Source organism: Micromonospora sp. NPDC006431, from assembly GCF_042870725.1.
In the GTDB taxonomy this organism is placed as follows: Bacteria; Actinomycetota; Actinomycetes; order Mycobacteriales; family Micromonosporaceae; genus Micromonospora.
Map to the genome: position 1 here is coordinate 298,541 of NZ_JBIAHQ010000004.1, position 225,588 is coordinate 524,128.

Annotated in this window: 198 protein-coding genes, 3 tRNA genes and 3 pseudogenes (1 of these 204 running past the window's edge); 139 read left to right on the forward strand and 65 right to left on the reverse strand. The window is 73.4% G+C overall.

Annotated features, from left to right (window positions below; translation table 11 throughout):
- Positions 1–1,331, forward strand: partial view of an Asp-tRNA(Asn)/Glu-tRNA(Gln) amidotransferase subunit GatB gene (gatB, locus tag ACFYM6_RS10500; RefSeq protein WP_387274225.1) — the 3' portion only. 169 nt of this gene lie to the left of the window's left edge; only the last 1,331 of its 1,500 coding nucleotides appear in the window; its start codon lies beyond the left edge, outside the window; its stop codon occupies positions 1,329–1,331.
- Positions 1,332–1,501: 170 nt separating this feature from the next.
- Complete coding sequence (locus tag ACFYM6_RS10505) at positions 1,502–3,859, forward strand: pyruvate dehydrogenase (protein WP_387274227.1); 2,358 nt, start codon at positions 1,502–1,504, stop codon at positions 3,857–3,859.
- A 4-nt stretch (positions 3,860–3,863) separates the two neighbouring features.
- Here the strand turns inward: ACFYM6_RS10505 and ACFYM6_RS10510 are convergent, their stop codons facing one another.
- Together ACFYM6_RS10510 and ACFYM6_RS10515 are read right to left on the reverse strand one after the other, a co-directional pair.
- Positions 3,864–5,492: a metallophosphoesterase gene (locus tag ACFYM6_RS10510; RefSeq protein WP_387274229.1), complete on the reverse strand. Its 1,629-nt coding sequence runs from the start codon at positions 5,490–5,492 to the stop codon at positions 3,864–3,866.
- Positions 5,493–5,587: 95 nt separating this feature from the next.
- The gene (locus ACFYM6_RS10515) at positions 5,588–6,763 is read right to left on the reverse strand and encodes a PQQ-dependent sugar dehydrogenase (protein ID WP_387274231.1); all 1,176 of its coding nucleotides are present in this window, start codon (positions 6,761–6,763) and stop codon (positions 5,588–5,590) included.
- 83 nt (positions 6,764–6,846) lie between these two features.
- Between ACFYM6_RS10515 and ACFYM6_RS10520 the strand changes: the two genes are divergently transcribed.
- A complete protein-coding gene (locus ACFYM6_RS10520; protein WP_387274233.1) occupies positions 6,847–7,776 on the forward strand; it encodes a 2-hydroxyacid dehydrogenase in 930 nt (309 codons plus the stop codon).
- 45 nt (positions 7,777–7,821) lie between these two features.
- On the opposite strand, the gene ACFYM6_RS10525 is transcribed toward ACFYM6_RS10520, so the two are convergent.
- Positions 7,822–8,199, reverse strand: coding sequence for a PH domain-containing protein (locus ACFYM6_RS10525; RefSeq protein ID WP_387274235.1), 378 nt, complete (start codon positions 8,197–8,199; stop codon positions 7,822–7,824).
- A 242-nt stretch (positions 8,200–8,441) separates the two neighbouring features.
- Here ACFYM6_RS10525 and ACFYM6_RS10530 point away from each other — a divergent pair, with 242 nt between their 5' ends.
- Complete coding sequence (locus ACFYM6_RS10530) at positions 8,442–10,856, forward strand: putative bifunctional diguanylate cyclase/phosphodiesterase (RefSeq protein WP_387274237.1); 2,415 nt, start codon at positions 8,442–8,444, stop codon at positions 10,854–10,856.
- Between the two features lie 83 nt (positions 10,857–10,939).
- Here ACFYM6_RS10530 and ACFYM6_RS10535 read toward each other — a convergent pair whose 3' ends face one another.
- Positions 10,940–11,650, reverse strand: coding sequence for a hypothetical protein (locus ACFYM6_RS10535; protein WP_387274239.1), 711 nt, complete (start codon positions 11,648–11,650; stop codon positions 10,940–10,942).
- A gap of 89 nt (positions 11,651–11,739) precedes the next feature.
- Positions 11,740–13,587, reverse strand: coding sequence for a dihydroxy-acid dehydratase (ilvD, locus tag ACFYM6_RS10540; RefSeq protein WP_387274241.1), 1,848 nt, complete (start codon positions 13,585–13,587; stop codon positions 11,740–11,742).
- Positions 13,588–13,698: 111 nt separating this feature from the next.
- Between ilvD and ACFYM6_RS10545 the strand changes: the two genes are divergently transcribed.
- From ACFYM6_RS10545 to serA, 5 genes are all read left to right on the forward strand, one after another.
- Positions 13,699–16,149, forward strand: a complete 2,451-nt coding sequence (locus tag ACFYM6_RS10545; RefSeq protein ID WP_387274244.1) for a putative bifunctional diguanylate cyclase/phosphodiesterase — start codon at positions 13,699–13,701, stop codon at positions 16,147–16,149.
- Positions 16,150–16,330: 181 nt separating this feature from the next.
- Positions 16,331–18,208: an acetolactate synthase large subunit gene (locus ACFYM6_RS10550; protein ID WP_387274246.1), complete on the forward strand. Its 1,878-nt coding sequence runs from the start codon at positions 16,331–16,333 to the stop codon at positions 18,206–18,208.
- 77 nt (positions 18,209–18,285) lie between these two features.
- Positions 18,286–18,801 (forward strand): acetolactate synthase small subunit, encoded by a 516-nt coding sequence (gene ilvN / locus ACFYM6_RS10555; protein ID WP_073832451.1) that lies wholly within the window; start codon positions 18,286–18,288, stop codon positions 18,799–18,801.
- Positions 18,802–18,890: 89 nt separating this feature from the next.
- Entirely contained in the window at positions 18,891–19,904 is a 1,014-nt protein-coding gene (gene ilvC / locus ACFYM6_RS10560; RefSeq protein ID WP_357433840.1) for a ketol-acid reductoisomerase, read from the forward strand.
- A 424-nt stretch (positions 19,905–20,328) separates the two neighbouring features.
- Entirely contained in the window at positions 20,329–21,927 is a 1,599-nt protein-coding gene (serA, locus tag ACFYM6_RS10565; RefSeq protein ID WP_387274249.1) for a phosphoglycerate dehydrogenase, read from the forward strand.
- Between the two features lie 60 nt (positions 21,928–21,987).
- Here the strand turns inward: serA and ACFYM6_RS10570 are convergent, their stop codons facing one another.
- Both ACFYM6_RS10570 and ACFYM6_RS10575 read right to left on the reverse strand, forming a co-directional pair.
- On the reverse strand, positions 21,988–22,344 hold the full coding sequence (locus ACFYM6_RS10570; protein WP_387274251.1) for a hypothetical protein: 357 nt from the start codon (positions 22,342–22,344) through the stop codon (positions 21,988–21,990).
- A 339-nt stretch (positions 22,345–22,683) separates the two neighbouring features.
- Positions 22,684–23,559, reverse strand: a complete 876-nt coding sequence (locus tag ACFYM6_RS10575) for an FAD:protein FMN transferase (protein ID WP_387274252.1) — start codon at positions 23,557–23,559, stop codon at positions 22,684–22,686.
- A 224-nt stretch (positions 23,560–23,783) separates the two neighbouring features.
- On the opposite strand from ACFYM6_RS10575, the gene ACFYM6_RS10580 reads away from it, so the two are divergent.
- The gene (locus ACFYM6_RS10580; protein ID WP_387274254.1) at positions 23,784–24,815 is read left to right on the forward strand and encodes a 3-isopropylmalate dehydrogenase; all 1,032 of its coding nucleotides are present in this window, start codon (positions 23,784–23,786) and stop codon (positions 24,813–24,815) included.
- A 202-nt stretch (positions 24,816–25,017) separates the two neighbouring features.
- Positions 25,018–26,115 carry a branched-chain amino acid aminotransferase gene (locus ACFYM6_RS10585; protein WP_387274256.1) on the forward strand — a complete coding sequence of 366 codons (1,098 nt, stop codon included), beginning with the start codon at positions 25,018–25,020 and terminating at the stop codon, positions 26,113–26,115.
- A gap of 174 nt (positions 26,116–26,289) precedes the next feature.
- Here ACFYM6_RS10585 and ACFYM6_RS10590 read toward each other — a convergent pair whose 3' ends face one another.
- The 4 genes from ACFYM6_RS10590 to ACFYM6_RS10605 all read right to left on the reverse strand — a co-directional run bounded on the left by ACFYM6_RS10590 (position 26,290) and on the right by ACFYM6_RS10605 (position 28,739).
- The gene (locus ACFYM6_RS10590) at positions 26,290–27,039 is read right to left on the reverse strand and encodes a tyrosine-protein phosphatase (protein WP_387274258.1); all 750 of its coding nucleotides are present in this window, start codon (positions 27,037–27,039) and stop codon (positions 26,290–26,292) included.
- Between the two features lie 60 nt (positions 27,040–27,099).
- Complete coding sequence (locus ACFYM6_RS10595; protein WP_387274260.1) at positions 27,100–27,558, reverse strand: PRC-barrel domain-containing protein; 459 nt, start codon at positions 27,556–27,558, stop codon at positions 27,100–27,102.
- An 87-nt stretch (positions 27,559–27,645) separates the two neighbouring features.
- Entirely contained in the window at positions 27,646–28,176 is a 531-nt protein-coding gene (locus ACFYM6_RS10600; RefSeq protein ID WP_387274262.1) for a carboxymuconolactone decarboxylase family protein, read from the reverse strand.
- 2 nt (positions 28,177–28,178) lie between these two features.
- Complete coding sequence (locus tag ACFYM6_RS10605; protein WP_387274264.1) at positions 28,179–28,739, reverse strand: peroxiredoxin; 561 nt, start codon at positions 28,737–28,739, stop codon at positions 28,179–28,181.
- Positions 28,740–29,098: 359 nt separating this feature from the next.
- On the opposite strand from ACFYM6_RS10605, the gene cimA reads away from it, so the two are divergent.
- Positions 29,099–30,679 carry a citramalate synthase gene (cimA, locus tag ACFYM6_RS10610; RefSeq protein WP_387274266.1) on the forward strand — a complete coding sequence of 527 codons (1,581 nt, stop codon included), beginning with the start codon at positions 29,099–29,101 and terminating at the stop codon, positions 30,677–30,679.
- Positions 30,680–30,724: 45 nt separating this feature from the next.
- Here the strand turns inward: cimA and ACFYM6_RS10615 are convergent, their stop codons facing one another.
- Positions 30,725–31,717 carry an endonuclease/exonuclease/phosphatase family protein gene (locus ACFYM6_RS10615; RefSeq protein ID WP_387274268.1) on the reverse strand — a complete coding sequence of 331 codons (993 nt, stop codon included), beginning with the start codon at positions 31,715–31,717 and terminating at the stop codon, positions 30,725–30,727.
- 360 nt (positions 31,718–32,077) lie between these two features.
- On the opposite strand from ACFYM6_RS10615, the gene ACFYM6_RS10620 reads away from it, so the two are divergent.
- The 8 genes from ACFYM6_RS10620 (at position 32,078) to ACFYM6_RS10655 (ending at position 38,304) form a co-directional block, all read left to right on the forward strand.
- Complete coding sequence (locus tag ACFYM6_RS10620; protein ID WP_387274270.1) at positions 32,078–32,617, forward strand: hypothetical protein; 540 nt, start codon at positions 32,078–32,080, stop codon at positions 32,615–32,617.
- A gap of 219 nt (positions 32,618–32,836) precedes the next feature.
- A complete protein-coding gene (locus tag ACFYM6_RS10625; RefSeq protein WP_387274272.1) occupies positions 32,837–33,886 on the forward strand; it encodes an AAA family ATPase in 1,050 nt (349 codons plus the stop codon).
- Positions 33,883–34,950 carry a DUF58 domain-containing protein gene (locus ACFYM6_RS10630; RefSeq protein WP_387274274.1) on the forward strand — a complete coding sequence of 356 codons (1,068 nt, stop codon included), beginning with the start codon at positions 33,883–33,885 and terminating at the stop codon, positions 34,948–34,950. Before ACFYM6_RS10625 ends, ACFYM6_RS10630 begins: the two co-directional genes overlap by 4 nt.
- Positions 34,947–35,906 (forward strand): VWA domain-containing protein, encoded by a 960-nt coding sequence (locus tag ACFYM6_RS10635; RefSeq protein ID WP_387274276.1) that lies wholly within the window; start codon positions 34,947–34,949, stop codon positions 35,904–35,906. Before ACFYM6_RS10630 ends, ACFYM6_RS10635 begins: the two co-directional genes overlap by 4 nt.
- Before the next feature lie 48 nt (positions 35,907–35,954).
- Positions 35,955–36,815 (forward strand): trypsin-like peptidase domain-containing protein, encoded by an 861-nt coding sequence (locus ACFYM6_RS10640; protein WP_357433812.1) that lies wholly within the window; start codon positions 35,955–35,957, stop codon positions 36,813–36,815.
- A gap of 121 nt (positions 36,816–36,936) precedes the next feature.
- The gene (locus ACFYM6_RS10645; RefSeq protein ID WP_387274278.1) at positions 36,937–37,239 is read left to right on the forward strand and encodes a hypothetical protein; all 303 of its coding nucleotides are present in this window, start codon (positions 36,937–36,939) and stop codon (positions 37,237–37,239) included.
- 9 nt (positions 37,240–37,248) lie between these two features.
- On the forward strand, positions 37,249–37,674 hold the full coding sequence (gene arfB, locus ACFYM6_RS10650) for an alternative ribosome rescue aminoacyl-tRNA hydrolase ArfB (protein WP_387274280.1): 426 nt from the start codon (positions 37,249–37,251) through the stop codon (positions 37,672–37,674).
- 57 nt (positions 37,675–37,731) lie between these two features.
- Positions 37,732–38,304 (forward strand): GNAT family N-acetyltransferase, encoded by a 573-nt coding sequence (locus ACFYM6_RS10655; protein ID WP_387274282.1) that lies wholly within the window; start codon positions 37,732–37,734, stop codon positions 38,302–38,304.
- A gap of 80 nt (positions 38,305–38,384) precedes the next feature.
- On the opposite strand, the gene ACFYM6_RS10660 is transcribed toward ACFYM6_RS10655, so the two are convergent.
- The gene (locus ACFYM6_RS10660; RefSeq protein WP_387274284.1) at positions 38,385–39,275 is read right to left on the reverse strand and encodes a 3-methyladenine DNA glycosylase; all 891 of its coding nucleotides are present in this window, start codon (positions 39,273–39,275) and stop codon (positions 38,385–38,387) included.
- Between the two features lie 33 nt (positions 39,276–39,308).
- Positions 39,309–40,787 (reverse strand): hypothetical protein, encoded by a 1,479-nt coding sequence (locus tag ACFYM6_RS10665; protein WP_387274285.1) that lies wholly within the window; start codon positions 40,785–40,787, stop codon positions 39,309–39,311.
- Positions 40,788–41,082: 295 nt separating this feature from the next.
- On the opposite strand from ACFYM6_RS10665, the gene ACFYM6_RS10670 reads away from it, so the two are divergent.
- From ACFYM6_RS10670 to ACFYM6_RS10685, 4 genes are all read left to right on the forward strand, one after another.
- The gene (locus tag ACFYM6_RS10670; RefSeq protein ID WP_387274287.1) at positions 41,083–41,886 is read left to right on the forward strand and encodes a fumarylacetoacetate hydrolase family protein; all 804 of its coding nucleotides are present in this window, start codon (positions 41,083–41,085) and stop codon (positions 41,884–41,886) included.
- Positions 41,887–41,992: 106 nt separating this feature from the next.
- Positions 41,993–42,064, forward strand: a tRNA-Gln gene (locus ACFYM6_RS10675).
- Between the two features lie 136 nt (positions 42,065–42,200).
- Positions 42,201–42,273 (forward strand) — tRNA-Glu (locus ACFYM6_RS10680).
- Between the two features lie 274 nt (positions 42,274–42,547).
- Positions 42,548–42,623: transfer RNA gene (locus ACFYM6_RS10685), tRNA-Glu, on the forward strand.
- A gap of 175 nt (positions 42,624–42,798) precedes the next feature.
- Here ACFYM6_RS10685 and ACFYM6_RS10690 read toward each other — a convergent pair.
- Positions 42,799–43,485, reverse strand: coding sequence for an IclR family transcriptional regulator (locus ACFYM6_RS10690; protein WP_073832469.1), 687 nt, complete (start codon positions 43,483–43,485; stop codon positions 42,799–42,801).
- A 49-nt stretch (positions 43,486–43,534) separates the two neighbouring features.
- Between ACFYM6_RS10690 and leuC the strand changes: the two genes are divergently transcribed.
- The 3 genes from leuC to ACFYM6_RS10705 all read left to right on the forward strand — a co-directional run bounded on the left by leuC (position 43,535) and on the right by ACFYM6_RS10705 (position 46,453).
- Positions 43,535–44,977, forward strand: a complete 1,443-nt coding sequence (gene leuC, locus ACFYM6_RS10695) for a 3-isopropylmalate dehydratase large subunit (protein WP_387274289.1) — start codon at positions 43,535–43,537, stop codon at positions 44,975–44,977.
- A 15-nt stretch (positions 44,978–44,992) separates the two neighbouring features.
- Positions 44,993–45,580, forward strand: coding sequence for a 3-isopropylmalate dehydratase small subunit (gene leuD, locus ACFYM6_RS10700; RefSeq protein WP_387274291.1), 588 nt, complete (start codon positions 44,993–44,995; stop codon positions 45,578–45,580).
- Positions 45,581–45,751: 171 nt separating this feature from the next.
- Positions 45,752–46,453: an HU family DNA-binding protein gene (locus tag ACFYM6_RS10705; RefSeq protein WP_387274292.1), complete on the forward strand. Its 702-nt coding sequence runs from the start codon at positions 45,752–45,754 to the stop codon at positions 46,451–46,453.
- Between the two features lie 212 nt (positions 46,454–46,665).
- Here the strand turns inward: ACFYM6_RS10705 and ACFYM6_RS10710 are convergent, their stop codons facing one another.
- The 4 genes and pseudogenes from ACFYM6_RS10710 to cofC all read right to left on the reverse strand — a co-directional run.
- Entirely contained in the window at positions 46,666–47,547 is an 882-nt protein-coding gene (locus tag ACFYM6_RS10710) for an NUDIX domain-containing protein (RefSeq protein ID WP_387274294.1), read from the reverse strand.
- A 40-nt stretch (positions 47,548–47,587) separates the two neighbouring features.
- The gene (locus ACFYM6_RS10715; RefSeq protein ID WP_387274295.1) at positions 47,588–49,882 is read right to left on the reverse strand and encodes an RNA degradosome polyphosphate kinase; all 2,295 of its coding nucleotides are present in this window, start codon (positions 49,880–49,882) and stop codon (positions 47,588–47,590) included.
- Positions 49,883–49,936: 54 nt separating this feature from the next.
- Positions 49,937–50,134 (reverse strand): cold-shock protein, encoded by a 198-nt coding sequence (locus tag ACFYM6_RS10720; RefSeq protein WP_241825032.1) that lies wholly within the window; start codon positions 50,132–50,134, stop codon positions 49,937–49,939.
- A gap of 15 nt (positions 50,135–50,149) precedes the next feature.
- A pseudogene (cofC, locus tag ACFYM6_RS10725) lies at positions 50,150–50,800 on the reverse strand (2-phospho-L-lactate guanylyltransferase); the annotation flags it as partial.
- 110 nt (positions 50,801–50,910) lie between these two features.
- On the opposite strand from cofC, the gene ACFYM6_RS10730 reads away from it, so the two are divergent.
- The 4 genes from ACFYM6_RS10730 to ACFYM6_RS10745 all read left to right on the forward strand — a co-directional run bounded on the left by ACFYM6_RS10730 (position 50,911) and on the right by ACFYM6_RS10745 (position 54,981).
- Positions 50,911–51,636, forward strand: a complete 726-nt coding sequence (locus tag ACFYM6_RS10730; RefSeq protein WP_387274296.1) for a lysophospholipid acyltransferase family protein — start codon at positions 50,911–50,913, stop codon at positions 51,634–51,636.
- 76 nt (positions 51,637–51,712) lie between these two features.
- Positions 51,713–52,720, forward strand: coding sequence for an NAD(P)H-dependent glycerol-3-phosphate dehydrogenase (locus ACFYM6_RS10735; RefSeq protein WP_387274298.1), 1,008 nt, complete (start codon positions 51,713–51,715; stop codon positions 52,718–52,720).
- A gap of 78 nt (positions 52,721–52,798) precedes the next feature.
- Positions 52,799–53,914 (forward strand): cystathionine gamma-lyase, encoded by a 1,116-nt coding sequence (locus ACFYM6_RS10740; RefSeq protein ID WP_387274299.1) that lies wholly within the window; start codon positions 52,799–52,801, stop codon positions 53,912–53,914.
- 281 nt (positions 53,915–54,195) lie between these two features.
- Positions 54,196–54,981, forward strand: coding sequence for a putative protein N(5)-glutamine methyltransferase (locus tag ACFYM6_RS10745; protein WP_387274301.1), 786 nt, complete (start codon positions 54,196–54,198; stop codon positions 54,979–54,981).
- A 139-nt stretch (positions 54,982–55,120) separates the two neighbouring features.
- On the opposite strand, the gene ACFYM6_RS10750 is transcribed toward ACFYM6_RS10745, so the two are convergent.
- Positions 55,121–55,321 carry a DUF397 domain-containing protein gene (locus ACFYM6_RS10750; RefSeq protein WP_387274303.1) on the reverse strand — a complete coding sequence of 67 codons (201 nt, stop codon included), beginning with the start codon at positions 55,319–55,321 and terminating at the stop codon, positions 55,121–55,123.
- Positions 55,322–55,327: 6 nt separating this feature from the next.
- On the reverse strand, positions 55,328–56,173 hold the full coding sequence (locus ACFYM6_RS10755; RefSeq protein ID WP_073832481.1) for a helix-turn-helix transcriptional regulator: 846 nt from the start codon (positions 56,171–56,173) through the stop codon (positions 55,328–55,330).
- A gap of 274 nt (positions 56,174–56,447) precedes the next feature.
- Here ACFYM6_RS10755 and ACFYM6_RS10760 point away from each other — a divergent pair, with 274 nt between their 5' ends.
- The gene (locus tag ACFYM6_RS10760) at positions 56,448–56,678 is read left to right on the forward strand and encodes a hypothetical protein (protein ID WP_387274306.1); all 231 of its coding nucleotides are present in this window, start codon (positions 56,448–56,450) and stop codon (positions 56,676–56,678) included.
- Positions 56,679–56,761: 83 nt separating this feature from the next.
- Here the strand turns inward: ACFYM6_RS10760 and ACFYM6_RS10765 are convergent, their stop codons facing one another.
- The gene (locus tag ACFYM6_RS10765; RefSeq protein WP_387274308.1) at positions 56,762–58,129 is read right to left on the reverse strand and encodes an ATP-binding protein; all 1,368 of its coding nucleotides are present in this window, start codon (positions 58,127–58,129) and stop codon (positions 56,762–56,764) included.
- Positions 58,130–58,385: 256 nt separating this feature from the next.
- Here ACFYM6_RS10765 and ACFYM6_RS10770 point away from each other — a divergent pair, with 256 nt between their 5' ends.
- A complete protein-coding gene (locus ACFYM6_RS10770; RefSeq protein WP_387274309.1) occupies positions 58,386–59,486 on the forward strand; it encodes a D-alanine--D-alanine ligase family protein in 1,101 nt (366 codons plus the stop codon).
- A 103-nt stretch (positions 59,487–59,589) separates the two neighbouring features.
- Here ACFYM6_RS10770 and ACFYM6_RS10775 read toward each other — a convergent pair whose 3' ends face one another.
- Together ACFYM6_RS10775 and ACFYM6_RS10780 are read right to left on the reverse strand one after the other, a co-directional pair.
- Positions 59,590–60,216 carry a DUF3515 family protein gene (locus ACFYM6_RS10775; RefSeq protein ID WP_387274311.1) on the reverse strand — a complete coding sequence of 209 codons (627 nt, stop codon included), beginning with the start codon at positions 60,214–60,216 and terminating at the stop codon, positions 59,590–59,592.
- On the reverse strand, positions 60,217–60,450 hold the full coding sequence (locus tag ACFYM6_RS10780) for an Lrp/AsnC ligand binding domain-containing protein (RefSeq protein WP_073832485.1): 234 nt from the start codon (positions 60,448–60,450) through the stop codon (positions 60,217–60,219).
- Between the two features lie 154 nt (positions 60,451–60,604).
- On the opposite strand from ACFYM6_RS10780, the gene ACFYM6_RS10785 reads away from it, so the two are divergent.
- Both ACFYM6_RS10785 and ACFYM6_RS10790 read left to right on the forward strand, forming a co-directional pair.
- Complete coding sequence (locus ACFYM6_RS10785; protein ID WP_387274313.1) at positions 60,605–61,552, forward strand: thiamine-phosphate kinase; 948 nt, start codon at positions 60,605–60,607, stop codon at positions 61,550–61,552.
- 62 nt (positions 61,553–61,614) lie between these two features.
- Positions 61,615–62,082, forward strand: coding sequence for a GNAT family N-acetyltransferase (locus tag ACFYM6_RS10790; protein ID WP_387274315.1), 468 nt, complete (start codon positions 61,615–61,617; stop codon positions 62,080–62,082).
- Between the two features lie 23 nt (positions 62,083–62,105).
- On the opposite strand, the gene ACFYM6_RS10795 is transcribed toward ACFYM6_RS10790, so the two are convergent.
- Together ACFYM6_RS10795 and rpmB are read right to left on the reverse strand one after the other, a co-directional pair.
- Positions 62,106–63,359, reverse strand: coding sequence for an ATP-grasp domain-containing protein (locus ACFYM6_RS10795; RefSeq protein WP_387274317.1), 1,254 nt, complete (start codon positions 63,357–63,359; stop codon positions 62,106–62,108).
- Between the two features lie 207 nt (positions 63,360–63,566).
- On the reverse strand, positions 63,567–63,758 hold the full coding sequence (gene rpmB / locus ACFYM6_RS10800; RefSeq protein ID WP_073832489.1) for a 50S ribosomal protein L28: 192 nt from the start codon (positions 63,756–63,758) through the stop codon (positions 63,567–63,569).
- A 289-nt stretch (positions 63,759–64,047) separates the two neighbouring features.
- Here rpmB and ACFYM6_RS10805 point away from each other — a divergent pair, with 289 nt between their 5' ends.
- From ACFYM6_RS10805 to ACFYM6_RS10815, 3 genes are read left to right on the forward strand one after another with little or no spacing between them, the layout of a single operon-like run.
- Positions 64,048–65,655 carry a DAK2 domain-containing protein gene (locus tag ACFYM6_RS10805; protein WP_387274319.1) on the forward strand — a complete coding sequence of 536 codons (1,608 nt, stop codon included), beginning with the start codon at positions 64,048–64,050 and terminating at the stop codon, positions 65,653–65,655.
- On the forward strand, positions 65,652–67,853 hold the full coding sequence (recG, locus tag ACFYM6_RS10810) for an ATP-dependent DNA helicase RecG (protein WP_387274321.1): 2,202 nt from the start codon (positions 65,652–65,654) through the stop codon (positions 67,851–67,853). The genes ACFYM6_RS10805 and recG overlap by 4 nt, the downstream gene beginning before the upstream one ends.
- A gap of 36 nt (positions 67,854–67,889) precedes the next feature.
- A complete protein-coding gene (locus tag ACFYM6_RS10815; RefSeq protein WP_387274324.1) occupies positions 67,890–68,822 on the forward strand; it encodes a serine hydrolase domain-containing protein in 933 nt (310 codons plus the stop codon).
- 66 nt (positions 68,823–68,888) lie between these two features.
- On the opposite strand, the gene ACFYM6_RS10820 is transcribed toward ACFYM6_RS10815, so the two are convergent.
- Positions 68,889–70,025, reverse strand: coding sequence for a cell wall anchor protein (locus ACFYM6_RS10820; protein ID WP_387274326.1), 1,137 nt, complete (start codon positions 70,023–70,025; stop codon positions 68,889–68,891).
- A gap of 244 nt (positions 70,026–70,269) precedes the next feature.
- Here ACFYM6_RS10820 and rsmD point away from each other — a divergent pair, with 244 nt between their 5' ends.
- The 9 genes from rsmD (at position 70,270) to ACFYM6_RS10865 (ending at position 78,058) form a co-directional block, all read left to right on the forward strand.
- Positions 70,270–70,833, forward strand: a complete 564-nt coding sequence (gene rsmD, locus ACFYM6_RS10825) for a 16S rRNA (guanine(966)-N(2))-methyltransferase RsmD (protein ID WP_387274561.1) — start codon at positions 70,270–70,272, stop codon at positions 70,831–70,833.
- A complete protein-coding gene (gene coaD, locus ACFYM6_RS10830; RefSeq protein ID WP_387274328.1) occupies positions 70,830–71,318 on the forward strand; it encodes a pantetheine-phosphate adenylyltransferase in 489 nt (162 codons plus the stop codon). The genes rsmD and coaD overlap by 4 nt, the downstream gene beginning before the upstream one ends.
- Positions 71,319–71,485: 167 nt before the next feature.
- Positions 71,486–71,983, forward strand: a complete 498-nt coding sequence (locus tag ACFYM6_RS10835) for a hypothetical protein (RefSeq protein WP_091269033.1) — start codon at positions 71,486–71,488, stop codon at positions 71,981–71,983.
- 118 nt (positions 71,984–72,101) lie between these two features.
- The gene (locus tag ACFYM6_RS10840) at positions 72,102–72,665 is read left to right on the forward strand and encodes a YceD family protein (RefSeq protein WP_387274330.1); all 564 of its coding nucleotides are present in this window, start codon (positions 72,102–72,104) and stop codon (positions 72,663–72,665) included.
- Between the two features lie 5 nt (positions 72,666–72,670).
- Positions 72,671–72,844, forward strand: a complete 174-nt coding sequence (rpmF, locus tag ACFYM6_RS10845; RefSeq protein ID WP_073832497.1) for a 50S ribosomal protein L32 — start codon at positions 72,671–72,673, stop codon at positions 72,842–72,844.
- Positions 72,845–72,976: 132 nt separating this feature from the next.
- Positions 72,977–73,936 (forward strand): phosphate acyltransferase PlsX, encoded by a 960-nt coding sequence (locus ACFYM6_RS10850; RefSeq protein ID WP_387274563.1) that lies wholly within the window; start codon positions 72,977–72,979, stop codon positions 73,934–73,936.
- Positions 73,933–74,754 carry a ribonuclease III gene (gene rnc, locus ACFYM6_RS10855; protein WP_387274332.1) on the forward strand — a complete coding sequence of 274 codons (822 nt, stop codon included), beginning with the start codon at positions 73,933–73,935 and terminating at the stop codon, positions 74,752–74,754. Before ACFYM6_RS10850 ends, rnc begins: the two co-directional genes overlap by 4 nt.
- A complete protein-coding gene (gene mutM, locus ACFYM6_RS10860; protein WP_387274334.1) occupies positions 74,747–75,604 on the forward strand; it encodes a bifunctional DNA-formamidopyrimidine glycosylase/DNA-(apurinic or apyrimidinic site) lyase in 858 nt (285 codons plus the stop codon). The genes rnc and mutM overlap by 8 nt, the downstream gene beginning before the upstream one ends.
- A gap of 234 nt (positions 75,605–75,838) precedes the next feature.
- Positions 75,839–78,058 carry an MMPL family transporter gene (locus tag ACFYM6_RS10865; RefSeq protein ID WP_387274336.1) on the forward strand — a complete coding sequence of 740 codons (2,220 nt, stop codon included), beginning with the start codon at positions 75,839–75,841 and terminating at the stop codon, positions 78,056–78,058.
- Positions 78,059–78,170: 112 nt separating this feature from the next.
- Here ACFYM6_RS10865 and ACFYM6_RS10870 read toward each other — a convergent pair whose 3' ends face one another.
- Both ACFYM6_RS10870 and ACFYM6_RS10875 read right to left on the reverse strand, forming a co-directional pair.
- Positions 78,171–79,040: an endo alpha-1,4 polygalactosaminidase gene (locus tag ACFYM6_RS10870; RefSeq protein WP_357433746.1), complete on the reverse strand. Its 870-nt coding sequence runs from the start codon at positions 79,038–79,040 to the stop codon at positions 78,171–78,173.
- 148 nt (positions 79,041–79,188) lie between these two features.
- Positions 79,189–80,322, reverse strand: a complete 1,134-nt coding sequence (locus tag ACFYM6_RS10875; protein WP_387274338.1) for a CAP domain-containing protein — start codon at positions 80,320–80,322, stop codon at positions 79,189–79,191.
- A gap of 373 nt (positions 80,323–80,695) precedes the next feature.
- On the opposite strand from ACFYM6_RS10875, the gene ACFYM6_RS10880 reads away from it, so the two are divergent.
- The 3 genes from ACFYM6_RS10880 (at position 80,696) to ACFYM6_RS10890 (ending at position 85,416) form a co-directional block, all read left to right on the forward strand.
- Positions 80,696–80,890: a hypothetical protein gene (locus tag ACFYM6_RS10880; RefSeq protein ID WP_073832502.1), complete on the forward strand. Its 195-nt coding sequence runs from the start codon at positions 80,696–80,698 to the stop codon at positions 80,888–80,890.
- A 312-nt stretch (positions 80,891–81,202) separates the two neighbouring features.
- A complete protein-coding gene (gene smc, locus ACFYM6_RS10885; protein WP_387274340.1) occupies positions 81,203–84,802 on the forward strand; it encodes a chromosome segregation protein SMC in 3,600 nt (1,199 codons plus the stop codon).
- Positions 84,799–85,416, forward strand: a complete 618-nt coding sequence (locus tag ACFYM6_RS10890) for an HAD family hydrolase (protein WP_387274342.1) — start codon at positions 84,799–84,801, stop codon at positions 85,414–85,416. The genes smc and ACFYM6_RS10890 overlap by 4 nt, the downstream gene beginning before the upstream one ends.
- Before the next feature lie 18 nt (positions 85,417–85,434).
- On the opposite strand, the gene ACFYM6_RS10895 is transcribed toward ACFYM6_RS10890, so the two are convergent.
- The 6 genes and pseudogenes from ACFYM6_RS10895 to ACFYM6_RS10920 all read right to left on the reverse strand — a co-directional run bounded on the left by ACFYM6_RS10895 (position 85,435) and on the right by ACFYM6_RS10920 (position 92,354).
- Positions 85,435–86,916: a N,N-dimethylformamidase beta subunit family domain-containing protein gene (locus ACFYM6_RS10895; RefSeq protein WP_387274344.1), complete on the reverse strand. Its 1,482-nt coding sequence runs from the start codon at positions 86,914–86,916 to the stop codon at positions 85,435–85,437.
- A 260-nt stretch (positions 86,917–87,176) separates the two neighbouring features.
- Entirely contained in the window at positions 87,177–87,698 is a 522-nt protein-coding gene (locus ACFYM6_RS10900) for a DinB family protein (protein ID WP_387274345.1), read from the reverse strand.
- A gap of 112 nt (positions 87,699–87,810) precedes the next feature.
- A complete protein-coding gene (locus tag ACFYM6_RS10905) occupies positions 87,811–88,302 on the reverse strand; it encodes a universal stress protein (protein ID WP_387274347.1) in 492 nt (163 codons plus the stop codon).
- Positions 88,303–88,456: 154 nt separating this feature from the next.
- A pseudogene (locus ACFYM6_RS10910) lies at positions 88,457–90,076 on the reverse strand (MDR family MFS transporter).
- A gap of 114 nt (positions 90,077–90,190) precedes the next feature.
- Positions 90,191–90,628 carry a MarR family winged helix-turn-helix transcriptional regulator gene (locus tag ACFYM6_RS10915; RefSeq protein ID WP_387274349.1) on the reverse strand — a complete coding sequence of 146 codons (438 nt, stop codon included), beginning with the start codon at positions 90,626–90,628 and terminating at the stop codon, positions 90,191–90,193.
- A 13-nt stretch (positions 90,629–90,641) separates the two neighbouring features.
- Positions 90,642–92,354 (reverse strand): alkaline phosphatase D family protein, encoded by a 1,713-nt coding sequence (locus ACFYM6_RS10920; RefSeq protein WP_387274351.1) that lies wholly within the window; start codon positions 92,352–92,354, stop codon positions 90,642–90,644.
- 146 nt (positions 92,355–92,500) lie between these two features.
- On the opposite strand from ACFYM6_RS10920, the gene ftsY reads away from it, so the two are divergent.
- The 23 genes from ftsY to ACFYM6_RS11035 all read left to right on the forward strand — a co-directional run bounded on the left by ftsY (position 92,501) and on the right by ACFYM6_RS11035 (position 114,040).
- Positions 92,501–93,700, forward strand: coding sequence for a signal recognition particle-docking protein FtsY (ftsY, locus tag ACFYM6_RS10925; RefSeq protein ID WP_387274353.1), 1,200 nt, complete (start codon positions 92,501–92,503; stop codon positions 93,698–93,700).
- 10 nt (positions 93,701–93,710) lie between these two features.
- Entirely contained in the window at positions 93,711–94,571 is an 861-nt protein-coding gene (locus tag ACFYM6_RS10930; RefSeq protein ID WP_357433725.1) for an aminoglycoside phosphotransferase family protein, read from the forward strand.
- 291 nt (positions 94,572–94,862) lie between these two features.
- The gene (locus tag ACFYM6_RS10935) at positions 94,863–96,164 is read left to right on the forward strand and encodes an ammonium transporter (RefSeq protein WP_387274564.1); all 1,302 of its coding nucleotides are present in this window, start codon (positions 94,863–94,865) and stop codon (positions 96,162–96,164) included.
- 25 nt (positions 96,165–96,189) lie between these two features.
- Complete coding sequence (locus ACFYM6_RS10940) at positions 96,190–96,528, forward strand: P-II family nitrogen regulator (protein WP_198940156.1); 339 nt, start codon at positions 96,190–96,192, stop codon at positions 96,526–96,528.
- Positions 96,529–96,538: 10 nt separating this feature from the next.
- Positions 96,539–98,917, forward strand: a complete 2,379-nt coding sequence (locus tag ACFYM6_RS10945) for a [protein-PII] uridylyltransferase (RefSeq protein ID WP_387274355.1) — start codon at positions 96,539–96,541, stop codon at positions 98,915–98,917.
- A gap of 82 nt (positions 98,918–98,999) precedes the next feature.
- Positions 99,000–99,902 (forward strand): ABC transporter ATP-binding protein, encoded by a 903-nt coding sequence (locus tag ACFYM6_RS10950; protein WP_387274357.1) that lies wholly within the window; start codon positions 99,000–99,002, stop codon positions 99,900–99,902.
- Positions 99,892–100,713, forward strand: a complete 822-nt coding sequence (locus ACFYM6_RS10955) for an ABC transporter permease subunit (protein WP_387274359.1) — start codon at positions 99,892–99,894, stop codon at positions 100,711–100,713. Before ACFYM6_RS10950 ends, ACFYM6_RS10955 begins: the two co-directional genes overlap by 11 nt.
- Positions 100,714–100,734: 21 nt before the next feature.
- Positions 100,735–101,862, forward strand: coding sequence for a sensor histidine kinase (locus tag ACFYM6_RS10960; protein WP_387274361.1), 1,128 nt, complete (start codon positions 100,735–100,737; stop codon positions 101,860–101,862).
- Entirely contained in the window at positions 101,859–102,515 is a 657-nt protein-coding gene (locus tag ACFYM6_RS10965) for a response regulator (protein ID WP_387274363.1), read from the forward strand. The genes ACFYM6_RS10960 and ACFYM6_RS10965 overlap by 4 nt, the downstream gene beginning before the upstream one ends.
- A 213-nt stretch (positions 102,516–102,728) precedes the next feature.
- A complete protein-coding gene (gene ffh, locus ACFYM6_RS10970) occupies positions 102,729–104,282 on the forward strand; it encodes a signal recognition particle protein (protein ID WP_387274365.1) in 1,554 nt (517 codons plus the stop codon).
- Positions 104,283–104,410: 128 nt separating this feature from the next.
- Positions 104,411–105,490, forward strand: a complete 1,080-nt coding sequence (locus tag ACFYM6_RS10975; RefSeq protein WP_357433709.1) for an amidohydrolase family protein — start codon at positions 104,411–104,413, stop codon at positions 105,488–105,490.
- A 187-nt stretch (positions 105,491–105,677) separates the two neighbouring features.
- Positions 105,678–107,084, forward strand: a complete 1,407-nt coding sequence (gene proS, locus ACFYM6_RS10980; protein ID WP_387274367.1) for a proline--tRNA ligase — start codon at positions 105,678–105,680, stop codon at positions 107,082–107,084.
- Positions 107,085–107,133: 49 nt separating this feature from the next.
- Entirely contained in the window at positions 107,134–107,754 is a 621-nt protein-coding gene (locus tag ACFYM6_RS10985; RefSeq protein ID WP_387274369.1) for a DUF402 domain-containing protein, read from the forward strand.
- Between the two features lie 237 nt (positions 107,755–107,991).
- Complete coding sequence (rpsP, locus tag ACFYM6_RS10990) at positions 107,992–108,441, forward strand: 30S ribosomal protein S16 (RefSeq protein ID WP_357433703.1); 450 nt, start codon at positions 107,992–107,994, stop codon at positions 108,439–108,441.
- On the forward strand, positions 108,416–108,676 hold the full coding sequence (locus tag ACFYM6_RS10995; RefSeq protein ID WP_172967834.1) for an RNA-binding protein: 261 nt from the start codon (positions 108,416–108,418) through the stop codon (positions 108,674–108,676). Before rpsP ends, ACFYM6_RS10995 begins: the two co-directional genes overlap by 26 nt.
- Positions 108,676–109,218: a ribosome maturation factor RimM gene (gene rimM, locus ACFYM6_RS11000; RefSeq protein ID WP_387274371.1), complete on the forward strand. Its 543-nt coding sequence runs from the start codon at positions 108,676–108,678 to the stop codon at positions 109,216–109,218. The genes ACFYM6_RS10995 and rimM overlap by 1 nt, the downstream gene beginning before the upstream one ends.
- 15 nt (positions 109,219–109,233) lie before the next feature.
- Positions 109,234–110,010 (forward strand): tRNA (guanosine(37)-N1)-methyltransferase TrmD, encoded by a 777-nt coding sequence (gene trmD, locus ACFYM6_RS11005; RefSeq protein WP_387274373.1) that lies wholly within the window; start codon positions 109,234–109,236, stop codon positions 110,008–110,010.
- Positions 110,011–110,154: 144 nt separating this feature from the next.
- Positions 110,155–110,514 carry a 50S ribosomal protein L19 gene (gene rplS / locus ACFYM6_RS11010; RefSeq protein ID WP_357433696.1) on the forward strand — a complete coding sequence of 120 codons (360 nt, stop codon included), beginning with the start codon at positions 110,155–110,157 and terminating at the stop codon, positions 110,512–110,514.
- A 193-nt stretch (positions 110,515–110,707) separates the two neighbouring features.
- Positions 110,708–111,589 (forward strand): signal peptidase I, encoded by an 882-nt coding sequence (gene lepB / locus ACFYM6_RS11015; protein ID WP_387274375.1) that lies wholly within the window; start codon positions 110,708–110,710, stop codon positions 111,587–111,589.
- Positions 111,586–112,218, forward strand: a complete 633-nt coding sequence (lepB, locus tag ACFYM6_RS11020; RefSeq protein WP_357433692.1) for a signal peptidase I — start codon at positions 111,586–111,588, stop codon at positions 112,216–112,218. Before lepB (ACFYM6_RS11015) ends, lepB (ACFYM6_RS11020) begins: the two co-directional genes overlap by 4 nt.
- A gap of 48 nt (positions 112,219–112,266) precedes the next feature.
- On the forward strand, positions 112,267–112,752 hold the full coding sequence (locus ACFYM6_RS11025) for an NUDIX hydrolase (RefSeq protein WP_387274377.1): 486 nt from the start codon (positions 112,267–112,269) through the stop codon (positions 112,750–112,752).
- Positions 112,746–113,720: a ribonuclease HII gene (locus ACFYM6_RS11030; RefSeq protein WP_387274379.1), complete on the forward strand. Its 975-nt coding sequence runs from the start codon at positions 112,746–112,748 to the stop codon at positions 113,718–113,720. The genes ACFYM6_RS11025 and ACFYM6_RS11030 overlap by 7 nt, the downstream gene beginning before the upstream one ends.
- A complete protein-coding gene (locus ACFYM6_RS11035; protein ID WP_011905215.1) occupies positions 113,717–114,040 on the forward strand; it encodes a DUF2469 domain-containing protein in 324 nt (107 codons plus the stop codon). The genes ACFYM6_RS11030 and ACFYM6_RS11035 overlap by 4 nt, the downstream gene beginning before the upstream one ends.
- 46 nt (positions 114,041–114,086) lie before the next feature.
- Here ACFYM6_RS11035 and ACFYM6_RS11040 read toward each other — a convergent pair whose 3' ends face one another.
- From ACFYM6_RS11040 to ACFYM6_RS11050, 3 genes are all read right to left on the reverse strand, one after another.
- Positions 114,087–115,193 carry a sulfite oxidase gene (locus ACFYM6_RS11040; protein ID WP_387274381.1) on the reverse strand — a complete coding sequence of 369 codons (1,107 nt, stop codon included), beginning with the start codon at positions 115,191–115,193 and terminating at the stop codon, positions 114,087–114,089.
- Positions 115,190–115,900 carry a class I SAM-dependent methyltransferase family protein gene (locus ACFYM6_RS11045; protein ID WP_387274566.1) on the reverse strand — a complete coding sequence of 237 codons (711 nt, stop codon included), beginning with the start codon at positions 115,898–115,900 and terminating at the stop codon, positions 115,190–115,192. The genes ACFYM6_RS11040 and ACFYM6_RS11045 overlap by 4 nt, the downstream gene beginning before the upstream one ends.
- A 65-nt stretch (positions 115,901–115,965) precedes the next feature.
- Positions 115,966–116,247 carry a hypothetical protein gene (locus tag ACFYM6_RS11050; RefSeq protein ID WP_387274383.1) on the reverse strand — a complete coding sequence of 94 codons (282 nt, stop codon included), beginning with the start codon at positions 116,245–116,247 and terminating at the stop codon, positions 115,966–115,968.
- Between ACFYM6_RS11050 and ACFYM6_RS11055 the strand changes: the two are divergent.
- Positions 116,153–116,734 (forward strand): annotated as a pseudogene (locus ACFYM6_RS11055) (murein hydrolase activator EnvC family protein); the annotation flags it as partial. The gene ACFYM6_RS11050 and the pseudogene ACFYM6_RS11055 overlap by 95 nt on opposite strands.
- On the opposite strand, the gene ACFYM6_RS11060 reads toward ACFYM6_RS11055, so the two are convergent.
- Positions 116,732–117,913, reverse strand: a complete 1,182-nt coding sequence (locus tag ACFYM6_RS11060; RefSeq protein ID WP_387274385.1) for an aminotransferase class V-fold PLP-dependent enzyme — start codon at positions 117,911–117,913, stop codon at positions 116,732–116,734. The pseudogene ACFYM6_RS11055 and the gene ACFYM6_RS11060 sit on opposite strands and share 3 nt — an antisense overlap.
- Positions 117,914–118,001: 88 nt before the next feature.
- A complete protein-coding gene (locus ACFYM6_RS11065) occupies positions 118,002–119,123 on the reverse strand; it encodes a tyrosine recombinase XerC (RefSeq protein ID WP_387274387.1) in 1,122 nt (373 codons plus the stop codon).
- Positions 119,124–119,632: 509 nt separating this feature from the next.
- Between ACFYM6_RS11065 and ACFYM6_RS11070 the strand changes: the two genes are divergently transcribed.
- Positions 119,633–119,983, forward strand: coding sequence for a hypothetical protein (locus tag ACFYM6_RS11070; RefSeq protein WP_387274389.1), 351 nt, complete (start codon positions 119,633–119,635; stop codon positions 119,981–119,983).
- 11 nt (positions 119,984–119,994) lie between these two features.
- Here the strand turns inward: ACFYM6_RS11070 and ACFYM6_RS11075 are convergent, their stop codons facing one another.
- Genes ACFYM6_RS11075 through ACFYM6_RS11085 form a run of 3 tightly spaced genes read right to left on the reverse strand, consistent with a single transcriptional unit; the run spans position 119,995 to position 123,085 of the window.
- The gene (locus ACFYM6_RS11075; RefSeq protein ID WP_387274391.1) at positions 119,995–121,206 is read right to left on the reverse strand and encodes a DNA-processing protein DprA; all 1,212 of its coding nucleotides are present in this window, start codon (positions 121,204–121,206) and stop codon (positions 119,995–119,997) included.
- Positions 121,203–122,723, reverse strand: a complete 1,521-nt coding sequence (locus tag ACFYM6_RS11080) for a YifB family Mg chelatase-like AAA ATPase (RefSeq protein WP_387274393.1) — start codon at positions 122,721–122,723, stop codon at positions 121,203–121,205. Before ACFYM6_RS11080 ends, ACFYM6_RS11075 begins: the two co-directional genes overlap by 4 nt.
- A 2-nt stretch (positions 122,724–122,725) precedes the next feature.
- Positions 122,726–123,085: a YraN family protein gene (locus tag ACFYM6_RS11085; RefSeq protein ID WP_387274395.1), complete on the reverse strand. Its 360-nt coding sequence runs from the start codon at positions 123,083–123,085 to the stop codon at positions 122,726–122,728.
- 302 nt (positions 123,086–123,387) lie between these two features.
- Here ACFYM6_RS11085 and ACFYM6_RS11090 point away from each other — a divergent pair, with 302 nt between their 5' ends.
- The 8 genes from ACFYM6_RS11090 (at position 123,388) to ACFYM6_RS11125 (ending at position 132,257) form a co-directional block, all read left to right on the forward strand.
- Positions 123,388–124,347: a hypothetical protein gene (locus ACFYM6_RS11090; protein ID WP_387274397.1), complete on the forward strand. Its 960-nt coding sequence runs from the start codon at positions 123,388–123,390 to the stop codon at positions 124,345–124,347.
- Positions 124,348–124,692: 345 nt separating this feature from the next.
- Positions 124,693–125,520: a 30S ribosomal protein S2 gene (rpsB, locus tag ACFYM6_RS11095; protein ID WP_387274399.1), complete on the forward strand. Its 828-nt coding sequence runs from the start codon at positions 124,693–124,695 to the stop codon at positions 125,518–125,520.
- 135 nt (positions 125,521–125,655) lie between these two features.
- Complete coding sequence (gene tsf, locus ACFYM6_RS11100; protein ID WP_387274400.1) at positions 125,656–126,483, forward strand: translation elongation factor Ts; 828 nt, start codon at positions 125,656–125,658, stop codon at positions 126,481–126,483.
- A 164-nt stretch (positions 126,484–126,647) separates the two neighbouring features.
- The gene (gene pyrH / locus ACFYM6_RS11105) at positions 126,648–127,415 is read left to right on the forward strand and encodes a UMP kinase (RefSeq protein WP_073832711.1); all 768 of its coding nucleotides are present in this window, start codon (positions 126,648–126,650) and stop codon (positions 127,413–127,415) included.
- 77 nt (positions 127,416–127,492) lie between these two features.
- On the forward strand, positions 127,493–128,050 hold the full coding sequence (gene frr, locus ACFYM6_RS11110) for a ribosome recycling factor (RefSeq protein WP_357433664.1): 558 nt from the start codon (positions 127,493–127,495) through the stop codon (positions 128,048–128,050).
- A gap of 259 nt (positions 128,051–128,309) precedes the next feature.
- The gene (locus ACFYM6_RS11115) at positions 128,310–129,764 is read left to right on the forward strand and encodes a phosphatidate cytidylyltransferase (RefSeq protein WP_387274568.1); all 1,455 of its coding nucleotides are present in this window, start codon (positions 128,310–128,312) and stop codon (positions 129,762–129,764) included.
- A gap of 104 nt (positions 129,765–129,868) precedes the next feature.
- The gene (rlmN, locus tag ACFYM6_RS11120) at positions 129,869–131,017 is read left to right on the forward strand and encodes a 23S rRNA (adenine(2503)-C(2))-methyltransferase RlmN (protein ID WP_387274403.1); all 1,149 of its coding nucleotides are present in this window, start codon (positions 129,869–129,871) and stop codon (positions 131,015–131,017) included.
- 31 nt (positions 131,018–131,048) lie between these two features.
- Positions 131,049–132,257: a DivIVA domain-containing protein gene (locus tag ACFYM6_RS11125; protein WP_387274405.1), complete on the forward strand. Its 1,209-nt coding sequence runs from the start codon at positions 131,049–131,051 to the stop codon at positions 132,255–132,257.
- Positions 132,258–132,329: 72 nt separating this feature from the next.
- Here ACFYM6_RS11125 and ACFYM6_RS11130 read toward each other — a convergent pair whose 3' ends face one another.
- Positions 132,330–132,554, reverse strand: a complete 225-nt coding sequence (locus ACFYM6_RS11130) for a DUF2631 domain-containing protein (RefSeq protein ID WP_073832544.1) — start codon at positions 132,552–132,554, stop codon at positions 132,330–132,332.
- An 89-nt stretch (positions 132,555–132,643) separates the two neighbouring features.
- Here ACFYM6_RS11130 and ACFYM6_RS11135 point away from each other — a divergent pair, with 89 nt between their 5' ends.
- Complete coding sequence (locus ACFYM6_RS11135; RefSeq protein WP_387274407.1) at positions 132,644–132,868, forward strand: hypothetical protein; 225 nt, start codon at positions 132,644–132,646, stop codon at positions 132,866–132,868.
- A gap of 22 nt (positions 132,869–132,890) precedes the next feature.
- Positions 132,891–134,471, forward strand: coding sequence for a Rieske 2Fe-2S domain-containing protein (locus ACFYM6_RS11140; RefSeq protein WP_387274409.1), 1,581 nt, complete (start codon positions 132,891–132,893; stop codon positions 134,469–134,471).
- Between the two features lie 50 nt (positions 134,472–134,521).
- Here the strand turns inward: ACFYM6_RS11140 and ACFYM6_RS11145 are convergent, their stop codons facing one another.
- Together ACFYM6_RS11145 and ACFYM6_RS11150 are read right to left on the reverse strand one after the other, a co-directional pair.
- A complete protein-coding gene (locus ACFYM6_RS11145; RefSeq protein WP_387274410.1) occupies positions 134,522–136,126 on the reverse strand; it encodes a phytoene desaturase family protein in 1,605 nt (534 codons plus the stop codon).
- 171 nt (positions 136,127–136,297) lie between these two features.
- Positions 136,298–137,035, reverse strand: a complete 738-nt coding sequence (locus ACFYM6_RS11150; protein WP_387274412.1) for a TetR/AcrR family transcriptional regulator — start codon at positions 137,033–137,035, stop codon at positions 136,298–136,300.
- A gap of 94 nt (positions 137,036–137,129) precedes the next feature.
- On the opposite strand from ACFYM6_RS11150, the gene ACFYM6_RS11155 reads away from it, so the two are divergent.
- From ACFYM6_RS11155 to ispG, 6 genes are all read left to right on the forward strand, one after another.
- Positions 137,130–139,304 carry an MMPL family transporter gene (locus ACFYM6_RS11155; protein ID WP_387274414.1) on the forward strand — a complete coding sequence of 725 codons (2,175 nt, stop codon included), beginning with the start codon at positions 137,130–137,132 and terminating at the stop codon, positions 139,302–139,304.
- 131 nt (positions 139,305–139,435) lie between these two features.
- Positions 139,436–139,981: a GNAT family N-acetyltransferase gene (locus ACFYM6_RS11160; RefSeq protein ID WP_387274416.1), complete on the forward strand. Its 546-nt coding sequence runs from the start codon at positions 139,436–139,438 to the stop codon at positions 139,979–139,981.
- A 159-nt stretch (positions 139,982–140,140) separates the two neighbouring features.
- On the forward strand, positions 140,141–140,833 hold the full coding sequence (locus ACFYM6_RS11165; protein WP_387274418.1) for a Uma2 family endonuclease: 693 nt from the start codon (positions 140,141–140,143) through the stop codon (positions 140,831–140,833).
- Positions 140,834–140,876: 43 nt separating this feature from the next.
- A complete protein-coding gene (gene dxr / locus ACFYM6_RS11170; protein ID WP_387274420.1) occupies positions 140,877–142,088 on the forward strand; it encodes a 1-deoxy-D-xylulose-5-phosphate reductoisomerase in 1,212 nt (403 codons plus the stop codon).
- The gene (locus ACFYM6_RS11175) at positions 142,088–143,335 is read left to right on the forward strand and encodes a M50 family metallopeptidase (RefSeq protein WP_387274421.1); all 1,248 of its coding nucleotides are present in this window, start codon (positions 142,088–142,090) and stop codon (positions 143,333–143,335) included. Before dxr ends, ACFYM6_RS11175 begins: the two co-directional genes overlap by 1 nt.
- Before the next feature lie 9 nt (positions 143,336–143,344).
- Complete coding sequence (gene ispG, locus ACFYM6_RS11180; protein ID WP_387274423.1) at positions 143,345–144,517, forward strand: flavodoxin-dependent (E)-4-hydroxy-3-methylbut-2-enyl-diphosphate synthase; 1,173 nt, start codon at positions 143,345–143,347, stop codon at positions 144,515–144,517.
- 74 nt (positions 144,518–144,591) lie between these two features.
- Here ispG and ACFYM6_RS11185 read toward each other — a convergent pair whose 3' ends face one another.
- Positions 144,592–145,278: a winged helix-turn-helix transcriptional regulator gene (locus ACFYM6_RS11185; RefSeq protein ID WP_387274425.1), complete on the reverse strand. Its 687-nt coding sequence runs from the start codon at positions 145,276–145,278 to the stop codon at positions 144,592–144,594.
- Between the two features lie 128 nt (positions 145,279–145,406).
- Here ACFYM6_RS11185 and ACFYM6_RS11190 point away from each other — a divergent pair, with 128 nt between their 5' ends.
- A complete protein-coding gene (locus tag ACFYM6_RS11190; RefSeq protein WP_387274427.1) occupies positions 145,407–146,228 on the forward strand; it encodes a class I SAM-dependent methyltransferase in 822 nt (273 codons plus the stop codon).
- 64 nt (positions 146,229–146,292) lie between these two features.
- On the opposite strand, the gene ACFYM6_RS11195 is transcribed toward ACFYM6_RS11190, so the two are convergent.
- The gene (locus ACFYM6_RS11195) at positions 146,293–146,877 is read right to left on the reverse strand and encodes a PadR family transcriptional regulator (protein ID WP_387274429.1); all 585 of its coding nucleotides are present in this window, start codon (positions 146,875–146,877) and stop codon (positions 146,293–146,295) included.
- Between the two features lie 121 nt (positions 146,878–146,998).
- Here ACFYM6_RS11195 and ACFYM6_RS11200 point away from each other — a divergent pair, with 121 nt between their 5' ends.
- The 6 genes from ACFYM6_RS11200 (at position 146,999) to ACFYM6_RS11225 (ending at position 156,665) form a co-directional block, all read left to right on the forward strand.
- Positions 146,999–148,225 (forward strand): MFS transporter, encoded by a 1,227-nt coding sequence (locus tag ACFYM6_RS11200; protein WP_387274431.1) that lies wholly within the window; start codon positions 146,999–147,001, stop codon positions 148,223–148,225.
- Positions 148,226–148,530: 305 nt separating this feature from the next.
- Entirely contained in the window at positions 148,531–149,370 is an 840-nt protein-coding gene (locus tag ACFYM6_RS11205; RefSeq protein ID WP_387274433.1) for a GNAT family N-acetyltransferase, read from the forward strand.
- Between the two features lie 151 nt (positions 149,371–149,521).
- Positions 149,522–150,247, forward strand: coding sequence for an ATP-binding cassette domain-containing protein (locus ACFYM6_RS11210; protein WP_387274435.1), 726 nt, complete (start codon positions 149,522–149,524; stop codon positions 150,245–150,247).
- Positions 150,244–152,394, forward strand: coding sequence for a YhgE/Pip family protein (locus ACFYM6_RS11215; protein ID WP_387274436.1), 2,151 nt, complete (start codon positions 150,244–150,246; stop codon positions 152,392–152,394). Before ACFYM6_RS11210 ends, ACFYM6_RS11215 begins: the two co-directional genes overlap by 4 nt.
- Before the next feature lie 90 nt (positions 152,395–152,484).
- Positions 152,485–153,078 (forward strand): TetR family transcriptional regulator, encoded by a 594-nt coding sequence (locus ACFYM6_RS11220; protein WP_357433617.1) that lies wholly within the window; start codon positions 152,485–152,487, stop codon positions 153,076–153,078.
- Between the two features lie 86 nt (positions 153,079–153,164).
- Complete coding sequence (locus ACFYM6_RS11225) at positions 153,165–156,665, forward strand: ATP-binding cassette domain-containing protein (protein WP_387274438.1); 3,501 nt, start codon at positions 153,165–153,167, stop codon at positions 156,663–156,665.
- Positions 156,666–156,782: 117 nt separating this feature from the next.
- Here ACFYM6_RS11225 and ACFYM6_RS11230 read toward each other — a convergent pair whose 3' ends face one another.
- The 4 genes from ACFYM6_RS11230 to ACFYM6_RS11245 all read right to left on the reverse strand — a co-directional run bounded on the left by ACFYM6_RS11230 (position 156,783) and on the right by ACFYM6_RS11245 (position 161,012).
- Positions 156,783–157,850 (reverse strand): NADH:flavin oxidoreductase/NADH oxidase, encoded by a 1,068-nt coding sequence (locus tag ACFYM6_RS11230; protein WP_387274439.1) that lies wholly within the window; start codon positions 157,848–157,850, stop codon positions 156,783–156,785.
- A gap of 61 nt (positions 157,851–157,911) precedes the next feature.
- Complete coding sequence (locus ACFYM6_RS11235) at positions 157,912–159,204, reverse strand: dicarboxylate/amino acid:cation symporter (protein ID WP_387274570.1); 1,293 nt, start codon at positions 159,202–159,204, stop codon at positions 157,912–157,914.
- 229 nt (positions 159,205–159,433) lie between these two features.
- Positions 159,434–160,054, reverse strand: a complete 621-nt coding sequence (locus tag ACFYM6_RS11240) for a DUF998 domain-containing protein (protein ID WP_387274441.1) — start codon at positions 160,052–160,054, stop codon at positions 159,434–159,436.
- A complete protein-coding gene (locus ACFYM6_RS11245; protein ID WP_387274443.1) occupies positions 160,047–161,012 on the reverse strand; it encodes a glutathione S-transferase family protein in 966 nt (321 codons plus the stop codon). The genes ACFYM6_RS11240 and ACFYM6_RS11245 overlap by 8 nt, the downstream gene beginning before the upstream one ends.
- 105 nt (positions 161,013–161,117) lie before the next feature.
- On the opposite strand from ACFYM6_RS11245, the gene pcaF reads away from it, so the two are divergent.
- From pcaF to ACFYM6_RS11270, 5 genes are all read left to right on the forward strand, one after another.
- Complete coding sequence (gene pcaF / locus ACFYM6_RS11250) at positions 161,118–162,323, forward strand: 3-oxoadipyl-CoA thiolase (protein WP_387274444.1); 1,206 nt, start codon at positions 161,118–161,120, stop codon at positions 162,321–162,323.
- A gap of 214 nt (positions 162,324–162,537) precedes the next feature.
- On the forward strand, positions 162,538–163,356 hold the full coding sequence (locus ACFYM6_RS11255) for an SAM-dependent methyltransferase (RefSeq protein ID WP_387274446.1): 819 nt from the start codon (positions 162,538–162,540) through the stop codon (positions 163,354–163,356).
- Between the two features lie 6 nt (positions 163,357–163,362).
- The gene (locus tag ACFYM6_RS11260) at positions 163,363–165,519 is read left to right on the forward strand and encodes a putative bifunctional diguanylate cyclase/phosphodiesterase (protein WP_387274448.1); all 2,157 of its coding nucleotides are present in this window, start codon (positions 163,363–163,365) and stop codon (positions 165,517–165,519) included.
- A gap of 46 nt (positions 165,520–165,565) precedes the next feature.
- Positions 165,566–166,066 carry a DUF456 domain-containing protein gene (locus tag ACFYM6_RS11265; protein ID WP_387274450.1) on the forward strand — a complete coding sequence of 167 codons (501 nt, stop codon included), beginning with the start codon at positions 165,566–165,568 and terminating at the stop codon, positions 166,064–166,066.
- A 383-nt stretch (positions 166,067–166,449) separates the two neighbouring features.
- Positions 166,450–168,015 (forward strand): amino acid permease, encoded by a 1,566-nt coding sequence (locus tag ACFYM6_RS11270; RefSeq protein WP_387274452.1) that lies wholly within the window; start codon positions 166,450–166,452, stop codon positions 168,013–168,015.
- Positions 168,016–168,067: 52 nt separating this feature from the next.
- Here ACFYM6_RS11270 and ACFYM6_RS11275 read toward each other — a convergent pair whose 3' ends face one another.
- Both ACFYM6_RS11275 and ACFYM6_RS11280 read right to left on the reverse strand, forming a co-directional pair.
- Positions 168,068–168,691 (reverse strand): winged helix-turn-helix domain-containing protein, encoded by a 624-nt coding sequence (locus ACFYM6_RS11275; RefSeq protein ID WP_387274454.1) that lies wholly within the window; start codon positions 168,689–168,691, stop codon positions 168,068–168,070.
- A 261-nt stretch (positions 168,692–168,952) separates the two neighbouring features.
- Positions 168,953–172,666, reverse strand: a complete 3,714-nt coding sequence (locus tag ACFYM6_RS11280; RefSeq protein WP_387274456.1) for a S8 family serine peptidase — start codon at positions 172,664–172,666, stop codon at positions 168,953–168,955.
- Positions 172,667–172,908: 242 nt separating this feature from the next.
- On the opposite strand from ACFYM6_RS11280, the gene ACFYM6_RS11285 reads away from it, so the two are divergent.
- The 3 genes from ACFYM6_RS11285 to ACFYM6_RS11295 all read left to right on the forward strand — a co-directional run bounded on the left by ACFYM6_RS11285 (position 172,909) and on the right by ACFYM6_RS11295 (position 179,413).
- Complete coding sequence (locus tag ACFYM6_RS11285) at positions 172,909–173,976, forward strand: LuxR C-terminal-related transcriptional regulator (protein ID WP_387274458.1); 1,068 nt, start codon at positions 172,909–172,911, stop codon at positions 173,974–173,976.
- Between the two features lie 16 nt (positions 173,977–173,992).
- Entirely contained in the window at positions 173,993–175,003 is a 1,011-nt protein-coding gene (locus tag ACFYM6_RS11290) for a LuxR C-terminal-related transcriptional regulator (protein WP_387274460.1), read from the forward strand.
- A 429-nt stretch (positions 175,004–175,432) separates the two neighbouring features.
- Positions 175,433–179,413, forward strand: a complete 3,981-nt coding sequence (locus ACFYM6_RS11295; RefSeq protein WP_387274462.1) for a carboxypeptidase regulatory-like domain-containing protein — start codon at positions 175,433–175,435, stop codon at positions 179,411–179,413.
- Between the two features lie 297 nt (positions 179,414–179,710).
- On the opposite strand, the gene ACFYM6_RS11300 is transcribed toward ACFYM6_RS11295, so the two are convergent.
- Positions 179,711–179,905 carry a DUF397 domain-containing protein gene (locus ACFYM6_RS11300; RefSeq protein ID WP_387274463.1) on the reverse strand — a complete coding sequence of 65 codons (195 nt, stop codon included), beginning with the start codon at positions 179,903–179,905 and terminating at the stop codon, positions 179,711–179,713.
- Positions 179,902–180,669: a DUF5753 domain-containing protein gene (locus tag ACFYM6_RS11305; protein ID WP_387274572.1), complete on the reverse strand. Its 768-nt coding sequence runs from the start codon at positions 180,667–180,669 to the stop codon at positions 179,902–179,904. Before ACFYM6_RS11305 ends, ACFYM6_RS11300 begins: the two co-directional genes overlap by 4 nt.
- A gap of 191 nt (positions 180,670–180,860) precedes the next feature.
- Between ACFYM6_RS11305 and ACFYM6_RS11310 the strand changes: the two genes are divergently transcribed.
- The 8 genes from ACFYM6_RS11310 to ACFYM6_RS11345 all read left to right on the forward strand — a co-directional run bounded on the left by ACFYM6_RS11310 (position 180,861) and on the right by ACFYM6_RS11345 (position 189,780).
- Positions 180,861–181,043 (forward strand): hypothetical protein, encoded by a 183-nt coding sequence (locus tag ACFYM6_RS11310; protein WP_148795003.1) that lies wholly within the window; start codon positions 180,861–180,863, stop codon positions 181,041–181,043.
- Positions 181,040–181,333: a hypothetical protein gene (locus ACFYM6_RS11315; protein WP_387274465.1), complete on the forward strand. Its 294-nt coding sequence runs from the start codon at positions 181,040–181,042 to the stop codon at positions 181,331–181,333. The genes ACFYM6_RS11310 and ACFYM6_RS11315 overlap by 4 nt, the downstream gene beginning before the upstream one ends.
- The gene (locus ACFYM6_RS11320) at positions 181,333–181,659 is read left to right on the forward strand and encodes a flavin reductase (protein ID WP_387274466.1); all 327 of its coding nucleotides are present in this window, start codon (positions 181,333–181,335) and stop codon (positions 181,657–181,659) included. The genes ACFYM6_RS11315 and ACFYM6_RS11320 overlap by 1 nt, the downstream gene beginning before the upstream one ends.
- Before the next feature lie 23 nt (positions 181,660–181,682).
- Complete coding sequence (locus tag ACFYM6_RS11325; RefSeq protein WP_387274468.1) at positions 181,683–183,047, forward strand: glutamine synthetase family protein; 1,365 nt, start codon at positions 181,683–181,685, stop codon at positions 183,045–183,047.
- 28 nt (positions 183,048–183,075) lie between these two features.
- Positions 183,076–184,431 carry an aldehyde dehydrogenase family protein gene (locus ACFYM6_RS11330; RefSeq protein WP_387274470.1) on the forward strand — a complete coding sequence of 452 codons (1,356 nt, stop codon included), beginning with the start codon at positions 183,076–183,078 and terminating at the stop codon, positions 184,429–184,431.
- 5 nt (positions 184,432–184,436) lie between these two features.
- The gene (locus ACFYM6_RS11335) at positions 184,437–185,204 is read left to right on the forward strand and encodes a 3-oxoacyl-ACP reductase (RefSeq protein WP_387274472.1); all 768 of its coding nucleotides are present in this window, start codon (positions 184,437–184,439) and stop codon (positions 185,202–185,204) included.
- A gap of 9 nt (positions 185,205–185,213) precedes the next feature.
- Positions 185,214–185,918 (forward strand): gamma-glutamyl-gamma-aminobutyrate hydrolase family protein, encoded by a 705-nt coding sequence (locus tag ACFYM6_RS11340; RefSeq protein WP_387274474.1) that lies wholly within the window; start codon positions 185,214–185,216, stop codon positions 185,916–185,918.
- Positions 185,919–186,126: 208 nt separating this feature from the next.
- Positions 186,127–189,780 (forward strand): SpoIIE family protein phosphatase, encoded by a 3,654-nt coding sequence (locus ACFYM6_RS11345; RefSeq protein ID WP_387274476.1) that lies wholly within the window; start codon positions 186,127–186,129, stop codon positions 189,778–189,780.
- 26 nt (positions 189,781–189,806) lie between these two features.
- Here ACFYM6_RS11345 and ACFYM6_RS11350 read toward each other — a convergent pair whose 3' ends face one another.
- Positions 189,807–190,121: an STAS domain-containing protein gene (locus tag ACFYM6_RS11350; protein WP_387274478.1), complete on the reverse strand. Its 315-nt coding sequence runs from the start codon at positions 190,119–190,121 to the stop codon at positions 189,807–189,809.
- 95 nt (positions 190,122–190,216) lie between these two features.
- Between ACFYM6_RS11350 and map the strand changes: the two genes are divergently transcribed.
- Both map and ACFYM6_RS11360 read left to right on the forward strand, forming a co-directional pair.
- Entirely contained in the window at positions 190,217–191,074 is an 858-nt protein-coding gene (map, locus tag ACFYM6_RS11355; RefSeq protein ID WP_357433587.1) for a type I methionyl aminopeptidase, read from the forward strand.
- A complete protein-coding gene (locus tag ACFYM6_RS11360; protein WP_387274479.1) occupies positions 191,071–191,787 on the forward strand; it encodes a VIT1/CCC1 transporter family protein in 717 nt (238 codons plus the stop codon). The genes map and ACFYM6_RS11360 overlap by 4 nt, the downstream gene beginning before the upstream one ends.
- A 10-nt stretch (positions 191,788–191,797) precedes the next feature.
- Here the strand turns inward: ACFYM6_RS11360 and ACFYM6_RS11365 are convergent, their stop codons facing one another.
- From ACFYM6_RS11365 to ACFYM6_RS11390, 6 genes are all read right to left on the reverse strand, one after another.
- A complete protein-coding gene (locus ACFYM6_RS11365; RefSeq protein WP_387274481.1) occupies positions 191,798–192,535 on the reverse strand; it encodes a nucleotidyltransferase domain-containing protein in 738 nt (245 codons plus the stop codon).
- A gap of 127 nt (positions 192,536–192,662) precedes the next feature.
- Entirely contained in the window at positions 192,663–195,362 is a 2,700-nt protein-coding gene (locus tag ACFYM6_RS11370; protein ID WP_387274483.1) for an FtsX-like permease family protein, read from the reverse strand.
- A complete protein-coding gene (locus ACFYM6_RS11375; RefSeq protein ID WP_387274485.1) occupies positions 195,359–196,081 on the reverse strand; it encodes an ABC transporter ATP-binding protein in 723 nt (240 codons plus the stop codon). Before ACFYM6_RS11375 ends, ACFYM6_RS11370 begins: the two co-directional genes overlap by 4 nt.
- A 142-nt stretch (positions 196,082–196,223) precedes the next feature.
- Positions 196,224–196,805, reverse strand: coding sequence for a PadR family transcriptional regulator (locus ACFYM6_RS11380; protein ID WP_387274487.1), 582 nt, complete (start codon positions 196,803–196,805; stop codon positions 196,224–196,226).
- 69 nt (positions 196,806–196,874) lie between these two features.
- Positions 196,875–197,324 (reverse strand): ferritin-like domain-containing protein, encoded by a 450-nt coding sequence (locus tag ACFYM6_RS11385; RefSeq protein WP_387274488.1) that lies wholly within the window; start codon positions 197,322–197,324, stop codon positions 196,875–196,877.
- On the reverse strand, positions 197,321–197,773 hold the full coding sequence (locus ACFYM6_RS11390; protein WP_387274574.1) for a hypothetical protein: 453 nt from the start codon (positions 197,771–197,773) through the stop codon (positions 197,321–197,323). Before ACFYM6_RS11390 ends, ACFYM6_RS11385 begins: the two co-directional genes overlap by 4 nt.
- 264 nt (positions 197,774–198,037) lie before the next feature.
- On the opposite strand from ACFYM6_RS11390, the gene rimP reads away from it, so the two are divergent.
- The 12 genes from rimP (at position 198,038) to ACFYM6_RS11450 (ending at position 209,564) form a co-directional block, all read left to right on the forward strand.
- Positions 198,038–198,745 carry a ribosome maturation factor RimP gene (rimP, locus tag ACFYM6_RS11395; RefSeq protein ID WP_387274490.1) on the forward strand — a complete coding sequence of 236 codons (708 nt, stop codon included), beginning with the start codon at positions 198,038–198,040 and terminating at the stop codon, positions 198,743–198,745.
- Positions 198,742–199,785 (forward strand): transcription termination factor NusA, encoded by a 1,044-nt coding sequence (nusA, locus tag ACFYM6_RS11400; RefSeq protein ID WP_387274492.1) that lies wholly within the window; start codon positions 198,742–198,744, stop codon positions 199,783–199,785. Before rimP ends, nusA begins: the two co-directional genes overlap by 4 nt.
- 16 nt (positions 199,786–199,801) lie before the next feature.
- Complete coding sequence (locus ACFYM6_RS11405; protein ID WP_387274494.1) at positions 199,802–200,137, forward strand: YlxR family protein; 336 nt, start codon at positions 199,802–199,804, stop codon at positions 200,135–200,137.
- 93 nt (positions 200,138–200,230) lie between these two features.
- Positions 200,231–203,227: a translation initiation factor IF-2 gene (infB, locus tag ACFYM6_RS11410; RefSeq protein ID WP_387274496.1), complete on the forward strand. Its 2,997-nt coding sequence runs from the start codon at positions 200,231–200,233 to the stop codon at positions 203,225–203,227.
- A gap of 77 nt (positions 203,228–203,304) precedes the next feature.
- Complete coding sequence (locus ACFYM6_RS11415; RefSeq protein WP_387274498.1) at positions 203,305–204,360, forward strand: TRM11 family SAM-dependent methyltransferase; 1,056 nt, start codon at positions 203,305–203,307, stop codon at positions 204,358–204,360.
- Between the two features lie 34 nt (positions 204,361–204,394).
- Positions 204,395–204,688 carry a DUF503 domain-containing protein gene (locus tag ACFYM6_RS11420; RefSeq protein WP_387274500.1) on the forward strand — a complete coding sequence of 98 codons (294 nt, stop codon included), beginning with the start codon at positions 204,395–204,397 and terminating at the stop codon, positions 204,686–204,688.
- Between the two features lie 193 nt (positions 204,689–204,881).
- Entirely contained in the window at positions 204,882–205,361 is a 480-nt protein-coding gene (rbfA, locus tag ACFYM6_RS11425; protein WP_387274502.1) for a 30S ribosome-binding factor RbfA, read from the forward strand.
- Entirely contained in the window at positions 205,358–206,404 is a 1,047-nt protein-coding gene (locus ACFYM6_RS11430) for a bifunctional oligoribonuclease/PAP phosphatase NrnA (RefSeq protein WP_387274504.1), read from the forward strand. Before rbfA ends, ACFYM6_RS11430 begins: the two co-directional genes overlap by 4 nt.
- A 65-nt stretch (positions 206,405–206,469) precedes the next feature.
- On the forward strand, positions 206,470–206,877 hold the full coding sequence (locus ACFYM6_RS11435) for a hypothetical protein (protein WP_073832587.1): 408 nt from the start codon (positions 206,470–206,472) through the stop codon (positions 206,875–206,877).
- Positions 206,877–207,086 (forward strand): DUF6186 family protein, encoded by a 210-nt coding sequence (locus ACFYM6_RS11440; protein WP_387274576.1) that lies wholly within the window; start codon positions 206,877–206,879, stop codon positions 207,084–207,086. Before ACFYM6_RS11435 ends, ACFYM6_RS11440 begins: the two co-directional genes overlap by 1 nt.
- A 494-nt stretch (positions 207,087–207,580) precedes the next feature.
- Positions 207,581–208,099, forward strand: coding sequence for an AAA family ATPase (locus ACFYM6_RS11445; RefSeq protein WP_387274507.1), 519 nt, complete (start codon positions 207,581–207,583; stop codon positions 208,097–208,099).
- Positions 208,100–208,232: 133 nt separating this feature from the next.
- Positions 208,233–209,564: an MATE family efflux transporter gene (locus tag ACFYM6_RS11450; protein ID WP_387274509.1), complete on the forward strand. Its 1,332-nt coding sequence runs from the start codon at positions 208,233–208,235 to the stop codon at positions 209,562–209,564.
- A gap of 748 nt (positions 209,565–210,312) precedes the next feature.
- On the opposite strand, the gene ACFYM6_RS11455 is transcribed toward ACFYM6_RS11450, so the two are convergent.
- A complete protein-coding gene (locus tag ACFYM6_RS11455) occupies positions 210,313–210,612 on the reverse strand; it encodes a hypothetical protein (RefSeq protein ID WP_387274511.1) in 300 nt (99 codons plus the stop codon).
- A 159-nt stretch (positions 210,613–210,771) separates the two neighbouring features.
- Here ACFYM6_RS11455 and truB point away from each other — a divergent pair, with 159 nt between their 5' ends.
- The 7 genes from truB to ACFYM6_RS11490 all read left to right on the forward strand — a co-directional run bounded on the left by truB (position 210,772) and on the right by ACFYM6_RS11490 (position 218,774).
- On the forward strand, positions 210,772–211,656 hold the full coding sequence (gene truB / locus ACFYM6_RS11460; protein WP_387274512.1) for a tRNA pseudouridine(55) synthase TruB: 885 nt from the start codon (positions 210,772–210,774) through the stop codon (positions 211,654–211,656).
- A gap of 71 nt (positions 211,657–211,727) precedes the next feature.
- The gene (locus ACFYM6_RS11465; RefSeq protein ID WP_073832593.1) at positions 211,728–212,654 is read left to right on the forward strand and encodes a bifunctional riboflavin kinase/FAD synthetase; all 927 of its coding nucleotides are present in this window, start codon (positions 211,728–211,730) and stop codon (positions 212,652–212,654) included.
- A 206-nt stretch (positions 212,655–212,860) separates the two neighbouring features.
- Positions 212,861–213,130, forward strand: a complete 270-nt coding sequence (gene rpsO / locus ACFYM6_RS11470) for a 30S ribosomal protein S15 (RefSeq protein WP_043962418.1) — start codon at positions 212,861–212,863, stop codon at positions 213,128–213,130.
- Between the two features lie 222 nt (positions 213,131–213,352).
- The gene (locus tag ACFYM6_RS11475; protein ID WP_387274577.1) at positions 213,353–215,716 is read left to right on the forward strand and encodes a polyribonucleotide nucleotidyltransferase; all 2,364 of its coding nucleotides are present in this window, start codon (positions 213,353–213,355) and stop codon (positions 215,714–215,716) included.
- 258 nt (positions 215,717–215,974) lie between these two features.
- Positions 215,975–217,315: a M16 family metallopeptidase gene (locus tag ACFYM6_RS11480; protein ID WP_387274514.1), complete on the forward strand. Its 1,341-nt coding sequence runs from the start codon at positions 215,975–215,977 to the stop codon at positions 217,313–217,315.
- A 147-nt stretch (positions 217,316–217,462) separates the two neighbouring features.
- The gene (gene dapB / locus ACFYM6_RS11485; RefSeq protein ID WP_387274516.1) at positions 217,463–218,245 is read left to right on the forward strand and encodes a 4-hydroxy-tetrahydrodipicolinate reductase; all 783 of its coding nucleotides are present in this window, start codon (positions 217,463–217,465) and stop codon (positions 218,243–218,245) included.
- A 61-nt stretch (positions 218,246–218,306) separates the two neighbouring features.
- Positions 218,307–218,774 (forward strand): GNAT family N-acetyltransferase, encoded by a 468-nt coding sequence (locus ACFYM6_RS11490; RefSeq protein WP_387274518.1) that lies wholly within the window; start codon positions 218,307–218,309, stop codon positions 218,772–218,774.
- Between the two features lie 69 nt (positions 218,775–218,843).
- Here ACFYM6_RS11490 and ACFYM6_RS11495 read toward each other — a convergent pair whose 3' ends face one another.
- Positions 218,844–220,961, reverse strand: coding sequence for a glycogen debranching N-terminal domain-containing protein (locus ACFYM6_RS11495; protein ID WP_387274520.1), 2,118 nt, complete (start codon positions 220,959–220,961; stop codon positions 218,844–218,846).
- Between the two features lie 148 nt (positions 220,962–221,109).
- Here ACFYM6_RS11495 and ACFYM6_RS11500 point away from each other — a divergent pair, with 148 nt between their 5' ends.
- The 4 genes from ACFYM6_RS11500 to ACFYM6_RS11515 all read left to right on the forward strand — a co-directional run bounded on the left by ACFYM6_RS11500 (position 221,110) and on the right by ACFYM6_RS11515 (position 225,448).
- Entirely contained in the window at positions 221,110–222,099 is a 990-nt protein-coding gene (locus ACFYM6_RS11500; protein ID WP_387274522.1) for a LacI family DNA-binding transcriptional regulator, read from the forward strand.
- Positions 222,100–222,125: 26 nt separating this feature from the next.
- Positions 222,126–223,373, forward strand: a complete 1,248-nt coding sequence (locus tag ACFYM6_RS11505; RefSeq protein WP_387274524.1) for an extracellular solute-binding protein — start codon at positions 222,126–222,128, stop codon at positions 223,371–223,373.
- A gap of 67 nt (positions 223,374–223,440) precedes the next feature.
- On the forward strand, positions 223,441–224,559 hold the full coding sequence (locus tag ACFYM6_RS11510) for a carbohydrate ABC transporter permease (protein ID WP_387274526.1): 1,119 nt from the start codon (positions 223,441–223,443) through the stop codon (positions 224,557–224,559).
- Position 224,560: 1 nt separating this feature from the next.
- Positions 224,561–225,448, forward strand: coding sequence for a carbohydrate ABC transporter permease (locus tag ACFYM6_RS11515; protein WP_387274528.1), 888 nt, complete (start codon positions 224,561–224,563; stop codon positions 225,446–225,448).
- Positions 225,449–225,588: the final 140 nt, after the last annotated feature.

A 225,588-nucleotide genomic window follows, 5' to 3' on the forward strand; every position in this document is an offset into this window, starting at 1 on the left:
CGGGCTCGCTGCCGGTGGCCAACAAGGCCGCCATCGAGGCGACGATCCGGATCGGCCTCGCGCTGAACTGCTCGATTGCCGAGTGGTGCCGGTTTGCCCGGAAGAACTACTTCTACCCGGACATGCCGAAAAACTTCCAGATCAGCCAGTACGACGAGCCGCTCTGCGTCGAGGGCTACCTGGACGTCGAGGTCAACGGCGAGACCGTGCGGATCGGCATCGAGCGGGTGCACCTGGAGGAGGACACCGGCAAGACGCTGCACGTCGGCGGTGCCACCGGCCGGATCCACGGCGCGACCGAGTCGCTGGTCGACTACAACCGCGCCGGCATTCCCCTTGTGGAGATCGTCACCAAGCCGATCCCCGGCACCGGCGCGCTCGCGCCGGAGGTGGCCCGGGCGTACGTCACCGAACTGCGCGACGTGATCCGCTCGCTGGGCGTCTCCGACGTCCGGATGGAGGAGGGCTCGCTGCGCTGCGACGTCAACACCTCGCTGAACAAGCCGGGCGAGGAGTGGGGCACCCGCACCGAGACCAAGAACGTCAACTCGCTGCGCTCGGTCGAGCGGGCGGTCCGCTCGGAGATGCTGCGCCAGGCCACGGTGCTCGACGCCGGCGGCAGCATCACCCAGGAGACCCGGCACTTCCACGAGGACACCGGCGACACCACGCCGGGCCGGTCCAAGGAGACCGCCACCGACTACCGGTACTTCCCGGAGCCCGACCTGGTTCCGCTCGCGCCGGACCCGGCCTGGGTGGCCGATCTGAAGGCCGCCCTGCCGGAGCTGCCCCGGCTGCACCGCCGCCGGCTGCAGGAGCAGTGGGGTCTGTCCGACCTGGACATGCAGTCGGTGCTCAACGCCGGCGCGGTCGAACTGATCGAGCAGACCGTGGCCGCCGGCACCACCCCGGCCGCCGCCCGCAAGTGGTGGCTCGGTGAGCTGTCCCGGCGGGCCAACGAGACCGGTGTCGAGCTGGCCGACGTCGGGGCCACCCCGGCGCAGGTCGCCGAGCTGCAGGGCCTGGTCGACGCCGGCAAGCTCACCGACAAGCTGGCCCGTACCGTCCTGGAGGGCGTGGTGGCCGGCGAGGGCTCGCCGGCCCAGATCATGGCCAACCGGAACCTGGAGGTCGTCTCCGACACCGGCGCGCTCACCGCCGCGGTGGACGAGGCGATCGCCGCCAACCCGGAGGTCGCCGACAAGGTCCGCAGCGGCAAGGTCGCCGCGGCCGGCGCCCTGGTCGGCGCGGTCATGAAGACCACCCGCGGCCAGGCGGACGCCCGGACCGTCCGCGAGCTGATCCTGGCGCGCCTCGGCGTCCAGGGCTGAGGCCAATGGGCCCCGCCGACGCCTGGTGCTCAGCGGGGATCCCCGCCTGACACCCCCGTGAAGGTCGCCGTCGTGATCCGGCGGCGGCCCTTCCCGGATCCCCCCGGCTAGCGCGCCGACCCGCGCACCCCCGCGAAGGGCGTCAACGGCGACGCCCGGATGGAGTCACCGTGAACCAGCACGACCTCGACGTCCTCGACGAGATCCAGCGGCGGGTGCTCTGGCTCGCCACCCGCATCGTGGACGCCGCCAACCACGACCGGAACACCGGTGACGGGGTGAAGGTCGGCGGCCACCAGGCTTCCAGCGCCTCCCTGGTCACCGCGATGACCGCGCTCTGGTTCGCCCACCTGGACGGCGAGGACCGGGTCTCGGTCAAGCCGCACGCCTCGCCGGTGTTCCACGCCATCCAGTACCTGCTCGGCAACCTGGACCGGTCGTACCTGCCGAAGCTGCGGGCGCGCGGCGGGCTGCAGTCGTACCCGTCGCGGACCAAGGATCCGGACGGGGTGGACTTCTCCACCGGCTCGGTCGGCCTGGGCGCCGCCGCGCCGCTGTTCGCCGCGGTCACCCGCCGCTACGTCGACGCGCACTTCGGCGCCCGTCCGCACTCCCGGTTCATCGCGCTGATCGGCGACGCCGAACTGGACGAGGGAAACATCTGGGAGGCCGTCGCCGACCCGGCCACCACCGGGCTGGGCAACGTGATGTGGCTGGTCGACTTCAACCGCCAGTCGCTGGACCGGGTCGTCCCGGGCATCCGGATCAACCAGTGGCGCGGCCAGTTCGAGGCCGCCGGCTGGCACGTCGTCGAGGTCAAGTACGGCCGCAAGCTCGCCGAGGCGTACGCCCGGCCGGGCGGCGAGGCGCTGCGCGACTGGATCGACCTGATGCCGAACGAGCAGTACCAGTCGCTGTTCGGGCTGGCCGGGCCGGCCCTGCGCAAGCAGTTCCTCGACGGCGCGCCGGCCGAGGTGTCCGCCTTCGTGGCCGACATCCCCGACGACGAGCTGGGCCCGCTCGTCACCGACCTCGGCGGGCACGACCTCGAGGCGATGCTCGACGCGTACGCCCAGTGCGACGCGGTCACCGACCGACCCAGCGTGGTCTTCGCATACACGGTCAAGGGGTGGGGGCTGCCGATCGCCGGCAACCCGCGCAACCACTCGGCGCTGCTCAGCACCGAGCAGGTCGACGCGCTGCGCGCCGCGCACGGCCTGACCCGCGAGACCGAGTGGGACCGCCTCGACCCGGCCTCCCCGGCCGGCATCCGGGCCGGCGAGCGCCGGGAGGCGCTGTCCCGCGCGCCGCGCGAGCGGGCGCTGGGGGTCACCGTCCCGGAGACCACCAAGGTACGCGCCAACAAGCCCGTCTCCACCCAGGAGGTCTTCGGCCGGGTGCTGGTCGACCTGGCCCGGGAGGCCGCCGTCGCGCCCTACCTGGTCACCACCGCGCCCGACGTGGCCACCTCGACGAACCTGGCCGGGTTCATCAACAAGACCGGCGTCTTCGCCCCCACCGCGCAGCGCTCCTGGACCGAGGACCGGATGCTGCGCTGGACGGAGAGTCCGGCGGGCCAGCACATCGAGCTGGGCATCTCGGAGATGAACCTGTTCCTGCTGCTCGGCCAGCTCGGCCTGTCCTGGGACCTGTCCGGCCAGCCGCTGCTGCCGGTCGGCACGGTCTACGACCCGTTCGTGCTGCGCGGCCTGGACGCCTTCCTCTACGGCACCTACTCGGGTTCCCGGTTCGTGGTCGCCGGCACCCCGTCCGGCATCACCCTCGCCCCGGAGGGCGGCGCCCACCAGTCCACCATCACCGCCTCGGTGGGGTTGGAGCTGCCCGGCGTCACCTTCATCGAGCCCGCGTACGCCGGCAGCCTCGACTGGCTGCTCTGTGACGCGCTCGGCCAGATCGCCGGGGGAGCCGCACCCGCCGCCACCGCCGCGCCCGCCGAGGACGGGGCGTACTACTTCCGGCTCAGCACCCGCCCCATCGACCAGGCGCCCTTCGAGGCGGCCCGGGCCCGGATCGGCGACGCGGTGCTGCGCCGGCAGGTGGTCGCCGGGGCGTACCGGCTGGTGGACGCGCACGAGGCGTACCCCCAGCTGCTCGACGCCCCGGTCGTGCAGCTCGCCGCCTCCGGCGCGGTGCTGCCGGAGGTGCTGGCGGCCGCCGCGGAGCTGGCGGAGGAGGGGGTGGCCGCGCACGTCGTGGACGTCACCTCGCTGGACCGGCTCTACCGGGCCTGGCAGCGGACCCTGCGCCAGGGCGTCCGGACGGCGACCGTGCCGAGCGTGCCCGGCGCGCTGCGGTCGGCCTTCGCCGACCGGGTGCCGGTGGTGACCGTGCACGACGCCGCCTCGCACGCGATGGCCTGGCTCGGCTCGGCGCTCGGTGCCCCGGCGGTGCCGCTCGGGGTGGACGAGTTCGGCCAGTCGGGCAGCGTCCACGAACTGTACGAGCTGCACGACCTGCTGCCGGGCAGCATCGTCAACGCCGCTCTGGCCGCGCTCTCGCTGCGCTGACGCCTCAGCGGGTCGGGCTCGCGGTCGGGCTGCCCGGGGTCGGACCGGACGGCACCGGAGCGCCCCGGGTGGGAGTCGGGGTCACCGGCACCTGGTCGCCCTTCGCCGGGTCGCTGATCACGTGCCGGGCCAGGTTGACCTGCGACTGGCCGGTGCCGCCCACGGTGATCTCGTCGTACGCCTGGAGCAGCTTCTGCTGGTCGAAGTAGAGCACCGTCATGGTCAGCGGGGTGGGCTTCTCGCCCTCCAGGCCGCGCAGCCCGGCGCCGCCGGTGGAGCCCTCCACCATCAGCGTGGTCGGCTCCTTGCCCGGCGACTGCGGCAGCTTCAGCACCTGCCGTTCGTGCAGGTGCCCGGCCAGCACCAGCGGGCAGGTGCCGGAGAGCGGCCCGGCCGAGGCCGGGTCGTGCACGAGGGCGATGTTCACCTTGGTCGGCGAGTTCTGCACCGTGGTGGCCAGCTGCTCGCCGACCCCGATCACCTGGTCGGCGACCTGCGCGGTGAGCCCACTGCCGGCCGGTGAGGTCTCCTTGTCCGGGGTGAACCGCGGGTCGCCGATGCCGGCGATGGTCAGCCCGGACACCGTGGTCGTGGAGTTGTTGAGCACGATCGCGTTCGGCTGATCGGCCACGGCCGCGGCGGTCCGCGCCGAGTCGTGGTTGCCGCGGATGTAGACGTACGGCTTCTTGAGCAGGCCGATCGAGCCGACGTAGGACGCCTCCGGTTCGCTGCCCCAGTCGGTGATGTCGCCGGTGTCGATCACCACGTCGATGCCGAACTGCTCGACGATGGTCCGGATCAGCGACCAGCCGGTCGGGTTGAGATGCATGTCGGACACGTGCAGGACCCGGGTGGTGCCGGGGGCCGGCTCGTACACCGGCAGCGCCGAGACGGTGGTGTAGAGCTTGCTGACGTTGCCGACCAGCCGCTGGAGCTGCTCGGCGTACTTGGTGTAGTCGTTGGCGATCCGCCGCGCGTCACCGACGATCGCCGGCGCGTTGACCAGCAGCCCCTCGTAGCGCGGCTCCTCGATCGCCTGCGGGCGGACGGTGGCGGCGGCCAGCCCGAGACTCCCGGCGGTGACCACCAGCGCCAGGCCCCCGGCCCAGGCCATCCGGCGTACGTCCCGGAAGACCAGCCCGGCCAGCAGCAGGGTGGCCAGCACCGCCGAGGCGAGCGTCTTCAACCCGAGGCGCATCACGCCGGTGCGGACGTCCTCCACGGCGGACTGGCTGGCCCGGCTGATGCTCGCCGGGTCGTCGATCAGCGCCTCGGTCCGCCGCTGGTCCAGCGCGCCCAGCTCCACGGTCAGGTAGGTCGGCCCGTTGTGGCTGTCCAGCTTCAACGCGCCCAGCGGCGGGATGTCGATGGTGGTGCCGCCGCTCAGCGACGGGCTGAGGCTCAGGTGCGCGCGGAACGGCCCGATGTCGGTGCCCACGTGCCCACCGGCGTACGTGCCGGCGATGATCCCGGTGAGGGTGACCACGAGCAGGGCCAGCACCGCGCCGAGTTGGCGCAGTCGGACACTCGGCCGTCCCCGCCACCACCGTCGGGACGCCCAGCGGCGGGCGCGCCCGATCGCCGGGGCCGCCTCGTCCCCGGTCCTGCGCTGCTCGTTCTCCTGGCCGTCCATGCTCAGATTCTGACCTGCCCAATGCTGGATCTTGGTAAACCCGGAACACGCCCGGACGTTCTCACCTGTCGGTCGGTGCCGGCCGGCGTGACCGGTCAGCTGCGTCCGGCCCCGCCGTCGGCGAAGACCAGCCGCAGTATCCGGTCGTCCTCCGGGACCGGCTTGCCCCGGCCGTCCCGGTTGGAGGTGGTCACCCAGACCGAGCCGTCCGGGGCGACCGCGGCGGCCCGGAGCCGGCCGTACTTGCCGGTCAGCAGCTCGCGGGGCTGGCCGAGGACGGTCCCGGTCGGGGTCAGCTCGACCAGCCAGAGCCGCTGCCCGCGCAGGCACGCGGTGACCAGCAGGCGCTCCGCCGCGGCCAGCCCGGAGCAGGAGGCCTCGCCGGTCCGCCACTGCACGACCGGGTTGACGTAGCGCTTGTCGTCGCCGCGCCCCTCCACCTGCGGCCAGCCGTAGTTGCCGCCCTTGTTGATCTGGTTGATCTCGTCCCAGGTGTTCTGGCCGAACTCGATGGCGTACATCCGCTTGTCGGGCGTCCAGGCGAAGCCCTGGACGTTGCGGTGCCCGAGCGACCACACCGGGGAGCCGGCGGTGGGGTTACCCGGAGCCGGCTTGCCGTCGGGCGTGATCCGCAGGATCTTGCCGCCGAGGCTCTTCGGGTCCTGCGCGTTGGCCGTGTTCCCGGCGTCGCCCGTGCTGACGTAGAGGTAGCCGTCGGGGCCGAGGCCGAGGCCGCCGCCGTTGTGGTTGCCGGCCTTGGGGATGCCGGTGAGGATCGGGGTGGGCCGCCCGCCGAGCTCCAGCTTCGCGATCCGGTTGTCCTGCGCGGCGGTGTAGTAGACGAAGACCGTGCGGTCCTTCGCGTACGACGGGGAGACGGCGATGCCGAGCAGCCCACCCTCGCCGCCGGGCGCGACGTCCGGCACGCTCTGCACCACGGTGACGTTCATCCCCTCCGGCCCGGACTCCGGGCCGACCTGGAGGATCCGGCCGCTGTCCCGCTCGGTCACCAGGGCGCCACCGTCGGGCAGGAACGCGATCGCCCACGGCACCGCCAGTCCCTTGGCCAGCACCGTCGTGACCACCTGCTGGCCGGCGCCGCCCGGGCTGGCGGTCGTCGACGGGGTCGGCAGGTTGGGCGGCTGGCCGGCCGGGTCGGGATCCGGCTCGCCGAAGGCGCAGCCGGCGGTGCCCAGCAGCAGCGCCGCGCAGGACGCCGCCAGCGCCGCCCGACGGCGACCGGTGCGGGGGTACGGGGGAGGCGCGCTCACCCGACCCAGGGTAGCCGGGCTGAGGCCGCGCGGACGGCCACCGCGAGCAGGGCCGCGCCCGTCGGCGACTATCGTCGGCGATCGTGAAGGTTTGGATCCCGCACCGGGCCGGTCCCGCCCTCCTCGGTGAGCTGCCTCCGGGCGTCACCGTGGAGCTGCTGGAGGACCCCGCCCGGCTCCCGTCCTCCCCGGCCGGCGTGCGGTTCTGGGTGCCGCCGTTCCTCTCCGCCGGTCCGGCCGCCGCCCCGCTCCTGGCCGAGCTGCCCGACCTGGCGGTGGTGCAACTCCTGTCCGCCGGGGCGGACGCCTGGGTGGGGCAGATCCCCGACGGGGTGACGCTCTGCGACGCCCGCGGCGTGCACGACACCAGCACCGCCGAGTGGGTGGTCACCGCCATCCTGTCGGTGCTGCGCGGCTTCGGCCCGCTGGCCCGGGCGCAGGCCCGCCGGGAGTGGGCGTACGACGCGGTGGCCCCGACCGACGAGCTGGCCGGCAAGCGGGTGCTGATCGTCGGGGCGGGGTCGATCGGGGCCGCGGTGCAGGCCCGGCTAGCCCCGTTCGAGGTGACCTTCACCCTGGTCGCCCGGACCCCGCGCCCCGCCGAGGGGGTGCACGGGGTGGACGAGTTGCCCGCCCTGCTGCCCGAGGCGGACGTGGTGGTCCTGCTGGTGCCGCTGACCGAGCAGACCCGGGGACTGGTCGACGAGAAGTTCCTCGCCGCGATGCCGGACGGCGCGCTGCTGGTCAACGCCGCCCGCGGCCCGGTGGCCCGGACGCCGGCGCTGGTCGCCGAGCTGGCCTCCGGCCGGCTGCGGGCCGCGCTGGACGTCACCGATCCCGAGCCGCTGCCCGCCGACCATCCGCTGTGGGAGCTGCCGAACGTCCTGCTCACCCCGCACGTCGCCGGCTCGGTCCGCGGCCTGCTGCCGCGCGCGTACCGGCTGGTGGGCGAGCAGGTGCGCCGGTTCGTGGCCGGGGAGCCGCTGGTGAACCGGGTGGTGGACGGCTACTGACCGGGCCGGCTCAGCCCGTCCCGGCCGCTCCCGCCGAGGTCGGGTTCAGCCGGCGGTGTCGGACAGCTCTTGCCCGGTCGCGGAGATCAGCCGGGGCAGGTCGGCGGCGCGTACCGCGGGGAGCACCAGCAGCTCGCCGTCGTCGAGCCGGACGACCGCCCGGCCCCGCGCGTCGGCGGTCAGCTCGGCGACCCGCGCCCAGGGGATCCGCCGCTGCCCGGCGAGCGCCCGCAGCCGCAGCTCGCGGGAGTCCGCGTCGGTGCCGCCCCGCCAGGCCCAGAGCGCGACCGCCAGCGGGATCAGCAGGACCCAGAGCAGCCACCAGCGGGCGGTGGCCAGGGGTAGCGCGCCGAGGAACGCGACGATCGCGGCGACCAGGATCGCCTGGTTGTGACGGAAACGGATGGTGTCGGCGCGGCTCACCCTCCGATGATCGCACCCCTGGCCGGGCGGGTGCCGGCCGGGCGGGAGGCCGGTGGCCGGGGGCGTAGATGTGAGCGGCATCACGTGCGGCATGGCGTAACCAGCGATGTCCGGGATCGTTTCTCGGCGTGGCCGTGCCGGTTCCCGCCCGGCCTCGGTCATGCCCGTCGCCGCCGCCCACCGTTGACCCCGCCCGTCCGCAGTCGCTCCCGCCCCGTGTCCCCCTCACGAAGGCGTCCGCCGTGCCCGTCACCCACCCCGCCGGTGATCACCGCCGGCCACCGCTCGCCGACCTCGTCGTGACGCTCGCCGGCACGCTGTTCGTCCTCGCCGGGGCCGCCGGCCTCGTCCCGGCCCTGTCCGGCGTGGCGCTCGCCGTCGCGGGCGGCTGGGCGCTGGCCTGCGTGCGGCTGGCCTGGCTGGCCGGCGCCCCGCCCACAGCGGCTGGGCCGGGCCTGCCGCCGGCCCCCGACCCGACCCGCCCCGCCGGACCGGGCCTACCGGGAGCCGACGACCCGACCCGCCGCGCCGAAGGCGATGTGGTCCCGGCCGGCCAGCACGGGCCGAACCCGCCGGCGGCGCCCGACCCGGCCTTCTCCGCCGGGGCGCGGACCGGTCGGCAGGCCCGGCGCGCCGCGCTGACCCGCCGGGTCGCCACCATCCTCGACGCCGCGGTGCTGGCCGCCGGGCTGACCGTCGCCGTGCTGCCACTGACCGACCCGGCGCACCGGCTGCCGGTCGCGTTGGCCGGCCTCGCGGTGGCCGCCCCGCTGTACGCCGTGGCCCTGCTCCGGCTCCCCGGCCGCTCCCGGCTCACCGGGGCCGAGCGGCTCCGGCGGGCCGTCGACGTCCTCGGGATCGGCGTCAGCCTGGTCTTCGCGGGCTGGGTGCTGCTGCCGCCCGGCGAGGTGCCCTCGGTGGCGCGTACCGCGAGCGTCGCCGGCGCGACCGGGCTGGCGGTGCTGCTGGTGGCCGCGCTGGCGGACCGGCGTCGCCACCCGGGCGCGGCGCGCTGCCAAGCCGGTGCGGCGGCCACCCTCGCCGGGCTGGCCCTCCTCGTGGTGCTGCTCGCCTACCGCGCGCCGGACCGCGCCGTCCTGGGCGTCGCGCCCCTGCTGCTGGTCGGCGCGCTGCTCACCGCCAGCGGCGCCCGGCGCAGCGCCGCCGGGGAGCGACCCCGAACCGGCGGGTTCCCGGTCGCCTGGCCGGGGCTGACCGCGCCGGCCGGCATCGCGGCGCTCGCGGCCGGTCATCACCTGTGGACGGTGGGCGAGTTCACCGGCACCGCGGTCGCCCTGGGGCTGGCGGTCATCCCGCCGATGGTGCTCCGGGAACTGCTCGCCGCCGCCGACCAGCGACGGCGCGTCGCCCGGCTGGCCGCCCGCGAGGCGCGACTGCGCGACCTGGTCGGCGACGACCCGCCGGCCGGCCCGGCGTCCACCGTGGCCCCGGTCGACCGGGCCGGGCTGCTGCGCGGGATGGCCCGGCGGACGGGTGGCGCGCTGCTGGTCATCGACCTGCACGCGCCGGACGGCCGGGCCGTGGAGGCGCCGGTGCTGGTCGAGGTCGCCGGCCGGATCCGGGCCGGCTGCGGCAGCAGCGACCTGGTGGCCCGCCTCGCCGATCACGAGTTCGCCGTGCTGACCGACGTCGGGCCGGTGCTCGCGTACGCGCTGGGCACCCGGCTGCTGGCCGCGCTGGCCGCACCCTACCCACGGCCCGCCGGGGCGATCCGGCTCCAGGTCAGCGTCGGGCTGGCCGAGACCACCGGCGGCGACGCGGAGGACGCGCTGCGCCAGGCCGACCTGGCCCGGCGCCGCGCGGTGCAGCTCGGCCGCGACCGGGTCGAGTGGTACGACGCCTACCTCGAGGAGCAGCTGGTCCGCCGGCTGGACCTGGAACGGGAGCTGCCCGGCGCGATCGCCCGGGGCGAGCTGGATCTGGTCTTCCAGCCGGTGCTGGCCCTGGCCGACCGGCACCCGGTGGGCACCGAGGCGCTGCTGCGCTGGCGCAGCCCGGTGCTGGGCACGGTGCTGCCCGACGAGCTGCTGCCCGTCGCGGCGGATCTCGACCTGGTCGGCGAGGTGGGGCGGTGGGTGCTCGACCGGGCCTGCCGGCAGCTCGCCGCCTGGTCCGACGGGGGCCGGGAGCTGTGGATGGCCGTCAACGTCACGCCCCGGGAGCTTGCCGCGCCGGACTTCGTCACCCGCACCGCGACCGCGCTGGCCGCGTACGACGTGCCGCCGGAACGCCTGGTGGTGGAGGTGGCCGAGCCCGCGGTCGGGGCGGAACTGTCCACCGTGGTGGCCCGGCTCGCCGGCCTGCGCTCCCTCGGGGTGCGGACCGCGTTGGACGACTTCCGGGCCGAGCACGCCTCCCTCGCCCAGCTTCGTCGGCTGCCGATCGACCTGCTCAAGGTCGGTCCGCACCTGGTCGGTCCGGCCACCGAGGGGCAGCGCCCGCTGATCGAGGTGGTGGCCAACCTGGGCGACCGGCTGGGCCTGGAGGTGGTGGTCGAAGGGCTGGAGTCCGAGGCGCAGGTGGCCGGGGCCCGCTGCGCCGGTTGCCGCTACGGCCAGGGCTTCGCCCTTGCCCGCCCGGCCACCGCCGAGCGGGTGGAGGCGTGGTTCGAGGAGTTTCCCTCCGCCCCGCGGTGACCCGGCGGCGGCCGCCGGCATCGCGGCCCGGAGGCCGTCTGAGGGGACATGCCGCAGCCGGCCGGGAGGACCGCCGGGCCGCCTCAGCCGGGCAGCGCGCCCAGGCCGGCGAGCAGCTCCCACCGCTCGTCCTCGGTGAGCACCGCGTACGCGGGCGCGTCCCGGCGGTCGGTGTCGGCCTCGATCGCCGCGCGTTCCGGCCCGTCGGGCAGCGCCTTGATCTGCTCGGCGGTCAGCCCGGCGGCCCGCCACGCCGCCCGGTGCGCGTCGGCCCGGTGGTGGCGCAGCGAGCCGAGCCGGGTGGTGAGCAGCAGCGCCGGCGAGGCGTCGTCCGGCTCGTACGGCGGGGTCATGGCGCGGAACGCCGGCCCGCCGGTGGCCAGCCCGTGCGCCAGCACCCGGCCGACCAGCTCGGCGAGCCGGGGCACCGAGGCCAGGCCGGGCAGCATCGGAGGTCCGGAGGACCAGAGCTCCTCGGCGGCCTCGGCGGTTGCCCGCTGCGCGTACAGCGCCAGCTCCCGGCCGCGCTCGGTCAGGTGCCAGGTGCCCTCGGCGTCCACCTTCAGCACGCCCTGGGCCAGCTCGGCGTCCAGGCTGCCGGAGGTGTAGACCAGCCCGTCGGCGAGGGCGTCGGCCGGCATCGGCCGGGCCAGCAACCCGGAGTAGAAGCTGTTCTCCGCGCCGAGGTTCGCGCCCCGCTCCGCGTAGAACGCCTCCATCCGGGCCCGGGCCGCCCAGCGGGCACCCACGTACACCCGGTCGATGACCGGCCGGATCCGTCGCGCGTAGCTCATCGTCGTCTCCACGACGCGCGACCCTATCGGGAACGGCGTTCGGAAGGGGCCCCTGCCATGCCGCAGGCGTTGACCGGGGACCCCTCCTGCTACTCCGGCACCCGGCGGTAGGCGCCGTCGCTGGCCGAGGTGGCCATCGAGGCGTACGCGCGCAGCGCCGCGGACACCGGCCGCTGCCGGTCGGCCGGGGTGTACGGCCGGTCCCGCTTCTCCTCGGCGACCCGGCGGGCCTGGAGCACCTCGTCGGGCACGTTGAGGTGGATCGACCGGGCCGGGATGTCGATGACGATCTCGTCGCCCTCCCGTACCAGCGCGATCAGGCCGCCGGAGGCCGCCTCCGGGGAGACGTGGCCGATGGAGAGGCCGGAGGTGCCGCCGGAGAACCGGCCGTCGGTGAGCAGCGCGCAGGAGCGGCCCAGCCCGCGGCCCTTGAGGAACGAGGTCGGGTAGAGCATCTCCTGCATGCCCGGCCCGCCCTTCGGGCCCTCGTACCGGATCACCACCACGTCCCCGGCGACGACCTCCTTGGCCAGGATCGCCGACACCGCGTCGTCCTGCGATTCGTAGACCTTGGCCGGCCCGCGGAACGTCAGGCACTCCTCGGGCACCCCGGCGGTCTTCACCACGCAGCCGTCCGGCGCCAGGTTGCCGTGCAGGATGGCCAGCCCGCCGTCGGCGCTGTACGCGTGCTCCCGGTCCCGCACGCACCCGCCGGCCGCGTCGGTGTCCAGCGACGACCAGCGGTTGGTGGTGGAGAACGGTTCGGTGGTGCGCACCCCGCCGGGGGCGGCGTGGAACAGCTCGACCGCCTCGGGGGTGGCCGAGCCGCCCCGCACGTCCCAGTCGGCCAGCCACTGCTGCAGGCTGGGGGAGTGCACCGCGTGCACGTCCCGGTGCAGCAGGCCGGCCCGGTCCAGCTCGCCGAGGAGGGCGGGGATGCCGCCGGCCCGGTGCACGTCCTCCATGTGGTACTGCGGCGAGTTCGGCGCGACCTTGGCCAGGCAGGGCACCCGGCGGGAGATGGCGTCGATGTCGGCCACCCCGAAGTCCAGCTCCGCCTCGCGGGCGGCGGCGAGCAGGTGCAGCACCGTGTTGGTCGAGCCGCCCATGGCCACGTCGAGCGCGACGGCGTTCTCGAAGGCCGCCCGGCTGGCGATCGACCGGGGCAGCACCGAGGCGTCGTCCTGGTCGTACCAGCGCTTGGCGATCGCCACCGCGGTGCGGCCGGCCTCGACGAACAGCGACCGGCGCGCGGCGTGGGTCGCCAGGGTCGACCCGTTGCCGGGCAGCGCCAGGCCGATCGCCTCGGTGAGGCAGTTCATCGAGTTGGCGGTGAACATGCCGGAGCAGGAGCCGCAGGTCGGGCAGGCCGAGCGCTCGATCTGGCCGAGCTGGTCCTCGGTGACCGACTCGTTCGACGCGGCGATCATCGCGTCGATCAGGTCGATCTTGGAGTGGACCACGCCCTCGATCGCCACCGTCTTGCCGGCCTCCATCGGCCCGCCGGAAACGAAGACGGTCGGGATGTTGAGCCGCAGCGCGGCCAGCAGCATGCCCGGCGTGATCTTGTCGCAGTTGGAGATGCAGACCAGGGCGTCCGCGCAGTGCGCGTTGACCATGTACTCCACCGCGTCGGCGATCAGCTCCCGGCTGGGCAGCGAGTAGAGCATGCCGCCGTGGCCCATGGCGATGCCGTCGTCCACGGCGATGGTGTTGAACTCCCGGCCCACCCCGCCGGCCTCCGCCACCGCGTCGGCGACCAGGCCGCCGAGGTCCTTGAGGTGTACGTGACCGGGGACGAACTGGGTGAAACTGTTGGCGATGGCGACGATCGGCTTGCCGAAGTCGTCGTCGGTCATCCCGGTGGCCCGCCACAGGGCCCGGGCGCCGGCCATCGTCCGACCGTGGGTGGATGTCCTCGACCGCAGCTCAGGCATGACTACCAGTCTGACACCGCCGCCGCAGCACCCCACGGCCGCGCGCGCCGTGTCCCAACAGATGCACACCCGGTGCCCCACGGGGTGCTCACATCCGGCACAGTTGAGGTCGTGCAGTCGTCCCCGGGGATGGTCACCGTCGCGGTGCTGAGCGGGCTCGCCGCCGCCGCCGGTACCGCGCTGCTCGCCGGGTCGGCCCGCCGCCGGGTCGGGCCCTACCGGCAGGCCCACCTGCTGCTCGCCGCGGCCGCCGGCATCGCTCTGCTCACCCTCCTCGTCGGGGTGGCCGCCGCGCTGGTCGCCACCCCGCACTGGGCCCACGAGCAGGGGCAGCGGACCGGGTGGGCGACCCTGGTGTCGGTGGGCAGCACGCTCAGCGCGCTCACCCTCGGCGCCGCGCTGCTCCGGCTGCCCGGCGCCGCGGCGACCCGGACGGCGACCGCCCGGCTGCTGCTCGACGGCCTGATCATGGCCAGCGCGCTCTGGTTCGTCGGCTGGGTGCTGTTCAGCCCGCCGACCCGGCTGCTCGGCGCGGCCACCCCGATCGCCTGCGTACCCATCGGGCTGGCCACGGTGAGCGCGGCGGTCACCGCCGGGCTGACCCTGATCGTGGTGCTGCGGGCCGCGCCGCCGCGCGGCCGGCTCGCGTTGCTCGGGGCCGGGCTGACCGGGATGACCGGCGGCGGACTGGGCGTCTCCGCCGGGCTCTGTCAGGGCGGTCCGGTGATGGTGCACACCGGCGCCGCGGTGCTGGCCGCGGGCCTGCTGGCCATCGCCCTGGCCGTGCATCGGGTCGACCTGCCCGGGCAGGTGAACGTCGACCTGATCCGCCGCGACGGCGAGTACGCCTTCGTGCCGATGCTCGCGATGGCCGCGTCGGCGATGTACCACCTGGTCCAGGGCGGCCGGTTCGACGCGATGGGCATCGTCGCCGGCAGCGTCGAGGGCTTCGCCCTGGTGGCCCGGCAATATCTCGCGCTCAACGACGTACGTAACTACGCCGACCGGCTGGCCGAGCGGGAGGCCCACTTCCGTGAGCTGGCGCACACCGACCCGCTCACCGGCCTGGCCAACCGGCGTGGCCTGCTGCGGGCGCTGCACCGCTGCGCCGAGACCCGGGTCCCCTGCGTCCTGCTCGGGCTGGACCTGGACGGCTTCAAGAACGTCAACGACATGCGTGGGCACGACGTCGGCGACGCGGTGCTGGCCGAGGTCGGCCGGCGGCTGCGCGGCAACCTGCGCCCGGGCGATCTGGCCGCCCGGCTCGGCGGCGACGAGTTCGCGGTGCTGATGCACGGCGCGAGTGACGCCGGGCCGGTCGCCGAGCGGCTGCTCGGGGTGCTCGGCCGCCCGTACGAGGAGGCGGACGGGCCGGTCTTCCTCTCGGTCAGCATCGGGGTGGCCCGCAGCAGCGGGGAGACCGACGTCGAGTTGCTGCTGCGCAACGCCGACCTGGCGCTGCGCTACGCCAAGCAGCGGGGCAAGAACCGGGTCGAGCGCTACGACGCCACCTACGACCAACTGCTGCGCCGGCGCACCATGCTGGAGCACGAGCTGCGCGGCGCGATCGAGCGCGACGAGCTGCGCCTGGCGTTCCAGCCGGTGGCCTCGCTGCCGTCGGTCCGGCCGGTCGGCGCCGAGGCGCTGCTCCGCTGGCACCACCCCGAACTGGGCAACGTCCGGCCGGACGAGTTCATCCCGCTGGCCGAGGAGTGCGGGATGATCTCGAAGCTGGGCGCCTGGGTGCTGCACCAGGCCTGCTACCAGCTCTCCCGCTGGCTGGCCGACGGGCACGACGTCTGGGTCTCGGTCAACGTCTCGCCCCGCGAGCTGCACGCCCCGGAGTACGTGGTCCAGGTCGCCGACGCGCTGCGCGCCCACCACGTACCGCCGCAGCGGCTGGTGCTGGAGGTCACCGAGCACGCGGTCGCCACCGACCTGGACGAGTTGATCCGCCGGCTGGCCGCGCTGCGGCGCACCGGCGTGCGGATCGCGCTGGACGATTTCGGCGCCGGCTACTCCTCGCTGGGGCAGCTGCGCCGGCTCCCGATCGACATCCTCAAGATCGACCACAGCCTGGTCGCCGAGCACGAGCCGGTCCGTCCGGTCGGCCGGGACGGCCCGGCGTTCGCCCCGATGGTGGACATCGTCATGCGCCTCGGGCACCAGCTCGGCCTGGAGGTGATCGCCGAGGGTGTGACCACCCCCACGGAGTTGGCCGCGGTGGTGGCCGCCGGCTGCCGGTTCGGGCAGGGCGCGCTCTTCGGCTGGGGGGTGCCGGCCGAGCACCTGGAGGCAATGCTGGAGGCGGCCACCTCGCCCGGCGCCCGGCCCACCTCGGTGCCGCCGGCCCCGCCGCCCGCGCCGGTCCGCCCGGCCTCCCCGCTGCTGCCCCGGCTCCGGTCAGATCCACCGGCGTCGGTGCCCGTCCCGCGTCCCCCGAACGAGGGATCTGCGCAGGTCGCACCGGCTGTCGGGGGCGCGTCGGGTGCCGACACGCCGAGGTCCGTTAACCAAAATGTGGGATCAGTTGACTCATCGCGTGAGATGCGTCAGGCTTAGCCACATGTCGTCGAACCGGTCGCTGCGAGTACTTACCTGAGCGCACTCTCCCTGAGCGAGAGTGCGCTGGCCCCGTGCATCTGCACGTGGGCCGTTTTTGTTGCCGTCGGACCATCGCCGGGACGCCCGCGTTCCACCCTGAGAAACGCATCACCCACTCCAGCCGAAGGCTTGAACCGCCATGACAAGACCCACGCCCGAGACCCTCGCCCACTCCGTCCGGCGAGCCCGCCCGGCCACCGAGCCGGCCGCTGCCGCCGACCACGCCACCACCCCCCGCAGCGGGTCCGCCCCGGCCGTACGGCAGCCCGCCTCGGCGCAGGTCTCCGGCGCCGGATCGCTGGTGCGATCACTTGAGGCCCTCGGCGTCGACGTCGTCTTCGGCATTCCGGGCGGCGCGATCCTGCCGGCGTACGACCCGCTCTACGACTCCACCGTCCGGCACATCCTGGTCCGCCACGAGCAGGGCGCCGGCCACGCCGCCACCGGGTACGCCCAGGCGACCGGCAAGGTCGGGGTCTGCATGGCCACCTCCGGCCCGGGCGCGACCAACCTGGTCACCCCGATCGCCGACGCGTACATGGACTCGGTGCCCATGGTGGCGATCACCGGCCAGGTCGCGCGTCCGGCGATCGGCACGGACGCCTTCCAGGAAGCGGACATCCAGGGCATCACCCTGCCGATCACCAAGCACAACTTCCTGGTGCAGACCGCCGACGAGATCCCGCAGGTGCTGGCCGAGGCGTTCCACCTGGCCGCGACCGGCCGGCCGGGCCCGGTCCTGGTGGACATCCCCAAGGACGTCCTCCAGGCGCAGACCACCTTCACCTGGCCGCCCACCCTCGACCTGCCCGGCTACCGACCGACCCTGCACCCGCACGGCAAGCAGATCCGCGAGGCGGCCCGGCTGATGACCACCGCCCGCCGCCCGGTGCTCTACGTCGGCGGCGGCGTGCTCAAGGCCGGCGCCACCGAGGGGCTGCGCCGGCTGGCCGAGCTGACCGGCATCCCGGTGGTCACCACCCTGATGGCGCTCGGCGCGTTCCCCGACTCGCACCGGCAGCACCTGGGCATGCCCGGCATGCACGGCACCGTCGCCGCGGTCTACGGCCTGCAGAAGGCCGACCTGATCGTGGCGCTCGGGGCCCGCTTCGACGACCGGGTCACCGGCCGCCTCGACTCGTTCGCGCCGGACGCCGCCGTGGTGCACGCCGACATCGACCCGGCTGAGATCGGCAAGAACCGGCACGCGGACGTGCCGATCGTCGGCGACGCCCGGCACGTGATCGACGAGCTGATCGCCGCCGTCACCACCGAGCAGGCGGCCCGGCCGGCGGCCGACCTCGGCGACTGGTGGAACCAGCTCGACGACCTGCGCCAGCGGTACCCGCTCGGGTACGAGGAGCCGGCCGACGGCACCCTGTCGCCGCAGTACGTGATCAAGCGGCTGGGCGAGATCGCCGGCCCGGACACTGTCTACGTGGCGGGCGTCGGCCAGCACCAGATGTGGGCCAGCCAGTTCATCTCGTACGAGAAGCCGTACACCTGGCTCAACTCCGGCGGCCTCGGCACCATGGGATACGCCGTCCCGGCGGCGATGGGCGCCAAGGTCGGCAAGCCGGACACCACGGTCTGGGCGGTGGACGGCGACGGCTGCTTCCAGATGACCAACCAGGAGCTGGCCACCTGCGCGCTGGAGGGCATCCCGATCAAGGTCGCTGTGATCAACAACGGCAACCTGGGCATGGTCCGGCAGTGGCAGACCCTGTTCTACGGGGAGCGTTACTCCAACACCGAGCTGGGCACCCACAAGCACCGCATCCCGGATTTCGTCAAGCTCGCCGAGGCGCTCGGCTGCGTCGGCCTGCGCTGCGAGACCGCCGCCGACGTGGACAAGACCATCGAGGCGGCCATGGCGATCAACGACGCCCCGGTGGTCATCGACTTCGTGGTCGGCAAGGACGCCATGGTCTGGCCGATGGTCGCCGCCGGCACCAGCAACGACGAGATCATGTTCGCCCGGGGCGTCCGCCCCGCCTTCGACGAGGACGAACTCTAAATGAGCGAGCGCGAGCGAATCATCAGACGCAGCCCCATGTCGTGTCATGACGCGACCGAGCGGAGCGAGGTCGTGGCATGACCATGCACACGCTGTCCGTGCTCGTGGAGAACAAGCCGGGCGTCCTGGCCCGGGTCTCCGGGCTGTTCTCCCGGCGCGGCTTCAACATCGACAGCCTCGCCGTGGGGGAGACCGAGAACCCGGACGTCTCCCGGATCACCATCGTGGTCAACGCCGAGTCGTCCCCGCTGGAGCAGGTGACCAAGCAGCTCAACAAGCTGGTCAACGTACTCAAGATCGTTGAGCTGGATCCGCAGGTCTCGGTGGCCCGGGAGCTGCTGCTGGTCAAGGTCCGCGCGGACCGCAACGCCCGCGGCCAGGTGCTGGAGACGGTGAACCTGTTCCGGGCGCGGGTGGTCGACGTCGCCCCGGACACGTTGACCATTGAGGCCACCGGCACCCCGGACAAGCTCGACGCGCTGCTGCGCGACCTCGAACCCTTCGGCATCAAGGAGATGGTGCAGTCCGGCACGGTGGCGATCGGGCGCGGCTCGCGCTCCATCACCGCCGGCCCGGCGCTGCGCGCCGCCTGAGACCCGACCGTGCCGGCGCCGCGCGCCGCTGGAACCACCGCACAAGTCCACGACGGGCCGCCGGGCACCGCCGTACGAAAGGGAAGTAAATGAGCGTTGAGGTGTACTACGACGACGACGCCGACCTGGGTCTGATCCAGGGCCGCAAGGTCGCCGTGATCGGGTACGGCAGCCAGGGCCACGCCCACGCGCTGTCGCTGCGCGACTCCGGCGTCGACGTGGTGATCGGCCTGCCCGCCGGTTCGAAGAGCCGGCCGAAGGCCGAGGAGCAGGGCCTGCGGGTGCTCACGCCGGCCGAGGCGGCGGCCGAGGCCGACGTGATCATGATCCTGGCGCCGGACACCGCCCAGCGCGGCCTGTACGCCGAGGCGATCGCGCCCAACCTCGCCCCCGGCAAGGCGCTCTTCTTCGGCCACGGCTTCAACATCCGGTACGGCCTGATCAAGCCGCCGGCCGACGTGGACGTGGCGATGGTCGCCCCGAAGGGCCCGGGTCACCTGGTCCGCCGCCAGTACGTCGACGGCAAGGGCGTGCCCTGCCTGGTCGCCGTCGAGCAGGACGCCAGCGGCACCGCCTTCGGCCTGGCCCTGGCCTACGCGAAGGCGATCGGCGGCACCCGGGCCGGCGCGATCAAGACCACCTTCACGGAGGAGACCGAGACCGACCTGTTCGGCGAGCAGGCGGTGCTCTGCGGCGGCGCCGCGGCGCTGGTGCAGACCGGCTTCGAGGTGCTCACCGAGGCCGGGTACGCCCCGGAGGTGGCCTACTTCGAGTGCCTGCACGAGCTGAAGCTCATCGTCGACCTGATGTACGAGGGCGGCATCGCCCGGATGCGCTACAGCATCTCGGACACCGCCGAGTATGGCGACCTCTCCCGCGGCCCCCGGGTCATCGACTCCCGGGTCAAGGAGGAGATGCGCAAGATCCTCGGCGAGATCCAGTCCGGCGAGTTCGCCCGCGAGTGGGTCGCCGAGGACGAGGCCGGCCGGCCGAACTTCGCCAAGTGGCGGGCCGAGGGCGCGGCGCACCCGATCGAGGAGACCGGGCAGAAGCTGCGCGCCATGATGAGCTGGGTCGACCGGCCCATCACCGAGACCGCCTGACGGCTCCGGCAAGCGGGTGGCCGCGCCCGGCGCTCTCCCCGGCGCCGGACGCGGCCACTGCCGTCATCCCGCCCTCTCCTCGATCGGGACGGCCTCGACGTGGACGGGGGCAGGCGCGGCGCGCCGGCTGTGCGCCGGGCCGTGCCTGCGGAGGCTCACCTGCTGGGACCGGGTGACCAACGCCTCGGCCAGCTGCGGGCCGCTCCTGAGCGGGGCGGCCCGGGCCAGCCGGCGCGGCAGCGCGATACGGATGGCTGTGTGAGGGCGCTCACCCCGTACTCCGGGACATGGTGGCCGGGGTGCACCCTACGATCGCTGATAGGTGCGTAGCCGGCACCGAACGGCCACGGCACGGTTCAGCGCAGGACGCAGCGCGGCGTTCGGGCGTGCCAGGCCGACCGCATACGAGCGTCTACGAGGACCGATGAATCCTGTCGTACTGATCGCCGAAGAACTCGCCCCTGCCGCCATCGAGGTGCTTGCGCACGACTTCGACGTGCGCCACGTCGACGGCACCGACCGTCCGGCCCTGCTGTCCGCGCTCTCCGAGGCCGACGCGGTGATCGTACGCAGCGCCACCCAGATCGACGCCGAGGCGATCGGCGCCGCGCCGCGCCTGAAGGTGGTCGCCCGGGCCGGCGTGGGCCTGGACAACGTCGAGGTGCCGGCCGCCACCGCCCGGGGCGTCATGGTCGTCAACGCGCCCACCTCGAACATCGTCTCCGCCGCCGAGCAGGCCGTCGCGCTGCTGCTCGCCGTGGCGCGCAACACCGCCAGCGCCAGCGCGGCGCTCAAGGCGGGGGAGTGGAAGCGGTCCAAGTACACCGGCGTGGAGATCCAGGGCAAGACCGTGGGCGTGGTCGGCCTCGGCCGCATCGGCGTGCTCTTCGCGCAGCGCATCGCCGCCTTCGGCACCCGGTTGATCGCGTACGACCCGTACATCCAGCCGGCCCGCGCCGCCCAGCTCGGCGTCCGCCTGGTCGGGCTGGAGGAGCTGCTGCGGGAGAGCGACTTCATCTCGATCCACCTGCCCAAGACGCCGGAGACGGTGGGCCTGATCGGCGAGAAGGAACTGGCGATCGTCAAGCCGGGCGTGCGGATCGTCAACGCCGCCCGGGGTGGCCTGGTCGACGAGCAGGCGCTGGCGGACGCGATCGCCGAGGGCCGGGTCGGCGGCGCCGGCATCGACGTGTACGCCAAGGAGCCCTGCACCTCCTCCCCGCTGTTCGCCTTCGACAACGTGGTGGCCACCCCGCACCTGGGCGCCTCCACGCACGAGGCGCAGGACAAGGCCGGCCTGGCCGTGGCCAAGAGCGTCAAGCTGGCGCTCCAGGGCGAGTTCGTGCCGGACGCGGTGAACGTGCAGGCCGGCGGGGTGGTCGCCGAGGACGTCCGGCCGCTGCTGCCGCTGGCCGAGAAGCTGGGCCGGGCCTTCACCGCGGTGGCCGGCGGGGTGGCCGCCAGCGTCACCGTCGAGGTGCGTGGCGAGATCGTCAACCACGACGTGTCGGTGCTCAAGCTCGCCGCCACCAAGGGGCTGTTCAGCTCGGTGGTGGAGGAGCAGGTCACCTACGTCAACGCGCCGCACCTGGCCGCTGAGCGCGGGGTCGAGGTGGCCCTGACCGCGCAGGCCGAGACGATCGACCACCCCAACCTGGTGACCGTACGCGGCGCCCTGCCGGACGGGCGGACGGTCAGCGTCTCGGGCACCCTGACCCAGGCCGGCGCCCGGGACGTCCTCAAGCTGACCGAGGTGGACGGTTTCGACGTCGAGATCGGCGCGGAGGGCATCCTGGTCTTCCTGCGCTACGTCGACCGGCCGGGCGTGGTCGGCACCGTCGGTACCCTGCTCGGCGAGGCCGGCGTCAACATCGCCGCCATGCAGGTCGCCCGTCGGGAGGCCGGTGGCGAGACGCTGATGACGCTCACCGTCGACCAGGCGCTCGGCGCGGACCTGCTCAGCTCGGCCGCCGACTCGATCGGCGCAGTCGCGGCCAGCGCGGCCGACCTGCGCGACGAGTAGTCCACACACGACGAACCCGGGGCCCGGCCGCACGGCCGGGCCCCTCGTCGTACCCGGCGATCAGCGGGTGACGCGGGTGGGCGGCGGGTAGACCGTGCCGTCCTGTACGTCGTAGAGCATCAGGTCGTGCTCGCCGGCCAGCCGCTCGATGTCGAGCAGCACCTGGTCCTCGCAGGTGGGGATGAGGTTCATCTCCACGTGGTTGGCGGCCGCGTGCAGCGGGGCGACCGCCCAGGGCGTGCCCGGGCGGGCCGGGCGGTCGGGATAGGCGGCCGTGATCGCCCGGTAGAAACCGACCACCCTCGGGTCGGGGTGACGCTCGCCGTGCCGTCCTTCGCGGCACCGCTGCACCGCCGCCCGTACGTCGTCGGGCGTGGCTCCGGCCGGCAGGGCCCACACGCTCAGATCGAAACTCACGGCGGACAGCGTGCCATCCCCGGTCCGCGCCGTCACGCCTGCCCCGCCGCGGGCCATTGTGCGCGGGCTGGGATGACGGTCCGCTGTGGAGCCTCTTGCGTCGAGTTACGTCGATTGGCTAGCGTACCTGTGCGGTCACGGACTGAGTTGAGACTCCGGCCCGTCTTCGGGTGGCGCGGTCGGACGCCCGGCCCAATCAGGTCCGCACCCCTCGGTTGCGCGAGCCACGCGCACTCGTCGCTGACCGGCCCCCACGGTCGTTGCCGAGACCGTGGGGGCCGATCGCGGCCCGCGTCCCGGGTGCGAAGGCGGGGCGACGGGTGTCGAGTGTCGACGCGTTCAGCGCCGGTGGTGGGCGAAGAGCGCCCGGTAGTCCGAACCGTTGCGGAACCAGGCCAGCCCGGCCGGCCCGGCGGCGTACAGGGCGGTGGCGTAGGCGTCGGCCACCGTGAGGTCCGGTCCCACCACGGTGGCGGCGACGAGTTGGTCGGTGGGCTCACCGGTGTGCGGGTCCACCACGTGCCCCTGGCGTCCGGACACCCCGGAGGTGCCCACCGCGCCGGCCGTCATCTCCAGCACCAGCGGCCCCCGCTGCGCGTCCGTGGGATGGTGCACGGCCACCCGCCACGGGCCGCCGTGCGCGGCGTGCCCGCGTACGGTGAGGTCTGCGCCGCAGAGCACGGCGTAGTCGTGGACGCCGGCGGCGCGCAACCGGGCCGCGGCGCGTTCCACCGCCCAGCCGTTGAGCAGGCCACCCGGGTCGAAGCCGCCCGGCACCGCCCATGCGTCGAACCACCCGTCGGTCGCCGCCCGCATCGCGGCGCAGCGGTTCACGAGGTCCGCCAGCGGCGGATACGACTCGGGGCTGATCTCGCCTCGCCGCAGCTTCGACACCAGGCTGTCCGGCTGGTTCGGCCCGTATGTGACGTCGATGGCGCGCAGTTCGGCGACCGCGTCCCGCAGCGCCTCGCCGACGCCCCGGTGGCCCAGCCACTCGGGCGCGTTCAAGAGCAGAGAGTATTCGGCGGTGGAGGTGCGGACGGTGTGTCGGACGCTGATCCGGTCGACCGCGGTGCCGCCGGCCCGGTCCAGCCGGTGGCTGCGGGCGCCGAGGCGCAGGTCGGGGCGGTGGCTGCGGAAGGCGGCCTGGTCGATCCACCGGGTCCGGGGTTGCTCGTCGGCCCACCGGGCCGGTCGCTGCTCGTCGATCCGCATCGCATCCGCTCCCTCGCTGACGACGCCGCAGCGCCGCGGCGAAGCCGGTCCCGGGCCCCCGTCCGACCCGGACGTCTCCGACCCTAGGCAGCGGAGATGACTGCACCATGAATGCCACCTGGGAGACTCCTGAGCATCCGGCTTTCCCGGATGTTGGAAGGCGCGTACCGGGAACCGGGACGACGGCGTACCGTTGCCGGGACCGACAAGTTGAGGAGCGTGTGGTGGCACGGATCGCGGTGGTGGCCGGAGACGGGATCGGACCCGAGGTGGTCGCGCAGGCCCGCAAGGTCATCGACGCCGTGCTCCCCGGCGTGACGGCCACCGAGTACGACCTCGGCGCCGCCCGCTACCACCGCACCGGCGAGGTGCTGCCCGACTCGGTCCTCGACGAGCTGGCCGGGCACGACGCGATCCTGCTCGGCGCGGTCGGCGATCCCACCGTGCCGCCGGGCGTGCTGGAGCGTGGCCTGCTGCTCAAGCTCCGCTTCGCCTTCGACCAGTACGTCAACCTGCGCCCGTCGCGGCTCTGGCCGGGCGTGCCCGCTCCGCTGGCCGCCGTCAAGCCGGGCGAGGTCGACCTGGTCGTGGTCCGCGAGGGGACCGAGGGCTTGTATGCCGGCGCCGGCGGTTCGCTGCACCGGGACACCCCGGCCGAGGTGGCCACCGAGGAGAGCCTCAACACCCGGCACGGCGTCGAGCGGGTGATCCGGGACGCCTTCGCCCGGGCCGGCCGCCGGGAGCGCCGCAAGGTCACCCTGGTGCACAAGACCAACGTGCTGACCCACGCCGGCTCGCTGTGGGCGCGCACCTTCGAGGCCGTCGCCGCCGAGCACCCCGACGTGGCCACCGAGTACCAGCACGTCGACGCCGCCGCGATGTTCCTGGTGACCAACCCGCAGCGGTACGACGTGGTGGTCACCGACAACCTGTTCGGCGACATCCTCACCGACATCGCCGCCGCGGTGACCGGCGGCATCGGCCTGGCGGCCAGCGGTTGCATCAACCCGGAGGGGCGCTACCCGTCGATGTTCGAGCCGGTGCACGGCTCCGCGCCGGACATCGCCGGCCGCGGCGTCGCCGACCCGGTCGCCGCGGTGCTCTCGGCCGCGCTGCTGCTCGACCAGCTCGGCCACGCCGACGCCGCCGTGCGGGTCACCGCCGCGGTCGGCGCCGAGCTGGCCAGCCGTACGCCGGGTGCGCCGCTGCGCACCGAGGAGGTCGGCGACCGGCTCGCCGGCTACGCCGTAGCCTGACCAGGGCCGTCCACGGCCCGGCGTCGGGCCGCCAGACCCGTCCCCCGGGCCCGCTCCGCCCGACCATCCCGAGTCGCCGTTCGGTGCGCTCGATGTGGCGGGCGGGAGCTATCCGCTGAACGACCGTTCGGGGTAAGTTTCTGGCACCAATGACGTCGGCCTGCGACAACGCATGCCGTGGACCCGCAGGGAGGTCAGCGCGATGAGCGGTGGTGACAAGCTCGATTTCGAGATCCGTCCGAATCCCGCGCCGGTATCCGCCGCCGACCGGGCCGCCCTGCTGGCGAACCCCGGGTTCGGTCGGGTGTTCACCGACCACATGGTGACGATCCGGTACGCCGACGGGAAGGGCTGGTACGACCCCCGGGTGGAGGCGCGCGCGCCGATCCCGATGGACCCGGCCGCCGCCGTCCTGCACTACGCGCAGGAGATCTTCGAGGGGCTGAAGGCGTACCGGGGCGCGGACGGGTCGGTGACCCTGTTCCGCCCCGAGGCGAACGCCGCCCGCTTCGCCGCCTCCGCCCGGCGGCTGGCGATGCCCGAACTGTCGACGGAGACCTTCGTCGAGTCGCTGCGCCGGCTGGTCGAGATCGACCGGGAGTGGATCCCCGAGGCCGAGGACGGCAGCCTCTACCTGCGGCCGTTCATGTTCGCCAGCGAGGTCTTCCTCGGGGTGCGGCCGGCCAACGAGTACCTCTACGCGGTGATCGCCTCGCCCGCGGGGGCGTACTTCCCGGGCGGGGTCAAGCCGATCACGGTCTGGGTCTCCCCGGACTACACCCGGGCGGCCCCGGGCGGCACTGGCGCGGCCAAGTGCGGCGGCAACTACGCCAGCTCGCTGGTGGCCCAGGCCGAGGCGATCGAGGCGGGCTGCGACCAGGTGGTCTTCCTGGACGCGGTGGAGCGGCGCTTCGTCGACGAGTTGGGCGGCATGAACGTCTTCTTCGTCTACGACGACGACACCCTGGTCACCCCGCCGCTGACCGGCACCATCCTGCCGGGCATCACCCGGGACGCGATCCTCACCCTGGCGGCCGAGTCGGGGCACCGGGTCGAGGAGCGGCCGGTCAGCTTCGCCGACTGGCAGGCGGACGCGGCCAGCGGCCGGCTGCGCGAGGTCTTCGCCTGTGGCACCGCCGCGGTGATCACCCCGATCGGCGGGGTGCGCTTCCCCGACGGCGAGTTCCTCATCGGCGGTGGGGAGTCCGGACGCTCCACGATGGCCCTGCGGCAGCGGCTGGTCGACATCCAGCGCGGCCGCGCCGAGGACCGGCACGGCTGGGTGCAGCGAGTCCTCTGACCTGCCCCTGGATCCGGCACGGCCGGCACCGTCGGAGACGGTGCCGGCCGTACCTCGTCGTGCCCGCCACCGTCGGCCTGCTTCCGGCGGCACCCACGTTGATCAAGAAGTTTGCGTCGGCGCGACGCCGGAATCAGACGCAAACCTCTTGATCAACTCGTGGAGGGTGGGGGGTTAGGCGAGGAGGTGGGCGCGGAGGGCGGTCAGCTGCGCGTCGGTCAGGCCGGCGTGGTGCAGGTAGCCCTCCACGGAGCCGTGGCCCGCGCGCAGCTTGGTGAGGAAGATGGTCATCGCCTCGGCGGGGGAGGCGAGGTACGGGCGGGGCGGCTGCGCGGCCTCGGGCAGCGCCGCGGCGACCCAGGCGCTGAACCGCTCGGACGCCTCGGTGCTCAACGCGTAGTCGGCGACGATGTCCTCGTCGGCCACGCCGAGCACCGCGAGGGTGAGCGCGCAGACGATCCCGGTCCGGTCCTTGCCGGCCACGCAGTGCACCACCACCGGCGCGGTGGCGCTGTCCGCGATCAGCCCGATCGCCTCGGCCAGCCCGGCGGTGCCCGTCTGGGCCAGGGCCGCGTACCGGTCGGCGAGCCAGCGGGGCAGGCTCTCCTGCGGGTCGTAGGGGATTCCGGCCCAGTCGTCGTGCTCGGGGTGGATGTGCCGGTAGGTCAGGCCGTCGTATGCGGGCACCCGGCCGTCGCGGGCCACCTCGGTGGGGCGGCGCAGGTCGATGACGGTGCGGATGCCGAGGGCGGTGAACATTTCCCGGTCGGTCTCGTCGATCCGGTGCAGGGAGTCGGAGCGGTAGAGCCGGCCCCGGCGGACCGTCCGCCCGTCGTGGCCGGTCAGCCCGCCGACGTCGCGGAAGTTGAACAGGGCGGGGAAGGGGTTGCGCTGAGGGGTGTCCGTGGCGTCCACCCCTGACACGGTAACGGCCGGCGGGGCCCCGATGTGACCCCGCCGGCCGTCAGTGGCAGGCGCCCTCCGTCACCGGGCGGTACCCGGCGGGATCGACGAGTAGCTGTCGTCGTAGTACCCGCCGAGCTTGTCCCGGTACGCCGGATCGGTGTCGGTGCTCTCGTCGTACTCGGGCGCGGCCTTGATCTGGTCCTTGCTCCGGTCGACGTATACCTTCCGCTCGTCGTGGTCGACGTGGTTGACGGTGCCGGCCGGCAGCATGACCTTCTTGCCGAAGATCCACGGCCCGGTGTCGACCACCAGGTAACTGGAGTTCACCTCGTGGCTGGCCCGGTCCACCTTGCCGATCCCGCCGTCAGTCGCCGCCACCTTGTAGCCGACCAGGTCGATGCCGGTCACCCCGGCCTCGTCCCGGTAGCTCCACGGGTCGAAGCGTCCCGCAGGCGTGCCGCCCACGAAGGCGCTCTGATCACCGTAGGTCAGCGGGTCCGGCGTCCCGTGGGTCGTTCGAGGGTCGAGCCGCTCCATGGCGTTCACTCCCTTTCTCGACTTTCTCGGGGGATGTGCGCTGTCGGATCCTTCGTACCCGGGTGCGGAGGTCGCTACACCGACCGTTCAGGCCAGGGCGGCCTCCGCGTCCAGAGCCACCGCGGCGGCGTGCACGACGGCCGCGATGCGCAGCCCCTCGTGCACCTGCTCGCGGCTGAACCCGGCGGTGCGCAGGGTCTTCTCGTGCGACTCCAGGCAGACCCCGCAGCCGGTGATCGCCGAGACGGCGAGGCACCAGAGCTCGAAGTCGCCCTTCTCGACCCCCGGCCGGGCGATGATCTGCATCCGCAGCCGGGCCGGCAGCGACGCGTACTGCTCGTCGCCGATCAGGTGCTTGGCCCGGTAGTAGATGTTGTTCATCGCCATGATGGTGGCGGCGCCCTTGGCCGCCTCGACCGCCTCCGGCGTCAGGTGACCGGCCGCCTCGGCGGCGATCTCCCTGAGCACCACCGGGTTGCGGGCCGCCACCGCGCAGGCCAGGGCGGTGCCCCAGGCCTGCTCCGGCTTCAGGGTCGAGGTGGCGATGGTGGAGCCGAGGTTGAGCCTGATGTCCTTGGCGTACTCGGGCAGAGCCGCCTTGACCGCGTCCAGGCCCATGGTCAGGCCCCGGCGCCGGCGAGCAGCGCGTTGGCGTCCAGGGTCGCGCCGCCCTTGTTCCAGTTGCACGGGCAGAGCTCGTCGGTCTGCAGCGCGTCCAGCACCCGCAGCACCTCGGAGACGTTCCGGCCGACCGAGCCGGCGGTCACCATGGCGAACTGGATCTCGTTGTCCGGGTCGACGATGAAGGTGGCCCGCTGGGCGACGCCGTCCGCGCCGAGCACGCCACAGTCGGCGGTCAGCTCGCGCTTGATGTCGCTGAGCATCGGGAAGGGCAGCTCGCGCAGGTCCGGGTGGTCCTTGCGCCACGCGTAGTGGACGAACTCGTTGTCCACGGAGACGCCGAGCACCTGGGCGTCCCGGTCGGCGAACTCGCCGTTGAGACGGCCGAACTCGGCGATCTCGGTGGGGCAGATGAAGGTGAAGTCCTTCGGCCAGAAGAAGACCACCCGCCACTTGCCCTGGTGGGACTTGTGGTCGATCGTCTCGAACGCCTTCTCGGCGTCCAGCGACACGCAGGCGGTGAGTTCGTACTCGGGGAAGCGGTCACCGACAGTGAGCACAGGTCCTCCTTGACAACGGCTTGTCAGCGGCGCGAGGCCGGTAACTGGATCGGTTCCAGATATTGCCGCAGCGTCGTTTCCGCTCGATAGCGGCCGGATGACTTGTGAAGTCGATCACGAGCCGGGGAGTTCTGCCGCGGATCGTCCCTCGATCGGGTACTAACACCCTCCGTCACCGTCCCGGCATGTGGATTGCGCCTCCCAAAACCAGGACCGGGGTGGCAGAGTACGGACCGTGACCAGCTCCGTCCTGATTATTGGCAACTAGCGCGCCGGCTTCCCTCTCGCCGAGCGCGCAGACCTCCCGCATCCGCGGGGGGTCTTTTTGTTGCTCCCCTCAAGGCTCGAGAAGAGGACTCATGACCTTCCAGGTGTACGACACGACGCTGCGCGACGGCGCCCAGCGCGAGGGGCTCAGCTACTCGGTGGTCGACAAGCTGGCGGTGGCCCGCCTGCTGGACGACCTCGGGGTCGGCTTCATCGAGGGCGGCTGGCCCGGCGCGGTGCCCAAGGACACCGAGTTCTTCCGGCGCGCGCGCACCGAGCTGAAGCTGAAGCACGCGATCCTGGTCGCGTTCGGGGCCACCCGCAAGGCCGGGGTGGCGGTCGACGCCGACCCGCAGGTGCGCGGACTGCTCGACGCGGAGACCCCGGCGGTGGCCCTGGTCGCCAAGGCGGACCTGCGGCACGTCCAGCGGGCGCTGCGCACCACCGCCGAGGAGAACCTGGCGATGGTCCGGGACACGGTCACGCACCTGGTGCGGCAGGGCCGGCGGGTCTTCGTCGACGGGGAGCACTTCTTCGACGGCTACCGGCACGACCCGGCGTACACCGCGGCGGTGCTGGAGACGGCGCTGGCCGCCGGCGCCGAGCGGTTCGTGCTCTGCGACACCAACGGCGGGATGCTGCCGTCCCAGATCACCGCCGCCATCGCCGACGTCACCGCGCGCACCGGCGTGGCGCCGGAACTGCTCGGCATCCACTGCCAGAACGACACCGCCTGCGCGGTGGCCAATACGATCGCCGCCGTCGAGGCCGGCGTCCGGCACTTCCAGGGCACCGCCAACGGGTACGGCGAGCGCCCCGGCAACGCCGACATCTTCGCGGTGGTCGCCAACCTCCAGCTCAAGCTCGGGCTGCCCGTCCTGCCGGAGGGCTGCCTGGAACAGATGGTGCGGGTCTCGCACGCCATCGCCGAGATCGCCAACATCGCCCCCGACACCCACCAGGCGTACGTCGGGGCCGCCGCCTTCGCCCACAAGGCCGGGCTGCACGCGAGCGCGATCAAGGTCGACCCGTTGCTCTACAACCACGTGGACCCGTCGGTGGTGGGCAACGATATGCGGATCCTGGTGACCGAGATGGCCGGCCGGGCCAGCATCGAGCTCAAGAGCCGTGAGCTCGGGCTGGACCTGGCCGGCCATCCGGAGGCGCTGTCCACCGTCACCAGGCGGGTCAAGGAGCTGGAGGCCGGCGGCTGGTCGTTCGAGGCCGCCGACGCGTCGTTCGAGCTCCTGGTCCGCGCCGAGCTGCCCGGCCGTGCCGCGCCCCGGCCGTTCGCCCTCGAGTCCTACCGGGTGCTGGTCGAGCACCGCGAGGACGGCGCGGTGGTCTCCGAGGCCACCGTCAAGATCCGGGTACGCGGCGAGCGGGTGATCGCCACCGCCGAGGGGAACGGCCCGGTCAACGCCCTGGACGAGGCGCTGCGGGTGGGGCTGGCCCGGCATTATCCGGAGCTGCGCGACTTCGAGCTGGCCGACTACAAGGTCCGGATCCTGGAGGGCAGCCACGGCACCGGCGCGGTGACCCGGGTGCTGGTGGAGACCGCCGGCGCCGGCCGCGACTGGACCACCGTCGGTGTGCACCCCAACGTGGTCGAGGCGAGCTGGCACGCCCTCGTCGACGCGCTCACCTACGGCCTGGACCGGGCCCGGGTGTAAGGAGGCGATCCCGCTCAACGCCTGAGGTCAACCAGAGGCCCCTGCTCACGCGGCGGGCAGGCGCAGCTCGGCGAGGACGGCCCGGTGGTCGCTGCCGCGGACGGGGTGCACGGCCACCGAGCGGACCGCGATGCGCCGGTCCGCCAGCACGTGGTCGATGGTGACCGGCGGGATCAGGTCCCCGTCGTACGGGCCCCAGGTGCCGGCGAGCCCGGCGCCGGCCGCGTCGGCGGCGTCGACGTAGCCGGTGGCGATCAGCTCCCGCAGCGGCGCGTGGTCGAGAGTGGCGTTGAAGTCCCCGGCCAGGATGCTCAGCCGTCCCCGGGGCGTGGCGGGCGGCTGCCCCCGCAGGTCGGTCCACCAGTCCGGGAGCGCCTCGACGGCGTACGGGGCGGCCGGGTGCGCGGACTCCACCCGCAGGGGTGGCGCGCCCGGCACCGCCAGGGTCCCGTACGCCTGGGTGAAGGCGAAGCCCGGGTTGCGCCGGAACCCGCCCTCGCTGAGCGGGAAGCGCGCGTACAGCCCGGAGCCGGTGGTGCCGACCTCGGGGTTGAGCTCCCGATAGGGGAGCAGGGTGGCCAGCCCGAGGCGGTCCAGTTCGGCCGCGATCCCGGGGGTGAACTCCTGCACGGTCAGCACGTCCACCCGGTGCGCGCGGACCAGCTCGACCAGCCTGGCCGGGTCGGCGCCGCCCACCAGCAGGTTGGCGGTGAGCAGGCGGAGCGTGGGGCCACCGACCTCGGGCTGCCCGGCGGCGACCGCGCGGGGCGCCACCACGCCGATCAACGCCAACGCGATGACCGCCGCGACCACCGCCGCCGCGCGGCGCCGCAGCGCGAGCGCCAGCACCAGCGGCGCCAGGGACGCGGCGGCGACGTACGGCGTGAAGGCGACCGCCTGCACCAGCGGCCCGCGCTCCAGGCCGGCCAGGCGGAGCACGGCCCAGGCGGCCACCGGCGCGACGGTGAGCCAGCAGGCGGTGGTGGCGATCCGGCGCGTCCGGGCGGTGGCCCGTCCCGCGTCCGTGGTGGTGATCACGGCCGTCACCGTACCGCGCCGGTGCCGCCACGGTGCCCGCAACACCATTTCACGAATGGTCTCCGATTCACCTTTCACAGTTTTCGGGTCGCCAATCGCGAGTCGACACGCAAATGACTGCTATTGACCCTCGGCATTTTCCGATGCTAACTTCCAACCTGGTTGAGACGTCGCGACTCTCGGTAGTAAGGCCAGGTCAGGCCGGGTGCAGAAGGTTGATTGTCAACCTTGACGGTGCGGAAAAATGCGCGGGCTTCCCGATGGTCTGCGGGTTTCTGTGCCCGGCTCTCCGGCAGTAGTCATCCGGCCCGTCAATCGCGGGTCGGCCAGCTCGTCACGGTCACAAAAGGGAGACCTGTCATGGCCATATTCCTCAGACGCAAGGCGGCGGTGGTAGCGCTCGGCGTCCTGACCCTCACCCTGGCCGGCGGGGGCATCGCGGCCGCCGCCCACCCGGCGGCGAAGGCTCCGGCCGAGGTCGCCCAGCCCGGCGCCCGGCAGCCCGGCCAGCAGCCCCCGGTGACCGCCGCCGAGGCCCGGGCGGCGAAGTCCGCGCTGCGGGCGACCCTCGCCCCGCCCGCCGCCGGCACGATCGCCTGGGCCGTCGTCAGCAGCAACGGCAACCTGCTCCAGCACTCGGCCAACGTCACCGCTGTCACGAAGTTCGCCAGCAATCTGCCGGGCCAGTTCGCCGGGCAGTATCAGGTGACGCTCGACTACGACGTCCGCCTCAAGGCGTACAACGCGACCATCGGCACCAACGACCCGGCCAACGTCCCCCCGGGCGGCGAGATCTCGGCCGCGCCCCGGACCCTGATCCCGAACGCGGTCTTCGTCCAGACCCGCAGCTCCTCCGGCGGGTACGCGGACAAGCCGTTCCACATCATCATCGCCAACTGACCCGCCCCGCCGCGCTGGCCCCCGCTCCGGCGGGGGCCAGCGCCGTTTGTCGCCACCGGTCGCCGCGACGGCGACCCGTCTGCACCCAGCTGCGCCGCCCGCACCCGCTCACCCGGTTGGTGCCCGGCTGGGGGTGTCCTCCCCGTCCGGCTCAGGAACGACCGCCGAGGGGCCGATAATCCGACGTTTGCCGCCGGGCCGGCTCGGGAAGCAAGCACCGTGACGGACATCTCGGACACCCTGGCCAGCGTGCCCAGCCCGGTGGATGCCGATGCGAGCAGCGCCGAGCTGGAACAGACCCTCTTCGAGGTCAAACGCGTGATCGTCGGGCAGGATCGCCTCGTCGAACGCCTGCTCACCGCCCTGATCGCCGACGGCCACTGCCTCCTCGAGGGCGTGCCGGGGGTCGCGAAGACCCTCGCGGCGCAGACCCTCGCCACCGTCGTCGGCGGCACGTTCTCCCGGATCCAGTTCACCCCCGACCTGGTCCCCTCGGACATCGTCGGCACCCGCATCTATCGGGCCTCCAAGGAGGCCTTCGACGTCGAGCTGGGTCCGATCATGGCGAACCTGGTGCTCGCCGACGAGATCAACCGCGCCCCGGCGAAGGTGCAGTCGGCGCTGCTGGAGGCGATGGCCGAGCGGCAGGTCTCGATCGGCGGCCGGAGCTGGTCCGTCCCCGACCCGTTCCTGGTGCTGGCCACCCAGAACCCGATCGAGTCGGAGGGCGTCTATCAGCTGCCCGAGGCGCAGCGGGACCGCTTCCTCATGAAGATCGTGGTCGACTACCCGAGCGACGCCGACGAGCTGGCGATCCTCTACCGGATGAGCAGCGACCGGCCAACGGCCCGGCCGGTGCTCGACCCGGCCCGGCTGCGAGAGCTCCAGCGCCGGGCCAGCGACATCTTCGTGCACCACGCGCTCGCCGAGTACGTCGTCCGGCTCATCCTCGCCACCCGCGACCCGGGCCGGTTCGGGCTGCCCGAGATCGCGCCGCTGCTGGCGTACGGGGCGAGTCCCCGGGCCACCCTCGGCCTGGTCGCCGCCGCCCGCGCCCAGGCGCTCCTTCGGGGACGGGAGTACGTGCTTCCGGAGGACGTCCGGGAGTTGGCCGTCGACGTGCTCGCCCACCGGCTGGTGCTCTCCTTCGACGCGGTGGCCGACGGCGTCTCCGCCGAGGCAGTGGTACGTCGGCTGATCGAGGCGGTGCCGCCGCCCCGGGTGGTCGCCGGCCACCCCGAGACGGCGCCGGACCTGGCGGCGGCATGAGGCGCCGGGCCGCACCGACCCTGCCCGATCCCGGCCTGGCGGACCTCGCCCCCGACGAGCGGTTGCGCCGGCTGGAACTGACCGTCACCCGCCGGCTCGACGGGCTGCTGCACGGCCAGTACCGCGGTCTGCTGCCCGGCCCGGGCAGCGAGGTGGCCGGCAGCCGCGAGTACCGCCCCGGTGAGGACGAGGTACGCCGGATGGACTGGGCGGTCACCGCCCGGACCACCGTCCCGCACGTACGCGAGGTCGACGCCGACCGGGAGCTGACCACCTGGCTGCTGGTCGACGCCAGTCCCAGCATGGAGTACGGCACCGCCACTCTGGACAAACGGGAACTCGCGGTGGCTGCCGTGGCAGCGGTCGGCTTCCTCACCGCCGGCGTCGGCAGCCGCCTCGGCGCGCTGGTGCTCGCCCCGGACGGCGTACGCCGGTTCCCGGCCCGGGGTGGGCGTACCCACCTGCTCGGGCTGCTGCGCACCCTGCTGGCCGCGCCCCGCGTCGGCGGGTACGACCTGGCGGGACAGCTCCCTGCCGCTGACGCCGCACCGCTACGACGGCCTCAGTTCGGCGCGTCGCGACCTGCCGCCGGCGCCGCCCCACCCGGGCTGGCCGACGGGCTCGACGGGGTCGGGCGGGTGGCCCGGGGGCGGGGCCTGGTGGTGGTGGTCTCCGACTTCCTCGACGGGCTGCCCGACGACCCGGACGCCGCGCCGCCCTGGGAGGTCCTCCTGCGCCGGCTCGCCGTCCGGCACCAGGTGCTCGCCGTGGAGGTGACCGACCCGCGCGAGCTGGAACTGCCGGACGTCGGCCTGGTGACCCTGGTCGACCCGGAGACCGGCCGGCGGCGCGAGGTGTGGACCGGCGACCGGACCCTGCGGGAGCGGTACGCGCAGGCCGCCACCGCCCAACGCGACCAGGTACGCGCCACGCTGCGCCGGTGCGGGGCCAACCACCTGGCGCTGCGTACCGACCGGGACTGGAGTGCGGACATCGTGCGGCACGTGCACGCCCAGCGCCGGCTGGCCGCCGCGCCGGCCCCGAACCGGGGAGGTGCCGCGTGACCTGGCAGTCACCCGCCCGGCTCTGGCTCCTGCTCGGCGTCGCCGCGCTCGTCGCCGGCTACCTGATGATGCAGCGCCGGCAGAGCCGGTACGCGGTCCGGTTCACCAACCTGCGACTGCTGGACCGGGTCGCGCCGCACCGGCCGGCCTGGCGCCGGCACGTGCCGGCAGGGCTCTTCCTCGCCATGCTGGCGCTGCTGGTGGTCGGCTTCGCCCGGCCCAGCGCGGAGGTGCGGGTGCCCCGGGAACGGGCCACCGTGATGGTCGCGGTGGACGTCTCCACCTCGATGCTGGCCAGCGACGTCGACCCGGATCGGCTGACCGCCGCCAAGCAGGCCGCCCGCCGGTTCGTCGACGGCCTGCCGAAGGAGTTCAACGTCGGGCTGGTCGCCTTCGCGGGCAGCGCGGCGGTGCTGGTCCCGCCGAGCGCCGACCGGGACGCGCTGCACGACGGCGTCGGGCGGCTCGCCGAGGGGATCACCGGCGTCCAGGGCACCGCCATCGGCGAGGCGATCAGCACCTCCCTGGGCGCGGTGAAGAGCCTGGACGCCAAGGCGGCCAAGGATCCGCCGCCGGCCCGGATCATCATCCTCTCCGACGGCGCGAACACCTCCGGCATGGACCCGATGGAGGCCGCCGCCCAGGCCGTGGCGGCGAAGGTCCCGGTGCACACCATCTCCTTCGGCACCCTGTCCGGCTTCGTCGACCGGGGCGGGCGGGCGATCCAGGTGCCGGTGGACGGGCAGACCCTCAAGGCGGTCGCCGACGAGACCGGGGGCGGCTTCCACGAGGCGTCCACCAGCGCCGAGCTGCGCGCCGTCTACGAGGACATCGGCACCTCGGTCGGCTATCGCAAGGAACGGCAGGACATCTCCGCCCGCTTCATCGGCCTGGGGCTGGTCTTCGCCATGGGGGCGGCCGCCGGATCCCTGCGGTGGTTCTCCCGGCTGCCCTGACCCCTACCACCCGTCCGCGACGACGGCACGACACGTGAGGAGCCAGGTATGGCAGTGCAGACCGGACTCGGCGAGCCACGCGGCCCGTGGTTCGTCTCGCCGGAGCTGGATCCGGACGGGCGCGGGCGCTGGGACGTACCCGGGTCCGAGCAGGGTCCGGGGCGGCGTGGTTGGCGCGGGCGGATGCTGACCGCGCTCGCGGTGGTGGCCCTGTCGACGGTCTCCGGTGCGGCGGCCGGCAGTTGGGTGGCCGGCCGGGACGCGCCCGGGCCCGCGGCGGCGTCCGCCGCGCCGGTGCCGGCGGAACTGGTCACCGCGGCCGAGAAGACCGTACCGGGGGTGGTGTCGGTGATGGTCGGCAGCGGGTCCGGGGCGTCGGCCAGCGGTTCCGGTTTCGCCATCGACCACGAGCAGCACATCGTGACCAACGACCACATCCTGGCCAAGGGGGGCGCCGGGCCGGTGACCGTGGAGACCTCCGACGGCCGGCGGTTCACCGCCGAGGTGGTGGGTCGGGAGCCGGGCAGCGACCTGGCGGTGCTCAAGGTGCCCGCCTCGGCCGGGTTGTCGCCGCTGCCGCTGGCCAAGCCGAACACCACCCGGGTCGGCGAGCCGGTGCTCGCGGTCGGTTCCCCGCTCGGCCTGTCCGGCACGGTGACCGCCGGCATCGTCAGCGCGCTCAACCGTCAGGTACGCATCGGCAACGGCCGGCACACCGCGGTGCAGACCGACGCCTCGATCAACCCGGGCAACTCGGGTGGCCCACTGGTCAACGCGCGGGGTGAGGTGGTCGGGGTGAACACGGCCATCGCCACCATCGACGGCACCGGTTCGATCGGGATCGGGTTCGCCATCCCGATCGACCAGGTTCAGCAGACCGCCGACACCATCATCGGCCGGGGCGGCTGACCGGACGTTGACCTGCGCCGCCCTACCGGACCATCGCGCCGCATCGGGGTGAACTGTCGGATATCCGGCGTGGGACCATCGGGCCATGGAAATATTACGCTGAGTGTGGATACTGGCGTGGGTGGAGCAAGCTGTCATTGCGGCCCTCCTCCTGGTGGGCCTGGCCATCGGCGCCGGCATCGGCGCGTCCTACGCCCGCGCGAAGCGTGGCTGGAAGGACTACAAGACCGCCCGTAACATCGTCCCGGGCGCCCGGCGGACCGCCTGGCTGGCGATCCGCGCGGTCATCACCAAGCTCGGCGTGATCGCCCTGCTGCTCGTCGGCGCGGCCGCGTACGCGGCGGTCGGGTCGGACCACGAGCGGGCCGGGCCGACGCCCACCCCGACCGTAACTCCCACGCCGAGTCACCGGGGCGGGCGATAGCCTCATGGCGTGGACGACGGACTGCGGGTGACCGACCGGCTCGTGGTCCCCGCCGGCGAGCTGCGGGAACGCTTCTCCCGCTCGTCGGGGCCGGGCGGGCAGGGGGTCAACACCACCGACTCCCGGGTGGAGCTCAGCTTCGACCTGGCCGGCTCGCCGAGCGTGCCTGAGCCGCTGCGGGCCCGCGCGCTGGACCGGCTCGCCGGGCGGCTGGTCGACGGCGTGCTGACCGTCACCGCCAGCGAGCACCGGGCGCAACTGGCCAACCGGGAGGCGGCCCGCGAACGGATGGCCGGCCTGCTGCGGGAGGCGGTCGCCCCGCCCGCCAAGCCCCGCCGCCCGACCCGCCCGTCCCGCGGCGCGAAGGAGCGCCGGCTGGCCGACAAGAAGCGCCAGGCCCAGCGCAAGCGCGACCGCCGGGTGGACGGCGACTGACCGGCCCGGCGCGGAAACGATTTTGCGGCCCACCGGGCCGCCGACCAGAATGCGCCGGTGCCCGTCGACTTCTCCGTCAAGCCCACGCTCACCGGCGAGCGGGTCGTCCTGCGCCCGTTCGTCGACGACGACCTCGCGGCCTTCCAGGTCGCCCTGGCCGACCAGGAGGGGGCGCGGCTCACTGGCAGCCCGCCCGAGCCGTTCGACCCGGGTCGGCTGCGGGCCTGGTACGGCACCCGCAACAGCCAGACCGACCGGCTCGACCTGGCCGTGGTGGACAAGGCGACCGGGGCGTGCGTCGGCGAGGTGGTCCTCAACGAGTGGGACGGTCACAACCGCAGCTGCAACTTCCGCACGCTGATCGGTCCGGGCGGCCGGAACCGGGGGCTCGGCACCGAGGCGGTCCGGCTGATCGTCGGGTACGGCTTCGAGCAGCTCGGCCTGCACCGGATCTCGCTGGAGGTGTTCGCGTTCAACCCGCGCGCCCGCCGGGTCTACGAGAAGGTCGGCTTCGTCGCCGAGGGCACGCTGCGGCAGGTGCTGCGCGACGGCGACGACTGGGTGGACGCCACCGTCATGTCGATCCTCGCGCCGGAGTGGACGGCGCACCGCGGCCACCCGGAGGGCTGAACCCGGCGTCTCCACCCGCACCGTCGGACAGCCCAGCTGCTCGCGCCGGCTTCTGGCAGCTGAGTGACTGAGAGCGTTGGTCAGCCGCCCGAGGCGGCCAGGAGCCGGTCGCACTCCGCGATCAGGCGCGTGCGCAGCGGCGCGGCCCGTTCCGCGAACGACCGCTGTGCCAGCACGTACTCGTGCCGGCCCTCGATGGTCTCGATTCTGACGGGCGAGTAGCCCAGTTCGGTGAGGTCGTACGGAGAGGCCCGCATGTCCAGGGTCCGGATCGCTCTCGCCAGTTCGAAGCAGTCGGCTACGAGTTCCGAGGGGACCAGGGGCGAGAGCTTGTAGGAATGCTTGTAGAGGTCCATGTTGGCGTGCAGGCAGCCCGGCTGCTCCAGCGCGTGCTGGCTCTCCCGGGTCGGGGTGAGCAGGTTCAGCGGCCGGGCCGGCGCGGTGAAGAAGCGGAACGCGTCGAAGTGGCTGCACCGCACGCCCCGCTCCTCCACCACGGCGGCGGTTGCCGCCGGGCTGAGCCGCAGCGGCCAGGCATTGTGCCGTACCTCGTCCTGGGTCTGCCGGTAGACCATCGCCCACTCGTGCAGCCCGAAGCAGCCGAACTGGGCCGGCCGGCCGGCGGTCGCCGCGAGCAGCGTACGGATCCAGGTGATCGACTCGACGCGCCGGGCGCGTACCTGCTCGGTGTCGAGGGTGAGGCCGTCGGCGCCCGCGCGGTAGTCCCGGCCGAACTCGGCCGGGTCCGCGTCGCGCAGCACCACGCCCGCGCCCGGGTGCCAGCGGCGTAACTGCGCCGGACGGTACGAGTAGTAGGTGAAGAGGAAGTCCTCCACCGGGTGCTTCACCCCGGAGCGCCGGCGGGCCAGGTGCGGCGTCAGCCAGGCGTCCGCCCGCTCCTCGTGAGCCCGCCGCCGGGCCTGCCAGTCGGCCGCGTCGAGCACGGTGGCGGGGGCGAGGGCGGCGGTCACGGACCCAGGGTACGACCGCCGCCCGACCCCGGGTCAGGGCACGTCCACCCGCACCCCGGCGGAGAAGACCCCGCTGCGCAGCTCCAACTGCCTCGGCGGGTCGGTGCCGTGCACGGTGAAGACCAGCGGCAGGAGCACCCGGCTGCCCGCGGCGACCGGCTGGGCGAAGACGTCCCGCCCGAGGTTGGCCACCCGGGTGGCGTCCTCGTCGGCGGCGACCCAGTTGCCGCCCGGCAGGTACGCCCGTTGCAGCTGGCCGTGCCAGGTCTGCTCGCCCTGCGTGAGGTTGCGCACCCCGACCGTGGCCAGGCACTGCCGGCCGCCCGCCTGGGCGCTGGGCAGGCCCTGCGTGCCGCAGGCCACCCGGTAGACGGTGAACTCGAACGCCGCCTCCCGCAGCGGGACGCCGAGCGCCCCGGTGACGCTCCGGCCGATCCACGCGCCGCTGGTCGGCTGCTTGTTGGTGTCGATCGCGGAGACCCGCTGGGTGGCCGTCCAGGCGCCTACCCCGACCAGGCCGGCCAGCACCGCCGCCGCGACCCCGACCAGCAGCCAGACCGGCGGCTTGCGGCGCTGCCCGGGCAGCGGTGGCATGGCCGGGCGCGGGTAGACCGTCCCGCGGTCCGCCGGGCTGCCCGCTCCGGGGTGCACCGGACCGCGCGTCCCATGGGTTGCCGGGGCACCGGCCGCCGGGCCGCTCGCGGCGGGGCTTGCCGGGCCGCCCGCGCCGGGGCTTGCCGGGCCACCCGCCCCGCGGGCGAGGGCCGGATCGCCGGCGCCCGTCGCCACGCGGGAGCGCTGCCGGCGGCGTTGCCACCACCACAACAGCACGCCGACGGTGACGACCAGGACCGCGGCGAGCGCGCCCAGCAGCACCGGCGGTCGCCGCCACACCGGGGCCGCGGTCACCTTCGCCACGGGAACGCCCGGTCCCGTCCAGGTTGCCGTGGCGCAGTCGTACGGCCGGGTCCCGTCGGTCCCGTACGCGCAGGCCGGCGCGGTCACCGACCGCCCCTGGGTGGTCGTGCTGAGCGCGGTGTGCAACGTGCTGGTGCTCCGCGCCGGCAACCGCAGCCGCCAGGTGACCTCGTTCACGCCGGACGACCCGATCGCGCGGGTGGCCCGACCGCCGGCGGTCACCGTGGTCGCCTGCGACCCGGCCGGCAGTTCCTGCCGTACGGTCGTGTCGACCGGCGTGTTTCCGGCGTTGCGTACCTCGATCTGGTAGCCGGGCGCCGGGGTGTTGGCCGCGGTCATCGCCACGGTGACCGGCGGCTTGGACATCTGGATCGGGGCCGGACTCGCCGGCGGCACCGCGGGCGGCGCCGCGGGCATCCCGGTCGGGATCGGCGTGGCGCGCTCCGGGGCGGGTGCCGCCGCGGCCGGTCCCGGCTGGGCGGGTGCTGCCGCCGCCCGGGGCGCCGTGCCGGGCAGCGCCGGTACGGCGGCGAGCACGCCGAGGCAGTTCACGATCACTGCCAGGGTCCTGTGGTGCCGTCTCGATGCAGGCATACGAACGCACCTCCGGACCCGAAGCTATGGGCCCGCCCCCGCCGGGCGGGTACGAAGTCGGCATTTTCGCCCCGGCCCGCCGCTGGCCACGTACGCTGGCTCGCCCGGTCCGGGCGACGTTCCGGCGCCCGGCGGAACCGCCCGCCGTCGGGGCCCGCCCGGCGCCCGGCGGGCTTGCGCGCCGCCTGGTCCGGAGGCGGGCCGGTGGCTCGCGGCGGCCGGTGTCCGGCGGAGCCGCGCGGCGGGCCGGCCACGCCCTACGTAGGCAGGCCGGTGGCGGGGATAGATTGGCCGGGTGCGTATCGCTCGTTTTGCTCATGCCAAGGGAATGTCGTTCGGGGTCGTCGAGGGCGAGCCGGAGGCCGGGCCGCAGGGCCTGACCATCGCCGAGATCGAGGGGCACCCCTTCGGGCAGATCCAGTTCTCCGGCGCCCGGTGGGCGCTCTCCGACGTGCGGCTGCTCTCGCCGATCCTGCCGAGCAAGGTGGTGTGCGTCGGCCGCAACTACGCCGAGCACGCCGCCGAGCACGGCAGCGACGTGCCCAAGGAGCCGCTGCTGTTTTTGAAGCCGTCCACCTCGGTGATCGGCCCGCGGGACGCGATCCGCCTGCCGATCTTCTCCAAGCAGGTCGAGCACGAGGCGGAGCTGGCCGTGGTGATCGGCGCCCCGGGGGCGCGCCGGGCCGACCGGGCCGCCGCCGAGCGGGCCATCTTCGGCTACACCTGCGCCAACGACGTCACCGCCCGGGACCTCCAGCGCTCCGACGGGCAGTGGACCCGGGCCAAGGGCTTCGACTCGTTCTGCCCCCTCGGCCCGTGGATCACGACCGGGCTGGACGTCTCCGACCTGGAGATCCGCTGTGAGGTGGGTCGCGATCCCGAGGAGATGGAGGTGCGCCAGCTCGGCCGGACCAAGGACATGGTCTTCGACGTGCCGGCCCTGGTGTCGTACATCTCCCACGTGATGACGTTGCTCCCGGGTGACGTGGTGCTGACGGGCACCCCGGCGGGGGTTAGCCCGCTCACCGACGGGGATACGGTCACCGTGCGGATCGAGGGGATCGGCGAGCTCACCAACCCGGTGGTGCCGGTCGCCTGACGCGTCCGACGTCTCGTTTCCGCAGATCAGGTGCGGTTCGAGGGGTTGGATTTGGCCTGCCGGCACCGGGAGGGTAAAGTTCATTCCCGGCGCCGCAAGGGGCCAATGGGGTATGGGGTAATTGGCAGCCCGACTGATTCTGGTTCAGTTAGTCTAGGTTCGAGTCCTGGTACCCCAGCGCAGCCGCGGGTTCGTGAGAATCCTCGGACGCTGGATTCTGGCGGAGTTCGCTCCGCTCCTCGTTGGAGGGGCGGCAGGTGATATCTGATAGAGTGCAGCTTCCTCACCGAGCGGGTGAGGAAGCAGATAGTTCTGGCCCCGTCGTCTAGCGGCCCAGGACGCCGCCCTCTCAAGGCGGTAGCGCCGGTTCGAATCCGGTCGGGGCTACATCGTCGACAGCCCGTCCCACCTCGTGGGGCGGGCTGTTTCGTGCCCGGCGGCGTCGCCGCTCGTGCCCGGTCGGCCGTTGGCCCCCCGCGCCGGACGGGCTGTCGTTCGCGCCGGCGGGGCGTTGTCGCCGGTCCCAGGTTGCCGGTGCCGGACTCGGGGCGGTGGGAGGATGCGGCCATCCCCGCAGCCGACCCCGTCGCCGTGCCCGCCGGGCGTGCCGCTAGACTAACCCCGCACCGCTCGTCAGGGCGGTGAAGCAGGAAAAGTGCCTGGCCCCGTCGTCTAGCGGCCCAGGACGCCGCCCTCTCAAGGCGGTAGCGCCGGTTCGAATCCGGTCGGGGCTACCACGCTCGACGGCCCGTCCCACCTGTTGGGGCGGGCCGTTCGCCGTTCCCGCCCACCCTGCACGCCGGCCGGTCACGCTCCCCCGCCCCCCTGGTGATCAAGAGGTTTACGTCACCGACGCCCCGATCGGCGACGCAAACATCTTGATCAACGCGGCGATTGGGGGAGGGGGAGGGGTTAGAGGCCGGAGAGGCGTTGGCCGGCGCGGACCACAGCCATGGCGTGGCGTTCGCCGGGGCGGCGGCCGAGGCGCTCGATCGGGCCGGAGATGCTGATCGCGGCGATCACCCGGCCGGTGCGGTCGCGGATGGGAGCCGAGACGCTCGCCACACCCGCCTCCCGCTCGCCGACGCTCTGCGCCCAGCCGCGGCGGCGTACCTCGGCCAGGGTGCGGCCGGTGAACTTGGACCGGGGCAGCAGCGGCATGACCGCCTCGGGCGGCTCCCAGGCGAGCAGGATCTGCGCCGCGGAACCGGCCGTCATGGGCAGCACCGAGCCGACCGGCACGGTGTCCCGCAGGCCGCTGGCCCGCTCGGCGGCGGCCACGCAGATGCGCTCGTCCGCGCGGCGCAGGTAGAGCTGAGCGCTCTCGCCGGTGGCGTCGCGCAGCGCGGCGAGCAGCGGCTCGGCCGCGGTGAGCAGGACGTCCGGCGCGGCGTTCGCCAACTCGCCGAGCCGGGGGCCCGGGCGCCAGCGCCCCTGGGTGTCCCGGACCAGCATCCGGTGGATCTCCAGCGCCTGCGCCAGCCGGTGCGCGGTGGCCCGGGGCAGCTTGGTGCGTTCAACGAGTTCGGCCAGGCTGGCGCCGTCGACACAGGCGGCCAGGATGACCACCGCCTTGTCGAGAACGCCGACACCGCTCATACTGTGTCCCACAAGCCGAAACATACCTCCCAGAATTTAGGATGTCCAGATGGTGGGAGTCACTCAACCGAGGACCCTGGCCGAGAAGGTCTGGGACGCGCACGTCGTCCGATCCGCCGACGGCGAGCCGGATCTGCTCTTCATCGACCTGCACCTGCTCCACGAGGTCACCAGCCCGCAGGCGTTCGACGGGCTGCGCCTGGCCGGTCGCCGGGTCCGCCGTACCGACCTGACGATCGCGACCGAGGACCACAACACCCCGACCGGGTACGACGACCCGGCGTTCCGGTCCCGGCGCGGCGACCTGCTCACGATCGCGGACCCCACCTCCCGCACACAGATCGAGACGCTGCGCCGCAACTGCGCCGAGTTCGGCGTACGGCTGCACGCGCTGGGCGACGAGAATCAGGGCATCGTGCACGTCATCGGCCCGCAGCTGGGTCTCACCCAGCCCGGCATGACGATCGTCTGTGGCGATTCGCACACCGCCACCCACGGCGCCTTCGGCGCGCTCGCGTTCGGCATCGGCACCAGCGAGGTGGAGCATGTGCTGGCCACCCAGACGCTGCCGCAGGCCCGCCCGAAGACCATGGCGGTGAACGTCACCGGCCAGCTCGCCCCCGGCGTCACCGCCAAGGACCTGGTGCTGGCGCTGATCGCCCAGGTGGGCACCGGCGGTGGGCGCGGCCACATCGTCGAGTACCGGGGCGAGGCGATCCGCGACCTCTCCATGGAGGGGCGGATGACCATCGCCAACATGTCCATCGAGTGGGGCGCCAAGGCCGGCATGATCGCGCCGGACGAGACGACCTTCGCGTACCTGAAGGGGCGGCCGAACGCGCCGCAGGGGGCCGACTGGGACGCCGCGGTGGCGTACTGGAAGACGCTGCCCACCGACGACGGGGCGACCTTCGACGCGGAGGTGACCCTGGACGCCAGCCGGATCACGCCGTTCGTCACCTGGGGCACCAACCCGGGTCAGGGCGCCCCGCTCGGCACCGCCGTGCCGGACCCGGAGGAGTTCGTCACCGAGCCGGAGCGGGCCGCCGCCCGCCGGGCCCTGGAATACATGGACCTCAAGCCCGGCACCCCGCTGCGCGACCTGGCCGTCGACGTGGTCTTCGTCGGTTCCTGCACCAACGGCCGGCTGGAGGACCTCCGGGCCGCCGCCGACGTGCTGCGCGGACACCAGGTGGCCGACGGCGTACGCATGCTGGTGGTCCCCGGCTCTGCCGCCGTGCGCGAAGCGGCCGAGGCGGAGGGGCTGGACAAGGTCTTCACCGACGCCGGCGCCGAGTGGCGCTTCGCCGGCTGTTCCATGTGCCTCGGGATGAACCCGGACACCCTGTCGCCGGGCCAGCGCTCGGCCTCGACCTCCAACCGCAACTTCGAGGGCCGCCAGGGCCGGGGCGGGCGTACCCACCTGGTGTCCCCGCCGGTCGCCGCCGCCACCGCCGTGGTCGGCCGGCTGGCCGCCCCCGCCGATCTGTAGAAGGGCAGCCGAGAGATGGACAAGTTCACCACCCACACCGGCACCGCGGTGCCGCTGCGCCGGTCCAACGTGGACACCGATCAGATCATCCCCGCCGTGTACCTCAAGCGGGTGACCCGGACCGGTTTCGCGGACGGGCTCTTCAGTGCGTGGCGGGAGGATCCGTCATTCGTCCTCAACGATCCCTCCCATTCGGGAGCGTCGATTCTGATCGCCGGCCCCGAGTTCGGTACGGGCTCCTCACGGGAGCACGCCGTCTGGGCCCTGCGGGACTGGGGCTTCCGCGCTGTGATCTCTCCTCGCTTCGGCGACATCTTCCGTGGCAACGCGCTGAAGGAAGGCCTCCTTCCGGTCGAGCTGGAATTGAATGCCGTGGCGGAACTCTGGGATCTCGTGGAATCGGACCCCACCACCCCAGTCACGGTCGACCTCGCCGCCCGCCAGGTCCGCGCCGGGGACGCCACCTGGGCCTTCCCGCTGGACGACCACAGCCGCTGGCGGCTGATGGAGGGCTTGGATGACATTGGACTCACCCTCCGGCACGAGGCCGAGATCGGCGCGTACGAGGCGTCCCGACCGTCGTTCCTGCCCTCGGTGGCGTAGCCGTACGCCCGAGCGCACATCGGTTTTCGCCCCCACCGGTTCGCCGGTGGGGGCGAATCCGTTACGACACAAGGCCTTTTTTCCACCGAATGTTTGTGTCCGGGCAGCACAGGGCATACCGTGCGCGCAGAATGGCTCGCGTCGAGTCAGTTGCACAATCGGGAGGAAGTCGTGAACAAGGCCGAGCTCATCGAGGCGCTCGCCGTTCGCCTGGGGGACCGGAAGACGGCGACGGCCGCGCTCGACGCGGTCCTCGCTGAGGTCCAGGGAGCGGTCACCAAGGGCGAGAAGGTGGCGATCACCGGATTCGGAGCGTTCGAAAAGCGCGTCCGGGGCGCCCGAACAGCGCGCAACCCGCGGACCGGCGAGGCGGTGAAGGTCAAGAAGACCTCCGTCCCGACCTTCCGCCCGGGCGCTGGTTTCAAGGAGATGGTGGCCAGCGGCAAGGTGCCGAAGGCCACGGCCGCTGCCAAGAAGATTGCCGCCGCCGCAGCCAAGACCACCGGAGCGAAGGCGACCGGAGCGAAGGCGACCGGGGCCAAGGCGACCGCGGCGAAGAAGACCGCCGCGGCCGGTGCCGCCAAGAAGACCACGGCGGCGAAGGCGGCCAAGACGACCGCGGCGAAGAAGACCGCGCCGGCGAAGAAGGCCGCCGCGGCCAAGACGACCGCGGCGAAGAAGACCACCGCGGCGAAGAAGACCACCGCGGCGAAGAAGACCGCCGCGGCCAAGAAGACGACGGCCGCCAAGAAGACGACGGCCGCCAAGAAGACGACGGCCGCCAAGAAGACCACGGCGGCGAAGAAGACCACGGCCGCCAAGAAGGCACCCGCGAAGAAGGCGCCGGCCAAGAAGACCGCCACGCGGCGCTGACCGTACCGGCCCGTAAGGGCGCCCACCGCTCGCGGTGGGCGCCCTTTTCCATGGGTACGCCCGCCGAAGACCGGCGGCTCGACCGATCGCGGCCGACCGGCCGCAGCAGTCCTCGTGCCGAACTCGCCACCCCAGCGGCAACCGCGTGGGGCAGCACGGGCGTGCCGGTGGTGGGTCTCCACAACGGCGGCACCAGCCAGGGGGCTCTTCCCCTACAGCCGGTCGGCGGCGAGCAGGCGGCTGCCGGTGAAGGCGAGCAGCCAGCCGCCGCCCTTCGGGGTGGTGAAGTCGCCGGCCTCGCCGCTCAGCCGCTCCAGCATGCCCGGGATCACCTTGCCCTGGCTGCACACCGCGACCGGGTCGCCGGCCTCGGCCAGCTCGGTCAGCCGGGCCGCCGCGGCCAACACGCACTCGTCCGGTTGCTGGCCGGGTTTCGGTTCGTCCAGGTCACCGGCCACCTCGATGGGCAGGTCGAGCCGGGCGGCCGCCGGGTCGAGGGTCTGCACGCAGCGCCGGGCCGAGGCGGCGAGCAGGCGTACCGGGCGGACCAGGGCCACCAGTTCGGCCAGGGCCTGCGCCTGAGCCCAGCCCTCCGCGTCCAGCGGCCGGCCGGCGTCCGGGCCGGTCCAGGTGCCCCGCCTGCCGGCGTGCCCGTGCCGGACCAGCAGCACGGTGGCGGTCACCGGCGGCAGTGCCGCGAACGCGGCGATCACCTCGCCGTCGTGCGGGTAGCTGACCCGGCGTACCGCCTCGTCGACGGGGAGCCAGTGCACCTGGTCCACCTCGGTGTCCGGCTGGAAGCCGCCCTCCGCCACGGCCCGCATCGACCAGTAGTCGACCGCCTTCGGCCGGCCCTCGCTGCGGTAGCGGATCGTCGGCAGGCGTACCTGCGGCACGGCCCGGGCGTCGGCCTCCTCGGCGACCTCGCGGACCGCCGCCCGCAGCGGGTGCTCGCCGGGATCCAGCTTGCCCTTGGGCAGCGACCAGTCGTCGTACCGGGGGCGGTGCACCAGGCAGACCTCGACGCCGGTCGCCGCCGGGCGCCAGACGACGCCGCCCGCCGCCCGGATCCGCACCGGCTCGTCGTCCGTCATCCGCTCACCGTATGCGCGATCCGTGCCCGCCGTGGGCCGCTCAGCTCGCCGTCCCGCCGACCCGGTGCAGCAGCAGCTCCTGCAGGTGGGTCAGCGGCGCCTCCTCGGTGCCCGTACGCCGGGCCCAGCTGCCGTCCCCGGCCAGCTCGAAGGCGTCCACGTCCGGGCTGAACGCGGCGGTCAGCACCTGGTCGAGCTCGGCCCGGGCGACCGGGTCGCTCACCTGCACCAGCGCCTCCACCCGGCGGTCCAGGTTGCGGTGCATCAGGTCGGCCGAACCCATCCAGAACTCGGCGTCGCCGTTGTTGCCGAACCGGAAGATCCGCGAGTGCTCCAGGAACCGGCCCAGAATCGAGCGGACCCGGATGTTCTCCGACAGCCCCGGCACCCCCGGACGCAGCGTGCACATGCCCCGGATCAGCAGGTCGACGTGGACACCGGCCTGGGAGGCCCGGTAGAGCGCGTCCGTGATCTCCTCGTCCACCAGGGCGTTCACCTTGAACTGCACCAGCCCCGGCATGCCGAGCCGGACATGGGCGACCTCCCGTTCGATCCGCTCGATCAGGCCGCTGCGGATGCCCTGCGGGGCCACCAGCAGCCGCCGGTACGCGGTCTGCCGGCTGTAGCCGGTCAGCACGTTGAACAGGTCGGTCAGGTCGGCGCCGATCTCCGGGTCGGCGGTGAGCATGCCGAAGTCCTCGTAGAGCCGGGCGGTCTTCGGGTGGTAGTTGCCGGTGCCGATGTGGCAGTAGCGGCGGATCTGGTTGCCCTCCTGGCGTACCACCAGGGCGGTCTTGCAGTGCGTCTTCAGGCCGACCAGGCCGTAGACGACGTGGCAGCCGGCGCGCTCCAGGGTGCGCGCCCACCCGATGTTCGCCACCTCGTCGAAGCGCGCCTTCAGCTCGACCAGCACCACCACCTGCTTGCCGGCGGCCGCCGCGTCGACCAGCGCGTCGACGATCGGGGAGTCGCCGCTGGTGCGGTAGAGGGTCTGCTTGATGGCCAGCACGTTCGGGTCGGCGGCGGCCTGCTCGATGAAGCGCTGCACGCTGGTGGCGAACGAGTGGTACGGGTGGTGCACCAGCACGTCGCCGTCGCGCAGGGTGGCGAAGACGCTGCGGGGCACCTCGCCCTCGGTGAGCCGGGGGTGGGTCGCCGGCACGAACGGCGGGTCCTTGAGGTCGGGGCGGTCCGCCTCGCCGTACACCTGCCAGAGCGCCGAGAGGTCGAGCAGGCCGCGGACCCGGAGCACGTCGTGGCTGTCCATGTCCAGCTCGCGGACGAGCAGCTCCAGCATGTGGTCGGAGATGGACGCGGCAACTTCCAGCCGTACCGGGGGACCGAACCGGCGCCGGGCCAGTTCTCGTTCCAGGGCCTGGAGCAGGTCCTCGTCACGGTCCTCGTCCACCTCGACCTCGGCGTTGCGGGTGACCCGGAACAGGTGGCACTCCACCACCTGCATGCCGGAGAAGAGCTGCCCGAGATGCACCGAGATGAGGTCTTCCAGCGGCAGGAACCGGACGCCCGGCTGGTCGCGGGCCACCCGGACGAACCGGGGTACGTTGTTCGGCACCTTGACCCGGGCGAACAGTTCCGATCCGCCGTCCGGGTCGCGGACCGACACGGCCAGGTTCAACGACCGCCCGGAGATGTACGGGAACGGGTGCGCCGGGTCCACCGCGAGCGGGGTGAGCACCGGGAAGATGTGCTCCCGGAACCAGGTGCGCAGCCGTTCCCGCTCCGGGTCGTCCAGGTCGCTCCAGCGCAGGATCCGGATGTCCTCTTCGGCCAGCCTCGGCAGCAGTTCGTCGACGAAACAGGTGGCGTGCCGGGCGGCCAGGTCCGCGGTCTTCTCCGCGACCAGCTCCAACTGGGTACGCAGCGGCAGCCGGTCACCCCCGCGTACCGGCAGGCCGGCGGAGAGGCGCCGCTTCAGCCCGGCCACCCGCACCATGTAGAACTCGTCCAGGTTGCTGGCGAAGATGGCCAGGAACTTCGCCCGCTCCAGCAGCGGGGTGCGCGGGTTCTCGGCGAGCGCCAGCACCCGGGCGTTGAAGTCGAGCCAGGAGAGCTCGCGGTTGAGGAAACGATCCTCGGGCAGCGGCTGCGCCGCCGCCGGTGCGGCGTCCGGCGCCGGACCCGGCCCCTCGACCGGGTCGAGGGACTCCTCCAGCCCCGCCGAGTCGGGGGCCGACGCCTCGGCGGGCAGGTCCTCCTCCGGCGCGCGGACGCGGCGGAACCGGCCGTCGGTGCCGCGGGCCGGGGCGCCGTTGCGGGACGCGGTCGGGTGCAGGAAGTGCGGCGGACTCTCGGGCTGCTCGCGAGGGGTGCTCACCCCCTCATGATTCCCCGATTCCGGTGAACGGAAAATGAACTCGGGGCAGGTTGCTCAGGCCATCGTCGGCAACGTCACCCGGACGACCGCACCGGCCGCATCCCGCTCGATCCGGACTCGCTGCCCGAGCCGGAGCAGCCGCAGCCCGGAGGCGTCGAAGGCCCGGGCCGGGAAGGCCAGCTCGGTGCCGTCGTCGAGGAGCAGCACGCCGCTGCGGGTCGCCGCGTCGTAGGTGGCCACCGTGCCCTGCATGCCAGCACCGTACCCGACGGGTCGGCCGGGGGTGGCGGCCGCGCGGGCGTCGAGCAGCGCGGCGGTGCGCGGGCCCAGGCCCAGCCGGGCGGCGGCGGCCAGGTCCGCCGGGATGTCCACGTCGCGGCGCAACGTGGGCCAGGCACCGCGCAGCGGACGCGCCCCGCTGGCCGCGTGCGCCCCGGCCGAGCCCGGGCCGAACCGGGGATCCAGGGGTACGCCGGGCGGCGCGGCGAGCAGCACGGTGCCGGTGCCCGGGGCGTCGGCCACGAACCCGCGTACCCCCGGCGGGCCGGTGCGGACGGCCCGCAGCGCCGCGGCCAGCTCGGCCGGGCGCAGCGCCGGCAGGTCGGCGGTGAGCCCGGCCACCGGGGCGCGCGGGCCGGCGGCTGCCGCGCCGTGCCGGAAGGCGGCGTTCAGCCCGGCTGCGGGATCCGCCACCACCCGGGCGCCGGCCGCCGCCACCTCCGCCGCCACCCGCGAGTCGTCCGTCACCACCAGCACCTCGCCGACCGCCGGGCACGCCCGCACCGCGCGGACCGTGTCGGCCGCCAGCGCCAGCGCCAGCTCCTCGTGGGGTACGCCGGACAGCGCGCCCCGCAGGCGGCTCTTCGCCGCCTCGAGGCGCTTCACCGGCACCACCACGGTCCAGCTCGGCTCGGGCACGTGACCATCCTGCCAGTGGGGACGGCGGTACCCTCTCTGGCCGGACCCAGGGCGAGCAGGCATGATTTCGTCGCGGGGCGTGGGTGCGTGGGGCGCGAGGAGGAGACAGGGTGGCGCGGCGGAAGGTGGGATTCTGGCCACGGTTAGCCGTGGTACTGGTCAAGCCGGTGTTGAACGTCTGGACGCGGCGCACCTGGCGGGGCATGGAGCACCTGCGCCGCGACGGCGGCATGATCATCGTGCCCAACCACATCTCGCACGCCGACCCGCTGGTCTCCGCGCACTTCATCTACGACTCCGGGCGCTGGCCGCAGTTCCTCGGCAAGGCCAGCGTGTTCCAGGTGCCGGTGATCGGCTGGATCCTGCACCGGTGCCGGCAGATCCCGGTGGAGCGCGGCTCGGTCGAGGCGGCCAGGTCGCTGGACAAGCTGGTCGCGGCGGTCCGCGAGGGCGGCGCCGTGGTGATCTACCCGGAGGGGACCACCACCCGCGAACCGGACCTGTGGCCGATGAAGGGCAAGACCGGGGCGGCCCGGCTGGCGCTGGCCACCGGCGCGCCGGTGATCCCGGTCGCCATGTGGGGGCCGGAGCGGATGTTCGACCCGCGGACGGCCCGGTTGCGGCTGCGCCCGCGGACCCCCGTGACCGTGGTCGCCGGGCCCCCGATCGACCTGAGCCGCTGGGCGGGCGCCACCCCGACCCGGGCGGTCCTGGAGGAGATGACCGACACGATCATGCTGCGGATCCGTGACCTGGTCGCCGAGGTTCGCGGCGGCACCCCACCACCACTCTGGGAGCGCCCCGCCCGCACCCGTTCCCGCGAGGTGAGTGAATGAGCGAGCGCAGCGAGCGAATCGGCCGGCTCAGCGTGGTGGTGCCTCATGGCGTCGCCGACCATAGGGAGGCGACGGTATGAGCGGGCATGTGGCCGTGCTGGGGGCGGGGTCATGGGGGACCGCGTTCGCCAAGATCCTCGCCGACGCCGGGCGGGACGTCACGATCCTGGCCCGACGGCGGTCGGTGGCCGACGCGATCCGCACCGAGCATCGCAATCCGGACTACCTGCCGGACCTCCGGCTGCCCGACCGGGTCACCGCGACCGGCGACGCCGAGGAGGCGATCGCCGGGGCGGAGGTGGTGGTGCTCTCCGTGCCGTCGCAGACGCTGCGCGCCAACCTGGCCGAGTGGGCCCCCCACCTGGATCCGGACGCCACGCTGGTCTCCCTGATGAAGGGCATCGAGCTGGGCACCACCAAGCGGATGAGCCAGGTGATCATGGAGACCGCCGGGGTGCCCGCCGATCGGGTGGTGGTCGTCTCCGGGCCCAACCTGGCCCCGGAGATCGCCGCCGAGCAGCCCGCCGCGACCGTGGTCGCCAGCACCGACAGCCGGCGGGCCGCCCTCGTCCAGTCGTCGATCCGGACGCCGTACTTCCGCCCGTACACCAACGACGACGTGATCGGCTGCGAGCTGGGCGGAGCCGTGAAGAACGTGATCGCCCTGTCGTACGGGATCGCCACCGCGATGGGCTTCGGCGACAACACCCGGGCCATGCTGATGACCCGCGGGCTGGCCGAGACCGCCCGGTTGGGCGTGGCGCTCGGCGCCGACCCGATCACCTTCGCCGGCCTGGCCGGCATGGGTGACCTGGTGGCGTCCTGCTCCTCGCCGCTGGCCCGCAACCGCACCTTCGGCGAGCACCTGGGCCGGGGGGAGACCCTGGAGCAGGCCCAGGCGGCCACCCGGCAGACCGCCGAGGGGGTGAAGAGCTGCCTGGCCATCCGGGACCTGGCCCGGGCGCACGGGGTGGAGATGCCGATCACGGAGCAGATCGAGCGGATCTGCCACGAGGGGATGGATCCGCGGCTCGCCGTGGACGCGCTGATGAGCCGGACCGCGAAGCCCGAGTCGTACGAGTGAGGCGGCCATGAGCGAGCGGATCATCGGGCACCGTGCGGTCGAGCCTCATGCCGCCGCCGAGCGGAGCGAGGCGACTGCATGAGCGACTGGGGTGACGGCACCCGCAGCGTGCACGCCGGGCTGCCGGCCCCGGCGCCCGGTGCACCGTTCCTGCCGGGGCCGGTCTTCGCCGCGCCGTACCACCTGGACCCGTGGGAGGGGCCGGCGGCGGCGCCCAACGGGTACGGCCGGCCGGACAACCCCACCCGGCGGCTGCTGGAGGCGGCCATCGGGGAGCTGGAGGGCGGGGACTGCCGGGTCTTCGCAAGCGGCCAGGCGGCCATCACCGGGCTGCTGCTGGCGCTGCTGCGCCCCGGGGACACCGTGCTGCTCCCCGCCGACGGCTACTTCCCGGTCCGCGCGTTCGCCACCGCCACCCTCGAGGGCATCGGGGTGCGGGTCCACTTCGTGCCGACGGCCGGGCCGTACCCCGCGTTCGAGGGCGTCCGCCTGGTGCTGCTGGAGACCCCGGCGAACCCCGGCCTGGACGTGGCCGACGTGTCGGCCCTGGCCACCGCCGCGCACGCCGCCGGGGCGCTGCTCGCGGTGGACAACACCACCGCCACCCCGCTCGGGCAGCGCCCGCTGGATCTCGGAGCCGACGTGGTGGTCGCCTCCGGCACCAAGGCGCTCACCGGCCACTCCGACCTGCTGCTCGGCTACGTGGCGACCCGCTCCGCCGAGCTGCTCGACCCAGTGACGGCCTGGCGGACCACCACCGGCGGCATACCCGGCGCGTTCGACTGCTGGCTGGCGCACCGCTCGCTGGCGACCGTGGACCTGCGGCTGGCCCGGCAGACCGCCAACGCCGAGGCGCTCGCCCGGCTGCTCGCGGGCCGCGCCGACGTCACCGGCCTGCGCTGGCCCGGGCGGCCGGAGGATCCGGCGTACCCGGTCGCCTCGGTCCAGATGCGACGGATGCCCGGGGTGCTCTCGTTCGACCTGGGCGACGCCGCCCGGGTGGCCCGGTTCCTGGACGCGTCCCGGCTGGTTGCCGCCGCCACCTCGTTCGGCGGGCTGCACACCACCGCCGACCGGCGGGCCCAGTGGGGCGACGACACCGCCCCCGGCTTTGTCCGGCTCTCCTGCGGGATCGAGGATCCGGCCGACCTGGTGGCCGACGTGACCGCCGCGCTGGACGCCAGCGCGGCCTGACCTCGGGACGGTTCGGTCCCCAGCGTGGCCTGACCCCGCCGGACGGCCGATCGTCGGCGCGGACTGACACCGGCGCGGACTGACGCTGCAGCGCGCCGGTGCCGGGGCGGCCGGCCGGCGCCAGCTCCGCTAAGGTGACGGACAGCCACGGCCCGCACGGGCCCCGACCGGAGGAGGTGAGCCCGATCCACCAGCGAAGGACCGGCGCTCCCCGCCGAGTTCGCGTCGTCCCTGGTTAGGCGACGCCGGGAGCGCCGACGAGCGTTCCCGAAAGGCATGCCATGGCACCGTTCCCTTCCGACCGTCCCGCCCTCGTCGCCCGGCTGCGTGCCGCCGGCTGCGTCTACGCCGAGGACGAGGCGGACCTGCTGATCGCCGCCGCCGATTCGGCCGCGGCCCTGACCGAGCTCGTCGACCGCCGGGTCGCCGGCCTGCCGCTGGAGCACCTGCTCGGCTGGGCCGAGTTCTGCGGCCGGCGGATCGCCGTCGACCCGGGGGTCTTCGTGCCCCGGGGGCGGAGCGCCCTGCTGGTCGCCGCGGCGGCGGCGGTGGCCGGTCCGGCACCGGCCGTGCTCGAGCTCTGCTGCGGGTCCGGCGCCGCCGCGCTGGTGCTGCACGGCCGGCTCGCGCCCCGCTGGCTGGCCGCCGCCGACCTCGATCCGGCCGCGGTGGTCTGCGCCCGGCGCAACCTCGCCCCGCTCGGCGCGCCCGTCTACCAGGGCGACCTGTTCGGGCCGATCCCGACCGAGTGGCGGGGCCGCCTGGATCTGGTGGTGGCGAACGCCCCGTACGTGCCGAGCGGCGCGCTGGCCCTGATGCCGGCGGAGGCGCGGCTCTACGAGGCGCCGATGGCGCTGGACGGCGGCGACGACGGGCTGGCTGTGCTGCGCCGGGTGGCGGCCGGCGCGGCCGAGTGGCTCGTCCCGGGCGGGCACCTGGCCGTGGAGTCCAGCGCCGGCCAGGCCGAGGCGCTCTGCGGGGTGCTGGCCGACGCGGGTCTGGTGCCGACCGTGGTGCACGACGAGGAGTTGGACGCCACGGCCGTCACGGCCCGCCGGCCCGGCTGAGCGTCGCGCTGCCCGGCCTTGCGGCTGCTGCGGTGCCCGGCCGGTGGCTGAAGGTGGCGATGGCGAGCTGCGGCCGAACAGGGCCACGCGAGTTGCCCCCGTCGAGCGGGGGCGGATGGCCGGGTGGCCGGGCCAGGGATCAGCCGCGCGGTGGGGCGCCGGTGAACGCCGTCCAGGCGGCCGGGGAGAAGACCAGCACCGGGCCGGCCGGGTCCTTGGAGTCGCGGACCGCGACCGCCTCGCGCAGCGACGCCATCTCGACGCACGCGCCCTCGTCGCCGCTGTGGCTGCTCTTGCGCCAGCCGGTCGCTGCCGGGCGGGGGCTGTTCGTGCCGCTCATCCGGGTCTACCTCTCGTTCAACAGGCGGAGGAGCTGGTCCCGGCTGGCCGGCGGGCTCAGCGCCACGGTCCGCAGGTGCTCCATGATCTTGGTGCAGGTACGCAGGTCGCCCGGACGGTCCAGGACCATCTGCCCGGCGACCGTCTCTACCGAGGCGATGATCGGGTCCTCGGGGTCGGCGAACTCCAGGATGTGCAGCGAGCCCCGGGTGCCCCGGTGGTAGCCCGCGGCGAGAGGGATCACCTGCACGGTGATGTTGGGCAGTTCGGCCATCTTCAGCAGATGTCGTAGCTGTCCCTCCATCACGGACCGGTCGCCGACCGGGCGCAGCAGCGCGCCCTCGTCGATGATGGCGTCGAGGATCGGCGGATCGTCACTCGTGAGCCGCTGCTGCCGGTCGAGGCGCAGGTGGACGCGCTGCTCCACCTGCTCGTCGCTGAGCGTGTGCGGGCCGCCGCGCATCACGCCGCGGATGTAGTCGGCGGTCTGGAGCAGGCCGGGCACCACCGAGGGCTCGAAGTTGGCGATCCCGGTCGCCTCCGCCTCCAGCGCGATGAAGTCGATGGTCCGCCGGTCCAGCAGGTACGAGTAGGAGACCCACCAGCCGGGCTTGCGGGCGTCCTTGGCGAGCTGCACCGCTGCGGCGATCTCGTCGGGGCCGACCCGGTAGAGGGTGAGCAGCGCGCGCACGGTGGCCGGGCTGACCAGCGTCTGCGCGTTCTCGTACCGGGACAGGGTGCTCCGGGTGCTGTTGATCTCGTCGGCCGCGGCCTCGAGGGTCAGGCCGGCGGCCTCCCGGTGGGTACGCAGGGCGATGCCGAGCCGTCGGGCCCGGGCGGTCTTCGGCGCCATGCATCGATGGTCGCATATCAAGGGGAGAATGCGCATGAGAGAAGTTCGATGAGAGTTGCATTCACGCGTGTCCACCTGTCAATCTGTGTTCGCGTCCTCACCACCGGTTGTCGTGGCGACGGTGGTGGTGAGTGACCGGAGGGGATGGGGCGCGCGGCGATCGGGTTTCACTCCCCCCACGACCCGATCGCCGCGTGCCCCTACCGCCCAGGGCACGGGGAGGGGATCGCATGACGGTGCCGGGCTGCCGCCCGCTGGGCGGGGGTGGACGGGCATGACCCGCTTCCTCGTGGTCCTCACCGACGTCCGCCCGATGGAAGGGTTGGGGCGCAACGAGCGGACGAGCCCCGAGCGGCGCCGGCAGGTGGTCGGCGCGAACAGCCGGGAGGCGGCGGACCGGATCGCCGGCGCCTTCATGGCGCTGGGCATGGTCCGGGCGGGGCGGCAACGGGTCAAGGTCATCGCGGTGGGGCGCCGCCCCTGGGTCCCGGAGCAACCGGACTGAACCCCCGGCCCGCCCCCGGACCCGGTCGACGGAGGGCGGGACGCCGGTGGGCGGTGGCCGGTCACGCCACCGGCCACCCGGCCTCACAACAGCTTGCGCCGCTTCAGGTACGCGACCAGGTCGTCGTAGACGCCGCCCTCGTTGGCGAACATGGCGACGTTGCGGGCGGTGGACAGCCACGGCCGGGTGGACGGGCGGACCTCCTTCAGCGCCCGCTCCAGGTCCCGCTGCTCGATCATCCGGACCTGGCCGGTGCGTACCGAGTCGGCCATCGCGAACTCGGCGGCGCTCTCGCAGAGGTGGGCCAGGTCGGCGCCGGAGAAGTCCTCGGTCGCCGCGACCACCCGGCGCAGGTCGATGTTGGCGATCGGCCGCTCGCGCAGGTGGTACTCCAGGATCGCCGCACGGGCCTCGGCGTCCGGCGGCAGCACCAGCACCACCCGGTCCAGCCGGCCCGGCCGGCGCAGCGCCGGATCGACGTCCCACGGGGTGTTCGTGGCGGCCAGCACGAAGACGCCCTCGTTGTCGCCCTCCATGCCGTCCAGCTCGGCCAGGAGTTGGTTGCCCAGCGTCCGCATCGAACTCGACGAGACCTGCGACCGCTTGTGGCCCAGGGCGTCGATCTCGTCGAGGAAGAGCACGCAGGGGGCGTCGCGCCGGGCCGCCTCGAACAGCTGGTGCAGGTTCCGCTCCGAGTTGCCGACCCACATGTCCAGCACGTCCACGATGGACAGCGAGAGGAACTTCGCGCCCATCTCCCCGGCCACCGCCCGGGCCAGGAAGGTCTTGCCGCAGCCGGGCGGCCCGTAGAGCATCAGGCCGCCGCGCAGGCTCTTGCCGTACATCCGGCGCAGCTCCGGGTTGCGCAGCGGGCCGAGGAAGGCCAGCTCCAGCCGCTCCTTCACGGCCGACATGCCGCCCACGTCGGCCAGTCGGATTGAGGAGGACTCCACGTCGTACACCCGGTCGGCCTCGCCGCGGACCGGCTCCGGCTCGTCGCCGGCCCGGGCGAAGCGCGGCGGCACGACGTCGGCCAGCTCCTGCTCGTACGCGGCCAGCGGGTCGTCACCCGACGGACCGGCCGGCGCCGGGCGCTGCGCCGGCGGCGCCGGGCGGTCTTCCCCGGACGTACCGGCGGGGGCGGGCGGCGCCGGGCGGTCGTCCCCGGACGGACCGGCGGGTGCGGGCGCCGCCGGGCGGTCGTGCTCGGGCGAGGCGGTGGGCGCCGCGCGTTGCGCCGGGGGTACGGGCCCGCCGAGTGCCCGCTGCATCAGGGCCTGGGCCTGCACGTTGCCCGGATCCCGGGCGAGCGCCTGCCCGATGTGCGCGATGGCCTCGGCGCCCCGGCCGCCGTCCAGCAGCAGTCCGGCCAGGTGCAGGCGCAGCGGCAGGTCGTCGGGCCGGGCGTCGAGGGCGGCCAGCAGGCTGTCGATGAGGGCATCCGAGCTCACAGGACGAGCAGCCTAGTGCGCTGCCGCCCCGATCCGCTCATCCGCTCGGGCCGCATCGCCACCGGCGGCGCGGCCGCCGTTCGACGGCGACGGTCGCCCGATTACTCCCCGTGTACGGCTCGTTGACCGGTTGCGCGGCGAGGTGCCGTCTCCTCGGGTATCGGCTGCCCGGGCTCGCCACGCACAGTAGGGTCAACCGGGTGAGCGCCACCGGCGAGCACGGCCAGCCGCAGTCGCGAACGAAGAGGTGACCGGAGTGACCAGCCCAGGCAAGACCCGTGTGGCGATCGTCTTCGGCGGTCGCAGCCCCGAGCACGGCATCTCCTGCGTCAGCGCGGGCAGCGTGCTGGCCGCGCTGGACCCGGACGAGTTCGAGGTGGTCCCGGTCGGCATCACCCGGCAGGGCCAGTGGGTGCTGGCCAGCGGCGACCCGGGCCAACTGGCCATCCAGGATCGCAAGCTGCCGGAGATCACTGCCGGCTCCGGCGCGGAACTGGTGCTGCGCGCCGATCCGGCGGCGGGTGGCCTGATGGTGCTCGACCCGACGCAGGGTCCCCGGGCGCTGGCCGACGTGGATGTGGTCTTCCCGGTGCTGCACGGCGCGTACGGCGAGGACGGCACCATCCAGGGGATGCTGGAGATGGCCGGCATCCCGTACGTCGGGGCGAACGTGTTCGCCTCCGCGGCGGCCATGGACAAGGAGTTCACCAAGAAGCTCTGCGTCGCCGAGGGCATCCCGGTGGGCCCGTACGTGGTGCTGCGCAACGGGATGACGATGACCGAGGAGGACAAGGAGCGCCTCGGCCTGCCGGTCTTCGTCAAGCCGTCCCGGGCCGGTTCCTCCTTCGGCATCACCAAGGTCGACGACTGGTCCCAGCTCGACGCGGCGGTCGCCACCGCCCGCAAGATCGACACCAAGGTGCTGGTCGAGGGCGCGATCGTCGGCCGCGAGATCGAGTGCGGCGTGCTGGAGGGGGAGGCCGGCGGGGCCCCCGAGGCGTCGGTGCTGGCCGAGGTGCGGATGATCGGCGGCCGCGACTGGTACGACTTCGAGGCCAAGTACCTCTACGCCGACGAGGTCTGCGAGTACGACGTCCCGGCGAATCTGCCCGAGCCGGTCGCCCGCCGGGTGCAGGAGTACGCCACCCGCGCGTTCACCGCGCTGGACTGCTCCGGGCTGGCCCGGGTCGACTTCTTCGTCACACCGGAGCTGGACGTCTACCTCAACGAGATCAACACCATGCCCGGTTTCACCCCGACCTCGATGTTCCCGCGCATGTGGGCGGCCAGCGGCCTGGAGTATCCGAAGCTGGTCAACCGCCTCATCCGCACCGCTCTCCGCCGCGCCGGCCGCTGACCTGTCACGCGGCTCAAGATCCGGCCTGATTCACGGAAAGAGTGGCCATTCCGGCGTGGAAGGCCACTCTTTGCGTGAATCTGCGCCACGGAGGGGCGCGACGTCAGCCGGAGCAGCCGGACGGCACGGTCTTGGCCGAGGGGACCGCCGCGACGATCGCGTCGGAGATCGGGGCGACCCACTGCAGCGGCTGCTCGTACTGCTTGGGCAGCCGGACCCGGACGGGGGTCTCCCGGTCGACGGTGGTCAGCACGCTGCCGTCGGCTTCCTGCGCGGCGTACCAGCAGACCTTGTTGACCCGCCACACCTCGTCGGTGGGCTGGATCACCGGCGGGGTGCCGCCGCAGGCCACGGTCAGCGCCGGGTCGCCGTACGCGGCGTTCTGCTCGGCACCGGCGGTGACCGGCCGCTGCTTCAGGTCGCGCACGCTCGGCGGGAGCTGCGACAGCAGGGCCCGGCACAGCGTCGCCGGCCGCTCGGCCAGGGCCGGGGCGGGCATTTCGACCGGGGCGGTCGACTGCGGCCGCACGGCGGTCGCCGACGGCTGCGGTGCGGCGGCCGGCTCGTCCGGGGCCAGCTTGGCGAAGGTGAACCCGGCCACCGCCACGGTCACCGGCACCGCGATCAGCGTCGCCCAGAAGGCGGCGCCGCGGGTGCTCCGGTCCCGGCGCGGGGCCTCCTCGGCCGTGCGGGCCTCGTCGGCAGCGGGGGAGGTAGTGATCTTGTCCACTTACAGGCGCACCACCGAACACGTGAGGGTGCGGGTGATGCCGGGCACCATCTGCACCTTGCTGACGATGAGTTTGCCGAGCTCGTCGACGGTGTTCGCCTCGGTGAGGACGACCACGTCGTACGGCCCGGTGACGGCGTCGACACGCACCACGCCGGCAAGGTCCGAGATCTGACCGGCCACGTCACGCGCCCGCCCGACCTCGGTCTGGATGAGGATGTACGCCTGTACCACGACTCGACCTCCGTCCGTCGCCGCCTGGGGCGGTCCGAAGGGTGAAACTACCGTACGGAGCAGCCGTGATCCGTATCGGTGGCCGGTTGGACGCGGTGAGCGAGGCCACGGCGTGGGCGAAGCGAGTGACGAGTGAGCGCGACGAGGGGACGGCATGACGGTCGCGGGTATCGGGGAATTCGGGCTGATCGACCGGGTGACCGCCCGGCTGACGCAGGGGGAGAGCTGCCTGCTCGGTCCCGGTGACGACGCGGCGGTGGTCGCCGCGCCGGACCGGCGGGTGGTGGCCTCCACCGACGTGCTGGTGGAGGGGCGGCACTTCCGCCGGGACTGGTCCGGGGCCCGGGACGTCGGGCACCGGGCGGCGGCCGCCAACCTCGCCGACATCGCGGCCATGGGCGCCACCCCGACCGCACTGCTGGTCGCCCTCTGCATCCCGGCGGAGCTGGACACGAGCTGGGCGGAGGAGTTGGCCGACGGACTGGGCGCCGAGGCGGCCCTGGTCGGGGCGGGCGTGGTCGGCGGCGACATGTCGTCCAGCCCCGTCATCACGATCGCCGTGACCGCCCTGGGCGATCTGGGCGACCGCCCGCCCGTGGTCCGCTCCGGGGCCCGCCCGGGAGACGTGGTGGCGCTCGCCGGGCGCACCGGCTGGGCGGGGGCCGGCTACACCGTGCTGTCCCGGGGCTTCCGCACGCCCCGGCTGCTGGTCGAGGCGTACCGCCGACCCGAGGTGCCGTACGCGGCCGGCCCGGAGGCCGCCCGGCACGGCGCCACCGCCATGATCGACGTCTCGGACGGGCTGCTCGCCGACCTGGGGCATGTGGCGCGGGCCAGCGGCGTGGCGATCGACCTGACCCGGGACGCGTTCGAGGTGCCCCGGCAGATGCGCGACGCGGCCCAGGCGCTCGGGGTCGACCCGTACTCCTGGATCCTGGCCGGCGGCGAGGACCACGCCCTGGCGGCGACCTTCCCCGCGGCGGCGACGCTCCCGGCGGGCTGGCGGCCGATCGGGCAGGTGACCGAGGGCGCCGGGGTGACCGTGGACGGCGCCGCGTACGAGGGCCCGACGGGCTGGGACCACTTCCGCCGTACGGAGTGATCTGCGACCGACGTCGCCGGCCGGCCCCGGTTCGGGGCCGGCCGCGGTCGTACCCTTCATCCGTGAGTGAGATCGAGATCCGGGCCCGGCGCTTCGACGCATCCGAGTCGCAGGCGTTGATCCGGGCGGCCCTGGCCGACCTCGGCCAGCGGTACGGCGGCAGCGGCGACGACACGCCGGTCGACGCCGCCGAGTTCGAGCCCCCGGCGGGCGCCTTCCTGGTCGCCTACCTGGACGGGCAGCCGGTGGGCTGCGGTGGCTGGCGCAGCCACGGCGACGACGGCGAGACGGCCGAGCTGAAGCGGATGTACACCGCGCCGGCCGCCCGGGGCCGGGGGGTCGCCCGGTCGGTGCTCGCGGCGGTCGAGCGGTCTGCGCGGGAGCAGGGCCGCAAGCGGATGGTCCTGGAGTGCGGCGACAGGCAGCCGGAGGCGATCTCCATGTACACCTCGGCCGGCTACGAGCGGATCCCGAACTTCGGCTTCTACAAGGACGCCCCCGGCTGCCTCTCCTTCGGCCGCACCCTCTGACGGCCGCGCCGCCGCGGACCGGATCAGGTGACCTTGATGTGGATCTGGTCGGCGGCCTTGCGGGCGGCGCTCTCCGCCCCGGTGGCGTCGGCGCCCCAGGCCAGCAGGTGTCCGCTGCGCTGGGCCGAGGAGAGCAGCTCCGGCACGGTGTCCCCGACAGCGACCTCGACCTGCACGTCGAGCACGCCGGGCACCCGCAGCGCCGCCTTGACCCCGTCCACGGCGGTGACCCGCCCGGGTGGGGCCACCAGGAACTCGACGGCCGCCGCGCCGGCCGGCCGGGCCGGCAGCACGGGCCGCTCGCCGTGCAGCACCCGTAGGTACGCCTCGATGAAGCCGCACTCGTAGGCGATCGAGACCAGTGCGGTGATCATGTCGCCGGGCATCCGTGCCGCGCACTCCACCAGGGTCGGCACGCCGTCGACCAGGATCCACTCGCTGTGCAGCATGCCGCTGCGGAAGCCGGCCGCCTCGGCGAGCCGGACGGCAGCGTCGCGCAGCGCCCGGTGCTCCGCCTCGGAGAGCGCGGACGGCACGGTGTGGCCACTCTCCACCGGGAACCGACCGCCGACGATCCGCTTGTCGGTGACGTTGGCGAAGATCGTCTCGCCGTCGGTGACCAGCAGCTCGACGCTGTGCTCCGAGCCGGCGAGCAGCTCCTCGACCAGCACCTCGGTGGGCAGGCCCGCGGCGGCCTCCACCGGCGCCTGCGGGGTGGCGCTGGCCGCCCAGGCGGCGGCGATCTCCGCCGGGTCGGCGATCAGCTGCACGCCGAGGCTGCCAGAGCGGCGGGTGGGCTTGAGCACGCACCGGTCGCCGTGGCGCCGGGCGAACTCCGCCGCCCGCGCCGGGTCGTCGACCAGCTCGTACGCCGGGTTGGCCAGGCCGGCGGCGTCGGCGAGCAGCCGCATCCGATGCTTGTCGGTGAAGACGTCGGCCGCCGGTACCCCGGCTCCGGGCAGGCCGAGCCGCTCCGCCAGCCGGGCCGTGGCGCCGACCGCGTACTCCAGGCCGGGCACGACGAGCCGAGCGGAGGCCAGACCGGGTTCCCGGGCGAGCAGCGCGTCGACGTCGAGGCCGGTCTGGTACGCGGCCGGCACCAGCCGGGAGACGAGGGGCAGCTCGGCGGTGAGGCCTTCGAGGCCCCGTCGGCGGATCACGTCGGGCTCCTCGACGACGACCACACTGCCGGCCGGCAGCTCCTGATCGAACCACCGCAGCGAGCCGAGCGACGCGCCGATCACCACCATCTCGTCGCGACCCAGGTCCAGGTCCACCGGTCGTTCCTCCCCACCCCAGCGGCGCCGGACCGGACAGCCGACGCAGCACGACCCTAATCGGACCGCACACCCCGGTCGCCAGGTGTTCGGCCACCCGTCAGCTCCGGCTTTCGGACACGACAGAAGCGGCCTTCGGACACGACAGAAGCCGGCGGACCCTTCCGGTCCGCCGGCTACCGACGAGTTCTGGGTGGCGCTACCGCGTCAGGCGCGGGTGACCTTGCCGGCCTTGATGCACGAGGTGCAGACCTGCATCTTCTTGGTGGTGCCGCCACCGGCCGGGGTCCGCACCGACTGGATGTTCGGGTTCCAGCGGCGGTTGGTCCGCCGGTGCGAGTGGGACACGTTGTGGCCGAAGCCCGGCCCCTTGCCACAGACGTCGCACACGCTAGCCACGGGATACTCCTGGGTTTGAAACGTTCATGAGGTCGCCGCCAGGCGCTGCCCGGGCAACCTGGCTAGGTTACCCGATGGCTCGCCGGTACGCCCAACCGGCCCGGCCGGCGGCGGTCGACGGCTCCAGGTCGCGGCGCGGCGTCAGACGCGCCGAGCTGGAGTTGTCGCTGTGATGCCGCTCAGCCTACCGGCCCGGCCCGGGCCCGGACCGCCGCCCCGCCGGTCGGACACGCCGACAGGAACCGGTCGACCTCGGCGCGTGTCGGTGCGCGCCAGTAGGCTTCCCGACGTGCTGGACACCCTCGACGCCGCCGCGGTGCGCCGCTGGTGCGCGAGCGGGCTGGCCGCCCTCCAGCGACACCAGGGTGAGATCGACGACCTCAACGTCTACCCGGTCCCGGACGGGGACACCGGCACCAACCTGGTGCTCACCCTCACCTCCGCGCAGCAGGCCCTCGCCATGGACCTGGAGACCCTCCCCGAGGACGGGCACACCCCGCACGGGCACGCGCTGCGACTGATGGCCCGGGGCGCGCTGCTCGGTGCGCGGGGCAACTCCGGGGTGATCCTGTCGCAGATCCTGCGGGGCCTGGCCGACGCGCTCGCCGCCGCCCCGGCGGTCCGCGGCCGGCTGCTCGCCGCCGCGCTGGCCGAGGCCACCACCGCCGCGTACGCCGCGGTCGCCCAGCCGGTCGAGGGCACCCTGCTCAGCGTGGTCGCCGCCGCCGCCCGCGCCGCCGCGCAGGCGGACAGCGACGACCTGCGCGCGGTGACCCGGGCCGCGGCGGCCGGGGCGGGCGGCGCGCTCGCGCGTACCCCCGAGCAGTTGCCCGCGCTGGCCCGCGCTGGCGTGGTGGACGCCGGCGGCCGGGGCCTCTGCCTGCTGCTGGACGCGCTGGTCGAGGTGGTCACCGGAGAGAGCCCCCGGCCGCCGGCGCCCGCGTCGCCCGCGGTCCGCCCGCCCGCCACGGCGGCCCGTGAGACTGGCTCCCCGGCGTACGCCTACGAAGTGCAGTACCTGCTCGACGCCACCGAGGAGGCGGTCGTCCGGCTGCGCGCCGAGCTGGGCGCGCTCGGCGACTCCCTCGTCATTGTCGGTGACGCCGGCCCAGCCATCGGGACATGGAACGTGCACGTGCACGTCAACGACGTCGGTGCGGCGATCGAGGCGGGCGTGGTCGCCGGTCGCCCGCACCGGATCACGGTGACCCGCTTCGCCGACCAGGCGCCGCCGCCCCCGCTGCCCGACGGCCGGGCGGCCGTGGTGGTGGCCACCGGCGCCGGCATCGCCGAGCTGTTCGGGGCCGAGGGGGCCACGGTGGTGCCGGCCAACCCGTCCACCGGCGAGCTGCTCGACGCGATCCGCGCCACCGGGGCCGCCCGGGTGGTGGTGCTGCCCAACGACCCCAACACCCAGTCGGTGGCCAGCACGGCGGCCCGGGAGGCGCACCGGCTCGGGGTGAAGGTGAGCGTGGTGCCCACCCGGTCCCCGGTGCAGGCGCTCGCCGCCCTCGCCGTCCGCGACCCGTCCCGCCGCTTCGAGGACGACGTCATCGCCATGGCCGAGGCGGCCGGCGCCTGCCGCTACGCCGAGGTCTGCCACGCCAGTAAGGAGGCGCTCACGGTCGCCGGGCCGTGCCGGCCGGGCGACGTGCTGGCGCTGGTCGAGGGGGAGGTGCACCTGATCGGCGCCGAGCTGCTCGACACCTGCACCGCCGTGGTCGACCGGATGCTCGGCGGCGGCGGCGAACTGGTCACCCTGCTGTGCGGGGCGGACGCCCCGGACGGGCTGGCCGACCGGGTACGTGCGCACGTCGAGCGGTCCTGGCCGTTCGTGGAGGTGCAGGCGTACGAGGGCGGGCAGCCGCACTATCCGCTCCTGGTGGGGGTCGAATGACGAGCGAACCGGCCACGGTGGACACGCCGCTGAAGAAGCTGGTCGGGGAGAAGACCGCCAAGGCCCTGGCCAGTCACCTCGACCTGCACACCGCCGGCGACCTGATCTACCACTTCCCCCGCCGCTACGACGAGCGCGGCGAGCACACCGACATCCGCTCGCTGGACGTGGGGGAGCAGGTGACCGTGCTGGCCCAGGTGCAGCGCACCGCGGTCCGGCCGATGCGCCAGCGCCGGGGCAACCTGCTGGAGGTGACCGTCGGGGACGGCTCCGGCGGCGTGCTCACCCTCACCTTCTTCGGCAACCAGGCGTGGCGGGAGCGGGACCTGCGCCCCGGCCGCTGGGGGCTCTTCGCCGGCAAGGTCACCGAGTTCCGGGGCAAGCGGCAGCTCAACGGCCCGGAGTACGTGCTGCTCGGGGAGGGCGGCGACGGCGAGGCGGCGGCCAACGAGGAGGTCGAGGAGTTCGCCGGCGCGCTGATCCCGGTCTACCCAGCCGCGGCGGCGGTGCCGACCTGGGTGATCGCCCGCTGCGTCCGGGTGGTGCTGGACACGTTCACCGCACCGGACGACCCGCTGCCCGCCACGGTGCGGGCGAGCCGGAACCTGGTCGGCATCGGCACCGCGCTGCGCGAGATCCACCGGCCGTCCAGCAAGGAGGAGCTCTACCGGGCCCGGCGCCGGCTCAAGTGGGACGAGGCGTTCGCCGTGCAGCTCACCCTGGTGCAGCGCAAGCACCGCGCGGCGGCCTGGCCGGCGCGGGCCCGCCCGGCGAAACCGGGCGGCCTGCTGGACGGGTTCGACGCCCGGCTGCCGTACGAGCTGACCCCCGGCCAGCAGGCCGTCGGCCGGGAGATCGCCGCCGACCTGGCCACCGCCCACCCGATGCACCGGCTGCTCCAGGGCGAGGTGGGCTCCGGCAAGACCGTGGTCGCGCTGCGGGCCATGCTCCAGGTGGTCGACGCCGGCGGGCAGGCCGCGCTGCTCGCCCCGACCGAGGTGCTCGCGGCCCAGCACTACCGGGGCATGCTCGACCTGCTCGGCCCGCTGGCCCGGGCCGGCGAGCTGGGCGCCGCCGATGGCGCCACCCGGGTGGAGCTGGTCACCGGCTCGCTCGGCGCGGCGGCCCGGCGGCGGGCGCTCGCCGAGGTGGCCGAGGGACGGGCCGGCATCGTGCTCGGCACCCATGCCCTGCTCTACGAGGGGGTCGACTTCCACGACCTGGGTCTTGTGGTGGTCGACGAGCAGCACCGGTTCGGCGTGGAGCAGCGGGACGCGCTGCGGGCCAAGGCCGACCAGCCGCCGCACGTGCTGGTGATGACCGCCACCCCGATCCCGCGCACGGTGGCCATGACCGTCTACGGCGACCTGGAGACCTCCACCCTCTCCCAGCTGCCGCAGGGGCGTTCGCCGATCGCCTCGCACGTGGTGCCGGCCGCCGAGAAGCCGGCGTTCCTCGACCGGGCCTGGCGCCGGCTGCGCGAGGAGGTCGCCGCCGGCCACCAGGCGTACGTGGTGTGCCCGCGGATCGGGGAAGGACCGGCCGCGGAGGAAGAACCGCCCCGCGAGGACGACAACGGCCGCCGCCCGCCCCTCGCGGTGACCGAGGTGGCGCCGTTGCTCGCCGAGGGCCCGCTGCACGGGCTGCGGATCGGCGTGCTGCACGGGCGGCTGCCGGCCGACGAGAAGGACGCCGTCATGCGCTCCTTCGCCGCCGGCGACCTGGACGTGCTGGTGGCGACCACGGTGGTCGAGGTGGGGGTCAACGTGCCCAACGCCACCGTGATGATCGTGCTGGACGCCGACCGGTTCGGTGTCTCCCAGCTGCACCAGCTGCGTGGCCGGGTGGGCCGTGGCTCGGCGCCCGGCCTCTGCCTGCTGGTCACTGAGGCGATGGAGGGCTCGTCGGCCCGGGAGCGGCTGGACTCGGTCGCCTCCACCACTGACGGATTCAAGCTCGCCGAGCTGGACCTGGAGCAGCGCCGCGAGGGCGACGTGCTGGGCGCCACCCAGTCCGGCCGCCGGTCCCACCTGCGGCTGCTGTCGCTGCTGCGGGACACCGACCTGATCCGGGACGCCCGGGCCGAGGCGATCGCCCTGGTCGAGGAGGATCCGGAGCTGGCCGGGCACCCGGCCCTGGCCGCCTCGGTCGCGGCCCTGGTCGACGAGGAACGCGCGGAGTACCTGGAGAAGGGCTGACCCCACCGATCGGGCGGTCGTGCCTAGGATCGGTCGATGTCGACCTTGCCCATCCCTCGTGGAGTGCTCCTGCTGGCCCGTGGCGACGAGTTGGTCATCGACCGGGTGACCGGCTCCGCCGACGACACCGCCGGGCTGCCCTGCACCCGGGCGACCCGGTTCCAGATCGCATCGATCAGCAAGCAGATGGCCGCGGCGGCGGTGTTGCTCCTCGCCGAGCGGGGCGCCCTCGGCCTGGCCGATCCGGTGAGCCGCTGGCTGCCGCACCCACCGCCGGACTGGTCCGGGATCAGCCTGCACCACCTGCTCACCCACACCTCCGGCCTAGGCCACTGGCCGGAGTACCCGATGATCGACCTGGGCCGTCCGGCGGGGCCGGACGAGTTGCTGGCCGTCTTCGCCGGCGTGCCGCCGCTGTTCGCCGCCGGCGCCGGTTGGCACTACAGCAGCCCGGGGTACGTCCTGCTGGCCCGCGCCGTCGAGCGGGCGTCCGGCCGGCCCTACGCCGCGTTCCTCGCCGAGGAGGTCTTCGGGCCGCTCGGCATGACCGGCAGCTTCGCCGGAGCCCCGGCGGGCCGCGTCGACGTGGCGGTCGGACACGAGGGCGGCCGGCCGGTGCCGTCCTGGGATCTGGCCACGGTGAGCATGGGGGCTGGGGACGTCTGGTGCACCGGCGACGACCTGCTCGCCTGGCTCGACGTGCCACGTCGGGGGCGGCTGCTCACCCCCGCCTCGGTGGCGCTGATGACCACCCCGCACGCGGCGGCCACCCGGGGCGGTGAGGCGTACGGCTACGGCTGCTTCCTCGGGCCGCTGGCCGGGGAGCGGGCGGTGCACCACTCGGGGGAGAATGCGGGCTTCAAGGCGTTCGCCGCCTGGCTGCCCGACTCGGACCGACGGCTGGTGGTGCTGGCCAACCAGGCCGAGGTCGATCCCGTCCTGCTCGGCGGGCTCCTCGCCGCCCACTGACGGGCCGCAACCGCCCCGGGGGCGCGCCGACCCGGCTGGTCGACGCGCCCCCGGATCACGCGTACGTCAGGCGGTGAAGCGAACCCGACGACGGCGGGCCACCACGAAGAGCACCGCCCCGACGGCCAGCAGGGCGACCGCCCCGGCCGCCATGGCACCCGCCGCCGCACCGGTCACCGGCAGGGTGGGGCCATCCTCGCCCCCGCCACCCCCGCCGGGGGCGCAGTCGGCCGGCTTCTCCCAGGCGATCGGCGTGCTGTCATCCAGGCCGTCGGCCTTGGGGGTGACCGTCAGACCGGCGACGGCCTTGAACTTCGCGGTCTTGGTTTCGCCCGGCTGCACGACCAGCGTCTGCGCCTCGCCCTTGTTCGGGGTGAGGGTCACCTCGACGATCTCGCCGTCCTTCGGGTTCTCGATCTGGAAGATCAGCTCGTCACAGGTGGACAGGTAGCTGCCCGACGGCTCGCCCGGTTTGACGCAGTCCTTGGCCTCGGCCGGCTTGTCGTCGAAGAGCGGGTTCTCCTGGCCGGCCTCGGTCACCTTGATCTTGCCGGCCTTCGCGGCCGGGACGGTGATCGTCTCGTCCTTGCCCGGCGCCACGGTTGCGGTCTTGGTGAAGCCGTCGGTGCCGGTGACGGTGAAGGCGGCGTCCTTCGTGGCCTCCGCCGCGTTCTCCAGCTTCACCGCGACGTCGCCGGTGCAGTCGGCGGTCACCGTGGCCTTGGGGTTGGCCTGGGCCGGCGGCGGGGTGACCACCTTGTCGCAGCTCTCGCTGAACTTGATGGAGGCGCTCTTGTCGCTGTCCTCCTGGTACTTGTTGTCCCACTGCGCGCGGACGGTCAGCGACGCCTCGGTGACGTCGCCCGCCAGGCGGGCGGTGCCCACCACGGGCTGCGAAACGGGGTACGGGTACGAGGCGCCCTCGGTGGCCTGGATCCCTTCGATGGTGAAGGGCGCGACGGTCTCGCCGGTCTTGCTCGCGGCCTCGGCCTTGGTGAGCTTGAAGTTGTCCACCCCTTGCGGTGCGTAGGTTGTCACGCTCCAGGTGGTGACCCACTCGCCCGCGGCGGTGTCGCACTGGGCGGTGACCTTGACCTCGCTGTGGTGGGCGCTGGCGGGGGAGGCCACCGCGGCGACGCCCGCGAGGCCGATCAGCGCGCCGGCGGTGACCGCCAGGGCGCGCCGGAGGTTCAGACGGTTCACGTCTACTCCTGATGAGGGGAAAATCGGAGTGTGCCGGGCGGACCGGAGCCTCACGCCCGACAACCGGGCAGACCCTAGCGACAACGACACGTCGGGCGTTACGTGGATCGACGCCACATAGAGGGTCTGTTATGAATTTGAGATCATTGATGTACGGCGAGTGTCTACCCGGCCGCCCTGTGGTACGGATCGGGCCGCCCGGGCCGGCGTCGCGTAGCGTCTGGGGCATGTGCGGGAGCAGACGGTGACCCGGATCGTGGCCGGGACGCTCGGCGGCCGGCGGATCGCCGCGCCACCCGGCGCCGGCACGCGGCCGACCTCCGACCGGGTCCGGGAGGCGCTGTTCAGCGCGGTGCAGGCCGAACTGGATCTGCGCGGCGCGCGCTTCGCCGACCTGTACGCCGGTTCCGGCGCGGTCGGCCTGGAGGCGCTGTCCCGGGGTGCGGAGCACGTGCTGCTGGTGGAGTCCGACGCCCGGGCGGCCCGGGTGATCCGGGAGAACATCGCCGCGCTGCGGGCCGCCCCGGCCGCTCGCCTGGTCACCGGCAAGGTGGCCGGAGTGCTCGCCGCCGGACCCGACGGCGGGCCGTACGACGTGGTCTTCGCCGACCCGCCGTACGCCGTTTCCGACGAGGAGATCACCGCGCTGCTGGCCGCGCTGGTCGACGGCGGCTGGCTGGCCCCGGACGCCCTGCTGATCGTGGAGCGGGCCAGCCGCACCGGGCCGGTCACCTGGGTGGAAGGCATCACGCCCGAGCGCAGTCGCCGCTACGGCGAGACCAGCCTTTGGTACGGTCGCCGATCATGAGACGTGCGGTCTGTCCCGGCTCGTTCGATCCGGTCACCAACGGACACCTCGACATCATCGGCCGGGCCAGCCGGCTCTTCGACGAGGTGATCGTCGGCGTGCTGGTCAACCAGTCGAAGCAGGGGCTGTTCACCGTCGAGGAGCGGATCGACATGCTCCGCCGGGTGACCGCCTCGTACGACAACGTGCGGGTCGAGTCGTTCCGCGGGCTGCTGGTCGACTTCTGCCGCGCGCAGCAGGCCAGCGTGCTGATCAAGGGCCTGCGCGCGGTCAGCGACTTCGACTACGAGCTCCAGATGGCCCAGATGAACATCGGCCTGGCCGGCGTGGAGACCCTCTTCATGCCGACCAACCCGCTCTACTCCTTCCTCTCCTCCAGCCTGGTCAAGGACGTGGCCAAGTGGGGCGGGGACATCTCGGCGCACGTCCCCGACGTGGTCCGCGAGCAGTTGGTGGCCCGCCTCGCCCCGCAGGCCCGGCCCTGACCTGACCTGACCCTGGCCTCGCGGCAGACCCCCGGCGGCGCGCGACGCGCCGGGTGGGGGTGGATCGGCGTGCGGTGGAGCGGGCGCGACATGATGTGTGCAGCGCCGAATTCGGGCGCAGGCCGCATCATGTAGGTCGGCCGACGAACGACAGGAGTGAGGTACCGGTGGACCCGCTCGATCGCATCGACGAACTGATCGCCATGGTGGAGCAGGCCCGATCCGTCCCCATGTCGCGCAACAACTGCATGGTCGACCGGGGCGAGATGATCGCCGCCCTCGACGAGCTGCGCGTCGAGCTCCCCGCCGACCTGCGCCGGGCCGCCGCGCTGCTGGAGGAGCGGGACAAGATCATGGAGGCCGGCAAGCGCGAGGCCGATCGGATCATCAGCGAGGGTGAGGCGGAACACGCCCGTCTGGTCTCGGTGAACGAGATCACCGTCTCCGCCGAGCACGAGGGCGCCCGGATCATCGCCGAGGCCCGCGCCGAGGCGCAGCGCCTCCGGGATGAGGTGGACGACTACGTCGACACCGCGCTGGCCAACTTCGAGCAGTTCCTCACCCGGGCCCTCGCCTCGATCGAGCGCGGCCGGGACAAGATGCACGCGCTGCGTGAGATCGGTACCTTCGCTGGTGACGAGGCGGACCGGCCGCTACCCTTCTGAGCGACGCCCGGGCCGGCGGCCGACAGCCGGCACCCCGGCGGGCGACGCCCCGGTTCGACGGTCCGGCGGTCGCCCAGGTAACCTTCTTTGTCGGCCTCTCACCGGCCGGAGTCTGACTATGCCCAAACACGTGCCTTCTTCACTCAACCCCAGGTCGCCGCTGGTCCTCGACACGAGGGACCTGCCGCGTCGGCCTGGTGCGTTGCGTACGGTCAAGCGGGTCGTGCCGGCACCGGAGGACCTCGGCGTGGAGTTGATCGGTGTGCCGGCGGGCGCGGACCTCGACCTCGATCTGAGGCTGGAGTCGGTGTCCGAGGGTGTGCTCGTCTCCGGGACCGTCAGCGGTCCCATCAAGGGCGAGTGCGGCCGCTGCCTGCGCGAGATCGACGACTCGGTGGCCGTGAATATCCAGGAGCTGTACGCGTACGAGAACAGCACCACGGACACCACGACCGACGAGGACGAGGTGGGCCGGATGCAGGGCGATCTGATCGACCTGGAGCCGGCGCTGCGGGACGCGGTGGTGCTCACCCTGCCGACCAACCCGCTCTGCCGGGAGGACTGCCCAGGCCTGTGCCCCGAGTGCGGGGTGCGCTGGGACGAACTGCCGGCCGACCACAGTCACCAGCAGGTCGACCCGCGTTGGGCTGCCCTGTCGCAACTGACCCGTAAAGAGGAGTAACAACCGTGGCCGTCCCCAAGCGCAAGATGTCGCGCAGCAACACCCGGGCCCGTCGGGCGCAGTGGAAGGCCGCGGCGGTCGCGACCGTGGCCTGCCCGCAGTGCAAGTCGCCGAAGCTGCCGCACGCCGCCTGCTCCGTCTGCGGCACCTACAACGGCCGCCAGGTCCTCGAGGTCTGACCTGGACGCCGAGTGACGTCCCCGACCACAGGTCGGGTGGCGCGCGCACCCTGGCTCACGCCCGGTGCCCCGGCTCCCTCCGCCGCCGTCCGGCCCCCGGCCGGCGTCCCGTCGGAGCCGGGCACCGCGCGGATCGCCGTCGACCTCCTCGGCGGGGACGATGCTCCCGCCGTCGTGGTTGACGGCGCTCTGCGGGCCGTACGCACCGACCCTGACCTGCACCTGCTGCTCGTCGGACCGACCGAGGTCGCCGACGGGCTGATCGGCGCGCTCGCCCCCGAGCAGCGCGCCCGCGTCACGGTCCGCCCGGTGCGGACCGCCGTCGGCATGGCCGACGACCCCACCGCCGCCCGCGCCGAGAGCACCGTGCGGGCGGCCGTCAACGCCGTCCGCGACGGGTTCGCCGACGCGCTCGTCTCCGCCGGCTCGACCGGCGCCACCGTCACCGCCGCCGCGCTCGGCCTCGGCCGCTGGACCGGGGTACGCCGCCCGGCGCTGGTGGCCACCCTGCCCGCCGTCGCCGGGCCGGTGGTGCTGCTGGACGTCGGCGGCACGCTGGAACCCCGTCCCGCCACCCTCGCCCGGCACGCCGTGCTCGGCGCCGCGTACGCCGCCGTGGCGCACGCCGTCACCGCGCCCCGCGTCGGGCTGCTCTCCGTCGGCACCGAGGCGGGCAAGGGTGACCGGCTGCGCCGTGCCGCCGATCCCGTCCTGGCCGCCGTGCCCCTGCCGTGCGGCGCCCGCTACGTCGGCCTCGTCGAGGGGTACGACGTCTCCCTCGGCGCGCGCGCCGACGTCGTGGTCACCGACGGGTTCACCGGCAACGTGCTGCTCAAGGCGATCGAGGGCGCGTACGCGATGGCCGGCGGACCCCCGGCGAGCGGCGGCGCGCCACGTGCGGCGGCCCTGCTCGGCGTGGCCGGTACGGTGGTCGTCTGCCACGGCGCGGCCCGGCCCGACGACGTCGCCTCCGGCATCGCCCTGGCGGCCCACCTGTGGCGGCGGGGCGCCACCGACACCGTCGCCGCCCTGCTCAACGGCATGCCGCACGATCTCGCACCTGACCGAACCGACACCGAGGTAGCACCATGACCAACGACAAGCGGCGGCGGGCTCACGTCGGCCACCTGGAGGCGGCCTTCGGGGTGTCGCTCGACCCGGAGCTGCTGGAGCGCGCCCTGACCCACCGCTCCTACGCATACGAGAACGGTGGGCTGCCCACCAACGAACGGCTCGAGTTCCTCGGCGACTCGGTCCTCGGCGTGGTGATCACCACGGCGCTCTTCCACAACCACCCGGACCTGCCCGAGGGGCAGCTCGCCAAGCTGCGCGCCAGCGTGGTGAACATGCGCGCGCTGGCCGACGTGGCGCGCGGTCTCGGCCCGGCGGGGCTGGGCGCGTACCTGCTGCTGGGCAAGGGCGAGGAGACCACCGGCGGCCGGGACAAGGCCAGCATCCTGGCCGACACCCTGGAGGCGCTGCTCGGCGCGATCTACCTCCAGTACGGCCTGGACACCGCAGCCATCGTGATCCACCGGCTGTTCGACCCGCTGATGGCCGAGTCGGCCGGCCGGGGCGCCGCCCTGGACTGGAAGACCAGCCTGCAGGAGCTGACCGCCGCGCTGGGGCTGGGCGTTCCCGAATACCGCATCGAGGGCACCGGCCCGGACCACCTCAAGACCTTCACCGCCTGGGTGGTGGTGGCCGGCAACCGGTACGGCGGCGCCGAGGGACGCAGCAAGAAGGAGGCCGAGCAGCGGGCCGCCGAGTCGGCCTGGCGGATGCTGACCGAGCAGGCCGAGAAGGAGCAGGCCACGCTGGGCTCGACGGAGGGCGCGCCGGGGGTGGCGGACGACGCCGGCAGCGGGTCCGCGGCCGACGCGGCCGGAGCGGGCGCCGGCCGTGCCTGAGCTGCCCGAGGTCGAGACGGTCCGGCAGGGGCTGGCCCAGTGGGTCACCGGCCGGACGATCAGTTCCGTCCAGGTGCGCCACCCCCGGGCCGTACGCCGGCACCAGCCCGGCGGGGCGCACTTCGCCGACGTGCTGACCGGCCGGACGATCACCGACGTCCGGCGCCGGGGCAAGTACCTGTGGCTGCCGCTGGACAGCGGTGACGCCCTCGTCGGGCACCTCGGCATGTCCGGTCAGCTGCTGCTGCAGCCGGTCGAGGCGGCCGACGAGCTGCACCTGCGGGTCCGGTTCCGGTTCGCCGACGACGGCCCGGAGCTGCGCTTCGTCGACCAGCGCACGTTCGGCGGGCTGTCGGTGTCCGAGGGCGGCGCGGAGCTGCCCGGGGAGATCGCACACATCGCCCGGGACCCGATGGACCCGGAGTTCTCCGACGCCGACTTCGTGACCGCGGTGCGGCGGCGGCGTACCGAGGTGAAGCGGGCGCTGCTCGACCAGACCCTGGTCTCCGGGGTCGGCAACATCTACGCCGACGAGGCGCTGTGGCGGGCCAGGCTGCACGGCGCCCGCCCGACCGACGCGCTGACCCGCCCGGCGGCCACCCGGCTGCTCGGGCACGTGCGGGACGTGCTCAGCGAGGCGATCAAGCAGGGCGGCACCAGCTTCGACGAGCTGTATGTCAACGTCAACGGCGAGAGCGGCTACTTCGACCGGTCGCTGAACGCGTACGGCCGGGAGGGGGAGCCCTGCCCGCGGTGCGGCGCACCGATCCGCCGCGAGGCGTTCATGAACCGGTCGTCGTACAGTTGCCCGCGCTGCCAGCCCCGCCCCCGAGGAGCGCTGCGGGGATGACCCTGAACCGGCTCGGGGTTGCGCCGGTGTGCCGTCCCGGGCGGTTTCCGGCGCGTCCCCCGCTCGTACCCTGAAATTGCCGTTCTGTCCGGTTAGCTGAGCCCGCGCGGCCCGGCCGGCCGGATTCTGGCGGATGGGGGACGAGCCGGGGCCGTTCCCCGATGTCCGGGCGTCGCCCGCTCCCTAGCGTCAGACCGTCGGCACAGGGCCGACGTCTGGAGGGGGAACCCGGGTATGGGCAGGCGACCGGTGACGGTGCGATTGGCACGGTGGAGTGCGGAGCACCCGTGGCGGGCCATCGCGCTGTGGGTGGTGTTCGTGGCGGTGTGCTTCGTGGGCGGCAACGCCGCGGGCTTGAACGAGGCGACCGCAGCTGACCAGGCGACCGGCGAGGTGGGACGATCCGAGCTGATCGTCGACAGCGGCGGCTTCCACGAACCGGCGACGGAGAACGTGCTGATCACGTCCCGCTCCGGGACGCTCGACCAGGCCGCGGCGAAAGCCGCCGCCGACGACGCGGCGGCCCGGCTGCGGCAGGTCGACGGGGTCGGCTCGGTGGGTACGCCGATGCCGTCCCGGGACGGCAGCGCGCTGCTGCTGCCGATCACCATGTCCGGCGACCCGGAGACCGCGTCGGACCGGGTGCAGCCGCTGCGGGACGCCACCGCCAAGGTGCAGGAGGCGCACCCGGCGCTGCGGATCGAAGAGGTCGGCGGGCCCTCGATCAACAAGGCGCTCAACGACACCCTGGGCAAGGACTTCAAGCGGGCCGAGCTGCTCAGCCTGCCGGTCACCCTGGCCATCCTGATCATCGCGTTCGGCGCCCTGATCGCGGCCGGCGTGCCGGTGCTGCTCGCGCTCTCCTCGGTGGCCGCGGCCATGGGGCTCTCCACGCTGGCCTCGCACCTGGTGCCGGCCAACGACACCACGGCCAGCGTGATCCTGCTGATCGGCATGGCGGTCGGCGTCGACTACTCGCTCTTCTACGTCCGCCGGGAACGCGAGGAACGGGCGAAGGGGCGGTCCCGGCTTGACGCGGTGGAGGTCGCGGCGGAGACCTCCGGGCACGCCGTGGTCGTCTCCGGCACCGCCGTGATCATCTCGATGGCCGGGCTGCTGCTCGCCCAGGACGCCATCTTCTCGTCGCTCGCCGTCGGCTCGATCCTGGTGGTCGCGGTCGCGGTGCTCGGCTCGCTGACCGTGCTGCCGGCGCTGCTGGCCAAGCTCGGCCGCTGGGTCGACCGGCCCCGGGTGCCGCTGCTGTGGCGGCTCACCGCCCCGCGTACCGGCCGGCACGGCCAGCCGGCCCGGCCCCGGTTCTGGCCGGCCGTGCTGAAGCCCGCGCTGCGGGCCCCGCGGACCACCCTGATCGTCTCGGTCGGGCTGCTGCTCGCCCTGGCCGCCCCGGCGCTGGGCATGCAGCTGAAGTTCCCCGGCATGGAGGACGTGCCGCGCAGCACGCCCGCCATGCAGGCGTACGACCGGCTCACCGCCGCCTTCCCGAGCAACGGCACCAGCCACACGGTGGCGGTGCGGGCGCCGGCCGAGCAGGCCGATCGGGTGCACGCCGCGCTGACCGACCTGGCCGGGCGGGCCGCCGCCGATCCGCTCTTCGCGCCGGCCGAGGGGGACGGCCCGAAGATCAAGGTGTCGGCCGACCGCCGGGTGTCGGTGCTGGAGGTGGCCACCCCGTACGGCAGCCGCACCGACGAGGCCACGCGCTCGCTGCACGAGCTGCGCGAGGACCTGGTCCCGGCCGCGCTGCGCGGCATCCCCGGCATCGAGTACGCGGTCGGCGGCGCGGTGGCCGCCAACGAGGACTACGCGCAGCACATCCGGGAGAAGCTGCCGATCGTGGCCGCCTTCGTGCTGGCGCTGACCTTCCTGGTGATGGCCTGGACCTTCCGGTCGGTGGTGGTCGCGCTCACCTCGATCCTGCTGAACCTGCTCTCCGCCGGCGCCGCGTACGGCCTGCTGGTGCTGGTCTTCCAGGGCAGTTGGGCGGAGGGACTGCTCGGCTTCACCTCGATGGACGCGATCGTCACCTGGCTGCCGCTGTTCCTGTTCGTGGTGCTCTTCGGGCTCTCCATGGACTACCACGTCTTCGTGGTCAGCCGGATCCGTGAGGGCGTCCGGGACGGCCTGCCGAACCGCGACGCGGTGGCGTACGGGATCACCTCGTCGGCGGGCGTGGTGACCAGCGCGGCGATCGTCATGGTCGGGGTCTTCTCGATCTTCGCGACGCTGAGCACCATCGACATGAAGCAGCTCGGCATCGGGCTGGCCGCGGCGATCCTGCTGGACGCCACGATCATCCGGGCGGTGGTGCTGCCGTCCCTGATGACCCTGCTGGGCGACGCCAACTGGTGGGCCCCGCGCTTCCTGCGCGCCCGGCCGGCCACCCCGCCCGCCGAACCACCCACCCCCACCCCGGAACTGGTCGCCGCCCGCTGACCCACCCCACCTCGGAGGGGCGGGCCGCATCCGCGGCCCGCCCGTCCGCCGCTGCCGGCCCGCCCGACCCGTCCCGCCCGCCACCCGACGTCGGTGCTGCCGCGCGGGGCGGTCACGACAGGGGGCAGGGCTCCCGCCAGGCGTCCAGCGACCGGTCCTTGCGCATGGAGGCGAAGCCGTAGCCGACGGTGGTGACGCAGAACGTGGTCGGAGTGCCGGTGTATTCCACGTGGAAGACCGGCTTGTGCGCGTCGGCGAAGGGCAGCAGCTTGGCGCACTCGCGCCGGCGTACGCACTCCTGGTTGACGGCGAAGTCGAAGTCGGGGGCCAGCGCGGCCACCTGCGGCACGTCCCCGACCAGCCCGGGGGAGAGGTCGAGCTGGCGGGCCAGGGCGGCCAGCCGCCGGTTGAACAGCAACTGGTCGTCGAAGTCGAGCGGGAAGCCGGGCCGGTGCAGGTAGCCGTCGGCGTCGTCGAGCGCCACCGCGCCGAAGCCCTTGCCCCGGCACAGCCGGAACCGGTCGGCGAGCACCGGCTCCAGCGTGTCCCACCGGCGGACGTCCAGCCAACGGCGCTCCGGGCGGTCGGTCACCGGACTGCCGCGCAGGTCCGCCGGGAAGCGGCTGGCGTCCGGGTCGGTGGGTGCGTAGGTGCCGACGCTGACCTGGCAGACCAGCCGGCGGTCCCGGGCGCGCAGCGCGGTTGTCTCGGCGGAGGTGGTGCGGACCGGGTCGAGCAGGAAGACGTCCGCGTCGGCGGTGACGTCCAGCGGGCCGGTGAGTTGCCACTGCCACTGCCAGCGCCGGGCCAGTTCGGCGGGCCACGGGGTGGGCGCGCCGGGCGGGACGAGCGGCCGCTCGCAACCGGGTACCGGGGCGAGCAGCAGCACCGTCATGACGGCCGCCACGCCCCGGCACAGCCCGCGGGGGAGGACACGGGCTGGCCGGGTGCGCGGCGCGGCCGGCGCCAGCCGGATCCGCATCGACAGCTCCCGGGTCGCGGGCGGCACTTCACCGCCCCCAGCGGGTACGCCGATCCGGCCCGGACGTACCGGTCCAGCCGGTACGGCCAGCCGGCCGCGGCGTACCTCACCCGGTCAAACGAGTGCGGACCCGGTCACGACGCGCCGGTCAGCGCGGGGTGCCGAAGTCCTGGGTCCAGTACGGCCCGTTGCTCCGCGCGACACCGACACCGATTTCGGTGTACGAGCAGTTCAGGATGTTGGCCCGGTGGCCCGGGCTGTTCATCCAGGCGTCCATCACCGCGGCCGGGGTCTGCTGGTTCCAGGCGACGTTCTCGCCGTACGCCCGCCAGGCGTAGCCGACCCGGTCGAGCCGGTCGCCGGCGTCGCTGCCGTCGCTGCCGTCGTGCGACATCGTCTTGTGATCGGCCTGGTCCTGGCTGTGCCGCTGGGCGGCCAGCATGAGTTTGGCGTTGACGGTCAGCGCCTTGCAGCCGGCCTTGGCCCGCTCCTTGTTGACCAGGTCGACGACCTGCTGGCGTTCGGCGCTGATGCCGCTCGGTGCGGCGGCGCTGCGGGTGGCCGGGGGTGCGGCGCTGCGCGTGAGCTGCCGGGACGGGGCGGTGGTCCGGCTCGGCTTCGGGGCGGTGGTCCGGGTCGGGCTCGGCCGGGCGCTGGTCGGGGCGGCGGTGGGGGTGGTGGGCGCCGCGAGGGCGTCGCCGGGGGCATCTTCGGTGCTGCTGGGCACGAGCGGGGCGGCGGCCACCGGCTCCTCCGCGGAAGTCGACTCGGTCCGCTGGTCACCGCCGGGCAGCACCGCGGCGGCCACGCCCAGGCTCGCCACCAGGGTCGCCACGGCGGCGGCCCCGCCGACCAGGAGCGGACGCGGGAACCGCCGCTTCTGCCGGTGCCGGCCCGGCTCCTCGGCGGCGGGGTCGGTGACCGGCCGCCAGGCGGCCGTGGGCTCCTCCGCCGGATGCCAGCCGGCGGCCGGCTCGTCCTCCCGCTGCCAGCCGGAGGTGGGCTCCCCGGCCGGGCGCCAGCCGGCGTCCTGTTCCGGCTGCCAGGCGCCGGTGGGCTCCGCGGTGGGGTGCCAGCCGGCGGCCCGCTCGAACGGGGCGATCGGCGCACTCGGGTGGGTCGCCGGGGTCCGGTCCGCGTCCGGCCGCTCCGGCTCGTCCCCGAAGAGGTACGCCGACCGCGGCTCCGGCCGGTCGGTGAGCCAGGCCAGGCCCTCGTCGGTCGGCGGCTCGGGGCGTCGGGGAACGCCGTCCGGTTCGGTCGGGTCGGTCCAGCGATACACGCCTGTCGCCTCCACGGTTCGGTTGCGGGCCGGGCTGACGCTACGGGTGGGCCGCGACCTGCGGCAACGCGGCTAAGAAAGAGTTAAGGGGAGCCCGACACGGAGGGTGAGGCGTTCACACATTTCCGGGCGTACAGTAAAGGCGTCCGGACAGAGCGTGTCCGCGCCTCACGGCAGCCCCCCGACAAGTGGACAGGTCGACATGGAGATGATCTACGGCCTGCGAGAACTTGACGAAGGAGGGGTTTAAGGCTCAATATATAGGTGTCGCCAGTCGCGCCCAGTCATGCCCGCATTTTGCTGGTATGACAGCCGCGAACATCATGGGCGCGCGTTGGCCGGCCTTTCCGGCAGCGCATATCAAGGAGTCAGCATGGCGAAGGCCCTCTACGGCCACGTAGGTGCAGCGCCCGACCGGCGTATGCTCGACGAGGTCACCCGACTGCGTGCCAGGGTTCAGGCACTGGAGTTCGAGATCACGCGTCTGCGCGCCGATAATGATCGGCTTGCGGCGGCTGCGGCGGAGGCTGACGACCTCCTCCGACTGGCCGAGCCCGCACTGACCTGATCTCGAGCTGTCGGAAAACTGAATCGCACCACCCGAAAAAGCGCGCCGACACCGTAGTGCCGGCGCGCAGCTCTGTGCGTAGGTTTTGTTTTGCGCGCCACATCTTCCGATCTGGTGATCGTCCGGAAATTGCCGCCGGCGACCGTGGCCGCGAATACGATCTTGCAGTTTCGTGACGTCGCCGGGAACCGGACATGACCGGCGCGGGGTGGGTCGCGTAACGGGGTCTCCCCGGCGGCGGGTTAGTCTGCGGGTTCACCAGGTCCGCGCAGCCGGCGACGGTACGGCGGCCACCGGACGAGGATCGAGAAGGTGCATCTCAAGAGCCTGACGGTGAAGGGCTTCAAGTCCTTCGCCTCCGCGACGACGCTGAAGCTGGAGCCCGGGATCACCTGCGTGGTCGGCCCGAACGGCTCCGGCAAGTCCAACGTCGTCGACGCCATCGCCTGGGTGCTCGGTGAGCAGGGCGCCAAGGCGCTGCGCGGCGGCAAGATGGAGGACGTCATCTTCGCCGGCACCGCCGGCCGGGCGCCGCTGGGCCGCGCCGAGGTCACCCTCACCATCGACAACACCGACGGCGCGCTGCCGATCGAGTACACCGAGGTCTCCATCACCCGCCGGATGTTCCGCTCCGGCGAGAGCGAGTACGAGATCAACGGCGACTCCTGCCGGCTGCTCGACATCCAGGAGCTGCTGTCGGACTCCGGCATCGGCCGGGAGATGCACATCATCGTCGGTCAGGGCCGGCTCGACGGCATGCTGCACGCCAAACCGGAGGACCGCCGCGCGTTCATCGAGGAGGCGGCCGGCGTCCTCAAGCACCGCAAGCGCAAGGAGAAGGCGCTGCGGAAGCTCGACGCGATGCAGACCAACCTCAACCGGCTCACCGACCTCACCGCCGAGCTGCGCCGCCAGCTCAAGCCGCTGGGCCGGCAGGCCGAGGTGGCTCGCCGCGCCGCCGCCATCCAGGCCAACCTGCGCGACGCCCGGCTGCGGCTGCTCGCCGACGACCTGCACACCCTGCGGACCACGCTCGACAAGGAGATCGCCGACGAAACCGCGCTGCGTGAGCGGCGCGAACAGATCGAGGCGGAGCACACCGAGGTGCAGGCCCGCCTCGGTGAGCTGGAGGCCGCCCTCGCCGAGGACGCCCCGTTGCTCGCCGCGGCCCAGGACACCTGGTACAAGCTCTCCGCGCTCCAGGAGCGGTTCCGTTCCATCGAGCAGCTCGCCCGGGAGCGGCTGCGCCACCTCAGCGCCACCCCCGACGACGAGCGCCCCGGCCGCGACCCCGACCAGCTGGAGGCGGAGTCGCAGCGGGTCCGCGAGCAGGAGGAGGAGCTGCGCGCGGCGCTCACCGAGGACCAGATCCGGCTGGCCGAGGCGGTCGAGCATCGGCAGGAGCTGGAACGGCAGCTCGCCGCCGCCGAGCGGGAACTGGTCGCGGCGGCCAAGGCCATCGCCGACCGGCGGGAGGGGTTGGCCCGGCTGACCGGCCAGGTCAACTCGGCCCGGGCGCGCACCACCAGCGCCGGCGAGGAGATCGAACGGCTCGCCGCCGCGCACGCCGACGCACTGGCCCGCGCCGAGACCGCCCAGGCCGAGCTCGACGCGGTCGCCGAGCAGTCCACCGAGGCCGACCGGGACAACGCCGACCTGGACGCCCGGCACGCCGAGGCGGTGGCCGCCCACGAGAAAGCGCAGGCCGGGGTCCGCAGCCTCGCCGACGCCGAGCGAGCCGCCGAGAAGGACGCGGCCACCTGGAAGGCCCGGGAGGAGGCGCTCGCCCTCGGCCTGCGCCGCAAGGACGGTGCCGGGGCGCTGCTGGCCCGCGCCGACCAGGTGCCCGGCCTGCTGGGCAGCCTCTCCGGGCTGCTCACCGTCGCGCCCGGCCATGAGGCGGCGCTCGCCGCCGCGCTCGGCGGGCTCGCCGACGCGGTCGCCGTCACCGGCGTGGACGAGGCCGTCGAGGCGATGCGCCTGCTCAAGATCTCCGACGCCGGGCGGGCCGGCCTGCTGGTCGGCAGCGCCGCCGGGCCCGGCGTGGACGGCCCAGCCGACGCGCTGCGCCCGAAACTGCCCGACCGCGCCCACTGGGCGCCCGACCTGGTGGAGTGCTCCGCCGAGATCCGCCCGGCGGTGCACCGGGCCCTGCGGGACGTGGTGCTGGTCGACGACCTGTCGGCCGCGGCCGAGCTGGTTGCCGGCAACCCGGAGCTGCGCGCGGTCACCCCGGAGGGCGACGTGGTCGGCGCGTACGCGGCGGCCGGCGGGTCAGCCAAGGCGCCCAGCTACATCGAGGTGCAGGCGGCCGTCGAGGAGGCCCGGACCAACCGGCTCGTCGCCGAGCGCAGCAGTGCCGAGCTGCGCGAGCAGCTCGTCGAGGCGCGCGCCGAGGTGGCCGTTGCGAAGGACGCCGTACAGCACGCCTCCGCCGCCAAGCGGGAGGCGGAGAGCCACCGCAACGCCGCCGCCCGCCGGCTGGCCGAGCTGGGTGCCGCCGCGCGGTCGGCGAAGGCCGAGACCGACCGGCTCGGCGAGTCCCGGGCCCGCGCCGAGGTGGCCCGGGAACGCGACCTACAGGCGCTGGCCGAGCTGGAGGAGCGGCTGCGGCTGGCCGAGGTCACCCCGATCGACGCCGAACCGTCCACCGAGGAGCGCGACCAGCTCGCCGCGATGGTGCCGCAGGCCCGGCAGAACGAGATGGAGGTCCGGCTCGCCGTGCGTACCGCCGAGGAGCGGGTCTCCTCGATCGCCGGCCGGGCCGACTCCCTCGCGCGGCAGGCGAACGCCGAGCGGGCCGCGCGGGAGCGCGCGGCAGCCCGGCGGGCGGCCCGCACCCGCGGCGCGGCCATCGCCCGGGCCGTGGTGGGCGGGGCCCGGGAGGCGCTGACCCGGCTCACCGTCTCCATCGCCCGTGCCGAGGAGCAGCGCGACGCCGTGGCCCGCGACCGCGCCGCCCGCGAGGCCGAGCTGTCCGAGGTACGCGGCGCGGCCAAGCGGCTCGGCGCCGAACTGGAACGGCTGACCAGCCAGGTGCACCGGGACGAGGTGGCCCGCGCCGAGCAGCGGCTGCGCATCGAGCAGTTGGAGGCGAAGGCCGCCGAGGACTTCGGCCTCGACGTGGCGACGCTGATCGCCGAGTACGGTCCGGACCAGCTGGTCCCGCCCACCGACGCGGACGTGGCGGCGGCGGAGAAGGACGGCCTCCCGCTGCCCGAGCCGGTCCGCTACGAGCGGCCGGTGCAGGAGAAGCGGGCCGCCAAGGCGGAACGGGAGCTGGCTCTGCTCGGCAAGGTCAACCCGCTCGCCCTCGAGGAGTTCGCCGCGCTGGAGGAGCGCTACAAGTTCCTCTCCGAGCAGTTGGAGGACCTGAAGGCCACCCGCCGGGACCTGCTCACCGTGGTCAAGGACGTCGACGACCGGATCCTGGAGGTCTTCGCCAGCGCGTTCGAGGACACTGCGCGGGAGTTCGAGCAGGTGTTCACCGTGCTCTTTCCCGGTGGCGAGGGGCGGCTGGTGCTCACCGACCCGGAGGATCTGCTGAGCACCGGTGTCGAGGTGGAGGCCCGGCCGCCCGGCAAGAAGATCAAGCGGCTGTCGCTGCTCTCCGGCGGGGAGCGTTCGCTGACCGCGGTGGCCATGTTGGTGGCGATCTTCCGCGCCAGACCCAGCCCGTTCTACATCATGGACGAGGTGGAGGCGGCCCTCGACGACGTGAACCTGGGCCGCCTGATCACGCTGCTGGCGCAGCTGCGCGAGAAGAGCCAGCTCATCGTGATCACCCACCAGAAGCGGACCATGGAGATCGCCGACGCGCTGTACGGCGTGACCATGCGCAGCGGGGTCACCCAGGTGATCAGCCAACGGCTCAACCGGGCCGACGACGACGGGCAGGAGAAAGACGAGTGAGTCGGGAACGCGCGACGGCGCTCCTGTTGGACCTCGACGGCGTGCTGCGCCGGTGGGACCCGGCGGTGGCCGCCGGCGTCGAGCAGGAGTACGGGCTCACCGAGGGCGTCCTCGGCGAGATCGCCATGTCGTGGGGGCTGCTCCAGCCGGTGCTCACCGGACAGGTCAGCCACGCCCAGTGGATGGCCAGCGTGGCGGATGCGCTCACCCCGTCCGTGGGTGCCGAACGGGCCCGCGCCGCGGTCGAGGAGTGGCAGCGCTACCGGGGCGAAATCGACCTGGAGGTGCTCGCCTTCGTCCGCCAGGTGCGGGAGGCGGGCGTACGGGTGGGGCTGGGCACCAACGCCACCGACCAGCTTGACGCCGACCTGGCCGCCCTCGGCCTCACCGACGACTTCGACGCGGTGGTCAACTCCTCGGTGGTCGGGGTGAACAAGCCGGCCAAGGAGTACTTCCAGGCGGCCTGTGCGGCGCTGGAGACATCGCCGTCGCGGGTGCTGTTCGTCGACGACGAGGACCGGTCGATCTCCGGCGCCCGCGTGGCCGGCCTCTCCGCGCACCGCTGGACCGGCCCGGGGGACCTGCGCTACCTGCGCGCCGCGCTGGCGTTCTGAGCGGGGCCGCCCACCGCGCTACCGCATCACCCGCTGCAACAGGTTCAGGGTGGCCCGGGCCAGCCGGGGATCGGCGGCCGCCGGGTCGGCGAGCACCCGGGTCCAGCCCAGCGAGCCCGCGATGAACACCCAGGCTCCGGAGGACGCCCGGTAGAGGTGGGTGTGCTGCCGGTGCGTCGCGCCCTGCCGTGAGTAGGGGGAGTCGGCGAGCAACGTCCGCTCCACGGCGTCGGGCTGCGGGACCCCGGGCGTCCGCTGGTCGGCCTCGCCCCACACCACCTCGGGGATCAGGTCGCCGTCCCGGACGCCGGTGCCCGCCCAGAACCAGTGGTCGCCGGCGCGGACCATCAGCGGCGCGTAGCCGTCCACGATGCTGACGTACTGGGCGCCGATCAGCTGCTGCTCCGGGTGCCCGGCCGACCGCCACTTGGTGGTGGCCGGGGTCGGGCCGGATGCTGGCACGGAACTCTTGGCGCACCGGACCAACCGGTCGCCGGTGCCGTACTCGACCCGCCAGTAGCAGTTGTTGGCGGCCAGGAAGACCAGGCTGGTGCCGCCGTTGCGGGCCATGGCGACCGCCTGGCGCATCGGCGCCGACCAGTACTCGTCGTGGCCGGGGAAGACGACGGCCCGGTACCGGGCCGGATCCACCCGCCCGGTGTGCAGGTCCTCGCTGGTGGCGTACGTGACGTCGAGACCCTGCCCCTCGACCCACTGGACGAAGCCGATGTCGTGGGCGGCGAGTTGCGGGATCCCGTTGCCGGAGTACGGCCGGTCGTGGCTGACCGCCCGGGCCCGCCGCGCGGTGGTCCAACGTCCGGCGGCGTCGTAGCCGTGGTAGAGGTTGGCGCCGGTGCGCCCGTCCATCGGCCAGCCGTTGTACGCCTGCCACGTGCTGGTGGGCAGGACCATCAGCGCGGCCGCCCGCTGCGCCGGGTCGCGCACCACGAAGGGGATCCACTGGTGCTGCCCGGAGGCGCTGGCGAGCAGGGCCAGGTAGAGACCGCTCACCAGGTCCGGGGTGACGGTCAGCCGCCAGCCGGTGCGCCAGGCGCAGGAGACGGCGCCGGTGTCGGGGTCGACGTCGGGCGCGGCCTGCCGGATCCCGTCGAGCCATGGGCTGACGACCACCGCCCGAGCCCCGCTGCCCGCGTAGTGCCCGACCCGGAAGATGGTGATCTGGTAGCGCTGGGGCCGGGCGACCGAGACCCGGAACGCCAGCTGCTCGCCGGGGGCGACGCTGGTGGCATGGGCGTAGCCGGCGATCTCACCGCGTTCGTCCGTGCTGAACCGGTGCCCGGTCAGGCGGAAGCCAGCGGCGCCGGGCCGAGCATTCTCCGCCACGGTGACCGGGCGGCCGGAGCCGGGCGCCGGGGCGGTCGTCGGGGCGGGGCCCGTCGGGTCACCCGGGTAGTGGGGGTCGGCGGGCAAGGTGGGCTGGGACGGCCGGCCGCACGCCTCGCCGCCGAGCAGGACCGCCGCCCCGACCGCCCCGAGCATGCCCAGACTCCTTCTCCGGGTATGCGTCGGATATCCCCCGTCGACCATCGTCGCGCTCCCGCCTCGGCGGCCCCCCGTGTCCGTCGCGGCGCCCGCCGAGGGCGGGTGAGCGGCGGGGACGGGCCCGGCCACGACCCGTCCACCGAGCCAGACGTTTTCCCCGCACGGCCGGTTGCCCGGGCCGGTGGAGTGTGGCCGGTGAGGCGGATCACGAGACCCGTTGGTCCGGTGCCGGTGGCCGGTCGGGGGATGCGCGCGGCTCAGTCGCCGGTGACGCCGTCGATCCGCTCCCGGATCAGGTCGGCGTGCCCGTTGTGCCGGGCGTACTCCTCGATCATGTGGACGTACACCCAGCGCAGGTTGAAGGTCCGCTTTTTCGGCCCCACCTCGGTGAAGGTCTCGTCGAGTGAGCGGCCGGCCGCAGCGGCCCGGGCCAGTTGGACCTCCCGGTGGTACGTGGCGAAGTCTGCCTCGGCGTCGGAGCCGCTGACGTCGTGGTCGGCGTCCGGCGTCTCCGGCGTGAAGTAGGGGTAGTCCACCTGCTGGCCGGCGAAGTTCTCCCGGAACCACCAGGCCTCCACCTCGGCCAGGTGCCGGACGAGGCCGAGCAGGGTGAGGCCGGACGGCTCGACACTCGGGGTCTTCAACTGTTCGGCGGTCAGGCCCGCGCACTTCAGCAGCAGGGTGTCGCGGTGGTAGTCGAGCCAGCCGTCGAGCATGGTGCGCTCGTCGCCGACGTAGGGCTCGTTCTTCCGGGTGATCTCCGGTGCTCTCCAGGTCATGCCCGCCATCCTGGCGAGCGAGTCCGACACCGGCGACCCGATTACCGCCCGCGGCGGTGAAAAGGGGCCCCTCACCACGTCAGGAGTGGAGAGGGGCCCCCTTCCGCTCAGCTCAGGGCACCACCACGACGGGCCACCGGCCGGTGCGCACCAGGCGGGTGGCGACCGAGCCGACCAGCCGGTGCCCGGCCTGCTCGGACGCCCCGACCACCACCAGGTCGGCCCGGGTCTCGTCGGCCGCCGCGCAGAGTTCGGTGTACGCGTCCCCACGCCGGCACAGGAAGGTGACCGGCAGGCCCAGCTCCTCGGCGCCGCGCCGGCACTCGTCGCGCAGCTCGGCGGCCAGCTCGTCGTGGGTCTGCTGGATCGCCCCGGCCACCACCCCGGTCATGATCCCGGCGTACGGGATCGGGGAGCTGACGAACACCACGACCAGGCCGGAGCGCTGCCGGCGGGCCAGCCCGGCCGCGTACGCGGCGGCCCGCAGCGAGGTGCGGGTGCCGTCCACGCCGACCAGCACCACCCGCGGGCCGTCCGTGCCGCGTTCGAACGGCAGCGGCCGGGCCTCCGGGCCGTACTCCTCACGCTCGACGGAGGCGCTCATGCCGTCGCCTCCCTACGGTCGGCGAAGCCATGAGGCACCGACGCACTGAGCTGGCTGATTCGCTCGCTCCGCTCGCTCATGCCGTCGCCTCCCTACGGTCGGCGAAGCCATGAGGCACCGACGCACTGAGCTGGCTGATTCGCTCGCTCATGGGTCACTCCTGGATGCCGGTCCGGACCACCGAGGCCCCGCCGCCGGCGGCGACGGTCGACTCCCGCTCGACCTCGGCGGAGATCGCGTCGCCGTTGTGCCGGCGCAGCGGCACCTCCTTGATGAAGACGACCGCGATCAGCGCGATCAGGCCGAACGGGGCGGCGGCCAGGAAGATGTCCCCGGCCCCGTGCCCGTACGCGGCCTCGACGACCGCCCGGATCGGGGCGGGCAGCGTGTGCACGTCGGGCAGGGTGCCGCCGCTGCCGGAGCCGGACGTCTTGATGCCGAGTCCGGCCAGCCCCTCGGCGAGGTAGTCCTTGACCTTGTGGCCGAGCACCGCGCCGAGCGCGCTCACGCCGATCGCGCCGCCGAGGCTACGGAAGAAGGCGACCACCGAGCTGGCTGCGCCGAGTTCGTGCGTGCTGACCGTGTTCTGCACGGCGAGCACCAGGTTCTGCATGGTCATGCCGAGCCCGAGGCCGATCAGCGCCATGAAGATGGCGATCTGTCAGTACGGGGTGTCCGCGCGCAGCGTGCCCATGGTGGCGAAGCCGGCGGTGAGCAGGACCGAGCCGGCTACCAGGTACCGCTTCCAGCGGCCGGTGTTGGTGATGATCCGGCCGACGACCGTGGAGGCGACCAGCAGGCCGCCGATCATCGGCAGGGTCATCAGGCCGGACATGGTCGGGCTCTGGCCGCGGCTGATCTGGAAGTACTGGCCGAGGAAGACCGAGGCGCCGAACATGCCCACGCCGACCGCGATGCTGGCGACCACGGCCAGGGTGATGGTGCGGCTGCGGAACAGGCGCGGCGGGATCAGTGGCTCGCTGGCCCGCTGCTCCACCCGGATGGCCAGCGCGCCGAGCAGCACTGCCCCGACCACCATGGCCGCGCTCTGCCAGGAGATCCAGTCGTACTTGTCGCCGGCCAGGGTGACCCAGATGAGCAGCAGCGAGACGGCCGCGGTGATCAGGGTGGCGCCCCACCAGTCGATCTTCGCCGGGCGCTTCACCACGGGCAGGTGCAGGGTCTTCTGGAGCACGATCAGGGCGAGCACGGCGAACGGCACGCCGACGTAGAAGCACCAGCGCCAGCCGAGCCAGTCGGTGTCGACGATGACGCCACCGATGAGCGGGCCGCCGATGGTGCCGAGGGCCATCACGGCGCCGAGGTAGCCGCTGTAGCGGCCGCGCTCACGCGGAGCGATCATCGTCGCCATGATCACCTGGGCGAGGGCGGTCAGGCCGCCCGCGCCGACGCCCTGGAGCACCCGGCAGGCGATGAGCTCGCCGGTGGTCTGCGACTGCCCGGCCAGCACCGAGCCCAGCACGAAGATGCCGAGGGCGAGCTGGACCAGGACCTTCTTGCTGGTCAGGTCGGCGAGCTTGCCCCAGATCGGGGTGGTCGCGGTGGTCGCCAGCAGCGTCGAGGTGACCACCCAGGTGTACGCGGATTGGCCGCCGTGCAGCTCGGTGATGATCCGCGGCAGCGCGTTCGAGACGACCGTGGAGGAGAGGATCGCGACGAACATGCCCAGCAGTAGGCCGGAGAGTGCCTCCAGGATCTGCCGGTGGGTCATGTCGCCGGCGGTCGCCCGGGTGGGCGCTGTCGCCTGGGTCATCGTGATTGCCTCCGGGGCAGGTCGGGGGTGGGTTGCCTCAGGCAACCGTAGAACTTTGGTTGCCTCAAGCAACAACCGGGTGGCGACGGGAGGTATTCCTGGGCGAGCCCCGGATCAGAAGGTCTCGTTGAATCTGTGCATCAGCCGGGCGAAGTCCTCGACGTCCTGTTTCGGCCAGCTCTCCATCGTGCGCCGGATCTGCCCGAGTCGGGCCGCCCGTGCCGCGTCGAACCGGCGGGTGCCCTCCTCGGTGAGGCTGAGCTGAGCCGCCCGCCGGTCGGTCGGGTCCGGGTCACGGCGGACCAGACCCAGCCCCTCCAGGCCGTGGATCTGCCGGCTGAGCGTGCCCTTGCCGATGCCGAGCCGGGCGGCCAGGTCAGTGAGCCGGATCGAGCCGCACCGCCGCAGCCAGAGCAGCAGCCCGTACGCGTTCGGCTCCAGGTTGGGGTGGACCTCCCGGGCGATCTCCCAGGACAGCGCCCGTCCGCGGCGCAGCAGCGCGGTCAACTCGTGCTCCACCGCGCGCAGCGTCTCCGGCAGGTGATCCTCCACGGGGGAAGCGTACTCACGCCTGGTCGCTGAGCTGCTGCCGAGCCACCGTACGGAGGTGGCCGTCGCCGGTGGTGCCCTCGATCACCACCTCGGCCGACCGGCCCCGGTGGGTCAGCGTGGCCACCGCGTTGCCGAAGTACGGCCCGGCCAGCTTCTTCCACCGCACACTCGACCGGGGCACCCCGGCCGAGCGGGCCAGCGCGCGGGCGGCCCCGGCCGGCCCGGGGTGCCAGCCGAGCCGCATCAGCGGCCGCATCCCCGCCGGCACCTGATTGTGGATCGGGGAACAGGTGAGCTGGTGCACCGGGGTGCGGACGCTCCGGTCGGCGAACCGGGCCCGGGCCACGTACGAGTGGTGCACGTCCCCGGAGAGCACGCTGATCGAGGCCGGTGGCGCGTACGCCGGCCCGGCGCCGACCCGCGCCCCCGGCCCGGCGGGAGTCCCGCTGCCCAGCCGGGCGAACAGCTCGGCGAGGGCGTCGAAGGAGCGCCGGAACGCCCCCCAGTGCTCCAGGTCGCAGGCCCGCCGGATCCGCTCGGAGAGCGACGCCACCCAGGGCCGCCGGGAGTCGGCGAGCCGCTCGTTCCAGGTCTCGACGTGATGGATGCCCGGCGGCAGCAGCCAGGGCAGCGAGGCGCCGACGACGAGGTGGTCGTAGACGCCGTGCGCCCGGTCGAGGAACCAGGACCACTCGCCCGGCGGCAGCATCGCCCGGTTGCCCGACTCCAGCACCCGGCTGGAGCGGTTGTCCAGCATGACCAGCCGGGTCCGCCCCAGGTCCAGCGCGTAGCTCCACTGGTACTGCACGGCCCGCCAGCGCTCGGTGTCGTGCGCGAGGTCGGCCTCCTTGTCGACCCGGTCGCCGAACTCGTGCAGCACCCCGGTGGCGTCCTCCGCGGCGGTGACCTTGGCGTACACCGGGTCGGCGGCGATCTCGTCCGGGGACAGGTTGCCCAGGTGCTGGTAGACCCAGTAGGAGGTGAGCCCGCTGCGGATCCGCTCCGCCCACCAGGGCTGCTCGCGCATGTCCGCCCGCCACCAGGCCGAGGTGTTCCAGTCGTCGATCACCTCGTGGTCGTCGAAGATCATCACGCTGGGCACGGTGGAGAGCAGCCAGCGGATCTCCGGGTCGCGCCAGGACTCCAGGTAGAGCTTGGTGTACTCGTCGAAGCTCACCACCTGGGTCGCCGGGGCACCCTTCGGCCGGCGCCGGCGCCGCCTCAGCAGCCGGCGCACGGTCGGCGAGGTGACGTCGGCGTAGACCTGATCGCCGAGGAGCACCAGCAGGTCGGGCCGGGCGGCCGGGTCCGGGTCGGCCATCAGCCGCCGGGCGTACGCGTCCAGCGCGTCCGGGGGCAGCTTCCGGGCGGTCGCGTGCTGGGTGGTCTCGCGGCACGAGCCGAAGATCAGGCTCACCGGCTGGTCCCGGTCGTCCACGGCCCGGGTACGGATCACGCTGGGCGGAAAGCCGCTCTCCGGGACCGGCCAGGCGACCTCGTCGTCGATCAGCACCTCGTAGGTCGTGGCGCTGTCCGGGGCCAGCCCCGCCACCACCACGATCGCGTAGTGGTGGTCGTACGCCGAGAAGGTCGGCGCGCTGCCCGTGGCGCCGCCGGCCGTGCGGACCGTGACCACCGCGGGCGCGCTGGTCTCCACCCAGACCGTCGCCCGCGTGCCGACGACCCGCCGCAGCAGCGGACCGATGAGCAGGCGGGAGCTGGGCACGGGCACCTCCGAGGGGAAGAACGCTCACCTTTTCTACCCGGCCGGCGGATTCGGCACGCCTGGCTGCGGCGAGCGTACCCGCAGCTCGACCGCGTGCGGAGGCGGTGAGTGGGACGCCGCCGCCGGCATCTGACAGGATTTCGGGCATGAAGGAATACCTCCTCGTCATCATCGCCCTGCTCGGCGTGCTGATCATCGGCGGCCTCAGCCTCGTGGTGCCCCGGCTGCGCCGGCGCCCCGAGCCGCCGCTGCCGAGGACGGAGGTCGAGACCCGGGCTGAGGAGGACCTGGCCGGCCCACCGGTCCAGGCGCCCGAGGCGGAGGTGTCCACCGGGGTCCTGGTCGAGCCGCCACCGGTGGTCGAGGTGCCGCCGGTGGTCGAGGTGCCGCTCGAGGTGCCCGAGCCCACCGCCGGCCGGCTGGTCCGGCTGCGCTCCCGGCTGTCCCGCTCGCAGAACGTCTTCGGCCGGGGCCTGCTCGGCCTGCTCAGCCGTGAGCGCCTGGACGAGGACGCCTGGGAGGAGATCGAAGACAGCCTGATCACCGCCGACGTCGGCATCGACGCCACCCGGGAGATCGTCGACCGGCTCCGCGAGCGGACCCGGGTGCTCGGCACGCGGTCCACCGGGGAGCTGCGCGCGCTGCTCGCCACCGAGCTGGTCACCGCCCTCGACCCGACGCTGGACCGGTCGCTGAACGCCGACCCCAAGGTGGGCCTGCCCGGGGTGCTCCTGGTGGTCGGGGTCAACGGCGCCGGCAAGACCACCACCTGCGGCAAGATCGCCCGGGTGCTGATCGCCGACGGGCACACCGTGCTGCTCGGCGCGGCCGACACGTTCCGGGCCGCCGCCGCCGACCAGCTGGAGACCTGGGGCAGCCGGGTCGGCGCGGAGACCGTCCGCGGGCCCGAGGCCGCCGACCCGGCCAGCGTCGCCTTCGACGCGGTCAAGCGGGGCATCGACACCCAGGTCGACACCGTGCTGATCGACACCGCCGGCCGCCTGCAGAACAAGATCGGCCTGATGGACGAGCTGGGCAAGGTCAAGCGGGTGGTGGAGAAGCACGGCCCGATCGACGAGACCCTGCTGGTGCTCGACGCCACCACCGGCCAGAACGGCCTGGAGCAGGCCCGGGTCTTCACCGAGGTGGTGAACGTCACCGGGGTGGTGCTGACCAAGCTCGACGGGACCGCCAAGGGCGGCATCGTGATCGCCGTACAGCGCAAGCTCGGCATCCCGGTCAAGCTGGTCGGCCTCGGCGAGGGCCCGGACGACCTGGCCCCGTTCGACCCCGTGCAGTTCGTCGACGCGCTGCTCGGGACCGAGCCGCTCGCTCGGGACGCGTAGCCTCGACGTGATGACCGACGATCGCGCCTACGCCGGGTGGCGCGACCCCAGCCACCCGTCGCCGCGCCTCGGGAGACCGTACGTGACTTCACAGGAGATCCCGCTGCACGGCGGGAACGTGAGCACCGTGGTCCGGGTGGGCGACACGGTCCGGCGCAACGCCGGCCCGTGGACCCCCTCGGTGCACGCCCTGCTGCGGCACCTGGAGTACGTCGGCTTCACCGGCGCCCCGCGCGCCCTCGGCATGGACGAGCGTAACCGGGAGGTCCTGTCGTACCTGGAGGGCGAGTGCGGGGAGTATCCGCTGGCCCCGCACTGGGTCACCGACGAGGCCCTGGTGACCGTGGCGACCATGTTGCGGATGTTCCACGACGCCCAGTACGGCTTCAACCCGCCGCCGGGGGCGGTCTGGCGCTCGTTCGGCCCGCCCCCGCCGGACACCGAGGTGATCTGCCACCACGACGCCGCCCCGCACAACGTGATCTGGCGGCCGGACGGCACGCTCGGGTTGATCGACTTCGACCTGGCCTCGCCCGGCGCGCGGATCTACGACGTGGCGTACGCGGCCTGGACCTGGGTGCCGATCTTCTCCGACCGGGACTCGATCACGCTGGGCTGGAAGCACCCGGACCGGCCCCGCCGGCTGCGGCTGTTCGCCGACGCGTACGGGCTGATCCCGCGCGACCGGCACCGGCTGATCCGCACCATCCGCAAGCGGGTCGTCGACCACGTCGAGGGCATCCGGCGGATGGCCGCGGCCGGCGACCCGGCGTTCGTCCGGATCGTGCACAAGGGCCACCTCCGGCGCCCCATGCGTGACCTGCGGCTGCTCGACTACGAGCGGCACGCCCTGGAGTACGCCCTGCGCTGACCTCCCAATCCCGGGAAAGAGTGGCCGGTTCCTCCCCGGAACGGCCACTCTTTCCGTTTCCCCGGCCATGATCGGCGTTCTTCACACGCCGGAAACAACCTGTCACCCGCCGGAAATCGAGCGGTGTCGGTGCAGGAAACAGCCGCCGAGCAAGCTTCCGCGCAACCGGCTGCCGGGCGACGCTGCCAGGACTCAGTCGGAGGGAGGACATCCACACCGAGAGGAGGCAGCGTGGAGATCGACACCGGCAACACCGCCTGGTTGCTCCTGTCGTCTGCGCTCGTGCTGCTCATGACGCCGGGTCTCGCGCTGTTCTACGGCGGCCTGAACCGGTCCAAGGGCGTACTCAACATGATGATGATGAGCTTCTCGTCCATCGGGCTCATCAGCATCCTGTGGCTTTTCTACGGCTTCACCGTCGCCTTCGGCGAGGGCGGCAAGTTCATCGGCGACCTGGGGCAGTACCTGGGCACCAAGACGTTCGTCGGCGAGAGCGACCTGTGGGGCGAGACCGGCATCCCGCTCTACGTCTTCATCGCCTTCCAGATGATGTTCGCCGTCATCACCGTCGCCCTGATCAGCGGCGCGCTCTCCGACCGGACGAAGTTCGCCGGCTGGCTGGTGTTCGCCTTCGGCTGGGCCACCCTGGTCTACTTCCCGGTCGCGCACATGGTGTGGGGCGGTGGCCTGATCGGCGGCGACATCGGCGCCCTCGACTTCGCCGGCGGCACGGCCGTGCACATCAACGCCGGCGCCGCGGCGCTCGCGCTGGTGCTGGTCCTCGGCAAGCGGGTCGGCTGGCCCCGGGAGAGCGCCAAGCCGCACAACGTCCCGCTGGTCGCGCTCGGCGCCGGGCTGCTCTGGTTCGGCTGGTTCGGCTTCAACGCCGGCTCCGAGCTGACCGCCGACGGGGTCACCGCGCTGGCCTTCATCAACACCCAGGTGGCCACCGCCGCCGCGCTGCTCGGCTGGCTCGTGGTGGAGTGGGTACGCGACGGCAAGCCGACCCTGGTCGGGGCCTCCTCCGGCGCGGTGGCCGGGCTGGTCGCGATCACCCCGGCGTGCGCCTTCATCACCCCGGCCGCGGCGGTGCTGCTGGGCCTCGTCGCCGGTGCGGTCTGCGCCCTCGCGGTGGGCCTGAAGTACCGGCTCGGCTACGACGACTCCCTCGACGTGGTCGGCGTGCACTTCGTCGGCGGGTGGATCGGCTGCCTGTGGATCGGCCTGTTCGGCACGGCCTCGGTGAGCTCGCTGGTGACCAGCGACGGCCTGCTGGTCGGGGGCAACGCCACCCTGCTCGGCAAGCAGGCGCTGGGTGCGTTGATCGTGACGGTCTACTCCTTCGCGGTCGCCTACGCCCTGGGCTTCGTGATCGACAAGACGATCGGGTTCCGGGTGTCCGCCGAGGCGGAGGTCGAGGGCATCGACGTCGCCGAGCACGCGGAGAGCGCGTACGACCTGTCGCCCACCACGGGCGGCAGCGCCGGTGGCGCGTTCGCGATGGCCGGGATCGGCGCCGCCAAGCCGGGCCCGGGGCCCACCGACGAGGCGGACGAGCCCGCCGCGCCGGTCAGCGAGAAGGTCGCCGGTTAACGTTCCTGTGATGGAGGGGATGGACATGAAGCTGGTGACCGCGGTCATCAAGCCGTACCAGCTGGACGCGGTGAAGGAGGCCCTGCACGCCCTCGGCGTGGCCGGCCTGACCGTCAGCGAGGTCCAGGGCTACGGCCGGCAGAAGGGGCACACCGAGGTCTACCGGGGTGCCGAGTACACGGTCGAGTTCCTGCCCAAGATCCGGGTGGAGGTGCTCACCGACGAGATGGAGGTCGACAAGATCGTCGACGCCATCGTGGGCGCCGCCCGCACCGGCAAGATCGGCGACGGCAAGGTCTGGGTGACCGGCGTCGAGGAGGTCGTCCGGGTCCGCACGGGCGAGCGCGGCCTGGACGCCCTCTGAGGATGTCTCGATGACCTCGTTGATCAAGCAGAACGCGTCGGGACACCCCGGGAACGGCGACGCGAACCCCTTGGTCAACGAGGTCGTCGGCGTACCCGGGGGGATCGGGGCCCAGGCGCGGGCGCAGCGGGCGGAGGCGATCGACCGGTGGTTGCGGTCGGTGTTTCCGCGGCGGGCGGGGATCGCGCTGGTCGCGGTCGGCGGGCTGGGCCGGCGGCAGTGCGCGCCGTACGGGGACGTCGATCTGGTGCTGCTGCACGCCGGGGTGCCCGGCATCGACGAGCTGGCCGCCTCGCTCTGGTATCCGATCTGGGACGCCGGGCTACGCCTCGACCACTCCGTCCGGACCGTCGCCGAGGCGCTCTCCGTCGCCCAGGACGACGTCAAGGTCGCCCTCGGCCTGCTCGACGCCCGCCACGTGGCCGGCGATCCGGCCCTCGCCGACCAGCTCGTCCGCACCGCCGCCGACCACTGGCGGCGCACCGCCGTCCGGCAGCTTCCGCGGCTGCGGGAGATCACCGCCGCCCGCTGGGAGACCCACGGCGAGCTGGCCTTCCTCCTTGAGGGCGACCTGAAGGAGGCCGCCGGCGGGCTGCGCGACGTCGGCCTTCTGCGGGCCATCGCCACCGCCGGCGTGACCGACGCGCTGCGCCCCGCCGTGCACGCCGCCCACCGGCGGCTCCTCGACACCCGTGACGCCCTGCACCAGCAGGTCGGCCGCCGGGTCGACCGGCTCGTCGCCCAGGAGCGCGACGGCGTCGCCGGGCTGCTCGGGCTGCGGCAACTCCAGCTCGACGCGTCCGGCGCCGCCGCCGGGGGCGTGGTGGACGACGGTGACGCGTTGCTGCGCCGGGTCGCCGGGGACGCGCGGACCGTCAGCCACGCCCTCGACGACGCCTGGCGGGCCGCCGACCGGCTCCGCTCCGGGCGCCGCCGGGGCACCGACGGCCGGCCGGTCCGCCGCCCCGTCGCCCGGGACGTCGTCGAACACGACGGCGAGCTGGTGCTCGCCCGCACCGCCATCGGCGCCCGGCCCGACCCCAGCCTGTCGCTGCGGGTCGCCGCCGCCGCGGCCATCACCCGGCTCCCGATCGCCCGGGCCACCTGCGAGTGGCTCGCCGCGTACTGCCCGCCGCTGCCCGCGCCCTGGCCGCCGGCCGCCCTGGCCGCGCTGATCACCCTCCTCGGTGCCGGTCCCGGCCTGGTGCCCGCCTGGGAGACCTGCGACCGGTACGGCCTGGTCGACCGCTGGCTGCCCGAGTGGACCCGGCTGCGCAGCCTGCCCCAGCACAACCCGGTGCACCGGTTCACCCTCGACCGGCACCTGGTGCAGACCGCGTACGAGGCGAGCCGGCACACCCGCGAGGTGGACCGCCCCGACCTGCTGCTGCTCGGCGCGCTCCTGCACGACATCGGCAAGGGACTGCCCGGCGACGGTGCCGCCGGGCGGGCCGGCGGGCCTGAGCCGGACGGCACCTTCGTGGACCACAGCATCGTCGGGGCGCCGCTGGCCGAGGCGGTGGCCGCCCGGATCGGGCTGCCCGCGGCCGAGGCCGCGCTGATCGGCGAGCTGGTCCGGCTGCACCTGCTGCTGCCCGACGTGGCGACCCGGCGCGACCTGTCCGACCCGAAGACCGTCGCCGGGGTCGCCGAGCAGGTCGGCGACACCACCACCCTGGAGCTGCTGCACGCCCTGGTCCGGGCCGACGCCGCCGCCACCGGGCCGGCCGCCTGGTCCGACTGGAAGGGGCGACTCGTCGCCGAGTTGGTCGCCCGGGTGCGTACCGCGCTGGACACCGGCGTGGTGCCGGCGCCGCCCGCCCCGGATCCGGCGCTGGTCGCGGGGCCGCTGCCGGTCGTACACCTGGCGGAGGACCGGGTGTCGGTGGCCGCGGCGGACCGACGCGGCCTGCTCGCCACGGTGGCCGGCTGCCTGGCCCTGCACCGGCTGGAGGTGATCTCCGCGGACGCCTCCACGGTCGACGGGCGGGCTCTGGTCGAGTGCCGGGTGCAGCCCCGCTACGGCCTGGCGCCCGACCCGATCGCGCTCACCGCCGACCTGCGCCGCGCGGTCGCCGGCGACGTCTCGGTCACCCAGCGGCTGCGCGGCCGGGCCCTGGCCGCCCGCAGCCAGGGTGCCGCCGCGCCGCGGGTGGTCTGGCACCGCGAGGCGGCCACCGACGCGGTGCTGCTGGAGCTGCGCGCCGCCGACGCGGCCGGGCTGCTCTACCGGGTCAGCTGCGCCCTCGACGAGGCCGGCGCCCAGGTACGGGCGGCCCGGATCTCCACCCTCGGCGCCGACGTGGTGGACGTGTTCTACCTGGTCGGCGGCTGGCCCTCCGACGCCGACCGGGACCGCGTCGAGGCCGCCGTCCTCGCCGCCGTGTAGGCGCCGCCTACGTCCCGGGGCGTAGCCGAGGTGCCGCTCGCGGGGCGACGCCGCCCGATCCGGGAAGCGGCAGTCTCGGGGCATGAACCTGCCAGTGCACACCGAAGGGCTCACCAAGCGGTACGGCGCACTGACCGCCGTCGACGACCTCCACCTGACCGTGCACCCCGGCGAGGTGTACGGCTTCCTCGGCCCCAACGGCGCCGGCAAGACCACCACCCTGCGCATGCTGCTCGGGCTGGTCCGCCCCACCGCCGGCACGGTACGGCTGCTCGGCCGTCCCCCCGGCACCGGCCGGCTCACCGGGGTCGGGGCGCTGATCGAGGGGCCCGCCTTCTATCCGTACCTCTCCGGGCGGGACAACCTGACGGTGCTCGCCCGCTACGCCGGGGTCGGCGCCGACCGGGTGGCGCTCGTGCTCGACCTGGTCGACCTCACCGACCGGGCCGGCGACCGGTACGCCGGCTACTCGTTGGGCATGAAGCAGCGGCTCGGCGTCGCCGCCGCCCTGCTCAAGGACCCGCGCCTGCTGATCCTCGACGAGCCGACCAACGGCCTCGACCCGGCCGGCATGGCGGACATGCGCACGCTGATCCGCCGGCTCGGCGCGGGCGGCTGCACCGTCCTGGTCTCCAGTCACCTGCTCGGCGAGGTCGAGCAGGTCTGCGACCGGGTCGGGGTGATCTCCCGGGGGCGGCTGATCGCCGAGGGGAGCGTCGCCGAGCTGCGCGGCACGGCCGGGCTGCGGGTGCTCGCCGACCCGCTCGACGAGGCGGCGGCACGGGTCCGGACGCTCGTCGGCGCCGAGCGGGTGCGGGTGGTCGACGGCGCGCTGGAGCTTGCCGTCGAGCCGGAGCGGGCCGCCTGGCTCAACACCGAGCTGGTCGGCGCCGGGCTCGCCGTGCGCGAGCTGCGCCCCCGCGAACGGGACCTGGAGCAGGTCTTCTTCGACCTCATCGAGAAGGGAACGGCCGATGTCGCGTAGCTTCCGCGCCGAGCTGATCAAGCTGGTCCGCCGCCCGGCGACCTGGCTGCTGCTGACCGTCACACTGGTCCTCGCGCTGACGTTCACCTACGTCTTCCCGTACGCCAGCATCGCCGGCGGGACGACCGGGCCGAACACCGACCGGACCCTGCCCATGCTGCTGCCCGACCAACTGGTCGGTAACTCGCTCGGCGGCCTGCCGGTCTTCCTCGGCTCGATCGTGCTGATCCTCGGGGTGCTCACCGTCGGCGGCGAGTACGGCTGGGGCACCTGGAAGACGGTGCTCTCCCAGGGCCCGTCGCGGCTGGAGGTGTACGCCGGCAAGCTGCTCGCCCTCGCCGCCGCCGCGCTGGCCGTGGTGCTCGCCGTCTTCGCGGTCGGGGCGGTGGCCAGCGTGCTCATCGCGCTCGCCGAGGGGCAGCCGGTGCACTGGCCGTCGGCCGGCGACCTGCTCACCGGGATCGGCGCGGGGTGGCTCATCGCGACGATGTGGGCCATGCTCGGTGCCGTGCTCGCCGTCGCCCTGCGGGCGGTGGCGCTCCCGGTCGGTCTGGGGCTGGTGTGGATGCTCGCCGTGCAGAACCTGCTCGCCGCGATCGCCGCGCCGCTGCTCGACTGGGTGGCGCAGGTGCAGAAGGGGCTGCCCGGCCCGAACGCCGGGTCGCTGGCCGCGGCGCTGGGCTCGCCCGGCGACACCCCCGGCGTCGGGGCGACGGTCGGGGGCGGGCAGGCGGCCCTCGTGGTCGCGGCGTACCTGGTCGCCTTCGCGGTGATCGGCGGGGCGCTGCTGCGCCGGCGGGACATCGGCTGAGGTCGGCGGGGAGGGGACGGCGTGGACCGGAACCGGAGCGGCTGGGGCGACGGCGTCTTCGACGCCCTGGTCGCCCTGGCCCTGCTCGTCATCGGCCTGTTCGGCACCGCGCCGGCCGGCCTCAACCAGGGGTTGGGCACCGGTCGGGCGACGTACCCGCTGGTCGTGGTGGCGGCGCTCGCCCTGGCCGTTCGGCGGCGCTGGCCGCTGGCCACCCTGGCCGTGGTCACCGCGGCGACCACCGCATACCTGGTGCTCGGCTACCCGTACGGGCCGATCCTGCTCTCGTTCTTCGTCGCGGTCTACACGGTCGCCGCGTACCGGCCGGTGCGGACCGCCGCGCTGGCCGGCGCGGTAGCGCTGGTGGCGCTGCTCGCGCACGTCTTCGTCGGGGTGCGCTCGCCCGGCCTGGTCGGCCTGATGCCGGTGGCCGCCTGGGTGGTCGTGCCGTTCGCGGTGGGCACCACGGTGCGGCTGGGCCGGGAGAGCGCGGCCCGCAACCGGGTGGACGAGGCCCGCCGGCTGGCCGACGCCGAACGGCTGCGGGTGGCCCGGGAGGTGCACGACGTGGTCGGGCACGGCCTCGCCGCCATCCACATGCAGGCGGAGATCGCGCTGCACCTGCTGGCCAAGCGGCCGGAGCAGGCCGAGGCGGCGTTGACCGCGATCAGCCGCACCAGCAAGGAGGCGCTGGACGAGTTGCGGGTCACCCTGACCGTCGTGCGGCGCGACGAGCCGGTCGATGAGCGGGCTCCGGCCCCCGGGCTGGCCCAGCTCCCGCAGTTGCGCGAGCGGCTGGCCGGCGCCGGGGTGCCGGTGACCGTCGAGGTCGACGGGGAGCCCCGCGCGTTGCCGGTGGTGGTGGACCTGGCCGCGTACCGGGTGGTGCAGGAGGCGCTGACCAACGTGCTGCGCCACGCCGGCCCGGCCACCGCCATCGTCCGCCTCCGGTACGCGCCCACCGAGGTCACCGTGGAGGTGACCGACACCGGTCGGGGCGCCGCCGCGCCGTCGGGCGGGACCGCCGGCTACGGCCTGGCCGGCATGCGGGAGCGGGTCACCGCGCTGGGCGGGTCGTTCACCGCCGGCCCCGCCTCCGCCGGCGGCTTCCGGGTGTACGCGACACTGCCGCTGGAGGAGGCCACATGATCACGGTGTTGCTCGCGGACGATCAGGATCTGGTCCGGATCGGGCTGCGTGCCCTGGTGGAGAGCGAGGACGACCTCGCGGTGGTCGGGGAGGCCGCCGACGGGCTCGCCGCCGTCGAGCTGGCCCGCCGGGAGCGCCCCGACGTGGTCCTGATGGACGTCCGGATGCCCGGCGTGGACGGCATCGAGGCGACCCGGCGGATCGTCGCCGACCCCGGGCTGGCCGGCACCCGGGTGGTCGTCCTGACCACCTTCGAGCTGGACGAGTACGTCTTCGACGCCCTCCGGCACGGGGCCAGCGGCTTCCTGACCAAGGACACCCGCCCGGCCGAGCTGCTCCGGGCCATCCGGCTGGTCGCCGAGGGCGAGGCGCTGCTGTCCCCGTCGGTGACCCGGCGGGTGGTCCGGGAGTTCGCCACCCGGCCGGCCCGGGTGCCCCGGCCGCACCCGCGGCTGGACACCCTCACCGACCGGGAACGGGAGGTGGTGGGGCTGGTCGGCGAGGGGCTGAGCAACGCCGAGATCGCCGAGCGGCTCGTGGTGAGCCCGGCCACCGCGCGTACCCACGTGAGCCGGGCCATGGTCAAGCTGGGCGCCCGGGACCGAGCCCAGCTGGTGGTCTTCGCGTACCAGTCGGGGCTGATCGCCTCGTGATCGTCCGGCGGACCGGCGGGTTCGGCGCCGGCAGGACCACGGTGGCCACGGAGGTCGTCAGGCGGGCGGACCTGCGGCCCGGACCAGCGTGATCTCGCGCGGGGGTCGGCCGGCGGGAAGCAGTGGGGAGGCGGGACCGTTACCCTTGCGGGTAGCCGGCCTTGTGCGCGCTGGCTGATCGTGCCCGCCGAAGACGACAAACGGGATGTTCGTGTGTTTGACACCTTGAGTGACCGCCTGTCCGGGATCTTCACCAAGCTCCGCGGCAAGGGACGGCTCACCGACGCCGACATCGACGCCACCGCGCGCGAGATCCGCATGGCGCTGCTGGAGGCCGACGTCGCCCTGCCGGTGGTCAAGGGGTTCATCGCGAACGTCAAGGAGCGGGCCCGGAGCGCCGAGGTCTCCCAGGCGCTCAACCCGGCCCAGCAGATCATCAAGATCGTCAACGAGGAGCTGATCGCCGTCCTCGGTGGCGAGGGGCGCCGGCTCCAGTTCGCCAAGCAGCCGCCGACCGTGATCATGCTGGCCGGCCTCCAGGGTTCCGGTAAGACCACCCTCGCCGGCAAGCTGGCCCGCTGGCTCAAGGCCCAGGGCCACCAGCCGCTGCTGGTCGCCGCCGACCTCCAGCGCCCCAACGCCGTCGGGCAGCTCCAGGTGCTCGGCGGCCGGGCCGGCGTCGAGGTGTACGCCCCGGCGCCCGGCAACGGCGTCGGCGACCCGGTGCAGGTGGCGCGCGACTCGATCGAGCACGCCAAGCGGGCCGCCCGGGACATCGTCATCGTCGACACCGCCGGCCGGCTCGGTATCGACGCCGAGATGATGCAGCAGGCCGCCGACATCCGGGACGCGGTCCAGCCCGACGAGGTCATCTTCGTCATCGACGCCATGGTCGGTCAGGACGCGGTCCGCACCGCCGAGGCGTTCCGCGACGGTGTCGGCATCAGCGGCGTGGTCCTCTCCAAGCTCGACGGCGACGCCCGCGGTGGTGCCGCGCTCTCCGTCCGCGAGGTCACCGGGCAGCCGATCCTCTTCGCCTCCACCGGCGAGAAGCTGGAGGACTTCGACGTCTTCCACCCCGACCGGATGGCCAGCCGGATCCTCGGCATGGGCGACGTCCTCACGCTGATCGAGCAGGCCGAGGCGGCCTTCGACGCCGATCAGAAGGAGAAGATGACCGCCAAGCTGATGGGCGGCGAGACCTTTACCCTGGAGGACTTCCTCGATCAGCTCATCGCGGTCCGGCGGATGGGGCCGATCGCCAACGTGCTGGCGATGATGCCGGGCATGGGGCAGATGAAGGACCAGCTCGCCGAGCTGGACGACAAGCACTTCGACCGGGTCACCGCGATCATCCGGTCGATGACTCCGGGCGAGCGCACCAACCCGAAGATCATCAACGGCTCCCGGCGTGCCCGGATCGCCAACGGCTCCGGGGTCGCTGTGATGGACGTCAACCAGCTGCTCAACCGCTTCGCCGACGCGCAGAAGATGATGAAGCAGATGGGCGGCATGATGGGCCTGCCCGGAGGCGGTCGGCGCAAGGCGACCAAGTCGCCGAAGAACAAGCGAAAGGGCACCAAGGGCGGCGGCCGGCCGCGTACCGGCGCCGGCCTGCCGGGCGGCTTCCCGGGCGGCATGCCGCAGCTCCCGCCGGGCCTGGACCCGGGGGACCTGGCCGGTGGCCAGGGCCTGCCGCCGGGCTTCAAGCTCCCGAAGATCGACTTCAACAAGCTCGGCAAGGGCGGGGACAAGAACCCTCGCTGACCGCGCCTCGCCGACCTCCGACGGCCCCGTCACCCCATGGTGGCGGGGCCGTCGTCGTGCCCGCCCCCGCCACCAGGCGGGGCGACCTGCTCGCCCGGGACGAGGAGTGATCGGGTAGGACTGTGCACATGGCTCTGCATGTGCGCGGTGTGCTCCTGCCCGACGACGAGGTCCGGGACGTGTGGCTGGTCGGCGACCGGGTCACCTTCGAACCGGTGCCCGGCGCGGAGACCGTCGCCGACGGTGGCTTCGTGCTTCCCGGCCTGACCGACGCCCACTGCCACATCGGCATCGCCCGGGGCGGCGCCCCGATCACCGCGCTCGACCAGGCCCGGGAGTTGGCCCGTACCGACCGCGACGCCGGGGTGCTGGCCATCCGGGACGCCGGCTCGCCGTACCCGTACCCGGAACTCGACGACGACCCGGAGCTGCCGCGGCTGGCCCGCGCCGGCCGGCACGTCGCACCGCCGAAGCGCTACCTGCGGGACATCGGGGTGGAGGTCGGCGCGGCCGAGGTGGCCGCGACGGTGGCGGCGCAGGCCGCCGCCGGCAACGGCTGGGTCAAGCTGGTCGGGGACTGGATCGACCGGGGCGTGGGTGACCTGGCCCCGGCCTGGGACGCGGACACCATGACGGCCGCCGTCGCCGCCGCGCACGCCGCCGGGGCACGCGCCGCGGTGCACACCTTCTCCGAGTCGGCCGTGGAGATCATGGTGCGGGCCGGGGTGGACTCGGTGGAGCACGGCACCGGGCTCAGCCTGGACCTGATCGACCTGATGGCCCGCCAGGGCACCGCGCTGGTCCCCACGATGATCAACATTCAGACCTTCGGTGGCATCGCCGACCAGGCCCGCCCCAGGTTCCCCGGGTACGCCGACCACATGCTCGCTCTGCGCGACCGCTTCCCCGAGGTGGTCCGGGCCGCGTACGAGGCGGGCGTGCCGATCTACGTCGGCACCGACGCGGGCGGGGGCATCGACCACGGGCTGGCCGCCGAGGAGATGTTGCTGCTGCACGAGCGGGCCGGCATGTCCACCGAGGACGTCCTCGCCGCCGCGTCCTGGCGCGCCCGCGAGTGGCTCGGCTTCCCCGGCCTGGTCGAGGGTGGCCTCGCCGACCTGGTCGTCTATCCCGAGGACCCGCGCCGCGACCTCCGGGTGGTCCGCACCCCGTCCCGCATCGTCCTGCGCGGCCGCGTACTGCGCTGACCCCGTCCCCTGCCGCCTGGCTGACCGCGCCTTCCCGGAAAAGAGTGCTCATTCCGACGCGGAGGGGCACTCTTTCCGGGAATCTGTGCGGATTTCGCTCGAGGCGCTGGGCTCGGGGCGACGCGACACGGCGCGGGCGGCCTCCCGGGCGCTGCGGCGGCGCACCCGGCGCATAGGATGTGCGGTCATGGCACGCGTGCTCACTCCCCGTGCGGAGGATTTCCCCCGCTGGTACCAGGACCTGATCGCCAAGGCCAAGCTGGCCGACAACGGCCCGGTGCGGGGCACCATGGTCATCCGACCGGCGGGCTACGCCATCTGGGAGCGGATGCAGGCGGAGATGGACGCCCGGATCAAGGCGGCCGGCGCGGAGAACGCCTACTTCCCGCTCTTCATCCCGGAGAGCTACCTCAAGCGCGAGGCCGAGCACGTCGAGGGCTTCTCGCCGGAGCTGGCCGTGGTCACCCACGGTGGGGGCAAGCAGCTCGCCGAGCCGGTGGTGGTCCGCCCCACCAGCGAGACGGTGATCGGCGAGTTCATGGCCAAGTGGATCGACTCGTACCGGGACCTGCCGCTGCTGCTCAACCAGTGGGCGAACGTGGTCCGCTGGGAGCTGCGCCCGCGGATCTTCCTGCGTACCAGCGAGTTCCTCTGGCAGGAGGGGCACACCGCGCACGCCACCCGCTCCGACGCCCGCGCCTACGCCCGGCGGATCCTGCACGAGGCGTACGAGGACCTGATGGTCAACGTGCTCGGCATCCCGGTGGTGGTCGGCCTGAAGACCGCCCGCGAGCGCTTCGCCGGCGCGACCGCCACCTACACCTGCGAAGGCATGATGGGCGACGGCAAGGCGCTCCAGCTGGGCACCAGCCACGAGCTGGGCCAGAACTTCGCCCGGGCGTTCGACATCAGCTTCTCCTCGGCCGAGGGTGGCCGGGAGCACGCCTGGACCACCTCCTGGGGCACCTCGACCCGGATGCTCGGCGGCCTGATCATGTGCCACGGTGACGACAACGGCCTGCGGGTGCCGCCGAAGCTGGCGCCGGTCCAGGCGTACGTGATGATCGTCAAGGACGGCGAGGGCGTGGCCGAGGCGGCGGCCAAGCTCCGCGACGCGCTGCGCGACGCCGGTGTCCGGGTCGCGCTGGACGACCGGACCGACACCGCCTTCGGCCGCCGGGCCGTCGACGCCGAGCTGCGCGGCTACCCGGTCCGCGTCGAGGTCGGCCCCCGTGACCTGGCCGCCGGCAACGCGGTGGTGGTCCGGCGTACGGACGGCTCGAAGGCCGCGACGCCGGTGGCCGACGTGGTCGGCGCGGTCCTCGCCGCGCTGGAGGCGGACCAGCAGGCGCTGCACGACCAGGCGTTGGCCTTCCGGCAGTCCCGCACCACCGACGTCGCCACCCTCGCCGAGGCGATCGAGGCGGCGGCCACCGGCTGGGCCCGGGTGCCGTGGTCGGCGGTCGGCGTCCAGGGCGAGGCCGAGGCGAACGCGCAGGGCGTCACCGTCCGGTGCCTGCTGCGGGCCGACGGCTCGGTGCCGGACTCCGAGGACGAGCCGGATCTGATCGCCGTCCTCGCCCGCGCCTACTGAGGTGCGCCCGGGCGGCTCGGTCGGCCGGTTCGCGCCGGGTCGGCTGATCATGCACCGCAACGTGCGGCACGGGCGGATCGGTTGGGTCCGCTCGGCCCGGGTGGTCCGCGACGACGACCGGGGGCTGCTGCTCTGGGTCGCCCGGGGCGCGCCGGTGGCGAACGAGGTGACCGAGGCGGGGCTGGGCATGCGGGCCATGCCGTTCGCCGAGTGGATCATCTCGTCGTACCGGCTCGCCCAGGGCCGCTGGAACGGGCCGCCGGTGCTGAAGTTCCTGCCCACCGGTGCCGCCCATTCGGTGTGGTGGTTCCGCGACGACCGGGGCCGGTTCAAGAACTGGTACGTCAACCTGGAGGAGCCCGCCGTCCGCTGGGACGACGGCGCGGTGGCCGGGGTCGACATGACGGATCAGGACCTCGACGTGGTGGTGCACCCGGATCTCCGCTGGGAGTGGAAGGACGAGGAGGAGTTCGTCGAGCGCCTCGCCTTCCCGGACGACTACTGGGTGCCCGACGAGAAGGCGGTCCGGGCCGAGGGGGAGCGGGTGATCCGGATCGCCGAGTCGGGCGAGTTCCCGTTCGACGGCACCTGGTGCGATTTCACCCCGCCGGCGGAATGGGACGTACCGGAAGGGCTGCCGCCCGGCTGGGACCGGCGGCCGGTGCGTTGAGCGTGTCGTGCGTCACGCCGGAGTCGACCCGGGTGACCAGTCCGGGTCCGGTGTGAGAGATCGGAGCCGGATCTGGCAGAATGGTTCGCTGGTATCCGGCGCGCGTCCGGCGCCCTCTAACCCGGGCACGCCGCCAGTCCACCGAGCAGTCTCCGGCCCAACCCCACTGTGCCGGTCGGCGCTCACCCGCACACCGCCCGTACGGGCCGGTGAGATCGCAACAGGAGCGAAACAACTGTGGCCGTAAAGATCCGGCTCCTGCGGATGGGTAAGATCCGCAACCCGCAGTACCGCATCGTCGTCGCCGACTCGCGCACCAAGCGTGACGGTCGCGCGATCGAGTTCGTCGGTGTGTACCAGCCGAAGGAGGACCCTTCGGTGATCGAGGTCAAGTCGGAGCGGGTCCAGTACTGGCTGTCCGTCGGCGCGCAGCCGAGCGAGGCGGTGCAGCGCCTGCTGGAGCTGACCGGTGACTGGCAGAAGTTCAAGGGCCTGCCGGCCCCGGCACCGCTGAAGGTCGCCCCGGAGCGGGCCGACCGCAAGGCGGCGTACGAGGCCGAGGCGAAGGCCGCCGCCGGCGTGGCCGAGACCCCGGCGCCGGCCAAGAAGGCCGCCAAGGCGCAGGCCCCGGCCGAGGCGCCGCAGGCCGAGGAGCAGACCGGTGCAGAGTCCGGCGAGCAGGCCTGACATGGCGCTGCGTCCCGCCCTGGAGCACCTGGTCAAGGGGATCGTCGACCACCCGGACGACGTCCGGGTGCGGATGGTCGATTCCCGTCGGGGTAAGCGGCTCGAGGTCCGCGTGCACCCGGAGGACCTCGGCACGGTGATCGGGCGGTCCGGTCGGACCGCCAAGGCGCTGCGCCAGGTGATCGGCTCCATCGGTGGGCGCGGGGTGCGCGTCGACATCGTCGACTCGTACTGATGCTTCTCATCGTCGGCAGAGTCGGCAAGCCGCACGGGATCCGCGGTGAGGTCACCGTGGAGGTGCGGACCGATGAGCCCGAAGCACGGTTCGCCCCGGGGGCGGTGCTGCGCACCGACTCCGGGGCGGTCGCGCCCGCGGAGCCCGGGGCCTACCGGGTGCCGGCCGAGTTGACCGTCGAGTCGGCGCGCTGGCACCAGGGGCGGCTGCTGGTCGCCTTCGAGGGCGTGCTGGACCGCAACGTCGCCGAGGCGCTGCGCGGCACCCTGGTGGGCGTGGACAGCGCCGACGTCGCTGCGCCGGAGGACCCGGAGGAGTTCCACGACCACCAGCTCGTCGGCCTCGCGGTGGTCACCCGGCAGGGCGAGCGGCTGGGCGAGGTGGCCCGGATCGACCACGCTCCCGCCTCCGACCTGCTGGTGCTGCGGCGCCCCGAGGGGCGGACCGCGCTGATCCCGTTCGTCAAGGCGATCGTGCCCGAGGTGGACCTCGCCGGCGGTCGCGTCGTCGTCGACCCGCCCGGCGGCCTGCTCGACCTGTAGCTGGAGCCAGCCGTCATGCGCGTCGACATCGTGTCGATCTTCCCGGAGTACTGCGCCCCGCTCGACCTGTCGCTGATCGGCAAGGCGCGGGCGAACGGCAGCCTGCGGCTGGCCGTACACGATCTGCGGGCCTGGACCCACGACGTGCATCGCACGGTTGACGACACGCCCTACGGCGGCGGGCCCGGCATGGTGATGCGGCCGGAGCCGTGGGGTGAGGCGCTGGACGCTCTCGTCCCCGCCGGCGGCGAACCGGAGCCCCGGCTGCTGGTGCCCTCCCCGGCCGGCGTCCGGTTCACCCAGGCGATGGCGCACGAGTTGGCCGGCGAGCCGCACCTGCTTTTCGCCTGTGGCCGGTACGAGGGCATCGACCAGCGGGTGCTCGACCACGCGGCGACCCGGATGCGGGTGACCGAGGTCTCCCTCGGCGACTACGTGCTCTTCGGCGGCGAGGTGGCGGTGCTGGTGATCATGGAGGCGGTCACCCGGCTGCTGCCCGGGGTGCTCGGCAACGCCGGCTCGCTGGACGAGGAGTCGCACGCCCACGGGCTGCTGGAGGCGCCGATGTACACCAAGCCGGCGACCTGGCGCGGGCACGAGGTGCCCGAGGTGCTGCGCTCCGGCGACCACGGGAAGATCGCCCGCTGGCGGCGCGACGAGTCGCTGCTGCGTACGGCGGCCCGCCGCCCCGACATGATCGCCACGCTGCTTCCGGAGAGCCTGGACAAGCGGGACCGGGCGGCGTTGGACCGGGGCGGATTTCAGCTGCCGCCGGGGGATGTGGCAAAGTAGGGGGGTTGCCGCATCCGTCCACGCCGTGGGCGGCTGCGAGGACCCTCGACCGGGGGTCGGCGTCGCCGGCCACCACCCGGGGGTCAGAATCACCCATTCGCGCATCGACTGACGGTGCGCCGTGAGCCTCACGAGGACGCAGCGATGAACATCCTGGACGCCCTTGACGCCCAGTCGAAGCGCGTTGACATCCCCGACTTCCGTGCCGGTGACACCGTCAAGGTGCACGCGCGGGTTGTCGAGGGCAACCGGTCCCGGGTCCAGATCTTCCAGGGCGTCGTCATCCGCCGCCAGGGTGACGGCCTGCGCGAGACCTTCTCGGTCCGCAAGGTCAGCTTCGGCGTGGGTGTCGAGCGGACCTACCCGGTCAACAGCCCGGCGATCGACCGGATCGAGGTCGTGACCCGCGGTGACGTGCGGCGCGCCAAGCTCTACTACCTGCGTGAGCTGCGCGGCAAGAAGGCCAAGATCAAGGAGCTGCGCGAGAAGCAGCCGGCGAGCTGAATCTCCTTGCGCCACGCCGCCTGACCTGCCCGTATGTGGTATCGACCGGAGCCCATTACCCTGGTCATACGGGCGCAGGGGGACGGCACACCGCGCGTGCTCGGCGCGGTGGCACAGCGATCCACTACCGCCCGTGGGGTCTCCTGGCGAGACTCCCGGGCGGTAGTGTCGTTTCCGCGGACCGGAGAGTGGCATGGTGCAGATGCTTGACGAGGACGGCACCGTCGATCCGTTACACCGACGGTCCCGGCGGTCCCGCCGGCAGATGCCCCTCTGGCAGGAGCTGCCCCTGCTCCTGGTGGTCGCGTTCTGCCTGGCCGTGCTGATCCGCACCTTCCTGCTCCAGGCGTTCTTCATCCCCTCCGGCTCGATGGAGGACACCCTCCTCATCGGCGACCGGGTGCTGGTCAACAAGGTCGTCTACGACGTCCGTGACCCGGCCCGGGGCGAGGTCGTGGTCTTCCGGGGCACCGACCGGTGGGTGGCTCAGGAGGCCCCGGCGCCGCCGACCAACTTCGCCGGCAAGGTCGGCCGCACCCTCGGCGACCTGGTGGGGATCAGCCGCCCCGGCGAGAAGGACTTCATCAAGCGGGTCATCGGCGTTCCGGGCGACCGGATCTGGTGCTGCGACGACGGCCGGGTCGTGGTCAACGGCGTGCCGTTGGACGAGCGGGCGTACGTGTCGGAGGATTCGCCGGTCGAGCTGCCGCCGAACCCGAAGGAGTGCCGCTCCCGGCAGTTCACCGAGGTGGTCGTACCCCCGGGGCAGATCTTCGTGATGGGCGACCACCGGCTGGTCTCCCAGGACGCCCGGTGCCAGGGCCCGGTGCCGATCGACAACGTCGTGGGCCGGGCCTTCATGATCGTGTGGCCGTCGCAGCGGTGGGCCACCCTGCCGGTCCCGCAGACCTTCGCCGACCTGCCGCAACCCAAGGCCGCGCCGGCCGGACCGGTGCCCGTCGATCCGGACCCGGTGGGCGGTGTCGTCCTGATCCTCCCGGTCACGGCCACGCTCTCCGTTCTCGCGAGTTCGGGGCGACTGCGCCGCGCCCGGGGACGTAGGCTCCTCCCGTGATTGACGAGCAGACCGAAAAGCCGCGCAGCTCCTTCTGGAAGGAGCTGCCCATCCTCCTGGGCGTGGCGATCCTGGTCGCAGTGCTGGTACGTGCCTTCGTGCTGCAGACCTTCTTCATCCCGTCCCCGTCGATGGAGAACACTCTCAAGATCGACGATCGGGTGCTGGTCAACAAACTGGTCTACGACTTCCGCTCGCCGCACCGGGGCGAGGTGATCGTCTTCAAGGCGCCCACCGACTGGAGCGGCAATCCGGAGGGCGAGGACTTCATCAAGCGGGTGATCGGCGTCGGCGGTGACCACGTGGTCTGCTGCGACCGCACCGGCGGTGCGGAGCGGCTGGTGATCAACGGCAAGCCGCTCGACGAGCCGTATCTCTTCCCCGGCAACAAGCCCGCCGACCAGGACTTCGACATCACCGTGCCGGATGGCCGGCTCTGGGTGATGGGTGACCATCGGCAGGCCTCCGGCGACTCGCTGGAGCACTGGCAGCAGTCCGGCGAGGACATCAACGAGGCCACCATCCCCGAGGACCGGGTGGTCGGGCGGGCCTTCACGATCTTCTGGCCGGTCGGCCGGGCGACCTGGCTCACCGTGCCGAAGCAGTTCGACGGGATTCCCAATCCCTGACCCCGGAGGGCGTGGGCGTTCGTCGGACGCGTCTGGCAGGCTTGGGCCGTGACCGTCTACACCCCTCGTCGCGCGGCCCGCGTGCTGCTCGTCGACGCGTCCGACCGGGTGCTGCTGTTCGCCGGCACCGATCCGGGCCGACCGGGGCACGCCTACTGGTTCACCCCCGGCGGGGGACTGGATCCGGGGGAGAGCCCCGCCGCGGGCGCGGCCCGGGAGTTGGCTGAGGAGACCGGACTGCGGCTCACCCCGGCAGAGCTGGGCGCGCCGGTCTGGGCGGAGACGGTCGAGTTCCCGTTCGACGGCGTCTGGTACCGCCAGGAGCAGGAGTTCTTCCTGGTCCGGGTGCCCGCCTGGGAGGTCGACACGACAGGCTTCGACGAGGTCGAGCGGGCCAGCGTGTCCGGCCACCGCTGGTGGTCGCTGGCGGAGCTGTCTGCGACCGCCGAGCGCTACTACCCGCCGGACCTGCCGGACCGGCTCGCCGCCGCGCTGGCCGGGGACCGGTCCGCCGCCGGGGGTGAGCCGTGCTGACGCCCCCGCGTACGGTGGTGCGCCGCGACGGCGGCCTCTACGCCCTCGAACGGGCCCTGCAACGGCGGGGCTTCCGCCACGTGGCCGGTGCCGACGAGGCCGGCCGTGGCGCGTGTGCCGGCCCGCTGGTGGCCGCCGCGGCGGTGCTGCCCGAGGGGCGCCGCGGCGAGATCGAGGGGCTGGCCGATTCCAAGCTGCTCACCCCGGCCAGCCGGGAGCGGATCTACGACGAGGTGGTGGCGCGCGCCCTGGCGTACGCCGTGGTGGTCATCCCGGCCGACGAGGTTGACGCGCGCGGGCTGCACGTGTGCAACCTGGCCGCCATGCGCCGGGCGCTCGCCTCGCTGACCACCCGTCCGGAGTACGTGCTGAGCGACGGTTTCGGCGTCGACGGGCTGGACGTGCCGGGGCTGGCGGTCTGGAAGGGGGACCGGGTGGCCGCCTGCGTGGCGGCGGCCAGTGTGCTGGCCAAGGTCACCCGGGACCGGATCATGGTCGAGCTGGACGGGCGGTACCCGGGCTACGGCTTCGCCGAGCACAAGGGCTACATCACGCCTGAGCACACCGCCGCGCTGCGGGAGCTCGGGCCGTGCCGGGAGCACCGCTTCTCGTACGTCAACGTCGCCACCGTCTCCGGCCGGGACGGGCGGCCGCCCCGCTCCCGGCGGCCGGCGGCCGGCGACCCGGACGCGCCGCTGTTCGGTGGCCCGGGCCCGGACGAGCCGCTGTTCGGTGGCCCGGGTCCGGACGAGCCGGTGTTCGGTGGCCCGGGTCCGGACGAGCCGCTCTTCGGCGGCCCGGTCGCGGCCCTCTTCGGCGGCCCGGAGGAGGTGCCCGCCGGGAGCCCGGACGAGCCGATGGAGCGTTCCGGCGCGCCAGGGGGTACCGTCGGCGTGGCGTTGGGCGAGCAGCCGCGACCTCCAGCGCCGGTGGGGGAAGATGTGGTCATGGAAGGCGGAGTGCGATGAGCGCGGAAGATCTCGAAAAGTACGAGACCGAGATGGAGCTGCAGCTCTACCGGGAGTACCGCGACATTGTCCGCCAGTTCTCCTACGTGGTGGAGACCGAGCGCCGCTTCTACCTGGCCAATCAGGTCGATCTGCACGTCCGCAACTCGGACGGTGAGGTCTACTTCGAGGTCGAGATGCACGACGCCTGGGTGTGGGACATGTACCGGCCTGCGCGATTCGTCAAGAATGTCCGGGTAATGACGTTCAAGGACGTCAATGTGGAAGAGCTCGAAAAGCCCGACATCTCGCTTCCCGCAGACTCCGGATTCGGCAGCTGACCGGGGCGGCGGGACGGCCGACGTGCCGCCCGCCGCCGACGGCGGATCACTCCGCCAGCACCACCACCTCGACCCGCTGCACCAGGTTGTTGGCAAAACCACCCCGGTTCCACGGCTGCTCGACCGGCTGGGTACGCCCGGAGGCGTCGGTCGCCCGCGCGCCCAGCGCATAGCGCCCCGGCGTCGGGTGCCACTCGACGTGCCACCGCCGCCAGGCCCACTCACCCCCGGTCGGCCCGTCCACGCTCGCCGGCACCCAGGTCGCACCGCCGTCGAAGGTCACCTCCACCGCCGTCACCGGCGCGTATCCCGACCAGGCCCGACCGTCCACGGTGCACGGACCCGGCCGCAGCACCCGGGTACGCGACATGAAGTCCGGGAAGCCCGGCGGGCGGACCAGCGCCCGGGGCTCGATCCGGGTCACCGGCACGCCCGGGTCGCCGGCGTCCTGCCGCAGCCGGTACGCCACGGCGTTCTGGTAGCCGTCGAACGGCTCGGCCAGCACCCGCACGTTCCGCAGCCACTTGACGTGCGCCATGCCGTACCAGCCGGGCACGATCAGTCGCAGCGGCGCGCCGTGCTGGGGCAGCAGGGGAGCGCCGTTCATCTCGTACGCGAGCAGCACCTCCTCGCGCAGCGCGTCCGCGACCGGCAGCGCCCGCTGGTAGTCCTGCTCGACGCCGCGCTCCACCCCGTGGTCCGCCCCGGTGAAGACCACGTCCACCGCGTCGGCGGCTAGCCCGGCCTCGCGCAGCAACGGCGCCAGCGGCGTGCCGGTCCACTCCGCGTTGCCCACCGCCTCCACCAGCCACGGCTGGCTGACCGGCCGCGGGTGCAGCAACGCCCGTCCATTGCCGGCGCACTCCAGGGTGACCCGGTGGGTGACCCTGGGCCGCTCCCGCAGCGCGGCCAGGTCCAGGGTGAACGGCCGCCGCACCGCCCCGTCGACGGTCAGCGTGTGCGCCGCCGGGTCCACGTCCGGGATGTCGTAGTGGATGAGCAGGTAGTGCAGGCCGGCCGGGGTCACGTCGTAGCGGAGCGCCTCCAGCGGGATCCCGTGGTTGCGCGCGGCCAGTTGGAGTTCCTCGGCGCTGATCGCCTCGTCCGGCCCGGCCACCCGGGAGGGGAAGCTGACATTGTCCACAGTGGTCATCTCGACTCCCTCGGATCGGTCAGAAGGTGGGTCGCAGGCGCGCCCTGGCCCACCGAGCGGCCGGACCGGGTCAGCCGGTCGTCGCCGACGAACTCGAACATCCGCACGCCGGTCTCCAGCGGGTGGGGCGTACCGGTGAACCGATGCACGCCCACGCCCACCCCGTCGGCGGGGCTGCTCACCGCGACCGGGGTGAAGCCCTCCTCGGCGAACCAGTCGCAGATGGCGGGCACCAGGTCCGGCTCGCGGCGGTGCCGGGTCCAGAACACCGTGCCGCCGGTGGCGCACAGCGCGGCGCAGTGCCGCACCGTGGCCCGGATGTCGGCGTCGACGATGTTGCCGAAGATGCCGCAGACCAGGACCAGGTCGGCCGGCACGAGGTCGGCATACCGGTCGGTCAGCGCCGCATCGCCCGCCACCACCTCCACCCCGCACAGGCCGGCCCCGGCGGCGGCCGCCCGGGCCACCTCGACGTTGCGTGGATCCAGCTCGACCAGGCGGGCGGTGACGTCGTCCCGTCGGGGATGAGCGGCGAGCACCGGGATCAGGTCCCGACCCTGGCCGGCGCAGAGACTGATCACCCGCAGCGGACCGGCCGGCGCGGCGTCCAGCGCGTCCCGGATCCGGCTCCGCAGCTCGGCGAGACGGCGGGACAGTGCCGAGCCGGGCTGCTCGTAGTCGGCGTGCCAGGCGTACCAGTCCTTCATCACGCGGCCAGCATAGGGGCCGCCGATTATCAGATCGGCCCCGTGCACGGTGGGCCGTCCACAGCTCACCAGTCGTCCACAGGCACCGCTCCGGCCGGTCGCCGCGACACCGATCGTGACGGCAGGGTGTCCAACGTGCCGAAACCGCTGCGCCGGGCCACCGCGGCCCTCGGGCTCCTGCTGCTGGTCGTCCCGGTCGCCGTCCGGCCCCGGCCGGCCGGGGCCGCCACCGGGGCGGCGTCCGTCCCGCTGATGAACCGGGAGTTGCCGCCGCCGATGATGTCGCCCTCGCCGACCACTCCGGCGGGCTCGTCCGACCGGATGGCCGTCCGACCACTGCCGCCCATCCTGCCGGCCGCCGGCCCCGCCGGTGGCCATCGGCCACCGGCCGACCGGGTGCCTCCCGGGCCGTCCGGCGCCGCGCGATTCGACTGGCCGCTCGCCGGCACCCCCCGACCGGTACGCCGGTTCGACCCGCCGCCGCAGCCGTGGCTGCCCGGCCACCGCGGCGTCGACCTGGCCGCCACCCCGGGCGTCGAGGTGCGCGCCGCCGGCGCCGGGGTCGTGCTCTTCGCCGGCACGGTTGCCGGGCGGCCCGTGGTCACCGTCGGGCACGCCACCGGGTTACGCACCACCTACGAGCCGGTCGACCCCCGCCTGCAGGCCGGCACCCCGGTCAGTGCCGCCACGCCGATCGGCACCCTGCGCGCCGGCCATCCCGGCTGCCCCGCCGAGGCGTGCCTGCACTGGGGGCTGCGCCGGGGCGAGGAGTACCTCGATCCGCTGGCCCTCCTCGGGCTCGGCCCGGTGCGGCTGCTGCCGCTCGACGGCTCAGCCCTGAGCCAGCAGCGTGGGGAGACGAACGGCCAACCGGTCGTACTCGTCGGGGGTGTTGTAGACCTGGCCGCACAGGCGCAGCCAGCCCTGGCCGTGCCAGGAGGCCACCGAGACCTCGGCGGCCAGCCGTTCCGCGATCCGGGCGCGCAGCTCCCGCGCCGCGTCGATCGTCGGGGCGACGCCGGGCGGCAACGGGACGAGCCGCATGGCGACCGTCGGTCCGCCGGGCACCGGCAGGTCGGCCGGCGCCACCCCGAGCGCGTCCCCGACCACCCGTTGCCCGTACGCGACCAGCGCGGCGTTGTGCGCGCGTACCCGGTCCAGGCCCAGGGTGCGCAGGGTGAACAGGCCCGCCGGGGCAGCCAACCAGGCGGTGTAGTCCAGCGTCGCCTGCCACTCGACCCGGGTGGGGAAGCCGGTCTCCTGCTCCCAGGAGACGACCAGCGGTTGGATCCGCTCCCGCCACGCCCCGGCCACCACCAGCGCGGCGGTCCCCCGCGGCGCGTACGCCCACTTGTGCAGGTTGCCCACCCAGAAGTCGGCACCGATCGAGGCCACGCTGATCGGCAACATGCCCGGGGCGTGCGCCGCGTCGACCAGCACGGGCACCCCGTGCTCCCGGGCCACCCCGACGATCGCGGCCGTCGGGAAGAGCCGGGCGGTGGGTGAGGTGATCTGGTCGACGATGAGCAGCTTGGTCCGGCCCGGACGCAGCCCGGCCCGGACGATTTCCACCACCTCCTCGTCCGAGGCGGTCAGCGGCACCGGCAGGGTCCGGGACACCGCTCCGGTCCGGCGACACTCCCGCTCCACCGAGAAGGCGACCGCCCCGTACCCGTGGTCGGTGGTCACCACCTCGTCGCCGGGACGGAGGCCGAGTGACTGGAGCACCACCGCCACACCGGTGGTGGCGTTGCCCACCAGCGCGGTGCCGTCTGGGTCGGCGCCGAGGAAGGTGGCCAGGTGCCGCCGCGTGTGAGCGATCCGGTCGACCAGGCCCTGGGTGAAGAAGCGCAGCGGGTTGGCCTCCATCTCGTCGCGCAGGCGCTGCTGGACCCGCTGCACCCCGATCGGCACCGCGCCGAACGACCCGTGGTTGAGATGGCTGACCGACGGATCGAGGGAGAAGAGCAGCCGAGCACCGGGGATCGGCTCGGGCGGCTGCGGGACGGTCATTCGTTGATCGTAGCCCGCCGTGGATCATCAACCCGCCGTTCGCCGCGAGGGCATGCCGCCCTCGCGGCGGCGGGAAGCTTTCCGGCCGTCAGGCCCGCGGGTGCGCCTGCCGGTACGCCGCCCGCAGCCGCTCCACCGACACGTGCGTGTAGATCTGGGTGCTGGCCAGCGAGGAGTGACCGAGCAACTCCTGCACGGCCCGCAGGTCCGCCCCACCCTCCAGCAGATGAGTGGCCGCCGAGTGCCGCAGCCCGTGCGGGGTGGTGCGGGGAAGGCCAGCGGCCTCGGCATACCCGGCGACGATCCGCCGCGCGGTCGTCGGGTTGAGCCGCCCGCCGCGCGCGCCGAGGAGCAGCGCCGCCCCCGAGCCCGGGCCGGCCAACGCGGGTCGGCCCCGGCCGAGCCAGGCGTCCAACGCGCGCTGCGCCGGCACCCCGTACGGCACAGCGCGCTCCCGGCCGCCCTTGCCCAGCACGCGTACCACCCGGCGGGCGTGGTCGACGTCCGCGACGTCCAGGCCGCACGCCTCGCTGATCCGCACCCCGGTGCCGTAGAGCAGCTCGAGCAGCACCCGGTCACGCAGCAGCGCCGGGTCCTCGCCGCCGGGACTCTCCGGACCGGACGCGGTGCCCTCGGCCGCTCCGCCCCGGCTGTCGCCCGAGGCCCCGCGCGCCGCCGGACTGGCGCTGGCGGTCGGCCCGTCGCCGGTGGTCGGGCCTTCGGCGGTGGACCCGACGTGCGGGGCGTCCGCCCGGGGGGCGGCGGCCTGGCCGGCGGCCCGGACGCGTGGGGCGTCCATCAGGGCGGCGGCCTGGTCGGCCCGCAGGACCGTGGGCAGGTCCCGGTGGGCGCGGGGACTGGCCAGCGGAGCGGCCACGTCGGCGGTGAGCAGGCCGGCCCGGTGGGCCCAGGCACTGAAGGTGCGGGCGGCGGCGGCCCGACGGGCCAGGGAGGTGCGTGCCGCGCCCATTGTCCGCTGCTTCGCCAACCAGCTCCGCAGCACCGCGAGGTCCAGCTCCGACAGGTCGGCGCAGCCCATCCGTACCGCATGGTCGAGCAGGGACACCAGGTCGGTCACGTACGCCCGCACGGTGTGCGCGGAGCGGTTGCGTACCCCGGCCAGATGGTCGGCGAAGGCGTCCACCGCCTCCCGTAGCTGCGGCGGCAGCGCCTCGTGCGCCACTCGGGTGCCGCGCCGCTCGCCGCTCACCGGCACCTCCGGCCCCACCTCGGCCTCGCCGCGGGCCCGGTCAGCAGGGACGGCGACGCGTCGGCGTGCCGTGGAAGACTTCCGCGGCCCCGGCGGCCCCTGCTGTCGGCGGACACCGGCTCAGCCTACGGGCGCGACCGCCGGAGAGCAGCCCACGCCGCCGCCCCGCCGCCGACCTGCCCACCGGCTGTCCTGCCGACCTGCAGGGTGGCCGGGTGCTTGCCCTGCCCCGGGGCCGTCCGGACGGCGGCGTACGTCGGGCGGGCGGGTTCCAGCCGCAGGTCGGGGTGGCTGACCGGGGCCCGGGCACGGGAAACTGGTCATACGAAGAGGACAGTGGCGGCGTCGGCCGGGCCCTCGAAGGCGGGGCGCGTCGCTGCCGGCAGGTGCCGCCCGCGCCGTGGCGGCCGGGGTGCGCCGTGGCGGGGTGATTCCCCGGCACGGCGGCGCGAAAGGGTGAGCCAGTCGGGACAGGCGTCGATCCGGGCGAGCGACGCGGGCGGGAGGAGATGCCAGGCGTGGGTGTGGATGCCGTGCTCTACCGGGTGGTGCGGGCCGGGCCCGTACGTCACCAGCCGTCGTACGTCGCGTCGGAGGTGGTCGCTGACCCGGACGACGTGCTGCTCGACCTGCTCAAGCGGGCGCGGGGCGGGGGTCGTACGCCGCTGCTGGATCGCGTCGACCCGTTGGGCGAGTCGGTCGTGGACGCCGAGGCGACCCAGCAACTGCTCGCCGAGCTGCGCTGCCTGGCCGAGTTGGCCCGGACGCCCGCGGAGGTCACCCACATCCGCCGGTTGGCGCTGCTCGCGCGGCGTTGCCTGGACCGGCGGGACGTCGAGATCCGATTCGAGGGCGACTGAGACCGGCTCCGTCACGCCGGCGTGTTCGTGGTGCTGGCGGCGGGGCCCGCACGCTTGTCGGGCGGCGCGAGGGCGTAGCCGGCGTCGCGGCGTACCACCAGGGCCAGTTCCTCCAGCATGGACAGCTTCCGCATGGCCGTGCGGAGGTCCACCCCCGCGCGTGCCGCGACGCTCTCCAGGCTGACCGGCTTCCGCCGGGGCAGCACCTCCAGCACCTGGGTCGCCTCGTCGTCGAGCTGATCCCGGAGGCGTTCGGGTGCCCGGGCGGGCGGCGCCAGGTCGTATCCGATCCGCCCCACCTCCTCGAGCACGTGCGCCACACCGGTGACCAGCCGGGCCTTGCTGTGCTCGCGCAGCAGCTCGTGCGCGCCCACGGACATCGCCGAGGTGACCGGGCCCGGCACCACCATTCCCGGTCGACCGACCCCGATCGCCCGGTTGAGGGTCTGGGTGGCGCCGCTGCGCGCCGCCGCCTCCACCAGCACCGTCCCCAGCGTGCCGGCCGCGATCACCCGGTTGCGGATGAGGAACCGGGGCCGCAGCGGGTCCGCGCCCGGCATCCACTCGCTGACCAGCAGGCCGGTCTCCGCGATCCGGTCGAAGAGCGCCGCGTTGCCCATCGGGTACGGGCGGTCCACCCCGCAGGCCAGCACGGCGACGGTCCGGCCGCCGGCGGTCAGCGCGCCCCGGTGGGCGGCGGAGTCGATGCCGAAGGCGCCGCCGGAGACCACCGTCCAGTCACGATCGGCCAGCCCGTAGCCGAGCTCGGTGGCCACGTGCGTCCCGTACGGGGTGGCCGCCCGGGCGCCGACGACGGCGACCGACCGGTCCAGTGCCTGCCCGAGGGGCCATGCCCCGCGTACCCAGAAGCAGAGCGGCGGCGCGGTCTCCAGGTCGACCCGGCGTTCGGCTCCCGGCAGCAGCAGCCGGCGCAGGTCCGCCACCCGGGCCGGCCACTCGTCGTCCTCGGGGGTGACCAACCGCGCGCCGAGCCGTTCGGTACGCGCCAGGGCCTGCTCCGCCACCGCCCGGGCGTCGTTGCTCGTGGACCGGGCGTCCACGGCGGCCCGGAGCGCCCGGTCCGGCGCCCCGCCGTCCAGGAGCAGGTCCAGCGCAGCGACCGGCCCGAGCTGCTCCACCAGCCGGTGCACCGAGCGGGTGCCCGGTTCGGCGAGCCAGGTCAACGCGACCCGCGCCAGCAGGCGGTCGTCCTTCGAGGTCATGTGCCCTCTCCCGTCCTGAGCTGGATGGCCTCCGCGATGTCCCCGCCGTCCGGCCGGTCCCGCCCGTCCAGGTCGGCAATGGTCCAGGCGAGCCGGATGACGCGGTCGAATCCGCGCGCGGAGAGCGAGCCGGCGTCGAGCCGTTTCCGCAGCTCCCGGGTGTCCCGCTCGGGTAGCCGCCACGGCGCCCGACGCAGGTACGGCCCGGGGATCTCGGCGTTGACCTTGCGACCGACGGCGGCCCACCGGTCGACGGCGGCCCGGCGGGCGGCGGCCACCCGGGCGGCCACCACCGTGGACGACTCGCTCGGCGGGCCGGTCTCCAGCAGTTCCGCCGCCCGTACGGGCAGCAGCCGGACCTGCACGTCGACCCGGTCGAGCAGGGGTCCGGAGAGCCGGCCCAGGTAGCGCCGCCGGGCCAGCGGAGTGCACTCGCAGTCGGCGTCACCCGACGGCTTCGCGCAGGGGCACGGGTTCGCCGCCAGCACAAGCTGCGTCCGGGCCGGATATTCCGCGCCGCCGCGGGTCCGGGCGACCCGTACCCAGCCGCTCTCCAGGGGCTGGCGCAGTGCCTCCAGCGCCCCCTTGCTGAACTCGGGTGCCTCGTCGAGGAAGAGCACGCCGCGGTGGGCCAGCGACACCGCCCCGGGCCGGGCCAGCCCCGACCCACCGCCGACCAGGGACGGCACCGTGGCCGTGTGGTGCGGCGCCTGGAACGGGGGCCGGCGCAGCAGCCGCCCGCCGGGCGGCAGGAGCCCGGCGATGGAGTGCAGGGCGGTGACCTCCAGGGCGGCGTCGTCGTCGAGCTCCGGCAGGATCGACGGAAGTCGCTCGGCGAGCATCGTCTTGCCGGCCCCGGGCGGCCCGAGCAGCGCCAGGTGGTGCCCGCCGGCGGCGGCCACCTCCAGCGCCCGGCGGCCGAGCCGCTGCCCGGCCACCTCGGCCAGATCGGGGCCCTCGGCGGCGGTGGCCGGCGCGGCGGTCGGTGGCGGGAGCAGCGGCGTACCGTCCCGCACGAAGGCCACCAGCCGGTGCAGGGTGTCGACGGCACGGATCCGGACGCCGGGGATGACCGCCGCCTCGGGAGCGTTACCGACCGGCACCACCACCCGCGGGAAGCCGGCCCGCGCCGCGGCGGCCACCATCGGCAGGACTCCACGCACCGGCCGGACCGTGCCGTCGAGGCCGAGCTCGCCGAGGACCACCGTCCCCTCCAGCGGCAGCAGCGGCAGTTCGCCGGAGCCGCCGAGCACCGCCGCCGCGATGGCCAGGTCGAACGCGGACCCGTACTTCGGCAGGGTGGCCGGGAGCAGGTTGAGGGTGATCCGTCGGTTCGGCCATTTCTGGCCGGAGTTGACGATGGCGGCGCGTACCCGGTCCCGGGCCTCGTGCAGGGCCGTGTCGGGCAGCCCGGAGATCACCACGCCCGGCAGCCCGGGCGCCAGGTCGGCCTCCACCTCCACCACGTGCCCGGTCACCCCGACCAGACCCACGCAGAGCACCTTGGCGTAGCTCATGTTCAGAAGGCGCCCTTCAGGTGCTCGACCCGGGCCGGGCCGGTGGCGGGCAGCCGGACTTCGAGGACGTCGAAGCGGACCTCCTCGGCGCTGGTGCCGGTCTCGGCCAGCCACCGGGCGGCCAGGCCGCGCAGCCGGCGCGCCTTTGCCGGCACCACCGCCTCGGCCGGGCTGCCGAAGTCGTCGCTCCGGCGGGTCTTCACCTCGCAGAACGCGAGCACCTCGCCCTCCCAGGCGATGACGTCGATCTCCCCGTCGGGGCACCGCCAGTTCCGGGCGACCGGGCGCAGCCCCGCCTCGATCAGGTGCCGGACTGCGCACCGCTCGCCGTACGCGCCGACGGCCTGGTTCCGCTTCGTCATGCCGCCCACGGTGCGCCCACCCCGGGTCGGGAGGCGGGTCCCGGGCCGGCCACCTGTGGACGACGGTGCGGCCTGTGGACGGGCGGACGATCATGCCCGGGCTGTGCTAGCGACCTCACCGGCAGGCCACCGCCAGGCCGACGGGCATGGCCGCGGACGGGTCGGCCGGCACGATCCACGACATTTCGGAGCAGTCGCCGATCACTCACCGTGTGCCCCGTTATGAGGCAGTATTAACCGCCCTGACCTGCGGCAATGTCGGGCTGAAGGGCGGTTGGCGGGCGGGATGGCGGTCGCATACCGTGCCGGTCGTGGACGGACGACGGAGCTTTCCCGAAGATCAGCAGGGGCCGCGCTGGAGCGATCCCGGGTACGCCGACACGGACTGGCGGGCGGCTGGCGAGGCGCGCTACCGCGACGACGACTTCCGGGCCCCCGAGCAGCGTGCCGGCGGCGAGGGCCGGTATGCCGACCCGGCCCGGTCCGGTGCGGCCGAACCGCTGGACGACGACACCGAGAGCTACCGGCGGTCGCGCCGGCTGGACGACTCCGGGGAGATCTCCGGCGAGTTGCCGGGCGGTCGCGGCGGCCGACGGGCGGCCCGCGAGGCCGGCGATGCGTTCGGCGGCGCGTCGCGGGAGAGTGCCGGCGATCCGTTCGGCGGGGTATCGCGGGAGAGCGGCGGCGACCCGTTCGGCGGCGACCCACGGCCCGGCCCGCTGGCCGGCTACCCGGTCGTCGAGCCGGCCCGTCCGGCCGAGCCGGCGCACGTGGGCCCGGCCCCGATCATTGTCGGGGACCGGCCGGCGCACGGCGCCCCCACGCCGCTGATCGTGGGGGAGCGGCCCGCCGTGCCGGCGCCGGAGGTGGTGACCACTCCGATGCCGCACCCGCTGGAGATGCCGACCGGGCCGATGCCTTCGGTGGCGCCCCGGCTGGACGGGCCGCCACCCGGCGACGGGGTCTACCGGACCCGCCGGCCGGCGCTCGCGGTGCTGCTGGCGCTGCTGGTGCTCGCGCTGGAGGTCCCGGCGCTGCGGGTGCTCCTGCGGGGCGTGGTGGGTGACCCGGTCTCCACCTCGCACGTCGTGGTGGGCACGTTCCTGGTGGTCGGGCTGCCGATCTTCGGTGCCGGTCTGTACGGGTTGCGGACCGGCGGCCTGGCGCTGGCCGACGGCAGCCGGGGCTGGCTGCGGCCGCCGACGGCGTATCTGACGGTCGGGTTGGTGCTCTTCGTCGCCGCGGCGCTCGCCGCCCGCTGACCGCCGCTGCCATGCCCCAGGACCCGGGCATTTCCGGACGGTGGTACCTGACGGCATTCGGCGGCCCACACGCTTCCGGAACGTGCGCGGATCATGGATCACCCACCGGGGTTCCGCACCCGTGTCCCGCACCCCGGGACCGGTGCACAGGGGGAGGGCGTACACTGGTCGACTGGCGACCGCCTCGCGCGGTCGACCTCGCGTGCCCTCTCCACGGAAACCTTCGTGGGGCGACGGCCTCCCTGGTCCCGATCTTGATCGGGCCCGTCACGGCCGGCGACCGGGCGCCAGGACGCCCGGCCGCCGGCCGGGCGGGACAACCAGGGATCGCAAGGAGTACCCACCATGGCCGTCGTGACCATGCGCCAGCTGCTGGAGAGCGGTGTCCACTTCGGGCACCAGACCCGGCGGTGGAACCCGAAGATGAAGCGCTTCATCTTCACCGAGCGCAACGGCATCTACATCATCGACCTGCGCCAGACTCTCGACTACATCGAGAAGGCGTTCGAATTCGTGCGCAACACCGTCGCCGGTGGCGGCAGCATCCTCTTCGTCGGCACCAAGAAGCAGGCCCAGGAGGCCATCGCCGAGCAGGCGACCCGGGTCGGCCAGCCGTACGTGAACCACCGCTGGCTCGGCGGCATGCTGACCAACTTCCAGACGGTGTACAAGCGGCTCCAGCGGATGAAGGAGCTGGAGGCCCTCGGTGACCTGAGCGGCACTGCCGCCGGTTACACCAAGAAGGAGACGCTGCAGCTCTCCCGCGAGAAGGACAAGCTGACCAAGACCCTCGGTGGCCTGCGGGACATGCAGAAGCTCCCGGCCGCGGTCTGGGTGGTCGACACCAAGAAGGAGCACATCGCCGTCGACGAGGCCCGCAAGCTGGGCATCCCGGTGATCGCCGTGCTCGACACCAACTGCGACCCGGACGAGGTCGACTTCCCGATCCCGGGCAACGACGACGCCATCCGCTCGGCCGAGCTGCTGACCAGGGTCGTCGCCGCCGCCGTCGCCGACGGCCTGATCGCCCGCTCCGGCCGGGGCCGCGGCACCGACGAGAAGCCCGAGCCGGGCCAGGTCGGCGCCGACGAGCCGCTGGCCGAGTGGGAGCGCGAGCTGCTCGAGGAGCCGAAGAAGGCCGACGAGCAGCCGGCGACCGCCGCCGCGGAGTGATCGCGCCGTCGCGTCCCCACCGTCCGATTTCCCGGCCGGTGGGGCGCGGCGGGTACGCCGGGCACATCCGGCCCGGATCCGGGTAACCGGGACCCAGACCATCCCACCGCAGTCTCAAGACCCGAAGAGAGAGTCATGTCCAACTTCACCGCCGCGGACGTCAAGAAGCTCCGCGACCTCACCGGCGCCGGCATGATGGACTGCAAGAAGGCGCTGACCGAGGCGGAGGGCGACTTCGACAAGGCCGTCGAGATCCTGCGCGTCAAGGGCGCCAAGGACGTCGGCAAGCGGGCCGGCCGCACGGCCGCCAACGGCCTCATCGCCCACGCCGGCCAGGCGCTGCTTGAGCTCAACTGCGAGACCGACTTCGTCGCCAAGAACGACGCCTTCATCGCGCTGGCCCAGCAGCTGGTCGAGCACGGTGTCGCCAGCGGCGTCTCCACCGCCGAGGAGCTGCTCGCCAGCACCCTCGACGGCAAGAGCGTCGCCGACCTGGTCCAGGAGCAGTCCGCCAAGATCGGCGAGAAGCTGGTGCTCAACCGCTTCGCCAAGCTCGACGGCACCACCGCGGTCTACCTGCACCGCAAGAGCCAGGACCTGCCGCCGGCCGTGGGTGTGCTGGTGCAGTACGCCGGTAAGACCGACGAGGCCGCCGACGCGGACGCCCGTGGCGTGGCCATGCAGATCGCCGCGATGCGGCCGAGGTACCTGACCCGGGACGAGGTCCCGGCCGACGTCGTCGAGTCCGAGCGGCGGATCGCCGAGCAGACCGCCCGCGAGGAGAACAAGCCCGAGGCGGCGCTGCCGAAGATCGTCGAGGGCCGGGTCAACGCCTTCTTCAAGGACTTCGTCCTGCTGGAGCAGGCGTCGGTCGCCGACAACAAGAAGACGGTGAAGCAGCTGCTGGCCGAGGCCGGCATCGAGGTGAACCGCTTCGTCCGGTTCGAGGTCGGCCAGGCCTGAGCCGCCGCATCGGGCGTGTGACGCGCCCGTGCGCAGGGAAACGTCGACGAGGAGGCCGCTGGTGTACGTGACAGGCACCGCGGCCTCCTCGTCGCATAGGGTCGGCAGCGGCAGGTACGCGGGACGCGGCGCACGTGCGGTGCGCGACGGAAGGGGCGGTGCGGATGACGCAGGTTGTGAGTGACCGGAGCCTGGCGGCGGATGATCCGACCGCCCCACCGCCGGGCCGGGCCCGCCGGGTGGTGCTGAAGCTCTCCGGCGAGGTCTTCGGCGGCGGCGCGATCGGTGTCGACCCGGACGTCGTGCAGGGCATCGCCCGGCAGATCGCCACCGTGGTCCGCCGCGGCGTGCAGGTCTCCGTGGTGGTCGGCGGCGGCAACTTCTTCCGCGGCGCCGAGCTGCAGAAGCGCGGCATGGACCGGGCCCGGGCGGACTACATGGGCATGCTCGGCACGGTGATGAACTGCCTGGCCCTCCAGGACTTCCTGGAGAAGGAGGGCATCGAGACCCGGGTGCAGACCGCGATCACCATGGCCCAGGTCGCCGAGCCGTACATCCCGCTGCGGGCGATCCGGCATCTGGAGAAGGGCCGTGTGGTCATCTTCGGCGCCGGCGCCGGCATGCCGTACTTCTCCACCGACACCGTCGCCGCCCAGCGGGCGTTGGAAATTCGCGCCGACGTGGTGCTGATGAGCAAGAACGGCGTGGACGCGGTCTACACCGCCGACCCCCGGATCGACCCGACGGCGAGCAAGCTCGACTCGATCACCTTCTCCGAGGTGCTGCGCCGCAACCTGCGGGTGGCCGACGCCGCGGCGTTCAGCCTCTGCATGGAGAACGGCCTGCCGATGCTGGTCTTCGGCGCCGAGGGCGACGACACCATCGTCCGTGCCGTCAGCGGCGAGAAGATCGGCACCCTGATCACCGCCTGAACGGCCCGAGCCGGCAGCGGCCCTCCGAACCACAGCAGCACAACCACGACGAGCAACAGAAGGAGGCGAGGAGACCGGTGATCGACGACACCCTCCTCGAGGCCGAGGAGAAGATGGAGCGTGCCATCGAGCACGCCAAGGAAGAGTTCGGCGGCATCCGCACCGGTCGCGCCAACGCCGCGATGTTCTCCCGGATCGTCATCGACTACTACGGCAGCCCCACGCCGCTGCCGCAGATGGCGTCCATCGCGGTCCCCGAGCCGCGCATGGTGATCATCAAGCCGTACGACAACTCGCAGCTGGGCGCCATGGAGAAGGCGATTCGCGACTCCGACCTCGGCGTGAACCCGAACAACGAGGGCAACCAGCTGCGCATCGTGCTCCCGCAGATGACCGAGGAGCGGCGGCGCGAGATGATCAAGGTGGCCCGGCACAAGGGCGAAGAGGCCAAGGTCGCCGTCCGCAACATCCGCCGCAAGGCCAAGGAGGAGCTGGACCGCCTGGTCAAGGACGGCGAGGTCGGCGAGGACGAGGGCCGGCGCGCCGAGAAGGAGCTGGACGACCTGACCCAGCGTTTCGTCGCCACCGTCGACGAGTTGGTCAAGCACAAGGAGAACGAGCTGCTCGAGGTCTGAGCGGCCCGAGCACCTGCCACGGCACCGGTGCCGCCACCCCTACCGGATGGCGGGCCCGGTGCCGTCGCCGTGGTGGGACCGTCGTCCGCCGTGCCGGCTCCCTGGGTGCAGTAGGCTCGGCACGATTCCCACCACCGCTGGGTGAACAGCGGGGATCGGCCGGCCGTCGGGCCGGTCAACCGGAACAGTCGCGCGTGTAGGGGATGGTTTTGATCTTGCGTCATGTGGTGGCTCCCGTACCGCTTCCGCTTGGTACGTGATGTCCCACCCCGACCCCTACAGCGCCGCCGAGCCGCGCGGCTGGGACCGGCCGGCCGCGCTGCCGTGGCCGGAGACTGACGTCGAGCCGGGGCCGTGGCGACGGCCCGGCGCCCCCGAGGCGTACGCGGAGTCGCACGGTCGGCCCCGCCCTGCCGCCGACCCGTACGCCCGTCCGGGCGACGGGTACGACGCGCCCGGCCGCCGGCCGTACGACGAGCGCCCGGGCCCTGACCGCGACGAGCGCGGTTACCGGGACGATCAGCGCTGGCGCGACGGTCAGGAGTGGCGCGACGGGGGCCGGGGCTACCGCGAGCCCGGCCCGGAGGATCCCCGGTACCGGGAGGCGGGCCCGCGAAGCCACGGCGAGGGCGATCCCGGCGACGGTGACCCGCGCGACCCGGGCTACGGCGGCCCCCGGGGCGGACGCCCCGGCGTGCCGTACGACGACTACCCCACTGCCCAGATCGCCCCGGTGCACGACGACGACTCGACCGCCCAGTTCGCCCCGGTACGCGACGAACCGACTACCCACCTCGCGGGCCGGGACGAGCCGGAGCCGGAGTCGTCGGCCGGTCGGCGCCCGCGCGGCCGCCGGCGGGCAAGCGCGGACCGGCCCCCGACCGCCCAGCCGTCGTCGGGCCGGGCCGGCCGTAACCTGCCGGCCGCGATCGCCGTCGGGTTGGCTCTCGGCGCGGCGATCGTGGTGCCGCTCTTCTTCTACCCGCCGGCGTTCCTCGCCGTGATCGCCGCGGCGGTCGGGATCGGCATCTGGGAGATGGCCCGGGCGGTGCGCCGCAGCGGGGCCCACCCGCCGCTGGTGCCGTTGATCGCCGGTGGCGTGATCACCGTCGGGCTGGCCTGGTTCGCCGGCCCGGACGCGCTGAGTCTCGGCCTGCTGGTCACCGTGCTCGGCACGATGATCTGGCGGTTGGGCGACGGCCCCGGCAACTATCAGCGGGACCTGACCGCGGCCACCCTGATCGCGGTGTACGTGCCGTTCCTCGGCGGCTTCGCCGCGATGCTGGCGGCCGCCCCCGGTGACGGGCACCTGCGGGTGCTGGTCACCCTGGTCGCCGTGGTGCTCTCCGACACCGGCGGGTACGCCGCCGGGGTCGCCTTCGGCAAGCACCCGATGGCCCCGACGATCAGCCCGAAGAAGTCCTGGGAGGGCTTCGGCGGCTCGGTGACCGCGGCCGCGGCCGGCAGCGCCCTGCTGCTCTGGCTGCTCCTCGACGTGGCGCCCTGGTGGGGTGCGCTGTTCGGGGTGGCGATCTCCGGCGCGGCGGTCCTCGGTGACCTCGCCGAGTCGATGATCAAGCGGGATCTCGGGGTCAAGGACATGAGCAACCTGCTCCCCGGGCACGGCGGCCTGATGGACCGGCTCGACTCGATCCTGTTCGCGGTGCCGACGGCCTACCTGCTGCTGGCGATCTTCGTACCGGTGGTGGGCTGAGGGATGAATCACGTGGGTGGGTGCGCATCCGCCAGCCGGTCGGGGTCGATTCGGCCCCTACGGACGGGTGCGCCCCGCTCCGGGCGTGTCAGACTGGACGCGCCATGACGAGTCTCCCCCTGATCTCCATTGACCCCGACGCCCGTGGCCGCCGACCGGCGATGCCGCCCCGCCACCTCGCCGACCTGGACCTGCCGGGCCGGCAGGCGCTCGTCGCCGAGCTGGGGGAGCCGACGTTCCGCGCCAAGCAGGTCTCGAACCACTACTTCGGCCGCCTGGTCCGCGACCCCGCGCAGATGACCGACCTGCCGGCGGCCACCCGGGAGCGGCTGGCCACCACGCTGCTGCCAGCGCTGCTCACCCCGGTACGCGAGCTGACCTGCGACGACGGCGCGACGCGCAAGGCGCTCTGGCGGCTGCACGACGGTTCGCTGGTGGAGAGCGTGCTGATGGGCTACCCGGACCGGGTCACCGTCTGCATCTCCAGCCAGGCCGGCTGCGGCATGGCCTGCCCGTTCTGCGCCACCGGCCAGGCCGGGCTGACCCGAAACCTCTCCACCGCCGAGATCGTCGACCAGGCGGTCTACCTCGCCGGCGTGGCCGCCTCGGGGGCGGTGGCCGGCTCGCCGCCGCGCCTGTCGCACGTCGTCTTCATGGGCATGGGCGAGCCGCTGGCCAACTACTCCCGGGTGGTGCCGGCGATCCGTCGGCTGGTGGCGCCCGCCCCGGAGGGGCTCGGCCTGTCCCAGCGACACATCACCGTCTCCACGGTCGGGCTGGTCCCGGCCATCCGCCGACTGGCCAGCGAAGACCTCGCGGTGACTCTTGCGTTGTCGCTGCACGCCCCCGATGATGAGCTGCGCGACGAACTCGTCCCGGTCAACCAGCGCTGGAAGGTGTCCGAGGTGCTGGACGCGGCGTGGGAATACGCAGCTACGACGGGGCGTCGCGTGTCGATCGAGTACGCGATGATCAAGGACGTGAACGACCAGCCGTGGAGAGCCGATCTGCTCGGACGGCTACTGGCCGGCAAGCTGGCCCACGTGAACCTCATCCCACTCAACCCGACTCCGGGCAGCCGCTGGGACGCCAGCCCGAAGCCGGTCGAGCGGGAGTTCGTCCGGCGGTTGCGCGAAGCCGGGGTCTCGACCACGGTGCGGGACACCCGGGGGCGCGAGATCGACGGCGCGTGTGGGCAGCTCGCCGCCGCCGAGGACAGGGACACCGACCCACCGCGCAAGGCAACGGTGTGACCGGGCGTAGCGAACGAGACCAGGAGACATAGTGGCGAGTCAGGGTCAGCGTTTCCGGCGTAAGGCGCTCCGCCGGGGATACAAGGTTGACGAGGTGGACGCCTTCCTGGACCGGGTGGAGGCGACGCTCGCCGGTCAGCCGGTCGGCGCGCCCGTGGCCTCCCAGGAGGTCCACGACGTCGTCTTCCGGGTCCGGTTCAACGGCTACGACGAGTGGCAGGTCGACCTGCACCTCGACCGGGTGGAGCGGCAGCTGGCCGAGCTGGAGGAACGCGGCGGCGTTCCGGGCGGGCGCGGCGGTGACCCCCGGATGAGCGACCGGCTGGGCCCGCCGATGCGCGACGACCGGGGCATGTCCCCGGCGCCGCAGCCGCCGCCCCGGCCGATGCCCGCGCAGCCCGGCCCGCCCGACCGCTACGGCAGCCGCTACGACGAGCCGGCCGGTGCCGGCCGCTACGACGAGCCGCCCGGCGCCGGCCGCTACGACGAGCCGGCCGGCGTCGGCCGCTACGACGAGCCGGCCGGCGTCGGCCGCTACGACGATCCCACCGGCGGCGGTCGCTACGACGAGCCCACCGGCGCCTTCGCCGGTGGCTACGACGGCCCGCGCGGGTACGACGCGCCGCGTGGCCCGGCCGGCCCGGGGCCGATGGGTCCCAACGCCCCGATGGGGCACGCCGGCCCACCTTCCCGCGGCCTGCCCCCGGGCCCCGGCGGCTACGGCCCGGACGAGCGGTTCGACGGTTTCGAGGCCGGTCGGCGCGGTCGCCCCGACATGACCGCCGAGATCCGGATGCCCGACCGGGACCCGCGTGACCTGCGTGGCCGTGGCCCGGCCGGCCCGCCGCACCTGCCTCAGCAGGGCTTCGGGGGTGGCCCGGGCATGCCCGGCCCGCCGATGGCCGGTCCGCCCGTCGCGGGGCCGCCGATGGCCGGTCCGCCTGTCGCGGGGCCGCCGATGGTCGGCCCGCCGATGGCTGGCCCGCCCGGCAGCGATCTCTACCGGGTGGATCAGATCCGGCGCAGCTTCCAGGTCCGCCGTTTCGGCAGCGGCTACGACCCGGATCAGGTCGACCGGTTCTTCGACAGCCTGCTCGGCGGCATGCAGGGCCGCAACCCGATGCCGGTGAACCCGAACGACCTGGACACCCTGCGCTTCGGGCTGGTGCCGGGCGGCTACTTCGAGGCCGAGGTCGACGCCGCTCTCAAGGACGTGCAGGACATCCTGCTCGGCCGCTGATCCGCAGACGACGAGGGCCCGCCCCGGTTGGGGGCGGGCCCTCGGGCATACCGGTCGAGCGCGAGCGCCGGATCAGGACCGCAGGCCGTTGCGGCGCAGCACCGCGTCGCCGAGCACGATGGCCAGCAGCAGCGCGGCGATCCCGAGCAGCCAGATGTCCTCGACCTTGCCCTCGTGGTTGCCGCAGAGCGCCATGATCACCAACACCACCGCCGACAGCACCGCCCCGATCCGTCCGGACTTGCGGTGTCCGGGCTTGTGCTGATCTGGCGCGGTTACCGGCTCGCTTCCTGCCACTGTCGGTCCTTCCCTCGCGATCGGATCTCCGGTTAGTCTGGCACGCCCCGTGTCGCGCCCGGCGCAGGGTCCGGCCTGATGGGGGACGCGTGACCCGCGAGGACGATCGGGAGCTGCTCAAGGCGGCGCACGAGGCGTGGGACCTGGAGGACTGGGCGGTCGCCGGCGGAGCCGGCGCGCCGGAGCCGGACGGGATCGGTGCGGGGCTGAGGCACCCGGGCCGGTGGACCTGCGCGCACCAGGGCGGAAAGGCACTACCGGCGTCGCGGGTCGGGGACCACACTGCCTCCGGTAGCGTCGGGACGTACGCCTGATTGCCTTTCGAGGGGGACTACGGTGCGAGTGACCGGTACGGGACATGCCAGCATGCGGATCGACACGGCCGCGGGCAGCATCCTGTGCGACCCATGGGTCAATCCCGCCTATTTCGCCTCCTGGTTCCCTTTCCCTGACAATTCGCAGCTCGACTGGGAGTCCCTCGGCCAGGTCGACTACCTCTACGTGTCGCACCTGCACCGGGACCACTTCGACGCGAAGCACCTGCGCGACCACATCTCGAAGGACGTCACTGTCCTGCTGCCCGAGTTCCCCACCTCCGAGATGGAGGACGAGCTGCGGGAACTGGGCTTCACCAAGTTCCTCAAGGCGCCGAACGAGCAGGTCGTCGAGCTGCCCGGCGGCCTGAAGATCATGATCCAGGCGCTCACCAGCCCGACCGACGGCCCGATCGGTGACTCCTCGCTCTGGGTCGAGTACGACGGTGTCCGGCTGCTCAACCAGAACGACGCCCGCCCGGCCGACCTGAGCGTCTTCGCCGAGCTGGGCCACGTGCACGCGCACCTGCTGCAGTTCTCCGGCGCGATCTGGTACCCGATGGTCTACGAGCTGCCGCAGGCGGCGAAGACCGCGTTCGGCAAGCAGAAGCGGGATCGGCAGTTCGACCGCACCTGGCGCTACATCGACGACCTGAAGGCCGACCACGTCTTCCCGATCGCCGGCCCGCCCTGCTTCCTCGACGACACGCTGTGGCAGTTCAACGACATCTTCGGCGACGAGGGCAACATCTTCCCCGACCAGTCGGTCTTCCTGGAGGAGTACGCCAAGGTCGGCGGCACCAACGGCATCGTGCTGCTGCCGGGCAGCGTCGCGGAGATCACCACCGAGGGCGCGAGCACCACCCACCCGGTGCCGGTGGCCGAGTTCTTCGCCAACAAGGTGGCCCACCTGGAGGAGATGCGGGAGCGCAAGCGCCCGATCATCGAGGCCGAGAAGCAGTCCTGGCGGCACCCGGAGCTTGACGTGCTCGGCGAGATGAAGCGCCGGATCGAGCCGCTGCTGGACGAGTCGATCTACCTGGCCAAGGGCGTCGGCGGGCCGGTCCGCTTCGACCTGGTCGGCTACGACGGAGAAAGTGTCGAGTCGATCGTGGTGGACTTCCCGGGCAAGGAGGTCCGGCCGTACGCGGACGAGAAGGTCCGTTACCGGTTCCGTACCGAGCGGGCGCTGATCGAGCACCTGCTGCACATCGGCGAGGTGGACTGGGTCAACTCGCTCTTCCTGTCCTGCCGCTTCTCGGCGGCCCGGATCGGCCAGTACAACGAGTTCGTCTACGCGTTCTTCAAGTGTCTGTCCGAGGAGCGCCTCCAGTACGCGGAGGGCTGGTACGACGAGCACGAGCGGGCCGTCGACGCGGAGGACATCACGTTGGACGGCTGGGTGGTCCAGCGGCGCTGCCCGCACCTCAAGGCGGACCTGAGCCGGTTCGGCGTCGTCGACGGTGACCAGCTCACCTGCCAGCTGCACGGCTGGCGGTTCGACCTGGCCAGCGGCCGCTGCCTGACCAGCGTCGGCCACAAGATCCGCGCGCACCGCGCCGACGCCGACACCCCGGCCCCGGCCGGCGAGGCGATCAGCTGATCCCCGCCCGGCGTTGAGCAGGGGCCTTCCGTCGAAGGCCCCTGCTCACCTCAGCGGCCGAGGTCGGCGAGGATGCGCTGGGCGGCGTTGTGGCCGGCCGCGCCGATCACGCTGCCGGCCGGGTGGCAGCCGGCGCTGCCCGCGTACACCCCGTCGACGCCCGTGGCGTACGGCATCCGGTCGGTGAACGAGACGGTGTTGTCGACGTGGTGGATGTGGCCGCCGGTGATGCCGAAGTGCGCCTCGATGCCGGGCGGGGGCAGCGGCACCGCATCGGCGATCAGGTCGCCGGTGCCGGGGGCGTACCGCTCGCAGATCGCCACCAGCTTGTCGACGTAGCCGGGCAGCGCCTCGTCCCAGGTGGTGCCGGAAAGCTCGTACGGGACCGACTGCACGAACAGCGCCGAGGAGTGGTGCCCGGCGTCGTCGGCCAGCGACGGGTCGACCGTGGTGTGCAGGTACCACTCGATGGTCGGCTCCTCCGGCAGCCGCCCGGCCTGCACGTCCGCCCACATGGCGCGCAGGGCGGCCATCGGCGACTCGCCGCCCTGCCCGACCAGCGACGACGAGCCGGGCAGCAGGTGGATGGTGGAGCCGAACGGGCTGGGCGCGTCCGCCGGCAGGCAGGAGAACCGGGGCAGGCCGCGCAGCGCCAGGTTGAGCTTGAGCGTGGTGCCGGGACGGCGGACCGCCGCCATCCGCTCGGCCAGCGGCGCCGGGAGCGCGCCGTCGGGCAGCAGCTCCATCAACCGGTACGGGTCACAGGCCCCCAGCACCACCGAGGCGGCCACCTCCCGCCCGTCGGCGAGCACCACACCGGACGCCGCGCCGCCGGCCAGGGTGATCCCCGTGACGGGCGTACCGGTCAGGATGCGGGCGCCGGCGACGCGGGCGGCCTCGGCGAAGGTCCGGGAGACCGTGCCCATGCCGCCCTGGGCGATCATCCAGGTGCCGCCCGAGCCGGGCAGCCGGCACATGTTGTGCACCAGGAAGTTGTGCCCGGTGCCGGGGTCGTCCGGGCCGGCGTTGAGGCCGGAGAGACCGTCGGTGACCGCGTACATGCTGACCAGCAGCTCGGAGCGGAAGTCGAAGCGAGCCAGGTAGTCGGCGACCGAGCCGCGGACCAGGTCCGCGAAGACCTGCCGGAGCGCCGGGCGGACGTACCGCTCGGCGGTCTCCGCCACCGGCAGCGGCTCGGCCAGCCAGGCCGGCGCCAGGTCCTCGCGGAGCTGGGCCAGCTCGGCCTGGAGCGCGTCGTCGGCGGCCGCGTCGGCCGGGGAGAACATCTCCGCGAGCTGCCGCCGGCTCGCTGCGGCGTCGCTGCCGAAGAGCAGGTACGGCGCGCCGAGCCCGCCCGGGGTGGGCAGGAAGTAGTGCGGGTCCCGGCGCAGCACCGGGATGCTCACGTCGAGCGTGGCGAGCAGCTCCGGCGGCATCAACCCGAGCAGGTACGAGCCGGTGGAGTGGCGCAGGCCGGGCACCTTCGGGAACGGGCTCTCGGTCCGGGTGGCCCCGCCGATCACCTCGGCTGCCTCCAGCACCAGCACGTCGAGGCCGGCGCGGGCCAGCAGGATCGCCGAGACCAGACCGTTGTGCCCGGAGCCGACCACGACGACGTCGGCGCGGGACGGCAGCTCACTCCGTTGCTCGCTCATGCCGCCACCTCGCCCCGCTCGGCGGCGGCATGAGGCTCCATTGCACTGCGCCTGATGATTCGCTCGCTGCGCTCGCTCATGCGGCCACCTCGCTTCGCTCGGCGACCGCATGAGGCTCCATTGCACTGTGCCTGATGATTCGCTCGCTGCGCTCGCTCATGTCCGGGCAGCCTAGTGGCGCGCGCCTCCCTCGGGGAGGGCGTCGCCGGGTTCGGCCGGGCGGAACTGGAGGAGCTGGCTGATCAGCTCGGTCTCGAAGAGCGCCTCCGGCTCGTCGACCGCCCAGCCGAGGTGGCCGAAGACCTCCATGGCGACCAGACCGTAGAGGCGGGTCCAGGCGGAGAGGAAGGCGTACGCGACGTCGATCGGCAGCGGGCCGTGGTTGGTCGCCAGCGGGGCGAGGTGTCCGCCGAGCCGTTCCTGGAGCAGCTCCGCCGGTGGGGTCGGCAGCCGGCTGCCCCGGGTGAGTTCCACGAACGGGGTGAGGAAGACCGCCCCGAGGCGCGCCCCGGGATGGTCGGGGTTGTCGCACTGGTCGGCGAACTCGATCACCCCGGGGACCGGGTTGCCGAAGATCAGGGTGAACTCGGCGGGGTGGCCGACGGCCCACCGTCGCAGCGCCCGGCACATCTCGAGGAGTTGGCCGGCCGGGTCCGGGCCGGACGCGTCCCGGGCCGCCTCGACCTCCTGGCGCAGCTCGTCGTAGAGGTCGCCGGCGAGCCCGGCGATCAGCGCCTCCAGGCTGGGGAAGTACCGGTAGATCGCCGGGGCGGTCATGCCCATGTCCCGGGCGATCGCCCGCAGCGAGACCGCCTCGATCCCGCCGGTCACCAGCAGCCGCCGGGCCCCGTCCTTGATCTCGGACAGGGTCGCCGTACGCAGGCGTTCCCGCCGGGTGGGTGCGGTCATCCGTCGACCCCCTTGACCGGAGCGAACGCCGTTGACATAGTAAACGCCGTTCACTCAAATGATTCATGCTTACCGGATATGACCTTAACGGTCGGTGAGGGGGAAGGCGATGTTCGCCTGGTGGGGGCGAGTGGTGGTACGGGCCCGGTGGGCGGTGCTGGCCGCCGCCGTGGCACTCGTGGTTCTCGGCTCCACCTGGGGCGCCGGGGTCTTCGGCGAGCTGACCGGGGGCGGGTTCGAGGACCCGGCCAGCGAGACCAGCCGCACCGCCGCGCGGATCACCAGCGAGCTGGGCCGGCAGGGCGCCGACGTGGTCGTGCTCTGGTCCAGCGACACCGCCACGGTCGACCAGCCGGCGTTCCGCGATCCGGTCACCGCCACCGTGGCCGGGCTGCGCGGGCGGTCCGCGGTGACCAGCGTGACCACCTGGTACGACAGCCCGGCCCCGGCGCTGGTCGCCACCGACCGGCGGGCCACCTACGCCCTCGTCCGGCTCACCGGCGCGGACGACGACGCGCGGGCCGGTCAGTTCGAGGCGCTGCGCCCCGCGCTGGACGCCCCCGGGCTGCGCACCGAGGTCGGCGGCGCGGTCGCCTTCCAGCACTACGCCAACACGCAGACCACCGAGGACATCACCCGCGCCGAGATGCTGTCCCTGCCGGTGCTGCTGGTGCTCCTCGTGCTGATCTTCGGCGGACTGGTCGCCGCCACCACCCCGCTGCTCATCGGCGGGCTCGCCATCCTGGGCGCCTTCGTCGCGGTACGCCTGGTGAACCTGTTCACCGACGTGTCGATCTTCGCGATCAACATCATCACGTTGATCGGCCTCGGCATGGCCGTCGACTACGCCCTCTTCGTGGTCAGCCGGTTCCGCGAGGAACTCGCCGCCGGGCATGACCCTGGCGAGGCGATCCGCCGCACCATGGCCACCGCCGGCCGGACCGTGCTGGTCTCCGGGCTCACCGTCGCCCTGGCCCTGGCCAGCCTGCTGATCTTCCCGCAGGCATTCCTCCGCTCGATGGGGCTCGGTGGCGTGGCCGCCGTCCTGGTCGCCATGCTGGCCGCGTTGACCGTGCTGCCGGCCCTGCTCGCGGTGCTCGGCCACCGGATCGACGCGGTGCGCGTACCCCTGCCGAGGTGGCGCGGGGCGCGGCGGGCCGGGCCGGCGGAGGCCGGCGCGGGCGGCGCCTGGGCCCGGATCGCGCGGAGCGTGATGCGCCGCCCGGTGCGCTACCTGGTCGGGGTCGCGCTGGTGCTTGTCGTGCTGGCCACGCCGTTCCTGCGGATCACCTTCGGCGGCTTCGACGAGCGGGTGCTGCCGGCGGACGCCGCGCCCCGGGTGGTCTCCGAACGGATCGCCGCCGAGTTCCCCGGCGGCCAGGTCGCCCCGATCGACGTGCTGGTCTCCGGGGCGCCGGCCGAGGTGGCGCGCGGCTTCGCCGACCGGATCGCGGCGGTGCCGGGGGTGACCGGGGTGCAGGTCGCCGCCCAGCGTGGGGAGAGCACGCTGCTCTCGGTGAGCTACCCCGGCGAACCGACCGGCGACACCGGGCAGCGGGTGGTCCGCGCCCTGCGCGACCTGCCCGGCCCGGCCGGGGCCGAGGTGCTGGTCGGCGGGCGGCCCGGCGCCGACCGGGACCTGCTGGACAGCCTCGGTGACCGGCTGCCCTGGATGGCACTGCTGATGGCCGCTGCCACGCTGGTGCTGCTCTTCCTCGCCTTCGGCTCGGTGGTGCTGCCGGTCAAGGCGGTGCTGATGAACCTGCTCTCGATCGGCGCGTCGTTCGGCGTGGTGGTTTGGATCTTCCAGGACGGCCACCTGGCCGGCCTGCTCGGCTTCACCCCGACCGGCTTCATCGAGCCGAGCAACCCGATCCTCATGCTCGCGGTGCTCTTCGGGCTGGCCACCGACTACGAGGTGTTCCTGCTCTCCCGGGTCCGGGAGGAGTGGGACCGCACCGGCGACAACACCGCCGCGGTGGCCGGCGGCCTTCAGCGCACCGGGCGGATCATCACCGCCGCCGCGCTGCTGCTGATCATCGTGGTGGCCGGCTTCACCACCGGCGGCATGTCGTACATCAAGCTCATCGGGGTGGGCATGATCGTCGCGATCGTGGTCGACGCGACGCTGGTCCGGGCGCTGCTGGTGCCGGCGACCATGCGCCTGCTCGGCCGCTGGAACTGGTGGGCCCCCGGCCCGCTGGCCCGCGTCCACCGCCGCTACGGCATCCGCGAGTCCGAGCCGGCCCCTCCCGTCCCAGTCCCCTGACCACGCCCGCCCGACCGGCCCTCTCCTTGATCAAGAAGTTTGCGGCGGTGAATGCTTCTCACGCGACGCAAACGTCTTGGTCAACTCGCGAGGGTCTGGCGGGGGTGGGGGACGGGCTACGATGCCTCGGCATGATGATCGCCTCGACCGAGCGGCTGGTGGTCCGCGACTGGACCGACGCGCCCGACGACCTGGCCCGGATCTACGACATCTACTCGCGGGACGAGGTGATGCGCTGGCTGGGCGGGGGCAAGGGGCGGATGACCGACCCGGCCGAGGCGGCGGAGCGGGTACGCGCCTGGCGGGACCGGTACGACCCGTACGCCGGCCGGTGGGGCCTCTGGGCGATCGAGCCGCGCGACGCGGGCCGGGCGGCCGGCAGCGTCCTGTTGAAGCCGCTGCCCGGGCGGGACGGGGTCACGCCGACCGACGACATCGAGATCGGCTGGCACCTGCACCCCGACTCGCAGGGGCACGGCTACGCCACCGAGGCGGCCCGGGCCGTGCTGGACCGCGAGTTCGCCACCGGCACCCGGCAGGTCTACGCGGTGGTGATGGCGGGCAACGAGCCGTCGATGGCGGTGACCAGGCGTCTCGGCATGACCTACCTCGGCGTCCGCACCGACTGGTACGGCGGCGTCGACCTGGAGACCTTCGTGCTGCGCGCCGATTCGTAGCCGTTCGGCGGAGATCAACAGGTGGGTACCGGGCCTGCTGGTGGACCGCTCGGCGGGAACCGAGCTGTGCCGACGCACAGGTTGTGCGATCCGGCTGGGCTCGGGGCGGCGCGACTAGGGTGGTGGGTAGCACGATGTTCCGCTGAGGGGGTGAGTCCGGTGGCCCAGGCCGCTTACGCGCCGGAACCGGCGCCGCAGCGCGGCGAGCCGTCCTTCGACGTGCTGCGCTGGCACGACGAGCCGTGGACGGCCCAGCTCGCCCTCAAGCTGTTGCCGGAGACCAACGGCCCCAAGGTCGAGGTCCTGAGCGGAAGCGTGATCGTGACACCACACGCCGGATTTGACCACCAGAATGCCGAGCTGGACCTCGCCTACTTGCTGAAGCAGGCGGCCCGGCGGGCCAAGTTGTGGCTCTACCACGAGGTCAACATCGTCTCCGGCGATGATCTGTTCATCCCTGACATCGCGGTGCTGCGTTCCTCCGGTCGCGGACAGGTGGCGATGGACATCGCCGAGGCCGTGCTGCTCGGTGAGATTGTGTCGCCGGGCAACCGGCGCAAGGACGTGATCGACCGGCCCCGGGAGTACGCCGCCGCCGGCGTGCCCTTCTTCCTCCGGGTCGACCTGCGTAACCGGGTTCCCGCCATGGCGCTCTACGAGCTGATCGACGGGGAGTACCGCCCGCTTGCCGCCGCGGCGGCCGGCAGCACCTTTGTCATGAAGCAGCCGTTCGAGTTCTCCGTCGATCCGGCGGACCTCCTCGACGAGGAGGCGCCGATCGAGGACGACGACGAGTCCCTGGTCGAGGGCGGCGACGAGTCCCCGGTCGAGGGATCGGACGACGCAAACTGAGGCTCCCAGCGGACGCTCAGCGGCGCTGGGGAAGAATGGGCGGGTGAGTTCTCTCCGCGAACTTGTCCTGCTCGGCTCGACCGGCTCGATCGGTACCCAGGCCATCGACATCATCCGACGTAACCCGGACCGGTTCCGGGTGGTGGCGCTCGGCGCCGGTGGCGGCAACGTGGACCTGCTCGCCGCGCAGGCCCTGGAGCTGGGCGTCGAGGTGGTCGGCGTGGCGAAGGCCTCCGCCGCCCAGGACCTCCAGCTCGCCTTCTATTCAGAGGCGAGCCGGCGTGGCTGGGCCACCGGCGACTTCAAGCTGCCCAAGATCGTGGCCGGGCCGGACGCGATGACCGAGCTGGCCGGGTGGCCGTGCGACGTGGTGCTCAACGGGGTGGTCGGCTCGCTCGGGCTGGCGCCGACCCTGGCCGCGCTGCGCGCCGGGCGTACCCTCGCGCTGGCCAACAAGGAGTCGCTGGTGGCCGGCGGCCCCCTGGTGAAGGCCGCGGTGCGGCGGCCGGGGCAGATCGTCCCGGTGGACTCGGAGCACTCGGCGCTGGCGCAGTGCCTGCGCGGCGGCACCCGGGGCGAGGTACGCCGGCTCGTGGTGACCGCCAGCGGCGGGCCGTTCCGGGGCCGGCGGCGGGACGAGCTCACCGAGGTCACGCCGGAGCAGGCCCTGGCCCACCCGACCTGGAACATGGGCCCGGTCGTCACGATCAACTCCGCCACCATGGTCAACAAGGCCCTGGAGGTGATCGAGGCGCACGAGCTGTTCGACGTGCCGTACGCCGACATCGAGGTGATGGTCCACCCCCAGTCGGTGATCCACTCGATGGTCGAGTTCACCGACGGCTCCACCCTCGCCCAGGCCAGCCCGCCGGACATGCGGCTGCCCATCGCGCTCGGCCTCGGCTGGCCCGACCGGGTGCCCGAGGCCGCCGCCGCGGTCGACTGGACCAGGGCGCACAGCTGGGAGTTCTTCCCCCTCGACGACGCCGCCTTCCCGGCGGTCGCCCTGGCGAAGGCGGCCGGGGAGGCCGGGCGCTGCCGCCCGGCGATCTACAACGCGGCGAACGAGGAGTGCGTGGCGGCGTTCGTCGCCGGGCGGCTGCCGTTCCTCGGCATCGTCGACACCCTCCAGCGTGTGCTGGAGGACGCTCCGGAATTCGGCGAACCGGGTACCGTCGAGGACGTGCTCGCCGCCGAGTCGTGGGCACGGGGGTACGCCCAGAAGATCATCTACGGGTCGGTGGAAGGAGCTTGATGGCAAACCTGCTCGGGGTGGTGCTCTTCGCCGTGTTCATCCTCGTCTCGGTGAGCCTGCACGAGGCGGGGCACATGCTCACCGCCAAGGCGTTCGGGATGAAGGTCACCCGATACTTCGTGGGCTTCGGCCCGACGCTGTGGTCGTTCCGGCGGGGCGAGACCGAGTACGGCATCAAGGGCATCCCGCTCGGCGGCTTCTGCAAGATCGTCGGGATGACCCCGCAGGACGACGACGTCGAGCCGGCCGACCAGCCGCGCGCCATGTGGCGGTACCCGGTCTGGAAGCGGACGATCGTGATGTCCGCCGGCTCCATCACCCACTTCGCCCTGGCGCTGGGCGCGCTCTGGGTCATGGCGATCTCTGTCGGCCTGCCCAACCCCAAGGCCCCGACGACCGAGGCAGGCTTCAAGGCCGAGCCGGCGGTCATCGCCCTGGCCCCGTGCGTGGTGGTGGAGAACGCCAACCGCGCCTGCCAGGCCGGCGACCCGGCCAGCCCAGCCGCGAAGGCCCAGCTCAAGGACGGCGACCGGATCACCGCGGTCAACGGCAAGCCGGTCTCCACCTGGGGCGACATGCTCGACGTGGTCCGCGCCACCGAGCCGGGCACGGCCACCGTCGACTACGTCCGAGACGGCAAGCCGGCCACCGCCACCGTCGATCTCGCGGCCGTGCAGCGCCCGCCGCTCGGTGACCCGAAGGGTGCCGCCTCGTCGGTCGCCGCGCTCGGCGTCGGGCTCCGGCCCACCACGCCGGCCCGGATCGAGTACGGTCCGGTCGCCGCGATCGGCGCCACCGCCGACTTCACCGGCACCATGGCGGTGCAGACCGCGCACGCCATGCAGCGGATCCCGCAGAAGGTGCCCGCCCTGTGGACGGCGATCACCGGCGGCGAGCGGGACATGGACACCCCGATCAGCGTGGTCGGCGCCAGCCGGCTCGGTGGCGAGTTCGTGGCGAACGACGCCTGGTACGGGTTCTTCATGCTCTTCGTCTCGCTGAACTTCTTCATCGGGGTGTTCAACCTGCTGCCGCTGCTCCCGCTGGACGGCGGGCACATCGCGATCGCCTGGTTCGAGCGGGTCCGGTCCTGGCTCTACGCACGCCTGCGCCGCCCGGACCCGGGTCGCGTCGACTACCTCAAGCTCATGCCCATCACGTACGCGGTGATCCTCATCGGTGGCGCGTTCACGCTGCTGACCGTCACCGCGGACGTCATCAACCCGATCACGCTCTTCTCAAGGTGAGTGCCTGAAGTGACCGCTGTCAGTCTCGGTATGCCGCCCGTACCGCCGCCGCCGCTCGCCCCGCGCCGGGCCAGCCGCCAGATCATGGTCGGCTCGGTGCCGGTCGGTGGGGGCGCGCCGGTCTCGGTGCAGTCGATGACCACCACCCTGACCGCCGACGTCAACGCGACGCTGCAGCAGATCGCCGAGCTCACCGCGTCCGGTTGCCAGATCGTCCGGGTCGCCGTGCCCTCGCAGGACGACGTGGAGGCGCTGCCGGCGATCGCGAAGAAGTCGCAGATCCCGGTGATCGCCGACATCCACTTCCAGCCGAAGTACGTGTTCGCCGCGATCGACGCGGGCTGCGCGGCGGTCCGGGTGAACCCGGGCAACATCCGGCAGTTCGACGACAAGGTCAAGGAGATCGCCAAGGCCGCCGGCGACGCGGGCGTGCCGATCCGGATCGGCGTGAACGCCGGCTCGCTGGACAAGCGGCTGCTGGCCAAGTACGGCAAGGCCACCGCCGAGGCGCTGGTCGAGTCGGCGCTCTGGGAGTGCTCCCTCTTCGAGGAGCACGGCTTCCGGGACATCAAGATCTCGGTCAAGCACAACGACCCGGTGGTGATGATCCGCGCGTACCGGCAGCTTGCCGAGAAGTGCGACTACCCGCTGCACCTGGGTGTCACCGAGGCCGGCCCGGCGTTCCAGGGCACCATCAAGTCGGCGGTCGCCTTCGGCGCGCTGCTGGCCGAGGGGATCGGCGACACCATCCGGGTCTCCCTCTCCGCCCCGCCGGTCGAGGAGATCAAGGTCGGCGCCGCGATCCTGGAGTCGCTGGGCCTGCGCGAGCGGGGCCTGGAGATCGTCTCCTGCCCGTCCTGCGGCCGGGCCCAGGTGGATGTCTACAAGCTGGCCGAGGAGGTCACCGCCGGTCTGGAGGGGCTTCCGGTGCCGCTGCGCGTCGCCGTCATGGGCTGCGTGGTGAACGGCCCGGGCGAGGCCCGGGAGGCCGACCTCGGTGTCGCCTCCGGCAACGGCAAGGGCCAGATCTTCGTGAAGGGCCAGGTCATCAAGACCGTCCCCGAGGGGCAGATCGTGGAGACCCTGATCGAGGAGGCGCTCCGGCTCGCCGCCGAGATGGGCGCCGAGATCCCCGAGGAGCTCCGCGACCTGGTTCCCGGAGCCACCGTCACCGTGCACTGAGCGCGGATCCGCCACGACGTGCGGCTGTCCCCGCCGGGGGGCAGCCGCACGTGTCGTTTCCGGCCCGTCCGGGGTCAGGCCCGCACCGTCGGCCTGGGCACGGCAGCGAACTCGGAGAGGGTGAACCACCCGGGCAGGGCCCGGCGGAGCGCCTCCGGGCCGGCCACCTGCACCGCGCCGCCGCGCAGCGCCTCCGGCCAGCTCAGGTCGCCGAGCCAGACCTGCACCAGGCCGCGCAGGCTCGCGCGCACCGTCACGGAGACCTCGTGGCCCGGGTCCACGTCGCAGACGTCGGCCTCCCCGGCGGTGATGACGAGCCACCAGTCCCGCAGGTCGGCCGGCACGTCGTGGAAGCGGAACTGGACGACCGTCCGCCCGTCCGGGACGGCGCCGTGGTCGACGTGGCGGTGCATGTCCCACAGCAGCAGCTTCGGGTCCAGGTCCGCGTCACCCAGCTCACCGATCCAGCGGACGCCCCACGCGCCGAGCGCCTCGAGCACCGGCCGCAACTCCCGCCCCGCCTGGGTCGGGACGTACCGCACGTCGGGGCCCTCGACGTGCCGCTCCACGACGCCGGCCCGGACGAGCTGGTGCAGTCGCCGGGACAGCAGGCTGGGCGACATCCGGGGCAGGCCGCGGCGCAGCTCGTTGAACCGCTCGGACCCGCTCACCAACTCCCGGATCACGAGCAGCGTCCACCGCTCGTCGAGCAGCTCCATGGCCTTCGCGACGGGGCAGAACTGGTGGTAGGAGGCCCCCATGGCCGGCACGCTACGCCGGTGCCGCCGGCCCGACCAGGAAGCTGTCGGGACCGGTACACATCTCGTACTAGGTTGCCGGTTGCCCGCTGCCTACCGTCCGTAGTGAAGGACGAGGCAGAGGAGCAGTGATGATCGAGTCGATGGAGCGGGATCGGGCCGTGAAGGCCGGGCACCGCCAGATGTGGGCGCTCGGCAGCTACGCCACCGTCGCCGCGGAGGTCATCCCGGAGCTGGGGGCGACCCTGGTCCAGGCGGCCGGCGTCGGCCCCGGCGACCGGGTGCTGGACGTCGCCGCCGGGACCGGCAACGCGGCCATTCCGGCGGCCCTGGCCGGGGCCGACGTGGTCGCCAGTGACCTGACGCCTGAGCTGCTGGAGATCGGGCGGGCGCTCGCCGCGGCGCGCGGCGCCGAGCTGACGTGGCAGCAGGCCGACGCCGAGGCGCTCCCGTACGCCGACGGCGAGTTCGACCGGGTCCTGTCCTGCGTGGGCGTGATGTTCGCGCCCCGGCACCAGGCCGGCGCCGACGAACTGGTCCGGGTCTGTCGCCCGGGTGGCACGATCGGCCTGGTCAACTGGACGCCCGAGGGGTTCATCGGGCAGATGTTCGCCACCATGAAGCCGTACGCCCCACCGCCACGGCCGGGCGCGCAGCCCCCGCCGCTGTGGGGGAGCGAGGACCATGTCCGCGCGCTGCTCGGGGACCGGGTCACCGACGTCGTCACCCGCCGTCAGGCGGTCACGGTGGACCGGTTCGCCGGCCCGGAGGCGTTCCGGGACTTCTTCAAGGCCCACTACGGACCGACGATCGCGGTCTACCGGGCGATCGCCGGCGACCCCGACCGGGTCGCCGGCCTCGATCAGGACCTCGCCGACCTCGCGCGGCGGCACTTCGAGGCCGGAGCGATGCGGTGGGAGTATCTGCTGGTCACCGCGCGCCGGCGCGGCTGACCGGACGCCGGCGCCGGCCGGGGTGGTCGGGTCCTGGCCACCCCGGCCGGCGTGCCGGCCGTGCTCACTCGGATTCGGCGAGGATGGCGTACAGCTTGCGGCGGGTCTCGTCGAGCACCTGCGCGGCGCGTTCCCGCTGGTCGTCGGTGCCGGTCATCATCACCTGGCGCAGCGCGTGCATCGCCTGCGCGCCGGCGTCGCGGATGTCGTGCCAGCTGTTGACGGTCGTCTCGGCGAACTCCGCCCAGGGCGGAGTCTGGGCCGCCGTGGCCGCCTCCTCCCGGCCCTGCTCGGAGAGGGCGAACCGCTTCCGGCCGCCGTCGGAGTCGGCGGCCGCGGTGATCACACCCTCGTCCTCCAGCAGTTGCAGGGTGGGGTAGATCGAACCGGGGCTGGGCCGCCAGGCACCGCCGGTCCGGGAGTCGATCTCCTGGATCATCTCGTAGCCGTGCATCGGTCGCTCGGTGAGCAGGGCCAGCACGGCGCCGCGCACGTTGGGCCGGCGGCCCCGGCCGCGGCCGCGTCCGCCGCGGCCATGCCCGTGGCCGTGCGGTCCGGGCGGGAACGGCGGACCCGGGGGTACGGGCGGGAAGCCGAAGCCGCGCATCCGCATCTCGTGCATGGCGTGCATCCGTCGGTGGAAACCCATCGGGCTCTCCCTCTGTCGTCGTATCGCTGATGCGTCGACGATATATCGGCAATGCATCGTAGACAAGACGTTCTGATGGTGAAGTGCAAAACCGTACGTACGTCTTGTTAAGCTGCCCGACGTGCGCCTGCTTCCCGAACCGGGTCCGGCCCGGACGCTCGCCCTCTCCACGCTGGTCAACACCGTCGGCCGGGGCACCTGGCTGACCGCCAGCGCCCTCTTCCTGACCCGCTCGGTCGGGCTCACGGTGGCCCAGGTCGGCGTCGGCCTCACCATCACGGCGCTGGTGAGCCTGGTCGCCAGCACCCCGATGGGCTACCTGGCCGACCGGCTCGGCCCGCGCGGCCTCCAGATCGCCGCGCTGCTCGCCTCCGCCGGATTCACCGCCGCCCTGGTGGCCGTCCGCTCGTTCGCCGGCTTCCTGGTGGTCGGGGTGCTGATGGCGGTCGCCGACTCGGCCACCCGGGGCGCCCGGGGTGCGCTGATCGCCGGCGCGGTGCCCCCGAACCAGCGGGTACGCACCCGGGCCTACCTGCGCGCGGTCACCAACGTCGGGATCTCGGTCGGCACCGTGCTGGCCGGCGTCGCCCTGGCCGCCGACACCCGGACCGCGTACGTGTCGCTGATCCTGCTCGACTGCGCCACGTACCTGGTGGCCGCCGCGGTGCTGCTCCGGCTGCCACCCGTGCCGCCGGTGCCGGCGCCGGCACACGGGCCACGGCTGATCGCGCTGCGGGACCGCCCGTTCCTCGCCTTCACCGTGCTCGACGGGCTGATGTCGATGCACTTCGGCCTGATCAACATCGCCCTGCCGCTGTGGATCGCCGGGCACACCAGCGCCCCGCGCTGGCTCATTTCGGCATGCCTGCTGGTCAACACCGTGGTCGTGGTGCTCTTCCAGGTCCGCGCCTCGCGCGGTACCGAGGAGCTGGCCGGCGCTGGCCGGGCCGCCCGGCGCGCCGGCGCGGTCATCGCGGTTGCCTGCGTGCTCTTCGCGGCCAGTGGCGGCGTACCCACCGCGGTCGCCGTGCCGCTGCTGCTCGGCGGGGCGCTGGTGCACGTGGTGGGCGAGTTGTGGCACGCCGCAGCCGGCTGGGGCATCTCGTTCGGCCTCGCCCCGGCGCACGCGCAGGGCCAGTACCAGGGTGCGTACGGGATGGGCATGCAGCTTGGTTCGATGGTGGCGCCGGTGGTGGTGACCACCCTGGCCGTCGGCTGGGGCGTACCGGGCTGGTTGCTGCTCGGCGGCCTGTTCCTGCTGCTCGGCGTGCTGGTGCCGCCGGTGGTGGCCTGGGCCGGGCGGACCCGGCCGGCCGAGCCGGCGGCCGCGCCGGTCCCGGTCGGGTGAGCCGGCGGCTGCGGCGCTCGGGCTCAGCCGGCGGCCGCGCCGGTCCGGGTTGGCCTGAGCCGGTCGCGGCACCGCTCCCGCTGGGCTGAGCCGGTTGCCGCACCGCTGCCGCTTGGCTGAGCCGCCGCTCGGTTTTCCGCCCCTCGGCCGAACCGGCGGCCGGCTGCGCTGCAGGTCACCGGGGCGGCAGCTCGCCGGGGCCGCCGGTCGGCTGAGTCGCGGCTCGGCGATCCGGGGCCGGACATCCCGTCGCGGTCCGCAGGTCAGCCCGCGCGCGCCGGGGTGCATCTGGCAGGCTGGTATCCGTGCTGACGGTGCCGGTACGCCAACTGGGGGAGTCGGAGCGCCGCGCGGTCGAGCGGCTGCTGGACCTCGACCCCTATGCCGGCGCGCAGGTCGCCGAGCGGGTGGCGGCCCGCGGGCTGGCCTGGTGGCGGGCCGAGGGGCGGATCCTGGGCTACGGCTCCCGCCGCCACCTGGAGTCGATCTGCTGGCTGGGTGGCAACCTGACGCCGGTGCTCGCCACGGCGCCGGCGGTGGCGGCCTTCGCCGACCAGTTGAGCACCGAGGAGCGGCTCTGCTCCTCGATCGTCGGGCGCGCCGACGCGGTGCTCGGGCTCTGGGATCGCCTCTCCGCGTACTGGGGGCCGGCTCGGGACGTACGCCCGAACCAGCCGCTGCTGGCCACGGACGCCCTGCCCGCGGTGGCGGCCGACTCCGAGGTGCGCCGGGTGCGCAGCGGTGAGGTCGATCGGCTCTTCCCGGCGGCCGTGGCGATGTACACCGAGGAGGTCGGCGTCTCGCCGCTGGCCGAGGACGGTGGGCGCGGCTACCGGCGGCGGGTGGCCGACCTGGTCCGCGCGGGCCGCGCCTACGCCCGGTTCGCGGACGGCAAGGTGATCTTCAAGGCCGAGTTGGCCGTGGTCACCAGGCGGACCGCCCAGGTGCAGGGGGTCTGGGTGGCGCCGGAGTGGCGGGGCCGGGGCATCGCCACGGCGGCCATGGCGGCGGTGGTACGGGACGCGCTGATCCGGGTCGCCCCGACGGTCAGCCTCTACGTCAACGACTTCAACCTGCCCGCCCGGCGGGTGTATGAGCGCTGCGGCTTCCGCCCGGTGGGCACCCTCGCCACCGTCCTCTTCTGAGGGGTCCTTTCCACGCCTCGGCACAGCGATCGCCTGCTGGCTGCGGCATGGCCGGGATCACGCCGCTCCGAATTGCGCCGAACCGGACAGCCGGCGTTATGCTGGGCATGTTTTTGCACTGACCAGTCAGTTTAGTTTTCAGGACGGGACGATGAAGATCGTCGAGGCCGGCGGGCTCGGGCTGCGGACCCGCCGCGGCTGGGTGTACCGGGACGTGGACCTCGTCGCCGAGGCGGGCGAGCTGCACGCGGTGACCGGGCCGCCGGGCAGCGGGCGTACCTCGCTGCTGCTCACCCTGGCCGGGCGCTTCCCGCACACCGACGGGGAACTGCGCCGCCGGGGGCCAGCGGCGCTTGGGCAGGTCGTCGGCGTGCACGAACCCGACCCAACACTGACCGTGGCCGAGCACATCCAGGAGCGGCTGCTGCTGCTCGGGCCGGTGCCGCGCCGCCGCCGGCAACTCGTCCCGGTCGCCGCCGTGCGGGCCCGCCGGGCGTACCGCCGGGACGCCTTCGCCGCCGCGATCGCCGGCGCCGGCTTCACCGACGCTCCGCTCGACCCCGACCGGTACGGCCGGGACCTCACCCCCGTCGAGCGTCAGGTGCTCGGGCTGGTGCTGGCCAGCCTCAGCGGCCCGAGCCTGATCGTCGCCGACGGCGTGGACGCCGGCTCCGACGCCCGCGAGCGGGAGTGGATCTGGGCCGCCCTGGCCCGCCTCGCCGACCAGGGGTACGCGGTGATCGCCAGCGCCCGGGCCGTCGAGCCGGGCGCCACCGCGATCGTGCACCGGATCGGCGACCCGTCCCTCCCCACCCCCGCCATGGTCGCGCCGCACGTCGCGGCCGACCAGAACCAGACCGCCGAGGTGAAGGCATGAGTGTCGTTCGACTCGCGCTCTTCGAGTTGCGCCGGATGACCCGGGGCCGGCTGCCGCGCGCCGCGCTCGCCGTCCTCACCGTCATCCCGCTGCTCTACGGAGCCCTCTACCTCTACGCCTTCTGGGACCCGTACGGGAACCTCGACCGGATCCCGGTCGCCCTGGTCAACGCCGACCGGTCGGCGAAGGCCGGCGACGGCAGCGAGGTGCACGCCGGGCGGGACCTCACCGACGAGCTGCTGGACCGGAAGGTCTTCGGCTGGACGGTGACCGACCAGGCCGACGCGACCGAGGGGCTGCGCGACGGGCGGTACCACCTGGTCTTCGCCATCCCCGCCGACTTCTCCGCCACCCTCGTCGCCAGTCCGGAACCGGACCAGCCGGCCCGCCGGGGCGAGCTGAAGGTGGTCAACGACGACGCCACCAACTACCTGTCCGGGCTGCTCGCCCGCTCCGCGTTCAGCGAGATCCGGGCCGCCGCCGCGGAGAGCACCGCGGCGTCGTACTTCGACCGGATGCTGATCGGCTTCACCGACGCCAAGGCCGAGACCGGCCGGGCCGCCGACGGGGCCGGCAAGCTCCACGACGGGCTCGGCGCCTCGCAGCAGGGGGCCGGACAGCTCGCCGACGGGCTGGGCACCGCCGAGGACGGCGCCGGGCAGCTCGCGGGCGGCCTCAACCAGTCCGTGCGGGGAGCGGAGCAGCTCGCCAGCGGCCTCGACCAGCTCTACACCGGCGCGGCACAGATCGCCGACGGCACCAACCGCGCGGCCACCGAGACCCGCGCCGCCGCGGCCAAGGTGGACGCCGCCGCCGACCGGTACGAGCCGCTGCTGCGCCGGAACGCCGCCGACATCCAGCGGGCCGCCAGCCTGGTCGCCGAGGGCGCGCAGGCGCTCGCCGACGGCCTCGACGCGCTCCCGGCCCGGGCCGACGAGGTGGTGACCCAGGCCGAGCAGGTCCGCGACCGCCTCGACGCCGTGGTCAAGACGCACCCCGAGCTGGCCGACGACCCCAACCTCGTCGCCGCGCGGCGGGCCGCCGACAACGCCGTCACCGCGGCCCGCGCCATGACGTCCGCCCTCGACCGGACCGACCTCACGGCGCTCAAGAAGCAGATGACCGAGGTCGAGCAGACCGCTCGGGAGGTCGCCGCCGCGGCGCCGCACCTGGCCGACGACGTCGCCGCCGCCCGCGCCCAGGTCGACCAGCTCGCCAGCGGGCTCAACACCCTCGCCCAGGGCAGCGCCAAGCTCCGCGACGGGCTGGGCAGCGCCACGGACGGCGCCCACCAGCTCCGCGGCGGGCTCTACCGGCTCGCCACCGGTGCCCGGCAGCTCGACGGCGGCCTGGCCCAGCTCAGCAGCGGCAGCAACCGGCTCGCCGACGGGCTGACCAAGCTGGAGAGCGGCGCCGGCGACCTCGCCGACGGGCTCGCGGCCGGTGAGCGGAAGCTGCCCGGGTACCACGACGCGGACAGCCGCTCCGACATCCTCGGCGACCCGGTCGGCCTGCTCCGCACCGCGCACCACCCGGCCGGCTCGTACGGGGTGGGTTTCGCGCCGTACTTCCTGGCCCTGGCGCTCTGGGTCGGCGCGATGATCACGTACATGCTGCTGCGGCCGGTCAACCGGCGGCACGTGATGTCCGGGGCGCCCGGCTGGCGGGTCGCCCTCGCCGGCTGGCTGCCCGCCGCGGCGATCGGTCTGGCCCAGTCCGCCGTGCTGTTCACCGTGGTCACCCTGGTGCTCGGCCTCGACCCGCAGCACCGGATGGCGACGCTGGGCCTGCTCGCGCTGACCTCGCTGGCGTTCACCGCGATCATGCAGCTGCTCGGCGTGGCGCTCGGCCCGGCCGGCCGGCTCGCCGCGCTGGCCCTGCTGATGCTGCAGCTCACCTCCTCCGGCGGCACCTACCCGGTGCAGACCTCGCCCGGCTTCTTCCAGGCGATCCACCCCTGGCTGCCGATGACGTACGTGGTGGCCGGGCTGCGGCACACCATCAACGGCGGCCCGGCCGGGCCGGTGGTCACCGGGGCTCTGGTGCTGGTCGCCTTCGGCGCGGGCGCGCTGGCGCTCACCGTCGGCGCGGCGCGCCGGTCCCGCCGGCTCACCCCGGCCAAGCTGCACCCCGAACTGGTCATGTGAGGATGCTCATGGGCGGCACGGCGGTGGCGCCCGGCCCCCGGCGCGGGTCGCTCCGGCGGCCCGCACCGGACCGGTCGACGGGGAGGGCGAGTGACGGACGGACGGTCGCGCCGACGGGAGGACACCCGCCAGCGCCTCTTCGTGGCGGCGGTGGAGCTCATCGCCGAGCAGGGCTTCTCCGCCACCACCGTGGACGACATCGCCGCCCGGGCCGGGGTGGCGAAGGGGACCGTCTACTACAACTTCGAGTCAAAGACGGTCCTCTTCGAGGAGTTGCTGCGGCACGGTATCGGCCTGCTCACCGCCGACTTCCGCGCCGCGGTCGCCGGGCTGCCGCCCCGCGAGGCGCTCGCCGCGCTGGTCCGCGCCGAGCTGGAGTACATCCGCCGCTACCGGGCCTTCGCCCAGCTCCTGCTCTCCGAGATGTGGCGCACCAACCGCGAGTGGCAGCAGACCCTGCGGCTGCTGCGCGGCGAGGCCATCGAGGTGATCGCGGAGACCGTACGGGCGGGCGTGGCCAGCGGTGACCTCCCCGCCGACCTGGACGTGCGTACGGCCAGCTCGGCGCTGTTCGGCGTGGGTCTGGTGGTGGCCGTGGACTGGCTGGTCTTTCAGCCGGACCGGCCGATCGAGGACGTGCAGGAGGCGCTGCTCGGTATCGTCCGCCGGGTCGCCCAGACGTGAACCGCACGTAAATGGTTTGAGCCGTCGCGGCCGGGCCGGAAGGCTGGGGGTACCGCCCCCACCGACCCGAGTCCGGAGGACTGTCCATGCGCCTGCTCCGAGATCTCTGGGCCACCGCACCCCGCCGCATGGCCCTCGTGGGGTTCCTGACCGTCCTCGGTGCCGGCGGTCAGGCGGCCGCCTCCGCGCTGGCCGGCCCGGTCCTCGTGCAGCGGTCGAGCGGCTGGTTCGTGCTGCTGGCCGCCGCGCTGGTCGCCGTCGTCGTCAGCGACCTGGTGATCGGGCTGGTGATGGCCCGGGTCACCGCGGACTGGTCGGCCGACGTACGCCGCCGGCTCTGCCGGGTGGCCCTCGGGCAGGACCTGCCCACCCTGGAGACCACCCCGGTCGGCGAGCTGCTCGACCGCATCGACAACGACGTCTACCAGGTCGCCTCCGAGCTGCGGAACACCGGCGTCCGGCTCGCCCAGGGGCTGGCGGTCTGCCTGCTGGCCACGGTGAGCGCGCTCTTCGTCTGGTGGCCCGCCGGGGTCGGCATGGTGGTGCTGACCGCGCTGCTCGGCGTGTTGCTGCGCCGGCCGACCGCCCGCATCGGCCCGGCCCGGATGGCCGAGGAGGAGGCCTGGTCCGATCTCGCCGCGGTGATGGAGGAGGCCGTCCACGGCCAGGACGACGTACGGACCAGCCTCGCCCAGCCGTACGTGCTGCGGCTGTACGCCCGGCGCGCCGCCGAGGTGCTGGCCCGCGGCAAGCGGGTGTTCCTCATGTCCGCGAAGGTCACCACCGTCGCCGGCGGGGGTATCCGGGCCGGCATCGCCGCCGTCGTCCTCGCCGGGGCCTGGGCGCTCACCACCGGCCGGGTGGACGGCACCCGGCTCACCGCGATCTGGCTGCTCGCCCTCGCCTTCGGGGCCACCGTCGAGCACATCGCCCGCTGGGTGCCGCACCTGCAGTACGCGCTCGGCGCGTGGGCCCGCGTGCAACTGCTCTCCGACGCCCGTCAGGAACCCGCCGGCGGCGTCGCCCCGGCCGAGGGCGACCTCACCGTGCGGGGGCTCACCTTCCGCTACCCCGCCACCTCGGACGCCGACCGTGGCCCGGCGCTGCGCGACGTGCGACTCACCTTCGCCCGTGGCCGGTCCTACGCCCTGGTGGGGCGGACCGGGTCGGGCAAGTCGACCCTCGCCAAGGTGCTCACCCGGGCGGTGGAGGTGCCGCGCGGCACCGTCTTCCTCGGCGACACCGACCTGGTGGACCTCGACGTGGAGCGGCTGCGGCAGTGGATCGCCGTGGTGCCGCAGCGCACCGAGATCCTGGCCGGCACGCTCGCCGAGAACGTCGCCCTCTTCGACCCCGACCTGCTCGACGAAGCCCCCCGGGCGCTGGGTGAGCTGGGGCTGGACGGTTGGGTCGCCGAGCTGCCCGACGGGGTGCACACCAGGCTCGGTGAGGGCGGGCAGGCGCTCTCCGCCGGGCAGGAGCAGCTCGTGGCGTTCGCCCGGATCCTGGTCCGGGACCCGCAGGTGGTGATCCTCGACGAGGCCACCGCCCGGCTCGACCCGGTCACCGAGAACCGGGTACGCCAGGCCACCGAGCGGCTGCTCGCCGGCCGGATCGGCATCGTCATCGCGCACCGGCTCTCCTCGGTGCGCCGCTGCGACGAGGTCGTGGTGATGGGTGACGGTGCGGTGCTGGAGGCCGGCCCGCTGCACGAGTCGGAACGCTTCGCCGAACTGCTGGCACACAGCCATGCCGGCGCGTACGCCGCCGCGACCGCGGGACGCGGTGGGGTGGACCTGCTGCCCGCGCCAGCCGGCGAGTGGGACGACGAGCCGGGGGCGACCGTCGCGCCGGCGCCGGCCGAGCGACCGGTGGCCGTACCGAAGACCGACCCGCCGCCGGCGCCACCCGCACCGCCCGCGCGCACCATGCGGGAGATCCTGCGGTTGGGCCTGAACGATCCCCGCTACGGCCTGGCCTCGGTCGCCATGTTCGTCGTCATGCTGCTGCTCGGCCTCGACGGCTCGATCCTGCCCTGGCTGTGGGCGGACGTCGTCGACGGCGGCGACCCGTGGCTGCCGGCGCTCGGCATCGCCGCCGCGCTGCTGGTGATCCTGCCCCTGCCGTTCCTCACCAACCTGCGGTTCCCGCAGTGGTGGGTTCGGCAGATGCTGCGTATCAGCGCGCGCCTGGTGCACGGGCAGACCGGACCGCGCCGGGTCAGCGGGCACACCCCGGCCGAGGTGGTGGCCCAGGGCGGCGACACCGATCGGGTGGTGCAGCTCGCCGACAACCTGATGGACCAGTTCATCGCCCTGGCGCTGCTGGTGAGCATGGTCGCGGTGACCGGCAGCGTGGTGCCCGGGCTGTTCTTCGTGGGCACCATGGTGGTCTCCGGCCTGGCCGCGACGCTTTTCGGCCCCCGGCTGGAACGCACCGCCCGGGGCACGGTGAAGGCGCGGGCGGCGTTCGCGACCGCGCTGGTGTCCTCGCTGTCGGCGGCCCGTACGGTGAAACTGGCCGGTGCCACCCGCCCGGTGCTGGACCACCTCGCCCGGCTGGACGTCGTCCGCAGCGACCGGCAGCGCCGGGAGATCGCTATGCAGGTGTGGGCGCGGTCCACTCCGTCGATGGCCAGTGGGCTGCTGCCGATCGGGGCGTGGGCGCTCTACCTGACCGGCGGCCTCTCCGCCGGCGGTGTGCTGGTGGCCGTCTCCACCCTCGGCGCGGCCCGCTGGTTCGCCTGGACCACCGCCTCGCTGGTGTCCCACTACCCGTCGGCCCGGGTGTGGACCCGACGGACCGTGGCGATGGCCGGGGTGGCCGCGTACTCGGCGACGGTGCCGGGCGTGGACATCGCGGCCGGCACCGCCCCGGCCCCGGTGCCTGCGGCCCGGCGGCCGCTGCGCCGGCTGGAGCTGGCCGGGTTCGGCGCGCTGCACACCGACGGCACCCTCGCCGTCCGCGACGTCGACCTCACCGTCGACCGGGGACAGCTGGTGCTGGTGGTCGGGCCGGTCGGATCCGGCAAGTCGTCGCTGCTGCGGGCCCTCGCCGGGATCGTCCACCACGCCGGCGCGCTGCGCTGGAACGGCGAGCCGGTGACCGAGCCGGAGCTGTTCCTGCGCCCGAACCAGGTCGGCTACGTCGGCCAGCTGCCCCGAGTGCTCTCCGGCACCGTGGCCGACAACATCGCGCTCGGGCACGAGGTGGACGCCGCCGAGGCGGTGTCGACCGCCCAGCTCGACCACGACCTGGCCGCCGCCGGCGGTGGGCTCGGGCTGCTCATCGGGCACAAGGGCACCCGGCTCTCCGGCGGGCAGCTCCAGCGGCTGGCGCTGGCCCGGGCGCTGGCGCCGCGTACCGAGCTGCTGGTCGCCGACGACGTGTCGTCCGCGCTGGACGTCACCACCGAGCTGGCGCTCTGGGCGGCACTGCGGGAGCACGGCGTGACCGTGGTCGGGTCGACCGCCAAACGGGCCGCGCTGGTCCGGGCGGACCACGTCGTGGTGCTGGTCGACGGGGCGGTGATGGCGCAGGGGCCGTGGCGCGACCTGGAAACCGACTGGGGCCACCTGGCGGGCTGACCAGACCGCCAGGTTCGTCGGGATCCGGTGATCATGAGGTTGGCGGCGACGAAAGGGGCGAATCGTCCCGCCAACCTCATGATCGACCTGGCACCCGACCGGGGTGGTCGGGGTGGGTCAGAAGGCGCGGGTGTACTGGTTCGGCCAGTCGGGGGTGGCGCCGAGCTTGGCGGCGGCGCGGCGGGGCCAGTATGGGTCGCGCAGCAGCTCCCGGCCGAGCAGCACCAGGTCGGCCTCGCCGCCGGCGACGATCTGCTCAGCCTGCTCCGGCTCGACGATCAGGCCGACCGCGCCGGTGGGCACGCCCGCCTCGCGGCGGATCCGGGCGGCCAGCGGCACCTGGTAGCCGGGGCCGACCGGGATGCTCGCCCCGGCCGAGGCGCCTCCGGACGAGGCGTCCACCAGGTCCACCCCGGCGGCGGCCAGCTCGCCAACGAGCACCACGCTGTCCTCGACGGTCCAGCCGCCGTCCACCCAGTCGGTGGCGGAGATCCGGGTGAGCACCGGCACCGCCGCACCGACGGTGGCGCGGACCGCCCGGGCCACCTCCAGGGTGAGCCGCATCCGGCCGGCCCGGTCGCCGCCGTACGCGTCGTCCCGCCGGTTGGTCAGCGGGGAGAGGAACTCGTGCAGCAGGTAGCCGTGCGCGGCGTGGATCTCCACGGCGCGGAAGCCGGCGTCCAGCGCCCGCCCGGCGGCGACAGCGAACGCCTCGACCACCCGGGCGATCCCGGCCTCGTCGAGCGCGGTCGGCCGCCGGTGGTCGGGCAGGAACGGCTCGCTGCCGGGGCCGACCGGCGTCCAGCCGCCCTCGGCGTCCGGCACGCCACCCCGGCGCGCGGCCCACGGCCGGTAGGTCGACGCCTTGAACCCGGCGTGCGCCAGCTGCACGGCCGGCACCGCCCCCTGCCCGGTGAGGAACGCGGTGATCGGCCGCCACGCGTCGACGTGCGCGCCGGACCAGAGCCCGGTGTCCTGGGGGCTGATCCGCCCCTCGGGCACCACGGCGGTGGCCTCGGTGATGATCAGCCCGACCCCGCCGACGGCGCGGGAGCCGAGGTGGATCCGGTGCCAGTCGGTGGGCAGGCCGTCCGGGCCGGCGCTGTACTGGCACATCGGCGCCATGGCGACCCGGTTGGGCAGGGTGACGCCGCGCAGGGCGAGCGGGGTGAACAGGGCACTCATGTCGGGATCCTCCAACGACACGGAGAGGGGCCCCGGGTGGGGCCCCTCTCGATCAGCGGTGTCAGGCGGGGACGGGGGCGAGCCGCTCCGCGGGGCGGTCGGCCTCGTCCGCGTCCACCAGGTCGCGCTTGCCGGCCGAGTCGTACGCCGCCCGGTCGAGGGTGCCCTCGCGGGCGGCCACGATGGTCGGCACGAGCGCCTGCCCGGCCACGTTGGTGGCGGTGCGGATCATGTCCAGGATCGGGTCGATCGCCAGCAGCAGGCCGGCACCGGCCAGCGGCAGGCCCAGCGTGCTCAGGGTCAGGGTGAGCATGACGATCGCGCCGGTGAGGCCGGCCGTGGCGGCCGAGCCGACCACCGAGACGAAGGCGATCAGCAGGTAGTCGGTGACGCCCAGGTGCACCCCGAAGACCTGCGCCACGAAGATCGCGGCCAGGGCCGGGTAGATGGCGGCGCAGCCGTCCATCTTCGTGGTGGCGCCGAACGGCACCGCGAAGGAGGCGTACTCGCGGGGGACACCGAGCCGCTCGACCGAGCGCTGGGTCACCGGCATGGTGCCCACCGAGGAGCGGGAGACGAAGGCCAGCTCGATGGCGGGCCAGGCGCCGGCGAAGAAGCGCAGCGGGTTGAGCCGGCCCGCGGCCACCAGCAGCAGCGGGTAGACCACGAAGAGCACGATCGCGCAGCCGACGTAGACGGCGGTGGTGAACTTGGCGAGCGGGGCCAGCAGGTCCCAGCCGTACGAGGCGACCGCGTTGCCGATCAGGCCGAGGGTGCCGAGCGGGGCGAGCCGGATGACCCACCAGAGCGCCTTCTGCACGATGGCCAGCAGCGACCGGTTGAGCGCCACGAACGGCTCGGCGGCCTCGCCGATCAGCATCGCGGCGGCGCCCACCACCAGGGCGAGGAAGACGATCTGGAGGACGTTGCCCTCCACGAAGGCGCCGATCGGGTTGGTCGGGACGATGCCGGTGAGGAAGTCGGTCCAGGAGCCGGTCCTCTTCGGCGCGGCGGCGCCGGCCAGGTTGAGCGTGACGCCCTTGCCCGGGTCGGTGAGCAGGCCGATGCCGATGCCGAGGCTCACCGCGATCAGCGCGGTGATGCCGAACCAGAGCAGCGTCTTCAGCGCCAGCCGGGCCGCGTTGGCCACGCCGCGCAGGCTGACCACGCTGACCACGATGGCGGTGAAGACCAGCGGCGGCACGGCCAGCTTGAGGAGCTGGACGAAGAGGTGGCCGACCGTGTCGAGGGTGCTGGTCAGCCAGCTGACGTCGTTGGCGCGGGCGACGAAGCCGAGCACCACGCCGAGCACGAGGCCGAGCAGGATCTGCAGGGAAAAGGGGAATTTGCGCAGGGCGGAAGCCATGAGGATGCGTCCAAGGTCTGGAGAGGGGCGGTCAGGGCAGCGTCAGGAACGAGGCTGCGCCGGACAGACGCCGCTGGCCTGCCGTCGGAGGTCGACGTACAGGCGCTCGGTGAGGTGCCAGACGTTGGTCATCGCCTGCGGATGCTACTCCCAGCCAGCCCACAGGCGGAAGGATCGACCGCCGTGATGCTCCTTACAGGCAGAGTTCATCCGTTCGTCACGGTCGGCGGGACAGCCCCAGGGCGGTGGCCGTGGCCAGGCCCCAGGCGGCGGCCACCGCCAGCAGCAGCCGCTCCAGCACCCCCACCAGTTCACCGCGGCCCACCGCCAGCATGGCCAGCGCGATCGCCCCCGAGAGCGGCAGGGCCAGCGCCACGCCGGCTCCGGCGATCCGGCGCAGCGGCCGGCCCGCCGCCGGGGCGAGCACCAGCGCCAGCATCGCGAAGACCACCGCGGCCGTGGCCGCCACGCTGGCCCCGCCGTGCACCAGATCCGCCACGGTGGCGGCCTCGAACGGCGGCAGCGGGCAGCCGGCGCTGCACGTCACCGCGCCGGAGAGCACCGTGCAGGTCCCGCCGGCGGCGAGCAGCACCGCCGCCGTCCGCAGCGCCGGCGGCAGCGCCGCCGCGAGCAGCAGCAGCGCCGCCGCCAGGGCGAAGATCCCGATCCGGTACGCCCCGGCGTACCCGCTGTCGGTGACACCGGCCTCGCTGACGTACCCGGTCAGGCCCGGACCGGGCCCGGCGACCACGGCGACCGTCACGGCGACCGTGCCGGCCACGACGCAGCCGGCGGCGGCCGACGCGGCGGCGGCCCGGGCGGCGCCAGGATCAGCCACGCCCGTGCGGTGTGGTCCAGCCGTGCAGATCCGGACCGAGCGGCACGATCCGGGTCGGGTTGATCATGTCGTGGGTGGCGTAGTAGTGCCGCTTGATGTGGTCGAAGTCCACCGTCTCGCCGAAGCCCGGGGTCTGGAACAGGTCCCGGGCGTACGCCCAGAGCACCGGCATCTCGGTCAGCTTCTGCCGGTTGCACTTGAAGTGCCCGTGGTACGCCACGTCGAAGCGGACCAGCGTGGTGAACAGCCGCACGTCCGCCTCGGTGATCTGGTCGCCCATCAGGTAGCGGCGCCCGGACACCCGCTCCGACAGCGCGTCGAGCCGGGCGAAGAGCGCCCGGTACGCCTCGTCGTACGCCTCCTGCGAGGTGGCGAAGCCGCACCGGTAGACCCCGTTGTTGACGTCCCGGTGGATCTCCGCCATCAGGGCGTCCAGCTCCGGGCGCAGCTCGACCGGGTAGAGGTCCGGCGCGCCCGGCTTGTGGAACCGCCGCCACTCGGTGGACAAGTCCAGGGTGAGCTGCGGGTAGTCGTTGGTCACCACCCGGCCGGTCAGCGTGTCGATCAGCGCCGGCACGGTCACCCGGCCGGTGTAGTCCGGGTCGGTGGCCAGGTACGCGTCGGAGAGGAAGCTGATCCCCAGCACCGGGTCGAAACCGTCCGGGTCGAGCGCGAACCGCCAGCCCCGCTCGTCCCGGATCGGGTCGACCGTGCCCAGCGAGATCACGTCCTCCAGCCCGAGCAGGTTGCGCACGATCCGGGCCCGGTGCGCCCACGGGCAGGCCCGGCACCAGATCAACCGGTAGCGGCCGGCCTCCAGCGGCCAGCGGCCCTGGTCGTCGGGGCCGCCGCCCTCCGGCGAGGTCGAGTGCGGGGTGACCCGACCGGTGAACCGGTTGGGCTGGCGGACGAACTCACCGCTGCGGGTGCTCTCTGCGCTGAACTGGGCCCGGGCCATGCCGTCAACCTAACCGTTCCGGGCGCGGATATCCTGGCGCCGGACGTCCCCGGGACCCGGCGGGCGCCCCCGCCAGCCCCTTCCACCCCCGAAGGACGCAGCACCATGACCGTGGCATACCTCGTGGCCGGAGTCCGCACCCCGATCGGCCGGTACGCCGGCGCCCTCGCCGGGGTACGCCCCGACGACCTGGCCGCGCACGTGATCCGCGAACTGGTCGCCCGGCACCCGGCCGTGGACTGGGCCCGCACCGACGACGTGCTCCTCGGCTGCGCCAACCAGGCCGGCGAGGACAACCGCAACGTGGCCCGGATGGCGGCGCTGCTCGGCGGGCTGCCCGAGGAGGTTCCGGGCAGCACGGTCAACCGGCTCTGCGGCTCCGGCCTGGACGCCCTCGCCACCGCGGCCCGCGCGATCGTCGCCGGGGAGGCCGACCTGGTGGTCGCCGGCGGGGTGGAGAGCATGAGCCGGGCGCCGTTCGTCATGCCGAAGGCGACCACCCCGTTCTCCCGCACCGCCGAGGTGTACGACACAACCATCGGCTGGCGGCTGGTCAACCCGCTGATGAAGCGGGGCTGGGGCATCGACTCGATGCCGGAGACGGCGGAGAACGTCGCCGCCGAGTACGGCGTCGACCGGGCGGCGCAGGACGAGTTCGCGTTCCGCTCCCAGCAGCGGGCCGCCAAGGCGCAGGCCGACGGCCGGCTCGCCGAGGAGATCGTGCCGGTGACCGTGCCGGCCGGCCGGCGCGAGACGAAGCTGGTCGAGGTCGACGAGCACCCTCGGGAGACCTCGCTGGAGAAGCTCGCCGCGCTGCCCACCCCGTTCCGCGAGGGCGGCACGGTGACCGCCGGCAACTCGTCCGGCGTCAACGACGGCGCGGTGGCCCTGCTGGTCGCCTCCGAGGCCGCCGTCTCCCGGTACGGCCTCACCCCGCTGGCCCGGGTGAGCGGCGCGGCGGCGGCCGGCGTACCACCCCGGATCATGGGCGTCGGCCCGGTGCCGGCCACCCGCAAGCTGCTGGACCGGCACGGCCTCGGTCTGGCCGACCTCGACGTGATCGAGCTGAACGAGGCGTTCGCCGCCCAGTCCGTGGCGGTGCTGCGCGAGCTGGGGCTGCCCGAGGACGCCGAGCACGTCAACCCGAACGGCGGCGCCATCGCCCTGGGCCACCCGCTGGGTGCCAGCGGTGCCCGGCTGGCGCTCACCGCCGCGCTGGAGCTGCGCCGCCGGGGCGGCCGGCGGGCCCTCGCCACCATGTGCATCGGCGTCGGGCAGGGTATCTCGCTGCTGCTGGAGTCGGCCGCCTGAGCCGTGGTCCGCCCGGCGCGCCCCGCGGGCCGGACGGTCGGCCCCGGCACCGGCGGTCGGCCGGTCCGGGCCGTCGACTGTGGATCTCCCGTACCTGGTGCTCGGCGCATAGAGTGGTCAGGACGACACGATCCCGCGGGTCGGCCGGTGTCCCTTCCAAATGCCCGGGCGCCGGACGTTCCCGCACACGCGGAGACGACCTGGGGGCCGAGCGATGCAGACGCCGGACGGACCACCCGCCGAGATCGACCTGACCCGGCCCAGCGCGGCCCGGGTCTACGACTACTTCCTCGGTGGCGCGCACAACTTCGAGATCGACCGGCAACTCGCCGAGCAGATCGCCGGCATGACCCCGCACCTGCCCGCCACCATGCGCGCGGGCCGGGAGTTCCTGCGCCGGGCGGTCCGGGTGCTGCTCGACGCCGGCATCGACCAGTTCCTCGACATCGGGTCGGGCATCCCCACCGTCGGCAACGTGCACGAGGTCGCCCAGGCGGCCAACCCCGACGCCCGGATCGTCTACGTCGACATCGACCCGGTCGCCGTGGCGCACAGCCAGGAACTGCTGGCCGGCAACGACCGGGCGGTCGCCGTCCGGGCCGACCTGCGCGACCCGAAGCGGATCCTGGACGAGGCCCGGTCCAGCACGCTGATCGACTTCGACCGTCCGCTCGGCATCCTGCTCGCCGGGGTGGTCCACTTCATCCACGACGCCGACCGGCCCGCCGACATCCTGGCCACCCTGCGGGCCGCCGCCGCACCGGACAGCTACCTGGTCATCTCCCACTCCACCTTCGAGGACCAGCCGCAGGAGATGCTCGACGCGCAGCGGTTGTCGGCGCGTACCGCCACCGAGATCACGCTCCGCTCGCGGGCCGAGGTCACCGACTTCTTCGGCGACTGGACCATCCTTGCGCCGGGCGTGGTGCACATGCCGCTGTGGCGGCCCGACTCGCCGTCCGACGTGGACGAGCACCCCGAGCGGTTCGGGGCGTTCGGCGGCGTCGCCCGGTACGACCGGCCCGCCGGCTGAGCCGACATGAGCGCCCCCGACGGGGACGACCTCAGCCGGCCGGGTGTCGCCGCGTACGCCGCCGAGTGGGCCCGGGCGGTGCGGCGGCTCGGGTTCGTGCCGATGAGCGCGGCCGAGACCGAGCGCCTGCTGCTGGCGAACGCCGTACGCCTGGGCCGGGCGCTGCGCGCCCCGACCTTCTCCGCCGAGGCGGGGGAGGAGGTGGGGCGGGCCCTGGTGGAGGCGCACCTCACCGAGCCGGGGGTGCTGGACTGGTCGGTCCGGGCCCTCGGTGACCGGTTCCTGCCCTCGGTGCTGCCGACCCGCGCCGAGCTGCCCGAGGCACGGGACCGGGTCGCCGCGTTGCAGGGTGCGCTCGCCGCCGGCTTCGCTCGGGCGCTGCGCGACCGCACCTTCTACCAGCAGGAGCGGATCGCCCGCTCGGCCTGGCAGGCCCGGGACGCGGTGGAACAGGCCCTGCGGGACAGCGAGGCCCGGTTCCGCACGGTCTTCGTCGGCGCGGCCATCGGGATCGGCATCGCCGGGGTGGACGGGCGGATCATCGACGTCAACGAGTCGTTCGCGGACATGCTCGGCTACTCCGTCGCCGAGCTGCGCCAGATCAACGTGGCCGCGCTGTTCCACGCCGACGACGCGGCCGGCATGTGGGAGCTCTACCAGGAGCTGATCGAGGGGAAGCGGGACAGCGCCCGGGTGGAGAAGCGCTACCACCGCAAGGACGGCAGCGTCGTCTGGACCGACCTGGCCGTCTCCCTGATCCGGTACGACGACGGCCGCCCCCGGTTCACCGTCGCCATGATCGAGGACATCACCGAGCGGCACGAGCTCCAGCAGCGGCTGCGTTTCCAGGCGCTGCACGACCCGCTCACCGGCCTGCCCAACCGCACGCTCTTCTTCGAGCGGTTGGGTGAGGTCTTCGACCGGGCCGGCCCGGAGGAGCGGGTCGGGCTCTGCTTCCTCGACCTGGACGGCTTCAAGGCGATCAACGACAGCCTCGGCCACGACCTCGGCGACCGGCTGCTCAAGGTCATCGCCCGGCGGCTGTCCGACTGCGTGGCCGGCCGCGGCCACCTGGTGGCCCGGATGGGCGGCGACGAGTTCGTCATCCTGGTCGACTCCGGCGGCGGCCTCGACGACGCGGTGGAGGTGGCCGAACTGGCCCTGGCCGCGGTGTCCGCCCCGGTCCAGGTCGGGACCCAGCAGCTCGCCGTCTCGGCCAGCATCGGCATCGTCGAGTGCCCGGTCGAGGAGACCAGCGTCTCCGAGCTGATGAAGGCGGCCGACACCACCCTCTACTGGGCCAAGGCCGAGGGGCGGGGCCGCTGGGCGGTCTACGACCCGGAGCGCAGCGCCGCGGACATCGCCCGCTCGGCGCTGGCCGCGAGCCTGCCCGCCGCCCTGGACCGGGGCGAGTTCGTGCTGCACTACCAGCCCATCGTGTCGCTGCTCGACGGGTCCATGGTGGCGGTGGAGGCGCTGGTCCGCTGGCAGCACCCGGAGCTGGGACTGATCGGCCCGGACCGGTTCATCGGGCTGGCCGAGGAGACCGGCCTGATCGTGCGCCTGGGCGCCTGGGTGCTGAGGCAGGCGTGCCGGGACGCGGAGGGCTGGCGGCGGGCGTACCCGGACGCGCGGCTGGTGGTCAGCGTCAACCTGGCCGCCCGGCAGGCCGACGACCCGGCGATCGTGGAGACCGTCGCCGAGGCCCTGCAGCACACCGGGCTCCCCGCCGAGCTGCTGCAGCTGGAGCTGACCGAGAGCGCCGTGATGGGCAGCGGCGGGGAGCCGCTGCGCGCCCTGCACCAGCTCGCCGACCTCGGCGTACGGCTGGCCATCGACGACTTCGGCACCGGGTACTCGAACCTGGCGTACCTGCGGCGGTTGCCGATCCACTGCCTGAAGCTGGCCGGCCCGTTCGTGGAGGGGATCCGGGCCGACGGGGCGGACGCCGCCGACCACCGGGACGAGCGGATCGTCGACGCGCTGGTCCGGCTGGCCCACGCGGTGGAACTCTGGGTGACCGCCGAGGCGGTGGAGACGGAGGCGCAGGCGGAGCGGCTGCGGGCGCTGCGCTGCGACACCGGGCAGGGCCGCTGGTTCGGCGCCCCGGTCCCGGCCGAGCACATCCGCCGCCGGCTGGCCGGTGAGGAGGCGGCGGCGTGACCGGCTCGCCGCCGGTCGGGCCCACCGGCGGAGCGAGGGAGGCGGCGTGGACCTGACCGACACGCAGGCGTTGGTCTCGGTGCTGGCCGGCCTGGCGATCCTGGCCGGGCTGGCCGGGGTGGTGGTGCCCGGGCTGCCGGCGCTGCCGCTGTGCTGGGGCGGGGTGCTGGTGTGGGCGCTCTTCGGCGACGCCGGCCCGGGCCGCTGGGCGGTGCTCGCCGCCGCCACCGTGGTCGCCGTCGGCGGCGGGGTCGTCAAGTATCTCTGGCCGGGGCGGAACCTGAAGCGGACCGGGGTGCCCACGTCCTCGCTGCTGGCCGGGGGCGTGCTTGGGCTGGTCGGGTTCTTCGTGATCCCGGTGGTCGGCCTGCCGATCGGCTTCGTGGGCGGGATCTGGGGTGCCGAACGGCTGCGACTGGGCAGCAACCAGCTCGCCTGGCCTGCCACCGTGCAGGCGCTCAAGGCCGCCGGGCTGTCCATGCTGGTCGAGTTCCTGACCGGGCTGGTCATCGCGGCGCTCTGGGTCGCCGGGCTGCTGTTCGCCTGATCGGCCCGGCCGGTCGACGGCGTCGAGCCGGGCATTCACGGCCGGCAGACCGGGTGCGACGGCGCGGGCGTCCGGGGGTACGGCGAACCGCCGTACATCAGTGAGAGAGAGGTGGACGCCGCGCGCCGTCGCGGGCCGGGCGTTGCCGAGCGCCCGGCGTTGGGCCCGTCGCGATCGGGCCTGGTCACTGGCTCAAGGATGCCGTCGGCGCCACCCGGGCGGCAACGCATTTCGCACGCCTCATTCCGGGGGCCTCGATTAATGGTCTGGTCCTGACGGAGTTTTCGGTCGATCTCCATTGACCTGGTTGCGGGTGGAGGCTCATCATCCCGTCAGACGGTGGCGCAGGTCACAGTCTTCACCCCCGTCCAAGGGAGACACCGATGAGCTCAACGATTGAGGACGGAGTACCCCCGCCTTCCCCGGTCTCGGACGAGGAACGGCTCGCGCAGCTGGGATACAAACAGGAGTTGCGCCGAAAGCTGTCCGGCTTCTCCAATTTCGCGGTCTCGTTCTCCATCATCTCGATCCTGGCCGGCGCGATCACGTCGTACGGCATCGCGATGACGGCGGGCGGCCCGCTGGCGATCACCCTGGGCTGGCTCTTCGTCGGCGTCATGGTGATCTTCGTCGCGCTGGCCATGGCCGAGATCTGCTCGGTCTATCCCACCGCCGGGGCCCTCTACTGGTGGGCCGCCGCGCTCGCCAAGCGGAACAAGGCGGTCTGGGCCTGGTTCGTCGGCTGGTTCAACTTCCTCGGCGAGGTGGCGGTGACCGCCGCGATCGACTTCGGTGCGGCCATCACCACCTCCGCCTTCCTGAGCCTCGCCTTCGACCTGGAGGTGACCGCGGGACGCACCTTCCTGATCTTCCTGGTGATCATCATCGCGCACGGCCTGCTCAACACCTTCGGCGTCAACCTCGTGCGGCTGCTCTCGGACATCAGCGCCTGGTGGCACCTCGCCGGCGTCGCGGTCATCGTGATCGCCCTCGCGTTCGTGCCGGACCAGCACAAGCCCATCTCCGAGGTCTTCCTCGAGGTGCGCAACGAGACCGGCTTCACCTTCGCCGGCGCGGCCGGCTACGCGGTGCTCATCGGACTCCTGATGGCGCAGTACACCTACACCGGGTACGACGCCAGCGCCCACGTGGCGGAGGAGACCCACGACGCCGCCCGCTCCGCGCCCCGCGGCATCGTGATGTCGGTCGTGGTCTCGGTCCTCGCCGGCTTCGTGCTCCTGTTCGCCATCACCTGGTCCATCCAGGACTACGAGGCCGAGCGGACGACCGCGCTGGGCCTGCCCCCGGCGCAGATCTTCATCGACGCGGTGGGGCCGGACCTCGGCACGTTCCTGCTCTTCATCTGCGTGGTCGCCCAGTTCTTCTGCGGCATGGCATCGGTGACGGCGAACTCCCGGATGGCCTATGCGTTCAGCCGGGACGGGGCGTTGCCCGGCTCCGGGATCTGGAAGCGGGTCAACCAGCGCACGGGCACTCCGACCAACTCGATCTGGCTCTGCGTCGCCTGCTCCACCCTGCTCGTCCTGCCGTCGCTCTGGAACACCACCGCCTACCTGGCCGCCACGTCCATCGCGGTGATCGGCCTCTACATCGCGTACGTGGCCCCGGTCTTCCTGCGCCGGCGCACGGCGGACTTCCGGGTCGGCCCGTGGAACCTGGGTCGGTGGAGCGCGCCGGTCGGGTGGATCGCCATCGTCTGGGTCGCGGTCATCTGCGTCCTGTTCGTGCTGCCCACCAGCGGCCCCGTCACCGCCAGCACGTTCAACTACACGATCGTCGCGGTCGGCGTCGTGCTCGGCGGTGCCTGGCTCTGGTGGGTGCTCAGCGCCCGGCGCTGGTTCACCGGCCCTCGCCACAACGTGCCGGATCCGGTGATCCCCAGGCCGGCGACGGGCGCCGAGCCGGTCACGGAGCCGACCACAGAGTAGGGATCTGCCGCGCGGACCCGAACACATCGATCTGGAGGACCCGGAAGGCCCATCACTCCCAGATCTGGTTTCGGCTCTCTCGCGCTTCTTCGGCGTTCGTTGACAGCACCGCGCCGGGGTCGACGAGACGCAGGCCGACGCCGCGCACCGCCTGAATCCGCAGCGGGCAGTCCAATTCGTCGAGCTTGCGGCGGAGTCGCTTCACCACCGACCACACGTCGCCCCGGCCGCCGAGGTGGTCGTTGCCCCAGACCGCGCGGTGCAGCGACTCGAAGGTGCAGGTGTGGCCGAGTTGTGCCAGCAGAAGGTACCGAAGCAGGTCGTGCTCGAGGGGTGACAGGGGCACGGTGCGCCCGGACCAGGTTGCCACCCGCCTGTCCGAGTCGACCTCCAGGACGGCATCAGCCGTTCCTACGGGGGCTCGCGGAAGCGGCTCGACGACGCGTGGACGGACTGACGGGGCTTCGGTGGGCGGGGCGCTGCTGACAAGTAGCGACAGGAGTTCCTCCGGCGACGAGACCAGCAGCACCGGAGCATGGCCGATCACCAGCGATGCCAGGCGCACTCTCTCCTCCCTCGAGGAGGCAATCGCGATGATCACGGTCGCGCCGTCGTCCCCCGGTGGACCTTCCACCCGGACGTCCTTGATGGACGTCTCCCCGTGAGCGAGAGTCATTTTCCTCCTTTACCGGCCCCGCGCTTGGGTAGCTGTCCCAGGACCACCGATGTTTGATCTTGGTGCGGTTCCGTATGGTCGAGCGCTCGGACGACTGGTCCCACACTCAGGGCCGCGCATGAAGATCAACCATTTGGCCCCTGGTGACGCAGGTTTTACCAACACCCCTGACGGGACTTATCGACGGGGATAAGGGGAAGTGGCAGCGGGGATGAATGGCGGTGGGTGGGCGCCGGCGTGTCCACCCACCGTCGCGGACGGTCAGTCGACCGACGTGAGCCCGTACGCCCGGATCAGCGTCTGGTCGATGCTGTTGCCGGCCACGTCGGTGGCCTTGACCCGCAGCGACACCGCGCCGGATGTGTTCGCCACGGCCGGGTGGTGCACGATGGCGCGCACCGTGCCGTTGTTGAGACTGACCAGGTCGACCTTCGTCCAGGTGCCGCCGTCGTCGTACGACGCCCAGGCCGCCACGCTCCCGATGGCCGGGCCGGTCGCCCCCGGCACGTGCCCGACGTTGAGGGTGAAGGTGTAGGCCCTGCGGTCATTGGCCCGGTTGTACTGGTCCAGCGCCAGGTTGTAGTCCACCTGTAGCAGCGGCGGGCGCTCCTGCTTCCCCTCGGCTGGCCGGCGCGAGGCGAACGTCCATGTGGTGTTGGTCTCGGTGGCATACCTCGACCATGCGGTGGAGCGCTTTCCGGTGAACTCCAACCGGTACGTCGCCGGGTCGGCCAGGGCCGGGAAGGTGCCGATGGGGGCGGCGTCGATCTCCTTCAGCAGTTGACTGCCCGCGTAGAGCTTGGTGCTGAGTTCGTCTCCGGCGGTTTCCCAACCGTGGTGCCCGCCGGAGTCGGAGAACGGGAAGATCGCCATGAAGAACTCGTCCTCGGAGCGCGTGACCTGGGTGTCCACCAGTGCCGTGGCTCCCGGACGGGACGGCCGGCCGAACCAGTTCTCCGACAGCTTCGTCTTGGGCGAGTACCGGGTGTAGGCATCGTGGAACTCGCCGTCGAACGGGGCGTTCGACCAGCCGACGTGCCACCAGTCGGTGTCATTCGCCGATACGTAGTAGGTCCGCTGGAGCGGTCGCGGCACCTCGCGGAGGACGCCGACCGAGAACGTTGGCCATGGGCGGGAGATCTGCCGCACGTCGGCACCGAGCAGTCCGGCGCTGTCCGCCGTGTACCGGGTGTCGATCTCCGCGGTGTTGTTCTCGTTGATCTGGTAGCTCAACGATTGCGGGATGCGCTGCTTTTCCGGCAGCAGCAGGTCGTAGAAGTACGGGCTGACCTGGGTGCCGGACACCCGTACGGTGACCGAGCCCGCGCGGAGAAGGTTGACCAGTTCCCGGCCTGGCGCCTGTTCGATGGTGAACGCGGGGATCCGGACGGTGCCGGGGTCACCGGCACCGGCGAGCAGGAGGCCCGGCTGGTTGTTGAAGATCACCGCACCCCAGGCCCCGGCGTCCTGGGCGTTGGCGACCTTCGACGCGAAGGTCGTCTCCCCACGCGAGATCAACGCGATCTTGCCACGGAGGTCGAGCCCGGCGTAGTCCTCCGGTTTGCCGAGCCCGACGTAGACCAGCGGCAGGGTGCGCTCGCCGTCAACCGGCAATGCGTTACTCATCGGCTGCGGATCGAGCGGGATGCTCTTCGGCTCGATCACCTCTGCCTGCAGGCGCGGGGCGACCAGGTCCCACCGGCTGTAGAACTCGAAGTTTCCCTTGTTCACGGTGGTGGTCGGTGAGGCGTAGCCGCGGCTGATCGGTGGGCTCAGCGTGAACGAGCTGTGGAAGTTCCGCTCTCCCATATCCCGGTGGTAGGACAGCGTAAAGGTGGACGGGGCCGTCGGTTCCTCGGTGTTGACCACGATCTGCTTCGTGCTTCTGGCGTCCAGGGTGATGCTTCGGTCCCCGGTGATCTCCAGTTGCGGCTCGGCGATGGTGGCGACCTCCGTCGCGTAAAGGTTGGCCGCATCAGCGGTGGCCAGGTAGCCGGCCAGGTTGTAGGTGCCCGGTCGTACCCGGAGGGTGACGGTCGAGGTGTCCTGGGAGAAGTACTTCTGCGTGAACCCCCCGGTCTCCAGGCTCCACAGCTCGGCCCAGCTGATCACCGCGGCCGGCCGGCCGTCGCGGGCGATCCCGGAGACAGTCAGGTTGTACATCTCCGGCTCGAGGTACGCGCCGACCGAGGTGTGCACCACGACGTCACCCGCGGTGCCGACCAGGTAGCCGCCGTAGAGGTCGAGCGCGCCGGCGGAGGGGTTCATGGTCAGGTCGACCGTGGCGGTGCCACCGGCCGGCACCGGGACGCTCGGCCGGCTGAGGGTGAACATCCCGTCCGGCGCCGGCCCGCCCGCCTTACCCGCTACCTTCAGGGACAGCGCGAGCGTCATGTCGGTCGCGGTGTCGTTGTGGTAGGTGACGGTCTTGGTGACCGGTTGCTGGTCGGTGTGCGGGTAGGGGAAGAAGCCGAGGTCGAGCGTGCCGGGGCTGGCATAGACCTGCTGGGTGTACGCCCGAGCCACGTCCAGCCGGCCGCCGCCCTGCTGGTACACGGTCTGCCCGGACTGGGTCTTGGCGGTCGAGATCAGCACATCCTTCAGCTGCCGGTTGGTGTGGTTCGGGAACCGTTGCGCGAGGATCGCGGCCGCCCCGGCCACGTGCGGCGTGGCCATCGAGGTGCCGTCGAGCTGCTGGTAGTTGCCGTCCACGATGGGGCCGAGCGTGGTGCCCTGTGCGCGGGCGGCGACGATGCCGACGCCGGGAGCGCTGATGTCCGGCTTGATGCCATAGTCACCCAGGCGCGGTCCGCGGCCGGAGAAGCCGGCGAGGCGGTCCTGCTTGTCGACCGCACCGACGGTCAGCGCCTCATTCGCCCACCCCGGGCTCGCAATGGTCGACTCGCCACTGCCCAGGTTGCCGGCGGCGACCACGATCAGCATGCCGCTGGTCTGGCTGATCGAGTCGACCGCCTGCACCAGCGGGTCGTTGCCGTCCGACGGGGCGCTGGTGCCCAGGCTCATGTTGGCGACGTCGGCGCCCTGGGCGGCGGCCCACTCCAGGCCCTCGATGATCTGGTCGAAGGTGCCCGAACCGCCGCTGTTGAGCACCTTGGCGTTGAGCAGGTGCGCGCCGGGGGCAACGCCCTTGCGTACGGTGGGTGCGCCCTCACCGGTGCCGGCCACGATCGACGCCACGTGTGTGCCATGTCCGAAGTGGTCGGCGGTGTCGGCGTCGTCGGAGAAGTTGGCGGCCGCGGTCACCTTGCCGCCATCCAGGTCCGGGTGGCTGTCGTCGATGCCGGTGTCCAGCACCGCCACGGTGACGCCGGTGCCGTCGTAGCCGGCGGCCCAGGCCTGCGGGGCACCGACCTGCGGGACGCTGTCGGCGAGGGTGACCTTCGCCCGGCGGTTGAGCCAGACCTTACGCACCGAGTTGGCGGTCGCGGTCGTGGTCACGCCCGGCTCGGTTCCTGCCAGTGCGGTCCAGAACTGCTTGGCCTGATTCTTGTGCTCCTGCACGGAGCGGGCGTTGATGCTCTCCAGGGTCAGCCGTTTGGTGGTGCCGGGCGGAACGGCGGCGACCGCTGCCTTCGCCCGGGTGGGTGTGTACTGCACGATCAGTGGGAGGGTGGCGGCACGCGTGTCGTCGTAGCCGCTGTCGACCAGGGCCCGGACGTTGAACAGCTCCTCGTCGAGTTTGCCGGCGGCAAGCAGCGACATCGCGTCGCTCGGTATGACGTAGAGCGCCTCGCCGACCTTTCTGGTGGCGTAGCTGACGTTGTGGCGGCCTGATGCCGGCCGTACGGTGGCGGTCGCGTCTCCATTGGACAGAGTGGTCAGGTCGACCACGTCACCGGTCACCAGCGTGACGGTGTTCTTGGCGAGTACGGCGGCCGCTGGCGGCGCGGCCGGTGGGACTTCCGGTTGCGCGGCGGCCGGGGCGGCGGCCGCGAGCATCGTGGCGACGGTCACGGCCGCTACCGCGGCGACAACCGTCCTGGGGCTGGGTCCGCACATTTGTTGCCGTCGATTCATCTGCTCCTCCTCGATGGCGCGGGGGTGGCCGAGAAAGGCCCGCAGGGCGGCTACGATGCCGGTGCGGCTGACATGGACGGAGAACGATGGCTTGATCGACCTTGGCACGGAGGTGACGTATTCCGGAAGGCGTCAAACTTTCCTATTGACGACAATGGCGGGAAAAGGAGACGGTGGACATGCATCATCCAGCCGTGCTCGGCGTACTCGGCCTGAATCAGACCGAACAGGACTTCTACGAGCGACTGATCGGTTGCCCGCCGATGACAGTCGGTCAGCTCGACGAGCTTGCCGACGAATGCGGCTATACCGGTCAGGCCGGCCGCGTCCTGTCGCGACTCGTCCAGCTCGGACTGGTCGCGGCCGTGCCCAGCGATCCCGAGCGCTGGTCGGCCACTCCGCCGAACACCGCCCTGCAGATGCTGCTCAGCGCCCGTGACCGCGCGCTGGCCGAGGCGCGCGGGCGGGTCGCCGACCTGGTCAGGCGGTTCGTTCGGACCGAGATCAATCACGACCACGCGGCCATGGTCGAGGTGATCCGCGGGCGCGAGAAGCACATCCGGCGGTTCTCGGAGCTGCAGCGCCGCGCGCGCCACCAAGTGCGCGCGTGCGACGGGCCGCCATATCCGGCCAACGACGCGGTCCAGCTCAACACCATGGAGGTCGACCAACTCCAAGCCGGGCTCCAGGTCCGGGTCATCTACGACCGCCGGGCACTGGACATCCCTGGCCGGCTGGCCGACCTGGAGGCCGGTATCGCCGCGGGTGAGCAGGCCAGGGTGGCGGACATCCCGCTGAAGATGATGCTGTTCGACGACACGGCGGCGGTCCTGCCGCTGTCTCAGCCACCGGATGTGGAGTCGCGACTGGTGGTCCACCACCCGGTACTGCTGGACGCGCTGTCCGCCTTGTTCGAGATCCATTGGCAACACGCGCTGCCGCTGCACGTCAGCGGAGGACGGGCCGAGCTGGACGGGAGCGGAACGACGCCCTCACTCATGGACCGGCACCTGCTCGTGCTGCTGGTCGCCGGTCAAACCGACCAGGAGATCGCCGCCCAGCTCGGCGTTAGCGACCGCACGGTCCGCGCCCGGGTACGTGACATGATGGCCCGGCTGGATGCAACCACGCGGTTCCAAGCCGGCTACCAGGCGGTGGTACGTGGCTGGCTGACGACCGGCAGCCAGGACTCCCCCGATGCCGTCCCGACCACCACGGCCCCAGCCGATGCCGCCAGACTTCGGTGACCAGGACAACTGTTCGGTGATCGGGCTCGCCCCAGCCGAGCAAACCGCCTACGAGCTGCTGATCGAACGGCCGTCGGCCACACTCGCCGACCTCGACGCGGCGTGGTCCCGGCCCGAGCCGCTGGCCGAGGTGCTGGCCGGCCTCGAAGAACGGTCCCTGATCAGCCGCGAGGCCGGCCCCCCGGTCCGGTTCCAGGCGGCCTCTCCCGCAGCGGCCTTCGGCGCGCTGTTCGCTGACTACGAAGAGCAGCTCGAGCGGGCCCGCCGGCACGTCGCCGTGCTCGACGCCGCCTATCAGGCCCAGCCCGCGGTATCGGACAGCGCCAGCATGGTCGAGGTGATCACCGGACCGCGCGCAGTTCGCCAGCGATGGCTGCAGATCGAGCGAAGCGCCCGCCAACACATCAGCTGCCTGGCCAAGCCGCCCTACCTGTCGACGGCGGGGGGGCTGGCGGTCGGGGTGCTCGACAGCACCAACCCTCGCGAACCCGACCGCGATGCGGTGCGCCGCGACCTGACCTGGCGCACCATCTACGACCGCTCGGCCATCAAGCATCCCGGTTCACTGGCCGCCGTGGAGCGCTCGATCCAGGCCGGACAGCTCGCCCGGGTGCTGCCCGACCTGCCGATCAGCCTCTGGCTGGCCGACGCGAAGGTCGCGTTCTTGCCCCTGCAACGCCATACGGCGGCTCAGGACGCAATCATCGTGGTCCACCCCTCGGCGCTCCTGGACGCTCTGGTCTCGCTGTTCGAAGGGCTGTGGCAGCGCGCGCTGCCGCTGCACCGGCCCGCGCCCGGCCAAGCCGAGCCCGATGACACGGGACGCCTCGGGGACGATGGGGACCGGCTCATCACCTTGCTCCTGTCGGGGCTCACCGACGAGGCGATCGCGCGTCAACTCGGCCTGTCGCACCGCACGGTGCAGCGACGGGTCGCCGCCCTGATGGCCAATCTCGGCGCACACAGCCGGTTCCAGGCCGGTGTGCGTGCCGCGCTGCAACAGGCACCCCGCTGGTCGGCTGAGTGACCCAGCTCCCCGGGGACGGGCCGAGTGCCATCTGCACCACGTAGGTCTCGGTCGGCTGCGGGCTGGCACTCGCGGTGCTGGTCCCCGGCACGATGGTGAGTCCCATGGGCACTACGCCCAGCGCAGTCGGCGCGGTTGTCCGCTGCTGCCAGGTACTTGGGACGAGGACCGGGCGACGCCGCACGGTGACGACGCGCTGACTATCAGTTGGCCGCAAGTTGACCGGATTGCTGCCGAGTTGCCCATGCCGCCGGGTAGCCCCAGCTGTGCCGAGTGATTCATGTTGTTCTATAGCCCACGACAGTGGGGTGTCATGCGCGTTCTGTCTCTGGGGGCGCGCTAGTCCATGGAGGTTCCGTGCACACACGAACCAGGCATGCGAGACGCGCGTCAGTCGTGACGGCGGCTCTCGCGGTTCTCGCGACAGCGATGGCGAGCGCAGGACCCGCCGCGTTCGCCGCGCCATCGACCACAGCACCGTCAGCCAACCCGGCCGACAAGCTCACCTCGGCCGTCGAAAAGACGCTCACCACGCACGACTCGGCGGACTTCTGGGTGAAGCTGTCGGCGAAGGCCAACCTGGACGCGGCGCCGGACATCGCCGACTGGGGCAAGCGCGGCCAGTACGTCTACGACAGGCTCACCAGCACGGCCAAGACGTCCCAGGCCGACGTGATCCAGCAGCTCGAGGCGAACGGCGCCGACTACGAGAGCTTCTGGATCAGCAACCGCATCCTCGTCGAGGACGGCACGCTGGAGCTCGCCAAGGAGCTCGCCGCCCAGCCCGAGGTCAGCCAGATCGCCGAGATCACGAAGTTCGACCTCGTCGACCCGGTCAAGCGCGAGAAGGCGCCGGCGAACGCCCCGGCCACGGTCGAGTGGGGCCTCGACTTCATCAACGCCCCTGAGGTCTGGGCCCAGGGCTTCACGGGCGAGGGCATCGTCGTGTCGAGCGTCGACACCGGCGTCCAGTTCGACCACCCGGCGCTCGCCGACGGTTACCGCGGTCGGCAGCCCGACGGGACGATCGTCAACGACTACAACTTCTTCGACTCCTCCGGGCGGTGCGGCTCGTCCGGCAATCCGTGCGACGTGAACGGGCACGGCACCCACACCATGGGCACCATGATGGGCGACGACGGTCACGGCAACCAGATCGGTGTCGCGCCCGACGCGCAGTGGATCGAGGCCAACGGCTGCGACACCTGCTCGGACGTCGACCTGCTCGAGTCCGGTCAGTGGATCACCGCGCCGACCCGCAGGGACGGCACCGCTCCCAACCCGGCGATGCGGCCGCACGTCGTCAACAACTCGTGGGGCGCGGTCGCCGCCGGGGCCATCGACGACTGGTACCAGGACATCACCGACGCGTGGGCTGCCGCCGGCATCTTCGGCGCCTGGTCGGCGGGCAACAGCGGTCCCGGTTGCCAAACGACCTCCTCGCCGGGCGCGAACACTACCAACTACTCGGCGGGCGCGGTCGACTCCTCGGGCCGCATCGCGTCCTTCTCCTCGCGCGGTCCCGGTGAGGGCGGCGGGATCAAGCCGAACATCTCGGCCCCAGGCGTGAACGTCCGCTCCTCGGTCCCCGGTGGTGGGTACGCGAACTACAACGGCACCTCGATGGCCGCCCCGCACCTCGCGGGCGCCGTCGCCGTACTGTGGAGCGCCGCACCGGCACTGATCGGCGACATCCCGGGCACCTGGGAACTGCTGAACCGGACCGCCCACAACGTCGACGACACTTCGTGCGGCGGCACCGCCGAGAACAACAACGTCTACGGCGAGGGCACGCTCGACCTGGCCGCGCTGATCGACGCTGCGCCGATCGGTGACATGGGCACCGTTGCCGGCACCGTCACCGAGGCCGACGGCGACCCGATCAGCGGGGCGCGCGTGACGGTCGACGGCGAGCACGACCGTACCGTCACCACCGGCACGGACGGTACGTACTCCGTCCGCGTCGCCGTGGGCGACTACCAGGTCTCGGCCTCGGCGTTCGGCTACCTGCCGTCTGCCCCGACCGGCGCCACGGTCACCGTCGACGCGACCACCACGGTGAACATCGACCTCGAGGCCGCGCCACGCCACACCGTGTCCGGCACCGTCACGGACATCGCCACGGGCAACCCGTTCGTCGGCACCACGGTGAGCATCTCCGCACCGATCGACCCGGTCACCACCGACGCCAACGGCGCGTTCGCGTTCACCGACGTGCCCGAGGGCACCTACACGATCTCGGTCGAGGGCGGCTCCTGCACGAGCGAGTTCTCGGAGGAGGTCGTCGTCGACGGCGACGAGACGGTCACCGCCGAAATCGCCCGGAGGTACGACGGCTTCGGGTACTTCTGCACGGTCGGCAGCGACGGGCTCGCCACGGGTGACACCCGGGTGAACCTGACCGGTGACGACGCGGCGACCACGGTCCCGCTGCCGTTCTCGTTCCCGTACTACGACGGTGACTTCTCGACGGCGTACGTGACCACCAACGGCCACGTGAACTTCGCCGGGCTCTCGACGGCATACAGCAACGTCGCGATCCCGAGCAGTGCCGTGCCCAACGCGGCGATCTACCCGCTGTGGGACGACCTGTACTTCGACGCCTCGGCGGGTCTGTACACCGCGACCACCCAGGTCGATGGGGTCGACGCGTTCGTGCTCGAGTGGCGTAATGTCACGACCTACGGCAACCGCAACCTGCGGACGAACTTCTCCGTGACCCTCCTGGCGAACGGTGAGATCGAGCTCGGCTACGGGGCGAACTCGGGCGGAGCGGCGGCCGGCAGCTCGGCCACGGTGGGAATCGAGAACGAAAACGGCACCATCGCCCACCAGTTCTCCTACAACACCCCGGCGATCAACGCCGGAATGTCGATCCATTACGACTCTGCGCCGCGGGGCACGGTGGCCGGCACGGTGACCGACCGGAACACGGGTGCGCCGATCTCCGGCGCGACCGTGGCCATCTCCTCCGACGCCCAGAGCAAGACCGTGACCACTGGAGCGGACGGCAGGTACTCGATGTCGCTCGTCACCGGTGGCTACTCGGTCAAGATCACGGCGCCGAAGTATCGGGATGCCACCGGCTCGGTCATGGTCACCGAGGACGACACCGTGAGGTTCGACGCCGCGCTAGCCGCGGGCAAGGTGACCATCGTTTCTGATGGCGACACCCATGCCAATCTGCCGATGGGCGGCTCCCACACCGAGCAGCTCACGATCACCAACGAGGGCACCGCCCCGGCGGCGGTCGATCTGGAAGCCCGCAGCGGCGAGTTCGCGCCGCTCGCCACGCGCGCTCTCACGGCGGTGAAGGGTAAGGCGACCGTCCCGGCGTCGGTGGCCCCGAAGGGGAATCTGTCGGCGGCCGGATCGTCGATGTCGCGTTCGAACGTCAAGGGCGAGACGGTGACGCCTCAGGCGGCGCAGATCCCGGCCGACGAGATCACCATCACGCACTCCGCGTCGCAGGCGATCATGGCCGGCAACTCGGCGTCGTGCAACAACGGCGCCACCACCCGGAACAACTCGTACCTGCGGACGTTCACGCTGGCCGACTTCGGGCTCAACGGCCTGGACGTGTCGAGCGTGTCGTTCGGGGTGGAGGTGAACCAGGGGAGCCAGCCGCTCACGGTCAACCTCTACACGCTCAATGGCGACCTGCGGTACGCCAACATGACGCTCATCGGCTCGGCCAACGCCACGGTTCCGGCCGGTAACGGCAAGCTGGTGACGGTCCCGGTCGAGGGCGCGGTCCCGTCCGGCGGCACCCTGGTGGTCGAGGTGAAGGTCCCTGCCGATGGCTACTTCTTCATCGGCTCGAACAACGCCGGCCAGACGGCGCCGTCGTACATCGCCTCGGTGGACTGCGGCATTTCCGAGCCGGCCGACACGTCGTCGATCGGCTTCCCGGGCATGCACATCGTGATGAACGTGACGGGTAGCACGGGCGGCGCTCCGGCGGACTGGGTGTCCTTCGACAACCCGTCCTTCACGCTCAACCCGGGCGAGTCGCGCACGGTGAAGGCGACCATGTCGGCCGCCGTCGACCAGCCGGGCGCGTACTCCGCCGCGATCGGTGCCAGCACCAACACGCCGTACAACGTGGGTGAGGTGCCGGTGTCGATGAACGTCACCGCCCCGAAGTCGTGGGGCAAGGTCACCGGCACCGTCACCGCGGCCGACGGCCAGCCGCTCGGTGGCGCCATCGTCCAGGTGAACGGCGGCAACGGATACCGCAAGACGCTGGTCACCGAGAACGACGGTACGTACGCGTACTGGATCGACGCGAGGGTGAGCCCGCTCACGCTGATCGTCGCGGCCGAGGGCTACGCGCCTGCAACGGCGAAGGTCACGCTCAAGGCGGGCCAGACGGTCAGGGCGAACTTCTCGCTCAACCCGCTCCGGTAGCGCGTACACGGGGCGCGCCGTAGCGCGCGTCCCGTAGCGCGCCTCCTGTACGACGACGGCCCGGTCACCATCCAGGTGGCCGGGTCGCCGTCGTGCATCGAACGGACCTGAGCGGCCTGCTCCGCCGGCATCAGGATCAGGGAGACTCCCGACTCGGCGGCCCCACGGCGACCATCGATGTTCCCGATGGTCCCGCCAGGCACGGCGGTTGGTGAGCAGCGGAGACAGTTCCTGGGCAGACGACCGAGAAGGTCCCCCAGCACGGAGGCGGGAGGACCTTCTGGAGTGCTGCCCAAATCAGCCCACGGGGCCGATCTGCTTTGCCAGGTCGACGAAGGACTGCCACGACGAGGGGGTGACGTGGAGGGTGCCGCCCTCCCGGTCCTTGGTGTCGCGCACCAGCACGACGCCTGGCAGGTTGTCGGCGACCTCTACGCATGACCCGCCGTTGTTGCCGCTCTTCGTGCTCTTGCGCCACTGCGCGCCGGTCATGTCCATGATCCTGCCGCTTTCCTGATCAGGTCTAGGGACTGGGTTCGGGACAGGGCCTCACCCCTGATGCGCTCCCATCTCCGACTCAGCGTAGCAACGTCCGCAGCATCATTTACGATCTGCGCTCGCGCTTGGCTGTCGGCGTGAGCGACGTGCTCCCCGGCGGGCAACTCAGCGATGATGAAGCCTCCGCCGAGGCCCGGATACATTCCGACGTCCTTCGGCACCACGTGCACTTGCACTGAAGGCAGCGCCGCGCACGCGGCCAGGTGCTCGACCTGCTTGCGCATCAGGTCGCGGTCACCGTAGGCCGACTGGTAGAGCACCCCCTCGAAGACTACGGCGATGAGCAACGGGGGACGGTCGCGTCGCAGGATGACCTGCCGGCCTATCCGCGACGCGACGAGCTCGTCAACCTCGCTCGGCGTCAGGGCCTCGCCCGAGAGCGTCGCCCGTGCGTATTCCTCGGTCTGGAGGAGGCCGGGTATCCACGTGTGCTCGAACCAGCGCAGCGCGACCGCCTCGCGTTCCCAGTCGACCCACTCGCGAAGCCAATGCGGCTCGCGTCGTTTCAGGACATCCGGCCATAGGTCCCCAACGTCCCGGCCCAGGAGCGCGGCCACCTGAGCACGTCGACGAGATTGTGGAACCCGTCCCGGCGAGATCCAACGTGCTGCCGTCTTCGGATCTACGCCCGTTTGAGCTGCCAGGCTCTCGGCTGTCTCGCCAGCTTCGGCCATGGCTGCTTGTAGTGAGTGGTTCATCCCGTCCCCAAGGAGGATGTCCTGAACGTCCTCTGAGAATAAATGAACGTCGTGTACTGGTCCCGTTGCGCTGGGCAGTGTGTCACTCACGCGGGTCCGCTCGGCCGCAGGCGAGCAGTTGGGCGGGCTCCTGCCGGGGTCGCCCCGCACCCGATCGTGGGGCGACCCCCTCCAACGACGAGGAGGTCGATGTGCGTACCCGTTGGTTTCGGTGCCGGACCAAAGAGCTGCCGACGCTGCCGAAGCGCGAGCCGGGCACCAACCTGCCCGCGTGGATGCGGGAGCCGACCCGGGTGTTCCCCACGCTCCAGCCCGGTCGCCCGGGCCGGTTGACGCCGGGGCAGGAGTGGCGGGCGAACGGGGGCCGCTGGTGACCCGCCCCGGTGGCGTGCTCACCGCCACCGCCCATGTCGGCCGCCAGCCGACATGGGACTGCGAACGCTGCGGTGATCCCTGGCCCTGCCCGGCCCTCCGGCGGATCCCCCGGGAGCAGCTCGACCCGGCGGCGTGGACCCCGGCCGTGTCGGTGATCCTCCAGAGCGCGATCCGGGACCTGCGCGGACGCCCCGAGGGGCCGGAGCCGCCCGAGATCGTGCTGCGGTTCCTCTGGTTCCTGCCGCTGACCGACGAGGAAGCCCGCGCCATCGCCCGGCGGATGCGGTGATGGGCCGCCGCGTGATCCCGCACGTCCCGATCCGCCCGCTCTGGCGGTGCCGGAACTGTGGCGCGGAGTGGCCCTGCCAGCCGGCCCGGTTGTCGCTGCTGGTCGAGTACCGGGGGAATCGCACCGGACTGCTGCTCTACCTCGGTGGGCTGATGGCCGAGGCCCGGGAACAGCTCGCCCAGCTCAACCCGGACCACGTCCCGGACCTGCACCACCGCTTCATCGCCTGGGCGCGGTCCGCGACTGACGGCGTGACACCCCGAAGCGGCGGGGCCGGTCGATCACGTCCGGAGGGAGCATTGACGGTGATCCGGTTCTGCGCGTAGACCTTTCCCATGGAGGCGCACCGATGAGGAAAGCCCCGCTCACGCTGGAACAGCTGCGCGTCGCGGTCGCCGACGGCGAGCTCGACACGGTGGTGCTGGCCCTGGCCGACATGCAGGGCCGGCTTCAGGGCAAACGGTTCCACGCCCCGTACTTCCTCGACCAGGTGGTCGCGCACGGCAGCGAGGGCTGCAACTACCTGCTCGCCGTCGACGTCGACATGAACACCGTCGACGGGTACGCGATGTCCAGCTGGGAACGCGGCTACGGCGACTTCGCGCTGAAGCCCGACCTGGACACTCTGCGCCGGATGCCGTGGCAGCCGGGCAGCGCCCTGCTCCTGGCCGACCTGGAGTGGCTGGACGGCTCCGGCCCGGTGGTCGCCTCGCCTCGGCAGATCCTGCGCCGGCAGCTCGACCGGCTGGCCGGCCACGGGCTGACCGCGTACGCCGGGACCGAGCTGGAGTTCGTGCTCTTCCGGGACTCGTACGAGGAGGCGTGGCGGCGCGGCTACCGCGACCTGACCCCGGCCAACCAGTACAACGTGGACTACTCGCTGCTCGGCACCGCCCGGGTGGAGCCGCTGCTGCGCCGGATCCGCACCGAGATGGCCGGGGCGGGGCTGACCCCGGAGAGCGCCAAGGGCGAGTGCAACCTCGGCCAGCACGAGATCGCGTTCCGCTACGACGAGGCGCTGGCCTGCGCCGACCACCACGTCATCTACAAGAACGGGGCGAAGGAGATCGCCGCCCAGGAGGGCATGTCGATCACCTTCATGGCGAAGCCGAACGCGCGGGAGGGCAACTCCTGCCACATCCACTTCTCGCTGCGCGACGCCGCCGGCCGCTCGGCCCTGCTCGGGGACGGGCCGGCGCACCTCAGCGTGACCGGGCGGCGGGTGCTGGCCGGGCTGCTCGCCACGATGCGGGAGTTCAGCCTCTTCTTCGCCCCGAACGTCAACTCCTACAAGCGCTACCAGCCGGGCTCCTTCGCCCCGACCGCGCTGCGCTGGGGCACCGACAACCGCACCTGCGCGCTGCGGCTGGTCGGGCACGGCCAGGGCATGCGGGTGGAGAACCGGGTGCCCGGCGCGGACGTCAACCCGTACCTGGCGATCGCCGCACTGGTGGCCGGGGCGGTCTACGGCATCGAGCGGGAGCTGGAGTTGGGCGAGGAGTGCACCGGCAACGCGTACGAGGACGGGACCGCGGCGCGGGTGCCGGGAACGCTGCGCGACGCGCTCGCCCTCTGGGAGTCCTCCGCGGTGGCCCGGGACGCCTTCGGCACCGAGGTGGTCGCCCACTACGCCAACCAGGCCCGGGTCGAGCTGACCGCCTTCGACGCCGCCGTGACCGACTGGGAACTGGTCCGTGGCTTCGAACGGCTCTGACCCGTCCGGGCGTCCAGGAGGAGGGCACGTGACCGAGGTACGGAACCCGGCGACCGGGGAGGTGCTGCGCGAGGTGGCGGCCACCTCGCCGGCCGAGACCGACGCGGCGATCGCCCGGGCGGCCCGGGCGTACGAGTCGTGGCGGGCGGTGGCGCCCGGCGACCGGGCGCGGGTGCTGCGGCGGTTCGCCGCGGTGGTGGACACGCACCTTGAGGAGCTGGCCCTACTGGAGGTCCGCAACGCGGGCCACACCATCGGCAACGCCCGCTGGGAGGCGGGCAACGTCCGGGACGTCCTCGACTACTACGCCGGCGCCCCGGAGCGGCTCACCGGGCGGCAGATCCCGGTGCCCGGCGGGCTGGACGTCACCTTCCACGAGCCGCTCGGCGTGGTCGGCGTGATCGTGCCGTGGAACTTTCCGATGCCGATCGCCGGCTGGGGCTTCGCGCCGGCTCTCGCCGCCGGCAACACGGTCGTGCTCAAGCCGGCCGAGCTGACCCCGCTCACCGCGCTGCGCCTGGCCGAGCTGGCGCTGGAGGCCGGACTCCCCGAGGGGGTGTTCACCGTCCTGCCCGGGCAGGGGAGTGTGGTGGGGGAGCGGTTCGTCACCCACCCGGCGGTCCGCAAGGTCTGCTTCACCGGCTCCACCGAGGTCGGTACCCGGATCATGGCCGGCTGCGCCGCCCAGGTGAAGCGGGTCACGCTGGAGCTGGGCGGGAAGTCCGCCAACCTGGTCTTCGCCGACGCCGACATCGAGAAGGCGGCGGCCACCGCGCCGTACGCGGTCTTCGACAACGCCGGCCAGGACTGCTGCGCCCGCTCGCGGATCCTGGTCCAGCGCCCGGTGTACGACCGCTTCCTGGAGCTGCTCGAACCGGCCGTGCGCGCGTTCCGGGTCGAGGACCCGGCCGCCGAGAGCGCCGAGATGGGGCCGCTGATCTCCGCCGGACACCGGGACCGGGTCGCCGGGTACGTCGACAGGGCGAAGGTGGCCTTCACCGGCTCCCGCCCCGACGGTCCCGGCTGGTGGTATGCCCCGACCGTGCTGCTCGCCGAATCCCCGGCCGACCGGCACTGGCGCGAGGAGGTGTTCGGCCCGGTGGTCTCGGTGCTTCCCTTCGACGACGAGGCGGACGCGATCCGGCTCGCCAACGACACCGAGTACGGCCTGTCCGGGTCGATCTGGACCCGGGACGTGGGCCGGGCGGTCCGGGTGGCCCGGGCGGTGGAGTCCGGCAACCTCAGCGTCAACTCGCACTCCTCGGTGCGCTACTGGACCCCGTTCGGCGGCATGAAGCGCTCCGGGCTCGGCCGGGAACTGGGCCCGGACGCGCTGCACGCCTTCACCGACGTCAAGAACGTGTTCATCTCGACAGAGGAGTGACCGCAGTGCAGGGACGGCTTCAGGACCGGGTCGCGGTGGTGACCGGAGCGGGCAGCGGGATCGGGCTGGCCACCGTGCGGCGGTTCGCCGCCGAGGGGGCGCGGGTGGTCTGCGTCGACATCGACCCCGAGGCGGGCAAGCGGGCCGCCGACGAGGTGGGCGGCGAGTTCGTCGCCTGCGACGTGGCCGACGAGGCGTCGGTCCGGGACCTCTTCGACGGGGTGGCCGAGCGGCACGGCCGGGTCGACGTCGCGTTCAACAACGCCGGCATCTCCCCGCCGGACGACGACTCCATCCTGGACACCGGGTTGGACGCCTGGGAGCGGGTGCTGCGGGTCAACACCACGAGCGTCTACCTGTGCTGCAAGTACGTCATCCCGCACATGCGCCGCCAGGGCAAGGGCTCGATCATCAACACCGCCTCGTTCGTGGCACTGATGGGCGCGGCGACCTCGCAGATCGCGTACACCGCGAGCAAGGGCGGGGTGCTCGCGATGACCCGGGAGCTGGGCGTGCAGTTCGCCCGGGAGGGGATCCGGGTCAACGCGCTCTGCCCCGGCCCGATCGCCACGCCGCTGCTGCTGGAGCTGTTCGCCAAGGATCCGGAGCGGGCGGCCCGCCGGCTGGTGCACGTGCCGATGGGCCGGTTCGGCGACCCGACGGAGATCGCCGCCGCGGTGGCCTTCCTGGCCAGCGACGACTCCTCGTTCATGACCGCCGCGCAGTTCGTGGTGGACGGCGGGATCACCGGCGCCTACGTGACACCAGTGTGAGCGCGAGGAGTGAGCCGGCCGATCATCGGGATCACCGCGTACGTCGAGCCGGCCGGCTGGGCGGTGTGGCGGGACGTCCCGGCGGCGCTGGTGCCGCACGCGTACGTCCGGGCGGTGACCGCCGCCGGCGGCCGCGCCGTGGTGCTGCCCCCCGACGACGCGGACGCGGACGTGCTGCGGGTCCTCGACGGGCTGCTGCTGGCCGGCGGCGCGGACGTCGGCCCGGAGCGGTACGGCCAGCCGCCCGACCCGCGCACCGAGAGCCGGCCGGACCGGGACGCCGGCGAGCTGGCCCTGCTGGCCGCCGCGCTCGCCGCCGACCTGCCGGTGCTCGGCGTGTGCCGGGGCATGCAGCTGCTCGCGATCGCCCACGGCGGCGCGTTGCATCAGCACCTGCCGGACGTGGTCGGCCACGACGGGCACCGGCCGGCGCCCGGGGTGTACGGCGTCCATCCGGTCCGGTTCGCCCCGGGCAGCCTGGCCGCGGCGGTGATGGACGGGGTGAACCGGGTCAACTCGTACCACCACCAGGGGGTGGCCGACCCGGGCAGCCTGACCGCCACCGGCTGGGCCGACGACGGGGTCGTGGAGGCCGTCGAGGACCCCGGGCGGCGCTTCCTGCTCGGGGTGCAGTGGCATCCGGAGAACGACCGGGATCCCCGGCCGGTGGCCGCCCTGGTCCACGCCGCCACCGGCGAACCGGTGTCCACGTGACCCAGATCACCGACCCCGCCCGACGTCCCTCGGCGATCCGCGTCCGGCCCGACTCGCCGCCGTCCGCCGGTTACGCCAGGATGAGGCGTAGGTAACCAGCGTCCCGGGTCGGGCCTGCGTTTACCGTGCTCCTCCGCCTGGGTAGGAGGCGGGGACGGCCGGCGGAGTTGCACCGGCCGTCGTGGACATGGCCGGAGCGGGAGGCTGCATGGGCTTGGCCCAGGGGGGCGAGGACCGGGATCACGCGTCCTCGGGGACAGTCGCGACACAGTTCCCACCGCTGCTGGCCGCGGCGTTCGCCGCGGGCGGGGAGATGGGCGCGCGGCTGGGTGCCTTCCAGTGGTCCGGCAGCCCGCTCGGCACCCCGGACAGCTGGCCTCCGGCGCTCCGGCACGCCGTCAGCATGATGCTCTCGTCCCGGGCCCAGATCGCGATGTTCTGGGGCGAGGACCACCGCGCCTTCTACAACGACGCCTACCGGCCGACCATCGGCGACAAGCATCCGGCGGCGATCGGGCAGCCCGCCCGCGAGCACTGGGTGGAGACCTGGGACGTCCTCGGACCGCTGCTGGAGGGGGTATGCCGCACCGGCGAGCCGTACCGCGGTGAGAACCATCCCTTCGTGCTGGACCGGCACGGCTTCCTGGAGGACGTCTACTTCGACGTCTCGTACGATCCGATCCGGGACGCCGACGGCACCGTCAGCGGCGTTTTCTGCTTCGTCAACGAGACCACCGGCCGGGTGCTCGGCGAGCGCCGGCTGCGTGCCCTGGCCGAGCTGGGCAGCCGGCTCGCCGACGTGCAGAGCACGGCCGAACTGGGCCGGTCCGCGGCCCGGGTGCTCGGCGCGTACCGGCCGGACGTGCCGTTCGGCGCGATCTGGCTGACCGACGGGGACGGCACGCCGGCGCTGGCCGGCTGCACCGGAGTCGACCCGGGCCGCCTCGCCGGCGGACCGCCGGAGCCCGCCGCCGACGGCACCGTCCGCGCGGTGTCCGTCGCGGACCTGCTCGGCGAGGTGCCGCCCGACGCCGCCGACCACGCCCTGGTGCTGCCGCTCACCGCCACCAACGAGCCGGCCGGCGTGCTGCTGCTCGGGCTGGCCCGCCGGCTGCCGTTCAGCGACGACTACCGCGACTTCGTTGACCTGGTCGCCGCTCAGATCTCCCGCGCGCTCGGCAACCAGCGGGCGTACGAGCAGGAACGCGCCCGGGCCGCCGAGCTGGCCGCGCTGGACCGCGCCAAGACCAGCTTCTTCGCGAACGTCAGTCACGAGTTCCGCACCCCGCTCACCCTGGTCCTCGGCCCGCTGGAGGACCTGCTCGCCGACCCGGGGCTGCCCGCGGCGTACACCGAGCGGCTGAGCATGACGCACCGCAACGCGCTGCGGCTGCTCAAACTGGTCAACACCGTGCTCGACTTCTCGCGGCTGGAGTCCGGCCGGCTGACCGCCCACTACCAGCCCACCGACCTGGCGGACTACACCTCCCGGCTGGCCAGCACCTTCCGCTCGGCCACCGAACGGGCCGGACTGCGGCTGGTGGTGGACTGCCCGCCGCTGCCCGCGCCGGTCCACCTCGACCGGGACATGTGGGAGAAGATCGTCCTCAACCTGGTCTCCAACGCGGTCAAGTTCACCTTCGAGGGTGAGATCCGGGTCCGGGTCCGCCCCGGCGACGGCGTCGCCGTGCTGACGGTGGCCGACACCGGCGTCGGCATCGCGCCGGAGGAGCTGCCGCAGGTCTTCGAGCGGTTCCACCGGGTGCCCGGCGTGCGCACCCGCACCCACGAGGGCACCGGCATCGGCCTCGCCCTGGTCCGCGAGCTGGTGGAGATGCACGGCGGGACGGTGCAGGCGCACAGCGTCGTGGACCAGGGCACCACGTTCACCGTGACCGTCCCGTTCGGGTACGCCCACCTGCCCGCCGACCGGGTGGCCGCCGGCGCCACCGCGCCGCTGGGCGAGCCCGAACAGGCCCGGCTGCATGTCGCCGAGACCGCACTCTGGACCGACGAGATGACCGTGCCCGCCGGCCCGCCGGAGCCGGCCGAGGTGCCCGCCGGGGCGGGCCGGATCCTGCTCGCCGACGACAACGCCGACCTGCGCGAGCACGTCAGCCGGCTGCTCTCCGCCTCGTACGAGGTGGTCGCCGTCCCGGACGGCGCAGCGGCGCTGCGACTGGCCGTCGAGTCCCCGTTCGACCTGGTGCTGGCCGACGTGATGATGCCCCGGCTGGATGGTTACGGGCTGGTCAGCGCGTTGCGAGCCAACCCGGCCACCCGGCACGTGCCGATCGTGCTGCTCTCCGCCCGGGCCGGTTCGGCCGAGGAGGTCGCCGGGCTCTCGGTCGGTGCCGACGACTACCTGACCAAGCCCTTCTCCAGCCAGGAGCTGATCGCCCGGGTCCGGGCCAACGTCGAGCTGGGCCAGCTGCGCGGGCAGATCATCCGCCGGCTGCGGGCCCTCGCCGACGCGGCCGTGGCGGTCAACACCGCCCGCTCCACCGCCGAGGTGGTGCAGGTCGCCGCCCGGCACGCGCTCAGCCTCGCCGAGGCCGCCCGGGTGGCGGTCACCGCCACCGGCGCCCGGTACGAGGCCGACGGCGGCGGCGAGACGAGCGCCGAACCCTCAGCCGTCCTGCCGCTGACCGGCACCAGCGGTGTGCAGCTCGGCGAGCTGCGGGTGTGGCGCCGGGAGGGCGGCGGCACCGAACAGGCCGCGCTCACCGAGCTGGCTCGGCTGATCGGCGTACGGCTGGAGAACGCCCAGCTATACGAGGCCGAGCACCGGATCGCCACCACCCTCCAGCACAGCCTGCTGCCGCGCACCCTGCCGCAGTTGCCGGGCGCGGTGGTGGCCAGCCGCTACCTGCCGGGCAGCGCCGAGGTCGAGGTCGGCGGCGACTGGTACGACGTGATCGGCACGCCCGACGACGAGCTGGTGCTGGTGATCGGCGACGTGATGGGCAAGGGCGTCCGGGCCGCCGCCGCGATGGGCCAGCTCCGCAACGCGCTGCGGGCGTACGTGCTGGAGGGCTACGACCCGGGGCAGGCGCTGACCCGGCTGAACCGCCTGGTCGGTTCCACCGAGGGCGGCTCCTTCGCCACCGTGGTCTGCCTCTGGTTCTCGCCGCGCACCGGCCGGCTGCGGTACGCCAGCGCGGGTCATCCGGCACCCCTGGTGATCCGCGGGGACGACGTGTCGTACCTGCACGACCGGGCCCTCGGGCCGCCGGTCGGGGCGATCCCGCAGGCCGAGTACCGGACCGTCGAGGGCCAGTTGGCCCCCGGCGGCCGGCTGCTGCTCTACACCGACGGGCTGATCGAGGACCGGCAGCTCGGCATCGACGCCGGGCTCGGGCGGCTCCGGCTGGACGCCACCACCCGGGGCGAGCACGTGGCCGATCTGGTCGACGCGGTGGTCCAGCGGGTCGCCGAGCGTATCCGGCACGACGACGTGGCCGTGCTCGCGCTGGAAGCGACCGAGCTGAACCGGTTCGTGCTGCGGCTGCCGGCCGAACCGACCCGGCTCAGCGTGCTGCGCAAGCGGCTGGAGGACTTCCTGGTCGCCCACCACGTCGGCGAGACCGACCTGTTCGACCTCACCGTGGCGATCTCCGAGGCCGCCGCGAACGCCATCGAGCACCCGGTGTCGCCGACCGAGCCGGTGATCGGCGTCGAGGTGATGATCGAGGACCGTACGGTGACGGCCACCGTCCGGGACAGCGGGCGGTGGCGGGAGTCCACCGGGTCGAGTTTCCGCGGCCGGGGGCTGGCGCTGATCCAGGCGCTCGGTGAGCTGACCGTGACCCGGTCCGGGGCGGGCACCGAGGTGACGCTGCGCCGCCGGCTGGCGGACTGAGGGCGTCCGACGTGGGCCGGGCGTGGCTAGGCGGGCACCAGCCAGTCCTGGTCGCCGAGGCCGGAGATCTCTAGCACCCGGCGTACCTGGCGGGACGGCAGCACGGTCAGCGTGCCGGCGAACCGTTGGGCCAGCCGGACCAGCGCCTGGATGGCGGCCGAGTCGAAGAAGGTGACGCCGCGCAGGTCGAGCGTGAGGTGGGCGGCGGGCGCCCGCAGGGCGGTCTGGTACATGGTGTCGGCGGTCGCCATGTCGACCTCGCCGGTCACCACCACCCGGAGGCGGTCACCGTCGGCCTCCGCGGTCGCGGAGAAGACGGGAGGTACGCTCCCTTGATCCACGCAGCCACAATGGCACAGCGGGCCGGGCCCGGCAACAACCCCGGGCCGGCCGCCTGTGGCGGGGCTCACCGCGGTGCCGGCGATAAGGTGTGGTCATGACCGTCCGTGCGCCGCTGACCCCAGGCACGCTCTCCCCGTGGCGAGCGGTGCCCGCCCACATCCCGCGCCCCGAGTACGTGGGTAAGAAGCGTCCCCAGGAGTGGCGCGGTTCGCACGTGCAGACGCCGGAGACCATCGAGAAGATGCGGATCGCCGGCCGGCTCGCCGCCCAGGCGACCCAGCTCGCCGGCGAGCACTGCAAGCCGGGGGTGACCACCGACGAGATTGACAAGGTGGTCCATGAGTTCCTCTGCGACCACGGCGCCTACCCGTCGACGCTGGGCTACAAGGGCTTCCCGAAGTCCTGCTGCACCAGCCTCAACGAGGTGATCTGCCACGGCATCCCGGACTCGACGGTGCTGCAGGACGGCGACATCATCAACGTCGACGTCACCGCGTTCATCGGCGGCGTGCACGGCGACACCGACGCGACGTTCTGCGTGGGCGAGGTGAGCGAGGAGGCCCGCCTGCTGGTCGAGCGGACCCACGCGGCGATGATGCGCGGCATCAAGGCGGTCGCCCCGGGCCGCCAGATCAACGTGATCGGCCGGGTCATCGAGTCGTACGCCAAGCGGTTCGGCTACGGCGTGGTCCGCGACTTCACCGGCCACGGCATCGGCGAATCCTTCCACAGCGGCCTCTACGTGCCGCACTACGACAGCCCGCGGCCCACCGACGTGATGGAGCCCGGCATGACGTTCACCATCGAGCCGATGATCACCCTCGGCACCTACCAGTACGACATGTGGGACGACGGCTGGACGGTGGTCACCAAGGACCGCAAGTGGACGGCTCAGTTCGAGCACACCATCGTCGTGACCGACGACGGCTACGAGATCCTCACCCTGCCGTGACCGACACCCCGGCGGCGCTGCGCGAGGCGCACCACGCGGACGTGTCCGGCGGCTGGCTGCGCCCGGCCGTGTTCGGCACGATGGACGGACTGGTCACCAACATCGCCCTGATCGCCGGTGTCGGCGGGGGCGGGGTCTCCCCGCGCAGCATCGTCCTCACCGGCGCCGCCGGCCTGGTCGCCGGCGCCATCTCGATGGGGCTGGGGGAATACACCAGCGTTCGGTCGGCCAACGAACAGGTGGCCGCCGAGGTGGCCAAGGAACGGCGCGAGCTGGAACGGCACCCGGAGGCGGAGGCCCGCGAGCTGGCCGACGCGTGGGTCGCCCGGGGGCTGCCCCGGGATCTGGCCATGCAGGTCGCCAACGCGGTCCGGCGCAACCCGGAGGAAGCGCTGCGGATGCACGTCCGGGAGGAGCTGGGCATCGACCCCGACGAGCAGCCGAGCCCCTGGGCGGCGGCGATCTCGTCGTTCCTCTGCTTCTCGGTCGGCGCCCTGGTGCCGCTGCTGACCTACCTGCTCGGCTTCACCAGCCTGTGGCTGGCGCTCGGCGTCGGCGGGGTGGGGCTCTTCGTGGCCGGCGCGATCGTCGCCCGGTTCACCCACCGTCCCTGGTGGTCCAGCGGCCTGCGGCAGCTGCTGCTGGGCGCGCTGGCGGCCGGCGCTACCTATTTGGTCGGTGCCCTGATCGGCGTCCAGGGCGGCCTCGGCTGACCCGGGCGGGTCAGCCGGTGAGGAGGTCGTCGACGGTGCCGTCGACCGGGCGGCCCCGGGCGGCCAGTTCCTCGGCCTGGCGGGCCAGCACCGCGCCGACCTCGGTCATGTCCGCGCCGGCCAGGCCGGTACGCCGTACCGCGTCGCCGGGGTCACGGAAGTAGGTGCGGCTGAGCAGCCCGTGCACCGTGGCCGCGGCCAGCCGCGCCTCGTCGAGCATGAGCAACGCCTGGTCGGTCTCGTACCACTCGGCGAGCCGGAGCGCCCGGGCGTGCGCCGCGCTGCCCCGGCACCAGGCGTGGCGGGCGGCGGCGCTGAACTCGGCCGGGCGGGCCCGGGCCAGCCGGGCCAGGTGCTCGTCGCGCAGAATACGCAGCCAGCCGGTCGGATCGTGCAGCGCGCGGGTGGTGACGTAGCGGTCGGCGGTGAGCGGCCAGAGCGGACCGATCGTCCGGGCCTGTCCCAGGTAGTCGTCCGCCCCGGCGACGGTGAGGTCGACCAGCACCCCGTCCACCCGCCGGGTGGCCGGCGACGGCCCGCTGCCCGGCCGGTACGTGGCCAGCAGCAGCCCCACCTCGCCGTCCCCGCCGCCGTCCTCGTCGCCGTGCGCGAGGGGGCCGTGCGCCGCGACGGCGAGGATGTCGGCCGCGAACCGTCGCAGCGCCGCGTCGCTCACCCGCTCGGCGACCCGCCACCGGGGATCGTCCAGGTACCGGTCGGTCTCCAGTTCACCCCCGCTGGCGTCCACGGCCCACCTCCGTTCCGCGGGCGGGCTGCCCGTCGGCGGTCCCGCACACGTCGACCGTCCACCACCCTAGCCAGGGGAGCCGGAACCACCCGGGAGCCACGCCTGGGGCCGTCCACGCCGGACCCGGTCAGTCCAGCCGGCGCTCCACGGGCAGCCGGGACCGGGTGAACAGGGCCGCCCCCAGCATCGCCACCAGCGGCACCACCACCAGCACGCCGAGGGTCAGCCCCGGCACCACCAGCGGGTACGGCATCGGCGCCGGCCACGCCTGCGCGTACCGCTGATTCAGGGAGAGCAGGATGATGGCCGCCGAGCCGAGGCCGGCGAGGATGCCGAGCGCCGAGCCGAGCACCGCGATCACCCCGGCCTGGCAGAGCGACAGCACCCGGCGTACCCGGGGGTCGGCCCCGACCGCGGCGAGGGTGGACAGGTCCCGGCGGGCCTCGGCGGCGGCGAGGCCGGTGGCCACCCCGGCCGCGCCCAGGGTGATCACGCCGGAGCCGATCGCCAGCAGGAGCAGCAGCGACCGCTGGTCCGACCCGGGCTGATCACCCGTCAGCACCGACAGCGCGCTGAGCCGGGACAGTTCGGCGGAGAGCCGCTCCCGCTGCCCGGCGGTGGGTGGTTCGGCCGTGTCGACCGCGTAGCCGAACGGCTCCGCCACCAGGCCGACCGCCGCGGCCGCCGACGGGGAGAGGACGAGCCGGTCCACCGGCAGGCCGCCGCGCAGCAGATGGCCGGGCAGGGTTGCGCTGGCCGTCGCCGTGACGTCGCCGGCGCCGTGGGTGACGGCGACCGTCACCCGGCCGTCCACCACCTGCCCCGGGTCGGTGACCACCACGCCGCCGGCGGCGAGCGTCCGGGTGGCGGCGGCGACCTCCTCCGCCGGGGCACCGGTGAGGGCGGACAGCGCGCGGCCGTCGTCGACGAGCACGGGGAGGTAGATGCCGGTCGACTCGCGGACCGCCCGGACGCAGCGCGGGTCGGCCAGGGCCCGGTCGGCGGTGACGATGGCGTTCCCCAGTTCGTAAGGGCAGCGCCGCTCGGGGGGCAGCACCGCCGTCGCGACGCAGTAGTCCTCGGCGCTGGCGGGTCTCGCGCAGGCCGGGGTGGCGATCGGGACGACCGTGGCGGCCGGCAGCGCGGCCCGGACCGGCTCGGCGACCTCCGCGACCGGCGGCAGGGTGGCTGCTGTCGCCCCGCCTGAGCGCAGCAGCAGCACCTGACCCGGCGGGATGCCGGGCTGCCACTCCGCCCGGCTCCGGGCCTCGTCGCTGGCCAGGTAGGCGCCGAGGGCGACGCTGCCGGCGACCGCCGCCATCACCGCGGAGATGGCCGGCGCGGCCGAGGACCGGTTGCGGCTGGCGTCGCGCAGCGCGAGCCGGGGCACCAGCGGCAGCAACCGTCCCGCCCGGGCGAGCAGCCCGATCAGCGTCGGGGTGCCGAAGACCAGCCCCAGCTCGCCGAGGATCAGCCCGGTCAGCACCACGGACGGGCTGCTCCGGTTGGCGCCCAGCCCGGCGAGGGCGGCGCCGGCCGCGGTGAGCAGCACCCCGAGCACCAGCCAGCGGCGCCGGTGCCGGGGCGGGTTGCGCCGCCCGTTGAGGCCGGCCACCACGTCCTGCCGGGCCGCGGTCCACGCCGGGGCCAGCGCGGCCAGCAGACCGGCGAGCACCGCCACCGTGGCGATCGCGGCCAGGGCCGCCGGGAAGACCCGGTACCCGCCGAAGCGGGCACCCACGACGTACTGCTCGACCAGCGGGCGGCCGGCGAGCGCGGCGCCCACGCCGAGCAGCAGCCCCAGCGCCGCCCCGCCGGCGCCGAGCACCACCCCGTCGGCCAGCACGATCCGGCGCAGGTGCGCGGCGTCCCCGCCGGCCACCGCCACCAGGGCGAGGTCCCGGCGTCGCCGGCGTACGCCGACCGCGAAGGCCGGGCCGACCAGCAGCACCACCTCCAGCAGGCCGAGCCCGCCGACCAGCACCGCGTTCCCCGCCTGCTCCGGGTCGGGCAGCCCCGGGCCGGTGAACGCCTCCTCCCGGCCGGGCAGCGGGGTCCGGGCGGCCACCAGGATCCCGCGCTCGTTGAGCCGGTCGACCAACGCCGGGTCCACCGGCCCGGGCAGGTCCACCAGCCAGCTCTCGTCCGGCGGGCTGACCGGCCCGGGGGGCGTCTCCGGCCGCAGCGCGACCACCGTCCGCAGGTTGTCCGGGAACTCCACCACCCCGACCACGGTGTACGTCGTCGTCCCGTCGATCGTGCGCACCGGGTCGCCGAGCCGGGCGCCCAGCGCGCGCAGCGCTGCCGGACTGACCGCGAGCTCGTCCGGGGTGGCCGGTGGCCGGCCGGCGCGCAGCGTGGCCAGTGGGCGGGTGAGCGGGTCGGTGAGGTCGACGGCCCGCGCGTCGAACGCCGTGGGATGGCCGTCGACGCGTACCTCGAAGGGGACCCAGCGGCGCAGCCGGGTGACCCGGCTGCCGGCGGGCAGCAGGGCGCGGATCTCCTCGGCCGTCACCGTGCGGGTCCGGGGTGCCAGGTCACCCTCGACCGGCCAGGAGTTCTGGCCCCAGGCGTCCTGTTTCAGCGGGTTCACCGCCGTCCAGCGCAGCTCGACGTCGGCCGCGCCGAGCCGGCGGTCCAGCTCCTCGGCGCGGCTCAGCTCCGCCATGTCGTAGCTGGCGGCGGCGAAGCTCAGCGCCAGCACGGGCAGCGCGATCATGGCGAGCACCAGCGCCGTACGCCCGCGGGCCCGGCGGGCCTCGCGCCGGGCGATGCGCAGCGCGGTCCGCCACGACCCGAGCGTGGCGGCGGTCCGGTCCCGGTTCACCGTCCGCTGCCGGTGAGCAGCTGCTCGACGCCGGCCAGCGGGGCTGTCGAGTCGACCAGCACCCCGTCCCGGAGGAACACCACCCGGTCGGCCCAGCCGGCGTGCCGCGCCTCGTGGGTGACCAGCACCCCGGCCGCGCCGGCGTCCACCCGGCGGCGCAGCAGGTGCAGCACGGCCTCCCCGGCCTGCGAGTCGAGCGCCCCGGTGGGCTCGTCGGCGAGGACCAGCCGGCGCTCGCCGACCAGCGCCCGGGCGATCGCCACCCGCTGCTGCTGGCCGCCGGACATCTGGTCCGGGAACCGGTCGGCCAGCCCCGACACCTCCACCTCGGCGAGCGCGGCCAGGGCGAGCCGGCGGGCCCGCCGGACGCCGGCGCCGTCGAGTTCCAGGGGGAGCGCCACGTTCTCCACCGCGGTGAGGCTGCCGAGCAGGTTCAGGTCCTGGAAGACGTACCCGATCCGGCGGCGGCGCAGCCGGGCCAGCTCGCGGGCGGCCAGCCCGCCGAGCGGTTCCCCCTCGACCAGCACCTCGCCGCCGGTCGGCCGGTCCAGCCCACCGGCCAGCGCCAGCAGGGTCGACTTGCCGGAGCCCGAGGGGCCCATCACCGCCACCAGCTCGCCGGCCCGGACGGTCAGGCTGACCCCGCGCAGCGCGTGCACGGCGGCCGGACCGGCGCCGTGGGTCCGGTGCACGTCCCGCAGCTCCAGCACCTCGCTCACGGTGCCACCTCCGTTCGCGGCTGCGGGGCTCGCAAAACCGGCTCATGCGCGCATTCCGGCTCGGCCGCGTCCCACGCGAGCCGCCCCGGAATGCGCGTCCTCGCGCTCACCGCCGACCCGCCGGGCTGGGCCGGCCCGCGGCTCACCGGCGGGCCTCCTCGCCGGTCCGGTCCACCGCCTCGGGTCGGCCGGTCGGCCGGCTCGGGGCGGGGCGATGGCGGACCAGGCTGGTCTCGCAGTGGTCGAGCCAACGGATCTCCGCCTCGGCCTGGAAGATCATCGCGTCCAGCACCAGCCGCCAGGCCAGGTCCTCCGGCTTGTCGCTGGCGTACTTCAACCGGGTCAACTCCTGCAACGCCCGCATGGTGGCGCTGCGCTGGGTCTGCACCACCGCGCGGACGTCCACGCCGGGGGTGGTGAGGGCCAGGGCCAGCTTGATCGACAGCTCGTCCCGGGGCCGGTCGCCGGGGCTGATCGGGGTGGCGAACCAGAGCGCCAGGTCCGCCCGTCCGGCGTCGGTGATCTCGTACGGCCGCTGCCCGCTCTCGCTCTCCGGCAGCGAGCGGACCAGGCCGTCGCGTTCCAGCCGGGCCAGCGTGGTGTAGACCTGCCCGATGTTCAGCGGCCAGGTCGACCCGGTCGACTCCTCGAACGCGGCGCGCAGTTGGTAGCCGTACATCTCGCCGCGCTCCAGCAGCGCGAGCAGGCCGTGACGGATGGACATGGCGAGGAGTATGCATACCTGGTATGCGACCCGCAACCGGAGCGATCCGGGGCGTGACCGTCGTCCCGCTCAGGCCGGGCGGCCGGGGAACGGAACCGTGATCGGCGTCACGCCGGCGGTGCGCCGCCAGCGGGTGGCCCGTACCGCGCAGTCGGTCAGCGCCGTCAGGGCCCGGTTGCGGTCGGTCCCGGTGGTGTGCGGCAGGGTCGCGCGCCAGTGGCCGGCCGTCCGCTCCTCGATCTCCACCGCCAGCTTGAGCGCGCTCGCCTTGTCGGTCACCGGGTACGGCAGGGCGTACCCGGCCCGGTCGGCGGGGACCTGGCCGCCGCTCTCGCTCAACTGCAGGATGAGGGCGTCCCGGCGGCTCCGGTGGGCCGCCTCGGCGGCCCGGGCCGCGCTCCGGGCGGCGTCGGCGAGGTGCACGCCGATCACCCCGTACGCCCAGATGGCCGCGTACTCGGCGGCGAGCGCGTCGGCGAGGGCCTGGGCCGGGCCGGCCGGTGCGGTCCGCGGGATCACTTCAGCGCCTCCAGGTGGGTCGCGCGGGCGGCGGCGATCGAGCCGAGCAGCGCGGCCCGCTCGGCGGGCGCGGCGGCGCACGCCTTCGCCGCGTTCTCCCGCCCCTGCTGCTCCGCCTGGCGCAGCTCGGCCAGCAGCCCGTCGGGGTCGCCGGCCGCCGCGGTCGGGGTGGCGGCGGGCGAGCCGCTCGGGGCCGGGCGGCCGATCACCTTGCGCAGCTCCTCGGCGTGCGCCCGGTGGGCGTCCGCGATCGCGCCGAGCCGGTCGGCCAGCGCCGGGGCGGCGGCGATGGCGGCCCGGTACCGGCCCTCCAGTGCGGCCGACTCCGCCGCGAGGGGCTCGAGGGAGTCCGGGGGCGGCGGCTTGTCGTCGCCGCGGTCGAAAAGATCACAACCGGCCAGCGGTACGGCGGCGCCGCCGAGCGCCACCAGCGCCCCGGCGCGCAGCAGGGTACGCCGGGAATGTCCCGGTGCTCTGTCGCGCTGTGTTGTTCTGCCCGTCGCCACCGGACAAGTCAACACCATCTCGGCGGTGTCGTGGGCCACGACCGTCGGTGCGCCGCCCGGTCCGGTGCGCCGCCCGCGCGTTACGCTCTGCGCAGCCACCGGACGCGAATGCCCCGGTGGCGTGCCGGCATGGCGGGACGAATGGCCCGCCGGACAGCAGACATGACGGGCCGGGCGGCCCGTTGGAACAGCAGAGAGGTGCGCCAGATGACGCAGCGTGGCCGTGCCACCAGGCCGACGGGGCCCGCCGGGCGACCCCGCCGGGCCGACGGCCCCCGTGCCGGGGGTCGGGGCGGCGCGCCCCGCGGCGATCTGAGCGCCCGCCGGGACCGGCTGCGCGAGGTGATCGAGCCGGTGGTCACCGCCGCCGGGTACGACCTGGAGGACCTCTCCGTCTCCCGCGCCGGCCGGCGGCACGTCGTCCGCGTGATCGTGGACGCCGACGGCGGGATCAACCTGGACGCCGTCGCGGACGTCTCCCGGGCGGTCTCCGCCGCGCTGGACGCCGCGGAGGAGGCCGGCGGCGACATCGTGGCCGGCGAGTACCAGCTCGAGGTCAGCTCGCCCGGGGTGGACCGGCCGCTGACCCTGCCCCGACACTGGCGGCGCAACGTCGGCCGGCTGGTCAAGGTGACCGTGCGCGGCGCGGCGGGGGTGCCCGAGCAGCGGACCGCCGGGGACCGGCAGGTCACCGGCCGGGTGGTCGAGGCCGACGACGAGCGCGTGGTGTTGGAGACCGACGCCGGGCGGGTGGCGCACCGCTACGCCGAGCTCGGGCCCGGCCGGGTCCAGGTGGAGTTCAGCCGCCTCGACGATATCGACGAGGCGGACGAACTCGACGCGGCCGGCGAGGCTGACGAAGACGATGAAACCGACATCGACGACGAAGATGATGTGGAGGACGAGGAGAGGTGAATATCGACCTCGCGGCGCTGCGCGCACTGGAGCGCGAGCGGGAGATCCCGTTCGACACGATCCTCGCGGCGATCGAGACCGCGTTGCTGACCGCCTACCGGCACACCGACGGCGCCGAGCCGCACGCCCGGGTGGAGATCGACCGCAAGACCGGGGCCGCCTCGGTGTACGCCCAGGAGGTGGACGCCGACGGCAGCGTGGTACGGGAGTGGGACGACACCCCGCACGACTTCGGCCGGATCGCGGCCATGACGGCGAAGCAGGTGATCCTCCAGCGGCTGCGGGAGGCCACCGACGAGGTGCACCTCGGCGAGTACGTCGGCCGCGAGGGTGACCTGGTCACCGGCGTGGTGCAGGCGCACGAGGCGCGTGCCGAGAAGGGCATCGTCACCGTCGACCTGGGCAAGCTGGAGGGCGTCCTGCCGCAGTCCGAGCAGGTCCCCGGCGAGCGGTACGCGCACGGCGAGCGGATCCGCTGCGTCGTGGTGCACGTGGCCAAGGGAATGCGTGGCCCGCAGATCACGTTGTCCCGTTCGCACCCCGCGCTGGTGAAGAAGCTCTTCGCCCTGGAGGTGCCGGAGATCGCCGACGGGACCGTGGAGATCAGCGCGATCGCCCGTGAGGCAGGTCACCGTACGAAGATCGCGGTGCGCTCGACCGCGCCCGGCGTCAACGCCAAGGGTGCCTGCATCGGCCCGATGGGCCAGCGGGTCCGCGCGGTGATGAGCGAGCTGCACGGTGAGAAGATCGACATCATCGACTGGTCGGAGGATCCGGCCACCTTCGTCGGGAACGCGCTCTCCCCGGCCAAGGCGCTGCGGGTGGAGGTTGTCGACCCGCTCACCCGGACCGCGCGGGTCACCGTGCCGGACTTCCAGCTCTCCCTGGCGATCGGCCGGGAAGGGCAGAATGCCCGGCTTGCGGCCCGGTTGACCGGTTGGCGGATCGACATCCGTTCCGACGCGGAGCAGACCACCGCCCCCGGCCGGAGCGGAGCTGATCACGTACCCGAGCCGGGCGGAGCGATCTCGAGCAGCTAGGGGTAGACTTCCTCCAGTGGCACGACGCGCGCTGCCGGAGCGCACCTGTGTGGGCTGCCGGAAGCGAGCGCCGGCCAGCGAGTTGCTGCGGATCGTCGCGGTCGGTGACGAGGCTGGTCATTACAGCCTCCGGCCCGATCCGGCCCGCAGACTGCCGGGTCGGGGAGCAAACATGCACCCGGATCCGGCCTGCTTCGCGCAAGCGGTGCGGCGCCGCGCCTTCGGGCGGGCACTGCGCATCACCGGGGTCATCGATCACGGTGCGCTGGCGGAGCACGTTGACGCGCCATCCCCGACGACCGGTCAACCCGACCGGTCGCGGGTCGCTAGCAAGGTAGGACGACCGACATGAGCACACGATGAAGTCGCAGAAATGACCAGGCTTCAAGTGCACGAGTGAGGTCGCTGCGGGTGCTGCCCGCACGACCTCGGAGTGAGGAGTGCAGTGGCAGGAAAGGCCCGCGTACACGAGCTCGCCAAGGAGCTCGGGGTCGAAAGCAAGACCGTTCTCGCCAAGCTCAAGGAGATGGGCGAGTTCGTGAAGTCCGCGTCGAGCACCGTCGAGGCGCCCGTCGCCCGACGGCTGCGTAGCTCGTTCGTGGCCTCCGCCGGTTCGTCGGCGCCCGCCGCCCCGCCGGCGGCCGCGCCCACCCCGGCGCCGACACCGACCCCGTCTCCGACCCCGGGCGCCCCCCGGGTGTCGGCCAAGCCGATGCCGCCGCGGCGGCTGGGGCCGACCCCTGGGCCGAAGCCCAAGGGTCCGGTTCCGGGTCCGCCGCAGCCGGTGGCCAAGCCGGCGAGCGCGCACGACATCGAGGTGGCGGCCGCCGAGGCGCGCGCCGCCGCGCTGAAGGCTGAGCAGGAGGCCGCGGTCAAGGCCGCCCAGGCCGCCCGCCAGCAGCAGCGTGAGAACGTTCGCCGGGAGCCCCCGACCGAGGGTGGCCCCCGTCCCGGCCCGCGTCCGGGTCCGGGCGCCGTGCCGCCCCGTCCGGGTGCCCCCGCCGCCGGTCGTCCCGGCGCGCCGGCCCCGGGTCCGGGCGCGCGGCCCGGCGGTCGTCCGCCGGCGCGCGGCGCCGGCAACAACCCGTTCGGCATCCAGGGCGGTCAGCAGCAGCGGCCCCCGGCCGCCGGTGCGGGCGGTCCCCGGCCGAGCCCGGCCTCGATGCCGCCGCGGCCCAGCCCGGCCTCGATGCCGCCACGGCCCAGCCCGGCCTCCATGCCGAGCCAGCGCCCGGGTCGCCCCGGCGGCCCCGGCGCCGGTCGTCCCGGTGGTGGTGGCGGCGCGGGTCGTCCCGGTGGTGGTGGCGGCGGCTTCCGCGGCGGTCCCGGTGGTGGCGGCGGCGGTGGCGGTGGCTACCGCGGCGGTCCCGGTGGTGGCGGCGGCGGTGGCGGTGGCTACCGCGGCGGTCCCGGTGGTGGCGGCGGTGGCGGTGCCGGTGGCGGCTTCCGTCCGGGCGCCCCGGCCGGTGGTGGCGCCGGTCGTCCGGGTGGTGGCGGTCGTGGCCGTGGCGGCGGCGCCGCGGGTGCCTTCGGGCGTCCGGGTGGCCGGCCGACCCGCGGCCGCAAGTCGAAGAAGCAGCGCAGACAGGAGTTCGACAACCTGTCGGCCCCGACCATGTCCTCGGGTGCCCCCCGGGGTCAGGGTCAGGTCGTCCGGTTGTCCCGTGGCGCCTCGCTGTCGGACTTCGCCGACAAGATCAACGCCAACCCGGGTTCGCTGGTTCAGGAGATGTTCAACCTGGGCGAGATGGTGACCGCGACCCAGTCGTGCTCCGACGACACCCTGCTGCTGCTGGGTGAGCACCTCGGCTTCGACGTGCAGATCGTCAGCCCGGAGGACGAGGACCGCGAGCTGCTCGCGCAGTTCAACATCGACCTCGACGCGGTGGTGTCGGAGGACCGCCTGGTCAGCCGTGCGCCGGTGGTGACCGTCATGGGTCACGTCGACCACGGTAAGACCAAGCTGCTCGACGCGATCCGCAAGGCGAACGTGGTGGCCGGCGAGGCGGGTGGCATCACCCAGCACATCGGCGCGTACCAGGTCCACGTCCCGCACGAGGGCGAGGACCGCGCGGTGACCTTCATCGACACCCCGGGTCACGAGGCGTTCACCGCCATGCGTGCCCGTGGTGCCCAGGTGACGGACATCGTGATCCTGGTGGTCGCGGCCGACGACGGTGTGATGCCGCAGACCATCGAGGCGCTCAACCACGCCAAGGCGGCGGACGTGCCGATCGTGGTCGCGGTCAACAAGGTCGACAAGCCGGAGGCGAACCCCGACAAGGTCCGCCAGCAGCTGACCGAGTACGGCCTGGTCGCCGAGGAGTACGGCGGCGACACGATGTTCGTCAACGTGGCGGCCAAGCCCGGTATCGGCATCGAGGAGCTCCTCGAGGCCGTGCTGCTGACCGCCGACGCGTCGCTGGAGCTGACCGCTCCGATCGACGGGCCGGCGCAGGGTGTCGCCATCGAGGCGCACCTGGACAAGGGCCGTGGTGCGGTGGCGACCGTGCTGGTGCAGAAGGGCACCCTCCGGGCCGGCGACTCGATCGTCGCCGGTGGGGCGCACGGCCGGGTCCGGGCCATGCTGGACGAGAACGGCAAGCCGGTCGACGAGGCCGGTCCGGCGCGTCCGGTCATGGTGCTGGGTCTGACCACGGTGCCAGGTGCGGGTGACACCTTCCTGGCCGCCGAGGACGACCGGACCGTGCGGCAGATCGCCGAGCAGCGGCAGGCGCGACGGCGGGCGGCGGCATTCGCCAACTCCCGTGGCCGGGCCACCCTCGAGACGCTCATGGAGCAGCTCAAGGAGGGCGAGAAGACCTCGCTCAACCTGGTGCTCAAGGGCGACGTCTCCGGTTCCGTGGAGGCCCTCGAGGACGCGCTGTTCAACCTCGACATCCCGGAGGAGGTCCAGCTGCGGATCATCCACCGGGGCGTGGGTGCGATCACCGAGAGCGACGTCATGCTCGCGAGCGCCTCGTCCGAGGCGGTCACGATCATCGGCTTCAACGTGCGGGCCGCCAACAAGGTCCGCGAGATCGCCGACCGCGAGGGTGTGGAGATCCGGTACTACACGGTCATCTACCAGGCCATCGAGGAGATCGACGCCGCGCTCAAGGGGCTGCTCAAGCCGGAGTACGAGGAGGTCGAGCTGGGCACCGCGGAGATCCGCGACGTCTTCCGCTCGTCCAAGATCGGCAACATCTCCGGTTGCATCGTCCGGTCCGGCCTCATCCGCCGCAACGCCAAGGCGCGGCTGCTGCGGGACGGGGCGGTCGTGGCGGACAACCTCACGATCAGTTCCCTCAAGCGGTTCAAGGACGACGCGACGGAGGTCCGCGAGGGCTTCGAGTGTGGTCTGACGCTGGGCGGTTTCAACAACGTCCAGGTCGGCGACATCATCGAGACCTTCGAGATGCGGGAGAAGCCGCGCGCCTGAGCGGTGTGAACGACCGACGGCCGGGGCCCGGTGGGCCCCGGCCGTCGCCGTCTGCGCAGGCTGCGACAATCTCCGGCGTGTTCAGGTACGCGCTGCTCCTCGCCCCCTCCGCCAACCGCGTCTACGCCGACGCGGCCGGCCGGCTGGCCCGCGCCGAACTGGAGGTCTTCGCCGGCTCGGGGGTGCTCGACGCGGCGCCGGTCGACGCCGCGGTGGAGCGGATCGGCGGGGTGGAGTACCTGACCTTCGCCGCGCCCGCGCCGGGGCTGGGCGGGCGGGATCTGGCGTACCTGGCCAACCTGTCGGCGGCGTACGCGCTGTTCGAGCGGGTGGGTGACGACCTGCTCCGCCCGGTGCCGCTGCACCCGCTGGCCCGGTACGACTCGGACCTCATCACCATCCCCAAGTACGCCGGCAAGACCAACGAGCAGTTCACCCGGCTGCTGCTCAACGTCACCCTGCTCGCCTCCGCCTCGGCCGGCGGCATGCTGGACCGGCAGCTGGTGGTGCTCGACCCGCTGTGCGGCCGGGGCACCACCCTCAACCAGGCGCTGATGTACGGCTACGACGGGATTGGCGTCGAGCACGACGGCAAGGACGTGGACGCGTACGGGGCGTTCCTGCGTACCTGGCTGCGCCGTAAGCGGCTCAAGCACACCGCCGAGACGGTGCCGGTACGCCGGGACCGCAAGCTGATCGCCCGGCGCTTCGAGGCGGTGCTCGCGCCGTCCCGCGACGACCACCGGGCCGGGGCGACCCAGCGGGTCACCGTGCTGCACGCCGACACCACCCGCGCCCGGGAGGTGCTGCGCCCGCGCTGCGCCGACGTGATCGTGACCGACGCGCCGTACGGGGTGGCCCACGGCAGCCGCACCGAGCAGGGGCTGTCCCGCAGCCCGCTGGACCTGCTCACCGCGGCCGTACCGGTCTGGCGGGAGCTGCTGCGTCCCGGTGGGGCGCTCGGGCTGTCCTGGAACACCCAGGTGGCACCGCGGGCGGCGGCCGAGGCGGTGCTGGCCGGGGCCGGCCTGCGGGTGGTCGACGGGCCCGGCTGGCGGGACCTGGCGCACCGGGTCGACCAGGCGATCGACCGGGACGTGCTGGTGGCGGTCGTGCCGGCGGAAAACGGGTGACCGGGCCGCCGGCTCTGCCGTACCGTTGCTCGCCGTGTACACGGGAACCGCGCACTTCGACCTGTTGCTGCCGGGGGACTCCCGGTCCCTGAAGACCAAGCGGTCGTACGTCCGGCCGATCGTCGCCGCGCTACGCCGGTTCGAGGTCTCGGTCGCCGAGGTCGGGTCGCTCGACCTGCACGGCCGGGCCGAGATCGGGGTGGCCGTGGTGGCCGCCGAGGCGTCGCACGTCCGTGAGGTGCTCGACTCGTGCGAGCGCCTGGTGGCGGCCCGCCCGGAGGCCGAGCTGCTGGCGGTCCGCCGGCGCCTCTACGGGGCGGAGGACTGACCGCCACGGACCGCGGGCGGCTACCCGGGTCGGTGCCCTGCCGCAGGCGTTGCCCGGGGCCCTTCCTTGCACCGGCGGCCCGGCGCGAGGGCCGCGATCGCGCGGGTAGTGTTCGAGTTGTTGGGCGGTCGGACCCGGCGGCGCCCTCGCCGTCGTCTCCGGCCGGGAGCGGGAAGCCCTGGAGGTGGGGGACATGACGGATCCGGCCAAGGTACGCCGGCACGCGGAGCGCATCCGTGAACTGGTCGCGTCGGTGGTGCGGAGCCAGATCAAGGACCCCCGGCTCGGAATGATCACCATCACCGACGCCCGGATCACCGCCGACCTGCGCGACGCCACCGTCTTCTACACGGTGCTCGGCGACGCGGCGGCGCAGGCCAGCACCGCCGCCGCGCTGGAGAGCGCCAAGGGCATGCTGCGCAGCACGGTCGGCAAGGCCCTCGGGCTGCGCCACTCGCCGACCCTGACCTTCGTCCTCGACGACGTGCAGGACCAGGTCAAGCACATCGACGACCTGCTCGCGGCGGCCCGCACCGCCGACGCCGAGGTGCAGCGGCTGGCGGCCAGCGCCCACTACGCGGGCGAGGCGCAGCCGTACCGGCTGGAGGAGGACTCGGACGTCGAGGACGAAGAGACCGAGAACGACGAGCCGCGCGGCGGCGACCGCCCGTGACCTCTCCCGCCGAGGGCGGTACGCCGGCCGGTGCCGGCCCGACCGACACCGACTGGGCGGCCGCCCTCGCGGCGGTACGCGGGCTTCCCGCCGACGCGCGGGTGCTGCTGATCTGTCACGTCAACCCGGACGGCGACGCGCTGGGCAGCATGCTCGGCTTCGGGCTGGGCCTGCGCCGGTGGGGCGTACGGCACCTCCAGGCGACCTTCCCCGGTCCGCCGGAGGTGCCGGAGCCGTTCCGCTGGCTGCCCGGGCTCGACCTGCTGGTGCCGCAGGACGACGCGTACCCGGACCCGGACCTGGTGATCTGCTTCGACGTGGCGAGCGAGTCCCGGCTGGGTGACCTGGTCGACCGGCTGGGCAAGGCGGGGGCGGCGCTGGTGCTGGACCACCACGCGTCGAACACACGGTTCGGCGGCATCCACCTGGTGGACCCGCACGCGGCGGCCACCTCGGTGGTCGCCGAGGGGCTGCTCGACCGGCTCGGGGTGCCGCTGGACGCCGAGATCGCCACCTGCCTCTACGTGGCGCTGAGCACGGACACCGGCTCGTTCCGCTTCGAGGCCACCACGCCGGACGTGCACCGGATGGCGGCCCGGCTGCTGGCCACCGGCATCCGTCCCGGGGACATCTCCCGGCGGATCTTCGACACCCGCCCGTTCGGCGCCGTCCGGCTCTTCGGCGAGGTGCTGGGCCGGGCCCGGCTGGAACCGGCGGCCGCCGCCGGGCGCGGGCTGGTCTGGACCTACGCCACCCAGGACGACCTGGCCCGGTACGGCCAGCCGGCGTACGTGCTGGAGGCGCTGATCGATTCGGTCCGGTGCACCGCGGAGGCGGACGTGAGCTGCGTGGTCAAGCAGGTGGCCGCCGCCGAGTGGGCCGTCTCGCTGCGCAGCAAGGGCGCGGTGGACGTGAGCCGGGTGGCGGTGGCGCTGGGCGGTGGCGGGCACCGGTTCGCCGCCGGTTTCACGGGGCGGGGCACGGTCGACGAGGTGGTGGACCGGATCCGCGCCGAGCTGGACGGGGCGTTGCTGACGGCCTGATATCAGGGACGACTCCGGGGCGTGCTGGTCTTCCGGCGTTCCGTGACGGTGGGGACAATCGGGTGATGGATCACCCTCGTGAGCTCACCGCCGAGGCGCCCCGAGCCTGGGACCGTCCCGTCGTCTCCGTACCGGTGCTGATCTGCCTCTCCCTGGTCGGCGGGCAGTTGCCGTCCTTCTCCGCCCAGGCCAACCTCTACACCCTGGGCACCGGCGGCGCGCTGATCTGGATCGGCCTGAGCAACCGGGTGCCCCGCCGACCCGCGCCACACCGGCTGCCACCGGCGGCGGCCTGGTGGTTGGTGCCGGTGACCGTCTTCGGGGTGTTCGAGGGAACCACCTTCGTGCTGTCGATGGGGGACGACTTTCCCACCTTCTCCCTGCTGGCCGACCCGTTCCTGGAGGACCACCTGGTCCGCTCGGCGGCCTGGTTCGCCTGGCTCGCCGCGTTCTGGGGGCTGGTACGCCGATGATGCGAGCCCTGGCGATCGCCGGTTTCCTGGCCGCGCTGGTGCTGTTCGCGACCGTCGAGTGGGCCGCCCGGCGGGAGGGCTCGCGGATCCCGTCGCTGGCCGACGTCTGCGCGTTCGTGATGCGCTACGAGGTCGGGCCGGTGCCGGTGGGGCGGATCGGGTTCCTCGGCTTCTGGTGGTGGCTCGGCTGGCACTTCCTGGCTCGCTGATCGGCCCGGTCCACCCCATCGTGTCCGTATCCCGGGAACAGTGGGCAGCAGCTGGAAAGTGAACGTTAATTTAGGGAAGGGCCGGCGCTTCGGCGCTGGTCGCGGGCGGTGGGGCCACATCCGGCGCCGCCTCCCTCCAGGGTCAGACCGACCCGGGCTCACGCTGCCAGGCGAGCCGCTCCGGTGATCCCGGACCGCTGCCCCGGCGTTCAGCAGGACCGACGGCTCCAGGTCACGGCGCGGCGTCAGACGCGTCCACCGGCCGTCGGTGGTCCGCACCCTGGAAGGGAACTCCCATGGCCAGCAAGCGCAAGCCGAAGACCGAGACCACCAACGACGAGGCGCGCGAGCAGCTGCGCCGTGCGCTGCAGACGTCGATGGACACCCGTCAGTGACGGCGGGCCGCCCGGCGGTGGCGCGGTAGCCGCCGCGCCACCGCCGTCGTTCCGGTCGCCCGGTTCCGCGTACGCCCGGGCGGGGGCTACCGTCGCCCGGTGCGCCGCATCCTGATCGTCGGCAGTTCGGGCGCGGGCAAGAGCACGCTCGCCCGTGCGGTCGCCCGCCGGCTCGACCTACCGCTGATCCACCTCGACCGCCACTACTGGCGACCCGGCTGGGTCGCCACCGCCGACGCCGACTTCCGGGCGGAGGTCGCCGCGCTGGCCGCGCGCCCCGCCTGGGTGATGGACGGCAACTATCGCAGCACCTTCGATCTCCGCCTGCCGCACGCCGACCTGCTGGTGCTCTGCGACCCGCCCTGGCTGCTCTGCCTCGTCCGGGTGCTGCGTCGCCGCTGGGCGTACCGGGCCAAGCCCCGGCCCGACCTGCCGGACGGCTGCCCGGAGCAGGTCGACCTCCAGTTCCTCCGGTACGTGTGGCAGTACCCCCGCCGATCCCGACCCCTGGTCTACGCGGCCGTCGCCGCCCATGCCCCCGAGGTGCCGGTGATCCGCCTCCGCACCCGCGCTGACACCCGCCGCTGGCTCGCCACCCTCCCCACCCCGTTGCGGTGATCATGAGGTTGGCGGCGGTTGCGGAGATCGACAGCGCCGCCAACCTCATGATCAACCTGCGGCCGGGCGGCGGATTGGTAAGTGATGAGGTTCGGTTGCGTTCCTTACGTTGGGCGTGCCAGGATCGGCGGCGATGAGTCAGACCGCCGCCCCCGCCACCGGGTCGCCCGCCGCCACGCCCCGCCGGATCGCCGCGCTCGCCCTGCCGGCACTCGTGGTGCTGGCCGCCGAGCCGCTCTACGTCCTGGTCGACACCGCGGTGGTCGGGCACCTGGGCCGCGTCCCGCTCGCCGCGCTCGCCGTCGGCGGCACGGTGCTGACGCTGACCGCCTGGCTCGGCACCGTCGTCGCGTACGGGACCACCGGGCGGTCGGCCCGGCGGTTCGGCGCGGGGGACCGGGCCGCGGCGGTGGCCGAGGGCGTGCAGGCGTCCTGGCTCGCCCTGAGCGTCGGCGTGCTGGTGGCACTTGCCATGCAGGTCGGCGGCGGGTGGCTGGCGCGTACCCTGGTCGGCGGCCCGGGCGAGGTGGCCGACGCCGCCGCCGGCTGGCTGCGGGTCGCCGCGCTCGGCGCGCCCGGCCTGCTGGTGGCCGCAGCAGGCAACGGCTGGCTGCGCGGCATCCAGGACACCCGGCGCCCGCTGCTCTTCGTGCTCGCCCCCAACCTGCTCTCCGCGCTGCTCTGCCCGCTGCTCGTCTATCCGGTCGGGCTCGGGCTGGTCGGCTCGGCGGTGGCGAACGCCATCGCGCAGACCCTCTCCGGCGGCCTGTTCGCGGCCGCGCTGGTTCGCGAGCGGATCTCCCTGCGCCCCCGACCCCGGTTGATCCGCCAGCAGCTCGTGCTCAGTCGAGACCTGCTGATCCGGGGCGTCGCGTTCCAGGCGAGCTTCCTGTCCGCCACCGCCGTCGCGGCCCGGTTCGGCGCCGCCGCGGTCGGCGCCCACCAGATCGCCGTACAGCTGTGGTTCTTCACCGCACTGGTGCTCGACGCCCTGGCGATCGCCGCGCAGGCGTTGATCGGCGCGGCGCTCGGCGCCGGCGACGCGGCCGGCGCCCGCGCCCTCGCCCGCCGGATCGCCCTGCTCGGCGGTGCCTGCGGCGTGGCGTTCGCGGTGCTGATCGCCGCCGGCGCCGGCCTGGTGCCGTCGTGGTTCAGCTCCGACCCGCAGGTACGCGAGCAGGCGATGCTCGCCTGGCCGTGGTTCGTCGCGCTGCAGCCGATCGGCGGGGTCGTCTTCGCCCTCGACGGCGTGCTGATCGGCGCGGGCGACGTCCGCTACCTGCGCAACCTCACCATCGTGGCGGCGCTGGGCGGCTTCCTGCCGGCGATCTGGCTGGCCTACGGGCTCGACCTCGGGCTGGGGGGGATCTGGGCCGGGCTGACGCTGTTCGTGGTGCTCCGGCTGGTCGCGCTGCTGCTACGGCTGCGCTCCGGCGGTTGGGCGGTGGTCGGCGCGGTCCGGTGAGGGTCAGCAGGGCTCGAACGAGCCGGGGCCGCCCATCCACGGCTGAAGTCGATCCGGGTGGCGTAGTGCAGGAAGGTGTACCCCTCGAAGTCTCCGGCGCGTTCACCGCGTGCGGCCGGCGCGAGGAGAGTGAGGAACGGCTCCGTGTCCCCGACCTGCATGGACAGGTCGAGGCGGGCCTCCACCAGGGCCTTCCGCACCTGGGTCAGCGCGGCGCGTACCTCCGCGGCGGAGAACGGTGCCCGGGCGGCGACCGGGGGCAGGACGATCGCGGCCTCGCCGACCGCGAAGTTGGCGGCGGGGCTCCCGGCGTAGAGGTCCCGGGGTTCGCCGATCTGGCTGCTCGGCAGCGGGGATGCCGAGGACAGCGGGGACGCCGAGGGCTGCGTGCCGACGCGGATCCGCTCGACCGTGAGGTGCCCGAGGACCGCCGTGCCGCCAACGAGCGCCAGCAGTAGCAGGATGACGAAGCCGACCAGGAGCTTCCCGCGGTGCCGGGCCCAGACCAGCCGGGCGCGCTCTCCGCGGGTGAGCGGCTCGGCCGCGTCCTGCCCGCTCATCCAACTGGGTAGCCGGACGGAGTCGTCGCGGGTCGCGACGGCGGGCCGGTCGACGTCGGCGGGCGGGGCGGTCGGTTCCTCGGTGGTCATCAGGCGTCCCAGGGGGTGCGGCGGGGGCGAAAGGCGCCGCGGGGCGGCGGGATCTTCGCAACCGGGCTGCCCACTGCGCCGCCCGGTTTCCGGTCGGCTCAGGACCGGTCGTGGGCGATCTTGTAGAAGAGGTACAGCGTGCCGACCACCAGGCACGTCGCCACCACCGCGACGACGACGAACGACACGATCGCGGAGACCACCGGGTGTCGCTCGCTGAACCGGCTCCGGTCCCGCCACGCCCACAGCCGGTGCCGGGCCGCCCGCAGCGCCGGCACGCCGTCGACGAATCCGGAGACCCGGCGGCCGAGGGTGCGGCGCGGCGGCTCCGGGTTGCGCATCCAGTCGGGCAGGTCGACCCGGGGGCGGTGCTGGTGCGACGGCGGCGGGTTGGTCAAGAGGACTCCTGAGGGTGCGAGGGGGCGCGCGAAGTCTGCCGTACCGGAGTCGACCGCGCGACCCCGTTCCTGCCCCTGTCGCGTGATCTTGGCACTGTGGCCGAGCAGGGCGGTATCCCCCGCGCGTGCGATCACCGTGGTCTGGCAGGCTTGGCCGTCGTGAGCACAGACGGTCTGATCGTGGTCGACAAGCCGGGCGGGATGACGTCCCACGACGTGGTGGCGCGGATCCGACGGCTGGCGCGGACCCGGCGGGTGGGGCACGGTGGCACGCTCGACCCGATGGCGACCGGGGTGCTGGTGATCGGGGTGGGGCGGGCCACCCGGCTGCTCACCTACGTGATCGGCGCCGCCAAGAGCTACACCGCGACGATCCGGCTCGGCCAGGCGACCATCACCGACGACGCCGAGGGTGAGGTGGTGGCGACCACCCCGGCCGGCGCCGTCGCCGACGACGCGATCCGGGCCGCGCTCGCCGCCCAGACCGGCGAGATCGACCAGGTGCCCAGCGCGGTCAGCGCCATCAAGATCAACGGCCAGCGGGCGTACAAGCGGGTCCGCGAGGGGGAGATCGTGGAGCTGCCCGCCCGGCGGGTCACCATCTCCCGGCTGGACGTCCTGGCGGTCCGCCGGGACGTCCCGGACGTGGTGGACGTGGACGTCGACGTGACCTGCTCGTCCGGGACGTACATCCGGGCCATCGCCCGGGACGCGGGCGCCGCGCTCGGGGTCGGCGGTCACCTGACCGCGCTGCGCCGGACCGCGGTCGGCGGCTTCACCCTGGCCGAGGCGGCGACCCTCGACGCGCTGGAGCAGCGCGCGCCCGACGTGGTCAACCTGCCGCTGGACGCGGCCGCCGACCGGTTCTTCCCGCGCCGGGACGCCACCCCGGATGAGGCGCGCACGCTCGCCCACGGCGGCCCGCTCGGCGCGGCCGGCATCGCCGGACCGTACGCGGTCTTCGGCCCCGACGGCGGGTTGATCGCTATCGTCAGCGAGCGGGCCGGGCGGGCCCGCGCGGAGATCGTGCTGGCCCCGGCGTGACGGCGCCCCACCGGCCCCCGGGCCGGCGAGCCTCGGCCGGTGCGGGACCAGGGGAGGAGCGGAGGAACGGTATGCAGCGGTGGCGGGGGTACGAGGCGGTGCCCGGGGGCTGGGGGCGCTCGGTGGTCACCATCGGCGTCTTCGACGGCGTGCACAAGGGGCACCAGGCCATCATCGGCCACGCCGTGGCCCGCGCCCGCGAACTGGGCGTCCGGTCGGTGGTGCTGACCTTCGACCCGCATCCGGCGGAGGTGGTCCGTCCCGGATCGCACCCGGCGGTGCTCACCGAGCCGGCCCGCAAGGCGGAGCTGATCGAGTCGCTCGGGGCCGACGTGCTCTGCGTGGTGCCGTTCACCCCCGAGTTCTCCCGGCTGCCGGCCGAGGAGTTCGTGCACGACATCCTGGTCGAGCACCTGCACGCCGCGCTGGTGATGGTCGGCGGCAACTTCCGCTTCGGGCACCGGGCGGCCGGCGACGTGGCACTGCTGGAACGGCTGGGCCGCACCTTCGGCTTCGGGGTGGAGAGCGGCCCGCTGGTCGCCGAGGCGGGGACGGTCTTCTCCTCCACGTACATCCGCTCCTGCGTCGACGCGGGCGACGTGGCCGCGGCGGCCGCCGCGCTCGGCCGCCCGCACCGGGTCGAGGGCGTGGTGGTCCGCGGCGACCAGCGCGGGCGTGAGCTGGGCTTTCCCACCGCCAACCTGCTGACCCACCGGTACGCGGCGATCCCCGCCGACGGGGTGTACGCCGCCCGGCTGGTGCGCCGCGGCGGGGAGCCCCTGGCAGCGGCGGTCTCGATCGGCACCAACCCGACCTTCTCCGGGCGGGAACGCCGGGTGGAGGCGTACGCGCTGGACTTCACCGGCGACCTGTACGGCGAGCGGCTGGCCCTGGACTTCGTGGCGCACCTGCGCGAACAACGGACGTACGACGCGATCGAGCCGTTGATCGCCCAGATCGGCGAGGACGTCGAGCGGACCCGCCGTGCGCTCGGCTGACCCGGCCACCGCCGTCGGAACCCGGCACACGGCCCTTCACCGGAGTGGTTCCCGACCGGGCTGGTAGTCTGGCAGGGACGTCGGCTGACCGACGCGGGGCCTCGCCTGCCTGCACGACGCCGCGGGTGCGAGGAACCGGTCCGTCCCCCCGGTCGCTGCGACCGCTCCGACGGACCTTATCGAACGACCCACGAAACAGGGAGAACATGGCGCTCGACCAGGAAGCCAAGGCCAAGATCCGTGCGGAGTACGCGACCGCCGAGGGCGACACCGGTTCGCCGGAGGTCCAGGTCGCGGTCCTCACCAAGCGGATCGCCGAGCTCACCGAGCACCTGAAGGTGCACAAGCACGACCACCACAGCCGCCGTGGGCTGCTGCTGCTGGTCGGCCGTCGCCGTCGGCTGCTCAACTACGTCCAGAAGAAGGACATCAACCGCTACCGGTCGCTCATCGAGCGGCTCGGCCTGCGCCGGTGACGGAACGGGGGAGTGGCCTGCGGCCGCTCCCCCGTTCCGGTACCACAGAAAGAACCGGGTCACGCGACCACCCGAGAGGGAGCCGGTCAGCGTACCGGTCTCCGGTAGTGGCCCCCGGGCACCCCGGCATCGTGCCGGCCACCCGGGCGCTTCGATCGAAGACCGGCCGTCTGAGCAGCTCCCGTGTCGTGGACCCCCGACGCGAAGGAGCACGACAGCACCATGACCGAGACCAACCTCGGCACCGAATCCCGCACCGCCGTGATCGACAACGGGTCCTTCGGTACCCGTGAGATCACCTTCTCCACCGGCCGGCTGGCCCGCCAGGCCGCCGGCTCCGTCATCGCCCAGCTCGGCGAGACGGTCGTCCTCTCCGCCACCACCGCGGGCAAGCAGCCGCGGGAGCAGTTCGACTTCTTCCCGCTGACCGTCGACGTCGAGGAGCGGATGTACGCCGCGGGCCGGATCCCCGGCTCGTTCTTCCGCCGCGAGGGCCGGCCCAGCGAGGACGCCATCCTCACCTGCCGACTGATCGACCGGCCGCTGCGCCCGTCCTTCGTCAAGGGCCTGCGCAACGAGGTCCAGGTGGTCGAGACCGTCCTCGCGCTCGACCCGCAGCACCCGTACGACGTCGTGGCGATCAACGCCGCCTCGATGTCGACCAAGCTCTCCGGCCTGCCGTTCTCCGGCCCGATCGGGGCCACCCGGATGGCGCACATCGACGGCCAGTGGGTCGCCTTCCCAACCCACGAGGAGCTGGCCCGGGCCACCTTCGACATGGTGGTGGCCGGCCGTGCCCTGGCCGACGGCGACGTCGCGATCATGATGGTCGAGGCCGAGGCCACCGAGCACACCGTGGCGCTGGTCGCCGGCGGTGCCCCCGCCCCGACCGAGGAGGTCGTCGCCAGCGGCCTGGAGGCCGCCAAGCCGGCCATCCGCGAGCTGTGCCGGGCGCAGAGCGAGCTGGCCGAGGTGGCCGCCAAGCCGGTCGCCGAGTTCCCGGTCTTCCTCGACTACCAGGACGACGCGTACGCGGCGGTGGCTGACCTGGCCCGTGCCGACGTCGCCGAGGCCCTGAAGATCGCCGGTAAGCACGACCGCGAGGAGGCGCTGGACCGGATCAAGGCCCGGGTCGCCGAGGAACTGGGGTCGCGCTTCGAGGGCCGCGAGAAGGAGCTCTCCGCCGCGTTCCGCTCGCTGACCAAGTCCGAGGTCCGCAGTCGGGTGCTGCGCGAGCAGGTCCGCATCGACGGCCGGGGCCCGCGCGACATCCGTCCGCTGAGCGCCGAGGTCGGCGTGCTGCCCCGGGTGCACGGCTCGGCGCTCTTCGAGCGTGGCGAGACCCAGATCCTGGGCGTCACCACGCTGAACATGCTGCGCATGGAGCAGGCGCTGGACACCCTCTCCCCGGAGAAGTCCAAGCGCTACATGCACAACTACAACTTCCCGCCGTACTCCACCGGTGAGACCGGCCGGGTCGGCTCGCCGAAGCGGCGCGAGATCGGCCACGGCGCGCTGGCCGAGCGGGCGCTGATCCCGGTGCTGCCGTCGCGCGAGGAGTTCCCGTACGCCATCCGGCAGGTCTCCGAGGCGCTCGGCTCCAACGGCTCCACCTCGATGGGTTCGGTCTGCGCCTCCAGCCTGGGCCTGCTCTCGGCCGGTGTGCCGCTGAAGGCCCCGGTCGCCGGCATCGCCATGGGCCTCATCTCCGACGAGGTCGACGGCAAGACCCAGTACGTGACGCTGACCGACATCCTCGGCGCCGAGGACGCGTTCGGCGACATGGACTTCAAGGTGGCCGGCACCCGGGACTTCGTCACCGCCCTCCAGCTCGACACCAAGCTCAACGGCATCCCGTCGGACGTGCTGGCCGCCGCGCTGCAGCAGGCGCACGAGGCCCGGCACACCGTGCTCGACGTGATGCAGGCGGCGATCGAGTCCCCGGCCCCGATGAGCGACTACGCGCCGCGGGTGACCACCGTGAAGATCCCGGTCGACAAGATCGGCATGGTGATCGGCCCGAAGGGCCAGACCATCAACGCCATCCAGGACGAGACCGGCGCCGAGATCTCCATCGAGGACGACGGCACCATCTACGTCGGCGCGACCAACGGCCCGTCGGCCCAGGCCGCGGTCGAGCGGATCAACGCGATCGCCAACCCGACCCTGCCGAAGGTCGGCGACCGGTTCCTCGGCACCGTGGTGAAGACCGCCCCGTTCGGCGCCTTCATCTCGCTCCTGCCCGGCCGCGACGGCCTGCTGCACATCTCCAAGGTGGGCGACGGCAAGCGGGTCGAGAAGGTCGAGGACTACCTCAACGTCGGCGACAAGGTCGAGGTGGAGATCGCCGACATCGACCAGCGCGGCAAGATCTACCTGGACAAGGTCCGCCCGGAGGGCGCCGAGGCGCCGGCCGCCGAGGAGGCCGCCGGTGGCGAGCGTCCGGGCGGCCGGGACCGAGGCGACCGCGGCCCGCGCGACCGTGGCGACCGGGACCGCGAGCGCGGCAGCCGGGGCCCGGAGCGTGGCGAGGGCGGCGGCGAAGGCGGCGGCGAGCGCCCACGTCGCCGGACCCGGCACAGCTGATCCTCGATCGGCCGGGGGACGCCGACGGCGTCACCCGGCCGATCCTGCGTCGGCTCCAACTCGGCGCGTCTGCCGCGTGCTGCGACCTAAAGCCGTCGTTCGGCAACTCCAGTTCGGCGCGTCTGACCGCGCCGCGACCTGGAGCCGTCGCCATCCACCCCTCGTCGAACTGGAAGCAGGTTTTTCGTGAGTCGGACCCCTCGTTCGTCTTTTCCTGCGGATCGACGGGGGGCGGCGCCGTCGGGCGCCGTCCGGCAGGTGACCGGGGCCACCCGGTCCGCCGGCGGGTCGGCCCGGGCGGTCACCCGCACGCTCAGCGACGACCCGCTGGGCGGCACCGTACGCCGTACCGTGCTGCCCAGCGGGTTGCGCGTGCTCACCGAGGCGATCCCGGCGATGCGCAGCGTCTCGTTCGGCATCTGGGTCGCCGTCGGCTCCCGGGACGAGACCGGGCCGCAGGGCGGCGCCGCGCACTTCCTGGAGCACCTGCTCTTCAAGGGCACCCGCAAGCGCAGCGCGCTGGAGATCTCCTCGCAGATCGAGGCGGTCGGCGGCGAGACGAACGCCTTCACCACCAAGGAATACACCTGCTACTACGCCCGGGTGCTGGACGAGGACCTGCCCCTGGCCATCGACGTCATGTGCGACCTGGTCGCCGACTCGGTGCTCAACGACGCCGACGTGGAGACCGAGCGCGGCGTCATCCTCGAAGAGATCGCCATGCACGACGACGAGCCCGGCGACGAGGTGCACGACCTGTTCGCCCGCGCCGTCTACGGCGACCACCCCCTCGGCCGGCTGATCTCCGGCACCGAGGAGACGGTCACCCCGATGACCCGCCGGCAGATCCAGACCTTCTACCGCCGCCGGTACACCGCGCCGCAGATCGTCATCGCCGCCGCCGGCAACCTCGACCACGCCGCCGTGGTCAAGCTGGTCCGCCAGGCCCTGCGCGGCACCCCGCTGGACACCGACCCGGCGGTGCCGGCGCCGTACCGCCCGGCCGCCCCGGCGGTACGCACGAAGCCGGCCAGCACGGTGGTCGAGCCGAAGGAGACCGAGCAGGCGCACGTGATCCTCGGCTGCCCGGGCATCGACCGCACCGACGAGCGGCGCTTCGCCCTCGGGGTGCTCAACAACGTCCTCGGCGGCGGCATGTCCAGCCGGCTGTTCCAGGAGATCCGCGAGCAGCGCGGGCTGGCCTATTCGGTCTACTCGTACGCCAGCCAGTACGCCGACAGCGGCCTGTTCGCCGTCTACGCCGGCTGCGCCCCGGGCAAGGTGGACGAGGTGCTGGAGCTGACCCGCGCCGAGCTTGCCAAGGTGGCCGCTGCGGGGATCACCGAGGCCGAGCTGGCCCGGGGCAAGGGGATGAGCAAGGGTTCCTTCGTCCTCGGCCTGGAGGACACCGGCTCCCGGATGAGCCGGCTGGCCAAGGGCGAGTTGCTCTACGGCGACCTGATGCCGGTGGACGAGCTGCTCGCCCGGGTCGACGCGGTGACCTTGGACGACGTGAATGCCCTGGCCGCCGACCTGCTCGGCCGCCCGATGTCCCTGGCGGTGGTGGGCCCGTTCGACGAGTCCGCCTTCTCCGCCTGACCCTTCCCACCGCCCGCCGACGAGGGATGCCGCAGGTGGGGGTGTCCGCCGCCGGGGAGGGCCCGGGTTGCCGCAACCCGAGTCGATCATGCTCGTGGGGTGGGACGGCCGGAGCTCCAGCCGGGTGGGCGTCCCGATTGGGATAGGTTGTGCCCCGTGACTGACGAGCACGAGAAGAACCTGGCCGAGCCGATCCGGGTCGGCGTGCTGGGCGCCCGCGGCCGGATGGGCATGGAGGTCTGCAAGGCGGTCGACGCGGCCCCCGACATGGAGCTGGTGGCGATGGTCGACCAGGGCGACGGGCTGTTCGCCGCGTCCGACGCGGGTGCCGAGGTGGTCGTCGACTTCACCACTCCGGACGTCGTCATGGACAACCTGCACTGGTGCGTCGACCAGGGCATCAACGTCGTGGTCGGCACCACGGGCTTCACCGAGCAGCGCCTGGACCGGGTCCGCGGCTGGCTCGCGCGCAAGCCGGGCGTGGGCGTGGTGATCGCCCCCAACTTCGGCATCGGTGCGGTGCTGATGATGCAGTTCGCCGCCCGCGCCGCCCGGCACTTCGAGTCGGTGGAGATCATCGAGCAGCACCACCCGCGCAAGCTCGACGCGCCCAGCGGCACCGCCACGCACACCGCCCGACTGATCGCCCAGGCCCGTGCCGAGGCCAGCCTCGGCCCCGCGCCGGACGCCACCCGCGACGAGGTGCCGGGCGCGCGCGGCGCCGAGATCGATGGGGTACGCGTGCACGCCGTCCGCGCCACCGGGCTGGTCGCCCACCAGGAGGTGCTCTTCGGCACCACCGGCGAGACGCTGACCATCCGGCACGACTCGTACGACCGGGCCTCGTTCATGCCGGGCGTACTGCTCGCTGTGCGGGAGGTACGCCACCGGCCGGGCCTCACGGTCGGCCTGGACGCCCTGCTCGACTGAGCGCCCCCGTCCCACCGGAATCCGCTCGTCACGCGGCCGGGCCGCGCCTAGGGTCGCGTACATGATCGATTCTGCGCTCCGGGACCGCGCCGGCCGGCACGTGACCCTGCGTCCGGTGGACGACGACAACTGGCGGGCGGTGGCGGACGTGGCGCCCCGCGACGACCAGCGCGCCTGGGTGCCCGCCCTGGCCGCCCGCTACCTGTTGCTGACCATGCGCTCGGACGTCTGGACCTCACTGGCCGTGTATGCGGACGAGACGGTGGTCGGGCACGTCATGTGGGGCGTGGACGACGACGGTTCCCGGTGGATCGGCGGCATGGTGATCGACGCCGCCGAGCAGGAGCGGGGCGTCGGCCGGGCCGCGATGCGTACCCTCGCCGACTGGCTCGCCACCGCGGGCCACCCGATCCGGCTCAGCTACCACCCCGACAACACCCAGGCCGCCGCCCTCTACCGTGCCCTCGGCTTCCACCCCACCGGCGCCACGGAGGACGACGAACTGGTCGCCGAACTCACCCCCGCCTGACCGCGTCGATCATGAGGTTGACGGCACCGTCCGAGATCGACTTCGCCGCCAACCTCATGATCAACGGCGTCAGCGGGGGGCGGGGGTTTCCGTGGCGGGGCGCTGGGTGGGGATGTGAGGGGTGGTGGTCACCGTCAGGCCGGCGGGGAGGCCGGTGACGGTGGGCCGGCCCGAGGCGTCGACCTGGACGGCGACCGGGGCGCCGGCGACGCGGAGGCCGTCGACGGCGAGCGCGCCCAACTCCGGGCCGGCCAGCGGGCTCAGCCGCACCTGGCCGCCCGGCACGTCGGGATAGATGCCCACGCCGGCCTGGAGCAGCAGCACGGCGGCCGCCGCCGCCCACGCCTGCGGGCGGCACGCCGCGGGGTACGGCACCGGACGGCTGAGCGTCGCCCGGTCGTCCCCGGCGTACAGCTCGGGGAGGCGGTAGTCGAACGCCTCGGCGGCGGCGAGCAGCCCGTCGGCGAGCCGGAGCGCGGCGTCGGCGAAGCCGGCCCGGGCCAGCCCGCCGACCACGATCGCCGTGTCGTGCGCCCAGATCGACCCGCAGTGGTACGACAGTGGGCTGAACCCGGCGTCGTCGGTGGACATGGTGCGCAGCCCGAAGCCGCCGGCCAGCGCCTCGGTCGACAGCAGCGCCGCCACCTGCGCCGACTCGGCGTCGGAGAGCAGCCCGGTGCCGAGCAGGTGGCCGATGTTGCTGGTCAGCGAGTCGACCGGGCGCTTGTCCCGGTCCAGCGCCAGTGCGGGCTGCGGGCCGTGCCGGCCGTCGACCCAGAACGCGTCGCGGAACCGCCGGGCCAGCCGGTCGGCGTACTCCCGCCAGCGGTCGCCGCCCGGCCGGCCGAAGGCGTCGAGCAGGTCGGCGCCGTGCACCGCCGCCTGGTACGCGTACCCCTGCACCTCGGACAGCACGATGGGCGACTGCGCCTGCCGGCCGTCGCGGAACCGGATCGAGTCGCCCGAGTCCTTCCAGCCCTGGTTGGCCAGGCCGCTGCCGCTGGTGTCGACGTATTCGACGAAGCCGTCGCCGTCGGCGTCGGCGTGCTCGCCGAGCCAGCCGAGCGCGGCCTCCAGGTGCGGGAGCAGCGGCTCGACCTGGTCGGCGGCGAGACCCCAGCGCCAGGCGTCGTGCAGCAGGCCGACCCAGAGCATGGTGGCGTCGACGGTGCCGTAGTACGCGGGCGGCAGCCGCAGCTCATGGGCGGGCAGGCTGAACTCGTGCCGGCGCAGCTCGTGCAGGATCTTGCCGGGCGCCTCGCCGGTGGCCGGGTCGACCCTGGTGCCCTGCCGGCGGGCGAGGACGCGCAGCGTGCCGGCGGCCAGCTCGGTGCCGAGCGGCAGCATCATCCGGGCGGCCCAGAGGCTGTCCCGGCCGAAGAGGGTGAGGAACCAGGGCACGCCCGCGCCGAGGAAGACGTCCCCGGGGTGGGCCGGGTCGGCCAGCCGCAGCCCGCGCAGGTCGGCCAGGGAGCGGTCGAGCAGCCGGACCAGGCGGCGGTCGTCGGCGCGTACCTGCGGGACGGACCACTCGGGGCCGCCCGGCGGGGCGACCACCACGGCCTTCGGGTCGGTGACGGCGAGCCGCCAGCGCAGCGTCACGGCGTCGCCGGGGGCGAGGTCGACCGGCCAGCTCAGCCGGGGCGCGAGGGCCCGGTCGCCGGTGGCGTCGACGGTCGCCGCCTCGCCGGTCACCGTGACGGTGACGCCCTCGGCGGCCCACTGGACCCGGCCGGGCTCGCCGGACTTCGCCTCCAGCGGCGACCCGCTCCCGCCGGACTTGACCAGCTCGATCGGGGCGAGGTCGCAGCCCAGGTCGACGCTGACCGTGGCGCGGACGGGGGCCGCGGCGGTGGAGGTGACCCGGATCTCCTCGGTGACGCCGTGCGGGCCGGCCTCCCGGATGCGGTCGATCCGGACGGTCGGGTCGGGGCCGGGGTCGCCGAGCCAGCGGGCCAGGGTGACGAAGCGGACCCCGTGGGGCCCGGCCGCCCCGTGGGCCACCGCCTCCGGTTCCCGGTCGTCGACGCGCAGCTCGGCGCGGGAGAGTACGCGGGCGTCGGCGTGGAACACGCCCTGGACGCCGCTCGGCCGGATCTGACCCGCCGCGTCGCCCAGCGCGCTGGTGGGGGCGTGGACCGCCCCGACCAGCTCGTGCAGCAGGGGTTGCAGGTGGCGTTCGGACACGGGGAACTCCTGGTGCTGATCGGGTGGCCGGAGCGTGTCTTGACAACTGGCTCCGGCCCGGTGCAGAGTGCGAAACATTCCAGAAACTTTGAACGATCTAATACTGCCGTATCCACGTTGGAACGTTCAAGGCGGCGAGAGGGACTCAATGGCTGAAAAGGTGACCATCTCGACGGTGGCCCGGCATGCCCAGGTGAGCCGGCAGACGGTCTCCAACGTCCTCAACGCGCCGCACATCGTCCGGGACGAGACCCGGCGCCGGGTGGAGGAGGCGATCGCCGCGCTGGGCTACCGGGCCAACCAGGCCGCCCGGCAGATGCGGACCGGTCGCTCCCGGCTCGTCGCGGTCCGCATCGAGCCCACCCGGGACGGGATCAACGGCTCGGTGCTCGACCGGTTCCTGCACGGCCTCACCGAGACCGCCGACGCCGCCGGCTACCGGGTCCTGCTCTACACCGCCCGTGACGACGGACACGAGATCGACACCTACGACGACCTGCTCGGCGCGTACGACCTGGACGGTTTCGTGCTCACCGGCACCGACCACGGTGACCCGCGGACCGCCTGGCTGGCCGAGCGGAACGTGCCGTTCGTGACGTTCGGCCGGCCCTGGGACGCCGCCGAGGCCCATCCCTGGGTCGACGTCGACGGCGCGGCCGGCACCGCGCAGGCCACCCAGCGGCTGCTCGACACCGGCCACCGCCGGATCGGCTTCATCGGCTGGCCGGCGGGTTCCGGCGTCGGCGACGACCGGCGTTCCGGCTGGCGTACCGTCATGGCCGCCGCCGGCCTGGCCGGCGCCGCACCCCACCGCGAGACCGAGGACGGCATCGTCCACGGCGAGCGGGAGATGCGCGCGCTGCTCGCCGCCGACGAACCGCCCACCGCGGTGGTCTGCGTCAGCGACTCGCTCGCCCTCGGCGCCCTCCAGGCGGTACGCGCGGTGGCCGCCTCCGTCGCCGTCGTCGGCTTCGACGACACCCCGGTGGCCGCCGTGGTCGGGCTGACCAGCGTCAGCCAGCCGCTCGCGGCTGCCGCCGCCCGCTGCTTCGAGCTGCTCACCGGCCTGCTCGACGGTCAGCCCACCGACCCACACGTGCTACTCAGCCCCACGCTCGTGCTCCGGCACACCGCGTGATCCCCCATCCCCACCAGGAGAATGAGATGACACCTCGCACCCTCACCCGGGCGGCGCTGGCCGGCCTCACGGCCGCCGCGCTGTTCGGCACCGCCGCCTGCGGCAGCGGGTTCGACGACTCCGCGAAGGACACCAAGCAGTCCAGCGGTCCGGCCAACCTGCAGATCATGATCGGCTCTTCCGGCGACGCCGAGACCAAGGCGGTGCAGGACGCCGCTGCGAAGTGGGCCTCCTCCTCCGGCAACACCGCCACGGTGACCCCGGCCCAGGACCTTACCCAGCAGCTCGGCCAGGCCCTCGCCGGCGGCACCCCGCCGGACGTGTTCTACGTCGACGCGTCCCGGTTCGCCGACTACGCCAGCGTCGGCGCGCTGGAGCCGTACGGCGACAAGGTCAGCAACAAGGACGACTTCTACGAGAGCCTGCGGAACACCTTCACCTACGACGGCAAGCTCTACTGCGCGCCGAAGGACTTCTCCACCCTGGCGCTCGAGATCAACACCGACCTGTGGGCCAAGGCGGGCCTGACCGACGCCGACGTGCCGACCACCTGGGACCAGCTCACCGCCGCCAGCCAGAAGATCAAGGCGAAGGGCATGGTGGCGCTCGCCCTGGGCGACACCCGGGACCGGATCGGCGCGTTCATGGTGCAGAACGGCGGCTGGCTGATGAGCAAGGACGGCAAGCAGCCGACCGCCGACACCCCGGAGAACCTCCAGGCCCTCCAGTACGTCAAGGGCCTGCTCACGAACGGCTACGCGAAGTTCCCGAAGCAGCTCGACGCCGGCTGGTCCGGTGAGGCGTTCGGCAAGGGCAAGGCCGTGATGACCATCGAGGGCAACTGGATCAAGGGTGCCCTGAAGAACGACTTCCCGAACGTGAAGTACAAGGTCGTCCCGCTGCCGGCCGGCCCGAAGGGCCAGGGCACCCTCTCCTTCACCCAGTGCTGGGGCATCGCCGCGAAGTCGAAGTTCAAGGACCAGGCGATCAAGTTCGTCGAGGCGATGACCGCCGGCGACCAGCAGATCGCCTTCGCCAACGCGTTCGGCGTGATGCCCTCCCGGCAGTCCGTCCGCGACCAGTACACCAGCGCCTTCCCGGCCGACAAGCCGTTCATCGACGGCGCCGCGTACGCCCAGGGCCCGGTGAACGCGCCGAAGATGGACAGCGTGCTGCGCGACCTCGAGGCCGGCCTGCAGGGCCTGGCCAACGGTGACCCGAAGAGCATCCTGGCGAACTTCGACAAGAACGCCAAGGCGGCGCTCGGCGGCTGAGCGTGACCGGAGGGGCCCGCGTCGCGGGCCCCTCCGCGTCGGCTCCCACTCGAAGGAGGGAGGGGAGATGGCTACGGAGGCGCTCACCGCCCCGGCCACCACGCCGGCCGGTCCGTCGCGCCGCCGCCGCGGCGGCATCCGCGGCAACGAGAACATCGCCGGCTGGATCTTCGTCGCGCCGGTGATCGTGATCCTCGGGCTCTTCCTGCTGCTGCCGATCCTGATGGCGCTCTGGGTGAGCCTCACCGACTGGAACGGCCAGGGCAGCCCGTTCACCGCGGACGTGCCGTTCGTCGGCGGGAAGAACTACACCCGGCTGTTCACCGAGGACGGGCTCGACCGCCGGGACTTCATGACCAGCATCCGCAACAACATGTACTACGTCGGGATCGTGGTGCCGGTGCAGACCGCGCTCGCTCTCGGCCTCGCGCTGATCGTGAACAACCGGATGCTCAAGGGAAAGGGCTTCTTCCGCAGCGCCTTCTACTTCCCGTCGGTCACCAGCTCGGTGGCGATCAGCGTGGTGTTCCTGTTCCTGTTCGCCAACTCCGGCGCGGTCAACAACCTGCTCAGCTTCTTGGGCATCGACGGGCCGGAGTGGTTCGCCGACTCCCGCGGCGTACTGCACCTGCTGCTCGGCGTCGTCGGGGTGGACTCTCCGCCCACCGCGCTCACCTCCGGCGGCCCGTTGGGGCTGAGCTGGTGGGACTGGCTCTCCGGGCCGAGCGTGGCCATGGTCTCGATCATCTGCCTGGTGATCTGGACCACCTCGGGCACGTTCATGCTGATGTTCCTCGCCGCGTTGCAGAACGTGCCGGTGGCGCTGGACGAGGCCAGCACCCTCGACGGGGCGACCCGCTGGCAGCGGTTCCGCTACGTCACCCTGCCGCTGATCAAGCCGACCACGTTCCTGGTGCTCACCCTCGGCCTGATCGGCTCCTGGCAGGTCTTCGACCAGGTGTACGTGATGAGCCAGGGCGACCCGGCCAAGACCACCCTCACCCCGGCGTACCTGTCGTACCGCACCGCGTTCCGGGACTTCGACTACGGCTCGGGGGCGGCGATCTCGTTCGTGCTGTTCCTGATCATCATCGTGTTCACCCTGCTCCAGCGCCGGGTGATGGCCGACCGGGACGGGTCCCGGCGCGGCCGGTGGTGGCGGCGACGCGTACCGGAAGGGTCCTGACATGGCCGTGCTGACCGACCGGCCGGCGGCGCCCGTCGCGCCGCAGGCCGCCCGTGGGCCACGTGCCCGGGTCAACCGCATCCTGGGGTACGCGGTCCTGATCTTCTTCGGGCTGGTCTTCATCTACCCGTTCGTGATCCAGCTCGGCACCTCGTTCAAGACCGAGCCGGACGCGGCGGCGAACCCGCTCTCGCCGGTGCCCGACCCGGTGACGCTCGCCGGGTTCGAGCGGATCTTCGCGGGCACCAACTTCCCGCTCTGGCTGGGCAACTCGCTGCTGGTCACCGTGCTGGTCACGCTCGGCCGGGTCTTCTTCGACTCGCTCGCCGGGTACGCCCTGGCCCGGCTGCGCTTCCGGGGCCGGGCCGGGCTCTTCGCCGCGGTCATCGCGGTGATGGCGGTGCCCGGCGTGGTGCTGCTGATCCCGAAGTTCCTGGTGCTCAAGCAGCTCGGCCTCTACGACAGCTACGCGGGCCTGGTGGTGCCGCTGCTGGCGGACGCGGCCGGGGTGTTCATCATGAAGCAGTTCTTCCAGTCGATCCCGGTCAGCGTGGAGGAGGCGGCCCGGATCGACGGCGCCGGGGTGTTCCGCACCTTCTGGTCGGTGGTGCTGCCGATGGCGCGGCCCGCGCTGATCACGCTGACCATCCTGTCGTTCCAGGGCTCCTGGAACGAGTTCCCGCACAGCCTGGTCTCGGTCCAGGACCCGCACCTGTTCACCCTGCCCCGCGGCCTGGCCGACCTGGTCAGCGGGTCGCTGGGCAAGGGCACGCAGTATCCGCTCAAGCTGGGCGCGGCGCTGCTGGCCACCATCCCGGTGGCGGTGCTGTTCGTGATCTTCCAGCGCTACTTCGTGCGGGGTGCCAACGAGGGCGCCGACAAGGGCTGAGCGACGGGTTCGATCGGTACCGGTGGCGGGGGGGCCCCCCCCCGGGGGCCCCCCCCCCCCCCCGAAAAAAAAAGAACGACAAAAAAAAATACGGCGGGGGGGGGGGACCCCACCGACGCGCGCCCCGACCCCCCCCCCAA

What these genes read in the sequence shown, in the direction of transcription:
- ACFYM6_RS10945 (WP_387274355.1), top strand. Translation starts at nt 96,539, where the DNA reads ATGACCTCGTTGATCAAGCAGAACGCGTCGGGACACCCCGGGAACGGC.
- ilvN (WP_073832451.1), top strand. Translation starts at nt 18,286, where the DNA reads ATGACCATGCACACGCTGTCCGTGCTCGTGGAGAACAAGCCGGGCGTC.
- ACFYM6_RS10535 (WP_387274239.1), bottom strand. Translation starts at nt 11,650, where the DNA reads ATGAGCTACGCGCGACGGATCCGGCCGGTCATCGACCGGGTGTACGTG.
- ACFYM6_RS10630 (WP_387274274.1), top strand. Translation starts at nt 33,883, where the DNA reads ATGAGGCGCCGGGCCGCACCGACCCTGCCCGATCCCGGCCTGGCGGAC.
- ACFYM6_RS11380 (WP_387274487.1), bottom strand. Translation starts at nt 196,805, where the DNA reads ATGTCCATCCGTCACGGCCTGCTCGCGCTGCTGGAGCGCGGCGAGATG.
- rimP (WP_387274490.1), top strand. Translation starts at nt 198,038, where the DNA reads ATGACGCAGCGTGGCCGTGCCACCAGGCCGACGGGGCCCGCCGGGCGA.
- leuD (WP_387274291.1), top strand. Translation starts at nt 44,993, where the DNA reads ATGGACAAGTTCACCACCCACACCGGCACCGCGGTGCCGCTGCGCCGG.
- ACFYM6_RS11145 (WP_387274410.1), bottom strand. Translation starts at nt 136,126, where the DNA reads ATGAGCGAGCAACGGAGTGAGCTGCCGTCCCGCGCCGACGTCGTCGTG.
- tsf (WP_387274400.1), top strand. Translation starts at nt 125,656, where the DNA reads ATGTCCAACTTCACCGCCGCGGACGTCAAGAAGCTCCGCGACCTCACC.
- ACFYM6_RS11345 (WP_387274476.1), top strand. Translation starts at nt 186,127, where the DNA reads ATGGGCTTGGCCCAGGGGGGCGAGGACCGGGATCACGCGTCCTCGGGG.
- ACFYM6_RS10815 (WP_387274324.1), top strand. Translation starts at nt 67,890, where the DNA reads ATGTCGACCTTGCCCATCCCTCGTGGAGTGCTCCTGCTGGCCCGTGGC.
- ACFYM6_RS11075 (WP_387274391.1), bottom strand. Translation starts at nt 121,206, where the DNA reads ATGACCTCGAAGGACGACCGCCTGCTGGCGCGGGTCGCGTTGACCTGG.
- ACFYM6_RS10665 (WP_387274285.1), bottom strand. Translation starts at nt 40,787, where the DNA reads ATGCCTGCATCGAGACGGCACCACAGGACCCTGGCAGTGATCGTGAAC.
- map (WP_357433587.1), top strand. Translation starts at nt 190,217, where the DNA reads ATGACCGTCCGTGCGCCGCTGACCCCAGGCACGCTCTCCCCGTGGCGA.
- ACFYM6_RS11210 (WP_387274435.1), top strand. Translation starts at nt 149,522, where the DNA reads ATGAAGATCGTCGAGGCCGGCGGGCTCGGGCTGCGGACCCGCCGCGGC.
- ACFYM6_RS10955 (WP_387274359.1), top strand. Translation starts at nt 99,892, where the DNA reads ATGTCGCGTAGCTTCCGCGCCGAGCTGATCAAGCTGGTCCGCCGCCCG.
- trmD (WP_387274373.1), top strand. Translation starts at nt 109,234, where the DNA reads ATGCGCGTCGACATCGTGTCGATCTTCCCGGAGTACTGCGCCCCGCTC.
- ACFYM6_RS11305 (WP_387274572.1), bottom strand. Translation starts at nt 180,669, where the DNA reads ATGAACCACTCACTACAAGCAGCCATGGCCGAAGCTGGCGAGACAGCC.
- ACFYM6_RS10595 (WP_387274260.1), bottom strand. Translation starts at nt 27,558, where the DNA reads ATGGAGCGGCTCGACCCTCGAACGACCCACGGGACGCCGGACCCGCTG.
- ACFYM6_RS10720 (WP_241825032.1), bottom strand. Translation starts at nt 50,134, where the DNA reads ATGCAGGGCACGGTGGCCACCTACGACGCGGCGACCCGCAGCGGCGTG.
- ACFYM6_RS10690 (WP_073832469.1), bottom strand. Translation starts at nt 43,485, where the DNA reads ATGAGCGGTGTCGGCGTTCTCGACAAGGCGGTGGTCATCCTGGCCGCC.
- lepB (WP_387274375.1), top strand. Translation starts at nt 110,708, where the DNA reads ATGGTGCAGATGCTTGACGAGGACGGCACCGTCGATCCGTTACACCGA.
- ACFYM6_RS11255 (WP_387274446.1), top strand. Translation starts at nt 162,538, where the DNA reads ATGCAGACGCCGGACGGACCACCCGCCGAGATCGACCTGACCCGGCCC.
- ACFYM6_RS10710 (WP_387274294.1), bottom strand. Translation starts at nt 47,547, where the DNA reads ATGACGGACGACGAGCCGGTGCGGATCCGGGCGGCGGGCGGCGTCGTC.
- ACFYM6_RS11160 (WP_387274416.1), top strand. Translation starts at nt 139,436, where the DNA reads ATGATGATCGCCTCGACCGAGCGGCTGGTGGTCCGCGACTGGACCGAC.
- ACFYM6_RS11490 (WP_387274518.1), top strand. Translation starts at nt 218,307, where the DNA reads ATGATCGATTCTGCGCTCCGGGACCGCGCCGGCCGGCACGTGACCCTG.
- ilvC (WP_357433840.1), top strand. Translation starts at nt 18,891, where the DNA reads ATGAGCGTTGAGGTGTACTACGACGACGACGCCGACCTGGGTCTGATC.
- rnc (WP_387274332.1), top strand. Translation starts at nt 73,933, where the DNA reads ATGACCAACGACAAGCGGCGGCGGGCTCACGTCGGCCACCTGGAGGCG.
- ACFYM6_RS11150 (WP_387274412.1), bottom strand. Translation starts at nt 137,035, where the DNA reads ATGACCGCACCCACCCGGCGGGAACGCCTGCGTACGGCGACCCTGTCC.
- ACFYM6_RS10935 (WP_387274564.1), top strand. Translation starts at nt 94,863, where the DNA reads ATGACGCCGGGTCTCGCGCTGTTCTACGGCGGCCTGAACCGGTCCAAG.
- cimA (WP_387274266.1), top strand. Translation starts at nt 29,099, where the DNA reads ATGACCTTCCAGGTGTACGACACGACGCTGCGCGACGGCGCCCAGCGC.
- ACFYM6_RS11435 (WP_073832587.1), top strand. Translation starts at nt 206,470, where the DNA reads ATGGATCACCCTCGTGAGCTCACCGCCGAGGCGCCCCGAGCCTGGGAC.
- leuC (WP_387274289.1), top strand. Translation starts at nt 43,535, where the DNA reads ATGGTGGGAGTCACTCAACCGAGGACCCTGGCCGAGAAGGTCTGGGAC.
- ACFYM6_RS11275 (WP_387274454.1), bottom strand. Translation starts at nt 168,691, where the DNA reads ATGACTCTCGCTCACGGGGAGACGTCCATCAAGGACGTCCGGGTGGAA.
- ACFYM6_RS10965 (WP_387274363.1), top strand. Translation starts at nt 101,859, where the DNA reads ATGATCACGGTGTTGCTCGCGGACGATCAGGATCTGGTCCGGATCGGG.
- ACFYM6_RS11440 (WP_387274576.1), top strand. Translation starts at nt 206,877, where the DNA reads ATGCGAGCCCTGGCGATCGCCGGTTTCCTGGCCGCGCTGGTGCTGTTC.
- ilvD (WP_387274241.1), bottom strand. Translation starts at nt 13,587, where the DNA reads ATGCCTGAGCTGCGGTCGAGGACATCCACCCACGGTCGGACGATGGCC.
- ACFYM6_RS11300 (WP_387274463.1), bottom strand. Translation starts at nt 179,905, where the DNA reads ATGACCGGCGCGCAGTGGCGCAAGAGCACGAAGAGCGGCAACAACGGC.
- ACFYM6_RS10900 (WP_387274345.1), bottom strand. Translation starts at nt 87,698, where the DNA reads ATGACCTGGAGAGCACCGGAGATCACCCGGAAGAACGAGCCCTACGTC.
- ACFYM6_RS11230 (WP_387274439.1), bottom strand. Translation starts at nt 157,850, where the DNA reads ATGAGTGCCCTGTTCACCCCGCTCGCCCTGCGCGGCGTCACCCTGCCC.
- ACFYM6_RS11465 (WP_073832593.1), top strand. Translation starts at nt 211,728, where the DNA reads ATGCAGCGGTGGCGGGGGTACGAGGCGGTGCCCGGGGGCTGGGGGCGC.
- pyrH (WP_073832711.1), top strand. Translation starts at nt 126,648, where the DNA reads ATGACGCAGGTTGTGAGTGACCGGAGCCTGGCGGCGGATGATCCGACC.
- ACFYM6_RS10940 (WP_198940156.1), top strand. Translation starts at nt 96,190, where the DNA reads ATGAAGCTGGTGACCGCGGTCATCAAGCCGTACCAGCTGGACGCGGTG.
- ACFYM6_RS10620 (WP_387274270.1), top strand. Translation starts at nt 32,078, where the DNA reads ATGGCCATATTCCTCAGACGCAAGGCGGCGGTGGTAGCGCTCGGCGTC.
- ACFYM6_RS10985 (WP_387274369.1), top strand. Translation starts at nt 107,134, where the DNA reads ATGCACCGCAACGTGCGGCACGGGCGGATCGGTTGGGTCCGCTCGGCC.
- ACFYM6_RS11060 (WP_387274385.1), bottom strand. Translation starts at nt 117,913, where the DNA reads ATGACCGTCCCGCAGCCGCCCGAGCCGATCCCCGGTGCTCGGCTGCTC.
- ACFYM6_RS10510 (WP_387274229.1), bottom strand. Translation starts at nt 5,492, where the DNA reads ATGGACGGCCAGGAGAACGAGCAGCGCAGGACCGGGGACGAGGCGGCC.
- ACFYM6_RS11450 (WP_387274509.1), top strand. Translation starts at nt 208,233, where the DNA reads ATGAGTCAGACCGCCGCCCCCGCCACCGGGTCGCCCGCCGCCACGCCC.
- ACFYM6_RS11085 (WP_387274395.1), bottom strand. Translation starts at nt 123,085, where the DNA reads ATGACGAAGCGGAACCAGGCCGTCGGCGCGTACGGCGAGCGGTGCGCA.
- rimM (WP_387274371.1), top strand. Translation starts at nt 108,676, where the DNA reads ATGCTTCTCATCGTCGGCAGAGTCGGCAAGCCGCACGGGATCCGCGGT.
- ACFYM6_RS10600 (WP_387274262.1), bottom strand. Translation starts at nt 28,176, where the DNA reads ATGGGCCTGGACGCGGTCAAGGCGGCTCTGCCCGAGTACGCCAAGGAC.
- ACFYM6_RS11215 (WP_387274436.1), top strand. Translation starts at nt 150,244, where the DNA reads ATGAGTGTCGTTCGACTCGCGCTCTTCGAGTTGCGCCGGATGACCCGG.
- rbfA (WP_387274502.1), top strand. Translation starts at nt 204,882, where the DNA reads ATGACGGATCCGGCCAAGGTACGCCGGCACGCGGAGCGCATCCGTGAA.
- rpsO (WP_043962418.1), top strand. Translation starts at nt 212,861, where the DNA reads ATGGCGCTCGACCAGGAAGCCAAGGCCAAGATCCGTGCGGAGTACGCG.
- ACFYM6_RS11045 (WP_387274566.1), bottom strand. Translation starts at nt 115,900, where the DNA reads ATGAAGGACTGGTACGCCTGGCACGCCGACTACGAGCAGCCCGGCTCG.
- ACFYM6_RS10840 (WP_387274330.1), top strand. Translation starts at nt 72,102, where the DNA reads ATGCCCAAACACGTGCCTTCTTCACTCAACCCCAGGTCGCCGCTGGTC.
- ACFYM6_RS10880 (WP_073832502.1), top strand. Translation starts at nt 80,696, where the DNA reads ATGGCGAAGGCCCTCTACGGCCACGTAGGTGCAGCGCCCGACCGGCGT.
- ACFYM6_RS10740 (WP_387274299.1), top strand. Translation starts at nt 52,799, where the DNA reads ATGAGCGACTGGGGTGACGGCACCCGCAGCGTGCACGCCGGGCTGCCG.
- ACFYM6_RS11070 (WP_387274389.1), top strand. Translation starts at nt 119,633, where the DNA reads ATGCCAGGCGTGGGTGTGGATGCCGTGCTCTACCGGGTGGTGCGGGCC.
- rplS (WP_357433696.1), top strand. Translation starts at nt 110,155, where the DNA reads ATGAACATCCTGGACGCCCTTGACGCCCAGTCGAAGCGCGTTGACATC.
- ACFYM6_RS11185 (WP_387274425.1), bottom strand. Translation starts at nt 145,278, where the DNA reads ATGGGGGCCTCCTACCACCAGTTCTGCCCCGTCGCGAAGGCCATGGAG.
- ACFYM6_RS11270 (WP_387274452.1), top strand. Translation starts at nt 166,450, where the DNA reads ATGAGCTCAACGATTGAGGACGGAGTACCCCCGCCTTCCCCGGTCTCG.
- ACFYM6_RS11040 (WP_387274381.1), bottom strand. Translation starts at nt 115,193, where the DNA reads ATGACCACTGTGGACAATGTCAGCTTCCCCTCCCGGGTGGCCGGGCCG.
- ACFYM6_RS10870 (WP_357433746.1), bottom strand. Translation starts at nt 79,040, where the DNA reads ATGCGGATCCGGCTGGCGCCGGCCGCGCCGCGCACCCGGCCAGCCCGT.
- ACFYM6_RS11325 (WP_387274468.1), top strand. Translation starts at nt 181,683, where the DNA reads ATGAGGAAAGCCCCGCTCACGCTGGAACAGCTGCGCGTCGCGGTCGCC.
- ACFYM6_RS11175 (WP_387274421.1), top strand. Translation starts at nt 142,088, where the DNA reads ATGGCAAACCTGCTCGGGGTGGTGCTCTTCGCCGTGTTCATCCTCGTC.
- ACFYM6_RS11225 (WP_387274438.1), top strand. Translation starts at nt 153,165, where the DNA reads ATGCGCCTGCTCCGAGATCTCTGGGCCACCGCACCCCGCCGCATGGCC.
- serA (WP_387274249.1), top strand. Translation starts at nt 20,329, where the DNA reads ATGAATCCTGTCGTACTGATCGCCGAAGAACTCGCCCCTGCCGCCATC.
- rlmN (WP_387274403.1), top strand. Translation starts at nt 129,869, where the DNA reads ATGACGAGTCTCCCCCTGATCTCCATTGACCCCGACGCCCGTGGCCGC.
- ACFYM6_RS10760 (WP_387274306.1), top strand. Translation starts at nt 56,448, where the DNA reads ATGACCCGCTTCCTCGTGGTCCTCACCGACGTCCGCCCGATGGAAGGG.
- ACFYM6_RS11475 (WP_387274577.1), top strand. Translation starts at nt 213,353, where the DNA reads ATGACCGAGACCAACCTCGGCACCGAATCCCGCACCGCCGTGATCGAC.
- ACFYM6_RS11035 (WP_011905215.1), top strand. Translation starts at nt 113,717, where the DNA reads ATGAGCGCGGAAGATCTCGAAAAGTACGAGACCGAGATGGAGCTGCAG.
- coaD (WP_387274328.1), top strand. Translation starts at nt 70,830, where the DNA reads ATGAGACGTGCGGTCTGTCCCGGCTCGTTCGATCCGGTCACCAACGGA.
- ACFYM6_RS11285 (WP_387274458.1), top strand. Translation starts at nt 172,909, where the DNA reads ATGCATCATCCAGCCGTGCTCGGCGTACTCGGCCTGAATCAGACCGAA.
- ACFYM6_RS11080 (WP_387274393.1), bottom strand. Translation starts at nt 122,723, where the DNA reads ATGAGCTACGCCAAGGTGCTCTGCGTGGGTCTGGTCGGGGTGACCGGG.
- ACFYM6_RS11320 (WP_387274466.1), top strand. Translation starts at nt 181,333, where the DNA reads ATGGGCCGCCGCGTGATCCCGCACGTCCCGATCCGCCCGCTCTGGCGG.
- ACFYM6_RS11195 (WP_387274429.1), bottom strand. Translation starts at nt 146,877, where the DNA reads ATGGGTTTCCACCGACGGATGCACGCCATGCACGAGATGCGGATGCGC.
- ACFYM6_RS11245 (WP_387274443.1), bottom strand. Translation starts at nt 161,012, where the DNA reads ATGGCCCGGGCCCAGTTCAGCGCAGAGAGCACCCGCAGCGGTGAGTTC.
- ACFYM6_RS10640 (WP_357433812.1), top strand. Translation starts at nt 35,955, where the DNA reads ATGGCAGTGCAGACCGGACTCGGCGAGCCACGCGGCCCGTGGTTCGTC.
- ACFYM6_RS11115 (WP_387274568.1), top strand. Translation starts at nt 128,310, where the DNA reads ATGTCCCACCCCGACCCCTACAGCGCCGCCGAGCCGCGCGGCTGGGAC.
- ACFYM6_RS10905 (WP_387274347.1), bottom strand. Translation starts at nt 88,302, where the DNA reads ATGAGCGCCTCCGTCGAGCGTGAGGAGTACGGCCCGGAGGCCCGGCCG.
- ACFYM6_RS11190 (WP_387274427.1), top strand. Translation starts at nt 145,407, where the DNA reads ATGATCGAGTCGATGGAGCGGGATCGGGCCGTGAAGGCCGGGCACCGC.
- ACFYM6_RS11050 (WP_387274383.1), bottom strand. Translation starts at nt 116,247, where the DNA reads ATGGGCGGCAGTGGTCGGACGGCCATCCGGTCGGACGAGCCCGCCGGA.
- recG (WP_387274321.1), top strand. Translation starts at nt 65,652, where the DNA reads ATGACGAGCGAACCGGCCACGGTGGACACGCCGCTGAAGAAGCTGGTC.
- ACFYM6_RS10755 (WP_073832481.1), bottom strand. Translation starts at nt 56,173, where the DNA reads ATGGCGCCGAAGACCGCCCGGGCCCGACGGCTCGGCATCGCCCTGCGT.
- ACFYM6_RS11260 (WP_387274448.1), top strand. Translation starts at nt 163,363, where the DNA reads ATGAGCGCCCCCGACGGGGACGACCTCAGCCGGCCGGGTGTCGCCGCG.
- ACFYM6_RS11295 (WP_387274462.1), top strand. Translation starts at nt 175,433, where the DNA reads ATGGCGAGCGCAGGACCCGCCGCGTTCGCCGCGCCATCGACCACAGCA.
- ACFYM6_RS10550 (WP_387274246.1), top strand. Translation starts at nt 16,331, where the DNA reads ATGACAAGACCCACGCCCGAGACCCTCGCCCACTCCGTCCGGCGAGCC.
- ACFYM6_RS10575 (WP_387274252.1), bottom strand. Translation starts at nt 23,559, where the DNA reads ATGCGGATCGACGAGCAGCGACCGGCCCGGTGGGCCGACGAGCAACCC.
- ACFYM6_RS10785 (WP_387274313.1), top strand. Translation starts at nt 60,605, where the DNA reads ATGACGGTCGCGGGTATCGGGGAATTCGGGCTGATCGACCGGGTGACC.
- ACFYM6_RS10895 (WP_387274344.1), bottom strand. Translation starts at nt 86,916, where the DNA reads ATGCTCGGGGCGGTCGGGGCGGCGGTCCTGCTCGGCGGCGAGGCGTGC.
- ACFYM6_RS10585 (WP_387274256.1), top strand. Translation starts at nt 25,018, where the DNA reads ATGAGCGGTGGTGACAAGCTCGATTTCGAGATCCGTCCGAATCCCGCG.
- ACFYM6_RS10975 (WP_357433709.1), top strand. Translation starts at nt 104,411, where the DNA reads ATGGCTCTGCATGTGCGCGGTGTGCTCCTGCCCGACGACGAGGTCCGG.
- ACFYM6_RS10865 (WP_387274336.1), top strand. Translation starts at nt 75,839, where the DNA reads ATGGGCAGGCGACCGGTGACGGTGCGATTGGCACGGTGGAGTGCGGAG.
- ACFYM6_RS11515 (WP_387274528.1), top strand. Translation starts at nt 224,561, where the DNA reads ATGGCCGTGCTGACCGACCGGCCGGCGGCGCCCGTCGCGCCGCAGGCC.
- ACFYM6_RS10745 (WP_387274301.1), top strand. Translation starts at nt 54,196, where the DNA reads ATGGCACCGTTCCCTTCCGACCGTCCCGCCCTCGTCGCCCGGCTGCGT.
- ACFYM6_RS11505 (WP_387274524.1), top strand. Translation starts at nt 222,126, where the DNA reads ATGACACCTCGCACCCTCACCCGGGCGGCGCTGGCCGGCCTCACGGCC.
- proS (WP_387274367.1), top strand. Translation starts at nt 105,678, where the DNA reads ATGGCACGCGTGCTCACTCCCCGTGCGGAGGATTTCCCCCGCTGGTAC.
- ACFYM6_RS10735 (WP_387274298.1), top strand. Translation starts at nt 51,713, where the DNA reads ATGAGCGGGCATGTGGCCGTGCTGGGGGCGGGGTCATGGGGGACCGCG.
- pcaF (WP_387274444.1), top strand. Translation starts at nt 161,118, where the DNA reads ATGACCGTGGCATACCTCGTGGCCGGAGTCCGCACCCCGATCGGCCGG.
- ACFYM6_RS10930 (WP_357433725.1), top strand. Translation starts at nt 93,711, where the DNA reads ATGACCGACGATCGCGCCTACGCCGGGTGGCGCGACCCCAGCCACCCG.
- ACFYM6_RS11500 (WP_387274522.1), top strand. Translation starts at nt 221,110, where the DNA reads ATGGCTGAAAAGGTGACCATCTCGACGGTGGCCCGGCATGCCCAGGTG.
- rpsB (WP_387274399.1), top strand. Translation starts at nt 124,693, where the DNA reads ATGGCCGTCGTGACCATGCGCCAGCTGCTGGAGAGCGGTGTCCACTTC.
- ftsY (WP_387274353.1), top strand. Translation starts at nt 92,501, where the DNA reads ATGAAGGAATACCTCCTCGTCATCATCGCCCTGCTCGGCGTGCTGATC.
- ACFYM6_RS10950 (WP_387274357.1), top strand. Translation starts at nt 99,000, where the DNA reads ATGAACCTGCCAGTGCACACCGAAGGGCTCACCAAGCGGTACGGCGCA.
- ACFYM6_RS11510 (WP_387274526.1), top strand. Translation starts at nt 223,441, where the DNA reads ATGGCTACGGAGGCGCTCACCGCCCCGGCCACCACGCCGGCCGGTCCG.
- ACFYM6_RS10750 (WP_387274303.1), bottom strand. Translation starts at nt 55,321, where the DNA reads ATGAGCGGCACGAACAGCCCCCGCCCGGCAGCGACCGGCTGGCGCAAG.